Genomic DNA, 228968 nt, shown 5'->3' on the forward strand with positions numbered 1-228968 from the left:
GTAGTCGCTCTCGCCGTCTTCGGACTCTTCGAGCGCTTCCTGGACCTGCGAAATGGCCACCAGGTCCTGCAGCACTTCCTTGGCCTCATCGGACAAGTCCTTACCGCCAGCGTTCAGGCCGAAACCGGTCACGAAGCCTTGGCACCACTGGCCCAGCGCGGTGGCGCGGTCGCTCAGTGGAGCATCATCGGAAGGCAGCAGCAGGACGATCGCCATGTCGTCGCTGGTCAGCTCGCCCTTGACCATTTCCTGCAAGCCGACCAAGGCGTTGCGGACACTGTCACCAGGCTCGATTTCCAGCAGTTGGGCGGCATCGGCCAACCAGGCATCGGCATCGAAGCCGGCGCCGGCGCAGCTGCGGCCAATCAGCAGGCCGTGCAGTTCGGCCGGGGTGACAGGATGGCCATTGCTCGAGAGCAGTATGGCGAAAGCGTTGTAGGGCGATTGAGTATTGGGCATGGGCAGCTAGGCGCCAGACGGCGCAATGTCTAGAATGAAGACCTTGTATCCTAGCACCGGCAGGCGCGCCAAGACCATCGGCACTGGCCGTTGCCGCCCAGGGAGAGGCATCATCGCCAGGTGACTCAACGACGGAGCGAATCGAGTGCAACCCACGCAAGAGAACGACCTGCAGGCACTGATGAGCCGATTCGAGTTGCTGATCGAACGCGTCGAGCAACTAAAACGGCAAAATGCACTCCTAGTAGCTCAGGAAAAATCCTGGCGCGAAGAGCGCGCCCACCTCATCGAAAAGAACGAGATCGCCAAGCGCAAAGTCGAGTCGATGATTTTACGCCTCAAGGCTCTGGAGCAAGACTCATGAGTTCAAGCAATAGCGTCACCGTGCAGATCCTCGACAAGGAATACTCGATCATCTGCCCGCCGGAAGAGCGCAACAACCTGGTCAGCGCTGCGCGCTACCTGGACGGCAAGATGCGCGAGATCCGCAGCAGCGGCAAGGTGATCGGTGCCGACCGCATCGCGGTGATGGCGGCGTTGAACATTACCCACGAAATGCTGCACCGCCAGGAAGACCGCAACGATGCGCCGGTCAGCGGCACAAACCGCGAACAGGTGCGCGACCTGCTGGATCGGGTAGATAAGGCTTTGTCCGACGACACGGATACCAAAATCGGCTGAGATTGGTATACTGGCGCCACTCCCTGGGGGATGCGCCAGTCGGTTATGTCCCTGAGCCGATACGCACAACCACGGGGGTTGCACGCTGGGGCCGGTGTGCATGTCCGCCCGACGGAAAGCCTTAACGCCCCCTGCAATCTCCACCTTGAACTTTCGGGTTCAAGGGCTACACCGATAGCGGTCTTATCGGGGAGCCTGAATTTTCTTGCCCGCCCCCCAAGGCGGGCAATTCGTTTTGGCCGACTTTATTCAAGCTTTGTACGACGATTCACCGCGCAGGCACTGTTCGTACCAAGCCAGCACATCTGGGATTGCCCGTGCCATGACCGAAAACGTGCCGCTCACCCGTCCCCAGCTTCGTCGCCTGCTTCGCAATGCCCGCCGCGCCCTTACCCCTGCCCAGCAACGCCAGGCCACCCTCGGCCTGTACCGCCAACTGGCGCAACACCCCTTGTTCCGCCGCGCCCGCCACATCGCCCTGTACCTGCCCAACGACGGTGAAATCGACCCTCGCCTGCTGATGCGCGAAGCCCAGCGTCGCGGCAAGTGCACCTACCTGCCGGTGCTGCACGCCTGGCCGCGCACGCGCATGGTGTTCCAGCGTTTTGAGCAGGGTGAGAAGCTCAAGCCCAACCGCTTCCGTATTCCAGAGCCGATCATCGATCGCAAACGCCAGCGGCCGATCTGGGCGCTGGATCTGATTCTGCTACCGCTGGTCGGTTTTGACGAAGTGGGCGGCCGCTTGGGTATGGGCGGTGGCTTCTATGATCGCAGCCTGGCCTACCAGGCGCGTCGGCAAACCTGGAAAAAACCGTTGCTGCTGGGGCTGGCGCATGAATGCCAGAAGGTCGAGCGGCTGGCGCAGGCCAGTTGGGATGTACCGCTGAAGGGCACGGTCTCGGACCGTGGCTGGTACCTGGCGCCACGTTGAGCGGCGCCAGCGGGGGGTATCAACGTTGTGGCTGGCTGGCGTCGACCGGCATCTGATAGGCGTTGTCCAGCTTGCGCTCCCAGAACCCTTGCGCATAACCGGTAGTGACCACACCCAGGCCAAAAATGAACACCAGGATCCACAGCAGATCCGGCTTTTTACGTTGATTCATCGAAGATTGCCCCCCAGGCAAACTGTTCAGTACTCGGCGATATTCTGGGCACCGCCGGCGCACGCGCTTTAAACGGGGCGCATTTTCCGACAACATGCGTCCGCACGCAAACCTTGACGCCAACCGGCTGTCGGTTTCGTGCAACAGGTTATTTCAAACCTTTTCAGGAGCAGCATCCATGGCTTACTGGCTGATGAAATCCGAGCCCGACGAGCTCTCCATCGAAGCCCTCGCACGCTTGGGCGAAGCGCGCTGGGACGGCGTGCGCAACTATCAGGCGCGTAATTTTCTGCGGGCCATGAGCGTGGGTGACGAATTCTTCTTCTACCACTCCAGCTGCCCGCAACCCGGCATCGCCGGCATTGCCAAAATCACCCGCGCGGCCTACCCGGACCCGACCGCGCTGGACCCGGAAAGCCATTATCACGATGCCAAGGCCACGATCGACAAGAACCCGTGGAGCGCGGTGGATGTGGCCCACGTACAAACCTTTCCAAGGGTGCTGGAACTGGGGTGGCTGAAACAGCAGGCCGGTCTGGTCGAGTTGCCCCTGGTGCAAAAAGGCAGCCGCCTGTCGGTCATGCCGGTAACGCCCGAGCAATGGGCGGTGATTGTCGCGTTGCGCTGAATACGCAGCTAAGGTCAAGGGCTTGACCGATATCAACACGCCACACATGGCCGCCAGGCATGATGTACTGTGCATGACCGCAAGGATGCAGAACGATGAACCGATACGCCCCTAGAATCTTCGCCACTGCACTGATCGCACTGCTCGCTGCGGCCGGCGGGCTGGGGTACTGGAAGTCGCTTCACGACCAGTTGCCCGAAGGCCTGAGCATGGGCAACGGCCGCCTTGAAGCCACCGAAGTGCAGATCGCCAGCAAGATCCCCGGTCGCCTGGCCGAAGTACTGGTCGATGAAGGCGACAACGTGACCCGTGGCCAGCTACTGGCACGCATCGACACACGCACCATGGAAGCCCAGCGCAGCCAGGCCGAAGCCGAAGTGCTGCGCGCCCGGGAAAACTACGCCGCCGCCCAGGCCACCGTGCAACTGCGCCAGAGTGAACTGCTGTTGGCCAGCCAGGAGCTCAAGCGCGTACGCGAAATCTTCCAGCGCAAGTTCGCCAGCCAGCAGTTGCTCGACCAACAGCAGGCGCGCTTTGACACGGCCAACGCAGCAGTAGTCGCTGCCCGCGCCCAACTGGCAGCGATCAAGGCCGCCATTGGCGCCGCCGAAGCCCAAGTGGCGCAGCTCACCAGTGAAATCGACGACAGCAGCCTGCGTGCGCCCATCAACGGCATCATCCAGCTGCGCCTGGCTGAACCCGGTGAAGTGCTGGGTGCCGGCGGCCGTGTGCTGATGCTGATCGACCCCAGCGACCAGTACATGAACCTGTACCTGCCGGCGTCCACCAGCGGCCGGCTGACCGTAGGCGACCAGGCGCGCATCGTGCTCGACGCCCTGCCCGAGCGCGCGCTGCCGGCCAAGGTGGCCTTTGTCGCAGCCAAGGCCCAGTTCACCCCCAAACAGGTGGAAACCCGCGACGAACGGCAAAAGCTGGTGTTCCGGGTCAAACTGCGCCTGAGCGACCCAGGCGCCGTGCCGCAAGCCAAACCAGGCATGCCAGGCGCCGGCTATGTACGCACGGCTGAGGTGGACTGGCCGGCCAACCTGCAATGAACGCCCCGGCACTGCTGGCCGAAGGCATCAGCCACCGTTACGGCGACGTGATAGCCCTCCACCCACTAGGCTTCAGCCTCCCTGTGGGTACCCGCTGCGCGCTGATAGGCCCTGACGGGGCGGGCAAATCGACCCTGCTGGGGCTGATCGCCGGCGTGAAACGCCTACAGCAGGGAGAGCTGCAGGTGCTGGGTGGCTCGATCCGCCAACGCCGCCATCGCACGGCGCTCTACCCCAAAGTGGCGTTCATGCCGCAAGGGCTGGGCAACAACCTGTACCCGGAACTGTCGATCAGCGAGAACATCCGTTTTTTTGCCACCCTGTTCGGGCTGGGCCGCCGTGAGTGTGAACAGCGCATGGCCAATCTGTTGCAGGCCACCGACCTGCAGCGCTTTGCCCAGCGCCCGGCCGGCAAGCTGTCGGGAGGCATGAAGCAGAAGCTGGGCCTTTGCTGCGCGCTGATCCACGAGCCAGACCTGCTTATCCTGGACGAGCCGACCACCGGCGTCGACCCACTGTCGCGGCGGCGCTTCTGGGAGCTGGTTGAACAGGTTCGCGCACAACGCCCGCAACTGACCCTGCTGGTGGCTACCGCCTACATGGAAGAAGCCGAACAGTTCGAGCATTGCCTGATGCTCGATCGCGGCCGGCTGCTGGCCGCCGGCCCTAGCCACGAACTGGCTGCAGTCACCCCGAGCGGCAAACTGGATGATGCCTTTACCCACTACCAGGGCGCGGGCAAGGCGCAGCATCAACCACTGGCAATCCCGCCGCGCCAAGCCACGGACGGCCCGGTCGCCATCGAGGCACACGACCTGACCCTGCGCTTTGGCGACTTCACAGCGGTGAACAAGGTCAGTTTCGCCATTGGCCGCGGGGAGATCTTCGGCTTCCTGGGTTCCAACGGTTGCGGCAAGACCACCACCATGAAAGTGCTCACCGGCCTGATGCCGGCCAGCGAGGGCAGCGCCAGCCTGCTGGGGCGCCCGGTGGACGCCAGCGACCTGGCCACACGCAAGCGGGTCGGCTTCATGTCGCAGAGTTTCTCTCTGTATGGCGAGCTCAGCACCCGGCAGAACCTGGCCCTGCATGCCCGCCTGTTCGACTTGCCCAAAGCCGAGAGCGCCCAGCGCATCGATGAGCTGATCGAGCGCTTCGACCTCGCCGCTATCGCCGACCAACCGTCTGGCGCCCTGCCCCTTGGTTTGCGCCAGCGCCTGTCGCTGGCAGTGGCGGTTCTGCATCGCCCGGAAGTCTTGATCCTCGACGAACCGACCTCCGGCGTCGACCCCGCCGCCCGCGACGACTTCTGGCGCCTGCTGGTAGAGCTGTCCCGCGAGCAGGGCGTGACCATTTTCCTCTCCACCCACTTCATGAACGAAGCCCAGCGCTGCGATCGTATTTCGCTGATGCACGCCGGGCGGGTGCTGGCCTGCGACACGCCCGATGCCCTGCAGCACCAGTACCAGGGCGACACGCTGGAAGACGCGTTCGTCCGCTGCCTGGAACAGGCCCAGGAACTGGCGCCAGCCGCCACCGACAGCAGCGTGCTGGAACAGGCGTCCACCCCCACCCTACCGCTGCGCCAGGGTTTCAGCCTGCGTCGCCTGCTCGCAGTGGCCGGCCGTGAGGGCAAGGAGCTGCTGCGCGACAAGGTGCGCCTGGCCTTCGCCCTACTGGGTGCACTGTTCATGATGGTGATCTTCGGCTACGGCATTTCACTGGATGTGGAAAACCTCGCCTTCGCCGTGCACGATCAGGACCAGAGCCCGCAAAGTCGTGCCTACCTCGAAGCCTTCCGTGGCTCACGCTACTTCGCCGAACAGGCGCCGATCCGCGACAGCAGCGAGCTGCACCAGCGCCTGCAACGCTCGGAAATCAAACTGGCACTGGAAATTCCGCCCGGCTTTGGTCGCGACCTGTACGCAGGACGCCAGCCGGTGGTGGCTGCCTGGCTCGACGGTGGCATGCCGTTCCGCGCCGAAACCAGCCGCAACTACGTGGAAGCCGTGCACCAGGCCAACCTGGAGCAACTGGCAAAGGCCAGCCCACAACCGCAGCCACGCCAGGACCCGGTGCGCCTGGAAACGCGTTTCCGCTACAACCAGGATGTGGTCAGCGTGAACGCCATCGGCCCGGGCGTGATGGCACTGATACTGGCCTTCATTCCGGCCATGCTCACGGCACTGGGCATCGTGCGCGAGAAGGAGCTCGGCTCCATCACCAACTTCTACGCCACACCCCTCACCCGCCTGGAATTCCTGCTTGGCAAGCAGATGCCCTACCTGGCTGTGAGCCTGGTCAACCTGGCGCTGCTGGTGGCGATGAACCGCTGGCTGTTCGCCGTACCGCTCAAGGGCAGCGTACTGGCTTTGGCATGTGGCGGCGTGGCCTACCTGCTGGCAACCACCAGCCTGGGCCTGCTGATTTCGGCATTCACCCGCACCCAGATCGCCGCCATTCTCGGCACCATGATCATTACCAGCCTGCCGACCATCCAGTTTTCCGGGCTGATCGTGCCACGCTCGTCGCTGGACGGCGCGGCAGCGGTGATGGGCCAGTTGTTCCCGGCGGGCTACTTCCTCGACATCGCAGTCGGCACCTTCACCAAGGCGTTAGGCCTGCGCGAGTTGTGGCCGCAGTGCCTGATCCTGCTGAGCTTCTTTGCCGCGTTCACCGGCCTGAGCCTGGCAATGCTGAAAAAGCAGGAGGCCTGACATGTCGCGCCTGAACCACACCCTGCGCCTGGGCCTGAAAGAACTGACCAGCCTGCGCCATGACAGCGTCCTGCTGCTGTTCCTGTTATATGCCTTCAGCGTGGCGATCTACATGCCGGCAGCCGGCTCGGTGATCGGTGTACACAACGCCAGCGTGGCGGTGGTGGATGAAGACCATAGCCTGCTCTCGCGCAAGCTCAGCGAAGCCCTGCAACCGCCCGAGTTCCAGCCAGCCGTGCCGCTGCCTCCGCAGCGCCTGGACCAGGCCATGGACAGTGGCCAGTACACCTTCGTCATCAACATACCGGTGAACTTTCAGAGCGACCTGCTGGCCGGGCGCTCGCCGGAGCTGCAGATCAACGTCGATGCTACAGCCATGAGCCAAGCGTTCATGGGCGCCGGCTACATCGGCCGCATCTTCGAGCGCGAGCTGCTCGACTACAGCCAGCGTGGTAACGAGCAAAGCCCGGTGCTGATCAACCCCAAGGCGCTGTTCAACCCCAACCTGGAGGGGGGCTGGTTTCTGGCCGTGATCCAGATCGTCAACAACATCACCATCCTGGCGATCATCCTCACCGGGACCGCGCTGCTGCGCGAGCGTGAGCATGGCACCCTCGACCACCTGCTGGTGCTGCCGTTGACCGCGCTGGAGATCATGCTGGCCAAGATCGGCAGCAACGCGCTGGTGGTGGTGATCTGCACCTGGATTTCGTTGGTGGTAGTCGTCAAAGGTGCACTGGGCGTGCCGCTGTCTGGCTCGATGGGGCTGTTCCTGGCCGTGACCGCGCTGTACCTGTTCGCCAGTACATCGCTGGGCATTTTCCTCGCCACCCTGGCGCGCTCGACGCCGCAGTTCGGCCTGCTGGCGATCCCGGTGATCATCCCGATGCTGTTGCTGTCCGGCGGCAGCACACCTCTGGACAGCATGCCGCAGTGGCTGCAGTGGGTGATGCAAGGGTCACCCTCAACGCACTTTGTCAGCCTGAGTGCCGCAATCCTGTTCAGGGATGCCGGGTGGGCGGTGGTATGGCCGGATATCCTGGCGCTGACGCTGATCGGCCTGGTGTTCTTCAGCGTGGCGCTGGCACGGTTTCGTCGGAGCCTGGCGTCTTGAAGGCATGCGCGAGCGTCCGCCGAAAATTGGAAAACTGGCACAAAGACAAAGGGCGCCTTTCGGCGCCCTACTCACAGACAGGTCGACTTGTCATCGCCATATACCTGCCCGGCTCTGTAATTGCTGGTCGAACCAGGATCCTCAGAGTCTTACAAGCCCCTTGCGGGAACAGGCTGATCATCACGCATCGAGCGTAACATTGACAACAGACCGCTCTGTTGCTGGATGTGTGAAACCCAGCGTAAAGCCAACTGCAGCCCTCACGGCGGCGAAATGCTCTGGCCGCATTGTAAAGGTCATGTATTCCCGACCACTTCCTTGCCGCGATTTGACCCGACATCTGTCCAATCTGGAGGTAGCCACCGTGTAGATCATGTCGCACTTGGCCCAGCATGGCTTACAGGAAAGACAGAAGGGTCCTACACACGGGGTAAGCCTGGATTCAATCCGACTTACCAGTGATGGACCTCACACTGTTTCAGGTCACTGCACAATCAGGTTGTTGAACAGCAAGTCTTCAACGATCGGCTTGCCCTCTTCCGCCTCCAGCACCTGCTGCACCTGTTTCAGCGCCTCTTGGCGAAGATGCTCCTTGGCCTCGACGTTGCTCATGCTGTCCACCGTCTGCTGGGTGAACAGTGCCACCAGCTGGTTACGGATCAGCGGTTCGTGGTGCTTTACCGTCTTGGCCGCTTCGTCGCCCGTCACGCGCAGGGCCACGTCAGCCTTGTACACGCGCAGCCGCGGGCTGCCGTCGAGCGCATAGTTGCCAACGAAGGGCGGGCTCAGACTGATGTAGGCGACCTTGGGCACCCCTTCCTTGGCTTCCTCGGCCATGGCCGCAGCCGGCAGCAGCAGCGCCAGCACCATCAAGATCCACGCTTTCACGAATTCGCTCCTCAATACAGTTGGCGCCAGCTTACCCAGCACACCGCTCAAACCCAAGCTCGGGCTTATGCCGGCCCATCAGGGCGGGCCATGCTCGTTGACCTGCCAAGCGGCCCTCCTACACTTATCGGCCACTACCCGCAAAGGAATAGCCCCGATGAAAGCTGTGTTGTGCAAAACCCTGGGTCCGGCGCGCAACCTGGTGCTGGAAGAGGTGGCCAGCCCACTGCCGAAGAAGAACGAGATCCTGCTGGACGTGCAGGCTGCCGGGGTCAACTTCCCCGACACCTTGATCATCGAAGGCAAGTACCAGTTCCAGCCACCGCTGCCGTTCTCTCCGGGTGGCGAGGCAGCAGGCGTGGTGGCCGCCGTCGGCGAAAAGGCCGGCGCGTTCAAGGTCGGCGACCGGGTCATGGCGCTCACCGGCTGGGGTGCGTTCGCCGAGCAAGTGGCGGTGCCGTTCTATAACGTTCTGCCGATCCCGGCGAGCATGGACTTCACCACCGCTGCGGCCTTCGGCATGACCTACGGCACCTCGATGCACGCCCTGCGCCAGCGTGGCCAGTTGCAAGCCGGCGAGACCCTGCTGGTACTGGGCGCTTCCGGCGGGGTGGGCCTGGCGGCGGTGGAGATCGGCAAGGCCATGGGCGCGCGGGTGATCGCGGCGGCCAGCAGTGCCGAGAAACTGGCCGTGGCCAAGGCTGCCGGGGCGGATGAGCTGATCGACTACAGCCAGGCCAACCTGCGCGAAGAAATCAAACGCCTGACCGGTGGCCAGGGCGTGGACGTGATCTATGACCCGGTCGGTGGCGAGCTGTTCGAACAAGCGGTGCGCGGGCTGGCCTGGAATGGCAGGCTGCTGGTGGTGGGTTTTGCCAGTGGCAGCATTCCACAGCTGGCGGCCAACCTGGTGCTGCTCAAGGGCGCGGCGGTACTGGGCGTGTTCTGGGGGGCATTTGCCCAGCGCCAGCCGGAGGACAACGCGGCCAACTTTCACCAGCTGTTTGCCTGGCATGCCGAGGGCAAGTTGAAGCCGCTGGTGTCGCAGACTTATCCACTGGAAGAAGCCGGGGCTGCTATCGAGAAGCTGGGGCAACGGCAGGCGGTGGGTAAGTTGGTGGTGCTGGCCAGGTAAGGCAGTACCGGCCTCTGCGCGGTCGCCTGTAGGCGCGGGTTTACCCGCGAAAGGGCCGGGCCTGCCGGCCAATTCCACCCGCCGTTCACCGTTGTCGGCACCACCGTATTCGCGGGTAAACCCGCGCCTACAGGGATTACCCGCGAAGAGGCCGGAACAGGTTGCTCACACTTCGCGCAGATTGTGGCAACGCCTGAATCGCGCTTCCAGGTTGCGATCGGGCATCTGGTGACTGCGCAGTGCATTCAAGGTCTGCTCGACATAGTCACGCGTGGTGCCATAACGCCCCTTGGCACTGGCCAGGATCTGGCTGAGCAACGTATCCGGCAAGTTACCGGCATAGCACGGCAGATGCCGCTCCAGTACAAAGCCCAAGGCCTGCACCTTGCTACCATCGCCCAGGCGGCAGTTGAGCCAGTGCGGCCGGTATGCCGGATAGGGCATCTCGCGTTGCCACAGGGCCATCAGTGAGTCGTCCAGGTTGCGTTCATCCAGCCGGTAGGCAAAGCCGCTGCAGGAGCCACCGCGGTCCAGGCCAAACACCAGCCCGGGCGTTTCCGGGGTACCGCGATGTTCATGCGACCACAGGTACAAGCCACGGTGATAACCATGTACCCGCGCGCGCTGGCGCTCCACCGAATTGCACTCCGGGCGCCAGATCAACGAACCATAGGCAAACAGCCACACCGGCCCACCCTGATGCCTGGACATGGTTGTTTTCATGGAGCTGAACAACTGTTCGCGAGTATGTTGCTGACCGAAATCAAGTGCCGGAGGGTATGAAACTTCCCAAGACATACTTTCAAGTGCCGACATAAGCTGCCGCCATTATTCCTGTGAACTACGGATGTAGCGAGCTTCGATTACGCTGCGGCCCCAGGCCGCTTTACCAAGGGCGCTTGCAGTAACCATAGGCCAGAATTGCAGGAATACTCAAGCCCTTGAGCACGTGTTTCATACACGGCTCCGACGACTGGGAAGTACTGTTTCAGCAGCGGTGAAAGTTATTGGCCAAGGCGGTAACAATTACCGCCTTATACCGACACTTTCAAACTTCGGTTATTAACCGCGCGGCGCATAGGCGAACACATCGGCACGCATGCGGTGCGCATCCATACCGGCTTCGACCAAGGCGTCGAGCGTGGCGTAGATCATGTTCGGTGAGCCGCTGGCATACACATGCACGCTATTGAGGTCGGCAATGTCGTCGCAGACCGCTTCATGCAGCATGCCGCAGCGGCCTTCCCAGCCACACAGGTCGCTGACCACTTGATGCAGGAACAGGTTAGGCAGACGCTGCCATTCGTCCCAGTGCTCGATCTGATAGAAATCCTCGGGCCGGCGCACCCCCCAGTACAGGTGTACCGGGTGCTTGAAGCCCTGAGCCCGGCAGTGCTCGACCAGGCTGTGCATCTGGCCCATGCCAGTGCCGGCGGCAATCAGCACCAGCGGCCCGTCGGGCAGCTCGGCCAGGTGGGTGTCGCCAAACGGCATTTCAATGCGCGCCAGGCCATCTCGCCTCAGCTGGTCGATCAGTTGCACCGCACTGGGCTCACGCGCCAGCACATGCAGCTCCAGTTCACGCCCGGCATGTGGCGCGGACGCCAGCGAGAAAGCTGCCTGCTTGCCGCCCTCACGTTCGATCATCAGGTATTGCCCCGCGTGATAACGCAGAGGTTTACCGGCAGGCGCACGCAGGCGCACCCGCCAGACGTCGCCGCCGACGTCGACGCACTCACTGACGCTGCACGCCAGCTTGCGCACTGGCAGCTCGCCCAAGGCAAGCACACCGTCCCAGAGCAACACGCAGTCCTCCAGCGGTTCGGCAATGCAGGTGAACAACTCACCATGGTCGCGGACTTCGCCATCCTGGCGAACCCGTCCTTCAACCAACAACGCGGCGCAAACATGGCAATTGCCATTGCGGCAGCTGTTTGGGCAGTCATAGCCCAGCCGCCGTGCTCCATCCAGGATCCGTTCCCCGGGTTCAAGCGCCAGCACCGCCCCGGACGGCTGCAACGTTACCTGCATCAATCTATTCCCAACTGATCCCACAGCTCATCGATACGGCGGGTGACGGCCTCATCCTTGACGATGACCCGGCCCCATTCGCGTGTAGTCTCGCCCGGCCACTTGTGAGTAGCGTCCAGGCCCATCTTCGAACCCAGCCCCGACACCGGTGACGCAAAGTCCAGGTAGTCGATCGGGGTGTTGTCAATCATTACCGTATCACGCTTGGGGTCCATGCGCGTGGTAATGGCCCAGATCACATCGTTCCAGTCACGAGCGTTGATATCGTCATCGGTGACAATAACGAACTTGGTGTACATGAACTGTCGCAGGAACGACCACACACCCAGCATTACGCGCTTGGCGTGGCCTGGGTACTGTTTCTTCATGGTCACCACCGCCATGCGGTACGAGCAGCCTTCCGGCGGCAGGTAGAAGTCGGTGATTTCCGGGAACTGCTTCTGCAGGATCGGCACGAACACTTCGTTCAGCGCCACGCCGAGAATGGCCGGCTCATCTGGCGGCCGGCCGGTGTAGGTGCTGTGGTAGATCGGTTTTTGCCGGTGGGTGATGCGCTCAACGGTGAACACCGGGAAACTGTCCACTTCGTTGTAGTAGCCCGTGTGATCGCCGTAAGGGCCTTCCGGGGCCATTTCGCCTGGGTGGATCACCCCTTCCAGAATGATCTCGGCGGTTGCCGGTACCTGCAGGTTGCTGCCACGGCACTTGACCAGTTCGGTGCGATTGCCTCGCAGCAGGCCGGCGAAGGCGTACTCGGAAAGGGTGTCCGGGACCGGGGTCACCGCGCCGAGAATGGTCGCTGGGTCAGCGCCCAGGGCCACGGCGACCGGAAACGGCTGGCCGGGGTTCTTCTCGCACCACTCTCGGTAGTCGAGGGCGCCGCCACGGTGGCTGAGCCAGCGCATGATCACCTTGTTGCGGCCGATCACCTGCTGGCGGTAGATGCCCAGGTTCTGGCGGTCCTTGTTCGGACCACGGGTCACGGTGAGGCCCCAGGTAATCAGCGGCGCCACGTCGCCAGGCCAGCAGTGCTGAATCGGCAGCGTGCCAAGGTCGACATCGTCACCCTCGACCACCACTTCCTGGCACACCGCGTCCTTGACCACTTTTGGCGCCATCGACACGACCTTCTTGAAGATCGGCAGCTTCGACCAGGCGTCCTTCAGGCCCTTGGGCGGCTCGGGCTCCTTGAGGAAGGCCAGCAGCTTGCCGATTTCCCGCAGTTCGCTGACCGACTCGGCGCCCATGCCCATGGCCACCCGCTCCGGAGTACCGAACAGGTTGCCCAGCACTGGGATGTCGAAGCCGGTGGGCTTTTCGAACAACAATGCCGGGCCCTTGGCGCGCAGGGTGCGGTCGCAGACCTCGGTCATTTCCAGGACGGGGGAGATCGGTACCTGGATGCGCTTGAGCTCGCCGCGCTGTTCCAGGCCACGGATGAAGTCGCGCAAGTCGCGATACTGCATGCAGGAGCCTCGTGTTGGCCGTATCGGTCGGGGTGCAGAGTGTAGCGCCGTTCGGGCCTTGTTTGGGGGTGAAAATGCATTGGGGCCGCTTTGCACCCCTTCGCGGGCAAGCCCGCTCCTACAAGGGCCGCAGTGACCTGTGTAGGAGCGGGCTTGCCCGCGAAGGGCCGCAAGGCGGCCCCAATCAATCCAGCCTGAAACGCTCGCTTACTTGCGCTTCATCGACAGGAAGAACTCATCGTTGGTCTTGGTCTGCTTGAGCTTGTCGACCAGGAACTCGATGGCAGCGATTTCGTCCATCGGGTGCAGCAGCTTGCGCAGAATCCACATACGCTGCAGTTCGTCGTCAGCGGTCAGCAACTCTTCGCGGCGGGTGCCGGAGCGGTTGATGTTGATGGCCGGGAACACACGCTTCTCGGCGATGCGGCGGTCCAGCGGCAGCTCCATGTTGCCGGTGCCCTTGAACTCTTCGTAGATCACTTCGTCCATCTTCGAGCCGGTTTCAACCAGCGCAGTGGCGATAATGGTCAGCGAACCGCCTTCCTCGATGTTACGCGCAGCACCGAAGAAGCGCTTGGGCTTCTCGAGGGCGTGGGCGTCGACACCACCGGTCAGCACCTTGCCGGAGCTCGGGATCACGGTGTTGTAGGCACGCGCCAGTCGAGTGATCGAGTCCAGCAGGATAACCACATCTTTCTTGTGCTCGACCAGGCGCTTGGCCTTCTCGATCACCATCTCGGCAACCTGCACGTGGCGGGTTGGCGGCTCGTCGAAGGTGGAAGCAACCACTTCGCCACGCACGGTGCGCTGCATTTCGGTCACTTCTTCCGGGCGCTCGTCGATCAGCAGGACGATCAGGTGGCACTCAGGGTTGTTACGGGTGATGTTGGCCGCAATGTTCTGCAGCATGATCGTCTTACCGGCTTTCGGCGGGGCAACGATCAGGCCGCGCTGGCCTTTGCCGATCGGGGCGCACAGGTCGATGACGCGACCGGTCAAGTCCTCGGTGGAGCCGTTACCGGCCTCCATCTTCAGGCGCTTGTTCGGGAACAGCGGCGTCAGGTTTTCGAACAGGATCTTGTTCTTCGCGTTTTCCGGGCGGTCGAAGTTGATGGTATCGACCTTCAGCAGGGCGAAGTAACGCTCCCCTTCCTTCGGTGGGCGGATCTTGCCGACGATGGTGTCGCCGGTACGCAGGTTGAAACGGCGGATCTGGCTGGGCGAGACATAGATGTCGTCTGGGCCGGCCAGGTAGGACGCATCAGCCGAACGCAGGAAACCGAAACCATCCTGGAGAATCTCCAGCACGCCGTCACCCGAGATCTCTTCGCCGCTTTTCGCATGCTTCTTCAGCAGGGCGAAAATCACGTCCTGTTTGCGCGAACGGGCCATGTTTTCGATGCCCATCTGTTCGGCCATTTCCAAAAGATCGGTAATCGGCTTTTGCTTGAGTTCAGTCAGGTTCATAAGGGGAATGACGTAATCATGTAAGAAGGGAGAATTAAGCTTCTGGCTTAATGAGGCCGCGCCGCTGGATGGCGACAGGATCGCGTACTGATTCGAATTAGGGATGCTTCGGCGACGGCATGTAGAGGGCACTGGAAAAGCAGTGCGAGGCCGAATGTAACACTTGCTTTTTTCTGCGTCTAGTGCTCTGAAAAAGAAAAGCCCCGCATTTGCGGGGCCTTTTCACATCACAGGTGGGCGTCGAGGAATGCGGCCAGCTGCGATTTGGACAGTGCACCAACCTTGGTGGCTTCGACGTTGCCGTTCTTGAACAGCATCAGCGTCGGGATACCACGCACACCGTGCTTGGCCGGGGTTTCCTGGTTCTCGTCGATGTTCAGCTTGGCGACGGTCAGTTTGCCCTCGTAGGTGGAAGCGATGTCGTCCAGAACCGGAGCGATCATCTTGCATGGACCGCACCATTCAGCCCAGTAGTCGACCAGTACCGCGCCTTCGGCCTTCAGGACATCGGCTTCGAAGGAGGCGTCGGTGACATGTTTGATCAGATCGCTGCTCATGGATATCTCCAGGGTCGTAAGCAAAAAACGTGGCCCATGATAGCCGCACCTACGCCGGACAGGAAGCCACGGACGATTGAGTGTAACTATAGTTGCGCAAGACGGCGCGAATCGAAACTGTCATATGGCCGTCATAGAATCGAATGGCACATTGCCTTGCATCAAGGCCAGTACAACGGCTGAGTGTCACGCGTTGGCGATAGCCTGCTATCGTGGCACGATTGCCAGGTTAACGACCGAGAACAACCAGATCATGCCGCATACCATCGCGAAGAACCTGTCCCTGATCGCCGCCATCGACCTTGGCTCCAACAGTTTTCACATGGTCGTGGCCAAGGCCCACCATACCGAAATCCGTATCCTTGAGCGGCTCGGCGAGAAGGTTCAACTGGCCGCCGGCATCGACGAAGAGCGCATGCTCAGTGAAGAGGCAATGGAAAGGGGCCTGGATTGCCTCAAGCGCTTTTCCCAGCTGATCAACGGCATGCCGGCAGGCGCCGTGCGTATCGTCGGTACCAACGCCTTGCGCGAAGCGCGCAACCGTAACGAATTCATCCAGCGCGCCGAAGCCATCCTCGGCCACCCGGTGGAGGTCATCTCTGGCCGTGAAGAGGCGCGCCTGATCTACCTGGGCGTGTCGCACACCCTGGCCGACACCCCCGGCAAGCGCCTGGTGGCCGACATCGGCGGCGGCAGTACCGAGTTCATCATCGGCCAGCGCTTCGAGCCGCTGCTGCGTGAAAGCCTGCAGATGGGTTGCGTGAGCTTTACCCAGCGTTACTTCCGCGACGGCAAGATCACCCCGGCCCGCTATGCCCAGGCCTACACGGCCGCGCGCCTGGAACTGATGAGCATCGAAAATGCCCTGCACCGCCTGACCTGGGATGAGGCCATCGGCTCATCCGGCACCATTCGCGCCATCGGCGCTGCCATCAAGGCCGGTGGCCTGGGCAATGGCGAGGTCAACGCCGAAGGCCTGGCCTGGGTCAAACGCAAGCTGTTCAAGCTGGGCGAGGTCGACAAGATCGACTTCGACGGCGTCAAGCCAGACCGCCGCACTATCTTCCCGGCGGGCTTGGCGATTCTCGAAGCGATCTTCGATGCCCTTGAACTGAACCGCATGGACCACTGCGACGGCGCCCTGCGCGAAGGTGTGCTGTTCGATCTGCTTGGCCGCCACCACCACGAAGACGTGCGCGAACGCACCCTGAACTCGCTGATGGAGCGCTATCACGTGGACCAGGGCCAGGCTGCGCGCGTCGAGCGCAAGGCGTTGCACGCATTCGACCAGGTGGCCGACGCTTGGAACCTGAAAGACGGAAACTGGCGCGATCTACTGGGCTGGGCCGCGAAAGTGCACGAAATCGGGCTGGACATTGCCCATTATCACTACCACAAGCACGGCGCCTATCTGATCGAGCACTCGGACCTGGCAGGCTTTTCCCGGGAAGATCAGCAGATGATGGCCCTGCTGGTACGCGGCCACCGCCGCAACATCCCCAAGGACCGTTACGCCGAACTGGGTGATGAAGGGGTCAAGCTGCTGCGCCTGTGCGTGCTGCTGCGCTTTGCCATCCTGTTCCACCACATCCGCGGCACTCAGCAAATGCCAAAGGTAGAACTGCACGGCGGGGACAACAGCCTGGATGTAGCTTTCCCTGACGGTTGGCTGGAGCAGAACCAGCTGACCCAGGCCGACTTCGCCAACGAGGCGGAGTGGCTGGCCCGGGTCGGCTTCGTCCTCAGCGTACGTTGAGGACCGGGTTGCTCAGGCGCTCCAGCAAGGTCGCCTGAACGCTGCGCGGGTTCTGGTTGCCGGTCGGGGTGCTGCGCACGTAGCGCCCGTCCGGCTGCAAGGTCCAGGCGTGGGTATTGTCGGTCAGGTAGCCTTCCAGCTCCTTCTTCACCCGCAGCAACAGTTTTTTGCCTTCCACCGGGAAGCAGGTCTCGACACGCTTGTCGAGGTTGCGCTCCATCCAGTCGGCGCTGGACAGGTAGATCTGCTCTTCGCCGCCATTGAGGAAGTAGAACACCCGCGTGTGCTCGAGGAAGCGGCCAATGATCGAGCGCACCTGGATGTTGTGCGAAACCCCCGGAATGCCCGGGCGCAGGCAGCACATGCCACGCACCACCAAGTCGATTTTCACGCCCGACTGGCTGGCCTTGTACAGCGCCTTGATGACTTTGGCGTCGGTCAGCGAGTTGAACTTGGCGATGATGTGCGCCGGCTTGCCTTCAAGGGCAAACTGGGTTTCCCGCGCGATCATGTCGAGCATGCCCTTTTTCAGGGTGAACGGCGCATGCAGCAGCTTCTTCATGCGCAAGGTCTTGCCCATGCCGATCAACTGGCTGAACAGCTTGCCGACGTCTTCGGTGAGCGCATCGTCAGAGGTCAGCAGGCTGTAGTCGGTGTACAGGCGGGCGTTGCCGGCGTGGTAGTTACCGGTACCCAGGTGCGCATAACGCACGATCTCGCCCTGCTCGCGGCGCAGAATCAGCATCATCTTGGCGTGGGTCTTGAAGCCGACCACACCGTAGATCACTACCGCACCGGCCGCTTGCAGGCGGCTGGCCATCTGCAGGTTGGACTCTTCGTCAAAACGCGCACGCAACTCGATCACCGCAGTGACCTCCTTGCCGTTACGCGCTGCATCCACCAGGGCGTCGACGATTTCCGAGTTAGCCCCCGAGCGGTACAGGGTCTGGCGCACGGCGAGCACGTGCGGGTCCTTGGCGGCCTGGCGCAGCAGGTCGACCACTGGCGTGAAGGACTCGAACGGGTGCATCAGCAGGATGTCCTGCTTGCTGATCACACTGAAAATGTTGTCAGCGTTCGCCAGCAGCTTGGGGATCGCCGGGGTGAACGGTGTGTATTGCAGCTCCGGGTGGCTGTCCAGGCCGGTGATGCTGAACAGGCGGGTGAGGTTGACCGGGCCATTGACCTGGTACAGCTCACTTTCGCTGAGGCTGAACTGCTTCAACAGGTAGTCCGACAGGTGTTTCGGGCAGGTGTCGGCCACTTCCAGGCGCACGGCATCACCGTAGCGGCGCGAGAACAGCTCGCCGCGCAGCGCGCGGGCCAGGTCGTCGACCTCTTCAGAGTCAAGCGCCAGGTCGGCGTTGCGCGTCAGTCGGAACTGGTAGCAGCCCTTCACCTTCATGCCCTGGAACAGGTCGTCGGCGTGCGCGTGGATCATCGACGACAGGAACACATAGTTTGCGCCCGGGCCGCCCACCTCTTCCGGCACGCGAATAACCCGCGGCAGCAGGCGTGGCGCCGGAATGATCGCCAGGCCCGAGTCGCGACCGAAGGCGTCCACCCCCTCGAGCTCGACGATGAAGTTGAGGCTCTTGTTCACCAGCAGCGGGAACGGGTGAGTCGGGTCGAGGCCAATCGGGGTAATGATCGGGGCAATTTCGTCGCGGAAGTAGCGGCGTACCCAGGTCTTGAGCTTGGGTGTCCAGTAGCGGCGGCGGATGAAGCGGATCTGGTGCTTTTCCAGCTCTGGCAGCAGCACGTCGTTAAGGATCGCGTACTGGCGCTCTACCTCGATGTGCACCAGTTCGCTGATACGCGCCAGCGCCTGGTGCGGTTGCAGGCCATCGGCGCCGGCCTGTTCACGGGCGAAGTTGATCTGCTTCTTCAGGCCTGCGACACGAATCTCAAAGAACTCGTCGAGGTTGCTGGAGAAGATCAACAGGAACTTGAGGCGTTCCAGCAGCGGGTAGCTCTCATCCAGTGCCTGCTCCAGCACCCGGATATTGAACTGCAGTTGCGAGAGTTCGCGATGAATGTACAGGCTGCTGTCGTCCAGGCCAGGGACGGCGATGGCCGGGGACGGCGCGGGCACCGGAGCTGCAGGCTCGGCCACCGGCTCCGCTACAGGCTCAGCCGCCGGAGGCAGGTCTGGCGGGGTCTGCAGCATCTCTTCTGGGAGCTCCTGAGCATCCTTGATCGCGACAGGGCTTAGCACTTCATTATTCATCTGGCGTTCCTGAGGACGTTAACGCCCTATCATCTATTGAGCGGCAAGATAAGCGCCCATTATGACGCCCGTGTTACACATATGGGCAAGCCGTGGCACGGGGCCTCTGGCATTGTCTGCGCTGGAATTGTTCACGTCGAGACACATTTGGACACTTTCACGAACGCGCGCGAAGGGGTAGGCTGCGCGTTCATTTCGCCAGCACCTCAGAAAATGCTTCAACAATTCCTGCAGGATTTCGGCTACTTCGCCCTTTTTCTAGGCACCTTCTTTGAAGGCGAGACCATTCTGGTGCTTGCGGGGTTCCTTGCGTTCCGCGGTTACATGGATATCAATCTGGTGTGCCTGGTGGCCTTCTTCGGCAGCTACGCGGGCGACCAGTTGTGGTACTTCATGGGCCGACGCCACGGGCGCAGGATCCTGGCGCGCAAGCCGCGCTGGCAGGCAATGGGCGACCGGGCGCTGGACCATATCCGCCGCCACCCCGATATCTGGGTGCTGAGCTTCCGCTTTGTCTATGGTTTGCGCACGGTCATGCCGGTGGCCATCGGCCTGTCGGGTTACCCGCCACGTCGCTACCTGCTGCTGAACGGGATTGGCGCGGGCATCTGGGCAGTGGCCCTGGGCGCCGCCGCCTACCACTTCGGCGCCATCCTCGAAGGCTTGCTGGGCAACGTCAAACGTTACGAGCTATGGGTGCTTGGCGGCCTGGTGGCGCTGGGCGGCCTGCTGTGGCTGCGCCGGCGCTTCCGTACTCTGCGCGCGGAGCGCAGGGCGGCGAGCCAGGCCCAGCCCCCAGAGGCTGAGCAGGCTGTAAGCCACGAGCAGAAACCAGGCCAGCGGCGCGACCACCGCTAAGCCCAAGGCGCCGGCCAGGTACAATGCCGGCGCATTCAGACACAACCGCGCCAGCTCCAGGCGTGCAGACCAGGGCCGGTTCTCCAGCAACGCGCCCAGCACGAACAAACCAAACGCCATCAGTGACCAGCCGAGCACCAGCGCGGCGGCCGGCACGCGGTCGGCCACGTCCATCAGGTAGCTGCCCAAGGCCACATAAACCACGAACTGCGCCGCCACATAGGCTTGCTGCCCGCGCCCCAGGGCAATCTCGAACTTGCGAAACAGCGCCAAGTCCTGTTTGGCCTGTGGGTAGCGTGCGGCCACATCGGCCGGGCGCCAGCCGGTAGGCATGAACCAGATACGCAGCTTGTCCCACAGGCTGGTGGTGCGCCGGGCGTCGTGCCAGAGCTGGGCATAGAACTGCAGGTTGGCCCATAGCGGGTTCCAGCTGGCCAGCGGCGTGGTCACCCCGAACACCACCGGCTCGGCCGGGTCCTCCTCCTTGAAAGTGCCGAACAGACGGTCCCAAAGAATGAACACACCACCGTAATTGCGATCCAAGTAAGCAGGGTTTTGCGCATGGTGGACGCGATGATTGGACGGCGTGATCAACACCCACTCCAGCCAGCCAAGTTTAGGGATATGCCGGGTATGCACCCAGAACTGATACAGCAGGTTGAGCGAGGCGACGGTGATGAACACCAGTGGCGGCACACCCAGCAGCGCCAGCGGCAGGTAGAACAACCACGAGAAGAGGAACCCGCTACTGGTCTGGCGCAGCGCCGTGGTGAGGTTGTACTCCTCGCTCTGGTGATGCACCGAGTGCGCAGCCCACAGTACGTTGCGCTCATGCCCCAGGCGGTGCAGCCAGTAGTAGCAGAAGTCGTACAGGACAAAGGCCAGCAACCAGACCCACCCTGCCTGCGCCGGCAATTGCAACAGCGCCAGGTGCTCGAAGACCAGAGCATAGGTGACCAGCCCTACGCCTTTGGTCAGCAGGCCGGTACTGGTCGACAGTGCGCCGGTACTCAGGCTGTTGATCGAGTCGGCCAGGGTGAAGTTGTGCTGGCCGCGCACGCGGTCGGCGACCAGCTCGACGGCTATCAGCACAAAAAAGAACGGCACGGCCAGCAGTATCAGGTCCATGGGCGCGACCTCAGGCGTTATCCACCAAGATTAGGCCGCCCCCGCAGGAATCCCTATGGCGACATCTGCCAAACTAGAGGACATTTAGCGCCTCGACACTGGAGTAATGAGCATGACAAAAAAAGTAGCGGTGATTCTTTCCGGCTGTGGCGTGTATGACGGCGCCGAAATCCACGAAAGCGTGATCACGCTGCTGCGCCTCGACCAGCGCGGTGCGCAGGTGCAGTGCTTCGCGCCGAACATCGCACAGATGCATGTAATCAACCATCTGACCGGCGAAGAAATGCCCGAATCGCGCAATGTGCTGGTGGAGTCGGCGCGCATTGCCCGCGGCGAGGTCAAGGATATCCGTGAAGCCAAGGCCGAAGACTTCGACGCACTGATCGTGCCGGGCGGTTTCGGGGTGGCTAAAAACCTGTCCAACTTTGCCGTGGAAGGCGCCAACTGCAGCGTGAACCCAGACGTGCTGGCCTTGGCCGAAGCCTTTGCCGACGCCTGCAAACCCGTTGGCCTGATCTGCATCTCGCCGGCGCTTGCGGCGAAGATCTACGGGCCGGGCGTGGTCTGCACCATCGGGAGCGATGCCGGCACTGCAGCGGCTATCGAGAAGATGGGCGGCACCCATGAAGCGTGCGATGTACACGACATTGTCGAAGACACCCAGCGCAAGCTCGTGACTACCCCGGCGTACATGGAGGCCAAGTCGATCAGCGAGGCGGCGGGCGGGATCTACAAGCTGGTGGACCGAGTGCTGGAGCTGACGCACGAGTAAATTACTGCGTTGGCTTCTTCACGGGCATGCCCGCTCCCACAGGCCCAGCGCAGGCTTCAAGGCCACTCGGTACCTGTGGGGGCAACTCATGAAAAGCCTGCGCGATCACCTGTAGGAGCGGGTTTACCCGCGAACACCGGCAAAGCCGGTGCCATCCACCGCGCCACGCTGGGCTGTCGCCGACAGGAACCGTGTCAGCGCTCAGCTTTTCGAGAGGCGGGCAATGATCCGGTCCAGTGCATTGGCAAACGCCTGTTTCTCACGTTCGCCATAGGCCGCCTGCCCGCCCCCCACCTGCCCCTGCTCACGCAGCTCGGTGAACAGGTTGCGCGCCGCCAGGCGGTCGCCCATGTTGCGCTCGTCGAACTCACGCCCACGCGGGTCCAGTGCGGCCACGCCCTTTTTCACCAGGCGGTCGGCCAGCGGCACGTCACTGCAGATCACCAGCTCGCCAGGCACGGCGTGCTCCACAATGTAATCGTCGGCCGCATCCATGCCGCTGGGCACCACGATCAGACGCACGATCGCGAACGCCGGCTTGGCCACCGCCTGCCCCGCCACCATCACCACCTCGAACTTGCGCTTGAGGGCGAACTTGACGATCAGATCCTTGGCCGCCTTGGGGCAGGCGTCGGCATCGATCCATACACGCATTGGACACTCTCTACATGAACTCAATGCGCCCATCATGCCTGAAGCGCAGCGAAAGCTGGAGCAGGCCAGCGCTGGAAAAATGGCGCCAGAATTTCAATTACCGCTTATCCGACCCCGCCACTCAGGCTAAACTCGCCACAGCTTCAATGGCCTGCCCGAGCGCGCAATGAACCACCCTCACGAAATCCGCCCTGACCTGGACGAAGGCATCGACCGCAAGGTCCTGGCGACATTGCGTGCGCGCTTCCTGCATCTCAACCAGGGCCGACTGCAGCGGGCAAAGGAAGGCCTGTCAACGCGCCAGCAACAGGTACTGTCGTTGCTGCCGCTGCTGTTTCACGTGAACCACCCGCTATTGCCGGGTTACGTCTCCGGCAGCACCCCTGCGGGCGTATCGGCTTACGAGCCAAGCGCCGAGCTGGTGGCAGATGCCCAACGCCTGGCCCGCTCGTTCACTTACAAGGCCCAGCATGGCAACCCGCCACGCCCGATCCACGGCCTGTTCCTGATGGGCAGCCTGGGCTCGCTGGCGCAGGCCGAGCACAGCGACATGGACCTGTGGGTGTGCCATGCACCCGGCTTGCCCGAACAGCTGCTGGGTGAGCTGCGCCGCAAGTGCCAGCTGCTGGAGGCCTGGGCGGCAAGCCTGGGCGCCGAAGCACACTTTTTCCTGATCGACACACAGGGCTTCGCCCAGGGTCAGCGCGATGGCCAGCTCGGCTCCGACGACTGCGGCACCACCCAGCACTACCTGCTGCTGGACGAGTTCTACCGCACCACCCTGTGGCTGGCCGGGCGTACGCCGCTGTGGTGGCTGGTACCGGTGTACGAGGAACACAACTACTACAGCTACACCCAGACGTTGCTGTCCAAGCGCTTTATCCGCAGCCAGGAAGCCCTTGACCTCGGCAACCTGGCGCACATTCCGCCCGGTGAGTTCGTCGGCGCTGGCCTGTGGCAATTGTTCAAAGGCATCGACTCGCCCTACAAATCGCTGCTCAAACTGCTGCTGACCGAAGCCTACGCCGGCGAACACCCTGCGGTGCGCTGCCTGAGCCTGGACTACAAGCAGGCAGTATTTGCCAACCAGCTCGACCTCGACGAGCTGGACCCCTACGTGATGGTCTACCGGCGCATCGAACGTTACCTGCTGCAACGCGGCGAACCCGCGCGCCTGGAGCTGGTACGGCGCAGCCTGTACCTGAAGGTGAACAAGAAGCTCAGCGACCAAGGCCGCAGCCATGGCTGGCAACGCCGGCTGCTGCAGCGCCTGACCGACGAGTGGGGCTGGGACCAGCGCCAGTTGGCCCTGCTGGACAGCCGCAGCCAATGGAAAGTGCAGCAGGTTGCCGTCGAGCGGCGTGAGCTGGTGGCCGAGCTTAACCTCAGTTATCGCTTCCTCAGCCAGTTCGCTCGCACCCAGAACGCCAGCAGCCGCGCCGACCAGCGCGACCTCAATGTGCTGGGCCGGCGCCTGTACGCAGCCTTCGAGCGCCGCGCCGGCAAGGTCGAAGTGATTAACCCCGGCATCGCCCCTGACCTCGCCGAAGGCACCCTGACGCTGGTCCAGGCACCCAACCGCAAGGAGCCGGGCAGCTACCACTGGGAGCTGTACAGCGGCAACCTGAGCACCCATGAGGTGCAGCACTTCAGCCCGATCAAACGCTGCCGCGAGCTACTCGAACTGCTGACCTGGGCCCATCGCAACGGAGTGATCGACAGCAGCACCCGCATGGCGCTGCACCCAGGGGCCAGCGACCTTGGGGAATTTGAGCTGTTCAACCTGCTGGGCTGTCTGCGGCAAAGTATCCCCCTGCCCTTGCCGACCGTCAGCGAAGTGCGCCTTTTGCAGCCCAGCGTTGCCGATGAGGTGTTGTTGCTGGTCAACGTCGGCGTCGACCCGCTGCGCCACCACCGCGAGCTGAACGTTTTGATGACCACAGAGCGCACCGACGCGTTGAGCTACGCTGGCGTGCGCGAAAACCTGGTGCTGACCCTGGACCAGGTCACCGTCAACAGCTGGAACGAGGTACTGGTCCAGCGCTATGACGGTGAACACGCGCTGGTGCGCTGCCTGCGCGACTTCCTCAACAGCCCGGCGCAGCGCGGCCACCGGCCAAGGGTGCGAGTACGCTGCTTCTGCCAAAGCCGCGCCCAGCCGATCGGCCAGCGCGTAGAGGAAATTTTCGACACCGCCCAGCTGCTGCGGGATCAAGGGCTCCACCACCGCTACCTGCTGCAAGTGGCCCACCACACCCATGTGCTGGAGCTGTTGCCCGAGCATGTCAGCCTGACGACCCTGGCCGAGCATGAGGCGCTACTGGCCTACCTGGGCGAAGAGCGAGGCACCTACAGCCCGCTGTACCTGGATGCCAATGCGCTGCAGGACCACGACCTGCGCCTGGTGCTGGAGCAAGGCCGACCAGCCTGCATTCAGGTGTTCTACCGCCTGCAGGGCGGCTGGGCCGATGTGTATGTGCTGGATGAATACAACGCATTGTGGCAACAACGCCTGCCGCTGCATGACGAAGCGCATCTGCTGTTGCCACTGCAACGTTTTCTGCGCTCGGTGGTGATGCGCCGCGATGCCCGCCTGCCCCTCGATAGCCTGCGACCCGCCTCGCTGGATATCCACTACGCGCAGCTGCTGCCCACCGGCCCAGGCAAGGCACGCAACATCGAGCCGCGCCTGGCCCCGGCCGAGGGCAGCGACCAGCCTTACTATGAGGTACAGGCGATTATCCAGGCGGGTGTAGCGGGCGTGGCGCATGTGACGCTGTACTGCGACCAGCAGGAGTTTTCCGAGCTGGAACATGGTGAGCAGCTGTATGCGGTGGTGGCCAGGCAGATCATCGGTCAGCGCCGTGGCACAGCGCAGTACCGGTGCTATATCACCGACCTGGATTTGTCCGAGTTGCTGGATGACCGGCTGGGGGCAACGCAGGCCTACCTGAGCTACAAGCGGGTGCTGGAGCAGGCTCTGAATGAGGGGTTGGAGCAGGTTTTGGCGGAGGGCGCCTGAACTCGCAGCACAAGGCGGCGACAAAAGAGTGCATCTCTCTGTAGCAACAGCCTTGCGCTGCAAACGGGCCGCGAAACGGCCCCCTGGCCCTTACAGGTCGTAATCGCCCGCCGCCTCCGGCTGGTACTCCACTTCCAGCAGCTTCAGCTTGAGGGTCTTGCCCCCCGGTGCCGGCCAGTCGATCTGCTCGCCCACCGACAGCCCCAGCAAAGCGCAGCCAATCGGCGCCAGGATCGAGACCTTGCCTTCCGGCCCGGCATCCTTGGGGTACACCAGTGTCAGGTGGTAGTCCTTGCCGCTGGCTTCCTCACGGCAGTGCACCCGCGAGTTCATGGTCACCACGCCCGCCGGCACTTCCTCGTGACCGACCACCTGCTCGGCGCGGTCAAGCTCGTCCTGCAGGGCGAGCACACCCGGCGTACTCTCGTCGAGGCTGTCGATCAGACGCTCCAGACGTTGTACGTCCAATCGGGTGAGGATGAGGGAAGGCTTGGTGCTCATGATCCAGTCAGACTCCTTTGAACAGGCAGTTTTCAATGTGCAAATAAAGCAAAACCCCGCCCAAGGGCGGGGTTTGAGAAGGCTTTGGCGTCACCGACGCAGAACCCGACACTACCACAGCCGGGCAAATACTCAAGCCCCTGCGCTCAGTGTGCCTTAGCCTGCTCGCGCAAGACCTGGGCCTCGCGGCAGATCTGACGGCGCCGTTCGTCATCGGCCGAGCGCCATTCGCGAATGTGCTCGACATGCCGATGGCAACCGGTGCACACCCGCTGTTCGTCCAGCCGGCATACGCTGATGCACGGTGACGGCACTGCAGGGCTGACGTTGCTGTAAAGCGGCTTGGGCGGCCGGGCCTGGGCGCTACTCATGTCAGATTTCGTCGAAGTCCAGCTTCTCGCCGGCCCGCTCCCAGACGATACGCTCGAGCATTTCACCCAGCAACTCTTCGCTCTTTTCGCACACCCACTTGCCGCTGTCTTCGTCGTAATCGAAGTGGAAACCACCGGAGCGGTCGGCAAGCCACAGCTGGCGCAATGGCTCCTGACGGCTGAAGATCAGCTGGGCGCCGCCCTCGAACTTGACGGTCAGGACACCGGCGGAGTTCTCCATGTCCAGGTCCAGACCGCTCTCGTCGAACAGATCTTCCAGGGCCTGTTGGGTCGCGTCGACCAGATCATGGAAACGCGCTTCACTCAAACTCATTGCAGGAACCTCGAAATTGGCTGCGTTACAGGCAAGCCGGGCAAGATACGGGCGCTTGCCGCCGAATGCAAAGGTTTAGCCGTTGCGTTCACCGGCCTCTTCGCGGGCGAGCCCGCTCCTACGGGGGGCTGCGCAGAGGCTAAGCATAGCCCGCCCGGCGGACCGGTCCTTGCATAGGCAAGCCGCCGGTCGCTCGGTATACTCGGGCGCAATACTGCATTTTTCTAAGGATTTCACCCATGAAGCGCCTGATTTCCTCCTTCGCGGCGCTGGTCGCTGTTGCCTGCCTCGTTTCGGCCTGTGGCCAGAAAGGCCCGCTGTATCTGCCTGAAGATGGCGATAACGGCAAAGCGCACACGTCGCACCAGCACCAGCCAAAAGCCAAGCCGGCCCCGGCACAAGAACAGCAGCCCGAGCTGCAGTCCGAGTCCGAGTCCGAGCAGTCGCCAGCGCAGTAAGGAAACCAGATGAACGCTTTCAACTACCGCGACGGTGAGCTGTTCGCGGAAGGCGTGGCCCTGTCGGCCATTGCTGAACGTTACGGCACCCCCACCTATGTGTACTCGCGCGCCCACATCGAGGCCCAGTACCGTAGCTACGCAGACGCCCTGCAAGGCACCGAGCACCTGGTGTGCTTCGCGGTCAAGGCCAACTCCAACCTTGGCGTGCTGAACGTGCTGGCGCGCCTGGGCGCAGGCTTTGACATTGTTTCCGGTGGTGAACTGGAGCGTGTACTGGCCGCTGGCGGGCGTGCCGACCGCGTGGTGTTCTCCGGCGTTGGCAAAACCCGTGAAGACATGCGCCGTGCCCTGGAAGTTGGCGTGCACTGCTTCAACGTCGAATCCACCGACGAGCTGGAGCGCCTGCAAGTAGTCGCCGCCGAAATGGGCAAGGTTGCCCCGGTATCGCTGCGGGTCAACCCGGACGTCGATGCCGGTACTCACCCGTACATCTCCACCGGCCTTAAAGAAAACAAGTTCGGCATCGCCATTGCCGATGCCGAGGCCATCTACGTACGCGCCGCACAGCTACCGAACCTGGAAGTGGTCGGTGTCGACTGTCACATCGGCTCGCAACTGACCACCGTCGAGCCATTCCTCGACGCCCTCGACCGCCTGCTGGTGCTGGTCGACCGCCTGGCCGAGTGCGGCATACACCTGCGCCACCTGGACCTGGGTGGCGGTGTCGGCGTGCGCTACCGCGACGAACAGCCACCACAGGTGGCCGACTACATCAAGGCCATCCGCGAACGCGTGGGCGAGCGCGACCTGGCCCTGGTGTTCGAGCCTGGCCGCTACATCGTCGCCAACGCTGGCGTGCTGCTGACCCGCGTGGAATACCTCAAGCACACCGAACACAAGGACTTCGCGATCATCGATGCAGCGATGAACGACCTGATCCGCCCGGCCCTGTACCAGGCCTGGATGGGTGTCAGCGCGGTCAAGCCACGTGCAGGCGAAGGCCGTGCCTATGACCTGGTCGGCCCTATCTGCGAGACTGGCGACTTCCTCGGCAAGGACCGCGTACTCAACCTGGCCGAAGGTGACCTGCTGGCCGTAGAGTCCGCGGGCGCCTATGGTTTTGTCATGAGCTCCAACTACAACACCCGCGGCCGTTGCGCTGAAATCCTGGTCGACGGCGACCAGGCGTTCGAAGTACGCCGCCGCGAGACCGTCGCCGAACTGTATGCTGGCGAAAGCCTGCTGCCGGAGTAAGCCCATGCTGCTGCGTTTTACCAAGATGCATGGGCTGGGCAACGACTTCATGGTCCTGGACCTGGTCAGCCAGCACGCGCACATTCAGCCCAAGCACGCCAAGCAATGGGGTGACCGCCACACCGGCATCGGCTTTGACCAGTTGCTGATCGTCGAGGCGCCGAACAACCCGGAAGTGGACTTCCGCTACCGCATCTTCAACGCCGACGGCTCCGAGGTCGAGCAATGCGGCAACGGTGCGCGCTGCTTTGCCCGCTTTGTGCTGGACAAGCGCCTGACCGCGAAAAAGCGCATCCGCGTGGAAACCAAGAGCGGCATCATCGTGCTGGACGTGCAGAACGACGGCCAGGTGAGTGTCAACATGGGCCCGCCGCGCTTCATCCCTGCCGAAATTCCCTTTGTCGCCGACGCACAGGCGCCAAGCTACCCGCTGGAAGTTGACGGCCAGTTGTACTCGATAGCCGCCGTGTCCATGGGTAACCCGCACGCCGTGCTGCGTGTCGACGACGTGTTTACTGCGCCTGTGCATGAGCTGGGCCCGAAGATCGAAAACCACCCACGCTTCCCACAGCGGGTGAATGCCGGCTTCATTCAAGTCATCGACCGCCACCGCGCCAACCTGCGCGTGTGGGAACGCGGCGCCGGCGAAACCCAGGCTTGCGGCACCGGCGCCTGCGCCGCAGCCGTGGCGGCGATCAGCCAGGGCTGGATGGATTCCCCGGTGTCCCTCGACCTGCCCGGTGGTCGCCTGCACATCGAATGGGCCGGCCCCGGCAAGCCCGTGATGATGACCGGCCCGGCCGTACGCGTCTACGAAGGACAGGTTCGTCTCTAAACGAGTAACCGCCATGACCGATCAGCCCAAGGTTGTACCCAAGCAGTCCGACGAGCTCGATGCCGAAGCGGTGGTCGCCTACCTGCGCGCCCACCCCACCTTCTTCGCCGAGCACGACGAGCTGCTGATCGAACAGCACATCCCGCACCAGCGAGGAGACAGCGTGTCGCTGGTGGAACGCCAGCTCAAGCTGCTGCGTGACCGCAACATCGAAATGCGCCATCGCCTGTCGCAACTGATGGACGTGGCCCGCGACAACGACCGGCTGTTCGACAAGACCCGCCGGCTGATCCTTGACCTGCTCGATGCCGGCAGCCTGGAAGAAGTGGTAATGGCGGTCGAAGACAGCCTGCGCCAGGAATTCCAGGTGCCCTTCGTCAGCCTGATCCTGTTCGGCGACAACGTCGCGCCGGTGGGGCGCTGGGTCAGCAATGCCGAGGCGCAGCAAGCCATCGGTGCCCTGCTGGGCGGTGGCAAGACCGTCAGTGGCAACCTGCGCGAGCACGAGCTGGCTTTCCTGTTCGGTGAAGAACAGCGCCGGGAAGTAGGCTCCAGCGCCGTGGCAGCTCTTGAGTACCAAGGGCTGCATGGGGTTCTGGCCATCGGCAGCCGCGACCCGCAACACTACAAGAGTAGCGTCGGCACCCTTTTCCTCGGCTATATCGCCGAGGTGCTCGGCCGCGTTGTGCCACGCGTTACCCAGACACTGCGCTCGGTACGCTGATGAAACGCCAGCTGGAGGCTTATTGCGCACACCTGCGCAACGAGCGCCAGGTGTCGGAGCACACCTTGCTGGGCTACCGTCGCGACCTGGAAAAAGTCATCGCCTACTGCAAAGAACACGGCATTGCCGAGTGGCAGGCGCTGCAAATCCAGCAACTGCGCCAGCTGATCGCCCGCTTGCACCACCATGGCCAGTCCCCGCGCAGCCTGGCACGCCTGCTGTCGGCCGTGCGCGGCCTGTACCGTTACCTCAACCGCGAAGGCCTGTGCCAGCACGACCCGGCCACCGGCCTGAGCGCACCCAAAGGTGAGCGTCGGCTGCCCAAGGTACTGGATACCGATCGCGCACTGCAGCTGCTCGATGGTGGCGTCGACGACGACTTCATTGCCCGGCGTGACCAGGCGATCCTCGAGCTGTTCTATTCCTCAGGCCTACGCCTATCGGAACTGACCAACCTCGACCTTGATCACCTCGACCTCGCCGCCGGCCTGGTGCAGGTACTGGGCAAGGGTGGAAAAGCCCGCGTACTGCCTGTGGGTCGCAAGGCTCGCGAGGCGTTGCAGGCCTGGTACCGCTTGCGCGGCATCGGCAACCCACGCGACCGTGCAGTGTTCATCACCCGCCAGGGCAATCGCATCAGCCCCCAGGCAGTTCGGCTGCGGGTAAAGGCCGCCGGTGAGCGTGAGCTGGGCCAACATCTGCACCCGCACATGCTTCGCCATTCCTTCGCCAGCCATGTGCTGGAATCATCCCAGGACCTGCGCGCGGTGCAGGAGATGCTCGGCCACGCCGACATCAGCACGACGCAAATCTACACCCACCTGGACTTCCAGCACCTGGCCGCGGTGTACGACAGCGCCCACCCTCGGGCCAAACGCAGCAAAGGCACAGACTCATGAGCATCAAGCTGATCACCTTCGACCTCGACGATACCCTGTGGGACACCGCGCCGGTGATTGCTACCGCGGAAGTCGTGCTGCGCGACTGGCTCGAGGCCAACGCACCCACCCTCGGCAGTGTGCCGGTGGAACACCTGTTCGCCATCCGCGAGCGCCTGGTGCAAGCAGAGCCCGGCCTCAAGCACCGCATCAGTGCCCTGCGCAGGCGCGTGCTGTTTCATGCCCTGGAAGAGGTCGGCTACAGCGAGCAGCACGCACAGGCGCTGGCCAACGAAGGCTTCGAAGTGTTCCTGCATGCCCGCCACCAGGTGGAGATCTTCCCAGAGGTGCAGCCGGTGCTCGAAATCTTGCGCCATCAATACATCCTGGGCGTGGTCACCAACGGCAATGCCGACGTCAGCCGGCTAGGGCTGGCGGATTACTTCCGCTTTGCCCTGTGCGCCGAGGACCTGGGCATCGGCAAACCAGACCCTGCACCATTCCTTGAAGCGTTGCGCCGAGGCGAGGTGGACGCGGGTGCGGCAGTGCACATCGGCGATCACCCTGGCGATGACATTGCCGGTGCCCAGCGCGCCGGGTTGCGGGCGGTGTGGTTCAACCCGCAAGGCAAGGCCTGGGCTGGCGATCAGGCGCCGGACGCCGAGATCCAGCGCCTGTCGCAACTACCTGACGTGCTTGCACGCTGGCGCTGACGGGGCCGCTTTGCGGCCCATTCGCGGGCACGGGCAACACAAAACCCACAGGCGTAAAAAAGCCCGCAGCGACGGCGGGCTTTTTTGCGATCAGCCACTCAGATAGGGCGGCTGCCGTACTTGTTGTCCGGCTTCTTGGGCGGGTCAGCGACCACGTTGGCCTCGACTTCCTGCACCTTGCCGCCGCGAGAAAGGAATTCTTCCATCGCCTTGGCCAGTGCATCACGCTCTTTCTGCTTGGCTTCCATGCTCGGCATCTCGTCTACCGAGACTGCGGCCTTGGATTTGCCCTTGGCAACGGGTGCCGGGCTGCTGTCGTCATCGCCAGCGTCTTCAACGCCGTCATCAGCCGCCCCTTCAAGGACCTCATCACCCTCGTCTTCGTCGCCTACTTCGAGGTCATCATTTTCCAGATCGTCGTCGCTCATGTTCTACCTCATGACTTGCGAAAAGCAGGTTGGTTATAGACCAGTGCAGCCGTAGACCGGCAGCCACCAGTGAAAATTCAACTGGCCGTGGGTTAGGCCACTGCCCTTGGGTCGGCACTCCTGATGGGAGGCGGCACCCAGCAGGCCCTGCTCCTGGCAGGACCTGACAAATCCATTAGCCCCTGCTGGCCACACGCTATTGGCAAGCCTAGCAAAGGCTGGCGAAGTGTGTGGACTACTCGTCAAACACCCTTCGGCGCGCATTCTAGCGCGCCCGTGGAAAAAGCAAAGCACCATAAACGCCCTGTGGCTTGTAAGTTTTTTACCTACGTCACGAACGTGTCGAATAAACCGTTTGCCGTGCGGGAAATGCTGAAAAACTGGCAAAAAAATGCCCGGCAAGCCGGGCAAGTTTTTACCGCGTCGCAGTTACAGGTTGTAGCCGCGCTCGTTGTGCTGAGCCAGGTCAAGGCCGACCGACTCTTCTTCTTCGTTGACCCGCAGGCCCATCACCACATCCAGCACCTTGAGAATCACGTAGGTGACGATGGCGGTGTAGACCACGGTGAAAATCACACCTTTGGCCTGGATCCAGACTTGCATGCCGATGTCGGTGACGGTACCGAAGCCGCCCAGCGCCGGGGCCGCGAACACACCCGTGAGGATGGCACCGATGATGCCGCCAACACCGTGCACGCCGAAGGCATCCAGGGAATCGTCATAGCCGAGTTTGCGCTTGAGCGTGGTGGCGCAGAAGTAGCAGAGCACACCCGAAACCAGGCCGATAATCAGCGCACCAATCGGCCCGACGGTGCCCGCAGCCGGGGTGATGGCAACCAGGCCAGCAACCACGCCCGAAGCGATGCCCAGAGCACTTGGCTTACCGTGACCGACCCACTCGGCGAACATCCAGCCCAGGGCGGCGGCGGCGGTAGCGATCTGAGTGACCAGCATGGCCATGCCGGCAGTACCGTTGGCGGCAGCAGCAGAGCCTGCGTTGAAACCGAACCAGCCGATCCACAGCATCGCTGCGCCCATCAGGGTATAGCCGAGGTTGTGCGGGGCCATCGGCGTGGTCGGGTAGCCCTTGCGCTTGCCCAGTACCAGGCAGCAGACCAGGCCTGCGATACCGGCGTTGATGTGCACCACGGTGCCGCCAGCGAAGTCCAGTACGCCCCAGTCCCACATCAGGGCACCGTCACCGCTCCACACCATGTGTGCGATCGGCGCATACACCAGGGTGAACCAGATGCCCATGAAGACCAGCATCGCCGAGAACTTCATGCGCTCGGCAAAGGCGCCGACGATCAAGGCCGGGGTGATGATGGCGAACGTCATCTGGAAGGTGATGAACACCGCTTCAGGGAACAGCGCGGTGGCCGAGGTCAGGCTGTTGGGCGTGACGCCGCTGAGGAAGGCCTTGGAGAAGCCGCCAACGAAAGAGTTGAAGTTGAGCACGCCCTTTTCCATACCGGCGGTATCGAAGGCCATGCTGTAGCCGTAGACGACCCAGAGAATGCTCATCAGGCCGGTAATTGCAAAGCACTGCATCATCACCGACAGCACGTTCTTGGAACGCACCATGCCGCCATAGAACAGGGCCAGGCCTGGAATGGTCATGAACAGCACCAGCGCCGTTGCGGTCAGCATCCAGGCGGTGTCGCCGGAGTTCAGCGCTGGGGCAGCTTCCTCTGCCAGGGCAAGCCCGGGCATTACGAGGGACAATAGGGCTCCTAGCCCTGCGATCTTACGCAGAGTCATGTTGTTTTCTCCTGGGGCGTTGGGTTTGGTGAGGCTTTGTTGCTGCTTAAATCGCGTCGGTATCGGTTTCGCCGGTACGGATGCGGATTGCCTGCTCCAGATTCACCACGAAAATCTTGCCGTCACCAATCTTGCCGGTGTTGGCTGCCTTGGTGATGGCTTCGATTACCCGATCAAGGTCCTTGTCATCGATGGCGACATCGATCTTCACCTTGGGCAGGAAATCGACCACATATTCAGCACCGCGATACAGCTCGGTGTGGCCCTTCTGCCGACCGAAACCTTTGACTTCGGTGACGGTGATGCCCTGCACGCCGATTTCCGACAACGACTCGCGCACGTCGTCCAGCTTGAACGGCTTGATGATGGCTGTGACTAGCTTCATGAAACTCTCTCCCGATTTGGTGGACTTGCCCCAGGAAAACAAACCCGTCTCAAGTCTAAGCGCAGCGGTTGGCTTTGTAACGCGTCGTCGGCATCCGGCTCCGCGTGCGCACTGCCTGGTCACAAGGAACTGCTTCAGTGCATGGCTCGTACAGGTCTTTGCAGAAACCTTGCCAGTTCGGACAAAGCGCCGAAAAACAGAGCGTTATGTGATTTGGTCGGGATTGGCCAGTCGCCAGCATTGGAAACATGCACAGTTTCGGTGCGCCGAGGCGGGGCAAGCTGCGCGAAAAATGTGCAACTGATTGAAAACCGCACGCGCTCTTTGTGGGGGCGGCCTTGCGTCGCGATGGGGCTGCGAAGCGCCCCTACGATTTGTGCCTTGGTGCCGATATTGCCGGGGCCGCTGTGCAGCCCAATCGCCACGCAAGGCCATTCCCACAAAGGCCAATGTGCACTCAGGCGCCAGGTTTGTGCGTGCTACACTGGCGGCCATTTCTCCGTTTCAGTGGACAGCCCCATGCTCGCGCCCAAAGCCCTTCTCGATGCCCTGAGCGACCAGGCCTCGCGCCTGTTCAGCAGCGATGCCGCCCAGCCCCGTGCGGAACTGGAAAGCCAGTTCAAAGTGTTGATGCAAGGTGCCTTCAGCAAGCTGGACCTGGTCAGCCGCGATGAGTTCGACAGCCAGATGGTCGTGCTGGCGCGCACCCGCGCACGCCTCGAGGCCTTGGAAAAACAGGTAGCCGAGCTGGAAGCGCGGCTGAACCCAACTTCACAGGATGAGTGAATGCAGCCCTCCAGCGCATACCCGGTACTGTTGTTTTCCTACGGCACCTTGCAGGATAAAGCCGTGCAACTGGCCAACTTTGGCCGTGAGCTGAACGGCCAGGCCGACCGTATGCCGGGCTACCGCCTGGACTGGGTCGAGATCACTGACCCGGACGTACTGGCGACCAGCGGCAAGTCCCATCACCCCATCGTTTCCCCCAGCAGCCAGGCCAACGACAGCGTGGCCGGTATGGTCTTCCAGATCAGCGAAGACGAACTGGCAGCGGCGGACCGCTATGAAGTTGCCGACTACAAGCGTGTCGCCGTCACCCTCGCATCGGGCCTGACAGCCTGGGTTTATGTGCGCGCCTAAGCCCCTCCGATGCAGGTTGAACCCGTAACGACTCGGCGTGGGTAAAGGCCTGTTTCGGTGGTAGCTCGCTTGCATGCAAGGTGCCGCGGAACAACGCCGCCCCGCACTGAGTAAACAATGTCTTCACCCGGTTGTGCGAATTGAGGATCTGGGCCTGGATATCACCAATGGCCGTATCCCTTGGTTGCAAGCTGGCCGCTCGGTTGACCCATTCGATGGCGGCAAAGCGGCTTTGCTTGCGGGTGCCACGCCCCTGCATCCAGGCCAGCCCCAGTTCGGCGCTGGCACGCCCTGCAAGCCACGGGTCCGGGTGCTCGACCAGGCTCAGCAGGTAAGCAACCGCCTCGGTCCGCTCCTGCGCCTCACCAAACCGGCGCAACAAAATCCCCAGATGCAAACGCGCACGCGCGTTGATCTGCGGGTTGCCCAGCGCGTCGACAAGCAGGCGCCTGACCGCCAGCATGGCACTGCGCTCGTTCAAATCCTCATCGCCGTCCATGCGCAGGCAGGCCAGGTTGTATTTGGCCTGCCTGCTGCCCGCCTCCACCGCACGCTGCAGCCAGTACCCGGCGGCCTCGTCATCCAGGTAATGCGCCGGGGTGTTGGCCAGGCCGCCATGGTGCAGCTCGTACAAGGCCAGGGCAGCACCCGGCAGGTTCAGTTCGGCGAAGCGTTCGTACAGGTAGCAGGCCACTTCATGCCGGTTGGCTGCCCACAGCACCCGTGCCACTTCAAGCACTTCGAACCCCGGTGCCTGGCCCGCGCACTGGCGATTCACCGCCCGTTGCAACCATAGCCTTGCCTGCTCGGCCGAGCGTGGCAGCGCCCACAGCCCAAAACGGTGCCCGGCCGCGCGTAATGCACAGGCAGCAGCATGTGAACGGCCGTCACACAGGCGCTCAATAGCGCCGTGTAGCAGTTGCCTCTCATCTACCATGCCATCGCGCAGTATCAGCTCGACCAAACAGCGAAACGGCACGCCCATGGCGCGGATGGCGCCAAGATCGGCATTGCACGCCACGCTCGCGGCAAAGTCGCGCATAGCGCCAGCATGGTCGCCCAATGCCCTGCTGTGCAGCGCCCCCCGCCATGCCAGAACGACAGCACGTTCCCTGGGCCTCAACGGGCGTTGTGACCAGTCTTCGAACACGTGCTGCCAGTCGGCTACGGCCTGCACCTTGTCAGCCTGTGGCAGCTTCAGCCGGCCTTCGACAGCCATCCAGCGCAGCGCATTACGCAAACGCTCGTCCCAGGTTGCGCACAGCGGGCCATTGACCAACAGCTCGAACGCATCGAGGCTGCCGCCCCAGCGGGGCAGCAAGTACACAGCAAGGGCCTGGATCGCTTCGAAGCAACCGGGGCGGGCGATCAGCGCATGGCGCAGCCAGTAATAGCGAGGGTCCTCGTTTTCATGGTCGACCCGCTTGCCCAGGTAGTGCGGCAGCGCCTGTGGCAGCTCGGCCAAGGGCAACAACCCATGCCTCACCAGCAACGGCGCTGCAGTTTCCTGTACCTCTACATCGGCATGGGCACTGGGCCTGAAGCGTGCAGGCTCCCCCTGGAACAGTTGGAGCAACCAACCAGGCTCATGGAGCTGCGCACTGATGCGCAGCATGCCAATGGCCGCTGCCACGGGGTGCGCAGAGCGGTCCATTGCACGCAACAGGTGCGCGGTGGCGGATTCACAAATTTGCGCGACCGCCAGCAAGCGTGCAGCGTTGCGTGGGCCATCAACCTGCACCTGGCAGGCCCGGTGGAAGCAGTGCATACCCATTACCACTTGTGGGTGGTAAGCCCTGGGGCACGCGTCAATCCAGGCTCTGAGCACTTGGCTCAGGGCCCTGTCGCCCTGGTTTTCCTGGTCGAGCAGCATGTGCCCTTCAATGGCCGCCAGGTAGGCCGGGAACTCGCCGGGCGGGGCTTGGCGCCATTGAGCCTCAAGCTTGTCGAAAAAGCGGTTGAGTTCAACGAATGCACTGGCCTGCACCAGTTCGCGAATTGCCTGGTGCGTGCGGGTGAGCATTTGCACGGTGCAATACCTCAAGTCCATTTGAAAGAAGACGCAGTGCCATCCCATGGCAACTGCGGTTGCCCAACAACACTAAGTCATACCTGACGACTGCGCAAAGCCTATTGGATCCATTTTTGCCGAAGCGCATGAAAGCGCAGGGAAAACCCCTGCCCTGAAAAACCACGACGCACACTTGTTGCGCCTGCCGTGGCAGCACTGGCTATTCTTTGCCCAGCCGCAGGAAGCGGCATTTTCCAGCAACAACGGAGTGTTCATGTCTCTAGCTCTCGTCCACAGCCGCGCCCAGGTAGGCGTGCAGGCACCGGCGGTCAGCGTCGAAACCCACCTGGCCAACGGCCTGCCTCATCTCACCCTGGTCGGCCTGCCGGAAACCACGGTCAAGGAAAGCAAGGACCGGGTGCGCAGCGCCATCGTCAACTCCGGGCTGAAGTACCCGCAGCGGCGCATTACCCAGAACCTCGCCCCCGCCGACCTGCCCAAGGATGGCGGCCACAGGTGAGTAGGTGGTATGGACACTGCACACTGCTGTTGTCACCCTATGGACAAGAAGCGTGACCAGCATCCGGCTGGGCGAGGATAAGGGAGCGTCGAATGGCACGACAGGAATACATCGATTTTGTGCCAGCAAGCGCATCAATCGAGAACGGAAGTTTGGTTTGGAAAACGCTACAGCACCAAAGACCTATTGAGTCTCTACCGCAATTATTCTGGGCCGACGGCTCACCTTGGCGTGAAGCGAACCTGTGGCTAATGCTCCAAGGAACAAGTGCTCAAAAAGATATCCAGACGCTGAAATCAAAGAGTTCAGCGATCCATGGTTATATGAAATGGTTGGAAGTCACTGGTACCGACTGGCGAGACTTCCCTGCTCGAGAGAGTGAGAGGTGCTTGGTTAAATTCCGAGGCCACCTTGTCAGAGCCAGAAAATCCGGCGATCTGGCACCTTCCACAGCTTCGCAGCGCATGCGTGTGGTCATTCAATTCTATCGCTGGCTGCGCGTTAATGGAGCCTTATCTCCAGAATGGCCCATGTGGCGCGATAGCTATGTGAACATCAAATACAGTAATGCTTATGGGCTAGAGCGTACAGTCACAGTTAACACAACCAGTTTATCTATTCCGAATCGATCTCCAGTAGGAGAGAAACTGGAAGACGGCTTATATCCGGTATCAGAGGCAGACAGAGCCAAAATACTCGATGCTGCGAAAGAACATTGCACTCATGAGCTATGGCTAATGCTAATGTGCGGCTTTTTCACCGGCATGAGAGTTCAAACTATAACAGACCTAAAAATATCAACCTTAATAAACGCAGTTCCGGATCCCGCTTCTGATGAACTGTACCGATTAGCTGTGGGACCTGGTGCGAGCCCGCCCGTAGCTACAAAAGGTGGAGTTACAGGCCACGTTTTGATTCCAAAAGTCCTATTAGATGAATTACTAACCTATTGCTATGATCCGGAGAGGTTAAAACGCGAGGCCAAAGCAAGGACTGAAAATAAGGAGCATGTCTTCTTAACGAAGAACGGCAACCTTTACGCTGAAAGGAACAAAGATAGGTCACCAGCATTAAACACAGCGATGTCAGCCTTCCGAAGGATTGGCAAAAGCTCTGGCATAAGCGCATTGCATAAGTTTAAGTTCCACCAGACACGATGCACGTTTGCAACCGACTTAGCACGACTCGCCATCAAAGCAGGCGGCGCAATCCACGCCATTGCCATCGTAAAAGATGCACTGTTACACGCCGACGAGAAGACAACGCTAAAGTACATTAAATTTGTTGAAAAGTCGCCTATCAAGGCGTCCATAGCGAACGAATTTACCCGAGCTTTCTTTAACTCCACGATCAAAGCAATCGAATGAGCAGTCAGGATCTTACCTTTCGGGAAAATGTCGAGTACGGACGTCTCGAAACGCCATGGAGTCTAAACTCCTTGCTTTATGAAGGCGTGAGCGCCCTTCCCATGAATGAGTCGGCTCAATTCATACTAAACAACCAGCTTCCTCGACCGTCAAAAAAAAGAGTCGCTTTGGCTTCAATTTTCTATGAAACGCTTAAAGCTGATTTGGCCTCAGGCAAGAGCCAGAATACGGTGAAAAATCTAACTCAGAAACTCAGAGCATTCTATGCTTGGGGCGACAAACACAATCAAGAGATGACGGTCAACAACATCGAAAGGGCATTTATCAACTGGTGTGACTGGAACCTAGAGAAAACACGTACTTCAGTTGAAAAAAAGACGGACCCTTTCAATCGGGTAGTAGGAGTTGGCGGCATTATAGATCGAGCCCTAAACCGCCAACAGAAAATCATGACACTGACTCGTCTTCGTCATCAGAAAGCAAAAAGTAACTGGAACCGTAAAAGTGACAGAATAAACTTTAGTAAGCTTTTCGAGTTTGGAAATGCTTTGCTGGACATTTGCACTTCCTTAGGCGAAGACACAGTATATGGTGACCTGCCAGCGATTGTGAAGTTTAGATCGGGACAACGAATTGAACTCTGGAGCGGACTTTACAGCCCTGAAAAACTAAAGCATGAAAGCATGCGGGATAGGCAAGCAATTAAAATTCGCAACGCCTACATAGCAGAGAAGTCATGGAGGACCAGATTCCCTTTGATGAATTTGAGAATTGAAGCCGAGATACTCACATTCATCGCACAAACCCAGATGAATCTTGCTCAAGTTATGACTATGCCAGCTGGAAAGTTTACCTATCAGAGCTTTACCGGCGGATATCATGTAAGCAGAGTTTACAAAGAGCGGAAATCCGGCGAAACTGAATTTGATATATTCAGCGAATACAGAACCCACTTCGATAACTATTTGAAGTGGCGTGATGCATTATATCCTAATGACGACCTTCTCTTTCCGCTCCGGTCGCACTTTGGACGGCGGCAAACTGCTCAATACAACTTCCAATCTGTAAAAAAGATAATGTCAAAAATTGACATTGAAGTCATCCTACCTAGAGAACTGAGGCTCTGCAAGGTTAATTGGCTTTTAAGAAAAACAAATGACCCCCTCTTAACATCAGAGATGGCTCAACATACTGAGCTAACGCTTCTAACATCTTATGAGCGGCCAAATCATCAAACTGCACTTGCCGAAATAAGCAGGTTTCATCAGAAGACCGACCCCGCGTTTGCTGCCCCAGGGCCCGTGATCTGCGTAAAGGTTGCACCCGAAGCTACAGAGGCGTTGCCCAAGGAAGCCCCAAAGCCCGACTGCACCAACCCCGCGGGCTGCCTGTTCTGCATCCACCAAAGAGACATTGCTGAGTTTGATCATGTTTGGTCTCTAATGAGCTACCGATATCTGAAATCCTTGGAGCTGGCAGTTCACCGTCCGAACAAGCTAACTAAAAACGACCATCCAGCCTTCCTAGCAGTAAACGCAATTACTACAAAACTTGAGGCATTTAAGAGTGATGAGCAGTTCCTTCCGTGGATAGCTGAATCCGCGACTCGCGTTCAGGAAGGAGTTTACCACCCAAAGTGGGACGGTTTCATTAAGCTAGCAGAAATGAGAATATAGAGCATGCAATTCAATGCGCAACATTTCGCTCTTGGAATTGATGCAGATTTCGTAGGACCGAAATCGGAAAACTTTAGGCCTAAGACATGGCCCCCTGCGCCTGACTTTCCCGTGGTGATTGATCATACAGGCAAAATTATAAGCCAATATAGCGATCAAATTTGGGATTTATCACCTTGGGCCGGGCGACGGCTCATCATGAATTTCGGTATTATTTCCAGAATCAACACAAACACTTCAGCTGCATGTGCTGAAATGGCACGACTCATCTGCGCTTGGTGGCTCTGGGGACCAAGAGCCGTCAATACTCCTGGCACTCTGAGTCATAGATTTGTTCAGATGATGCCATTATTCAAACTATGCGCCACGAATGACGTTGAAGTCTCTGGGCTATACCGACACCCAACTGTTGTTGACGAACTGCCTATGGCATTCTCGCCATCGCATGCGGAAGGCGCGTTAGTATTGTTGCATACGCTCTATGAATATAGACATGCGTTCGGGCATACCATTTTGGATCAAGAGGGGCTGCGTCGGCTTTCGAATAGCATTAGTCGCCATGAGCGATCTCAGACTGCATATATTCCTCCCAGGATCTGGCTGTACCAGGTAAATAGGCTTAAAGAATTTTTGCACGACTACTTGGCATGTGCCGAGCAGATTGCAGACTGCTACAAGGAATGTATTTCCTTATACGAGAAAAAATTTGGCTCAATCGACGCACTCTATATCAAGGCGGGTAAGCGGGATACGGAGCAGTACGGATTCTCTAGAAACTTTGGTTCATTCTCAAGCTATGCAATCAAGCACGGCATTTTGGAAACTATTCTCAAGTGGACGCGTGGAGAAGGCTCTACAAATGACAAATTGACTATCGCATCGCTAAGCAATTACATGACCCTTGCGTCTCGTGTTGGGGTGGCGTATCTGTTAAACTTTTCTTTGATGCGGGTAGATGAAGCCTGGAAATTAAGAGTAGGATGCTTAGAAGTCGAGAATGACCCTCAGTTTGGCCCTATCTTCACACTTGGGGGCATTACAACCAAGACTATTAATGATACCGAGGCCCGCTGGGTGACTTCACCCTCGACACAATCTGCAGTTACTGTTCTTGCTCACGTTGCACGTCTGAAAATAAGCACGGCGAGTAAAAGATCATCCCTTTTAATCCCTCAAGATCAAGTCGAAAAGCCCTGGCACCACCTCAGGCAATATGAGCCTTGGATGCGCACAAACTCCAAGGGGGATGACTTCAACACAAGACCAACTTACCCTAGCTACATATCTATTCTAAAAACCAATCCTGCACTATTCGACATCAAGGAACTTACTATAACCGAGTCGGACTTGGAGTATGCGCGACTTCTCACACCTTCTTTGGATGATTCTTTCCGCGTCGGGAGAGTTTGGCCGCTGGCCTGGCATCAGCTACGCCGTACAGGAGCTGTAAACATGCAGGCTTCGGGGCTTGTTTCTGACCCATCAGTTCAGTACCAGCTCAAGCATGCGACACGTTCTATGAGTCTTTATTACGGCAGAGGGTATTCGAGGGTAAATCTAGATCCAATAGCTTACGCAACGTACATAAAAACTATGTACGAAGTATTGAGCAAAGAAATCACCCGGCTGATGACTCCGCGGTTCGTAAGCCCATACGGGGAGGCCAGAAAACAAAAAATGCTTAACATTGTATCAAGTAGCGATGCAAAAAAGCTCAACATCTCAGCAAGAAAAGGATTGGTAAGTTGGAGGGAAACCCTCGCTGGCGGTTGTGTAAAGCGAGGGCATTGCTCGTTAGGAGGTGTGGATACTCTTATTCATTGCGGCGGTGGACATGGCAAAGGAGCATGCACTGACGCACTATTCGACAGAGAAAGATTGCCAGAACTCATTGAGCTTCAGGCACTCATTGAGGATCGTATGGATGTTGCGCCACCCCAATCTCCATATCATGAGTCACTGAGTCTGCAGCATAAATCTGTCAGCAATATTTTGACTACTCTTGAAGAGGCCATACTGTGAGTAAAGCGGAACAGGGCTTTAGAGAAGCTTTTGAACGACTGAAAAGAGGACAACCACTTCGCGTACCGCAAGGATTACCTTTATCACAAAATCTCGTAGCGAAAGAGGCAGGTAACGATCCTTCCGCGCTCAAAAAAGCGCGATTTCCTAGCCTCGTTGCGGAGATTCAGCATTGGGTTAGTAACAATGCACCGCAAAAGGATGAGTCGAATCGGCAAGCAGCAAAGAAAAAGCGTCAGCAGAACAGGTCCTATCGGGAACGAATTGAGGAACTTAAAGTACAACGTGACAGCCTTGCTTCATTATTACTTGAAGCAGACGCCAAGATCCTCGAGTTGACGCAAGAGCTCGCGAATTTGCGAGCTTCACCGTTGCCCCAAAATGTCACAAGGCTTCGATAAGCCATAGACAAATTCGAAGTTTTTTTGGTTTTTTTTGCAGACGGCTATGGACACATTCAAAACGCCTGAAAGCCCCGGTTTAAGCGTCATGATGGATATGTCCATACCCTGAACACATGCCGGTGCACCGCCGATATGACCTGGCCATCGCCCTGGGCATCCTCGCCGCCGACGGCCAGGTGCCGATTGCCACCCTGGTCGATATGGAATGCCTGGGCGAACTGGCGCTGTCGGGGAAATTGCGCCCGGTGCAGGGCGTGCTGCCTGCGGCACTGGCGGCACGCGAAGCAGGCCGGGCGCTGGTGGTACCACGGGAAAATGCCGAGGAAGCCAGCCTGGCCGGCGGGTTGGTGGTGTATGCGGTGGGCCACCTGCTGGAGTTGGTCGCCCACCTGAACGGCCAGGTGCCGCTGCCGCCCTACGCAGCCAACGGCCTGATCCTGCAGCAACGCCCCTACCCGGACCTGAGCGAAGTGCAGGGCCAACTGGCAGCCAAGCGTGCCTTGCTGCTGGCTGCGGCCGGGGCGCACAACCTGTTGTTCACCGGGCCGCCCGGCACCGGCAAGACCTTGCTCGCCAGCCGCCTGCCCGGGCTGCTGCCACCGCTGGACGAGCACGAAGCGCTGGAAGTGGCGGCAATCCAGTCGGTCAGCGGGAAAGCGCCGCTGAACAGCTGGCCACAGCGCCCCTTTCGCCATCCCCATCACTCTGCGTCCGGCCCGGCGCTGGTCGGTGGCGGTAGCCGACCGCAACCAGGTGAAATCACGCTCGCCCATCACGGCGTGTTGTTTCTCGACGAACTTCCGGAGTTTGAGCGGCGCGTACTGGAAGTGCTTCGCGAGCCACTGGAGACTGGTAGGTGGTATTCTCACACTTTTCCAAACGTCACAGGAAGCCCGGAATGCCTACTGCCTACGCTTATATCCGCTACTCATCCAAGGCCCAAGGCGAAGCCGGTAGGGACTCCGTAGACCGTCAAATGGCTTCAATCCAAGCCATTACAAAGCAACAAGGTATTGAGTTGCCGCCTGAGAATATCTACTCGGATACGGGCATATCTGCACACGATGGAAGCAACAAACGAAAAGGAAAACTAAAAGAACTCATTGATATGATTAGCGATATGCATATCAAAGAGGGCGATTATATATTCGTTGAAAGTATCGACCGGCTTAGTCGCCAAAGACTTCTACAAGCAAAAGAATTAGTCAATGGCATCCTTGAAAAAGGCGTCATTTTAATAACCACCATTGATGGTCAACGATATGAAAAACCAAACGAAACAAACCGCATTGATGACTTACAACAAGATATTCTTTTAAGTGTTATCGCAAAGCGAGCATACGAAGAAAGTAAGACGAAATCAGTTCGTAGAAAATCCGCATGGAATAGAGCCAAAAAGTTAGCCGAAGAAGAAAAGGTAATTTTTAACGCTCATAATCCACCTTATGGCATTCGATATAACACAGAACTTAACTGCTTTGAAATCAATGAAGAAGAAGCTCAGGAAATAAGAGATTTCTTTGAGAGCCTGAAATATGTCGGCGTGTCATTGTCAATTAAAAAGCTCAACGCTTACTCAAAACGAAAATGGTCAAGTAGAAATATAAAGCATCTAATAGATACGAAATATGTTCTCGGTGCCTACATGGCTCAACGAAGAGACGAAAATAAAAAGAAAGTATTTGAGCGATATATTGAAAACTATTATCCGCAAATTGTTTCATATGAGCTGTTTAATGAAGCAATAGCAGCAATGAAAAATAGAGCACAAAGAAAAAAATACGGCAACCAAAGTGTTGGCAGCTTGAACATTTTCCGCCACAGCATCAAATGTGATTGTTGTGAGGCATCTATGCTGTTTGAAAAACAAACAAACCCCAAAGGCGTCGTTTATCCGTATTTTCAATGCTATACACGCAAAGAATTAAAAAATGGATGTGACCAACCTCGCTTTCGTTTTGACTTGGCTTTTGGGTTATTTCTTGAACTTATATATCAATCCACAACAGATGAAGACTTCGACGTTCACCCATGGCAGAACGAAGACCCGAACCCTGAACGTCAACATGAATGGATAACTCGTGAAAGCGGGATGATTTATCGTCTCACAACACAAGAAGATATTGATGAAGAGGAACGGGTAGAGAATTTCAGAGAATTATTAATCAAGCTCCTGTCAAACAGAGAGAGCCAAACCAAAGACAACAAGAAAATTGTGGAACTGAACAAACTTTTGCTTGAACAAAAAAGTTATAGAGACAACCTAATGAAATCTTTTGCCGGTTTCACCAGCGGAGTCATCCCAAAAGAATTCTTAGAGGTAGTCAGCAAAACAGAAGCAAACATCAACGATATTGAACAAAACCTTGCAGAACTACAAACACAAATAAACATCAAGAAAACCACTATAAACATTTACTCGGAAAACGACATAATTGGTTTGTATAAAACAGAAGATGGCCGCTTAAAGATAAATCAATTCTTTGTTGCTAACGACATCACTTTCAAATTCAACTTCGACAAAGCCACAAGAACTTTGTTTGCTAAGATTTTCCAGAACGGTTTTGAAATTGACCGCATAGCTAAGCAGTTCAGCCTACATAATCCGCTTAAAGAGTTTGGCATCAACAATCTTAACGAATACTTTAATTGACGCCATCATAATAAAATTAGGCTGCCTAAGTAGGTGGCCTTTTTTATGTCTGCTATACGTTACTATACGCTGCTACACACAGCTAGCACGCCACCTACTCATTCTTGAACACTATACAAACTTGAAAACATTTTAATATATGGTAACTTCATATTAGTAGTTTGAATTCTTTATATGCGAGCAATGTAAATGTATAGCAAATTCACTTCGTTCTTTGCTTACATTTACGCTCGATTTTTCGCACTACGTTTGAAAAATTAAAATCAACAACCATGAGGAATGTATGAGTGATAATAAAAAACCAAGACAGATGAATGTAAGAATATCCGAAAGTGATTACGAAAAGATTGAGCACGAAAGAAAAATGATGCACAAAAGCCAGTCCGGCTTTATCTCCCACATTATCAATAATGGCATCAATTCAATTATTGAAATCACCAATCCTGAGCTTAGACAAGATATTGATAAGATTGAAAGGTTTCTGGGCGGATATGGAAACAACCTAAATCAAATAGCTAAAAGTCTAAATGCTAATGAGGCACCTCCTTTTGATATTCTAAAAAGGCTAACTGAACTCGACCAGAACATAACCATACTTACTAAAAAGTTGGACAAATTAAAAAAGGAGACATTAACCAACGTAGGTAAGTCATGATACGCAAAAAACTCAGCACTCAAAAATCAAAATCAGCCATTTATAAAACGGCCAAGTATTTCAACAAAGAAGATGGGTGCGTATTATTCGAGTCCAACATGCACACGCCTTTGAATGCTTCAAAGAAAGATATTGCGAAAGCAATATCACAATCAATTGAAAGCGATATTACTGACAGCAAGAAAGGTAGAAAGCAATCAGTTAGAACCCAGCACGATGTTGTTAGCTTTCATACGAATGACAATGTTACACCAGAGCAAGCCCGAGATATTGCAAAAGAACTTTATGAAGCCACGCACAAACTTTCAAACAGAAAGTATTCGTTAGGCGTTCACATTGATACAGATGAGGTTCATGTTCATATTGTATGGGCAATAAAAGACTTTGATGGTAAATGCTACAACGTCAGCAACGACTATCGCAATATAGAAAGAAAGTGCGAATATCTAGAAAAGAAACACAACTTGATTGCTCCCAAGAATAGAATATCAAGAGACATTGACACCTTGAACAATAATTCAAAATACAAAGACAAAACAGCGGAGCAAAAGAAAGACTTAATAAACAAAAAATACGCCGACAAAAAACCATCATCAAATGAACGCATGCTTGAAATACGCGGGATTATTTCTAATAAAGAAGAAATGAAGACTGACTTAAAAATTTTACTGCAACAGTCTAGCTCTCCGAGTGACTTCATAAACAAAATCGCAGATAACGGATACAACGTTATCTATAATGGGAAAACTTCCTTTTCCATTCAACATAAAGACCAGATATTCAAAGCATCCGAGCTTGGCCTATCTTACAAAACACTTAAAGCGAAACTAGGTGATGACAGTGGCTTTGAGCAGACTTTGAAAAATAAGCACAACGTTAAGAAATACGAAGATTGTTTTATTGCTTCCAATGAAGCAGAACCCGACTACATGAAAAAGATTAAACCGAACTCAGTGCTTGCCACCAAGTTCAAGTTTATTCAACATAGTGATAAAGTTGAATATTTCTATAATTCAGCCAGCAGCAAGAAATCATTCGAGTATTACAAAGACCCGTCAAAAGTTTCATTCCATGATTTATCAAGACAGTCAGCAAAGGCTGGCATTCAAAGGCTAGTTGCCGACGCCAAACCACCACAATCATTCACAGTGAATGGCCCTGATTTCTTTAAGAAAAATATATGGCTTGAATTTCAGTTAATGGGATTGGAAGCCAAAGGGTTCAAGCTTGAAGGTTACAAACCTACACCAGCAGATTTAGAAGAATTGAACAAAATCCAAGAGCACTACGCTTCTATGAACAAGAAGCCAGAACCAGAACCAGAACCAGAACCAGCACCAGCACCAGCACCAGCACCAGAAGCCCCAAGGATGGCCGTAGAGCCACCTAAGCCAGTTGAGCCTGTCATTGCTCCACCTGTTCAAACCACACCAGCGAAGCCAGCAGAACCAACAAAGCAGGTTGAACAAGAAAAGGTTACGCCAGCCAATGAAGGCTTGATTGATGACTTGCACGATATGTTCGGGCCAGCCATAGCTACCCCTGTCGCACACACGCCTACGGAAGCCATAGAACCATTTAAACCAGTAGGTTCTGCCATAGATGAGCTTTACATGCCGATGGCACCGGAGTCGCTTCCAGAACCTGAAAGCGATAAGGTTGAAGGTGACTATTCAACATATTCTAATGATGAACTCGTGGAAGTATTTGAAGGTATACAGAAAAAGCTTGAAAAAACACTATTTACTGGAAACAGTAAAAGCGACATTGCGGGCCATAGATACATGGACAAACAAAATTTTATCTATGAGAGAAAAGGTGAAATTAAACGCCAATATAATTTAAGACAGGATTTTTATAAGATATTTGATGAAATTAGTGAAAGAGACCCAGCGGCAGCAAAACAGCTTGAACAAGCTTTTAAAGCACAGATGGCAAACAAAAGAGCGGTAACGTTCGACTTAAAACCACAGTTGAAAAAATAGCCCCAACAGGGCTTTTTATTTGTTAATTCTTTCAAATTTCCTTATTGGCACCTTGATTGATACCTCATCTTTAAATCCATCACTATCGTAGGATTTCAAGTATTGCTCAATGCAGTCATTGATGTATCGGGACATAGGGAAATCATTCATTTTGGCTATCTCTTGAAAGCGTTGCATTGTTTCCTTCTCTGATTTAAGCAGGTATCTGTTTGTCTTGTTGCTCTTCATATTGTTCTCGGCTGTTTATATATCAATTAGAACATATATTTTAACCAAGTCAATAATGTATATACTTGCAATAAGCAAAACCAGCATTCGCTGGCTTTATTGTTGTTCTCTTAAACACTCATCTTGATATTGATAGGGCACATTGCTTTGATTCACCAGCACTTTAAACTCGCAATCCGCCGTATCAAATAGCAAATGATACTCGCTACTACTATGCAAGCTGCTAATGTTTTTATACATCTCAGTAAGCCCCAATTGCTTAATAACCCTTAAAACTTTCTTTTTCCCACTCGCCATCCTAATTAGTTCCATAACTCATCCCCCAGTCTGTTAGTTACAACATAACATGCTGTAATCATAAATCAATACATTAGTATATATTTATTTATGTGATTTCAATATCTAACCACTCAGCGGGCACAACCTTGCAGTTTGCTTTTATGCTTAAAACTTCATCACTTGTTAAATCTAAAATATATTTATCTACTAGACTTTTTCCAAACACATCACCCAGCAAATCGTTTTTCATGATTTGTATTTCACTAAATACTCTCTTTATTTTGAGCTTTCCATTAACAAACATAGAGAACCCTATGAAATCATTTATTTCAACAAACGCGAAAGCCTTGTCTATTGTTTCATTTTTACCTTTTAAAAATGGTTTCCTTTTCAACTCTCTCCACAGCGATAATGTATTTTTAACGCCGAACATCGCATATCTACGGACAGACCACAACGCTTGAACCGCTCTAACTTTTTTGTGGTTTGATATTTCCAGTTTATCAATATTTAACACGCCACCTTTCAATTCGAAATCCATATTGAATGACTTGGTTAGATATTTCATCACATATGACGTTGCTTTACTTTTCTTAGTGTCTATCTCTTCAATTCTAACGGCATTCTCCGAGTGCCTAAAATGCTTGTTAATCAATACAATCAATCCATCAAAATGTTTCTTGTTAACATACATTAAAGCGTGTTTATGAAAGCACTGGTCTTTGTGTGGCTCGACCGCCCAGAAACCATTCATTTCAATCTTATGCCTATGGATGTCTTTTCTAAAAGCGTTCCATAAGCCTTTCAAGTAATCATTACTTTCTTTTGGAGTTGAACCATCCCAAGAACTCACGCCATTTGAAGGCTTTGGGTGAAATCTAGCGGGTGCAGTGAACGTGATGAAAAGAGGCTTGTAATCAAGTTGCTTGGCGTATAAGTCCAAAGAAGTAACTTGAATAAATATCTCAGCGAATCTTTGTTTTTCAGTGCTCGCTATCTTTGATAGAGGAACTTTCTTTTTATTCTCATAAACCACAGAATTTTTCATGATGTAATCAAGTTGCTTGGCTTCGTCCGCTTCTCTATCTCGAACAACTTCATCGCTACATATTTCAAAGTCACGACCAGCACCAATCACCCCCAACTTCAACTTGTAGAGTTCATTTCTTTGTTTTTGTATTCTTCTAATCTGCGTTTTTAGTTTCTTTTCATCAGCTATGTTTATCAATTTATCTTTGAGCGTTGAGCCTTTAATATCTTTTATTTTAATGCCATATCCAATGTTCCATTCAGGGTTTACATATGCGAATACATCACCAGCAACGCCATCATTATTATTAAGGTTTCGTTGTTTAACTATAAGAATGTCTTGTATATTGCCGAACACAAATGAGATATTTTTGACAATTTCATTTAATTCGCTGTTTTTGCAAATGGAATACTTTTCTTGTATTTTCCAGCAAGTGTATTCAGGGCATTGTGAAACCCAATTGAATTTCTCTTTAATATGGCGAATTTCTTTCGCAATACTTCCGGCTTTCCTTTTTGATGAGTTGTTATTCTTGTTATTAAAGTTTTCTTTTAAAGCCATATTCCTTTCAATTGCATTCTCAAAGAAATACTGACGCTCACATTCTTTGAAGAAGAATTCGATGTTTGCTTTGTCAGTGGATATCCTTTGAGGTATAAAAATCATATATGTATTTTAAGTTAATACATACAGATATATCATGCGATTTTTATAAGTCAAATATAGATATACGTTTTATTGACTTCACCCTCAATAGAAAGCCAATTCAAAAACGCTCAAAAAACCTTATAAATTTAACTTGCGACACTTATTTAAGAGTTATCCAAGAAGGTCAAAATCAAAAGCATCTGGGTATTGCGAACCAAGTTCGCATATCAAAATCAAAAAGCATCTTGGGCAGGAGAATTTCCAAAAATCAAAACTTATGGAATAGCCATTTTTAGGTGATTTACTATCTTATGCGTATGTTAATACGGAAAATTAAAAGACGCCGTTTTTTACCTATTTCTGTTAACGCACTAAAAAAGTGCATTGAGTTTTTTATAGGTTTTTAGGTCATTTTTTTGGGTTTTCATTTTCTTGGACAGTCGTTTTTTGGCTTAAATTCAATGAAAAACGTTGTCAATAGCAAAGCAAAAATAAATTTAAGGTCGAACCTTATTAGTCAAATAGGGTTAGACCTTAATCAACGCAATCATCTGCTCATTTTTCAAACTTGAACAAGTTCAAGCTCTCAAAATGACCTTGCTTACCTATACTTATTATTTACACCGCTTTCAGCGATTAACATTCCAACGATACGAGCCACCCAAGTAATTACCAGAAGACCAATGACTATAAAGAACAAAGTCCACATCCCTTTGAAAGCACTGGCTAACAATGCAAATGGCACTACTGCTCCCCCAAGTAATACCATGCCAAGAATTGCCCAAAAACCACCCCACAGGAACCACGTAGTCAAAAGGCTGATGAGAAAACTCAGGAGACCGAAAACATATGAGAATATGTATATAGTTGTGCCAGTAAAAACCCTAAGCCTTTTGAATATTGAAAGCGGCAACAGCACAAACAAAATCAACCCTATGCATATCCATCCTATTGATATTAACGGCGGAATTATTTGTTCGTAAGCTCTGGTAATACCTGCAAAAAATAAGAACGGTAATGCCAGCAGTCCTAGAAAAATGGCAACCCCGAACGCAATGCTCCCAGCCTTTGATAGAAATCCCATACAACCTCCTGTTGGCAAAACGCCATTCTCAATCCAATCGGGAGCAAAAATCCATTGCTAATAATTGTGTGGGATACCCCCCTACCATTCGAGTCAGGTGAAATCGTGATTGCCCGTGCCCGCGACAAAGTGCGTTTCCCCGCGCGCTTCCAGCTGGTGGCGGCGATGAACCCCTGCCCTTGCGGCTACCTGGGCGACCCCACTGGCCGCTGCCGCTGCAGCACCGAGCAGATCGCGCGCTATCGCAACAAGCTGTCCGGGCCACTGCTGGACCGCATCGACCTGCACCTGACCGTGGCTCGCGAGAGCACTACATTGAACAACCAGCCTTGCGGTGAAACCAGTGCCGATGTCGCCGTCAGGGTGGCTGAAGCGCGGGAGCTGCAGCACAGGCGACAAGGGTGTGCGAATGCATTTCTCGACCTTGAAGGTTTAAGGCATCACTGTGGGTTGGTAGCGGCGGACCAAGTCTGGCTGGAAGGGGCCTGCGAGCGGCTGACCTTGTCGCTACGCGCGGCGCACCGGTTGTTGAAGGTGGCGCGGACGTTGGCGGACCTGGAGGGATGCGAGAAGATTGGCCGGACGCACCTGGCCGAGGCCCTGCAGTACCGGCCGGGGAGCAGTTAGATTGCCAGGGCTGTGATGCCCCCTGCAGGCGCGGGTTTACCCGCGAAGAGGCCGGCACAGCCGTACCTCACTGACCGCCAGCCAAAGCCTCTTCAACCACCTTCAGCAGCACCTCTTCAGAAAACGGCTTGCCCAGGCAGGCCAGTGCCCCAAGGCCCATCGCTGCCCGTACCGAGCCATCATCCCAATGTGCCGACATGCAGATCACCGGCAAGCGCCTCCCCCGCTGTGCCAACTCACGCTGTACCTCCAGCCCGCTCATTCCCGGCATCTTCAGGTCCAGCAACACACAACCCGCCTCGCCCGCCAGTGGCGAGGCCAGGAAGGCGTGCCCGGCGGAAAACGACAAGGTCTCGAACCCCGCCGAGCGCAGCAGGTTGGCCAGGCTTTTGCGCACCGAGGCATCGTCGTCGACGATGCACACCCCTCTGCTCATGCGCCGCCCAGGCTCGCAGACCGCGCTCCGAGGAGGTTGTGCATGGCCGCAAGCTCCAGCAGCGAGCGGGACTGCATTTTGTTCATGATGTTCTTCTTATGCACCTTGGTCGTCACCTCGCTGGTGCCGATCTGCCTGGCGATCTGCTTGTGCGACAAGCCGCCTACCACCAGCGAGAAGACCTGGCGCTCACGCTGAGTCAGGCGCTGGTACTTTTCCTCGACCTGACGCGCCTGCAGCCACTTGCGGCCTTCGGCCACGGCACGGGCGCGCACTGCCTGCAACAGGGTCAGCAACTGGTCTTCATCGAACGGTTTGGTCAGAAACTCCACCGCCCCGGCGCGCATGGCCTGGACGGTCATCGGGATGGTGCCGAAGCCGGTCATGAACACGATCGGCCAGGGCAGCGCCAGCCGGCACAGCGCATCCTGTACCTCCAGGCCGCTTGTACCCGGCAAGTGCATGTCCAGCAGCAGGCAGGCACAGGGGGTTTCCAGGCGGGCCTCGAACAGCGCCTCGGCACTGGCAAACAAGTGGTGCGGGATGTCCTGCGAGCGCAACAGCCGGCCCAACGCGGTGCGCACCGACGGGTCGTCATCCACCACCAGCACCGGCACATTCACGCGCTCATCGAGCGGCTCGACAGTCTCGGCCAGGCTGCGCAGCAATGACCTGCCCAGTGCCTGACCAGGCACCTCGAGGCTGATCTGCGCGGCCAGGCGATAGCCCCGGCGCGGCACGGTCTGGATCAGGCTACGGTCGCCAAAGGCCTTGCGCAGCAAGGACACCTGCACCTGCAAGTTATTGTCCTCGACCACCGTGCCGGACCACACCTGGCTGAACAACTCGTCCTTGCCGACCACGCGGCCCTTGGCCCTGATCAGCGTGGCCAGCACGTCGAAAGCACGCCCACCCAACAGGATCGGCTTGCCGTCGACAAAGACTTCGCGCCGTTCCAGCGACACCTGGGCATTGCCTATTCGGATCATGGCTTCCTCGCGCGGGCACAGGCGTTTTCGCTGTCCGGGGCAGCCTAGGCCAGCGTACGCGTTCAGACAATTATCCCGAGGGATAGGTTGGCCAAAGGACTATACAAAAGCCCGCCAGCCCTCAGGGGACGATAACGGACAACAGCGTGCCCGTTCCTGCCAAGCAGGCTGTAACCCGCATCCACGCTGGGCCCGCTGCGTATACTCGCGCCTCAGGATGTCGCTAGCGGGGGTGCTTTATGCTCGATGAACGCCTTGCCCACAGGCCCATCGATTACGACCAGTCAATCGACGAGGGCTGGCTGAACCGGTGCGAGATCAGCGCGCTGGGCCAGGAAGGTGAGCTCAGCTATTTCCGCCTGCGCGACCCCGCTTCACACCAAGCCTGGATCGCCGTGCGCGCGCCGCTCGAGGCACCTTCCGCCTGTCAGCGCCTGGAGCGTGACTACCGCCTGCAACTGGACCCGCAGTGGGCGGTGATCCCCTCGGCGTTCGTGCGCTCGGCCGAAGGCCCCTTGCTGGTGTACCCGGCCGGCCTCTCAGTCGCCGACCTGATCGCTGAAGGCCCTGCGGCGCTGGAGCCGTTTCTCGACATCGCGGTGAACGCTGCCCATGCGTTGGCGCAAGCGCACGAACGCAATGCGCTGCACGGTACATTGCAGCCCGAACATGTGTACCTGCGCGCCCACCAGCGGGTGCGCCTGGGCTTCTTTCGCGCCGACCCAGCAGAACGGATCAGCGAACAGGGCACCCCGCTCGGCAACTGGGCCTACCTGGCGCCGGAGCAGGTTTGCCCGCACGGAAGCAGCAGCGACCGACGCAGTGATATCTATGCCCTGGGGGCAATCCTCTACCAGTTACTGGTAGGCGAACTGCCGCTGGCCGGGCGCGACACCCAGCACTGGCGACAGCTGCATGCTGGTGTGCAGCCGCGGGCGGCCAGCGAAGTGGACAGCAAGGTGCCGCCCCCCCTCAGCCTGGTCCTGGCAAAGGCCTTGGCCAAAGAGCCGGACGCCCGCTACCAGAGCGCGCGCGCCTTTGCAGTGGACTTGGCTCACTGCCAGCGGCAGTGGGCCGCCCACAAAACCATGGCACCCTTCACCCCAGGCTGCGCCGACCCGGTAGCGCCCGACCACGCACGCCTGTATGGCCGCAGCGCCGAGCAAAAGGCTATCGCCCTGCTGCTCAAGGCCTTGCATCGCGACAGCAAACCACAAGCCCTGGTCATCTACGGCGCTGCTGGCATGGGCAAGTCGAGCCTGGTCAAAGCAGCTCTCAAGGCCAACGCCGAAGGTTACTGGGCCGTCGGCACGTGCAACAGCCACGCCCAAGCAGTGCCCTACACGCCCTGGATCGAAGTACTCGGTGCCCTGACTACCCAGTTGCTGGCCAAGAACAGTCAGGACCTCGTCACCCTGCGTCGCGAAATCCAGCGCCGCATCAAAAGTCATGGCCGTCTGCTTGGCAAGCTGGCCCCGGACCTGCAACTGATTCTCGGCCCCTTGCCCCAATTACCCGCCAAGCCCACGCGCCTTGCGTTGCACCGTTGCTGGCCCTGGACCAGGTCAGCGCCTGGACCTCGCCCATGGAATTCGCCCGACGTACCGCGCTGGACGCGGTCGACTCGGCGCGCCTGAGCGGTGACCTGGCGATGAGCTGCTATGCCTGCAACCACCTGGTTTCAGATTCGCTGTTCATGGGCCGCTACCTGCCGGACGTGGTCGAGGAAGTGGCGCAAGGCCTGGCCACTGTGCGTCGCCACGGCTACGGCGATATCGAGCAGATCCTGCTGGCCCAGCAAGCGTTCGTCGCCAACCTGAGCGGCATGCCCTGCCCGGCCCCGGCCACTGCCTCGAGATCGCCCACCACGCGGTTCTTCCAGCACCTGTTCGCCGCCATGTGCGCCTTCTACATGGGCAATATCCCGAAGGCCATGCGCGACCTGGCATTGGCCGGTGACAACAGCTGGGCGGCACCGGCGCACATCAACCTGGCTGACTATCATCTGTTCCGCGCCCTGGCCCTGGGCAGCCCCGAGGCCCCGGGCAGTCTTGCCGACAAGCTGCGCCAGTTGCAGGCCATGCGCGAGCGCTTCAGCCGCTGGGCCGGCTTCAACCCGGCCACCTTCCGCAGCAAGCAGTTGCTGATCGAGGGCGTCATCGCCAAGCTCGAAGGCGACGGCCTGGCCGCGATCCGCTGCTTTGACCAGGCGCAAATCGCCGCCACCGCTGCCGGTTTCATCCACGAGCAGGCACTGGCCCACGAACAGCTGGCCGAGGTGTGCATCCCCAGCGGCCTGATCTCCGGCGCCAACCTGCACCTGCGTATCGCACGCGACTGCTTCCATATCTGGGGCGCGACCGGCAAGGTGCACCAGCTTGAGACGTTGCATCCGTTTCTGCGCACCCAGCCGATTCAGGAGACCTACCGTGCCACCCACCAGGCCAGGCTGGACCTCGAAGCCGGCATCGAAGCCGCGCGGGCGCTGTCCGAGGAAGTGCTGCTCGAAGGCCTGATCGAAACCCTGATGGGCCACCTGACCCAGCACTCCGGCGCCGACCATGGCGCGCTGCTGATTGTAAGCGGCGCCGAATTCCAGATGGCCGCCCTGGCCTACATCGACGATGCCGGGCTGCACGTGAGCATGGACAACTGCCAGAAGTTCATGACCCAGGCACCGCTGTCAGTCATCAACACCACCATGCGCACCCGCAAACCGCTGGTGCTCAACGATGCCCTCAGTGAGTGCCCGGAGGCCTTCCGCCAACAGCTGCAGGCGCGCAACGCCCGCTCGGTGCTGTGCCTGCCGCTGGTGATCCAAGGCGTGCTGATCGGCCTGGTGTACCTGGAAAACCGCCTTGTGCCCAACCTGTTCGGCGGTCAGCGCCTGGCCATGCTGGAAATCCTCGCCTCACAGGCAGCGGTGTCGCTACAAACGGCCAAGTTCTACACACGCCTGGCCGAGGAAAACCAGATCCGCGCACAGATGGAGGCTGAGTTGCGCCGCTCGCGTGCGGAACTGGCGCGCAGTGCGCACTTGCAGGCGATGAATGAGCTGTCAGCGTCCATCGCCCACGAGATCAGCCAACCGCTACTGGGCATCGCCTCCAATGCCGCGGCCAGCCTGCGCTGGTTGAAACGCCCCAACCCCGACCTGGAAGAAGCAATTGCCGGCCTGGAAGACATCCGCAACGACAGCGAACGGGCCGGCAACATCGTGCGGGCGCTGCGGTCCCTGGCCAAGCAGTCACCGATGCAACTCAAGGCGGTGAAGCTGGACGAATTGATCCGCGAGGTGGTGCGCCTGACCTCGGCCGACGCCGCCAAGGGCAAGGTGGATGTGCAGACGCAGCTGAAGGCCGGGGTGTGCGTGACAGCCGACCCGGTGCAGTTGCAGCAGTTGGTGTTCAACCTGATTACCAATGCCCTGGAAGCGTTGTCGGGGTATCGCAGTGACGGGGTGCTGAAGATTGCGTCGGCGGTGGTCGAGGATGGGGTGGAGGTCTGCGTGGACGACAACGGGCCGGGTATCGCGGCGGACGAGCGGGAGCGTGTATTCGATGCCTTTCACTCCACCAAGACCGGTGGCATGGGGATGGGCTTGGCGATCTGCAGTTCGGTGGCCCAGGCCCACGGCGGGCAGTTGCAGGCGCTGGTGTCGCAGTTGGGTGGATGCCGGATTCGTTTCAGTCTGCCTGTGAGTCACGCATAGCCTGTGCCGGCCTCTTCGCGGGTTTACCCGCGAAGAGGCCGATTCAGGATTACATCAACGCGAGGCCAGCGCCGCGTAGCTGTTCATCAGGTTGCGGTAGTTGGGAATACGCTGCGACAGCAGGTTGCCCAGCCCTTCGATGTCGTTGCGCCAGTCGCGGTGCAGTTCGCAGGCCACCGAGAACCAGTTCATCATCTGCGCACCCGCCTGGGTCATGCGCACCCAAGCCGCTTGCTGCACGGTTTCGTTGAAGGTGCCCGAGGCATCGGTCACCACGAACACTTCAAAGCCTTCCGCCAGCGCCGACAGGGTCGGGAATGCCACGCACACATCGGTCACCACACCGGCGATGATCAGTTGCTTGCGGCCCGTGGCCTTGATTGCCTTGACGAAGTCTTCGTTGTCCCAGGCGTTGATCTGGCCCGGACGGGCAATGTACGGCGCATCCGGGAACATTTCTTTCAGCTCGGGCACCAGCGGGCCATTCGGGCCTTGCTCGAAGCTGGTGGTGAGGATGGTCGGCAGGCCAAAGAACTTGGCCAGGTCGCCCAAGGCCAGCACGTTGTTCTTGAATTCGTTGGGCGAAAAATCCTGCACCAGCGAGATCAGACCGGTCTGGTGGTCGACCAGCAGCACCACGGCGTCGTCTTTGTTCAGGCGCTTGTAATCGGGTTGGCTCATGGGGTGACTCCTTGGGTTGGGATAACGGGCCGGCACTGTCCGCAGGGGGTTATACCGGTGGATAGCTTCGGCTTAAGAAAGTACCTGCGCCTGCCGCCAGGCCTTGGGTGGCTGGCCGACCAGGCGGCTGAAAGCGCGGGTGAAATGGGCCTGGTCGCAAAAACCGCATTCCAGGCTCACATGGGTGATAGGCGCCTCGGTGGCGAGCAAGCGCTTGGCCTTTTCCATGCGCGCCAGCAGGCGCCAGGCCTGCGGCGAAAGGCCGGTGTTGACTTTGAAGGCGCGGGAAAAGTGGCTGCGTGTGAGGTTGCATACCGCAGCGATCTCAATGATCGACAACGGGCTGTGCAACATTAGCTCCTTGGCCCGGCGCAGCCGCGCGGGCGTGAGTGCGCCGGGGGGTTGCAGCGGCGCTTCGGGCGTCCCAGGGTACATGGCGACTCTCCTGTTCAATGCAGAAAGTCTCGCCCCCGGCACATGACGAAGTCCTGAGCCAAACCTGAATTGTTGTTAATTGTGCGCTGCTGGCCCTGGGCGTTTTGCCGATATCTTAAGATGCGTTTCGTATTCAGCTTCTGGCCGCTACCTGCGGCCGGCATTCAAGGCGACAGAGGCATGCAGGAAAAACCCGCCCACCGCACCGTGGCCATGGTGCTGTTCAACGATGTGCTACTGCTGGATGTCACCGGCCCCATGGATGCATTCGCCATCGCCAACCGGTTCTTGCCTGCAGCACGGCAATATCGGCTGCTGACCTTGGCCGAGGGGCAAGCAGTGGTGCGCGGCTCATGCGGCCTGAAGGTGGTGGCAGACCAGCGCCTGGAAGACTTGCCGGAGGCCGTCGACCTGTTGCTGGTGCCGGGCGGCCCAGGGGCCTATGACACCGCCCTGCCAGGGATCGAGCGCTGGCTGCCCAAGGCCGCACGCCAGGCGAAGCGCTTCGGCGCCATCTGCACCGGGGTGTTCCTGCTGGGGCGGGCCGGGTTACTGAATGGCTATCGCTGTACCACCCACTGGAACTACGTGGAGCGCCTGGCACAGGCGTTCCCCGAGGCCAAGGTGGAGACCGAGCAGATCTACGTGATGGACCGCTGCCTGATCACCTCGGGCGGTATCACTGCGGGGATCGACCTGGCATTGGCGGTGGTGGCCGAGGACCATGGCAAGGCGCTGGCCCTGGAAGTGGCCAAGGTACTTCTGGTTGCCCGCCACCGTCAGGGCGGGCAGACACCCTACGGGCCGTTGCTGGCTGCGGTACCACGCGATGACTCGCCGATTGCCCGGGTACAGGCCTATATCGTCGACCACATCGAGCAGGCGTTCACCGTGCAGAAAATGGCCGAACTGGTGGCCATGAGCGGGCGCAACTTTGCCCGGACGTTTCAACGTGAGGTGGGCATTACGCCGCTGCAGTACCTGCAGAATGCGCGCATCGATCGCGCACGCAAGCTGCTCGAATGCGGTGACCTGCCGATGAAGGTGGTGGCGGCGCAGTGCGGGTTTGGCAGTGACCGACACATGCGCAAGGTATTCTTTGAGCGAATTGGCATGACGCCGGCGCAGTATCGGGCACAGTTTGGTGGCGGTGAACAGTCGGATTAGCGCTGCCTTCCTCGCGGGCGCGCCCGCTCCCACAGAGACAGCACAGGCCTTGAAGCCTGGGTAGGCGCCGGCACCGATTGTCACCCTGAACAAGACAATGTTTCTTCCCGTCAGATGATTGTCTGACCCCACCCCACCCCTCAGAATTGTCCGTCAAACTGTTCGAACGCTGCCCCGGCAGCTCATGGAGTACGAGCCAATGCCACACGAAGGCAGCCTTCTACAAACCGCGGTGATCTTCCTGCTTGCCGCCGTCCTCGCCGTCCCCCTGGCCAAGCGCCTGCAACTGGGTGCCGTGCTCGGCTACCTGCTCGCCGGTGTGGTCATCGGCCCGCAAGCACTTGGCCTGATCCGCGACACAGAAAGCGTGGCGCACATTTCCGAACTGGGCGTGGTCTTGCTGCTGTTCATCATCGGCCTGGAACTGTCGCCCAAACGCTTGTGGCTGATGCGCAAGTCGGTGTTTGGTGTCGGCACTGCCCAGGTGGTGCTGACCGGTGCAGTCATCGGCGCCATCGCCCTGTTCGGCTTCAGCCAGACGCTGCCAGCAGCCATCGTGCTCGGCCTGGGCCTGGCGCTTTCGTCCACCGCCCTTGGCCTGCAGAGCCTGGCCGAGAGCAAGCAGCTCAATGCACCGCACGGCCGTCTGGCGTTCGCCATCCTGTTGTTCCAGGACATCGCCGCGATCCCGCTGATCGCCTTGGTACCGCTGCTGGCCGCCAGTGGCCCGGACACCAGCCAAGGCGACAGCCTGCAACACGGCCTGAAGGTATTCGCCAGCATCGCCGTGGTGATCATCGGCGGTCGCTACCTGTTGCGCCCGGTGTTCCGCACCGTGGCCCGCACCGGCCTGCCGGAAGTGTCTACTGCCACCGCACTGCTGGTGGTGATCGGCACCGCCTGGCTGATGGAAGAAGCGGGTATCTCCATGGCCCTTGGCGCTTTCCTCGCCGGCCTGCTGCTGGCCGACTCGGAATACCGTCACGAGCTGGAATCGCAGATCGAACCCTTCAAGGGCCTGCTGCTGGGGCTGTTCTTCATCAGCGTGGGCATGGGCGCCAACCTGCGCCTGCTACTGGAAATGCCACTGGTGGTGCTGGGCCTGACCCTGTTGCTGGTGGCCGTGAAGCTGTTGTTGCTGATAGGCGTCGGCCGCTGGGTCGGCGGCCTGAACAGCGCCAGCGCCCTGCGCCTGGGCATGGTGCTGGCGGCCGGTGGCGAGTTCGCCTTCGTGGTGTTCAAGCTGGGCAAGGACCAGGGCCTGTTCGACACCCAGACCTACGACCTGCTGCTGATGACCATTACCCTGTCGATGGCCATCACCCCGCTGCTGATGCTGGGTTGCGCCCGCGCCCTCAAACGCCCGCAACCGGCGCGTGAAGTGCCCGAGCAATATAAGCAGATCCAGACGGATACGCCGCGGGTGGTGATCGTCGGCATGGGCCGCATGGGCCAGATCGTCGCGCGCATCCTGCGGGCACAGAAGATCCCGTTCGTTGCCCTGGAAACCTCGGTGGACACCATCGAGATGACCCGTATGTTCGAACAGGTGCCGGTGTTCTACGGCGACCCGCTGCGCCCGGAGGTGTTGCACGCCGCCAAGGTGGGTGAAGCGGAGTACTTCATCATCACCATTGATGACCCTGAAGCCGCCATTCATACCGCCGCACGGGTGAAGCGTCTTTACCCTCACCTGAAGGTGCTGGCCCGGGCGCGTAACCGCCAGCATGTGCACAAACTGGCGGATGTGGGCGCCGAGCCGATTCGCGAGACGTTTTATTCCAGCCTGGAAATGACCCGTCGGGCACTGGTGGGGTTGGGCCTGAGCGATGAACAGGCGGCAGACCGTATTGCGCGGTTCACCCAGCATGACGAAGAGGTGCTGGAGGCCCAGGGGCAAGTGCGTGATGACCGGGCCAAGGTGATGCAGACGGCCAAGGAGGCGCGGGTGGAGTTGGAAAGGTTGTTTGATTCGGATGCGGATTGAGGCCTTTTGGCACATGCCTTGAGGGTTGTAGTGCGTGTGAGATCGAGCGCCGCCCGCGCGTCGCTTCGCGGGTAAAACCGCTCCTACATTTGTTTCGGGCCAGTTATTCCTGTGGGATGCGCACGCGAGCCCCCTGGCGCACGCCTCGATATCGCGTCGTACAAACAAGGCGGTCGCGCGCGCCTGGCACAGGAGGGACTGGCCAGAAACAAACGTAGGAGCGGGTTTACCCGCGAAGCGCCGCGCGGGCGGCGCTCGATCTCATGGGCGCCCAAAAACTATCGCCAGGCACCTGGAAGCCATCCTGCAATGTCCTGACGATCACCTCGCCGCCATTACGCGAACACACAAAAGCCATCACAAAATCGTCTAATTCTCAGCTGGGTCCTACTTCCCCGCGAACCATTTCCTACGTTCACGCCAATCCCAAGGAATTATCCTACACACCGTGTCGACGCCCGTCTGATTGTCCAGGGAAGGCCTGCTCTCTAGGCTAACCGGGTCGCTGTCGGTTCAGCGATCGGGTGTGGAAACCCGGATGTGATGAAGGGCTGCCGTTATGGCAGTTGTGCGCGTGAGGCCATTTGGCCTACCGGCTTGCCTTCTCCCCGGTTTTCCACCCCGCGCACAACTGCCGCCTTCTGCGTGGAAACGGGTGGTTGCAGTTCAATCCTGGAGAAGGAATTGCCATGAAAAGAATCGTCCCCGATCCACCCTTCCCCAACACCACACAACGCTCTTTCAGCCGCTGCGATGCCGGCCATCCCCCATTGTTCACCGTAAACCCAGGCGTTTCCGCCCACGATGCCCTGGTGCATGTCGCCCAATACCTGCGCGGTGCCTACGACTGTGGCTACAAAGCCTTGGAACATCTGGATGACACAGGCAAGAGCCTGTTCTGGAGCAACCTGAACGCACTCGAAATGGCAGAAGGGTTGGTTGAGGCATTGCTGGATGGGATTGAGTCACAGCCCATGAACTGAGTCGCCTGCACCGGCCCTTTCGCGGGCACGCCCGCTCCCACAGGTACTGCACTGGCGTTGAATCTTGCGCGATCCCTGGACTGCCCCCAAGAAGTTGGACACCAATCCAACCCTTGGGGGATCTATGGGTAAGTACACCGAGCAATTCAAGCTCACAGCGATCACAGCCTACCTGGATGGCAGCAACGGTTTCCGAAAGGTGGCTCAACACTTAGGTATCGATTTCAGCCTGCTTCGACGCTGGGTGGCCAGTTATCAGGCCAATAATGGCATTGGTCCAGGCTCGCATGGGCGGCGCTATACCAGTGATTTCAAACAGCAGGTGCTTAGCTATATGCACGAGCATCGGCTTTCGCTGCGCCAGACCGCTGCCCACTTTGGTCTTGGGCAGTCTTCTCAGATAGGCATTTGGCAGCGGCAGTACTACAGTGGCAGTCCTGCACCCTCTACTGCCATCAAGCCAAGAAAGCCAATCGACGTGTCGAAGAAGATCAAGCCTGCCAAACCCACCGATACCAATGATGATCAGAAGTCTCGAGATCAGCTGATGGCTGAACTTGAGTACCTGCGCATGGAGAATGCTGTCCTAAAGGAGCTCAAGGCTCTGCGCGAGGAAAAGGAACGAACACGCGGGAAAAAGTCCTGATCGTTTCCAAACTCAAGCGCAGGTTTCCTTTGCCTGACCTCCTTCAACTGGTCGAGCTGGCGCGCAGCACCTTCTACTACCAGCTCAAAGCTCAGCAGAAGCCAGATCGGCATGCTGAGCTCAAGGCATTGGTGCATCGCGTCTACCACGAGCAGAAAGGGCTTTATGGTTATCGCCGTATCGCACTCGTAATCAGGAAGGAAAAGCGGGTGAACAAGAAGGTCATTGAACGGCTGATGGCTGAGCAGGGATTGAAATCAGTAGTGCGCCCCAAGAAATATCGCTCCTATCGAGGTACCGTCGGTAAAGTGGCAGCGAATGTACTGGAGCGAAATTTTATCGCTCAACGCCCAAACCAAAAGTGGGTGACTGACGTAACCGAGTTCAAAGTAGCTCAACAGAAGCTCTATCTGTCGCCCGTGATGGATTTGTACAACGGCGAAATCGTGGCCTACGAAATGGCCAGCCGCCCGTGCTATAGCCTGGTTGGGAACATGCTTGGCAAAGCGCTCGATTGCCTGGGAGAGAAACCGAAGCTCGTGCTGCATTCGGATCAGGGATGGCATTACCAGCAGGCGCAATACCGCCGTAAGCTAAGCGAATGTGGGGTAAAGCAGAGCATGTCTCGAAAAGGCAATTGCCTGGACAACGCGGCCATGGAAAGCTTCTTCGGCACGCTCAAGTCTGAGTTTTTCTACCTGAAGCGTTTCGAGAGCATTGATGAGCTGAGAGCGGGTCTGGATGAGTACATTCACTACTACAACCATGATCGCATCAAGCTGAGGCTCAATGGCCTGAGCCCTGTGGAGTACAGGGCTCAGGCTGCAGCTTAAAACTGTCCAACTTTTGGGGGGCAGTCCACCCTGTGGGAGCGGGCTTGCCCGCGAAGAGGCCGGTACAGCAAACAAAAAAGGCCGGCTCCCTACAGAGAGAGCCGGCCTTTGTGCGCGTTGCTGATGGTTGATTACTTACCCGCAGTCAGCGCGTTATAGCTAGTCATCAGGTTGCGATAATCCGGAATGTGGTTGGAGCAAAGTGCAGCCAGCCCTTCGACATCGTTGCGCCAGTCGCGGTGCAGCTCGCAGGCCACGCCGAACCAGGTCATCAGTTGGGCACCCGCCTGGCTCATGCGGTCATGCGCGGCATCACGGGTCATTTCATTGAAGGTGCCGGAAGCATCGGTCACCACGAACACCTCAAATTCTTCCTCCAAGGCCGACAGCGCCGGGAACGCCACGCAAACCTCGGTCACAACACCTGCAATGATCAGCTGCTTCTTGCCGGTCGCCTTCACCGCCTTGACGAAGTCCGCGTTGTCCCAGGCGTTGATCTGGCCAGGGCGGGCAATGTACGGGGCATCTGGGAACAGGGCTTTCAGTTCCGGCACCAGCGGGCCGTTGGGGCCTTGCTCGAAGCTGGTGGTGAGGATGGTCGGCAGGTTGAAGAACTTGGCCAGGTCAGCCAGCGCCAGCACGTTGTTCTTGAACTTGTCCGGCTCGATATCGCGCACCAGCGACAGCAGGCCAGCCTGGTGGTCAACCAGCAGTACGGCAGCGTCGTCTTTGTTCAGGCGGTTGTAGGTGAATTTGCTCATGGTCTGTGCTCCTAAGGGTTATGAATTTTTCAGCAATCCGGGGTATTTCGCGTTGATGGGCACAGATTAAAATCATCACCTTTGCGGCGGTAGTTAGCAGAATCTGGCTTTAGCGTTCTGATTTATGAACGATGGATTTGTAGGGGCTGTGCCGGCCTCTTCGCGGCTAAAGCCGCTCCTACAAGCGAAGAGGCCGGCACAGGCAACCAAATACCCGGAGACCGATCATTGGAAGACCTCAACTCCCTCTACTACTTCACCCAGGTCGTCGAACATGGCGGCTTCGCCCCGGCCGGGCGGGCGCTGGACATGCCCAAGTCAAAACTCAGCCGGCGCATCGCCGACCTTGAAGACCGCCTGGGCGTGCGGCTGCTGCACCGCACCAGCCGGCACTGCTCGCTGACCGAGATCGGCCAGGCCTACTACAACCGTTGCCTGGCCATGCGCGTGGAGGCCGAGGGCGCGGCGGAGATCATCGAGCGCAACCGCAGCGAACCGCGCGGCTTGGTCCGCATCAGCTGCCCGACCACCCTGCTCAACTCCTGGGTCGGGCCGATGCTGACCCGCTACATGCTCAAGTACCCGCAGGTGGAGCTGTTCATCGAAAGTACCAACCGCCGTGTCGACCTGCTGCATGAGGGCTTCGACATCGCCCTGCGGGTGCGCTTTCCGCCGCTGGAGAACACTGACATGGTGATGAAGGTGCTGAGCAACAGCACCCAGTGCCTGGTCGGTCAACCTCAATACCTGGCGCAACTGCCCAAAGGCTTTGATCCGCAGCTGCTGGGCACGCTACCCAGCGTGCATTGGGGCAGTGCCCAGCGCGAGTACCAGTGGGAACTGTTCCAGGGTGAGGACAACAGCCGCAGCATCGTCATCCCGCATACACCACGCATGGTGACTGATGACCTGTTTGCCTTGCGCCACTTCGTGGTAGCCGGAGTGGGGATTGCACACTTGCCGCGGGTGGCGGTGCGTGAGGACCTGGCGGCAGGACGCCTGGTTGAGCTGATTCCGGACTGGCACCCGCGTTGCGGCATCGTGCATGCGATCTTCCCATCGCGACGTGGGTTGCTGCCTTCGGTGCGAGCGCTGATCGATCATCTGGCTGAGGAGTTCGCCATCAGCGACATGGCTTGAGTGCCTGGCTGGCTGAGCCGGCCTCTTCGCGGGCCTGCCCGCGCCCACAGGTATTGCACAAGGCTCGGGGCCGGTGGTGGCCCTGTAGGAGCGGCTTTAGCCGCGAAAGGGCCGGTACAGGTAATGCAAATCCCCACCCAGCACACCCTTACAAGACCTTGGGTCTACGCTTCTTCCACACTCCCGGATCATCCCCCGGAGCCCCTCATGATCCGCGCCACTCACGGACCAGGCCGCGCCCTGCTCGCCACCCTCGCCCTCTGGCCGGCGCTGAGCCACGCCGAGGCGCCCGGCTGGTCGCTGCTCAGCCGCAACTATTTCCTGCACAGTGACTTCCGCTCGCCCTCCGGCAGCGGCCAGAACTACCGCCAGGAATGGGCCCAAGGCTTCATCGGCGAGGTCCGTTCCGGCTTCACCGAAGGCACTGTCGGCGTCGGCATCGATGCCCATGGCTTTCTTGGCCTCAAGCTCGACGGCGGCCGCGGCCATAGCGGCACCGGCCTGCTGCCACGCGACAGCGATGGCCGCGCCGAGTCCGAGTACTCCAGCGCCGGTGCCGCGCTCAAAATGCAGTTAGGCAACACCCAACTGCGCTATGGCGAGATGATGGTGGAAACCCCGGTGTTCGACACCGGTGACAAACGCCTGCACCCGGAATACGCCACCGGCTGGTGGGTGGAAAACACCGACCAGCCCGACTGGCGCCTGCAGGCCGGGCGTTTCACTGCCTTCAACAACCAGGACAACAGCTCCACCCACGACGACTTCAGCGGCTACGGCGCGACCACCCATAACCGGGCCATCAGCCTGGCCGGTGCCACCTTCGCACCCAACGGGCCGTTCGGCGCCGCACTGTATGCCGGGCAGCTGGAAAACACCTGGCGCCAGGCTTACCTCAACCTGAACGTGGCCGAGGGCAACTGGCGCCTGGACGGCAACCTGTACAAAACCCGCGACACCGGCAACGCCAGCGCCGGGGCGATCGACACCCTCGCCTACAGCCTGCTGGCCAGGTACAGCTTCGGCGCCCAGGCGCTGAGCCTGGCCTACCAGAAGGTCGAGGGCGACACCCCGTTCGACTTCGTCGGCGGCGACGCCATCTACCTGGCCAACGCGATCAAGTACGCCGACTTCAACGGCCCTGGCGAGCACTCGTGGCAACTGCGCTATGACCTGAACTTCGCCACCCTCGGCGTACCTGGCCTGAGCCTGATGGGCCGCTATGTCAGCGGCCGCGGCATCGACGGCAGCCATGCGCCGGCGGGCGGCGCCTATGTGAACCAGTACGGCGACGGCGGCAAGCACTGGGAACGCGACATCGACCTGAAATACGTGGTGCAGTCGGGGGCTGCCAAGGACCTGAGCCTGTCGCTCTCCCACGTCAGCCACCGCGCCAACCAGGCCCAGGCGGGCAATGATATCGACCGCATCTACCTGATCATCGAATACCCACTCAAAGGCAGCTTCTGACATGAGTACATCCCCTTCAGGTGCCTGGAGCCCGTTGCGTAACACCACCTTCCGCATGCTGTGGATCGCCACCATCGCCTCCAACATCGGCACCTGGATGCACGAGGTGGGCGCCGGCTGGCTGATGACCACGCTGTCGGCCAGCCCGCTGCACGTGGCGTTGATCCAGGTAGCCGGCTCGTTGCCGATGTTCTTCCTGGCCCTGCCGGCGGGCGCAGCGGCGGACATCGTCGACAAACGCCGCTACCTGTTGCTGGTGCAACTGTGGATGTCTTGCGTAGCGGTTGTGCTGGCGGCCCTGACCTTGCTCGGGATGATGAACGTCACCTTGCTGCTGGTGCTGACCCTGGCACTGGGCATTGGTACAGCGCTGATGATGCCGGCGTGGAGCGCACTGACACCGGAACTGGTGGGCAAGGAGGACCTGGCCAACGCGGTGGCGCTTTCCAGTGTCGGCATCAACGTGTCACGGGCCATCGGCCCGGCACTGGCGGGGGTGGTGGTGAGCATGGTCGGCCCGTGGCTGACCTTTGCCCTGAATGCCATCTCGTTCGCGGGTGTGATTCTGGTGTTGTTCCTGTGGAAGCGCGAGGTGAAGGAACCACTGCTGCCGGCCGAACGCTTCGTTGGCGCCATGCGCACCGGGTTGCGCTTTGCCCGCAGTGCCAAGCCTTTGCAGGCCGTGATGCTACGCGCGTTGGCGTTCTTTTTCTGCGCCAGCGCCGGCACTTCGCTGCTGCCACTGATCGTGCGTGGCGAGATGCACGGCACTGCAGCGGACTTCGGCCTGCTGCTGGCGGCCATCGGTATTGGCGCAGTGGCGGGTGCCACCTTGCTGCCGCGCCTGCGTGAGCGCATCAGCCGTGACCGCCTGGTGTTACTGGCCAGCCTGCTGTATGCCCTGTTCCTGCTGGCCCTGGCGTTGGTGCGCAACTTCTATGCGCTGCTGCCCGCGATGCTGCTCAGTGGCGCGGCGTGGATCGCGGTGCTGTCCAACCTGCAGGTGGCTGCGCAGACTTCGGTGCCAGCCTGGGTACGGGCGCGGGCTTTGTCGGTATACATTCTGATTTTCTTCGGCGCCATGGCCTGTGGCGGCCTGCTGTGGGGCACGCTGGCCAGCCATGCAACGCTCACCTTCAGCCTGCTGGTGGCCGCAGGCGGCCTGGCGCTGGGTACCTTGCTGACCTGCAAGGTGACGCTGCCGGAAACCGAGGCAGAAGAGCTGACGCCGTCGCTGCATTGGCCGGTGCCGGTGTTGAGCGATGACATGGACAAGGAAGTCGGACCGGTGATGGTCACCGTCGAGTACCACATCGCCCCCACCAAGGCCGAGGCCTTCCAGCAGGCGGCGCGGGAGCTGGAAGCGATGCGCAAGCGCAATGGCGCATTGTCGTGGGGGTTGATGCGGGACAGTGCTGATCCGGCGTTGTGGCTGGAGTTCTTCTTCGAGGAATCGTGGCTGGAGCATCTGCGGCATCACCACCGGGTGACCCGTGGTGAACTGAAGATCGAGGCGCGGGTCAGGATGCTGCAGACCGATGGGGTTGAAGTGCGAATTCGGCATTTGTTGGCTGGCGGGGAGCATAAGGCTCACCATTGATGCTGGCCTTTGCGGCCCTTTCGCTACAAGGACCGCGCAGCCCCCGTATGCGCGGGTTTACCCGCGAAAGGACCACAAAGGCCCCGTAGGTGCGGGTTACCTGCGAAAAGGCAGCAAAGGCCCTGTAGGAGCGGGTTTACCCGCGAAAGGGCCGGCACTGAAGACACAAAAAAGGGGCCAGATATTGGCCCCCGTTCTTCACATCAGCTCACCTTAGAAAGCGAAGCACGAACAGCCCAGCGCACCCCAGAATCCCTGGAAGTCATTGACCGGGACACTCGATTTGCGCGCCTTGTCATGGCTGTGTGCATGCACCCCGCACGGCCCCGAGCACTGGTGCACCGCGGCTGCCAACGATGGCGTACCAACGCGCCAGTGCCCAGGCACCTTGGTCACCGGCGACCACTCTGGCAGCACCGGCACCTGCGGCGGGCCAAGCTTGTCGAACTCGCCAGCACCGTACACCACCTTGCCATCAACGATGGTCAGCACCGACTCGATGCCCTTGATCGCCTCTTCATCGACACTGAAGAAGTCCAGCGACAATGCTGCCAGGTCAGCCAGCTGGCCCACCTTGATCTGGCCCTTCTTGCCTTGCTCGCTGGAGAACCAGGCGCTGCCCTGGGTGAACAGTTGCAGCGCGGTGTCACGGCTCAGGCCTTCCGGGTACAGCTCCATGCCACCGACCGTCTTGCCGCTGACCAGCCAGTACAGCGAAGTCCACGGGTTGTAGCTAGACACCCGAGTGGCATCGGTACCCGCGCCCACCGGCACGCCCATCTCGAGCATGCGTTTGATCGGCGGGGTCTGCTCGGCGGCCTTGGCGCCGTAGCGGTCGACGAAGTACTCACCCTGGAAGGCCATGCGGTCCTGGATGGCAATACCACCGCCCAACGCACGCACGCGCTCGATGTTCTGCGGGGTGATGGTTTCGGCGTGGTCGAAGAACCAGGGCAGGCCGTTGAATGGAATGTCGCGGTTGACCTTCTCGAACACGTCGAGCATGCGCGTGATCGATTCGTTGTAGGTGGCGTGCAGGCGGAATGGCCAGCGCTGCTCGACCAGGTGGCGCACCACCGGCTCCAGTTCTTCTTCCATGGTCTGCGGCAGGTCCGGGCGCGGCTCGAGGAAGTCCTCGAAGTCGGCGGCAGAGAACACCAGCATTTCGCCCGCGCCATTGTGGCGCAAGAAGTCGGTACCGCTGTGCAGCTTGACGCTGGAGGTCCACTTCTTGAAGTCGTCCAGTTCTTCCTTGGGCTTCTGGGTGAACAGGTTGTAGGCGATGCGTACGGTCAGCTGGTTGTTGTCGGCCAGCTCCTGGATCACCGAGTAGTCATCGGGGAAATTCTGGTAGCCACCGCCGGCATCAATGGCGCTGGTCAGGCCCAGGCGGTTGAGTTCGCGCATGAACTGGCGGGTGGAGTTGACCTGGTACTCCAGCGGCAGCTTCGGCCCCTTGGCCAGGGTGGCGTAGAGGATCATTGCGTTGGGGCGGGCGATCAGCATGCCGGTCGGGTTGCCGAACTTGTCACGCTGGATTTCGCCACCTGGCGGGTTCGGGGTGCTCTTGTCGTAGCCGACGGCCTTGAGCGCAGCGCGGTTGAGCAGCGCGCGGTCATACAGGTGCAACAGGAACACCGGGGTGTCGGGCGCAGCCTGGTTGATTTCTTCCAGGGTGGGCATGCGTTTTTCGGCGAACTGGAATTCGTTCCAGCCACCGACTACCCGCACCCACTGCGGGGTTGGCGTGCGCGCGGCCTGGTCCTTGAGCATGCGCAGGGCATCGGCCACCGACGGCACCCCTTCCCAACGCAGCTCGAGGTTGTAGTTCAGACCGCCACGGATCAGGTGCAGGTGCGAGTCATTGAGGCCCGGGATCACCGTGCGCTGCTTGAGGTCGATGATTTGCGTGGCGGCGCCCTTGTGGGCCATGGCCTCGGCGTCGCTGCCCACGGCGATGAAGCGGCCGTCCTTGATGGCGACGGCGGTCGCGGTGGGCTTTTCGCGGTCAACGGTGTGCAGTTTGCCGTTGAACAGAATCAGGTCGGCGGTCATGGAACCTCCTTGGCTGGATGCGTGAGCGGAACCGGCTTGGCCGGTGAAGGGCAATGCGGACCAGAGCGCGCCAGCGGCACCGAGCACAGTGCTGGTGGCGAGGAACTGGCGACGGGTCTTGTCGTTGCGATCCTGGGACATAGGCTTCTCCGACTAGGGGCCGGCAGGGGGACTGCGAAGCATGCCGGTTGATGCAAGGCCTGGGCTTGAATGGATGTGCGGTGGGTTGAAGAAGGTTAGTCCTGGTCAAGCTTTTTGCTGCCTGGGCCGCCCTCTTCGCGGGTAAACCCGCTCCTACAACGTCTGTAGGAGCGGGTTTACCCGCGAATGTTTTCCACCATTACCGCTGAAGGAACGCCAGCAGGTCCTCATTCAGTTGCTGTGCATGGGTCACCGCAAACCCGTGCGGCGCCCCGGCATACACCTTCAGCTCGGCGCCGCGAATCAGCTCCGCCGCCTGCTTGCCAGTGGTCTCGAACGGCACGATCTGGTCGTCATCGCCATGGATCACCAACGTCGGCACATCGACCTTGGCCATGTCGGGACGGAAATCGGTCTCCGAGAAGGCCGTCACACAGTCCAGGGTGCCTTTGATTGACGCCATCAGCGCAATGTTCAGGGTCTGCGTCTGCACACCCTGGGACACCTGCTGCCCATGGTTCAGGCCGTAGAACGGCGTGGCGAAATCGGCGATGAACTGCGCGCGGTCGGCACGCAGGCCGGCCTGGATGCCCTCGAACACCGACAGGTCGACACCGTCAGGGTTGTCCTCACGCTTGCCGAATACTGGCGTCACCGCGCCCAGCAACACCAGCCCGGCCACCCGCTCGCTGCCGTGGCGGGCGATGTAGCGGCTGACATCACCGCCCCCCATCGAGAAGCCCACCAGGGTGACGTCGCGCAGGTCGAGGTGCTCGATCAGCTGGGCAATGTCATCGGCGAAGGTGTCGTAGTCGTAACCGTTCCACGGCTGGCTCGAGCGGCCGAAACCCCGGCGGTCGAAGGCGATGGCGCGGTAACCGCGGCTGGCCAGGAACTCCATCTGCGAATCCCACATGTCGGCATCCAGCGGCCAGCCGTGGCTGAACAGCACGGGCTTGCCGCTGCCCCAGTCCTTGAAATAGATCGAAGTGCCATCGCGGGTAACGAACGTACTCATAGCGGTATCTCCTTGAACGTTTCGAGGTGAAGGCGTCGGCTCAGCCGCGCAGCCAGTTGGCGCAGCGACGGGTTACCCAAGGCATGATGTAGAACACCACGGGCAGGATGACGAACAGGTTGACGATCAGGTTGCCGGTGATCACGCCGCCCAGTTGCGGGAAGCGTGCAAACAGCGGCGCCAGCAGTTGCGGGATGACCATGGTCATCGGGCAGATCACCAGGTAGGTCAGCAGCGCCTGTTTCCAGCGCGGCGGTTGCGCTGCGGGGGTGCCCGGCGAGCTATCAAGCACCTTGTGTTGCAGGCATACGGTCACCACTTCGCGGTTGTTATGGAGTGCGGTGTTCATCGGCGTTCCTTGGGATGAGCTTGCCCGCATCCACTGTGCAACGGCGGACGGGCGCTGGATTGGATAGGTGTGCTGCCCTGGGCGGGCACCGATTGGCGGTGCCCGCGGCGTTTGCGCTTACTTGTTGGCGTTGAAGGCGTTGTAGCTGGTCATCAGGTTGCGGTAATCCGGAATGTGGTTGGAGCACAGCGCGGCCAGGCCTTCGACATCGTTGCGCCAGTCGCGGTGCAGCTCGCAGGCCACGCCGAACCAGGTCATCAGTTGGGCACCCGCCTGGCTCATGCGGTCATGCGCGGCATCACGGGTCATTTCATTGAAGGTGCCGGAAGCATCGGTCACCACGAACACCTCAAATTCTTCCTCCAAGGCCGACAGCGCCGGGAACGCCACGCAAACCTCAGTCACAACACCTGCAATGATCAGCTGCTTCTTGCCGGTCGCCTTCACCGCCTTGACGAAGTCCTCGTTGTCCCAGGCGTTGATCTGGCCAGGGCGGGCAATGTACGGGGCATCTGGGAACAGGGCTTTCAGTTCCGGCACCAGCGGGCCGTTGGGGCCTTGCTCGAAGCTGGTGGTGAGGATGGTCGGCAGGTTGAAGAACTTGGCCAGGTCAGCCAGCGCCAGCACGTTGTTCTTGAACTTGTCCGGCTCGATATCGCGCACCAGCGACAGCAGGCCAGCCTGGTGGTCAACCAGCAGTACGGCAGCGTCGTCTTTGTTCAGGCGGTTGTATTTGAAGTGGGTCATGGGGGTAGCTCCTAAGGGTTTTGATGTTCAGTAAGTTGGGTGTTTCGCGTTGATGGGAGAAGATTAAAACCATCACCTTTGGAGCGGTAGATAGCGGTTTTTGGCTTTAGCGTTCTGTTTTGGGAACGATAGATTGGCGTTGGTTTTGCTGGCCTTTTCGCGGGCTCGCCCGCTCCCACAGGGATCGCACAAGGTTCAAAACCAGCGCTTTACCTGTGGGAGCGGGCAAACCCGCGAAGGGGCCAGCACAGGCTTGCATTGCCTGCCCGGCAAACCTGCTCTATTACTACCCACAGCCCTCCCCTCACCCCCGAGACCACCATGCTGGCGTTCATCCAGTCGTCCCCGTTGTTGCTCGGTTGCGCCCTGATCCTGCTCGACCTCGTGCTTTGGCAACTGATCCCCATTCAGCGTCATGCCTGGCGCATCAGCGCGCGCCTGGTGATCTTCCTGCTGTTCAGCGCGGTGCTGATGGCCGCGGGCATGAGCCCGCTGCAACCACCGCCGTGGCCCGACGATCTTTCGCGCAACCTGATGGCCACGGTATTGGCCATCGGCTGGTGGCTGTTCGGTGCGCGCACGGTGACCGTGGTGTTCGGCCTGTTGCTGGTGGCCCGTGGCAGCCATGGCGGGCGCTTGCTGCAGGATGTGCTGGGGGCGTTGATCTTCCTCGCCGCCGTGGTCGCGGCCGCAGGCTACGTGCTGCAACTGCCGGTGAAGGGCCTGCTGGCCACCTCCGGGGTAATGGCCATCGTCATCGGCCTGGCGCTGCAGAGCACACTGGCTGACGTCTTCAGCGGCATCGTGCTGAACACCACGCGGCCCTATCAGATTGGCGACTCAATCTCCATCGACGGCACCGAAGGCAAGGTCCTGGACATCGACTGGCGCGCCACGCGCCTGCTGACCGGTACCGGCAGCCTGGCGGTAATCCCCAACTCGGTGGCGGCCAAGGCGCGGCTGCTCAACCACAGTCGCCCGGCCGATGTGCACGGGGTATCGATCAGCGTGGTGGTCCCGGCCAAGGTGCGGCCCAAGCGTGTGTTCGATGCGCTGGAAAAAGCCTTGCAGGGCGTCAGTGCCATCCTTGCGACCCCGAAGCCGAAGGTGACGGTAAAGGCCTCGACTCTGGAGTCGGTGGAGTACGAGGCCAGCGGCTTCGTGGCCGATGCGGGCACCAAGGGCGATGCACGTAACCAGTTGTTCGACCTGGCGCACCGGCATCTGGAGGCCAGCGGGGTGATGTGGAACGTCGACCTGGCTGTGCCGCCGCGCAGCCGCCAGCGCGAGGTGCTGGATGAGGTTCGAGTGTTCCGCTCGCTAAGTGATGAAGAGCGCGATGCGTTGAGCCAGCGCATGACTGCAGTCGAGTACCTGGCGGACCAGGTGATCCTGGAGGTGGGCGAGCATTCCGATCATCTGCTGGTGATTGGCAGCGGTGTGGTATCGGCCTCGGTGCGCGACGGAGACAAGCGGCTGGAGGCCGGGCGCATGGGGCCGGGAGAGGTGCTTGGGATCGAGGGGATCATCGACGACGAAGATTCGCTGGCCGAATTCCGCACGCTGACCAGTTGCGTGCTGTACCGGATCGACAAGGAACAGGTGAAGAGCTGTTTGCAGCAGCGTGGCGAAGTGCAGACGGCGTTGAGCAAATTGCAGCGGTTCCGGCGGCAGAGCCGGGAGTCGTTGTTGCTGCAGAAGCCGGCCCTGATCAAGAAAGGTGGCTTCCTCAGCTGGCTGCACAAGTAAGCCTGTGCTGGCCTCTTCGCGGGTAAACCCGCTCCTACAGGTTCACCACAGCCCTCTCAGGCGGTGAACAATTTGTAGGAGCGGGTTTACCCGCGAATAGGCCAGTACTTACAACACAACCCTCAGGCACTGCCCCGCGTGGTACAGCGAGAAGCCGGACTCGTAGAACGCCGTCCGCAGCGAAGGCGCGCTCACACCGCTCATCGGCGAAAACGGAATCGGCAGGCTGTCCGCCTCGCCCTTGAGCAGGAACTCGGCAAACGCCCGGCCAATCACGGTGCCGGTGGTATTACCGCGCCCGTTGTACCCGGTCACCGCCACCAACCCAGGCGCCGGCTCGAACAGGCGCATCAGGTGGTCAGGCGTGAAGTCGATGCAGCCGGTCCAGTGCATTTCCCACTCGACCTTGCCCAGCTCCGGGTAGTAATGGCCCTGGATGCGGTCGGCCCAGCTGCGCACGAACCACGCCGGCTTGTTGTCGACCCGGCCCAGGCTGCCGAGCAGCAGGCGGCCCTGATCGTCGCGGCGGATGCTGCTGAGCACGGTGCGGGTGTCCCACGAACCTTGGCCATGTGGCAGCACCTTGTCGGCTGCGGTGCCCTGCAGCGGTTTGGAGGCTACCTGATAGTAATAACCGCGGAAGAACTGCTTCTGCAGGTTGCTCCAGTCGCCTTCGGTGTAGGCGCCGGTGGAAATCACCACCTTTTCGGCGCGCACAGCGCCACGCGCAGTCTTCACTCGCCAGCCATCACCTTCACGCTCCAGGCCTTCGACCGAAGACTGCTGGAAAATCTTGCCGCCCAGGCGCGCCACGGCAGCCGCCAGGCCCTGGGTGTAGCCCATGGGGTTGATGGTGCCAGCACGGCGATCAAGCAGCGCAGCGGAAATCTTGTCAGTACCGCAGTATTCCTGGCATTGGGCACCGGTCAGCAGCTCGACGTCGGCACCTCGGCGGCGCCATTGTTCGTGACGCGCTTCGAGGTCGGCGATACCGGTGGCGTTGTGCGCCATGTGCAGCGTGCCTTTGTGCTGGGCCTGGCAGTCGATGCCGAGGCGCTCGATCATGGCGAACACTTCAGCCGGGGCTTCGCCAAGCACCTTGTTCAGGCGGCTGCCCTGCTTCTGGCCAAGGGTGGCCTCGACGTCGTCGGGGCGGATCCAGGTACCGGCGTTGACCAAGCCGACGTTGCGCCCGGAGCCACCGTGGCCGATCTTCCAGGCCTCCAGCACGATCACCGACTTGCCCTGTTCGAGCAGGTGGATGGCCGCCGACAGGCCGGTAATACCGCCGCCGATCACACAGACATCGGCCTTGTGCTCACCGGCCAGGGCCTGGGCGGCGACGGTCGGTTTGCTGACGTGTTCCCACAAGCATTGTTGACGCAGTTCGGACATGGCCGGCTCCAGCAATTTGTTCTTGTTGGGGCCGCAGGGCGGCCCATTCGCGGGTAAACCCGCTCCTACAGGGGTCGGTGTCGCTTGGACGAACCCTGTAGGAGCGGGTCTACCCGCGAACCGGGGGCCAGGCCCCCGGCCATGCAGCATCAATACATCAGTCGAACACGATACCCTGCGCCAGCGGCAGCTCGCGCGAGTAGTTCACGGTATTGGTCTGGCGACGCATGTAGCCTTTCCAGGCATCCGAGCCCGACTCACGGCCACCGCCGGTTTCCTTCTCGCCACCAAACGCACCGCCAATCTCGGCGCCGCTGGTACCGATGTTGACGTTGGCGATGCCGCAGTCGCTGCCCGAGGCGCTCTGGAAGCGCTCGGCTTCACGGATGTCGGTGGTGAAAATGCACGACGACAGGCCTTGTGGCACTTCGTTGTTCAGGCGCAGGGCCTCCTCGAAGTCGTCGTAGGCCAGCACGTACAGGATCGGTGCGAAGGTTTCGTGGCGCACCACGTCACTTTGCGCCGGCATTTCAGCAATGGCTGGCGAAACGTAGTAGGCGTTCGGGTACTGGTCGGCCAGCTGACGCTCGCCACCGAATACCTGGCCACCTTCGTCACGGGCCTTGGCCAGTGCACCCTGCATGGCGTCGAACGACTGCTTGTCGATCAGCGGGCCGACCAGGTTGTCTTTACGTGGGTCGCCGATACGCACTTTGCCGTAGGCGGCTTTGACGCGGGCAACCACTTCGTCCTTGATCGAGCGGTGCACGATCAGGCGGCGCAGGGTGGTGCAACGCTGGCCGGCAGTGCCGACAGCCGAGAACAGGATGCCGCGCACGGCCAGGTCCAGGTCGGCGCTCGGGGCCAGGATCATGGCGTTGTTGCCGCCCAGTTCCAGGATGCTGCGGCCGAAGCGGGCAGCAACGCGTGGGCCGACTTCGCGACCCATGCGGGTGCTGCCGGTGGCGCTGACCAGCGGTACGCGCGGGTCGTCGACCATGGCTTCGCCAGCTTCACGGCCGCCGATCACCAGTTGTGCCAAGCCAGCCGGAGCATCGCCGAAGGCTTTCAGGGCTTTTTCGAACAACGCCTGGCAGGCCAGGGCGGTCAGCGGAGTCTTCTCGGACGGTTTCCATACCACCGAGTTGCCGGCCACCAGGGCCAGGGCGGTGTTCCAGGCCCACACGGCAACCGGGAAGTTGAAGGCGCTGATCACGCCGACCACACCCAGCGGGTGCCAGGTTTCACGCATGTGGTGGCCCGGGCGCTCGGAAGCGATGGTCAGGCCGTACAGCTGGCGCGACAGGCCAACGGCGAAGTCGCAGATGTCGATCATTTCCTGCACTTCGCCCAGGCCTTCCTGGGTGATCTTGCCGGCTTCGATCGAGACCAGCTCGCCGAGGTCGGCCTTGTGCTCACGCAGCACTTCGCCGAACAGGCGCACCAGTTCGCCACGGCGCGGAGCCGGCACACTGCGCCAGGCTTCGAAAGCGCTCTGGGCCTGATCGATGCGGGCGATGGTCTCGGCCTTGCCGAGCAGTTTCACCGAGGCGATCTGGCTGCCGTCGATCGGCGTGTGAACAGGGTAGTCGCCCTGGGTGTAAGCCTCGGCGGCAACGCCAAGGCGCTCGAGCAATCCAGCAACCATTTGTGCATCTCCTACATCGGTGATGGGGTGGAAAAATGATGTGGATCAGTATTAATCCGATCACATAGGTACAACAAACGACCTTTATTCCGCATATCATTCCGTCAGGTAATGATTTGAGCCGCAGAGACCGCTATGTCAAAACGCCTGGTACCCTCCATGACCGCCCTGCAGTGCTTTGAAGCTGCAGCCCGCCATCTGAGTTTTACCCGTGCCGCCGAAGAACTGCACCTGACCCAGAGCGCGGTCAGCAAGCAGGTGGCGCAGCTGGAAGACATGCTGCGCCACCACCTGTTCCTGCGCATCCGCCGGCGCTTGCAACTGACCCCGGCCGGCAGCCTGTACCTGGCCGAGGTCAACAAAATCCTCACCCAGGTGGACATGTCCAGCCGCTACGTACTCACCTACGGCGAGCAGACCGAGATATTGAAGGTAGCCACTCAACCGAGTTTTGGCGTGCGCTGGTTGATCCCGCACCTCAAGGGGTTTGGCAAACGGCACAGCAATATCCACCTGGACATTCGCAACGAAATGGAGCCGTTCGCCCTGCTGCAAGGCTCGGCTGACGTGGTGTTCTTCTATGGCCAGGGCACCTGGCCGGGGGCCACTTGCGTGGAGTTGTTTCGCGAAGAGGTGGTGCCGGTGTGTGCGCCAGAGCTGCTGGCCGGGCGCAAGCTGGCCGGTGCCGAGGAGCTGGCCGAGTTGGTGCTGCTGCAAAGCACCTCGCGCCCGGAGGCCTGGCATGAGTGGTTCCTGGAGCAGGACCTGCAGAGCGTCAGCGCCTACCACGGGCCGCGCTTCGATACGTTCTATATGGCGTTGAGCGCAGCACAGGCCGGGTGCGGGGTAGCGCTGGTGCCGCGCTACCTGGCGGCGAAGGAACTGGCCGACGGTAGCCTGGTGGTGCCGTGGAACCATGCGATGCGCAGTGCCGGGGCGCACTATCTGGCGTACGCTGAACATGCGGCGGAGGTGCCCAAGGTGCGGGCGCTGGTGGAGTGGATCCACGAACAGCTTCAGGCTTGAGGGCCTCTTCGCGGCTAAAGCCGCTCCTACGGGGCCCTGCGCAAGACCCCAACCTTGCACGGTCCCTGTAGGAGCGGCTTTAGCCGTGAAACGGCCGTCGAGGTCGATCAAAAAAGGAATGACACACTCACTTTTTTTCGCTTGTGAGCAAAGTGCATTCCCAGCTTTCATGTAAGCGTCCGAACCCAACCAGGAAGCTAGCGATGCCCGCCAACGATTTCGTCAGCCCAGACAGCATCCGCGCGCAGTTCTCTGCCGCCATGTCGCTCATGTACAAACAGGAAGTGCCGCTGTACGGCACGCTGCTGGAGCTGGTGAGCGAAATCAACCAGCAGGTCATGGCCCAGCAACCCGAAGTGGCCGAGGCCCTGCGCTGGACCGGCGAAATCGAGCGCCTGGACCAGGAACGTCACGGCGCCATCCGCGTCGGCACCGCCGAAGAACTGGCCACCATCGCCCGCCTGTTCGCTGTCATGGGCATGCAGCCGGTCGGCTACTATGACCTCAGCTCCGCTGGCGTACCGGTGCATTCCACTGCCTTCCGCGCGGTGCACGAGCAATCGCTGCATGTCAGCCCGTTCCGTGTGTTCACCTCGCTGCTGCGCCTGGAGCTGATCGACAACCCGCAGTTGCGCGAGCTGGCACAGAGCATCCTGGCCAAGCGCCAGATCTTCACCTCCCGCGCCCTCGAACTGATCGCCCAGTGTGAGCGCGAGGGTGGCCTTGACGCCGCGGATGCAGAGACGTTCGTGCAGGAGGCGCTGCACACCTTCCGCTGGCACCAGGACGCTACCGTCACGGCCGAGCAGTACCAGCAGCTGCACGACCAACACCGCCTGATCGCCGATGTGGTGGCCTTCAAGGGCCCGCACATCAACCACCTGACCCCGCGTACCCTGGATATCGATGCAATCCAGCTCGGCATGCCTGCCAAGGGCATCCCGCCGAAGGCCGTGGTTGAAGGCCCGCCCACCCGCCGCCACCCGATCCTGCTGCGCCAGACCAGTTTCAAGGCCCTGCAGGAAACGGTCGCCTTCCGCGACCAGCAAGGCCGCGAAGGCAGCCACACCGCGCGCTTTGGCGAAATCGAGCAACGCGGCGCGGCGCTGACGCCGAAAGGTCGCCAGCTTTACGACAAGTTGCTCGACGCTACCCGCGCTGCGCTGGGTGGCGCTCCGGCCGAAGCCAATGCCGAGCGTTACATGGCGCTGCTGCAGGCAAACTTTGCCGAATTCCCGGATGACCTGGCGCAGATGCGTGAACAGGGCTTGGCGTACTTCCGCTACTTCGCCACCGAGAAAGGCCTGGCCGCACGCGACCAGGAAGGCCGCCCGACCACCCTGCAAGGCTTGATCGACGCGGGCCACGTGCACTTCGAGGCGCTGGTGTACGAGGACTTCCTGCCGGTGAGTGCGGCGGGGATCTTCCAGTCCAACCTGGGTGACGATGCGCAGGCCGAATACGGCAGCAACGCCAACCGCGAAGCGTTCGAAGCGGCGCTGGGGTTGCAGGTACAGGATGAGCTGGCGCTGTATGCGCAAAGCGAGCGCCGGTCGCTGCAGGCCTGCGCACAGGCGTTGAACCTGGGCTCGATGTAAATTTGCACCGGCCTCTTCGCGGGCGAGCCCGCTAAGAGGCCGGTGCAGGTGATCAAAGAGGCGGCAGGATTTCCACATCCGGCAAATCCATTGCCGCCACTTCGCCTTCCAGGAACGCACTCAACCGCCGCAACCGCTCGCCGCCTCGCCGGGTGCGCGGCCACACCAGGTAGTAATCCATGCCGCTGGGCACCGCCGTCGGCCATGGCAGGCTCAAGCGCTTCTGCGCCACATCTTCGGCCACCATCAACAGATCGCCCATGGATATTCCATAGCCACGCGCCGCGGCAATCATGCCCAGCTCCAGGGTATCGAACACCTGGCCGCCCTTGAGCGACACCTCGTCGCCAAGCCCCATACGCTCCAGCCATTCCCGCCAGTCACGCTTGTCCACCGTAGGGTGCAGCAGCTCGATAGAGGCCAGCCTACGTACATCCCAAGGTTCTTCGTCGAGCAGGTCCGGCGCGCCGACCGGGATCAACAGCTCAGGGAACAGTTTGCGCACCTCCCACTCCGGCGGGAATACCCCGTCGCTGAGCAACACCGCGCAATCGAACGGCTCCTGGTTGAAATCCACATGGTCGACATCCATCCAGGCGCTAGTCAGCTGCACCTCATTGCCCGGCTGCAGGTGGCGAAAGCGGCTGAGGCACGCCAGCAACCAGCGCATGGTCAGGGTCGAGGGGGCTTTCATGCGCAATATGTCGTCTTCACCGCACAAGGTTTCACAGGCCCGCTCAAACGCCGCGAAGCCCTCGCGCACGCCCGGCAGCAGTACCCGCCCCGCTTCGGTAAGTTGCAGGCTGCGGCCACTGCGCACGAACAGGCGGCAGGCAAAATGCTCCTCCAGCGTACGGATATGCCGGCTGATGGCGCTTTGGGTGATAGAAAGCTCTTCGCCCGCACGGGTGAAGGAGCTTAGCCGCGCGGCAGCTTCGAATGCGCGCAGGGCATACAGCGGTGGTAGCTGGCGTGGCATGAGGCACCTGCAATATGGGCGTGTGAGGCAAATCACCGAGAAGCCTATATACATGAGTTCAACTCATGCCAACTATCGCTTTTATCCTTTTGTGCAAAGTTGACCGAAGCCTCAGAATCGCCCTTCGTTGATCACCCCAGAATGAAGGACTGCCCCCATGCACGTCGCGCCCACCACAGAACTCAAGGCTTTGCTGCGCCTGGCCGGGCCGCTGATTGCCTCGCAGTTGGCGCACATGCTGATGGTGCTGACCGACACCCTGATGATGGCCCGCATCAGCCCCCAGGCCTTGGCGGGGGGTGGCCTGGGGGCAGCCAGCTATTCGTTCGTATCGATCTTCTGCCTGGGCGTGATCGCCGCAGTCGGCACGCTGGTGGCCATTCGCAAGGGTGCCAACGACATCGAGGGCGCCACCCGGCTGGCGCAGAACGGCCTGTGGCTGGCCTGGGCCTTGGCGCTGTTCGCCGCGCTGGTGCTGTGGAACCTTGAACCTGTGCTGCTGCTGTTCGGGCAGAAGCCCGAGAACGTGGCCTCGGCCGCCGAATTTCTCACCCTGCTGCCACTGGCCCTGCCCGGCTATCTGACCTTCATGGCCTTGCGTGGCTTCACCAGCGCGCTGGGCCGCTCGACCCCGGTGATGGTCATCAGTTTGTTCGGCACAGTGCTCAACTACCTGTTCAACGTGGCACTGATCGAAGGCATGTTCGGCCTGCCCAAGCTGGGCCTGATGGGTATCGGCCTGGTCACTGCAGTGGTGTCGATGGGCATGGCCGCTGCCTTGGCGTTGTATATCCGCTGGCATTCGGCCTATGCCGCCTACCCGCTGCGCAAAGGCCTGTCACGCCCATCACTGGCGGCCCTGCGCGAGCTGTGGCGGCTGGGCCTGCCGATTGGCGGTACCTACATGGTGGAAGTGGGCCTGTTCGCCTTCGCCGCGCTGTGCATGGGCGTGCTGGGCAGCACCGAGCTGGCGGCGCACCAGATTGCCCTGCAGATCGTGTCCACGGCATTCATGGTGCCGACGGGCTTGTCCTATGCGGTGACCATGCGCGTCGGCCTGTACTACGGCGCTGGCAACCTGCTGGCGGCGCGCAGCGCCGGGCGGGTGGGCATCGGGTTCGGGGCCATGATCATGTTTGCCTTCGCCGCGCTGTTCCTGCTGCTGCCCGAAGCACTGGTAGGGCTGTTTATCGACCGTAATGACCCGGCCTTTACCGCGATCTTCCAGGTGGCCGTGCAGTTGTTGATGGTGGCGGCGTGGTTCGAACTGTTCGACGGCATGCAGACGATTGCCATGGGCTCGATCCGTGGGTTGAAAGATGCCAAGACCACCTTCCTGATCGGGCTGGTGTGCTATTGGCTGGTGGGGGCGCCGAGTGCCTGGCTGTTCACCTTTACCCTGGGTGGTGGTGCAGTAGGGATCTGGTGGGGGCTGGCGCTGGGGCTGGCATGTGCGGCGGTGGCGCTGACCTTTGGCTTTGAGTGGCGGATGAAGCGGTTGTTGGGGAAGGCTTGGGCTGCCGGGAAGGCGACGGCTTCGGCCTGACGTGGGGGCCTCTTCGCGGGTAAACCCGCTCCTACAACGGCCTGTGTCCAACCCCGGTGTGTGTGTCCACCGCAGATCAGTGTGTAGGAGCGGGCTTGCCCGCGAATACGGTGGTGGCGGCAACAGTGAACGTCTGGTGGAGATTGGCCAGCAGGCCCGGCCCATTCGCGGGTAAACCCGCTCCTACAGGACAGCCTCCAACTGGCGTCCGGGCGCCTGCAGCAAATACGCCATCAATTCCCCTATCGGTAGCGGTTTGCTGACCAGAAAACCCTGCACCTGGTCGCAGCCAAACCCGCGCAGCAACGCCAGTTGCTCTTCACTCTCCACACCCTCGGCCACCACCTCGAGGTTGAGGTTGTGCGCCAGGTTGATCATGGCGTGTACCAGCTTGCGGTTCTCTTCACGCATTTCCATTTCCGCAACAAAGCTGCGGTCCACCTTGAGCAAGGTGATCGGCAGGCTGTTGAGGTGCACGAACGAAGAAAACCCGGTGCCGAAATCATCGAGGGAGAAGCGCACGCCCAGGCGACCCAGCGCGTCCATGGTCTGGCGCACCACCTCGTTGCGGCGCATCACCGCCGTCTCGGTCAGCTCGAACTCAAGCCAGCGGGCATCCACACCGTGCTCGAGGATCAGGCGACTCAACGTGGCCAGTAGCTGGCTGTCCTGGAACTGGCGGAAACTCAGGTTGACCGCCATGTGCAGCGGTTCCAGGCCACGCTCGCACAATGCCTGCATGTCACGCAGGGCACGGGAAATAACCCAATAACCCAAGGGCACGATCAGGCCGCTCTGCTCGGCCAGTGGCACGAACTCACTGGGTGGCAGCAGCCCGCGCTCGGCATGGCGCCAGCGCACCAGCGCCTCCAGGCCAACAATGCGCCCGTCAGCCAGGTTCAGGCGGGGCTGATAGTGCAGCTCCAGTTCGTCGCGGCGCAGGGCGCGACGCAACTCGCTTTCCAGGTCGGCAAGGCTGCGGGCGTTGCGGTTGATGCGTTCGTTGAACACATGGAAGGTGCAGCCCTGGCTGCCCTTGGCCTGACGCATGGCGATGTGCGCGTGCCACATCAGCGGATCGGCGCCGCTCTGCGCGCGAGCATGTGCAATGCCCAGGCTGCAGCCCAGCAGCAGGCTTTCGCCGTCGATCCAGTAGGGCTCTGCCAAGGCCTCGACGATGCGTTCGGCAATCCATTCGGCGCGGTTGGCATCGCGACGGGTGTCGATCAGCAGGGCGAACTCGTCGCTACCCAGACGTGCCAGCTGGTCGCCCGCCTCCAGCTGATGCTTCAGCCGTGCCACCACCTGCAGGATCAACCGGTCACCGCTCTGGTGGCCCAGGGCGTCGTTGACGTGGCGGAAGTTGTCCAGGTCCAGGTGGCCAAGCGCGACACCACGGCCTTCGTTTTCGGCCAGGCGTGCATTAAGCAAAGCCTGGAAGCCCTGGCGGTTGGCGATGCCGGTCAGCGGGTCCTGCTCGGCAAGGCGCTGCAAGGTGGCGACCAGCACCCCTCGCTCTCGCACATGGCGCAGTGAGCGGCGCAGGGTATCGGCGTTGAGCTGGTCGCGCACCAGCCAGTCACTGACAGCGCTGGGCGCTGCCTCAGGCTCGTGTTCAAGCAGCAGAATAGTCGGCAGCTCGCAACGCCCGGGGGCGGGCTGCAAGGCGGGTGTTGCCAGCACGACGGCCTGACGATCATGGCTGAACAGGCTGTCGACCGCCTCCCAGTTTGGCGCAGTCAGTAACACGGCGCTGCCACCCAGTGCGGGCATGCACGCGTGCAACGAGGCAGCCCATTCCGGCTCATCGGCCAACAGCAGCAAACGCAAAGGTTCGACAGGCGTGGACAAGCGGGCTCCTTAGGGCTTGACGGTGCAACGAGATCTGGAGGGGATGCTACTGCATTCAATGAAAATGATTTTCACTTTTATACATGGTTTTTTCGAGCGTAGCATTCCGACGTATTTTGTCGTGCATCCTGCGCGAAACGAGTCAAACCGGCAAATATGATTTTTTCAGCTACTAGCATTAGTGACACTAATAATTAGGCGGACAAAAGTCTGACTCAGACGTCAGACGGTCGCGCCACAACGGCCCCATGCCTGTTAGAATGCGCGGCTATTTTCTGGCGACCCCCGGTTTCTAGCATGTCCCGACTCAATCCCCGGCAGCAGGAAGCCCGTGACTATGTCGGCGGCCCTCTTTTGGTGCTCGCCGGTGCAGGTTCGGGCAAGACCAGCGTGATCACGCGCAAGATTGCCCACCTCATCCAGAACTGCGGCATCCGCGCCCAGTACATCGTGGCGATGACCTTCACCAACAAGGCTGCGCGCGAGATGAAGGAGCGGGTCGCCACCTTGCTGCGCCCGGGGGAAGGCCGTGGCCTGACCGTGTGTACGTTCCACAACCTGGGCCTGAACATCATCCGCAAGGAACACGAGCGCCTGGGCTACAAGCCGGGTTTCTCGATCTTCGACGAGTCCGACATCAAGGCGTTGCTGTCGGACATCATGCAGAAGGAATACTCCGGCGACGACGGCATCGACGAGATCAAGAACATGATCGGTGCCTGGAAGAACGACCTGGTCCTGCCGCCAGAAGCCCTGGAAAAGGCGCGCAACCCGCGCGAGCAGACCGCCGCCATCGTCTACACCCACTACCAGCGCACGCTCAAGGCGTTCAACGCGGTGGACTTCGACGACCTGATCCTGCAGCCGGTCAAGCTGTTCCAGGAGCACCCCGAGGTGCTGGAGCGCTGGCAGAACCGCGTGCGCTACCTGCTGGTGGACGAATACCAGGACACCAACGCCAGCCAGTACCTGCTGGTGAAAATGCTGATCGGCATGCGCAACCAGTTCACCGTGGTGGGCGACGACGACCAGTCGATCTACGCCTGGCGTGGTGCGCGCCCCGAGAACCTGATGCTGCTCAAGGAGGACTACCCCTCCCTGAAGATCGTCATGCTCGAACAGAACTACCGCTCCACCAGCCGCATCCTGCGCTGCGCCAACGTGTTGATCGCCAACAATCCGCATGCGTTCGAAAAGCAGCTGTGGAGCGAAATGGGCGTGGGCGACGAGATCCGCGTGATCCGCTGCAAGAACGAGGAAGCCGAGGCCGAACGCGTGGCCATGGAAATCCTCACCTTGCACCTGCGCACCAACCGCCCGTACAGCGACTTTGCCATCCTTTACCGCGGCAACTACCAGGCCAAGCTGATCGAACTGAAGCTGCAGCACCACCAGGTGCCGTATCGCCTGTCGGGCGGTAACAGCTTCTTCGGCCGCCAGGAGGTCAAGGACCTGATGGCCTACCTGCGCCTGCTGGTGAACCCGGACGATGACAACGCCTACCTGCGGGTAATCAACGTGCCGCGCCGCGAGATCGGCTCCACCACCCTGGAAAAGCTCGGCAACTACGCCACCGAGCGCGGCATTTCGATGTACGCCGCCAGCGAAGAGCTGGGCCTGGGCGAGCACCTGGACGCGCGCTACACCGAGCGTTTGCAGCGCTTCAAGCACTGGCTGGACGGGGTGCGCCACAAGGTTGCCCTGGAAGACCCGATTGCCGCGCTGCACGAGATGATCCGCGACATCGACTACGAAAACTGGATCCGCCAGCAGACTGCCAGCGACAAAGCTGCCGAGTTCCGCATCAGCAACGTCTGGTTCCTGGTCGAAGCGCTGAAGAACACCCTCGAGAAGGACGAAGAGGGTGACATGACCATCGAGGACGCCATCGGCAAGCTGGTGCTGCGCGACATGCTCGAGCGCCAGCAGGAAGAGGAAGAGAACGCCGAGGGCGTGCAGATGATGACCCTGCATGCCTCCAAGGGCCTGGAATTCCCCTACGTGTTCATCATGGGCATGGAAGAGGAAATCCTCCCGCACCGCTCCAGCATCGAGGCCGACACCATCGAAGAGGAACGCCGTCTGGCCTACGTGGGTATCACCCGCGCGCGCCAGACCCTGGCCTTCACCTTCGCCGCCAAGCGCAAGCAGTACGGTGAAATCATCGACTGCACGCCCAGCCGGTTCCTCGACGAACTGCCACCGGACGACCTGTCCTGGGAGGGCCTGGACGATGCGCCGGTCGAGGTGAAGGCCGCTCGCGGCAACAACGCCCTGGCCGATATCCGGGCAATGCTCAAACGCTGATCAACCATTACTCTTTAACTTTGCCGCCTCCAGCGGCAACCTTTGTTACATCGAGGAAATCACAGTGGAAGCACTGCATCAGAAGATTCGCGAAGAAGGCATCGTGCTTTCCGATCAGGTTCTCAAAGTCGACGCGTTTCTCAACCACCAGATCGATCCGGCGCTGATGCAGCTGATCGGTGACGAGTTTGCCCGCCTGTTCGCCGATGCCGGCGTGACCAAGATCGTCACCATCGAAGCCTCGGGCATTGCCCCGGCGGTGATGACCGGTCTGAAACTGGGTGTGCCGGTCATCTTCGCTCGCAAGCACCAGTCGCTGACCCTGACCGAAAACCTGCTGACCGCCTCGGTGTATTCCTTCACCAAGCAGACCGAGAACACCGTGGCCATTTCGCCGCGTCACCTCAACAGCAGCGACCGCGTGCTGGTGATCGATGACTTCCTGGCCAACGGCAAAGCCTCGCAGGCGTTGATCTCGATCATCAAGCAGGCAGGTGCCACCGTGGCGGGCCTGGGTATCGTGATCGAGAAGTCGTTCCAGGGTGGCCGTGCAGAGCTGGACAGCCAGGGTTACCGCGTTGAATCGCTGGCCCGGGTGAAGTCGCTGGAAGGTGGTGTGGTCAGCTTCATCGAATAAGGCCTCACCGCCCCGGCGTAGGAACGGGTTTACCTGCGAATGCGATGGCAGATTCAATATCGCATTCGCGGGTAAACCCGCTCCTACATGGGGCCAGTGTGCGCAAACGATTATCCTGTCGCCTGTAACCCTGCCAGCAGTAGCCGCTGATAAAGCTCCTCTTTCAACCCTTGCGGAACCTCCAGCCCCATCCGCGCCAGATGCCGCTCATACCCTTCCGGCCCCGGTGCATCCAACGCTGCCTTGCCCAGCTCCAACACCTCGCTCAGCTTGAACTTGCTCTTCAACCAGTTCAGCGCCCGCAACAGATCCCGCTCCTCGGCCGTAAAGTCCGTGCCCATCGGATACTCCGGGAACAGCCGCGCATGCTGTGCCCTGATCGCCTCCAGGCGTTGCGGGGTATTGTCGGTAAAGCGCGCCTCCAGCTGAAAGTCGTCGGCAAGCTTGCCAGCGTCTTTGGCCTGCTTGATCAGGCCCGGCTGGAACCGCGAATCGCTCACCGCCAACAACCGCGCAATCACCTCGCTGTCAGTCTGCCCACGCAAGTCAGCAATGCCGTACTCGGTCACCACGATATCGCGCAGGTGCCGGGGAATGGTGCAGTGGCCATAGGTCCAGAACAGGTTCGAGGTCACCTCCCCGCCTGCCTCGCGCCAACTGCGCAAGAGCAGGATCGAACGCCCGCCCTCCAGCGCATGGCCCTGGGCAACGAAGTTGTACTGCCCGCCCACGCCACTGAGCACGCGGCCGTCTTCAAGCTGGTCGGCCACCCCGGCGCCGAGCAGGGTCATGCCGAACGCGGTGTTGATGAAGCGCGCATCACGACGTTGTCGACGCTTGAGTGCCTCCTGCCCATAGAGCTCGTTGATGAAGCTGATACGGGTCATGGCAAACTGCGCGCGCTGCTCCAGCGGCATCTCGCGCAAGCGCTGGTAGAACGCTTGCGGGCCGAGGAAAAAGCCGCCATGCAGTATTGCGCCCTGCTCGTCCGCCGGGCGTCGTAGCAGCCCTGCTTCGGCCAGCACGAGCAGGCCGTTGACGAACATCTCGCTGCAGCCGTACAAGCCGTGGGTAAGGGTGTCCAGGCCCCCTTCTCGCTCGATCAACGCCTGCCACGGTCCGACATCCAGCGCCTTGAGCACCGCTCGGTAACCGGCGTTGTCGCCCTGACGTGCCAGCAATGCCGCCGCAACTGCATCGCCCATGGCACCAATGCCGATCTGCAGCGTACCGCCATCGCGTACCAGGCTGCTGGCGTGCAGGCCGATGCAGTGGTCCTGAATGCCAACCGGCATGTTTGGTGTGGAAAACAGCCGACGTTGCTCTACTTCATCGAGCAGCAGGTCGAAGGCATCGATGGGCAGCTCGGCATCGCCTGGCATGTAGGGCAGTTCGGCATGCACCTGGCCCAGCATGAGGATGGTTTCGCCTGCAGCGCGGCGCTTGGCGATCATCGGCAGCAGGTCGAGGGTGATGTCTGGGTTGCAGGCCAGGCTCAGGTGCACGGGCTTTTCGGGGGTGGCGGCCACCAACTGGGCGACCAGGTTCAGGCCCTTGGCGTTGATATCACGTGCGGCGTGGCTGTAGTTGCTGCTGACGTAGTCCTGCTGGGCCGATTCGCTGTGCAGCAGGCTGCCGGGCTGCATGAAGAACTGTTCGACCCGAATATTGGGTGGCAACGTGTCGTTGCGCAGGTCTGCGAGGTAACTGAGCTCTTCGTAGTCAGCGAAGACACGCTCGACGAAGGGTTCGAGAAAGCGCCGCTGCAGGCCATCGCCCAGTGGCGGGCGGCCGAGGGAAAGTGCGGTATAGATGGTCAGGCGCCGTTCGGGCAGCTCGCGTACGCGGGCGTAAAGCGCGTTGACGAAGGCATTGGGTTTGCCCAGGCCCAAAGGCAGGCCCATGTGGATATGGGCTGGCAGCCGGGACAAGACCTGCTCGACAGCCTGGTCGATGGAGCAGAGGTGCATCAGAGCCTCCTGAAACATCCGTGGGTTCAGGGGTTGGACATGAGCTCAAGCGGGTTGGTTGCCTAGGGCAAACGCTGGTCAACCCCACCTTACTTTAAGCGTCTTACTAATTAAAAATGGAAATACCACTTCTTCGCTCACATGAACCTTGTAATACGCGCTCTTATCGATCGCTATCGCATTTTTATGAACATACCAATAGTCCTTACCGCGGACCCAGGATTCAGACTCATGGACGTAAAACCCTACTATAGATCCGTCCTGGCCTGTGTAGTTGCTGGCCGCATCAATATTCGTTGTGCCATAAACGTGCGCGCCGTAGGATCCATTCTTTGCATAACCAGGATCGAGCCCGCTCAACAATGATTGAACATGCTTTTTCTGAGTGCCATGCACCATCCTCAATACATAGCCATCCGGCACACTTTTCAGCGATTTGACCACTTTGATCTTTGTATCGGAAGGTATATCACTGTAGGTCTTGGTAATTACTTCGGTTTCAACAACAATCGCCCGTTGCAACGTACCAGACGTCGTAGGCTTTTTCTTTGGAAAAAAATACCTGAACAATCGCGAGATAGGTTTGAATAAAGAGAAATAACCACTCGGATCTTCCCGGTTTACCGGATCCCCTAGACAGTAGGCATATGAGTTCAGACCACCCGCTGCGAACGGGCTCATGCTGTCGGGGCTAATGAAGCGCATCAATGATGGGTTGAATGCTCGACGACCGTTACCCAGTAGATAACAGCCGGTAACAGGGTCCTGTCGGCCACCATTAAAGCCGAGCACGGCCTGGAAAATCGAGAGATAGCCATAAGGCGAATAGGCCAGATGCCGAAGGGCGCTGCCGGGGATCAGCTTTTGCGGCTGTGTTCGACCGGCTGCATGTTGCTCGGGACAGTTATCGCCCAGATCCATTGTTAGCCACCACTGCAATCAGAAGCGTCAGTGTTCTTCAGAACCCTGAAAATTAGAACTGGTAAAAATGCTAGTTCTCATGGAATCAGGCTCAGCCCGATCGGGGCTTCTGGAGACATCCATGGACATGGCTCTAGCGGGTTGGTTGCCTGTGCTGGACCTTTCGCGGGCAAGCCCGCGAAAGGGCCAGCGCAGGCATCACAAAAACAAAGCCCGCCATCAACGGCGGGCCTCATGCAATTCAGCTGTAAATCACAACCCGGACATTTTCTTGATCGCCCCTTTCAGGTCTTCATCCGAGCAGTCTGCACAGGTGCCCTTTGGCGGCATGGCGTTGATGCCAGTAATGGCCTTGGCCAGGATGCCATCCAGGCCGCCCTGGTGGTCGGCGCGTTCTTTCCACGCGGCGGTGTCACCAATTTTAGGCGCGCCGAGCAAGCCGCTGCCATGGCAGGCATTGCAGTGCTTGGCGATGATTTCATCCGGCGTCTTGGCTCCCCCGCCACCCGCTGCAGCGGCCACTTCCATGCCTTTGCACTCCTGGCCCTGGACGCACACCTGGCCAACCGGCTCCAGCCGCTTGGCGATGTCGTCATTGGTCGCAGCGGTTGCGCTCATTGCCCAGAGGGCGAATACGGCTGCTGGTACGGCCAGCATCTTCTTGATTTGATTCACGCGAACACCCTCATGGTGGCTAATCACGCTCGCGGCCACGGATCGGCGAGCGTTGAAAAGTATAGCGGGAACCCAGAGGCCGTGAAACGACCCCACACAGGAAAGGGGTATTGCCGAATCAATGCACTGCGCTGGATCAAAAGTTTGAAGGCGTCGCCGCACTGATCAGCCGCGCCGGCTGGTCGAATGGGTTGCGGAAGCGGTGCGGGCGGGTGCTTTCGAAGTAGTAGCTGTCGCCTTCTTCGAGAACGAAAATCTCGTTGCCGACCACCAGTTCCAGGCGGCCTTCAAGCAGGATACCGGTCTCCTCGCCGTCGTGGGTCAGCATCTCGGCACCGGTGTCCGCACCTGGCGGGTACACCTCGGTCAGAAAAGCGATGGCACGGTTGGGGTGCGACTTGCCCACCAGCTTCATGGTCACCGCACCGTCCGAGATATCGATCAGCTCGTGGGCCTTGTAGACGATCTGAGTCGGGCTTTGCGGCTCCAGCTCGACCGAAAAGAATTCGACCATGGACATGGGAATGCCGCTCAGCACTTTGCGCAGCGAGCTGATAGAGGGGCTTACGCTGTTCTTCTCGATCATCGAGATGGTGCTGTTGGTCACGCCAGCACGCTTGGCGAGTTCGCGCTGCGACAGGCCCTTGAGCTTGCGGATGGCTTGCAGTCGTTCGCCGACGTCCAAAGCTGGAGCCTCCTGAAACGGTGAAAGGGGGGTGGATGTGAACGATATCATGGCAATGCCGTTCAGTATTTACAACACACCGCCCCCAACCTGTCCGCTTCAGCGTCTCATTCGCCGACGTAGTCCCGTGGTACTCGCTTCAGGTTGCAGAAGATCTGGTACGGAATGGTGCCCGCCTGCGCGGCCACTTCACTGGCCAGCACCTGCTTGCCCCAGAGTTCGACCGGGCTGCCGACAGTGGCTTGCGGTACGTCGGTGAGGTCGATGCTGAGCATGTCCATCGACACCCGGCCGATCAGGTGGGTACGCTTGCCGGCGACCAGCACTGGGGTGCCGTTGGGCGCCTGGCGCGGGTAGCCATCGGCATAGCCCATGGCGACCACACCCACGCGGGTCGGCCGAGGGCTGACGAACTTGGCACCATAGCCCACCGGCTCGCCGGCAGGCAGCTCGCGCACGCTGATCACCCGCGATTGCAGGGTCATCACCGGTTGCAGGCGTGCGGCCTCGGCCTGCGCCACTTCGAACGGCGTGGCGCCGTACAGCATCAGGCCTGGGCGTACCCAGTCGCTGGGCGCTTGCGGCCAGCCCAGCACGCCGGGTGAGTTACGCAGGCTGCATTCGGCGGCCAGGCCCTGTCGGGCAGCTTCGAATACGGCAATTTGCTGGGCGGTAGCGTCAGCGTCCAGTTCGTCGGCGCGAGCGAAGTGGCTCATCAACACGATGCGCGAAACCTTGCCACTGGCCAGCAGTCGCTGGTAGGCATCGTGGTAGTCCTTGGGGTGCAGGCCAACGCGGTGCATGCCACTGTCCAGCTTCAGCCAGACGGTGAGCGGCTTGTGCAGCGGGGTTTTCTCGATGGCTTCCAGCTGCCACAGCGAGTGCACCACGCACCACAGGTCGTGCTCGGCGATCAGTGCCAGTTCGCTGGCTTCGAAAAAACCTTCCAGCAGCAGCACCGGGGCATTGATACCGGCGGCGCGCAGTTCCAGTGCCTCCTCGATGCAGGCCACCGCAAAGCCGTCGGCCTCGGCCTCCAAGGCCAGGGCACAGCGCACGGCGCCGTGGCCATAGGCGTCGGCCTTGATCACGGCGAGGGCTTTGGCACCGGTCAGTTCACGGGCCAGACGGTAGTTGTGGCGCAGGGCCTGGAGGTCGATCAGGGCGCGGGCGGGACGCATGGCGGCTGCCTTATGGTGGTTCGGGTTGAAATCGGTGGTGGATTCTTCGCGGGCTTGCCCGCTCCCACAGGTCGTGCACAGCTTTCAAAAGCGGTGGTGTTCCTGCGGGAGCGGGCAAGCCCGCCAATGGGCCGGCACAGGCTATTACTGCTGGTGAGCCGGCGCGCTTTGCCCGTGCTTAGCCACTTCCCGGCTGTTGCCATACCGGGAGATATCCAGGCCTTCGGCACTGATCTGCGGCTTCTTGCGCGCAATCAGGTCGGCCAGCAAGCGACCGGAACCGCACGCCATGGTCCAGCCCAAGGTACCGTGACCGGTGTTCAGGAACAGGTTGCGGAACGCCGTGGCACCCACGATCGGCGTGCCGTCCGGGGTCGCCGGGCGCAGGCCGGTCCAGAAGCTGGCCTGGCTCAAGTCACCGCCGCGAGGATAAAGGTCGTTGACGATCATCTCCAGTGTTTCGCGCCGGCGCGGGTTCAGCGACAGGTCAAAGCCGGCGATTTCAGCCATCCCGCCAACGCGGATGCGGTTATCGAAACGGGTGATCGCAACCTTGTAGGTCTCGTCGAGAATGGTCGAGGTCGGAGCCATGTCGGCGTTGGTGATCGGCACGGTCAGCGAATAACCTTTCAGCGGGTACACCGGAGCCTTGATGCCCAACGGCTTGAGCATCTGAGGCGAGTAGCTGCCCAGCGCCAGCACGTAGCGGTCTGCCGTCTCCAGCTTGCCGTCGATCCACACGCCATTGATGCGGTCACCGGCGAAGTCCAGGCGCTGGATGTCCTGGCCGAAGCGGAACTCCACGCCCAGCTTCAACGCCATGTCGGCGAGCTTGGTGGTAAACAGCTGGCAGTCGCCAGTCTGGTCGTTCGGCAGGCGCAGGGCGCCGGCCAGGATATCTTTCACGCCGGCCAGGGCGGGTTCGACGCGGGCAATGCCGTCGCGGTCGAGCAACTCGTAGGGCACACCGGACTGTTCGAGTACGGCAATGTCCTTGGCCGCAGCATCGACCTGGGCCTGGGTGCGGAACAGCTGGGTGGTACCCAGGCTGCGGTTTTCGTAGTTGATGCCGGTTTCGGCGCGCAGCTCGTCGAGGCAGTCACGGCTGTACTCGGACAGGCGCACCATACGCTCCTTGTTCACCGCGTAGCGGCTGGCGGTGCAGTTGCGCAGCATCTGTGCCATCCACAGGTACTGGTCGACATCGCCCGTGAGCTTGATGGCCAGGGGAGCGTGACGCTCCAGCAGCCATTTGATGGCTTTGAGCGGTACACCAGGGGCAGCCCAGGGCGAGGCATAGCCGGGCGAGATCTGGCCGGCGTTGGCAAAGCTGGTTTCCATGGCCACCGCTGGCTGGCGGTCGACCACCGTCACTTCGAAACCTTGCCGGGCCAGGTAGTAGGCACTGGCGGTTCCGATTACACCGCTACCAAGTACCAGAACTCGCATCGTTTTATCCCTCACACGCGGCGCGCCGCACACTTTTATTGAAATGGCATGAATGGGCGCAGTATAGGAATTTGAGACCAGTGCAATTCACTATATAAAAGCCTATTATTGGCGAGAATTCTCGGCAAAATCGCCTTTCACGGAGGGGCATCCCCTATGAGAACCCAGCACCAGACCAAGCGTGAACTGGACAAGATCGACCGCAACATCCTGCGTATCCTGCAGAATGACGGGCGTATTTCCTTCACCGAACTGGGCGAGAAAGTTGGGCTGTCCACCACCCCTTGTACCGAGCGGGTTCGCCGCCTCGAGCGCGAGGGCATCATCATGGGCTACAACGCCCGCCTGAACCCGCAGCACCTCAAGGGCAGCCTGCTGGTGTTCGTGGAAATCAGCCTGGACTACAAGTCAGGCGATACCTTCGAGGAGTTCCGCCGCGCGGTCTTGAAGCTGCCCCACGTGCTGGAATGCCACCTGGTGTCGGGCGACTTCGACTACCTGGTGAAAGCGCGTATTTCGGAAATGGCCTCGTACCGCAAGCTGCTCGGGGACATCCTGCTGAAACTGCCGCACGTGCGCGAATCGAAGAGCTACATCGTAATGGAAGAGGTGAAGGAGAGCCTCTGCCTGCCGATCCCGGACTGAGGCTAGACCAGCACCTGGCGGGTGGTGGCAATGAACTGGTGGACCAACTGTTCAGCGGCGGGGTCGATCATCGGTTCAGGGCCACGACCCCGCGGGCAGGCCATGCGCGGGGTGGTACCGAACAGCCGGCAGATCATCGGCCGCTCTTCATACACCGTGCAGCCGTTGGGGCCCAGGTGCACGCAGTCCAGACGCTCCAGAGCAGCGTCCTGCTCGGCCTGGGACTTGCGCGGCAGCCGGGCCATTTCTTCCGCCGAGGTGGTGACCGGGCCGCAGCAGTCGTGGCAGCCGGGCTCGCACTCGAAAGAGGGGATGAGTTCGCGCAGGAAGTGGATCTTGTGGCGGTTACAGGACATGACGGGATACAAGCTGACAAAAGTGATTGGATTATAGGCTTATTCGCGGGCTCACCCGCGAACGAGCATGAAGCCCTCGCTGGTTGCCCGGCCGCGATGGCACAGCTTATCCTCGTCCCCCCTCCATTTTTCAGGGCCGCCCCAATGATCCACAGCGCGCAGCACGCCGCCTCCTATTACGCCGCCAGCAGCGCGCCACACCCCGACCACGCCTACCTGCAAGGCGAACACAACGCCGACGTGTGCATCATCGGCGGCGGCTACTCCGGCCTGAACACCGCCATCGAGCTGGCCGAGCGTGGTTTCTCGGTCATCCTGCTGGAAGCGCGCAAACTTGGCTGGGGCGCCAGTGGGCGCAATGGCGGGCAACTGATCCGAGGGGTCGGCCATGGTCTGGAGCAGTTCCTCCCGGTCATCGGCGAAGAAGGCGTGCGCACCATGAAACTGATGGGCCTGGAGGCCGTACAGATCGTGCGCGAGCGGGTTGAAAAGCATGCCATCGCCTGCGACCTGGCCTGGGGCTACTGCGACCTGGCCAACAAACCCGCCGAGCTGCTGGGCTTTGCCCAAGACGCCGAGGACCTGCGCAGTCTGGGCTATGCACATGAGCTGCGGCTGGTCGGCAAGGACGATATCCACAGCGTGGTCGGTGCCGATTGCTACGTGGGCGGGTTGGTCGACATGGGCTCCGGGCATCTGCATCCGCTCAATCTGGCACTGGGTGAAGCCGCCGCAGCCGCCCGCCTGGGCGTGAAGTTGTTCGAGCAATCCGAAGTCACCCGCATCGACTACGGCACTGAAGTGCAGGTGCATACTGCCCAAGGCCGGGTACGCGCCAAGACCCTGGTACTGTGCTGCAACGCCTACCACAACGACCTCAATCGCGAGCTGGGCGGCAAGGTGCTGCCGGCCGGCAGCTACATCATCGCCACCGAGCCGCTGGGCGAAGAACGCGCACGCACATTGCTGCCGCAGAATATGGCGGTGTGTGACCAGCGCGTGGCGCTGGACTACTACCGCCTGTCCGCAGACCACCGCCTGCTGTTTGGCGGTGCCTGCCACTATTCAGGCCGCGACCCGAAGGACATCGCCGCCTATATGCGGCCGAAGATGCTCAAGGTGTTCCCGCAGCTTGCCGACGTGCGCATCGACTACCAGTGGGGTGGCATGATCGGCATTGGTGCCAATCGCCTGCCGCAGGTTGGCCGCCTGGCCAGCCAGCCGAACGTGTATTACGCCCAGGCCTACTCGGGCCATGGGCTCAACGCCACCCACCTGGCCGCACGCCTGCTGGGTGAAGCCATCAGTGGCCAGGAAAGCGGGCGCTTCGACCTTTTCAACAAGGTGCCGCACATCACCTTCCCTGGCGGCAAGCACCTGCGCTCGCCACTGCTGGCGCTGGGGATGCTGTGGCATCGCCTCAAAGAGCTGACTTGAGTGCTGTGCGGCCCCTGAACTGCGCCCTGACGTTGGATAAAAATCCAACCTCAGGGCGTTTCACATGAGCAAAACCAAGTTAACCGTGTCAGTCCTTCCAGAAGGGTTTCCGCCCTTCTATCCGGGCCTGCTCCCAGCTCAGCCCGACATCGCGCAACTCGTCATCGGTCAGCTGCAGCAACGCCCTGCGGGTATGCCAGCGATGCAGCATCAGCCCCCAACGCCCCAAACCCTCTGGCGCGTTGAACACCTTGGCCTGCTGCCCGGCTTCCAGTTCCTTGGCCAACAGTTGCAAGCGCACATCGCTCATGCCACCCATCACCGCATCCTCCCGTTCAGTGGTTACCGTGGAGAAAGCATGCGCGTCGGCACCCTCGACAATACAGATCCAATACAGCCTTATTATTCCCATACAGAATTGGCCGCTGGCCGACTGAATGCTGTATTTTCGGGCCAACTGTACCGGTCGCTATGCCAATGCAGCGCAGGAGTATGCCGTGACCCTCTACCTGAATCTCGCCGAAATACTCGGCGCCCGCATCGAGCAGGGGCTCTATCGCCCCGGCCAGCGCCTGCCGTCCGTGCGCGCACTGAGTGAGGAGCACGGGGTCAGCCTGAGCACCGTGCAGCAGGCCTATCGCATACTCGAAGACAGCGGTATGGTCTCGCCGCGGCCCAAGTCCGGCTACTTCGTCAGCGACCAACGGCAGTTGCCGGCACTGCCCGCAGTTAGCCGCCCGGCCCAGCGCCCGGTGGACATCTCGCAGTGGGAACACGTGCTGGAGCTGGTGCGCAGTACGCCGCGCCAGGATGTGGTGCAACTCGGCCGCGGCATGCCCGACATCGACAGCCCTACCCTGAAGCCGCTGCTGCGCAGCCTTGCCCAGTTGAGCCGGCGCCAGGACATGCCTGGCCTGTACTACGACAACATCCACGGTAACCTGGCCCTGCGCGAACAGGTGGCCCGGCTGATGCTCGACTCCGGCTGCCGCCTGGGGCCGGCCGACCTGGTGATCACCACCGGCTGCCATGAGGCGCTGTCATGCAGCATCCGCGCGGTCTGCGAGCCAGGCGACATCGTCGCGGTCGACTCGCCCAGCTTCCACGGCGCCATGCAAACCCTCAAAGGCTTGGGCATGAAAGCGCTGGAAATCCCCACGGACCCGGTCACCGGCATCAGCCTGGAGGCGCTGGAACTGGCCCTGGAGCAGTGGCCGATCAAGCTCATCCAGATCACCCCCAACTGCAACAACCCGCTGGGCTACATCATGCCCGAGGCACGCAAGAAGGCCCTGTTGAGCCTCGCCCAACGCTATGACGTGGCAATTCTGGAAGACGATGTGTACGGCGACCTGGCCTATACCTACCCACGCCCACACACCCTGAAGTCGTTCGACGACGATGGCCGCGTGCTGCTCTGCAGTTCGTTTTCCAAAACCCTCGCGCCCGGCCTGCGGATCGGCTGGGTGGCGCCCGGGCGCTACCTGGAGCGCGTGCTGCACATGAAGTACATCAGCACCGGCAGCACCGCCAGCCAGCCTCAGCTGGCCATCGCTGACTTCATCGCCGGCGGCCACTACCAGCCCCATTTGCGGCGCATGCGCAGCCAGTACCAGCGTGGCCGCGACCTGATGGGCGACTGGGTGACCCGCTACTTCCCGGCGGGCACCCGGGTGAGCCGGCCCCAGGGCGGCTTCATGCTGTGGGTGGAATTACCCGAACATCTCGATACGCTTCGGCTGAACCGCGCTTTACTGGAGCAGGGCGTGCAGGTTGCCGTGGGCAGCATTTTTTCGGCCTCGGGCAAGTTCCGCCACTGCCTGCGCATGAATTTCGCCGCCAGGCCAACGCCGCAAATCGAAGCCTCCGTGCGCAAGGTTGGTGAAACCGCCCTTCGTCTACTGGATGACGAAAGCGCCGACGCGTAACTTTGCGCCGCCCGTCACGGTCAAACCCCTAAAGCCCTTGCTGCACAGGACGGTCCACCCTTGAGACTCCAGCGAGCCTTGCCTCTGCTGCTGGTGTTGTTGCTCGGCCTTGCCGGTTGCACAAGCATCAGCGCGCCCCGCGAAACCAGTCAGGCGTTGCCTGCCCACGACTCGGCCTTTGGCCGCTCGGTGCTGCGCCAAGCCGCGCCCTATGGCGGCCGCTCGGGCTTTCGCCTGCTGCCCAACAGCAACGAGGCATTTCGCGCCCGCGCCGAACTGATACGCAACGCCCAGGCGAGCATCGACCTGCAGTACTACATCGTCCACGACGGCCTCAGTACCCGCGCCCTTGTGCATGAACTGCTGCGCGCTGCCGACCGTGGCGTGCGCGTGCGCATCCTGCTCGACGACACCACCAGCGACGGCCTGGACACCGTCATGGGCACCCTTAATGCCCACCCGAACATCCAGATTCGAGTGTTCAACCCACTGCATCTGGGGCGCAGTACCGGCGTTACGCGCGCCGTGGGCCGGCTGTTCAACTTGTCGCGCCAGCACCGGCGCATGCACAACAAGCTGTTCCTGGTGGACAACAGCATGGCCATCGTCGGCGGGCGCAACCTGGGCGACGAGTATTTCGATGCCGAGCCCAACCTCAACTTCACCGACATCGACCTGCTGGGCGTGGGCCCGGTAGCCGAGCAGTTGGGGCACAGCTTCGACCAGTACTGGAACAGCGCCCTCAGCCGGCCGATCACCGACTTCCTCTGGCATGACCCGGATGCCAACGACCTGCGGGCCAGCCGCCAGCGCCTGGAAGTGTCGCTGGCCAAAGCCAGGACCCAGCGCAAGGCCCTGTACGACCGCTTGATGGCCTACCAGTCGCAGCCGCGCCTGGATGTGTGGCGCAACGAGCTGATCTGGGCTCACGCCCAGGCGCTATGGGATGCGCCCAGCAAGGTGTTGGCCGAAGACGAACCGGACCCGCAATTACTGCTGAGCCAGCAACTGGCACCGGACCTGGCTAACGTGCACCGCGAGTTGGTCCTGGCATCGGCCTACTTTGTACCGGGCGAACCGGGGCTGCTGTACCTGACCGGCCGCGCCGACGCTGGCGTTTCGGTGAAGCTGCTGACCAACTCGCTGGAAGCCACCGACGTGCCGGCAGTGCATGGAGGCTATGCCCCCTATCGTCGTGCCTTGCTTGAGCACGGGGTGCAGCTTTACGAGCTTCGCCGCCAGCCAGGCGACCCCAGCGCGGGGCGACTGAGTTTCCGTGGCAGCTCGGATTCGAGCCTGCACACCAAGGCGATCGTGTTCGACCGGCGCAAGACCTTCATCGGCTCGTTCAACTTCGACCCGCGCTCAGTATTGTGGAACACCGAGGTTGGGGTACTGGTGGACAGCCCGGAGCTGGCCGAATACACCCGCGAGCTGGCCCAGCAGGGTATGGCGCCTGCGCTGAGCTATCAGGTGAAACTGATAGGTAACAAGCTGGTGTGGGCGACCGAGGACAATGGCCGCCGGCACGTGCTGACGTCTGAGCCGGGTGGGGTCTGGCGGCGGCTCAATGCCTGGATCAGCAAGGCGGTTGGCTTGGAGAAGATGCTGTAGCTGCGATTCCGGGGGCCTTGCGGCCCCCAACAATCATCAGGCAGAAACCGGCTCAAAGGCTCCGCGCCGCCGGGTCAATACCACCAACCCCGCAGCCCCGGCCGCCATCAGGAACAGCAACGCATGCCCGCTGATCCACTGGCTCCCCGCCCCCGCCAACAACGGCCCGAGCAAACAGCCAATACCCCACAGCTGAGCCACGTGGGCATTGGCCCGTACCAACTCATCATCGCGGTAGCGCTCACCGATCAGCACCAGCGACAAGGTGAACAGGCCGCCGGCACTGGCGCCGAACAACACCCACAATGGCCAGATAACCGGTGTGTGCAACAGCAGCGGGATCGCCAGGCTGGACACCAGCAGGGTCACCGCACAGCCAGTAAACAAGGTACGTCGCGACATATGGTCGGCCAGCGCGCCGATGGGCAACTGCAGCACCGCATCACCCACCACCACGGTACTCACCATGAACAAGGCGATTTCGGTACTGAAGCCCTGCTGCAGGCAATACACCGGCAGCAACGTGAGGATCATCGCCTCGAACGAGGCGAACAGGGCAATGGCCCAGGCAATTACCGGCAAGCGTCGGCAGAAAGCGAACAGGTCGCCAAAGGTGACACTGCAGGCTTCCGTGCTCGGCGCCCCACCACGCCCCAGCAGAACCAGCGGCGCGGCCAGCAGCAGGCCGGTCGCCGCCCAGAAGCCAAAGTCGTCATCAGAGCCAAGGAAACCCAGCACCAACGGCCCGGCCAACTGGCTCAAGGCGTAGCTGCTGCCATACAGCGCCACCAACCGGCCACGCCACTGTTCGACCACCAGTTGGTTGATCCAGCTTTCGCCGAGGATGAACACCACGGTCAGGGACATGCCGATCATCAGCCGCAGCAGCAGCCATAACGGGTAACTAGGCAGCAACGCGAGCAGGCCAATCGACAGCGCCCCGCCCCACAGGCACAGGCGCATCGCCGACGGTACGCCAACCCACCCTGCCAGGCGGCTGGCCAGGCTGGCGCCGGCCAGTACGCCCAACGCCGGCATTGCCGCCATCACGCCGATGGCGAAGCTGCCGTAGCCCCAGGCCTCCAGGCGCAGGGACACCAGCGGCATGCTCACGCCGAGCGCCAGCCCGACACTGAGCACCGATGCCAGTACGGCGAAGTAGGTACCCCAACGCATTGCAGCCTCCCAGCCAATATTTCCAGGGGCCCATTTGCGGGCAAGCCCGCTCCTGCATCGGTCGCGAAGACCTGCAGGAGCGGGCTTGCCCGCGAAAAGGACCTACCGGGTTACAGCTTGATCCAGGTCGCCTTCAGCTCGGTGTACTTCTCCAGTGCGTGCAGCGACTTGTCACGGCCGTTGCCCGACTGTTTGAAGCCACCGAACGGCGCGGTCATGTCGCCACCATCGTACTGGTTGACCCAGACGCTGCCCGCACGCACGGCACGGGCGGTCTTGTGGGCTTTGGAAATGTCCGAAGTCCAGATACCAGCGGCCAGGCCATACGGGGTGTCGTTGGCAATGGCCACGGCTTCTTCGGCGGTGTCGAAGGCAATCACCGACAGCACCGGGCCGAAGATTTCTTCCTGGGCAATGCGCATGGCGTTAGTCACGCCGTCGAAGATGGTCGGCTCGACGTAGGTGCCGCCGGTCTCTTCCAGGGTGCGCTTGCCGCCGGCCAGCAGCTTGGCGCCGTCCTTGTGGCCAGCCTCGATGTACGACAGTACGGTGTTCATCTGCTGGGTATCGACCAAGGCACCGACAGTGGTCTGCGGGTCCAGCGGGTTGCCTGGCTTCCAGCCTTTCAGGGCTTCTACCACCATCGGCAGGAACTTGTCCTTGATCGAACGCTCGACCAGCAGTCGGGAACCTGCAGTGCACACTTCGCCCTGGTTGAAGGCGATGGCGCTGGCGGCGGCTTCGGCGGCAGCTTGCAGGTCCGGGGCGTCGGCAAAGACGATGTTCGGGCTCTTGCCACCGGCTTCCAGCCAGATGCGCTTCATGTTCGACTCGCCCGCGTAAACCATCAGCTGCTTGGCGATCTTGGTCGAACCGGTGAACACCAGGGTATCGACGTCCATGTGCAGGGCCAGTGCCTTGCCCACGGTGTGGCCATAGCCTGGCAGCACGTTCAGCACGCCAGCCGGGATACCGGCTTCGATCGCCAGTTGGGCGATGCGGATGGCAGTCAGCGGCGATTTTTCGGATGGCTTGAGCACGACCGAGTTACCGGTGGCCAACGCCGGGCCGAGCTTCCAGCAGGCCATCAGCAGCGGGAAGTTCCAAGGTACGATGGCACCGACCACACCTACCGGCTCGCGGGTAACCAGGCCAAGCTGATCATGCGGGGTCGGGGCAACTTCGTCGTAGACCTTGTCGATGGCTTCGGCAGTCCAGTGGATGGCTTGGGCCGCACCTGGGATGTCGATACTGGAGGAGTCGCCAATCGGCTTGCCCATGTCCAGCGTTTCCAGCAGCGCCAGCTCTTCGACGTTCTTGCGCAGCAGGTCGGCGAAACGGATCAGCTTGGCCTTGCGCTTGGCCGGGGCCAGCTGCGACCACACGCCGGAGTTGAAGGTGGCACGGGCGTTTTCAACAGCGCGGTTGGCATCGGCCAGGTCGCAGCTGGCAACCTTGGCCAGGAAGCGTCCGTCGACCGGGCTCAGGCACTCGAAGGTTTCACCGGATGCGGCATCGGTGTATTCGCCGTTGATGAAGGCACGGCCTTCGATCTTCAGTTGCTGGGCACGTTGTTCCCAGTCCGCACGGGTCAGGGTGGTCATACGAAACTCCTCCTCTTGTTTAGGTGCAACGCCGCACTGAGGACTCACAGGCGTTGTCAGAATTCTGGCCGGGCGCCAAGCGCACACTGGCAAGCGATACCCTAAACCAGCCGGTGTAAACTATCAATATATTTGACACGAGAGGCTCAAAAGCCTACTGATGTTCATTTTATTAAACAACAACAGGAGCCGAACCATGAGTATCGATAGCATCATCGACTTCGCGCAGGTCCTCACCGAAGCCGAACGCTACCGCCCGGCTGCAGAGAAAATTCTCAAGGGCGAACCGGACCAGGCGGTCTACAACCATTATTCCAGCCCGTGTGGGCAGTTTGCCGCTGGCGTATGGGAAGGTGAGGTGGGCCAGTGGACAGTGAACTACACGGAGCACGAATACTGCGAGATCGTCCAGGGCGTTTCGGTGCTGCGCGACCAGGACGGCGGGGCTAAAACCCTGCGTGCCGGCGATCGGTTTGTCATCCCCGCCGGCTTCAAAGGCACTTGGGAGGTGCTGGAGCCGTGCCGCAAGATCTATGTGATGTTCGAGCAGAAATAATTATGTAGCGCAGGGATTTTGCAGGCATGCGTGAGGATGACCCTGCCCGTTTCGGGCCATTCAGCCTCACAAGGAAAATCAGCATGACCAACGAAGAAGTTCTGCAAACCCTCGCTCACCTGGTCGGCACCCGCTACGTGCCGGAGCTGAAAGGCACCATTTGCGCCCTCACCGGGCGCACTCGCGTGGTTGGCCCCAACGAGATGTCCACCCGCGACTACGACGCAGCGCGCATCCAGATCAAGGCCGACGCCGACCTGATGATCCAGAGTTTCGCCTTCAACTGACCCTGCTGCAGCCCAAAAAAAACCCGCGTCCTTTCGGATGCGGGTTTTTTTCAGGTCGCCGATCAATTACTTGATCTTGGCTTCCTTGTACACCACGTGCTTGCGAACAACCGGATCATATTTCTTGATCTCGATTTTGTCCGGGGTGGTGCGCTTGTTCTTGTCGGTGGTGTAGAAGTGGCCGGTACCGGCACTCGAAACCAGACGGATCAATTCACGCATGATGCTCTCCCTTAAACCTTGGCGCCAGCTTTACGGATGTCAACCAGAACGGCGTCGATGCCGCGCTTGTCGATGATACGCATGCCTTTGGCGGAAACGCGCAGACGCACGAAACGCTTCTCGGATTCAACCCAGAAACGGTGGTGCTGCAGGTTCGGCAGGAAACGACGACGGGTTTTGTTGTTTGCGTGGGAAATGTTGTTCCCGGTTACTGGACCCTTACCAGTAACTTGACAGACTCTCGACATGACTCAGCCCTCTAAAACCACATGCCCAACCCGGCATGGGTTGGCCGCTTAATCTCTCAGTCTTTGGCGCCTGGGCGCCGTGATTCTGGAGGCCTTATCGACCGGATCCGCTGATGCGACAGGCCGAGCCCCTAGAAAAGAGCGCTGCTTTATACCAGAAAGACTTGGCTGCAACAACAGTAGATGCACATTACCGCTAGCCAGAACGCGCCGGGCCAGCATAGCGGCAGGCCCCGCCAGTCGTCGACCGCTCGTCGCAAGATTTGCAAAAAAGGGTGTGGTCATTTGCCGGCGGGCGCACTAGGGTAGGCCTTTTACAGACTGCACTGGCAGATGGGCCACTGACAGCCAAGGAGCCACCATGCGTGCCGCCGCACTTTCCTTATTGTTCACCTCCCTGTTCGCCGCCGGCGTTGCCCAGGCCGCTCCGCTGAGCGTTTGCAGCGAGGCCAGCCCCGAAGGTTTCGACGTGGTGCAGTACAATTCGCTCACTACCACCAACGCCACCGCCGACGTGCTGATGAACCGCCTGGTGGAGTTCGATGCGGCGCAAGGCAAGGTGGTGCCGAGCCTGGCGACCAACTGGACGGTATCGGCCGACGGCCTGGTGTATGACTTCACCCTGCGCGATGACGTCAAGTTTCACAGCACCCCCTACTTCAAGCCAAGCCGCAAGCTGAATGCCGACGACGTGCTGTTCAGCTTCCAGCGCATGCTCTACCCGGCCCATGCCTGGCACAAGACTGCGCCGGGCGGCTACCCGCATGCCCAATCGCTGCAGCTGGGCAGCCTGATCAAGGCGATCGAGGCACCGTCGCCGAACACCGTGCGCTTCACCCTCAGCCACCCGGACGCCACCTTCCTGGCCACCCTGAGCATGGGCTTCGCCTCGATCTACTCCGCCGAATACGCCGACAAGCTGCTCAAGGCCGGCACACCGGAAAAGCTCAACAACCAACCGATCGGCACCGGGCCGTTCGTGTTCCAGCGTTTCCAGAAAGACGCCGTGGTGCGCTACCGCGCCAACCCGGACTACTTCGCCGGCAAGCCGGCGGTCGACCCGCTGATCTTCGCCATCACCACCGATGCCAACGTGCGCCTGCAGAAGCTCAAGCGTGGCGAGTGCCAGGTTGCCCTGTCGCCCAAGCCGTTGGACATTGCCGAAGCGGGCAAGGACGGTAACCTCAAGGTGGCCACCACCCCGGCATTCATGACTGCCTTCGTCGCCATCAACAGCCAGCACCCGCCGCTGGACAAGCCGGAAGTGCGCCAGGCGATCAACCTGGCCTTCGACAGGCAGGCCTACCTCAAGGCCGTGTTCGAAGACTCTGCGGTGGCTGCCAACGGCCCCTACCCGCCTAACACCTGGAGCTACGCCAAGGACCTGCCCGGCTACCCGCTGGACCTGAAGAAAGCCAAAGCCCTGCTGGCCAAGACCGGGCTGGCCGAAGGCTTCAGTACCACCATCTGGACCCGGCCCTCGGGTAGCCTGCTCAACCCCAACCCCAGCCTTGGCGCGCAGATGCTGCAAGCCGACCTGGCGAAGATTGGCGTGAAAGCGGAGATCCGCGTGATCGAGTGGGGCGAACTGATACGCCGCGCCAAGGCCGGCGAGCATGACTTGCTGTTCATGGGCTGGGCGGGCGACAACGGCGACCCGGACAACTTCCTCAGCCCGCAGTTTTCCTGTGCGGCGGTCGAGTCAGGGACCAACTTCGCACGCTTCTGCGACAGCCGCCTCGACCAGCTGATCAGCGCCGGGCGCACCACCAACGACCAGAGCGTGCGCAGCCGGCTGTACCAACAGGCGCAGACACTGATCCAGCAGCAGGCGCTGTGGGTGCCACTGGCGCACCCGACGGCGGCGACCTTGCTGCGCCAAGGCGTCGAGGGGTACCAGGTGAGCCCGTTCGGACGGCTGGATTTCAGCAAGGTGTCGGTGACCAAGTAAGCCTGTAACGGCCTCTTCGCGGGTGAACCCGCTCCTACAGGACAGCGCCAGCCTGGTAGTTGACGCTACCCCTGTAGGAGCGGGTTTACCCGCGAAAGGGCCCGTACTGACCCTATAAGGCTCTCAGTAGTCCCTCAGGCCACAATCCACCCATGCTCGACCATCGACAACGGCTCCCCATCACCAATGATGATGTGATCCAGCACCCGCACATCAATCAACGCCAGCCCCCGCTTCAACGACAGGGTCAAATGCACATCGTCCTGACTCGGTTCACTGATCCCTGACGGATGGTTGTGGCACAGGATCAATGCCGCAGCGTTGTGCACCAACGCCCGCCGCACCACCTCTCGCGGATAGACACTCGCCCGATCTATCGTGCCCCTGAACAGGATCTCAAATGCCAGTGGCCGGTGCTTGGTATCGAGAAACAGACACCCGAACACCTCGCTGGCCTCATGCCTGAGCATGGCTTTCAGGTAGCGTCGCACCGCTGCCGGGCTGTCCATGGCAGACTCGCGCTCAATCGACGTTGCAAGGTGCCTGCGGCCGATCTCAAGCAGTGCCTGCAGCTGGCTGTACCTCACCGGGCCCAACCCAAGCTCGCCGACGAAGGCCTCGCGGTCGGCCTCCAGCAACCGGCGCAAGCTGCCGAACTTCACCAACAAGCCTCGCGAAAGCTCCACGACATTACGCCCACGTACGCCTGAGCCGAGAAAAACGGCCAGCAGCTCCGTATCTGTCAGGCTCCCTGCCCCTCGCTGCAACAACTTCTCCCTAGGCCGTTCTTGCGCCGGCCACTCCCTGATGTTCATTCCACCCCTGCCTTTGCTGCGGCCCATTTCGGCCCTGTGTTAATCTATTTCGCCTCGTACATGCGACGTTCCGCCGCAGGCATTTCAAACGTCGTCGCCCGCTCTCACTGGAAAAAGGCAAGCCTATGCAGCGGCTGTATCGCAAGCGCATCGTTCTCGGCGTGGGTGGCGGCATTGCCGCCTACAAAAGCGCCGAGCTGATTCGCCGTCTCCTGGAGCACGGCGCGCAGGTGCGCGTCGTCATGACCCGGGGTGGTGCCGAATTCATCACCCCGCTGACCCTGCAGGCGCTGTCGGGCCACCCCGTACACATGGACCTGCTCGACCCGGCCGCCGAAGCTGCCATGGGCCATATCGAACTGGCCAAGTGGGCGGACCTGGTGCTGATCGCCCCAGCTACCGCCGACCTCATGGCACGCATGGCCCAGGGCATGGCAGACGACCTGCTGACCACGCTGGTGCTGGCCACTGACGCCACCGTCGCCGTGGCGCCGGCGATGAACCAGGCCATGTGGCGCGACCCGGCCACCCAGGCCAACCTCGAGCTGCTCAAGAGCCGTGGCATTCAGGTGTTCGGCCCGGCATCCGGCAGCCAGGCCTGTGGCGACGTCGGCCTGGGGCGCATGCTAGAAGCCACCGACCTGGCCTGGTGCGCCGCGGAAAGCTTCAAGCGCCAGGCACTGACCGGCAAGCACGTGCTGATCACCGCCGGGCCGACCCAGGAAAACATCGACCCGGTGCGCTACATCACCAATCATAGCTCCGGCAAGATGGGCTTCGCCCTGGCCGAAGCGGCCGCCGAAGCAGGGGCTCGGGTGACCCTCGTCACGGGCCCTGTGCACTTGCCAACCCCTGACCGGGTCAGCCGCATCGACGTCGTCAGCGCGCGAGACATGCTCGCGGCCTGTGAAGCGGCCATGCCGTGCGACCTGTTCATTGCCTCGGCAGCGGTTGCGGACTACCGCCCCGAAGTGGTTGCCACACAAAAACTGAAGAAAGATCCTACGACCGGCGACGGCATGCTGCTGCAGATGGTGCGTAATCCCGATATCCTTGCCACCATTGCTGGCCGCGCCGACCGCCCGTTCAGCGTCGGCTTTGCCGCCGAAACCGAGCACCTGCTCGATTACGCCACGCGCAAGCTCAAGGACAAGAACCTCGACCTGATCGTCGCCAATGATGTGGCCAACCCCAGCATCGGCTTCAACAGCGAAGAAAATGCCTTGACCGTGATCGACCGCCAGCAGCACCAGACCCTCTTCGCGCAGACCAGCAAGGGCAAGATTGCCCGGCAACTGGTCGCCTTCATCGCCGAACGGCTTAACCAGGTTCAATAAGTTACATGCACGCTCTTCAAGCCAAGATCCTCGACCCACGCCTGGGCAGCGAATTCCCGCTACCCGCGTACGCCACCCCCGGCTCCGCCGGCCTCGACCTGCGCGCCCTGCTCAAGGAAGACACCCTCCTCGAGCCGGGCCAGACCATTCTGATTCCTACCGGTCTGTCGATCTACATCGGCGACCCGGGCCTGGCGGCAGTCATCCTGCCGCGCTCGGGCCTGGGCCATAAGCATGGCATCGTGCTGGGCAACCTGGTCGGCCTGATCGATTCGGACTACCAGGGCGAGCTGATGGTGTCGTGCTGGAACCGCGGCAACACGCCGTTCACCATCGCGGTTGGCGAGCGTATCGCCCAGCTGGTGCTGGTACCGGTGGTGCAGGCTCACTTCGACATCGTCGAAGCGTTCGACGAAAGCCAGCGTGGCGCTGGCGGCTTCGGCCACTCCGGCAGCCACTGAGCCGGCAAATGACCGTTCAGGCCAAGGATGGCGAACTCTCTGGCGAAACCACCGTCCAAGCGTTCAGTTTGCGCCTGCCCAGAAAGCCTTTGACTAATGGAGCTTCCAGAGATGAACGACATGGCCCACCTGGTCCCCGCCGCATTGCCCGACAGCATTTTCCGCGCATATGACATACGCGGCGTGGTCGGCAAGACCCTTCACGCCGAAACCGCCTACTGGATCGGCCGCGCCATCGGCGCGCAAAGCCTGGCCCAGGGCGAACCGCAGGTTTCGGTAGGGCGCGATGGCCGCCTGTCGGGCCCGATGCTGGTGGAACAGCTGATCAAGGGCCTGGTCGATGCGGGCTGCCACGTCAGCGACGTCGGCCTGGTGCCTACCCCGGCGCTGTACTACGCAGCCAACGTGCTAGCCGGCAAGTCCGGTGTGATGCTGACTGGCAGCCACAACCCTTCGGACTACAACGGTTTCAAGATCGTCATCGCCGGTGACACCTTGGCCAACGAACAGATCCAGGCCCTGCTGACCCGCCTGAAAACCAACGACCTGACCCTGGCCCAAGGCCGCGTGGAAAAGGTCGAGATCCTCGACCGCTACTTCCAGCAGATCGTCGGCGACGTAAAGCTGGCGAAAAAGCTCAAGGTGGTGGTGGACTGCGGCAACGGCGCCGCTGGCGTGGTTGCACCGCAATTGATCGAAGCCCTGGGCTGCGAAGTGATCCCGCTGTTCTGCGAGGTCGACGGCAACTTCCCCAACCACCACCCGGACCCGGGCAAGCCGGAGAACCTCGAAGACCTGATCGCCAAGGTCAAGGAAACCGGTGGCGATATCGGCCTGGCCTTCGACGGTGACGGCGACCGCGTCGGCGTGGTGACCAACACCGGCAGTATCGTCTACCCCGACCGCCTGCTGATGCTGTTTGCCCAGGACGTGCTGTCGCGCAACCCAGGTGCCGAGATCATCTTCGACGTCAAATGCACCCGCCGCCTGACCCCGCTGATCGAACAGCACGGTGGCAGCGCCTTGATGTGGAAAACCGGCCATTCGCTGATCAAGAAGAAGATGAAGCAGACCGGTTCGCTGCTGGCAGGCGAGATGAGCGGTCACATCTTCATCAAGGAACGTTGGTACGGTTTTGACGACGGTATCTACAGCGCCGCGCGCCTGTTGGAGATCCTCAGCAAGACCCAGCAGAGCGCCGAAGACCTGTTTGCCGCCTTCCCGAATGATATTTCCACGCCGGAAATCAATATTGATGTGACCGACGAGGGTAAATTCAGCATCATTGATGCACTGCAACGCGACGCCGACTGGGGCGAAGCCCACCTGACCACCATTGACGGTGTGCGGGTCGACTACGCCAATGGCTGGGGCCTGGTTCGCGCCTCCAACACCACCCCGGTGCTGGTGCTGCGTTTCGAGGCCGACAGCGACGCCGAATTGCAACGTATCAAGGATGTTTTCCGCACCCAGTTGCTGCGGGTAGAGCCTGAGCTGCAACTGCCGTTCTGACCGACTATCTGTTCCTTACAGGAGCCCTGCATGACCCTCGATCGCGATGCCGCTTCCCATGTAGCCGAGGTTTTGTCCGAAGCACTGCCTTACATCCGCCGCTTTGTCGGCAAGACCCTGGTGATCAAGTACGGCGGCAACGCGATGGAGAGCGAGGAGCTCAAGACGGGCTTCGCCCGTGACATCGTGCTGATGAAGGCTGTGGGCATCAACCCGGTGGTGGTCCACGGCGGTGGCCCGCAGATCGGCGACCTGCTCAAGCGCTTGTCGATCGAGAGCCACTTCATCGACGGCATGCGCGTCACCGACTCGGCGACCATGGACGTGGTGGAGATGGTGCTGGGTGGCCAGGTCAACAAGGACATCGTCAACCTGATCAACCGCCACGGCGGCAGCGCCATCGGCCTGACCGGCAAGGACGCGGAGCTGATCCGCGCCCGCAAGCTGACCGTCAGCCGCCAGACGCCAGAGATGACCACTCCGGAAATCATCGACATCGGCCACGTCGGTGAAGTGGTGAGCGTGAACACCGACCTGCTGAACATGCTGGTGAAGGGCGACTTCATCCCGGTCATCGCGCCAATCGGCGTGGGTGCCAACGGTGAGTCGTACAACATCAACGCCGACCTGGTGGCGGGCAAGGTTGCCGAGGCGCTGAAGGCCGAGAAGCTGATGCTGCTGACCAACATCGCCGGCCTGATGGACAAGCAGGGCCAGGTGTTGACAGGCCTGACCACCGAGCAGGTCAACGAACTGATCGCTGACGGCACCATTTATGGCGGCATGCTGCCGAAGATCAAGTGCGCGCTGGATGCGGTGCAGGGCGGCGTGAACAGCTCGCACATCATTGATGGCCGCGTGCCGAATGCAGTGCTGCTGGAGATTTTCACCGACAGCGGCGTGGGCACCCTGATTACCAACCGCAAGCCGCGCTGATTGATCGGTTAGCCTGCACTGGCCTCTTCGCGGGTAAACCCGCTCCCACAAAGGAAATCCCCATGTAGGAGCGGGTTTACCCGCGAAAGGGCCAGATCAGGCGGCACAAAAAAAGGCGACCCTCTGAAGAAGGTCGCCTTTTTCATTCCTAGGCCAGGATCAGATCCCGTACTGCGCCCGATAGGCCTCCACAGCCGGCAGGTGCTGCTTCAACTGTGGATCGTCAGCCAGAAACTCCAGCACCTGGGTCAGCGAAACAATGCTGACCACCGGGATACCGAAGTCGCGTTCCACTTCCTGGATCGCCGACAGTTCGCCATTGCCGCGCTCTTCCCGGTTCAGCGCGATCAGTACACCAGCGGCCTTGGCCTGCTGGGCGTTGATGATCTGCATGACCTCACGAATGGCGGTACCGGCAGTAATCACGTCGTCGATGATCAGCACGTCACCGGCCAGCGGCGCGCCGACCAGGCTGCCACCTTCGCCGTGGTCCTTGGCTTCCTTGCGGTTGAAGCACCATGGCACGTCGAGCTGATGCTGGTCGGCAAGGGCCACGGCGGTAGTCGCCGCCAAAGGGATACCCTTGTAGGCCGGGCCGAACAGCACATCGAAGGGGATTTTGCTGTCGACGATGGCGGCGGCGTAGCAACGGCCCAGTTCAGCCAGGGCGGAACCGGTGTTGAACAGGCCGGCATTGAAGAAATACGGGCTGGTACGCCCCGATTTCAGGGTGAATTCACCGAAACGCAGTACCCCGCGATCGATGGCAAAACGGATAAAGTCGCGCTGATACGGCTGCATGAATAGTCCCGGACACCACGGATTTAGCTAAATGGGTTGAGCTCGGGTATCATACACGCACGAGATTTATGGGGCCATTTATGCGGATCATCAGTGTGAACGTAAATGGCATTCAGGCTGCGGCCGAGCGTGGTTTGCTCAGCTGGCTGCAAGCCCAGAATGCCGACGTCATCTGCCTTCAGGATACCCGCGCCTCGGCCTTTGAACTCGACGACCCAGCTTTCCAGCTCGATGGCTATTTCCTTTATGCCTGCGACGCGGAGGTGCCAGCCCAAGGTGGTGTGGCCCTTTACTCGCGCATGCAGCCCAAGGCAGTCATCACCGGCCTGGGCTTCGAGACAGCCGACCGCTACGGGCGTTACCTGCAAGCAGATTTCGACAAAGTCAGTATTGCCAGCCTGCTGCTGCCTTCGGGCATGAACGGCGACGAAGACTTGAACCAGAAGTTCAAGTTGATGGACGACTTCGCCAAGTACCTGGACAAGCAGCGTCGCAAGCGTCGCGAATACATCTATTGCGGCTCGTTCTACGTGGCGCAGCAGAAGCTCGACATCAAAAACTGGCGTGACAGCCAGCAGTCGCCAGGCTTCCTGGCGCCAGAACGCGCCTGGATGGATGCAATCACTGGCGAGATGGGGTATGTCGATGCCTTGCGCGAAGTCAGCCGTGAAGGCGACCAGTACAGCTGGTGGCCAGACAACGAGCAGGCCGAGATGCTCAACCTGGGCTACCGGTTCGACTACCAGATTCTCACCCCGGGCCTGCGCCGCTTCGTACGCAACGCTCGCCTGCCGCGTCAGCCACGCTTCTCCCAGCATGCGCCGCTGATCGTCGACTATGACTGGACGCTGACCATCTAAAAGGCCATTGGGGCTGCGTTGCAGCCCCAGTGGCTATTTGATCGGCCGCCAGATCATCGGGTAGCGATAAGGCTTGCCCTCATTCGCCCGCACCGCCGCAATGATGATCAATATCATCACTGCCACCGTGAGCATGGCAAACAGCACCAGCCCGATAAACACGAACATCAGCAGAAAGCAGATGAACCCGGCAATGGTCACGCTGATTTGAAAGTTCAGCGCCTCTTTGCCCTGGGCGTCGATAAAAGGGTCTTGCTCGCGCTTGAGGTGCCATAGCACCAGCGGGCCCAGCAGGTGCCCGAGCGGCACTACCAGGCCCAACAGCGCGGAGAGGTGGCAGAACATCGCCCATTGCCGGATTTCGGCATTGGGCGGGGTGATCGACAGGTTCGAATCGCTCATGCCCCGCACCTCCGTGGCTGGCTTCAGTCAGCCAGTGCTGCCTGCTGCAGCTCGAAAATCTCGTTCATGCCCTTCTGCGCCAGAGCGAGCATGGCGTTGAAATCTTCCGGCTGGAACGGTGCGCCTTCGGCAGTACCCTGCACTTCGATGAAACCACCAGCGCTGGTCATGACCACATTCAGGTCGGTTTCGGCTGCGGAGTCTTCCAGGTAGTCCAGGTCGAGCACCGCTTCGCCTTGGTACATGCCGACAGATACCGCTGCGATCATGTGCTTGAGCGGGTTGCCGCCCTTGAGGCCGCCGCGCTTCTTGATGACTGCCAAAGCGTCGCACAAGGCAACCATGGCGCCGGTGATGGACGCGGTACGGGTACCGCCATCGGCCTGGATCACGTCGCAATCGACGTACAGGGTGATGTCACCGAGCTTGCTCATGTCCAGCGCGGCGCGCAGCGAACGGCCGATCAGGCGCTGGATTTCCAGGGTGCGGCCACCCTGCTTGCCACGGCTGGCTTCACGCTGGTTACGTTCGCCGGTGGAGCGCGGCAGCATGCCATACTCGGCGGTCAGCCAGCCTTGGCCCTGGCCTTTGAGGAAGCGCGGTACACCGTTTTCAACGCTGACCGTGCAGATGACTTTGGTGTCACCGAACTCGACCAGTACCGACCCTTCGGCGTGCTTGGTGTAGTTGCGGGTGATGCGGATCGAGCGGAGCTGATCGGCAACGCGACCACTTGGACGTTTCATCTGGGATACCTGTACTGGGACTTTGAATCTGCCGAGCATTATAGAGCCCGCAGCCCGGGGAAGACATGCCTATTGTCGCGCCCGGCACAGCCCGTCGCCTTTTCCTACCGCAGTAGCCACCCGTCGGTAACATAGGCGGATTGGGCGCCACGGCGACACTGCGCTACAATCCTGCGCCTTGCAGCCGAGAGGCTCCCACCGTTCATTCATTACGCGAGGTACTCCCCATGGTGCACAGCATGACCGCTTTTGCTCGTGTCGAGCGCGCCGGCAGCCAAGGCACCCTGGTCTGGGAGCTGCGTTCGGTCAACCACCGTTACCTGGAGCCGCACCTGCGCCTGCCCGAGGCCCTGCGCGACCTCGAAGGCGGTGTACGTGAAGGCCTGCGCCAGGGCCTGTCACGCGGCAAGGTGGAATGCACCTTGCGCCTCAACGAAGACAGTAATGGCAAACCGCTGAAAGTGGACCATGAGCGCGCCAAGCAACTGGTTGCCGCCGCCGAAGAAGTGGCGGGCCTGATCAAGCAGCCTGCCCCCCTGAACCCGCTGGAAGTGCTGTCATGGCCAGGCGTGCTGGTGGCCGACACCAGCGACCCACAGGCACTGAACGCCGAAGCCATGGCGCTGTTCGACGAAGCGTTGGCCGAACTCAAGGCCGGGCGCCAGCGCGAAGGCCAGGAACTGGCGCGGCTGATCAACGAACGCCTGGACAACATGGCCAGCGAAGTCACGACCCTGCGCGCCCTGGTGCCGCAGATGCTGGCGGCGCAGCGGCAGAAGATTCTCGACCGCTTCGGCGACATGCAAGCCGAGCTGGACCCACAGCGCCTGGAGCAAGAGATGGTACTGCTGGCCCAGAAAAGCGACGTGGCAGAGGAGCTCGACCGCCTCAGCACCCACGTCACCGAAGTGCGCCGCGTGCTCAAGGGTGGCGGCGCCGCTGGCCGGCGCCTGGACTTCCTGATGCAGGAGCTCAACCGCGAGGCCAACACCCTTGGCTCCAAGGCCTTCGACCCACGCAGCACGCAAGCGGCGGTCAACCTGAAGGTACTGATCGAACAGATGCGTGAACAAGTACAGAACATCGAGTAAGGCCACCCCTACCATGAACCACAGCAGCGGCACCCTCTACATCGTTTCGGCCCCCTCGGGCGCCGGCAAGACCAGCCTGGTCACCGCCCTGACCAAAGACGACCAGCAGATTCGCGTCTCGGTCTCGCACACTACCCGCGCCATGCGCCCGGGCGAGCAGCACGGGGTGAACTATCACTTCGTCGTCCACGAGGAGTTCAAGACGCTGATCGCGCAAGGAGACTTTCTGGAGCATGCCGAAGTGTTCGGCAACTTCTACGGTACTTCGCGCAGCGCGCTGCAGCACACCTTGGACCAAGGCTACGACCTGATCCTGGAAATCGACTGGCAAGGTGCCCAGCAAGTGCGCAAGCTGATGCCAGAGGCGCTGTCGGTGTTCATCCTGCCTCCAAGCCAGGAGGCGCTTCGCCACCGCCTGGACGGACGCGGGCAGGACAGCGAAGAGATCATTGCCGGGCGCATGAAGGAAGCGGTCAGCGAGATGGTGCACTACGACGAGTATGACTACGTGATCATCAATGATGATTTCGACGCGGCGCTGGCAGACTTGAAAGCGGTGTTCCGCTCGAATCGGCTGCTGTTGAAGAAGCAGCAGCAGCGTCATGCGGCGCTGCTGAAGCAAATGATCGGCTAAAGATCGATGGGGCCGCAGAGCGGCCCCATTGGTTTATTCCTGCAGTGGCAAGGTAGCCTGCTGACGCAGGGTAGCCCCGAGGAAGTACGCCGGCGCACGCATGCGCGACAGCATCATCAGGCCGATACCAAGCACCGAGATGATCGCGGCAATCACGAACACCAGCCCCAGACCGCCCACATGCGAGCCGCTGCCGAAGTCCGGCGACGCACTGTCGATGGCGGTACGCACGAAGATCACCGACAAGATCACCCCACCCACCAGCGGGCACAGGCCGCGCATGATGAAATGGCGCAGGCTGTCGAACAGGCTGCCGCGGAAATACCAGACGCAGGCAAACGCGGTCAGCGAATAGTAGAAGCAGATCATCATGCCCAATGCCGTGATGGTATCTGCCAGCACGTTCTCGCTCAGCGTACGCATGGTTACGTAGAACAGGCCTGCGGCCAGGCCGGCGCAGATGGTGGCATAGCGCGGCGTTTGCGAGCGCGGGCAGACGCTGGCGAACTTCTGCGGTACAGCGCCGTAATAACCCATGGCCAACAGGGTGCGCGCCGGCGCCACGAAGGTGGACTGCAGCGACGCCGCCGTACTGGCCAGCACAGCGATGGACATCAGGATCGCCAGCGGCCCCATGACCGGGCCGGCCAGGTGGGCAAAGACGTTCTCCTGGATGCGCGGGTTGTTCAGGCCCAGACCCGTTTCACTGATACCGGCAAACTGCAGGGTGGCGATGGCAGTGAACAGGTACAGGCCGAGAATCAACATCACGGTCCAGGTAGCGGCCTTGCCCGGCACCTCTTCGCTGCCCACCGATTCTTCACTGACGGTCAGGCAAGTGTCCCAGCCCCAGAAGATGAAGATCGACAGTGACAGGCCAGCGGCAAAGGCCGAGAACGACTCGACACCGAACGGGTTGAACCAGGCGAAATCGAACGCCAGCGGTGGCGGCGCGGTGGTGCCGCCGAAAGCGGCGAAAGCAAAGCCGATCAACACCAGCAACTGCAGGGCCACCAAGCCGTACTGCACAGTCATTGTGGTGGCGATACCCCGACAGCAGATCCACACTGCCAAACCAATGAACACGCAACAGGTAACGATGTTGATCAACAGGTTGTCGGCCAACGCTGCCAGCTCATGCTTGCCGGTGATCTGGCCAAGGAACAGGTAGAAGAAGTCCACCGCCACACCTGCCAGGTTCGACAGCACGATCGTGGTGGCAACCACCAGTCCCCAGCCGCCGATCCAGCCGATCATCGGGCCGAATGCACGCGCCGACCAGGTAAACGAAGTACCGCTGTCCGGCTCCGCCGAGTTCAGCTCGCGATAGCCCAGGGCAACCAGCAGCATCGGCAGGAAGCCCACGATGAACACGGCCGGCAGGTGGGCGCCCACCTCACGTACGGTCGGGCCAAGGGCCCCGGTCAGGGTATAGACCGGGGCGATGGTGGAAATGCCCAGCACCACGCTGGCCAGCAGGCCCAAGCGGCCCTTGGCCAGGCCTTTGCTGCGCTGAGTGTTGCCCGCGTCGGCCGCCACATCGGGTGGGCGGCCGGCTTCTGTGTAATTGCTCATGAGTATTTGCCGTAAATTTTGGAATTGTTTTAACAAGCCTTGGGTACAAGGCTCGCTTTCACTCATTGAAAGCTTGCTATCGGGGACGAGTCATCCGAGACCTTCGGCTGACGCCAGAATCATTCCTGCCGTGAGCCCTCCCGTGCTGCGTAGGCATTGCAGGCCTCGCGAAACGCCTCAAACAGACGCAGCGAAACCGGGTTTTCGTTGAAGCGCCACTCCGGGTGCCACTGCACCCCGAGCACAAAGCCCGGCGCCGCAGGCATGGACACCGCCTCGATCAGGCCATCCGGGGCCCGTGCCTCGACGCGCAGGCCCGGGGCCAGACGGTCGATGCCCTGGCTGTGCAGCGAATTGACCTCGAACTGCGCCACCAGCCCCAGGCGCTCGAACAACCCGCCAGGCTCGATGCTGACCGAGTGGCGAGGGCCGTATTGCACCTCCAGGGGGGCGTCCTCAGGTTCGCGGTGGTCAAGGTAGCCAGGCAGTTCCTGCACACGCTGGTGCAGGCTGCCGCCAAGGGCCACGTTCAGCTCCTGATAGCCTCGGCAGATACAGAATACGGGCACACCGACGGCAATGGCTGCCTGCAGCAGCGGCAGGGTCAGGCGATCACGCGCCAGATCATGCCGGGTACCCGCCACACTGGGGGCGCCATTGTAATGATGCGGCTCGATATTTGAAGGCGAGCCGGTAAAAACAATGCCGTGCAGGCGGGCCAGCAGCGCTTGCGTGTCGCTGCCGCCATCACGGGCCGGCAAGATCAGTGGCAAGCCGGCAAAGCCGGCCGCCTCGACATACTTGTCGCCGACCGTATGCGAGGAGTTCTTCCCTACCTGCTGACGGCAGGCGCTGACACCGATCAAAGGGACCGCATTTGCGCTCATGGGCTTACACCGTGTGCAGGTACCAGTTGTACTCGAGGTCGGAAATCGACACTTCGAACTCGGCCAGTTCGCTTTCCTTGCAGGCCACGAAGATATCGATGTAGTCCGGGCTGATGTATTGGTTGAGGACTTCGCTGTCATCCAGCGCGCGCAGGGCATCGCGCAGGTTGTTCGGCAGGCTTTGCTCCAGCTGCTCGTAGGAGTTGCCTTCGATCGGTGCCTCGGGCTCGACCTTGTTGGTCAGGCCATGGTGAACGCCGGCAAGGATCGCCGCGAGCATCAGGTACGGGTTGGCATCGGCGCCGGCTACACGGTGCTCAAGGCGCACATTGTCGCTGCTGTCGGTGGGCACGCGTACGGCCACGGTGCGGTTGTCCAGGCCCCAGCTCGGCGCATTGGGCACGTAGAACTGCGCACCGAAGCGGCGGTAGGAGTTGATGTTGGGGCACAGGAAGGCCATCGACGCCGGCATGGTTTCCAGCACGCCACCAATGGCGTGGCGCAGCGTATCGCTTTGCAGCGGATCGTCACTGGCGAAGATGTTCTTGCCGGTTTTCTTGTCCAGCAATGAAATGTGCACATGCAGGCCGTTGCCTGCCTGGCCCGGGTAGGGCTTGGCCATGAAGGTGGTGTCCATTTCATGGTCGTAGGCGACGTTCTTGATCAGGCGCTTGAGCAGGATCGCATAGTCGCAGGCCTTCAGCGGATCCGCCACGTGGTGCAAGTTGACCTCGAACTGCGCTGGGGCGCTTTCCTTGACGATGGCGTCGGCAGGCAGGCCCTGTTCCTTGGCTGCTTCGAGCATGTCCTGCAAGCAGTCGGCGTACTCGTCGAGGTCGTCGATCAGGTACACCTGGGTCGACTGCGGGCGCTTGCCGGAGATCGGCGAGCGCGGCGGCTGCGGGCGGCCGTTGAGGTTGTCCTGGTCGATCAGGTAGAACTCCAGCTCGAACGCGGCGCAAATATCCAGGCCCAGGTCGTCGAACTTGCTCACCACCTGGCGCAGCACTTCACGCGGGTCGGCGAAGAACGGCTGGCCATCCAGCTCGTGCATGGTCATCAGCAGCTGGGCGGTGGGGCGCTTCTGCCACGGCTCGTCCGACAACGTGCCGGGGATCGGGAAGCAGATACGGTCGGCGTCGCCGATGTCCAGCCCAAGGCCGGTGCTTTCGACAGTGGAACCGTTGATATCAAGGGCGAACAGCGATGCGGGCAGGTTGATGCCCTTCTCGTACACCTTGTGCAGGCTGGCCCGCTCGATGCGCTTGCCACGTACCACGCCATTCATGTCGGAGATCAGCAGGTCTACGTACTGCGTGTCCGGATGGGCCTGGAGGAAGTCATTCATCTCGCTGGAAGAACTGGCGCACGGGGTTACCGACGTCATGGTGTACATCCTTTGATGTGCTGCGGCGATGTGGGGATACGGCTGGCGCCTCACGGGCGACGATGGTTGCAGCTGTTGTTCTTTTCACTTTCCCATCGTGGGGACTGGTTACCCGACCGGGCGCATTGATTCCGGGGGGCCGTTTCACTATAAAATGGCCCAGACGCAACAGACATTGGCAATTTGGCAAGCAGAGCGTGCATCAATGCAATATCAGATAACCCACGCAGACCTCTCTCTGGTCCTGGCACTGGAACGTGGCCGCTCGCTGGCCAAAGCCGCCGAACTGCTCAAAGTCGACGTTTCGACCGTATTCCGCTCGATCCGCCGATTGGAGTCAGCGCTGGGCACTGCTTTGTTCGTCAAGAGCCGAAAGGGCTATCTGCCGACTGACACCGCACAGGCCTTGGCCGAGCAGGCCGAACGTGCCGAGCAGGCGCTGGAAGCGGCGCGCATTGCCATGACCAGTGGCGAGCAGGTGGTCAGCGGCACGGTGCGCCTGACCTGCACAGAGGCGGTGATGCACAGCCTGTTGCTGCCGGCGCTGGCCGAGTTCATGTCCAACTACCCGGCTTTGTCGCTGGAGATGGGCACCTCCAATACCTTCGCCAACCTCAGCCGGCGCGACGCCGACATCGCTCTGCGCCTGACCAACACACCTCCGGAGCACCTGGTTGGCCGCAACCTGGGTTCGACCTCCTATGTAGTCTGCGGCCAGCCACAGTGGCGCGAGCGCCTGAGCGAGTCCCCCGCCAGCGTGCCGTGGATCGCACCAGACGACTCGATGCAGGACCACCCTACGGTGGTCTGGCGCAACCAACAACACCCGGGCCTGAGCCCGCGCTACCAGTGCAGCAGCATGTCGACCATCGCCCAGTTGGTAATGGCCGGCCTGGGCGTGGCAGCACTCCCGGACTACATGGTGCATGCGCTGCCTGGGGTGGATGCTCTCAGCGGTCCCCTGCCCGGCTGCGACACTCAGCTGTGGTTGCTGACCCGGCCGGATTGCCGGGCGTTGCGCTCGGTGCAGACCTTGTTCGAAGAGCTGACCCCGCGGTTGCGTGACGCGATGCTCTGAGGTTATCGTCAGGCTCATGCACTGAGGGTGTCTGTTCCGGCTCTTTCGCGGGTAAACCCGCCGCTACAAGCTACGCGGTCCCTGTAGGAGCGGGTTCACCCGCGAAGAAGGCATCGCAGGGTTTGCAGGTACCGCCCGGCAAAACAGCGCTTCCCTATTGGCTGGTGAATTTTTATACTATCGAGTCCGCCTGCCCATTAATGGGCTGCACGCCCACCGCAATTGCTACTGAGGAAGACCATGGCCCGCGTAACTGTTGAAGACTGCCTGGAACACGTGGATAACCGCTTTGAGCTGGTCATGCTCTCGACCAAGCGCGCTCGCCAGCTGGCGACCGGCGGCAAAGAGCCACGCGTTGCGTGGGAAAACGACAAGCCAACCGTTGTTGCCCTGCGTGAAATTGCCGAAGGCATCGTCACCAACGAGTTCATCGCCGCTGAAGAGATCGTCACCGAGGATCCGGTGTTCGCCGCGTTCGAGGACGAGAACAACGAGGCTGTCTGATTGATGCCAGGTCGACGTCGTACGGCGCAAGGCCCTCTTCCTCGGCAGGAGGTGAACCCATGCCGGGTATAGAAGCCTTGGCCGAACGGCTGTCGACCTATCTTGGCCCCGAACAGGTCAACCTGGTTCGGCGTGCCTATTTCTACGCCGAACAGGCTCACGATGGGCAACGCCGCCGCAGTGGCGAGCCCTACGTGACCCACCCGCTGGCCGTGGCCAGCATCCTCGCCGACATGCACATGGACCATCAGAGCCTGATGGCGGCCATGCTGCACGATGTGATCGAAGACACCGGCATCGCCAAGGAAGCCCTCAGCCAGCAGTTTGGCGAGACCGTGGCCGAACTGGTCGATGGGGTCAGCAAGCTGACCCAGATGAATTTCGAGACCAAGGCCGAGGCGCAGGCGGAAAACTTCCAGAAGATGGCCATGGCCATGGCCCGCGATATCCGCGTGATCCTGGTCAAGCTGGCCGACCGCCTGCACAACATGCGCACCCTGGAAGTGCTGTCTGGCGAAAAACGTCGGCGCATCGCCAAGGAAACCCTCGAGATCTACGCCCCCATCGCCAACCGCCTGGGGATGCACACCGTGCGCGTGGAGTTCGAAGACCTTGGCTTCAAGGCCATGCACCCGATGCGCTCGTCGCTGATTCATCGAGCAGTGAAGAGCGCACGCGGCAACCGCAAAGAAATCGTCGCCAAGATCGAGCACTCGCTGGCCAACTGCCTGTCCGCCGACGGCATCGAGGGCGAGGTCAGCGGTCGGCAGAAACACCTCTATGGCATCTACAAGAAGATGCGCGGCAAGCGCCGTGCCTTCAACGAGATCATGGACGTGTATGCCTTCCGCATCATTGTCGACAAGGTTGACACCTGCTACCGCGTGCTCGGCGCCGTGCACAACCTGTACAAGCCGCTGCCCGGACGCTTCAAGGATTACATCGCGATCCCCAAGGCCAATGGCTACCAGTCGTTGCACACGACCCTGTTCGGCATGCACGGCGTGCCCATCGAAATCCAGATCCGCACCCGCGAAATGGAAGAAATGGCCAACAACGGCATCGCCGCGCACTGGCTGTACAAGTCAAACGACGACGAGCAGCCCAAGGGCAGCCACGCGCGTGCCCGCCAGTGGGTCAAGGGTATCCTCGAACTGCAGCAACGTGCCGGCAACTCCCTGGAATTCATCGAGAGCGTGAAGATCGACCTGTTCCCGGACGAGGTCTACGTGTTCACGCCCAAAGGCCGAATCATGGAGTTGCCCAAAGGCTCCACGGCCGTCGACTTCGCCTACGCGGTGCACACCGACGTTGGCAACAGTTGCATCGCGTGCCGCATCAACCGCCGCCTGGCGCCGCTGTCCGAACCGCTGCAAAGCGGCTCGACAGTGGAAATCGTCAGCGCCCCGGGCGCTCGGCCAAACCCGGCCTGGCTCAACTTTGTGGTCTCAGGCAAGGCACGCACGAATATCCGCCACGCGCTCAAGCAACAGCGCCGTTCCGAATCCATCAGCCTGGGCGAGCGCCTGCTGAACAAGGTGCTCACTGGCTTCGACAGCAGCCTGGAGAAAATCCCCCAGGAACGCATCGAGTCTATTCTCGCCGAGTACCGCCTGGAGCTGCTAGAAGACCTGCTCGAAGACATCGGCCTGGGCAACCGCATGGCCTACGTGGTCGCGCGCCGCCTGCTGTCGGCCGAAGGCGAACAGTTGCCGGCGCCAGAAGGCCCGCTGGCGATCCGCGGTACCGAAGGCCTGGTGCTGAGCTACGCCAAGTGCTGCACACCGATCCCGGGTGACCCGATTGTCGGCCACCTGTCAGCCGGCAAAGGCATGGTCGTGCACCTGGAAAACTGCCGCAACATCAGTGAAATCCGCCACAACCCCGAAAAGTGCGTGCAACTCTCCTGGGCCAAGGACATCACTGGCGAGTTCAATGTCGAACTGCGTGTCGAACTGGAACACCAGCGCGGGCTGATCGCCCTGCTGGCCAGCAGCGTCAACGCCGCCGACGGCAACATTGAAAAGATCAGCATGGACGAACGCGACGGCCGTATCAGCGTGGTCCAACTGGTGGTCAGCGTGCACGACCGCGTGCACCTGGCGCGTGTGATCAAGAAGCTGCGTACCCTGACCGGTGTGGTCCGCATCACCCGCATGCGTACGTAGTCCGCCAACCGCAAGGAGTCATCATGAGCAAAACCGTCATCAACAGCGACAAGGCCCCTGCCGCCATCGGCACCTACTCGCAGGCGATCAAGGCCGGCAACACCGTGTACATGTCGGGCCAAATCCCTCTGGACCCGAAGACCATGGAACTGGTCGAAGGCTTCGAAGCCCAGACCGTGCAGGTGTTCGAGAACCTCAAGGCCGTGGCTGAAGCTGCTGGCGGTTCGTTCAAGGACATCGTGAAACTGAACATCTTCCTCACAGACCTGAGCCACTTCGCCAAGGTAAACGAGGTGATGGGCCGCTACTTCGAACAGCCCTACCCGGCCCGCGCCGCCATCGGCGTTGCCGCGTTGCCGAAAGGCTCCCAGGTCGAAATGGACGCCATCCTGGTCATCGAATGATGCCCTGGTGACGGGCCCTGCCCGTCACCCTCCTTCCTCTGCAAGGTTACCCCGTCATGCGTCAAGCACTGCCCTTTGCGCTGGCAGCCCTGCTACTGGGCGGCTGCACCAGCCACAAACCCGAAGATTTCAACGGCATCTGGATCAACCAGGAAGCCATCACTGCGGCGGTCAAAGCCGGCAGCCTGCGCCAGGCGCTGAATGAGCACGGCCCAGTGTTCGAGTGGAAGCTCGACGTGGCCAATCAGCAAGCTAGCTATAGCAATGGTTTCGAGGCCGCTGACGGCCAGCTGAGCGCCAATGAAAAGCAATGGCAGGCCCGTTTCCAAGGCGGCCAGACCGAGCAGCTTTCGCTCGATGGCGACGAGCTGCTGGCCGTCGCCCAGAACGGCGCCAAGCAAACCTTCGTGCGCGCCAAGGCACCGGCGACAGCCAATGCACCACTGGGCAGCAGCTTCGAGAAGGCGCTTTACCAGGCCTACCTGGGTGGTGACTGGAAGATCGTCGACGGCCAAGGCAAAGGTGCCAGTGTACGCTTCAGCGATACCGGCAACGTCACCGGCCTACCGGGGCCGGACCGCTTCGCCCTGTGCCTGGCAGGTGATTGCGCGACCATGGGTGGCAACAATGACAGCCTGTGGCTGGAGCGCAACCAGCGTGGTGCACCGTTCATCATCAAGCGCGATGGTGACAAGCTGGAGATTTTCCAGGCAGTGAACCGTGCACAGCCGGATGAAATGCCAGAACTGGCAGCGGGCAAGCGTCAGTGGGCGCTGGAGCGCAGCTGAGATGATGCGCGGCCCCTGTGGGGGCCTTGTGTCGCGATAGGGCTGCGAAGCAGCCCCGGCAGGCTATGCCGTCACACTGAAATTCAGGGGCCGCTTTGCGGCCCTTTCGCGACACAAGGCCGCTCCCAACAAGGCATCGCGCCACTTGCCAGCTAGGCTTTTCCTGCCAGGATCGCGGCGTAGCCTTCCTTGTAGCTCGGATACTCAGGCGCCCAGCCCAGCGCCCGCGCCCGCGCATTGCTGCAGCGCTTGCTGCCAGTACGCCGCACCCGCTGCTCATCGGACCATTCGGTAACCCCCATGTACGCCCGTAGCCAGGCCACCACATCGGCCAGTGGCGCCGGGTCGTCATCAACGCCAATGTAGCAGTCGTCCAGAGCCTTGCCATCAGCATCGGCCTGCAGCAGAAACGCCAGCAGGCTGGCGGCATCTTCGGCATGAATGCGGTTGCCATACAGCGGCGGCTCCTCGGCAACGCGGTAACCCTGACGCACCTGGCTCAGCAACCACTCACGCCCTGGGCCATAGATACCGGTCAGGCGGACCACGCTCGCCGGGATGCCGCTGGCCAATGCCAACCGTTCAGCCTCCAGCATCACACGCCCGGAATAGCCCTCAGGCTCGGTGGCAGCGCCCTCCTCTATCCACTCGCCGCCTTTCTGCGCATACACACTGCTGCTTGAGATGAACAGCAGGCGACGCGGGCGCTGGCCACGCTCGGCCAACCAGGCCAACACATGGCGCAAACCATCGACATAGGCTGCTTGGTAACCCGCCTCATCGTGCTGGCTGGCCGCCACGCAGTACACAAGGTAGTCCAGCGGGCCCCGTGGCCAGGCCTGCGGTATCGACGGTTCGGCCAAATCTGCGGCAACCGGCTGAACCCCTGCGGGCAGCTGACCAACAGAACGGCGCAGGCCGCTCACCTGCCAGCCTTTAGCCAACATCTGCTTGGCCAGACGCCCACCCACATCACCACAACCCACCACCATCACGGAAAGGTCTGACATCTCTAAACTCCCTAGACCAATTGATCAGCCTGGCCACGCTACACGATGGGCGGCTAGACCATAGGCGAAAAAAGCTACAATATTACTTTTGTTAACAAGAATTACTTGCAATAATGGCCGCCAAATTGTTCTCGGCCTACATCGAGGCCTTGGAGAACGTTCACTTTTTCTTCATCAGGTCCGGCCAGCATGACACGTACTCAACCTTCCGCTTCGCCAACCCCGTCGCGCGCCTGGCGCGCCATCGCCGCGCTGACACTCAGCCTGGTGCTGGCCCCGGTGGCCATGGCCGATGAGCCAACCACCAACGCCGCCACACCTGCGGCTGCTACTGCCCCGGCCGCACCCGCTGCTGCCCCGGTCGATGCGCCGGCGCCTGGTGCCACTGCCACCAACCCGGCAGATGCAGACCCAAGCGTTCAAGCCCTGGTCGAAGACACCTCGCTGGGCATGGCCCATGACCTGTCCCCATGGGGCATGTACAAGAACGCCGACATCGTGGTGAAGATCGTCATGATCGGCCTGGCCATCGCCTCCATCATCACCTGGACCATCTGGATTGCCAAAGGCTTCGAGCTGATGGGCGCCAAGCGTCGCCTGCGTGGTGAAATCGCCCAGTTGAAGAAGTCCACCACCCTGAAGGAAGCCAGCGAAGTCTCCAACAAGGAAGGCACCCTGGCCCACACCCTGGTCCACGATGCCCTCGAAGAGATGCGTCTTTCGGCTAACGCTCGCGAAAAAGAAGGCATCAAGGAGCGCGTCAGCTTCCGTCTGGAGCGCCTGGTGCATGCCAGCGGCCGTACCATGAGCAGCGGCACCGGCGTCCTCGCAACCATCGGCTCCACCGCGCCGTTCGTCGGCCTGTTCGGTACCGTATGGGGCATCATGAACAGCTTCATCGGCATCGCCAAGACCCAGACCACCAACCTGGCCGTCGTTGCCCCAGGTATCGCCGAAGCGCTGCTGGCCACGGCTCTGGGCCTGGTCGCGGCAATCCCGGCCGTGGTCATCTACAACGTCTTCGCCCGCTCCATTGCCGGTTACAAGGCACAGGTGTCCGATGCCTCCGCCCAGGTACTGCTGCTGGTCAGCCGTGATCTGGACCACCAGGGTAGCGAGCGCGCCGCCCCGCACATGGTGAAAGTGGGGTAAGCCATGGGCCTGCATCTCAACGAAGGTGGCGACGACCTCGCCGAAAACCACGAAATCAACGTTACGCCGTTCATCGACGTGATGCTGGTGCTGCTGATCATCTTCATGGTCGCCGCCCCCTTGGCCACGGTCGACATCAAGGTCGACCTGCCGGCCTCAACCGCCAAACCGGCGCCAAGGCCAGAGAAACCGGTGTTCGTCAGCGTCAAGGCCGACCAGAAGCTGTATGTCGGCGACGATCAGGTTGCTGCACCCGACCAGCTTGGCCCGATGCTCGACGCCAAGACCAAGGGTGACAAGGAAACCACCATCTTCTTCCAGGCTGACAAAGGCGTGGATTACGGCGACCTGATGGAGGTGATGAACAACATGCGCGCGGCCGGCTACCTGAAAGTCGGTCTGGTAGGTCTCGAGACGGCAGCCAAGAAATGATGAAAACGCGCTCTAACATGGCGCGCTACGGTGGCAGCCTGGCGATCGTGCTGGGTGTGCACGTGGTCGCCGTGCTGCTGACGCTCAACTGGTCGGTACCACAGGCCATCGAACTGCCCCCGGCAGCGATGATGGTCGAACTGGCACCGTTGCCGGAGCCTGCGCCACCACCACCCCCAAAGGCAGCTCCGCAGCCACCGGCACCGGTCGAGGAACCACCGTTGCCGAAGCTGGCAGAAGCGCCCAAACCCAAGATCGCCATCCCCAAGCCGCCCAAGCCAAAGGCCAAGCCGCAGCCGCCCAAGCCCGAGAAAAAGCCTGAGCCGCCGAAGGAAGCACCACCCACCGAGCAAACGGTGGACGCACCGCCCAGCAACACGCCACCGCAGAAGTCCGCGGCACCGGCACCGAGCATTGCGTCCAACAGCAACGCCCTGCCAACCTGGCAGAGCGACCTGCTGCGCCACCTTGCCAAGTACAAGCGTTACCCGGAAGACGCGCGCCGTCGTGGCCTGCAAGGCATGAACCGCCTGCGCTTCGTGGTCGACGCCGAAGGCAAGGTCGTGTCGTACTCCATGGCCGGTGGCTCGGGCAGTGCCGCACTGGACCGGGCGACCCTGGAAATGATCCGTCGGGCCGGCACGGTACCCAAGCCGCCACCCGAGTTGCTGAACAATGGCACGATTGAAGTCGTGGCACCGTTCGTCTACTCACTGGACCGCCGCTAAGACTTTTGTTTCTGTCACAATTCGGCAAGTCTGATAACGTGCGTCTATCAATTGCAGCCGCTATGCTGGGCTCGCAACTTCATGGACGCACGTTATGACCCTCACAGAATTACGCTACATCGTCACACTCGCCCAGGAACAGCACTTCGGCCATGCCGCCGAGCGCTGTCACGTGAGCCAACCCACCCTGTCGGTCGGTGTGAAGAAGCTCGAGGACGAGCTTGGCGTTCTGATCTTCGAGCGCAGCAAAAGCGCAGTACGTCTGACCCCGGTCGGCGAAAATATCGTCGCCCAAGCGCAGAAGGTACTGGAGCAGGCCCAAGGCATTCGCGAGCTGGCCCAGGCCGGCAAAAATCAGCTGACCGCTCCGCTCAAGGTCGGCGCTATCTACACCGTCGGCCCCTACCTGTTCCCGCACCTGATCCCGCAGCTGCACCGCGTAGCGCCGCAAATGCCGCTGTACATCGAAGAAAACTTCACCCACGTACTGCGCGAAAAGCTGCGCAACGGTGAACTGGACGCGGTGATCATCGCCCTGCCGTTCAACGAAGCCGACGTGCTGACGCTACCGCTATACGACGAACCGTTCTGCGCCCTGATGCCTGCCGACCACCCATGGACGGCGAAGAAGACCATCGACACCGCCATGCTCAACGACAAGAGCCTGCTGCTGCTTGGTGAGGGCCACTGCTTCCGTGACCAGGTACTGGAAGCCTGCCCTACCCTGAACAAGGGGGGTGAAGGCTCACGGCACACCACGGTTGAGTCCAGCTCGCTGGAAACCATCCGTCACATGGTGGCTTCCGGCCTTGGCGTATCGATCTTGCCGCTGTCGGCAGTGCACAGCCATCACTATGCCCCCGGCGTCATCGAAGTGCGCCCGCTGACGGCACCGGCACCGTTCCGCACGGTCGCCATCGCCTGGCGTGCCAGCTTCCCGCGGCCAAAGGCCATCGAGATCCTCGCCGATTCGATCCGCCTGTGCTCGGTCGCCAAAAACCCTGCGGAACAACCGGCCTGAGTCATGAGTGAGCTGTCGAAGGTCCCGGTCACAGTACTGAAAGGCGTGGGCGAGGCTATGGCGGAGAAACTCGCCAAGGTCGGCCTGGAAAACCTGCAGGACGTGTTGTTCCACCTGCCCCTGCGCTACCAGGACCGTACGCGCGTGGTGCCAATCGGCCAACTGCGTCCCGGCCAGGACGCGGTTATCGAGGGCGTGGTCAGTGGTGCCGATGTGACCATGGGCAAGCGCCGCAGCCTGGTGGTGCGCCTGGGCGACGGGAGCGGTGTGCTGACATTGCGCTTCTACCACTTCAGCAACGCGCAGAAGGAGGGCCTGAAGCGGGGCACCCACCTGCGCTGCTACGGAGAAGCCCGCCCCGGCGCTTCGGGCTTGGAAATCTACCACCCGGAGTACCGTGCGCTGAACGGCAACGAGCCACCACCACCGGTGGAGCAGACCCTGACGCCGATCTACCCGTCCACCGAAGGCCTTACCCAGCAACGCCTGCGCCTGTTGTGCCAGCAGAGCCTTGCGCTGCTTGGCCCGCGTAGCCTGCCCGACTGGCTGCCTGACGAACTTGCCCGGGACTACCAGCTGGCACCCTTGGACGAAGCCATCCGCTACCTGCACAACCCGCCGGCCGACGCTGACCTCGACGAGCTCGCCGAAGGCCAGCACTGGGCTCAACACCGCCTGGCCTTCGAAGAGTTGCTGACCCATCAGCTGTCGCAGCAACGCCTGCGCGAAAGCCTGCGCAGCCTGCGTGCGCCGGTACTGCCCAAGGCCACGCGCCTGCAGGCGCAATACCTGGCTAACCTGGGCTTCCAGCCGACCGGCGCGCAGCAGCGGGTAGCCAACGAAATTGCCTACGACCTTAGCCAACACGAACCGATGATGCGCCTGGTGCAGGGCGACGTGGGTGCCGGCAAGACCGTGGTCGCTGCACTGGCGGCGCTGCAGGCGCTGGAGGCTGGCTACCAGGTGGCATTGATGGCACCCACCGAGATCCTCGCCGAGCAGCACTACATTACCTTCAAGCGCTGGCTGGAACCGCTGGGCATCGAAGTCGCCTGGCTAGCCGGCAAACTCAAGGGCAAGGCCCGGGCTGCTTCCCTGGAGCAGATCGCCAACGGTGCACCCATGGTGGTCGGCACCCACGCGCTGTTCCAGGAAGAGGTAAGGTTCAAGCACCTGGCCCTTGCGATCATCGACGAACAGCACCGGTTCGGCGTGCAGCAGCGCCTGGCCCTGCGCAAGAAGGGCGTGGCCGGCGAACTGTGCCCGCACCAGTTGATCATGACCGCCACACCTATTCCGCGCACGCTGGCCATGAGCGCCTACGCCGACCTGGACACCTCGGTGCTCGACGAATTGCCGCCAGGCCGTACGCCGGTGAACACCGTGCTGGTGGCCGACAGCCGCCGCTTCGAAGTGGTCGAGCGGGTACGCGCCGCCTGCGCCGAGGGGCGCCAGGCCTATTGGGTATGCACGCTGATCGAAGAGTCCGAAGAACTCACCTGCCAGGCCGCCGAAAGCACCTACGAGGAGCTTGGCAGCGCGCTAGGCGAGCTGAGGGTGGGGTTGATCCACGGGCGCATGAAACCGGCGGAAAAAGCCGAGATCATGGCCGAGTTCAAGGCTGGCAACCTGCAGCTTCTGGTCGCGACCACGGTCATCGAGGTGGGCGTGGACGTGCCCAACGCCAGCCTGATGATCATCGAGAACCCCGAGCGCCTGGGCCTTGCACAGTTGCACCAGCTGCGCGGCCGGGTAGGCCGAGGCAGTGCCGTGAGCCATTGCGTGCTGCTGTACCACCCGCCGCTGTCGCAGATCGGCCGCGAGCGCTTGGGGATCATGCGCGAGACCAACGACGGCTTCATCATCGCCGAAAAAGACCTTGAACTGCGGGGCCCGGGTGAGATGCTCGGCACCCGCCAGACCGGTCTGCTGCAGTTCAAGGTCGCCGACCTGATGCGCGACGCCGACCTGCTGCCGGCCGTGCGCGACGCGGCCCAGGCCTTGGTATCACGCTGGCCGGAACACGTCAGCCCGCTGCTGGACCGCTGGCTGCGCCACGGCCAACAATATGGCCAAGTGTGACGCCAGTCCCAGAATGGATCCAGATTTGCTCGCAGGCTGGTTATACTTCGCGTTTAAAAGAAACAGTGGATACGGACCATGACTGAAGTTGCCCTGGACACCGCAACCCCACACGCCCCCTCCGTCATCAGGCTGCTGCTCGACAAGCTCGGCGTGCCCTACCGCCAGGTGGTCGAACACTCGCACCTGCCTGCGGCTTCGCGGGTGCAGGCTGTCCTTCTCGACGACGAGGTCGGCGCCCTCATGGTGCTGTTCCCGCAGAGCCACCTGCTGGACCTCAACCGCCTGGCCGAGCTGACCGGGCGCAAGCTGACCGCGGTGTCGGTGCCGCGCCTGAAGCAGATGCTCGACAAGCACCACCTCAAGGCCCTGCCGGGCATCCCGGCGCTGACCAGCTCGCCATGTCAGTACGAAAAGAGCCTGCTCGACGGCGAAACTGTCTTTATCCAGTCAGGCGAAGCCGGCCTGTTGCTGGAAATCGAACGCGCACACTTCAAGCGCATGCTGGCCAAGGCCAGCGCCAGCAGCTTTGGCCAGCAAGTCGAAGCGATCAGCCCCAATCTCGACCGCCCCGATGACGACACCCGGGAAATCACCGATGCGGTCCAGGCCTTCACTGCCCGACGCATTCAGAAACGCCTGGAAGAAACCATCGAAATTCCACCGCTCGCCGACACCGCGCAGAAGATCATCAAGCTGCGGGTAGATCCCAACGCCAGCATCGACGACATCACCGGCGTAGTCGAAACCGACCCGGCGCTGGCGGCACAGGTGGTGAGCTGGGCTGCATCGCCCTACTATGGATCACCGGGCAAGATCCGCTCGGTAGAAGACGCCATCGTGCGTGTGCTGGGTTTCGACCTGGTGATCAACCTGGCCTTGGGCCTGGCGCTGGGCAAGACCTTGAGCCTGCCCAAAGACCACCCGCAGCAGGCCACGCCCTACTGGCAACAATCGATCTACACCGCCGCGATCATCGAAGGCCTGACCCGCGCCATGCCGCGCGCAGAACGCCCCGAGGCCGGGCTGACTTACCTGGCCGGGCTACTGCACAACTTTGGCTACCTGCTGCTGGCGCACGTGTTCCCACCGCATTTTTCGCTGATTTGCCGCCACCTTGAGGTCAACCCGCATTTGAACCACACCTATGTGGAACAACACTTGCTGGGCATCAGCCGCGAACAGATCGGTGCCTGGCTGATGAAGCTGTGGGACATGCCAGAAGAGCTGTCGACTGCCTTGCGCTTTCAGCACGATCCAGCCTACGACGGCGAATATTTCGCGTTCCCCAACTTGGTGTGCCTGGCCACCCGCCTGCTGCGCTCGCGAGGTATAGGCTCAGGGCCGCAGGAAGAGATTCCTGACGAGCTGTTGGAACGCCTGAGCATTACCCGGGACAAGGCTGAGGATGTGGTGAACAAGGTGCTCGAAGCCGAGAACCTGTTGCGTGAGCTGGCTTCGCAGTTCCATGCACCGCATTAAGCATTAACACATAGCCTGTGCGGGCATGCCCGCGAACACCGGCGAAACCGGTGCCATGCACGGCGTCGCTTGTTTCGCGGGCACGCCCGCTCCCACAGGTAAAGCGTCATCATCCCCGTCGGGTTTCAGCCTTTCTTCTTCGGTTTCAGGTATTTCATCAACCCCTGGAACCACATCACCAGCGCCGGATTGCCCTTGATCTGGATGTGCTTTTCCTGAATCCCCTGCATGAACGCCAGCTGCTTGTTACCCGCCTGCATGGTGGCGAAGCCATAAGCGGCGTCCCTGAAGGCAATGGCGAACGCCGGCTGTGGGTGCGCGCCGCCCTTGCTGCTGATGCGTTCGTTGTGGACGATGAAGTGTCGGGCGACCTTGCCGTCCAGGGTCTGCATCTGGAACACCAAGTCCTTGCCCTTGAGCTGCTGCTGGAATGCGGGGTTATTACGGCTGGCCCTGGCCATCAACAGCCCCATGGCCCAGAGAAGAAAGCGGAACTTCATCAACGCGCCTCGAATGAAAAGTGACTAAGGCGCGCAGTTTATCCTTTTCCAGAACTATTTATGCAAGTTCGAAACATTTTGCCTGCAGAAAGCACAACGGGCGCCTTGGGGCGCCCGCTTGGCCGACACTGGGGTTGTCAGGGAGCGATCACTTGCCTTTCTTGGCTGGTTTGGCGGGGGCGTTAACGCTGTCGCGCAGGTTCTTGCCAGGCTTGAAGGCCACGGTATTGCTGGCCTTGATCTTGACCGGTTCCCCAGTTTGCGGGTTCTTGCCGGTACGCGCGCCGCGATGACGTTTTTCGAAGGTGCCGAAACCGACCAAGGTCACGGTGTCCTTGTCCAGGGCACCGGTAATGCTGTCGAGAATCGCGTTCAAAACCTGATTGGCCTTTTCCTTGGTCAGATCAGCCTTATCGGCGATGACGGCGGCGAGTTCTGGTTTGCGCATAGTGAAGCCTCTTTGACGGAATTCTTGTTGTTATGCCGTGCTGCCTCTGGGAGCAGCGCTCAAGGCACCGCAGGCTCTAATCTGCGGCAGACGGGAGTGAGAATGGCACGAGCTCAGGGGCCGCGCCAGTATCTGGGCGGCCATTGTGCAGGCAACAACAGGATAAATCCGACAGAACAGCCGCTATTTACGCCATAACCGCTGGTAACAGACGATTCAGCGCCAGCTTCTCCATCACCGCCGCTCCGGTCAGGGCGTAGCCCAGCAACTTGCCGTCGGCATCAAGGCAGAGCACCTTGAGGTCACTGCCCTGCCCCTCTACCTGCCAGGTGCCTTCGCAACCCTGTGGCGCTGGCGAGACGACCAGCGGACAGGCCGGGGTTTTAACGGTGATAGGCATCGGCCCGTAGGAAACTGCCGTCGGCTTGCCGGCCAGGGTTTGCGCCAGCGCCCGGGCACAGCTCATCAGCGGCATCACGTACAGCAGGTTGATGCCATCGACTTCGGCACAGTCGCCAAGGGCGAAGATGTTGGCGTGTGATGTACGTAGCTCGCGGTCTACGCTTACACCTCGATTGGTCTGCAGCCCAGCTGCGGCAGCCAGGTCGGTACGTGGGCGCAGGCCGATGGCCGAAACCACCAGGTCGCAGGCAATCACGCTGCCATCCGACAGGTGCGCCTCCAGGCCTTGGGTCACCTGCTGCAGGCGGGTCAGCACCGGCCCCAAGTGAAAGCGTACTCCCAGCCCCTCCAGCCCACCCTGTACAGCCGCCGCAGCGGCCGGGTGCAGCAGGGTCGGCATGACCTGTTCACACGGCGCCACAACGTCGACCTTGAAACCACCCAGGCTCATGTCGTTTGCGAATTCGCAGCCGATCAGGCCGGCGCCGAGGATCAGGACACGCTGCTTGCCCGCGGCGGCAGCACGGAAGCGCGCGTAGTCCTCCAGATCGTTGATCGGGAATACCAGATGGCCGCCATCACCCTCGATCGGCACTTGCACGGTCTGCGCCCCCCAGGCCAGCACCAGATCGCGGTATTCCACGGCTTCTTCGCCGATCCACAGCCGCTTGTGGCCCGGGTCGATGCCGCTGATGCGGGTATGGGTGCGGACCTCGGCGTTCAATTGCTCGGCCATGGCACCCGCCTCAGCCATGCACAGGCCGTCGGCGTCCTTCTGCTTGGCAAAGCCCATGGACAGCATCGGCTTGGAGTACGAAGGACCATCGTCGGCGGTGATCAGCAACAGCGGCGTCTGCGTATCGAGCTTGCGAAATTCACGGGCCAGGTTGTAGCCCGCAAGGCCGGTACCGATGATTACCACAGGGGACGTCATGTCGTGCTTTCCTCGATTAACCGATGGAGATCATTTCAAAGTCGCTTTTGCCGACGCCACAGTCGGGGCACAGCCAATCCTCAGGCACATCCTCCCAACGGGTGCCGGGGGCGATGCCGTCGTCGGGCCAGCCTTCGGCTTCGTCGTAGATCAGGCCACAGACAATACATTGCCACTTTTTCATCAGGTCTATTTCCTCGGTTCAGGCTGGGGCTTGTGTTGCGGCTGATGGCCTCTTGGCGAGCAAGCCCGCGCCTACAGTGACCGCGCAGGCCGGGCGGGCTTGCCCGCGAATGGGGCCAGCGCGCAATGCGTGGGGGCTTTGTAGCGGCCCTGTCGGCAGTATGCAAGCAGTTGGGGCAATCATGCTAAGCTCGCCGCCTCTCTGGCTGTAACAAAGCATACCGACGTGTCGTACGAATCCCCGCAAGCAGCCGCTGTCGCGTGGCTGCCGTATTCACAGCTGGCGACCGACATCGACCAGCCTACCCTTGACTGGCTGTTCGACGAGGGCTCGCTGACCCGCCGCCTGACCCGTCTGTCCATCGATCATTTTTCCGTCACCCCGCTGTTCGAGGGCTGGCAGCTGCTGCGCGATGACGAATGCCAAGCGCTGGGCATCGCTGCTGGCGCCGAAGGCTGGGTGCGCGAAGTGTACCTGCGCGGCCATGGCCAACCTTGGGTGTTCGCCCGCAGCGTGGCCAGCCGTAGCGCACTGGAACGTGGTGGCCTGGACCTGGAATCCTTGGGCAGCCGCTCGCTGGGCGAGCTGCTGTTCTGCGACCAGGCGTTCATCCGTCATCCGCTCGAAGTGTGTACTTACCCACAGGCATGGCTGCCGTCCGAAGCTGCACATGCGGCGCTTTGGGGCCGCCGCTCGCGCTTCGAGCGCAACGGTCTGGACCTGCTGGTGGCAGAAGTGTTTCTGCCGGCATTGTGGCAAGCGGCCAAGGAGGAAAACCGCTGATGTACCTGCAACTGCTCAAGTCGCTCAACCGCCTGCACCCACGGGCCTGGGACTTCGTCCAGCTCAGCCGTATGGACCGGCCGATAGGCATCTACCTGCTGTTGTGGCCGACCCTGTCGGCAGTGTGGATTGCCGGCAATGGGTCACCCACCCTGGCCAATGTGCTCATCTTCGGCCTTGGTGTGGTGCTGATGCGCGCGGCCGGCTGCTGCATCAACGACTTTGCCGACCGCAAGGTTGACGGCCACGTCAAGCGGACCGCCGACCGCCCCCTGGCCAGTGGCCGGGTGCGGCCACGCGAGGCGCTGACACTGTTCGCGATTCTGGTCGGGGTGAGTTTCCTGCTGGTGCTGTGCACCAACAGCCGCACCGTCTGGCTGTCGTTCGGGGCGGTGGCCTTGGCGTTCTGCTACCCGTTCATGAAACGCTACACCTACTACCCGCAGGTGGTGCTGGGGGCGGCGTATTCGTGGGGCATTCCCATGGCTTTTACAGCCGCTGGCGGTGAGTTGCCGGCCGGCGCCTGGCTGCTGTATATCGCCAACCTGCTGTGGACGGTGGGTTATGACACCTATTACGCCATGGTCGACCGCGATGACGACCTGAAAATTGGTGTGAAATCCACTGCGATCCTGTTCGGCGACGCTGATCGCAGCATCATCCTGACCCTGCAGTTGCTGTCGCTGGGCTGCCTGTTGCTGGCCGGTAGCCGCTTCGACCTGGGTGGCTGGTTCCACCTTGGGTTGCTGGGTGCCGCGGCGTGCTTTGCCTGGGAATACTGGTCAACGCGCAAGCTGGACCGGGAATCGTGCTTCAAGGCGTTTCTGCACAACCACTGGGCGGGGATGCTGGTGTTTATCGGGGTGGTACTGGATTACGCGTTGCGCTGAGTAGTTTGGGGCTGCTGCGCAGCCCATCGCGACACAAGGCCCCACGCATTGATCGGCGTACGTCGAACCATGTAGGAGCGGCCTTGTGTCGCGATGGGCCGCACAGCGGCCCCGGCTGTCTCAAGGCTTGGCAACGTGCCAGACGTCTTTCATGCCGTCACCGGTCATGTCACCGGCCTTCTTGTCCTTGATGAAGGTATACAGCGGCTTGCCGTCGTAAGCCCACTGCATCGAACCGTCGTCACGCTCTACATGGGTCCATTTATCCTTCGGTGCTTCGTCTTCTTTCTTGACCATCAACGGTGGCCAGTTCTTGGCGCACTCGCCATTGCACATCGACTTGCCACCCGCATCCTTGTCAAAGGTGTACAGGGTCATGCCGGCATCATCGACCCACTTGCCATCCTTCTCCATGGCATGGTGGGCCAACGCCACCCCCGGGAGCGCCAACGCAGTGAAAAGGGCCATCCAGCTCAGCGTATGTCGTGTCATTGGATTCACCATTGTTTCGGGGGGAAATGGGTTCGGGTTGCCATTAAAGCGGCCCTCTGTAGCCTAGTTCAGTCATGGAATGTCGCCAGAACGGCCAACACCCTGTCACACAGCTGCAATAATTCCGTTATCTAATGCGGGCCAAGACACCGAATCCAGGAGAGGTTTTGAGCATGGTAGGCAGGAACATTCTGATCGTCGACGACGAAGCACCCATTCGCGAGATGATCGCCGTTGCCCTGGAAATGGCCGGCTATGACTGCCTGGAAGCGGAAAACTCCCAACAGGCCCACGCGATCATCGTCGACCGCAAACCGGACCTGATCCTGCTCGACTGGATGCTGCCGGGCACCTCCGGCATCGAGCTGGCCCGCCGCCTGAAGCGCGACGAGCTGACCGGTGATATTCCGATCATCATGCTCACGGCCAAGGGTGAAGAAGACAACAAGATCCAGGGCCTGGAAGTGGGCGCCGACGACTACATCACCAAGCCGTTCTCGCCGCGTGAACTGGTAGCGCGACTGAAAGCCGTGCTGCGCCGCACGGGTCCGAGCGACAGCGAGGCGCCGATCGAGGTCGGCGGCCTGCTGCTCGACCCGATCAGCCACCGTGTGACCATCAACGGCAAGCCGGCCGAGATGGGCCCTACCGAATACCGCCTGCTGCAGTTTTTCATGACCCACCAGGAGCGCGCCTATACTCGCGGCCAACTGCTGGACCAGGTGTGGGGCGGCAACGTCTACGTCGAGGAACGTACCGTCGACGTGCACATCCGTCGCCTGCGCAAGGCACTGGGTGAAGCTTACGAGAATCTGGTACAAACCGTCCGGGGCACTGGCTACCGTTTCTCGACCAAGAGCTGATCGAGTTCCCGAGCGCCAAGCTGCACGTCGTTGTACAAGGACCGTCAATTGAACCAGAACTGGCACGCAACCCTGATTCGCCATCTGCTGTTGCTGATTACCGTCTGCCTGATCGGCGGGCTGATCAGCGGCTACTACGGCTGGAGCCTGGCCATTGGCCTGGCGCTCTATCTGGGCTGGACCCTCAAGCAACTGCTGCGCTTGCACGACTGGCTGCGCAATCACCAACCCGACGAAGCACCGCCCGATGGCTACGGCCTGTGGGGCGAGGTATTCGATAGCATCTACCACCTGCAACGCCGCGACCAGCGCGTACGGGGCCGCCTGCAGGCAGTGATCGACCGGGTGCAGGAGTCCACCGCTGCGCTGCGTGACGCGGTGATCATGCTCGACAGCGACGGCAACCTGGAATGGTGGAACCGCGCCGCCGAGACCCTCCTGGGCTTCAAGACCCCACAGGACGGCGGCCAGCAAGTGACCAATCTGGTGCGCCACCCGCTCTTCAAAGAGTACTTCGAGGCAGAAAACTACCTCGAACCGCTGGAAATCCCTTCGCCGATCAATGACCGCATGCGTGTGCAGTTGCACATCACCCGCTACGGCAACAATGAACACCTGATGCTGGTGCGCGATGTCACCCGTATTCACCAGCTGGAACAGATGCGCAAGGACTTCGTCGCCAACGTGTCTCACGAGCTGCGCACGCCGCTGACGGTAATCACCGGCTACCTGGAAACCCTGCTGGACAACGTCGAGGACGTGAACCCGCGGTGGAGCCGCGCCTTGCAGCAAATGAGCCAGCAAGGCTCGCGCATGCAAACCCTGCTCAACGATTTGTTGCTACTGGCCAAACTGGAAGCCACCGATTACCCATCGGACAACCAGCCGGTGGCGGTCGATGCCCTGCTCGCCGCCATCAAGAACGACGCCCAGGCCCTGTCCGGGCCGCGCAACCAGCGCATCAGCCTGGAAGCTGCGCCTGGCGTCAAGCTGAAGGGCAGCGAGTCGGAATTGCGCAGTGCCTTTTCCAATCTGGTGTTCAATGCAGTCAAGTACACCCAGGACGAAGGCAGCATCCGCATCCGCTGGTGGGCCGATGCCCAGGGCGCACACCTGTCGGTGCAGGACTCGGGGGTGGGCATCGATGCCAAGCATTTGCCACGCCTGACCGAGCGCTTCTACCGCGTAGACTCCAGCCGTGCATCGAATACCGGCGGTACCGGGCTGGGGCTCGCAATCGTCAAGCATGTGCTGATGCGCCACCGGGGCAAGCTGGAAATCAGCAGTGTACCGGGGCATGGCAGCACCTTTACCTGTCACTTTGCGCCAGCACAATTGGCCAACGAAAAGGCTTGAGATTGAGGCTGCTGCGCGGGCCTTGGCGGGCATGCCTGCTCCCACAGGGACTGCAATGAGTCCGCTGCCCTTTGCTTTTACGGCCCCAGCCGCTACATTGGATCCCCTGTGCCAGCAAAAGCTGGCACTTTTTTTCTCTCTATCTCAAAGACGGACCCCGTAAAAACTCCATCATGGACCCTTCCTCTGGTATTAGCCTCACCTCGTTATTCGCCGACTTCGGCATGATCATCTTTGCCTTCCTGCTGGTGCTGCTCAACGGCTTCTTCGTTGCTGCGGAGTTCGCCATGGTCAAGCTGCGCGCTACACGCGTAGAGGCCATCGCCGAAAAGCACGGCTGGCGTGGCAACATCCTGCGCAAGGTTCACAACCAGCTCGACGCCTACCTGTCGGCCTGCCAATTGGGCATCACCCTCGCCTCGCTGGGCCTGGGCTGGGTGGGTGAGCCCGCCTTCGCCCACCTGCTGGAACCATTGCTGGCCTATTTCGGCGTGGACAGCGCCGAGCTGGTCAAGGCGATCTCGTTCTTCGTCGCCTTCTTCGTCATCTCGTACCTGCACATCGTGGTCGGCGAGCTGGCCCCCAAGTCCTGGGCTATCCGTAAGCCAGAGCTGCTGTCGCTGTGGACCGCCGTGCCGCTTTACCTGTTCTACTGGGCGATGTACCCGGCCATCTACCTGCTCAATGCCAGCGCCAATACCATCCTGCGTATTGCCGGCCAGGGCGAGCCTGGCCCGCACCACGAGCACCACTACAGCCGCGAAGAACTTAAGCTGATCCTGCACTCCAGCCGTGGCCAGGACCCAAGCGACCAAGGCATGCGCGTGCTGGCCTCGGCCGTGGAAATGGGCGAGCTGGAAGTGGTCGACTGGGCCAACTCGCGTGAGGACATGATCAGCATCGACGCCCATGCGCCTCTGAAGCAGATCCTGGCCCTGGTGCGCCGCCACAAGTTCAGCCGCTACCCGGTGTACGACGCCGAGCGCGAAGAATTCACCGGCCTGCTGCACATCAAGGACCTGCTGCTGGAGCTGGCTGAGCTGGAGCACTTGCCAGAGACCATCGACCTGGAGGACCTTGCCCGGCCACTCGAACGCGTGTCGCGGCACATGCCGCTGGCCCAGTTGCTGGAGCAGTTCCGTAAGGGCGGCGCGCACTTCGTGCTGGTAGAGGAAGCCGATGGCAAGGTGATCGGCTACCTGACCATGGAAGACGTGCTGGAAGTGCTGGTGGGCGACATCCAGGACGAGCACCGCAAGACCGAGCGTGGCATTCTCGCCTACCAGCCGGGCAAGTTGCTGGTGCGCGGCGACACCCCACTGTTCAAGGTCGAACGCCTGCTGGGTATCGACCTTGACCACATCGAGGCCGAAACCCTGGCCGGGTTGATCTACGAGACGCTCAAGCGCGTGCCGGAAGAAGAGGAAGTGCTGGAAGTCGAAGGGCTGCGCATCATCATCAAGAAGATGAAAGGGCCCAAGATCGTACTGGCCAAGGTGCTGAAGCTGGATTGATGGCCCAATCGGTCAGGGGTTGCCGGCAGTGAAATCCGGCATCCCGCTGATCGGCCTGTCGAAGCGGTAAGGTATCGACTCCAGCGCCAACCCCACATTGCGCTGCACCACAAAATGCAGGTGCGGCCCAGTGCTGTTACCGGTATTGCCCGACTTGGCCAGCATCTGGCCCTGCCGTACCCGTTGCCCCTCCGCCACCATCACCGAACCACGCATCAGGTGAAGGTAGACGCCCATGGTGCCGTCCGGGTGCAAAATCCTGACAAAGTTACCCGAGGGGTTGGGGCCGCGCCCGCTCTGGCTGTTCTGCGTCTTCACCACCACCCCTTCCCGCGCCGCGATGATGGGTGTGCCTTCGGGCATGGCGATATCCATGGCGTAGCGCCCTCGGGGCCCAAAATGACTGACACGGCCATTGGGGCCCTGAGTGACGCGGAACGGCCCGCCAATCCACGGGAACGCATAGCGGAAGCCTAGCGGCCGTTTGCCCGGATCACCCATGGCCTGCAGCAGGGTCGAACGGTAGTTCAGCAGCAGCCCGGGCCGCCCCCTGAGCACACTGAGCATCTGCGTGGTGCGCGGCGGCAGCAGCCGGCGCACGATACGCGGGGCATCACCGCCTTGTGCGTTGACCAGGTTGTCCAGCCGCAACTCTACCTCTACCGGCACATGCAGCTCGTTTCGTGCCGAAAAGCTCACGCCACCGTCGAAGGTTTTCGCGTTCAGCAGTACCTGGCCTTCGAGCGTTTCGACCATGGGTTCGAGCAACACCAAGGGCTTGGCGCCGGGGCCAGGGCGGTCGGAATAGGAGACGACACCGGAATCGTCAGTGATCTTGTAGAGCGTCACGCCCTGGCTCGACGCCGAGGCCATGAGCAATGCACAGAACAGCAGCAGGCGCGCGGGCATGATAGTGGCTTTTTGACAGTTATGATCTGTCGAAGCCTAGCAGCGGGTTTTACGGTAGGTATTGCAGTTGGTCGGATGGGGCAACTCGGGCTTGGGCAGGAGCACCCGTGTGCTGCTCCTGCCCAAAGCATGACGCGGGGCCGGGGTCAGGCACCGGGGGTGAAGTGCTTCTGCGCAGTGCCGCGGGCAATCAACCGAGACAGGTAGTCGAGCTTCTGGGCATCCTGGTCGACAAACTTGAACGTCAACTGCAACCAGTCGCTGTCAGGTTTTGGCTCCAGCGCCGCCACCGCATGCAGGTAGCCGTTCAGGCGAGCAACTTCGGCACTTTCGCCCTGCTCCAGGTCCAGCACCGCACCTTCCAGCACCTGTGGCAGCACTTCGCTGCGGCGTACCACCAGCAGTGCCTCTTTCAGGCTCAACGCCTTGATCACGCATGGCTGCATGCCACTGGCCAGGCGCAGCTGGCCCTGGCCACGGCCGCTCGGCGCGAGGGCAGCAGGTGCGGGTGCGGCGACCAAAGGCTTGGCCGGTACCGGCGCCGCAACCTTGACCGCTTCGGGCTTGCCCGCAGTCAGCGCGTTCAACGAATCGTTGGCAAACGCCGGGTTGGCTCGCGCCGGGCCGGTGGCCATCAGGCTGTCGAGCTTACCGATCTTGGTCAGGGCTTTTTTTACCTTGGTCAGCAGTTGCTCGTTGGTGAACGGCTTGCCTACAAAATCGGAAACGCCCGCCTGGATCGCCTGAATGACGTTTTCCTTGTCGCCACGGCTGGTCACCATGATGAACTGCAGGTTCTTCAGTGCAGGCTGCTGACGGCACCAGGTCAGCAGTTCCAGGCCTGACATTTCCGGCATTTCCCAGTCGCAGAGGACCAGATCGAACGCTTCCTTGCCGAGCATGGCCATGGCCTTGCGGCCGTTGACCGCGTCGTCGATGGCCATACCCGGGAAGGCGTTGCGCAGACACTTGCGGACCAGATCACGGATAAACGGGGCGTCATCCACGACCAGCACATTCACTTTACTCATCGATACTCCTTATGAATCCCGACTAGCCTACTGCCAAATAATGGCCATTTGCTACAACCTGGTCACGCCGGGACTTCTTCACATCGTTCGCGGGTGCCTGCCGGCTCTCGACCGCAAACGAAAACGCCCGGCCAAGGCCGGGCGTCGATGCTCGGGAGCAACCTTACTTATCGTCAGATTCACCCGGAACATTAGCCTTTTCGCCGTTGGCGACAGCAGTGCCCTGCACTTCTGCCGTCATGCGCTTGAGGCCCATGTGGCGCACGTCGGTACCGCGCACCAGGTAGATCACCAGTTCGGAGATGTTGCGCGCATGGTCGCCAATACGCTCCAGCGAGCGCAGCACCCAGATCACGCTCAGCACCCGCGAGATAGAGCGCGGGTCTTCCATCATGTAGGTCACCAGCTCACGCAGCGCGGTCTTGTATTCGCGGTCGATGGTCTTGTCGTACTGGGCCACCGACAGCGCCAGGTCGGCGTCGAAGCGGGCAAAGGCGTCCAGCGCATCCCGGACCATGTTGCGCACCTGGTCGCCAATGTGGCGCACCTCGACATAACCACGCGGCGACTCGCCCTCTTCGCACAGCTGGATGGCGCGGCGGGCGATCTTGGTCGACTCGTCACCGATGCGTTCCAGGTCGATCACCGACTTGGAAATGCTGATGATCAGGCGCAGGTCCGAGGCCGCTGGCTGACGGCGGGCGAGGATGCGCAAGCACTCCTCGTCGATGTTGCGCTCCATCTGGTTGATCTGCTCGTCAACCTCGCGCACCTGCTGGGCCAGACCAGAGTCGGCTTCGATCAGCGCGGTAACCGCGTCGTTGACCTGCTTTTCCACCAGCCCGCCCATGGCCAGCAGGTGGCTGCGCACCTCTTCCAGCTCGGCGTTGAACTGCTGGGAAATGTGATGGGTAAGGCTTTCTTTGTTGATCATCGTTTTGTCCTTTGGTAGCGCGGCCCTGTAGGAGCGGGTTCACCCGCGAACACCGGCAACGCCGGTGCCAGACACCGAGGTGCCTGTTTCGCGAGCGGCGCTTAGCCGTAGCGACCGGTGATGTAGTCTTCGGTCTGCTTCTTCGCCGGGTTGGTGAACAGGGTATCGGTATCCCCGAATTCGACCAGTTTGCCCATGTACATGAACGCGGTGTAATCCGAAACACGCGCCGCTTGCTGCATGTTGTGGGTCACGATGACGATGGTGTACTTGGATTTCAATTCATAGATCAGTTCTTCGACCTTCAAGGTCGAGATCGGGTCCAGCGCCGAGCACGGTTCGTCAAGCAGCAGCACCTCCGGCTCCACGGCAATGGTGCGGGCGATGACCAGACGCTGCTGCTGGCCACCGGACAGGCCCAGCGCCGACTCGTGCAGACGGTCCTTGACCTCGTCCCACAAGGCCGCACCCTTCAACGCCCACTCGACGGCCTCATCAAGCACGCGCTTCTTGTTGATGCCCTGGATGCGCAGGCCGTAGACCACGTTCTCGTAGATGGTCTTGGGGAACGGGTTCGGCTTCTGGAACACCATGCCCACACGCCGGCGCAGTTCGGCAACGTCTTCGCCCTTGCGGTAGATGTTGTTGCCGTACAGGTTGATGGCACCTTCCACACGGCAACCGTCAACCAGGTCGTTCATCCGGTTGAAAGTGCGCAGCAGGGTCGACTTGCCGCAGCCGGATGGGCCGATGAAGGCGGTCACACGCTGCTTCGGGATGTTCATCTGCACGTCGAACAGCGCTTGCTTGTCGCCATAGAACAGGCTCAGGCCCGGCACTTCGATGGCCACGGTTTCTTCAGCCATTCGCAGGCTTTGCTTGTTGCGGCCCAGGGCAGACATGTCGATGCCATGGGTGTGGGAATCTTGCTGCATGGTCAACTCCATACGCTATCAAGTCGTTTCAAAGGGCCGCCCGGCTTACGGGCGGCACGCTTGCAATCAGGGTCAGCCGTCCAGCGCCTTGTACTTCTCGCGCAGGTGGTTGCGAATCCACACGGCAGAGAGGTTGAGGGTCGCGATCACCAGCACCAGCAGCAGCGCAGTGGCATAAACCAGCGGCCGCGCAGCTTCGACGTTCGGGCTCTGGAAGCCGACGTCATAGATGTGGAAGCCCAGGTGCATGATTTTCTGGTCCAGGTGCAGGTACGGGTAGTTACCATCCACCGGCAGCGACGGCGCCAGCTTCACCACACCCACCAGCATCAACGGCGCCACTTCGCCGGCGGCACGGGCCACGGCGAGGATCATGCCAGTCATCATGGCCGGGCTGGCCATGGGCAGGACGATTTTCCACAGGGTCTCGGCCTTGGTTGCGCCCAACGCCAGCGAGCCCTCACGCACGGTGCGCGGAATTCGCGCCAGGCCTTCTTCGGTGGCCACGATCACCACCGGTACCGCCAGCAATGCCAGGGTCAGCGATGCCCACAGCAGGCCCGGGGTACCCAGGGTCGGCGCCGGCAACGCTTCGGGGAAGAACAGGCGGTCGATCGAGCCGCCCAGCACATAGACGAAGAAGCCCAGACCGAACACACCGTAGACGATCGCAGGAACACCGGCCAGGTTGTTCACCGCAATGCGGATAAGCCGGGTGACCGGGCCCTGCCTGGCGTATTCACGCAAGTACACGGCAGCCAGCACGCCAAACGGGGTAACGATCACGGCCATGATCAGGGTCATCATCACGGTACCGAAGATGGCCGGGAAGATACCGCCCTCGGTGTTGGCTTCACGCGGGTCGTCGCTGAGGAACTCCCAGACCTTGCCGAAGTAGGTGCCCAGCTTGGTAAACGCCGACATGCCGTTCGGCTGAACGGCATGCACCACCTTGCTCAGGTTGATTTCCACTTCACGGCCGTTGCCATCCCGGGCCACCAGGCTGTCGCGGGAGAAAGCCTGGTGCAGGCCGGTCAGGCGTTCTTCGATAGCCTTGTAGCGGCTGTTCAGTTCGGCACGGTCGGCGTCCATGTCGGCCTGGGCGGCGGCGTCCAGCTTGCCGTCCAGCTCCAGCTTGCGCGCTTGCAGGCGCAGGCGCTCAAGGCCATGGTTGATGGCACCAATGTCCTTCTTCTCCAGCTGCTGCAGCTCGCTGTTGAGCTGGTTGGCACGCTTGAGGCGGGCCTGCAGTTCGTTCCAGGCAGCGGGGCCTTCGGCAACCACACGGCCCTGTTCCTTGACGCTGACCAGGTAGCCATAGAAGTTGCCCCACTCGCGGCGCTCAAGGGCCATCAGGTCAGCCGGACGCTGTTCGTCGACCAGCCAGTCGCCGACCACCCAGGTAAAGTCGCTGCCGTTGAGGTCGCGGTTACCCACCTTGATCAGCTCCCGGGTCATGAACTCCGGGCCCTGGTCCGGTACCGGCAGGCCAGCACCCTTCAGACGAGCTCGGGGTACTTCCTCCTTCTGCACCACTTCGCCAATGACAACGTGATCGGCCTGGCCCGGCACCTTGTAGGTGGCCTGGACAAGATCGGCTGGCCAGAAGTGGCCCAGGCCGCGCACGGCGATCACCGCCAGCAGGCCGACGGTCATGATCACGGCCATGGCCACCGCGCCGCCGCTCATCCAGACGCCTGGGGCGCCGCTCTTGAACCAGCCTTTGAGGGAATCCTTTTTCACGGATCGCTACCTTTCTATCAAAGCGACGAGTATTTCTTGCGCAGACGCTGGCGAATCAGCTCGGCCAAGGTGTTCATGATGAAGGTGAACATCAGCAGCACCAGGGCGGCCAGGAACAGCACGCGATAGTGGCTGCCACCGACTTCCGACTCCGGCATTTCCACGGCCACGTTGGCGGCCAGGGTGCGCATGCCCTCGAACAGGTTCATCTCCATCACCGGTGTGTTGCCGGTGGCCATCAGCACGATCATGGTCTCGCCGACCGCACGGCCCAAGCCGATCATCAACGCCGAGAAGATGCCCGGGCTGGCGGTGAGGATGACCACGCGAGTCAGGGTCTGCCAAGGCGTCGCGCCCAGTGCCAGCGAGCCCAGGGTCAGACTGCGCGGCACACTGAACACGGCATCTTCGGCAATCGAGTAGATGTTCGGGATGACCGCGAAGCCCATGGCGATACCGACTACCAGGGCGTTGCGCTGGTCGTAGGTGATACCTAAGTCGTTGGTGATCCACAGGCGCATGTCACCGCCGAAGAACCAGCTTTCCAGGTGCGGGCTCATGGTCAGGGCGAACCAGCCGGTGAACAGGATGACCGGAATCAGGATCGCCGCTTCCCAACCATCCGGTACACGCAGGCGGATCGACTCCGGCAGCCGGCTCCAGAAGAAGCCGGCCAGCAGGATACCGATCGGCATCAGCAAGAACAGGCTGAACACACCGGGCAGGTGGCCTTCCAGGTACGGGGCCAGGAACAGGCCGGCGAAGAAGCCGAGGATCACCGTCGGCATCGCTTCCATCAGCTCGATCACCGGCTTGACCTTGCGGCGCATGCGCGGGGCCATGAAGTAGGCGGTGTAGATGGCTGCGGCAATGGCCAGCGGGGCGGCCAGGATCATGGCGTAGAACGCGGCCTTCAGGGTTCCGAAGGTCAGCGGCGACAGGCTCAGTTTGGGCTCGAAGTCAGTGTTCGACGCGGTCGATTGCCAGACGTACTTCGGCTCGTCGTAGTTCTCGTACCACACCTTGCCCCACAGCGCGCTGAACGAAACTTCCGGGTGCGGGTTGCGCAGGCTAAACGGCAACAATTTGCCGCCTTCTTCGATGATGATGCGGTTGGCGCGTGGCGACAGGGCCAGCGTGCCAGGGCCTTCGGCAGCCGGCTCTACCAGCAGGGTTCGGTGTGCAGTGCTGTGGAACACGCCCAGTTTGCCTTCGGCGTCCAGGGCGATGAAGCCCTTGCGGCGCTCTTCGGCGTCGATCTGCACGATCGGCGCCTTGCCCATCTGGAAGGTACGGATCTGCTTGAAGCGCGATTCGCCATCCGGGTCGCGGGCCATGAACCACTGGGCCAGCCCGCCCTTGGAGTCACCGATGATCAGCGAAATGCCGCCAACCAGCTGGGCCGTGGCAGTAATTTCGGTGTCGGCGCTATCAGACAACTTGTAACGGCCGTTGAGGCTCTTGTCGCGCAGGCTGAACACGTCGGCCGTGGCGCGGCCGTTGATCACGTACAGCCAGTGCTGGCGTGGGTCGATGAAGATATTCTTCACCGTCTCGGTCATTTGCGGCAGTTCGATGCGGTTCTGCTCGGTGGTGACCTCTTCGGTCATCATGTTTTCCGTGCGCGTCAGCTCGACCACCTGCAGCTGAGCACCGGTAGAGCCGGCCAGCAGCAGGGTGTCACCATTGACGTTGACGCTGACGTGGTCCAGCGCACGCCCCTGCTCGTCGAGCACGAACGATTGCTCGCCGTACGGATAGTCGATGCCAGGGGTGATGGTTTTCTTGTTGTCCGGGTAGGTGATCTTGTAGGTGTGGTGGAACACCAGAGCCTGACCATTGGACAAGCCCAGCACCACCAGCGCGCTGCCCGGCTGGTCAGTACTGATGGACGTGACCTGGGTGTCCGCCGGCACTGCCAGATCGACACGCTTGAGTTCGTTACCGGTCTTGGTATCGAAGAACAATGCCTGGCCCTTGTCCGAAACACGCATCCCCACCTGATTCTGCTCTTCAAGCGCGATCATCAGTGGCTTACCGGCATCCTGCTGCAGCCATGTCGGCTCCAGGGCTTTCTTGCTGGTCAGCTCGGCGCCCTGGAACAGTGGCAACACCACATAAGCCAGGTAGAAGAAGATCAACGTGATTGCCGCCAATACGGCAAGCCCGCCTACCAGCACATACCAGCGGGTCAGGCGGTCCTTGAGCGCGCGCATGCGGCGCTTGCGTTGCAACTCGGGCGTATTGAAATCAATGCGCACGGGCTGTGAGTTTTGGGTCATGTTGGAATTGGCCAGATCATTCATGCGCACACCCTAGCGGTCCCGTGTGACAAAAACATTACAAAGTGGTGACGCGCGAAAGCCCGCCGCACAGGGGACCTGGCTTCGGACTGGAAATTCGTGGAAGAGGCCGGGCTGTGGCACCGGCCTCCTCTTAATTACTTACTTCTTTGCAACGTTACCGGCGTGCGACAGGCCCAGGTCAGCCAGGGTCTTGTCGACGATTTTGGCCGGCAGCGGGATGTAGCCATCCTTCACCACCACCTGCTGGCCCGCTTGCGACAGCACCAGCTTGACGAACTCGGCTTCCAGCGGGGCCAGAGGCTTGTTCGGCGCCTTGTTGACGTAGACGTACAGGAAGCGCGACAGCGGGTAGGTGCCGTTCAGGGCGTTGGCTTCATTGTCTTCAATAAACTCACCGCCGTCTTTCTTGGCCAGGGCTACGGTCTTCACGCTGGCGGTCTTGTAACCGATGCCCGAGTAGCCGATGCCGTTCAGCGAGGAGCTGATCGACTGCACGACCGAAGCCGAGCCAGGCTGTTCGTTGACGTTAGGCTTGAAGTCGCCTTTGCACAGGGCTTCTTCCTTGAAGTAGCCGTAGGTGCCCGATACCGAGTTGCGGCCGAACAGCTGGATTGGCTTGTTGGCCAGGTCGCCGGTCACACCGACGTCGCCCCAGGTCTTGATCTCGGCCTTGCCACCGCACAGGCGAGTGGAAGAGAAGATGGCGTCAACCTGAGCCATGGTCAGGCCCTTGATTGGGTTGTCCTTGTGCACGAACACTGCCAGAGCGTCGACGGCGACTGGGATCGCGGTCGGCTTGTAGCCGTACTTCTGCTCGAAGGCTTGCAGCTCGACGTCCTTCATCTTGCGGCTCATCGGGCCGAGGTTGGCGGTGCCTTCGGTCAGCGCGGGTGGCGCGGTAGAGGAGCCGGCAGCCTGGATCTGGATGTTTACGTTCGGATATTCCTTCTTGTAGGCCTCGGCCCACAGAGTCATGAGGTTCGCGAGGGTGTCGGAACCAACGCTGGAGAGGTTGCCCGAAACACCCGTGGTCTTGGTGTAGGTCGGGATCGCAGGATCGACAGCGGCTACCGCGTTGGCGGTTGCAACGCCAGCGGCGGCAAAGGTAAGGGCCGCCATCAAACGCTTCAGTTTCATGCCTTGCTCCTAGCAGGAATATTGGGGTGTTGGATGGAACGGGCCCAAGTATCGGCAGGCCGCATGAACACGATATGACTTCATTATGACAATTGGATGAAAGGCCATCACTGAAAGCAGGTGTGGCCTCTTCGCGGCTAAAGCCGCTCCTACAGGTTCGGTGTCGGCCTTGAGGCCTGTGCAAAACCCTGTAGGAGCGGCTTTAGCCGCGAAGAGGCCAGTAGCCGTAGCGCAGATCAGCGCTTGTTGGCGAGCAGGTACAGGCCCACGGCCAGACCGACGGCGCACAGGCCTGCCACGTAGTAGGCAGGCGCCATCGGGCTCACCTTCAGCAGTGCGGTCACCACCATCGGTGTCAGCCCACCAAAGATGGCGTAGGCCACGTTGTACGAGAACGACAATCCGCTGAAACGCACCACCGCCGGGAACGCCTTGACCATTACATAAGGCACTGCGCCAATCACACCCACGCACAGGCCGGTCACGGCATACAGCGGGAACAGCAACTCGGGGCGGGTCGGCAGGCTGTGGTAGAAGGTCCAGGAGCTGGCCAGCAGCAGCAGGCTGCCGATCACGAACACGCGGCCTGCACCAAAGCGGTCGGCCAGGCTGCCGGCACCTATACAACCAAAGCTGAGCAACACAATGGCCAGGCTGTTGGCTTTGAGCGAGTCGGTCGGGCTGATGTGGTAGAAGCTCTGCAGCAGCGCCGGGGTCATCAGGATGACCACCACGATGCCGGCTGAAAGCATCCAGGTCAGCAGCATGGACAGGATGATCGGACCACGGTGGTCACGCAGCACGGCGCGCAGAGGCAACTCCTCGGCCAGTGCCTTGCGTTGCTGCATTTCGGCGAACACCGGGGTTTCGTGCAGCCAACGGCGCAGGTACACCGAGAACAGGCCGAACACACCGCCAAGCAGGAACGGGATACGCCAGGCGTAGTCAGCCACTTCTTCCGCGCTGTACACGCTGTTGATCAAGGTCGCTACCAGCGAGCCCAGCAGAATGCCGGCAGTCAGGCCGGCGGTCAGGGTGCCGCAGGCATAGCCGGTGTTGCGAGCCGGCACGTGTTCAGAGACGAACACCCATGCGCCCGGTACTTCGCCGCCGATTGCCGCGCCCTGGATCACACGCATCAGCAACAGCAGGATCGGTGCCCACATACCGATCTGCGCATACGTCGGCAGCAGGCCCATGATCAGGGTCGGCAGGGCCATCATGAAGATGCTCAGGGTGAACATCTTCTTGCGCCCGAGCAAGTCGCCGAAGTGGGCCATGATGATGCCGCCCAGCGGCCGCGCCAGGTAGCCGGCGGCGAAGATGCCGAACGTTTGCATCAGCCGCAGCCACTCGGGCATGTCGGCCGGGAAGAACAACTTGCCCACCACCGTCGCGAAGAACACGAAGATGATGAAATCGTAGAACTCCAGCGCGCCGCCCAGGGCGGACAGTGAGAGGGTCTTGTAGTCGCTGCGGGTCAGCGGCCGCGAGGGCTGCTCGATACTGCTGGGCACGGAAGTCATCGCTCGTTGTTCTCTTTATAGGGCATGCAGGCCGCTTGGCGCGCGGCTTCTGGATTGGAGACAAGCGAAGATAGCAAATTGCCGAGCTACGCCGAAAGCGATACAAAATCCACACAGATATTCGTGAATGCGCGGTCGTCGCTGGCCGTTATGCCCTATATACTGGCATTTCGTAGGATTATGTTGCTCCTAACGTGGGATGTTGTGCGAAAACGCCGGTCACTATTGTCAGGCGGTTTCGCAGAGTTTCCCTACGGCCGCCCAGTGAAACGAAATCGGCGTAGTATGTTTCAAGCTGAATCGTTTACCCGGCCTTTGCGCCACACCAACGAAAAGCGTCACGGGTCAGAGGCCCCATCGCATGATTGAGCTCGAACAAGAAGATCCAATCCCGCAAGGCGACCTGGCCTTGCAAATCACCGCATTGCCGCGAGAAACCAACGGTTTCGGCGATATTTTCGGCGGTTGGCTGGTTGCCCAGATGGACCTGGCAGGCACGGCCATGGCCAGCCGTGTCGCCGGCGGCCGCGTAGCCACCGTCGCCATCGACCGCATGGCCTTCCTGGTGCCCGTCGCGGTCGGCGCACAGCTGTCTTTCTATACCCAGACCTTGGAAATCGGCCGCAGCTCGATCCAGATGATGGTCGAAGTGTGGAGCGACGACCCGCTGTCCAGCGAATGGCGCAAGGTCACAGAAGCGGTATTCGTCTTCGTCGCCATCGACGGCAGTGGTCGTACCCGCTCGGTGCCTCGTCGCTGAGCCACGCTGGCGGTAAACTCATTGCATCTGCCCGGGTCCAAGGCCCACTGGCAATCAATGAGAAGAACGCAATGGCTACCTTTCAGGTCGTAACCGAGCAACATGGCGAACTCAACTGCTGGCGTATCAGCAGTGACCGTGCCGAACTCCTGATCGCCCAGCAGGGCGCACAGGTCCTCAGCTACCAGCAGGTGGGCGAACCGCCGCTGCTGTGGCTGAGCGACCAGGCCATCTTCCGCCAGGGCAAGTCGGTACGCGCCGGGGTACCGGTGTGCTGGCCATGGTTTGGCAACCTGCAGCGCAACCCTGAGGCCGTCCAGGCCATGTACCAGGGAACACCGGCGCCTGCCCACGGGCTTGCGCGCACGCGTGACTGGCAATTGCTGGGTATCGAGGAAGTGGGCGAGGCCCTGCGGATCGAGTTCGAACTGCCTGAAGCGCGGGGCGACCTGCCCGGTTGGCCCCATGATGTCGAGCTGAAACTGGTGGTGGAGATGGGCGCAGACCTGACACTGAGCCTGACCAGCCGCAACATGGGCAATACCCCCGTGACCATCAGCCAGGCCCTGCATAGCTACTTCGCGGTCAGCGATGTGCGCCAGGCGCGGGTCGAGGGTGTCGACGGGCTGGGTTATATCGAGACCCTGGCGAACTGGGAACAGCGCCAGCAGCAAGGGGCACTGATGTTTGCCGGGGAGACGGACCGGATCTACCTGAACACCCCGCAGACCCTCAGCATCGTCGACCCGCATTGGAATCGGCGGATTACCTTGGCCAGCAGCGGCTCGCGCTCGGCGGTGATCTGGAACCCGTGGACCGAGCGGGCGAAGGAGCTGGCGGACATGGCTGACGATGGATGGCAGCGAATGCTGTGCATCGAGACGGCGAATGTGTGGGATGACCTGGTGGAATTGAAGCCCGGGCACAGCAGTTCGCTAGCGGTCAGGATTGTCAGCGAAATGATCTGAGTTTTACGGCGCCTGTGCCGGCCTCTTCGCGGGTAAACCCGCTCCTACAGATACCCCGCGGCATGCGAGGCCTGTGGACGCCGGGTAGGAGCGGGTTTACCCGCGAAGAGGCCAGCACAGCCGTTCAGAGATCAGCATCCTCCACCACCCTCACCTTCCCCGCATCCAGCGCATAGGCCGCATCGGCCAGGTCATTGCTGACCTTCTCCACCTTCAGCTTGCCGCTGACCCACAGCGGGGTGTAGATGTCATCGATCTTCAGGCCTTTCGGGTAGCGCACCAGTACCAACTGGTTGGGCGGCGGTGGCGGCACATGGATGCACGCCCCCGGGTACGGCACCAGGAAGAACAACGTGCTGTTGCCCTTGGCGTCACTCTCCAGCGGCACAGGGTAGCCACCTAGGCGGATATCCTTGCCATTCATGGCTGCAACGGTCTTGGTCGAGTACATCACCGCAGGCAGGCCCTTGCTCTGCTTGAGGCCTCCCTTGGCGGTAAAGGTGCCCATGGCTTCCGGTGAGTTGTGGTCGATTTCAGGCATTTGTTCGAGTGCCTTCTGGTCCGACCTGGGCATCAGCTCCAGCCAGTCGGTTTCGGGCAGTTCGGCATGGGCCAGGGTACTGGCCAACAGCAAGGGGACAAGGAAAAAGGCACGCATGGAAATGCTCGGCAACTCGAAAGAATTGCCGAGCATTCTAACCAGTAATCAGCGTTTCTTGATGAATCCGTAGATCACCAGCAGCACCACGGCACCGACCAGCGCGCCAAGGAAGCCTGCCGCTTGCCCAGCCTGGTATATACCCAGTGCCTGGCCGCCATAGGTAGCCAACAAGGAGCCGGCAATACCCAGCAGGATGGTCATGATCCAGCCCATGCTGTCATCGCCCGGTTTGATGAAGCGGGCCAGCAGGCCGACGATGAGGCCGATGAAGATGGTTCCAATGATACCCATGGCAATCCCTCTGCAGTGAAGTTGGAACAAGCCAAAGCCTAGACGGGCTTCGGCTTGTTGCCATATTCAGAGGGCATGCCGCTTGCGGAAGTTCGATTCGAAGCCCGATCAGTTGCTGATCAGCGCCTCTACTTCGGCAATCTTGCGCTCGAGGGTGGCCATGTCAGGGCAGCGCAGGGTGGCGTGTCCTACCTTGCGGCCAACCTTGAAGGCCTTGCCGTAGTGGTGCAGGTGACAGTCGCCGATGGCGACAACCTTGTCCACGGCCGGCACTTCACCGATGAAGTTGAGCATCGCGCTCTCGCCCACCTTGGCGGTCGAGCCAAGTGGCAGGCCGGCAATGGCACGCAGATGGTTCTCGAACTGGCTGCACTCGGCGCCTTCGATGGTCCAGTGCCCGGAGTTGTGCACGCGCGGGGCGATTTCGTTGGCCTTCAAGCCACCGTCAACCTCGAAGAACTCGAAGGCCATCACGCCAACGTAATCCAGCTTCTGCAACACGCGGCCGACGTAATCTTCGGCCAGAGCCTGCAGCGGGTGTGCCTGGCTGGCTACCGACAAGCGCAGAATGCCGCTCTCGTGGGTATTGTGCACCAGCGGGTAGAAGCGGGTTTCACCATCGCGGCCACGCACGGCCACCAGCGACACCTCGCCGGTGAACGGCACGAAGCCCTCCAGCAGGCATGGCACGCTGCCCAGCTCGGCGAAGGTACCCACCACGTCTTCTGGCGTGCGCAGCACCTTCTGGCCCTTGCCGTCGTAACCCAGCGTGCGGGTTTTCAGCACGGCCGGCAGGCCGATGCTGGCCACTGCGGCGTCCAGATCTGCCTGCGAGAGGATGTCGGCGAAGGCCGGGGTGGGGATGCCCAGGTCGCGGAACATGCTCTTTTCGAACAGGCGGTCACGGGCGATGCGCAGCGATTCGGCGCTGGGGTACACGGGCACGAACTGCGAGAGGAAGGCCACGGTCTCGGCCGGGACGCTTTCGAACTCGAAGGTGACCAGGTCGACTTCGTCGGCCAGCTGACGCAGGTGGTCCTGATCGCCGTAGTCGGCACGCAGGTGTTCGCCCAAGGGCGCAGCGCAGGCGTCCGGTGCCGGGTCGAGGAAGGCGAAGTTCATGCCCAGCGGGGTACCCGCCAAGGCCAGCATGCGGCCCAGCTGGCCGCCACCGATTACACCGATCTTCATGGGTTGAGCCTCAAGCCTGGCGCGGGTCTGGGTTGTCCAGCACGGTGTCGGTCTGTTCCGTGCGGAACTGCTTCAACGCCGCGTGGTACTGCGGGTACTTGGCGCCCAGAATGCTGGCCGACAACAGGGCAGCGTTGACCGCACCGGCACGGCCGATGGCCAGGGTGGCAACCGGCACACCGGCTGGCATCTGCACGATCGACAGCAGCGAATCGACGCCCGACAGCATCGACGACTGCACCGGCACGCCCAGCACCGGCAGGTGGGTCTTGGCGGCGCACATGCCTGGCAGGTGGGCTGCGCCACCGGCACCGGCGATGATCACCTCGATGCCACGGCCCTCAGCCTCCTCGGCATACTGGAACAGCAGATCCGGGGTGCGGTGGGCGGAAACCACCTTCACTTCGTAGGGAATGCCGAGTTTTTCCAGCATATCGGCGGTGTGGCTAAGGGTGGACCAATCGGACTTGGAGCCCATGATCACGCCAACCAGTGCACTCATCGTCGAGCCTCTCCTGCAAGCGCCTTCTGGCGCGCTAAAAGCAACAAGCCACGCAGGTGGGCCGGCGTGGCTTGTCATACGGATTCTGAATCGACCAGGTCGGCCGAAGGCGCGGGATTGTAACGTATTTAAAGGCTGGCCGCCCACCCCTACAAGCACATGCCGGATCAAAGGGCAAGCTGTCTCGTGGGACAACTTTTTCCTGCTGCCTCGGGGTCGACGAGTGCTGCACGCTCGCAGCCCTTAACTCGCGCACTTTGGTACGTCTACATGAAAACTCCATGCTTTTTCGCACTTTCGTTTGGCCTGGTACTCAGCTTGCAATTGCCAAGTGCTTCAGCGGCCCACTCGCTCACCGTCACCGTCTATGTGCACGACGACCTGGCCGATATGCACGACGGGCAATTGAACGAAGACTTCTTCCAGCATTGGCTGAACGAAATGCGCCGTTTCAGCCAACATCCCATCGAAGTGATATTTCAACGCAATGTAAAACACATAACCGATATTGCTTATGCAGGAATGCCGTCCGAAAAGCTCCTGGAAGCTTTCAGCCAGCAGGTGTATGCACAACAGCGACACCGGCTCTACTCTCTCATGGACAAACATCTCCTGCTCACTCGCAACAGCTACGATCATAGCGGCCTGAACTACAACGCCGGCTTGGCCTATTTCAAGCAGAAAACGGCCATTGCCTCTGTGGCCGCATACGGTGCTGCCGCTCATGAAATTGGCCATCTGCTAGGCGCCACGCATGAAGACGCCGAACTGAAGTTCAATGGCTGGGTGTGCGAAACGTACACGCACCCCCGTGTACCGGCACGATCCAACTGCTACCGCTACAGCGACAGGAATCGTGCAAATATCACTGATTACCTGACATACAACTCAAATTGACGCTTCACCTTGTGCGCCAGACGACTCCAGCTTGCGCCATAGCAAGCGGACGTTAGCCTTACGCACCAAAGCACAGCGGTACAGGCGGATTTCCAGCGGCACATGCCATTGGCTACCGCCGCAGATCGCCAGTTCACCGCGTTCGAGCTCGCCACGCATCGACAGGCGCGGCACCCAAGCGATGCCCATCCCCTCCAGGGCCATGCTCTTGAGGCTGTCGGCCATGGCGGTTTCGTAGACGGTGGTATAACGCAGGTTGCGCTGGCGCAACAGCAAGTTGACCGAGCGGCCGAGGAATGCGCCGGCGGTGTAGGCTAGCAACGGCACACTGCCCTCGCCCTCCAGGTCGAACAACGGCTTGCCATCGGCATCCACGGCGCACACCGGCAGCATTTCAGTGGTGCCCATGTGCAGCGACGGGAAGATCTCGGCATCCATCTGCAAGGCCGCGTCCGGGTCATAGAACGCCAGCATCAGGTCGCAGCCGCCTTCGCGCAGTGCATGCACAGCATCTCCGACGTTAGTCGCAACCAGGCGGGTGGCGATGTTCAAACCGTCGTTGCGCAGCTGGGCCACCCAACGGGGGAAGAAACCCGACGCCAAGGAGTGTGCCGCAGCTACCTGCACCACTTCGCCCTGCCCGCCTTCCAAGTGATGCAAATGGCGGAGAATTTCGCTCAACTGGTCGACAACAGTACGCGCTGTGACGAGAAATAGCTGACCCGCCTCGGTCAGCTCGATGGGTGTGCGAGAGCGGTTCACCAGTTGCAGGCCCAACGCCGCCTCAAGGCTGCGAATGCGCCGGCTGAAGGCCGGTTGGGTCACGAAACGCCGCTCTGCGGCCTGGGAAAAACTGCGGGTAGCGGCCAGAGCACTGAAGTCTTCCAGCCATTTGCTTTCAAGGTTCACGAAGCACATCTCCCGGCGCGCACCAAAATGGAACACGCTCGAATATCAATTGGCGTCACATGAAACACTATGCCGTTTGTGCATAGGTTAGCGTGCAATAGCATTGGCCGCAAAAACACCTTCAGGCCTAGGATTGGCGCCATTCCGGCATGTGCCGGGTCAAAATCGAGATGATATACATCATGTCCTCTGCTGCATCGTTCCGCGTCGAAAAAGACTTGTTGGGTACCCTTGAAGTTCCTGCAGATGCCTACTACGGCATCCAGACCCTGCGCGCTGCCAACAACTTCCACCTCTCCGGTGTTCCGCTGTCGCACTACCCGAAGCTGGTCGTGGCCCTGGCCATGGTCAAGCAGGCCGCTGCCGACGCCAACCGTGAGCTGGGTCACCTGAGCGATGCCAAGCACGCTGCCATTTCCGCAGCCTGCGCCCGCCTGATCAAAGGCGATTTCCACGACCAGTTCGTGGTTGACATGATCCAGGGCGGCGCTGGTACTTCTACCAACATGAACGCCAACGAAGTCATTGCCAACGTTGCGCTGGAGGCCATGGGCCACCAGAAGGGTGAGTACAAGTACCTGCACCCTAACAACGACGTGAACATGGCGCAGTCGACCAACGACGCCTACCCGACCGCAATCCGCCTGGGCCTGTTGCTGGGTCACGACGCGCTGCTGGCCAGCCTTGATAGCCTGATCCAGGCCTTCGCTGCCAAGGGTAAAGAATTCGACCACGTACTGAAGATGGGCCGTACCCAGCTGCAGGACGCCGTCCCGATGACCCTGGGCCAGGAATTCCGCGCCTTCGCCACCACCATGACTGAAGACCTGCAGCGCCTGCGCTCGCTGGCTCCGGAACTGCTGACCGAAATCAACCTGGGCGGTACCGCCATCGGTACTGGCATCAACGCCGACCCTGGCTACCAGGCCTTGGCCGTACAGCGCCTGGCCACCATCAGCGGCCATCCGCTGGTACCCGCTGCCGACCTGATCGAAGCCACCTCCGACATGGGCGCCTTCGTGCTGTTCTCCGGCATGCTCAAGCGCACCGCGGTCAAGCTGTCGAAGATCTGCAACGACCTGCGCCTGCTGTCCAGCGGCCCGCGTACCGGCATCAACGAGATCAACCTGCCAGCGCGTCAGCCAGGCAGCTCGATCATGCCAGGCAAGGTCAACCCGGTTATTCCAGAAGCTGTGAACCAGGTGGCCTTCGCCATCATGGGCAACGACCTGGCCCTGACCGTCGCCGCCGAAGGTGGTCAGCTGCAGCTGAACGTGATGGAGCCGCTGATCGCCTACAAGATCTTCGACTCGATCCGCCTGCTGCAACGCGCCATGGACATGCTGCGCGAGCACTGCATCGTCGGCATCACCGCCAACGAACAGCGCTGCCGTGAACTGGTCGAGCACTCGATCGGCCTGGTTACCGCACTGAACCCGTACATCGGCTACGAGAACGCCACCCGTATCGCCCGCGTTGCCCTGGAAAGCGGCCGCGGCGTACTGGAACTGGTGCGCGAAGAGAAGCTGCTGGACGACGCGATGCTCGACGACATCCTGCGTCCGGAAAACATGATCGCTCCACGTCTGGTTCCGCTGAAGGCGTAATCAGGCCGCTGTAAACAGTCTCACCAGGTCGAGGGACTAGACACCTCTCAACCTTTCCAAGGCCCGAGCGCTTGCTTCGGGCCTTTTTTTTGCCTGAAGGTTTTGGAGGCCGCTATGCAGGCCTTCGCGACACCCGGCCGCGCCGGCAGGGTATGTGGTTTGCCTGCAGCCCCGGATATCGGCACACAACTTGCTCCATAATGCGTCCCAGCCCAACGGGATTACCCAGCATGCTGCACAGCCACCTGACCACCCTCAACGCAGTTTCGCTGATCCTCAACGTCTTCCAGGCAGACGGTTGCGAGGCGTCGGCGTTGCTGGCCGGCAGCGGCATTGGCCCGGCAGACCTGGGGCATGCCGATGCGCGCATCACCACCCAGCAGGAGCTGCAGGTTTGCGCCAATGCTGTGGCCCGGCGCGAGGACATTGGCCTGGAACTGGGCCAGCGCATGCGTGTGTCGTGCTACGGCATGCTCGGTTACGCGCTGCTCTCCAGTGCCACTTTGGGTGACGCCTTACGCCTGGCGCTGCAGTATCCGGCACTGCTGGGAACAGTCTTCAAGCTGCGCTTGCTCGACGACGGCCAACGTGTCTGGTTCAGCGCCAGCGATTACCAGGACAGCCCGGCGCTGAGCGCTTTCAACGCCGAGTTCTGCCTGGTGTCGTTGAAAGTCATCTGTGACGACCTGCTTGGCCGGCCGTTGCCGCTGCTTGGCGCACGCTTCGAACACCCTCGCCCTGGTTACCACGCGCTCTATGCCGAAGCGTTTCAATGCCCGATCGGTTTCGCCGCCGAGGACAATGCCTTTGCCTTCGAACGGCGATGGCTGGATATGCCGCTGCCGCTGGCCGACCCGATTACTCACAAAGCCATGAGCGAGCGCTGCCGGCGCCTGAACCTTGAATTCACCGGTCGCCAGGCATGGCTGGGGCGGATTCGCCAGCTGCTGGCGCAGCAACTGGACGCAGCACCTGGGCTGGAAGGGCTTGCGCGGCAGATGAACTGCTCGTCGCGCACCCTGCGCCGGCATTTGCAGGCGCTGGGCAGCAGTTATCAACAGCTGCTGGACGAGCTGAGGTTCGAGCGGGCCAAGCAGTTACTGGCCGATGAACAGATGCCGATCTACCGGATTGCGGAGACTTTGGGGTTCAGTGAGACGGCCAGTTTTCGGCATGCCTTCCAGCGCTGGAGTGGCGTGGCGCCCAGCCATTTTCGTGGTTGACCTGTTCTGGCCTCTTCGCGGGTAAACCCGCTCCTACAGGGGCGTCACAACCCCTGACGCCCTGGTGGCCATTGCAGGAGCGGGTTCACCCGCGAAAGGGCCGGGCCTGCCGGCCAATGTCCAAAGGCCGTTCACCGTTGCCGCCGCTGCCTTACCCGCGACGAGGCTGGGATAGGTCACCACCCATCTGGCCAAAGACCTTGGCCATATCGATCCCCTTTTGGCCGTTTGCGTCGTTCTCCCCTGCTGATCAGCCCATGACAATGGACCCACGCCAGTCCCACCGGAGAACAACAATGCTGACGATCTATTCCGATGACCACCGCCTGCACCACGGCCGCTGCGAGCTGATCGATGGCAAGCTGATGCCCTGTTTCGAAATGCCTTCGCGCGCCGACCATGTGCTCGACCAAGTGAAAAAACGCAACCTCGGCGACATCCAGGGCCCGACTGACTTCGGCCGTGCGCCGCTGTTGCGCGTCCACAGCGCCGATTACCTGGATTTCTTCGAAGGCGCCTGGGCGCGCTGGGCTGCACTGGGCCAAGAGGGTGACCTGCTGCCCTTCACCTGGCCAGCCCGCACACTGCGCCAGGTCAAGCCGACCGGCCTGCATGGCGAACTGGGTTACTACAGCTTCGATGCCGGCGCCCCCATCACCGCGGGTACCTGGCAGGCGGCCTATAGTGCTGCACAAGTTGCCCTGACCGCCCAGGCAGCGATTCAGCAAGGCGCCCATGCGGCGTTCGCCCTGTGCCGTCCGCCAGGGCACCACGCTGCCGGCGAAGTGATGGGCGGCTACTGCTATCTGAATAACGCCGCCATCGCTGCCCAGGCCTTCCTCGACCAAGGCCGACGCAAGGTCGCCATTCTTGACGTCGACTACCACCACGGCAACGGTACCCAGGACATCTTCTACAGCCGCGATGACGTGTTCTTCGCCTCGATCCACGGCGACCCGCAGGACGAATTCCCGTTCTTCCTCGGCTATGCCGATGAAACAGGCGAAGGCGCAGGCCAGGGCTACAACATCAACTACCCCTTGCCGGCCGGTAGCGACTGGGCCGCCTGGAGCGCAGCCCTGGAGGATGCCTGCAAGCGCATCGCCAGCTATGACGCCGACGTGCTGGTCATCTCACTGGGTGTGGACACCTTCAAGGACGACCCCATCTCGCAGTTCAAGCTGGACAGCCCGGACTACCTGGAAATGGGCAAGCGCATCGGCCAACTCGGCAAGCCGACCCTGTTCGTGATGGAAGGCGGCTACGCTGTGGAGGAAATCGGCATCAACGCGGTCAATGTGCTGGAAGGCTTCCAGCGCGCCCAGCCAGGAGCCCGATAATGGTCCGACTCAAACGTCTGCTCGCCCCGTTCATCGCTGCCACCCTGTTCGCGGGCGCCCTGCATGCGCAAGCCGAGCAGCGAACCCTGCGTGTATATAACTGGTTCGATTACATCACCCCGCAGACCTTGACTGCCTTCCAGAAGGACAGCGGCGTGAAGCTGGTGTACGACATCTTCGACACCAATGAGGCGCTGGAAGCCAAGCTGCTAACCGGCAACTCCGGCTATGACGTGGTAGTACCGTCCAACGTGTTCCTCGCCAAGCAGATCGAAGCCGGGGTGTTCCAGCCGCTGGATCGCAGCAAGCTGCCGAACTGGCAACACCTGGACCCGGCACTGATGAAGCTGATCGAGGCTAACGACCCGGGCAACAAGTTTGCCGTGCCGTATATGTACGGCACCGTGCTGATCGGCTTCAACCCGGCCAAGGTCAAGGCTGCACTCGGCGACAACGCGCCGGTGGACAGCTGGGACCTGATCTTCAAGGAAGAGAACATCGCCAAGCTCAAACAATGCGGCGTGGCCCTGCTCGACTCGCCGTCGGAGATTCTACCGCTGGCCCTGCAGTACCTGGGCTTGCCGCCGAACAGCGACAAACCGGCTGACTACAAGAAGGCCGAGGAGCTGATGCTGAAGATTCGTCCGCATATCACCTACTTCCACTCCTCGAAGTACATGGCAGACATCGCCAATGGCGACATCTGTGTGGCAGTGGGCTACAGCGGCAGCTTCTCGCAGGCAGCCAACCGCGCCCGTGAGGCGAACAACGGCGTGGTGGTGGACATGCGCCTGCCCAAGGAAGGCGCGCCGATCTGGTTCGACATGCTGGCGATTCCAAAGGGCGCTGCGAACCCGGAGGATGCGCATACGTTCATCAATTACCTGCTGCGGCCAGAGGTGATTGCGCCGATCAGCGACTTCGTGGGGTATCCGAACCCGAACAAGGATGCGACCGACAAGGTGAATCCGACGATTCGCAACAACCCCAACCTGTATCCGACGGCAGAGGCGATGGCCAAGCTGTATACCCTCAAGCCTTTGACGCGAGATGCCGAACGGGCCAGAACCCGCGCCTGGACGCGGATAAAGTCCGGTACCTGATGTTGAACCGGGGGCTGCTTTGCAGCCCCACTCATTTTTTCCAGACTTTGCGTAGTTTCATCAAGGCCTCGGCAATCTCGCCCTCCGGCACTGCCGCAAAGCCCAGCACCAGCCCTGCCCGCTTATCCACAGGCACCTCGCAGTCCGCCAACCAGAAATTGCTCAGTGGTGTCACTTCCACCCCCACCGCCTCAGCCTTGGCCACCAACTCCTGCTCCCGAGCAAAGTTATCCACATCGACCTTCACATGCAGCCCAGCCGCCACTTCCGGCATTGCGCCCAACCCCGGAATATCCACAGGCCAACCGGCCTTGAGTACATCGCGCCGCTTCAATGCCGCCTTGCGCATACGGCGGATATGCCGCTGAAAATGGCCACGGGCCATGAACTCGGCCATCACGCACTGGCTGCTGACCTCCGAATGCCGCACCGCCAACGCTTTGCCTTGGCTGAAAGCCTGCACCAGCTTCGACGGAAGCACCAGGTAGCCCAGGCGTAACGCCGGGAAGGCGATCTTGCCGAAGGTACCGACATACAGCACCCGCCCGTGCCGGTCGAGCGCTGCCAGCGGGGCCAGCGGTGCACCGCTGTAGCGATACTCGCCGTCGTAGTCGTCCTCGATGATCCAGCCGTCACTGCGTTCAGCCCAGGCCAGCAATGCCAGGCGACGTGCAAGGCTCATGGTCACCCCGGTCGGGTATTGGTGCGCAGGCGTGACATAGGTCAGTCGGCAATCCGTCAATTGTTCCAGCCGGCTGCAGTTCAGCCCGTCTTCATCCACAGGCACGCCACACACCCGGCCGCCCGCGAGCGTGAAGGCATGAGCGGCCGCCCGATAGCCTGGGTTTTCCACAGCCACACTGTCGCCCGGTTGCAGCAGCAACTGTGCACAAAGGCTGATGGCCTGCTGCGCACCGCTTGTGATCACAATTTGTTCAGCCGTACAGCTCAGCCCCCGCGAGCGGCGTAGATAGGCCGCTATCAGATCGCGCAAAGCCGGCTCGCCAGCGGGGTCACCATAGCCCAGTTGCGCAGGGGACGGGTTGCGCCAGAAACCCGCCTGTAGCTTGGCCCAGACGTCAAACGGGAACAGGTCGAACGCCGGAATGCCAACGCGAAAAGCACGCGGCGCACCGCTTCTGGGCGATGGCAAATGGTTATTTTTCAGGCGCTGCAGAGGTGCGCCTAAAAGCCTCCCGCTGGATAAATCCTCAGTATTTTCTTCACGAAATGTGGATAAACCTGTTGATAAGCCCAGGGATAACCCTGTGGATACTTGTGTGGACAGTTTCGGCAGCCGGCTAACGTAGGTGCCATCACCGACCCGGCTTTCGATGAAGCCCTCGGCATACAGTTGATCGTAGGCGCGCACCACGCTGTTGCGTGAAAGCGCCAACATGGCAGCCAGGTCGCGCGTAGCCGGCAGGCGAGTACCACTGCTCAGGCGCCCATCCAGTACCCGCGCTCGCAACACCTGATACAGCTGCTGGCTAAGCCCGCGGCTGCGATCCAGGGCGATCCCGGCAGGGTCGAAAGGCAAGATGAGGGGCGACTCGCGCATGATATTGGACCTATGAAAACAGGCATTAATGGATCTTACCCAGAACCAATAGCCTGCCTAGGATGGAACCATTCGACAAGGATCCCGCCATGTACAACAGTAAGCCGCACCAGGAACACGACCTCACCCGCTTACACCAGCACATGCTAGACACCCGCCTGGCCGTTCTGGTCAGCCAGGGCGAACAGGGCCTTCTGGCCACGCACCTACCGGTGCTGGTCGATACCGCCGAGGGCGATTTCGGCACTGTGTATGCCCACCTGGCCCGGGCCAACCGCCAATGGCAAGACCTTCAACACGGCGGCGAAGCACTGTTGGTATTCCCCGGCGCCGATGCCTATGTCAGCCCCGGTTTTTACCCAAGCAAGGCCGAAAACCCAAAGGTGGTGCCGACCTGGAACTACCTGGCGGTGCACGCTTATGGCCCGGCCGAAGTTATCCATGAGGCCGAGCCGCTACTGGCTATCGTAAGCCGCCTGACCGACCGCCATGAACAGGGTCGCAGCGAACCCTGGAAAGTCACCGATGCCCCTGCCGACTACATCGAGGGCATGCTCCGCGCCATCGTTGGTATCCGTCTGCCCATCGCGCGCCTGCAAGGTGCGCGCAAGCTCAGCCAGAACCGCTCCGGGCACGACATCGATGGCGTGCGCGAGGGCCTGAGCGCCAGCCCCGATCAACGGGACAATCAACTCGCGGCGCACATGCGCCAACTCTGAAGGAATAGCCCATGCCCAACCTTACCCTGCGCCCTGTCACTGCCCAAGATCACGCGGCCTGGCACGCCCTGTGGCAGGCCTACTTGCACTTCTACGAGACCGAGCTGGCCGATGCCGTCAGCCTGAGCACCTGGCAACGCCTGCTCGACCCCAGCGAGCCAACCCATTCGGCACTGGCCTGGGTCGACGGCAAGGCGGTGGGGATGGTCAACTTCATCTACCATCGTTCCAACTGGAGCATCGAGAATTCCTGCTACCTGCAGGACCTGTATGTGGACAGCACGCAACGTGGCCTGGGCATTGGTCGACAGTTGATCGAGCACGTCTACACCACTGCCAAAGCCGACAACTGCATCAAGGTGCACTGGCTGACCCACGAAACCAACGCCACCGCCATCAGCCTGTACCAGCAGGTTGCCGAGCGCTCGGGCTTCATCCAATTCCGCAAAGGCTTGTAGGCCGAACATGACAGACGCATTGAACTGGAAACCCGCCGCAACCCCCAAGGCCGAGCCCATTGAAGGCCGCTTCATCCGCCTGGAGAAGCTCGATCCAGGGCGCCATGGCGAAGACCTCTGGGAAGTGCTGCAGGGTCCGGCTTCCGATCCGGTGCTGTGGGACTACCTGCCGTACGGCCCGTTCGCCGAACGTGCCGCCTTTGACCGCTGGCTGGAAGGCAACGCTGCTGGCCGCGACCCGCTTTTCTACACCGTCATCGACCGCGCCAGCGGCCAGGCCCAAGGCATCCTCAGCCTGATGTCGATCGTGCCTGACCATGGTCGGATCGAGATCGGCCACATTGCCTTCGGCGCCGCCATGCAGCGTACGCCCAAGGGTACCGAGGCGGTGTACCTGCTGGGCAAGCTGGGCTTCGCGCTGGGTAATCGACGGCTGGAGTGGAAATGCAATAACGCCAATGCCCGTTCCAAACGTGCGGCAGAGCGATTCGGCTTCGTCTACGAAGGGGTGTTCCGCAAGCACTTGGTGGTGAAAGACCATAACCGCGATACGGCGTGGTATTCGATTACCGATGATGAATGGCCGGCGGTGGCTGCCGGGTTTGAGCGGTGGTTGAGTGAAGAGAACCAGCAGCCGGGTGGCCAGGTGGAAAGCCTTGAGGTGTGCCGCAGAGGTTGAGCGGTGTGCTGAATCAGCTGGCCTCTTCGCGGGTGAACCGCCCCTACAGGGATGCGCGTTGTGAGGTTCGGGTCTACCCGCGCAGAGGCTAGTGATTCCGGCACAAAAAAAGGGGAGCATCCGCCCCCCAGAGGTTAACCAGTTGTAGATGAGGGCTTAAATCAGCCCTCGATCTCGATCAGGATCTCACCTGGCGTCACGCGATCACCCTTGGCCACATGGATGGCCACGACCTTACCGGCGATGGCCGCCTGCACTTCGGTTTCCATCTTCATGGCTTCGGTGATCAAGACCGCCTGGCCGGCCTTGACCATGTCACCTTCCTTGACCAGCACATCAACGATGTTCCCCGGCATGGTGGTGCTTACGTGGCCAGGGTCAGTAGCCTGCTTGCGCTTGCTGCCGCCACCGCTGACGAACTCGTTGAGTGGCTCGAAGACCACTTCCTCCGGCATGCCGTCGATCGACAGATAGAAGTGACGCTTGCCTTCGGCCTTCACGCCCACACCGGTGATGTCGACGCGGTAGGTTTCGCCGTGTACGTCGATGACGAACTCGGTCGGCACCCCTTCACCGCCTGGGGCAGCCACGGCACCGGCTTCCGGAATCGGCAGCAGAACTTCAGGCGTCAAGGTGCCAGCTTCGCGTTCTTCGAGGAACTTGCGGCCAATGTCCGGGAACATGGCAAAGGTCAGCACGTCTTCTTCGCAACGGGCCAGGGCACCGATGTCGCTACGCAACTTGGCCATTTCCGGCTTCAGCAGGTCAGCCGGGCGCACATCGATCACTTCTTCGCTGCCGATAGCCTGGCGACGCAGTTGCTCGTTGACCACACCCGGAGCCTTGCCATAGCCACCTTGCAGGTACAGCTTCACCTCATTGGTGATGGTCTTGTAGCGCTCACCCGCCAGCACGTTGAAGAAGGCCTGGGTGCCGACGATCTGCGAGGTCGGGGTGACCAGCGGCGGGAAGCCGAGGTCTTCACGCACACGCGGGATTTCGGCCAGCACTTCGTTCATGCGGTTGAGGGCGCCCTGCTCCTTGAGCTGGTTGGCCAGGTTGGAAATCATGCCGCCCGGTACCTGGTTCACCTGCACCCGGGTGTCCACCGCGGTGAACTCGCTTTCGAACTGGTGGTACTTCTTGCGCACGGCGTAGAAGTACAAGCCGATCTCCTGCAGAAGCTCCAGGTCCAGGCCGGTGTCGAACTCGCTGCCCTTGAGCGCAGCAACCATCGACTCGGTACCCGGATGGCTGGTGCCCCAGGCGAAGCTGGAGATGGCGGTGTCGATGTGGTCCGCGCCATTTTCCACAGCCTTGAGCTGGCACATGGCTGCCAGGCCGGCGGTATCGTGAGAGTGGATGAACACCGGCAGCGACTGTTCAGCCTTCAGCGCCTTGACCAGCTCGCCAGTGGCGAACGGGGTCAACAGGCCAGCCATGTCCTTGATCGCCACCGAGTCGCAACCCATAGCTTCCATCTGCTTGGCCTGGTTCACGAAGGCTTCGATGGTGTGTACCGGGCTGGTGGTGTAAGCGATAGTGCCCTGGGCGTGCTTGCCGGCGGCCTTGACCGCTTCGATGGCCACGCGCAGGTTACGCACGTCGTTCATGGCGTCGAAAATGCGGAACACATCGATGCCGTTGACCGCCGCCTTGGCGACGAAGGCCTTGACCACGTCGTCGCTGTAGTGGCGGTAGCCCAACAGGTTCTGGCCGCGCAGCAGCATTTGCAGGCGGGTGTTTGGCAGCGCTGCGCGCAGCTTGCGCAGGCGCTCCCACGGGTCTTCCTTGAGGAAGCGCACGCAGGCGTCGAAGGTGGCACCACCCCAGACTTCCAGCGACCAGTAGCCAACCTTGTCGAGCTTGTCGCAGATCGGCAGCATGTCTTCGGTACGCATGCGGGTAGCCAGCAGGGACTGGTGAGCGTCGCGCAGGATCGTGTCGGTTACGTGAATTTTCTTGGACATTATAGGGTTCCTCACAGGCCTGCGTGGGCGGCGATGGCGGCGGCGATGGCCAGGGCCAGCTCTTCGGGTTTGCGCTTGATCGAGTAGTTGGTCAATTCAGGGTGGCTTTCGACAAAGCTGGTATTGAACTGGCCGCTACGGAATTCCGGATTGCGCAGGATTTCCTGGTAGTACGCGGCGGTGGTCTTCACACCTTGCACGCGCATGTCGTCCAGGGCCCGCAGGCCGCGGTCCATGGCTTCTTCCCAGGTCAACGCCCACACCACCAGTTTCAGGCACATGGAGTCGTAGAACGGTGGAATGGTATAGCCGGTGTAGATCGCCGTGTCGGTGCGCACGCCCGGGCCGCCGGGGGCGTAGTAACGGGTGATCTTGCCGAAGCTGGGCAGGAAGTTGTTTTTCGGGTCTTCAGCATTGATACGGAACTGCAGGGCGTAGCCGCGGTGCTGAATGTCTTCCTGCTTGACCGACAGTGGCAGCCCCGAGGCGATGCGGATCTGCTCACGAACGATGTCGATACCGGTGATTTCCTCGGTAATGGTGTGTTCCACCTGCACCCGGGTGTTCATTTCCATGAAGTACACCTCGCCATCGGCGAGCAGGAACTCCACGGTACCGGCGTTCTCGTAATTCACCGCTTTGGCCGCACGCACCGCCAGGTCGCCGATGTAGGCGCGTTGCTCAGGAGTGAGCTGTGGGCTCGGGGCAATTTCGATGAGCTTCTGGTTACGGCGCTGGATAGAGCAGTCGCGCTCGAACAGGTGCACTACGTTACCGAAGCTGTCACCGAGAATTTGCGCCTCGATGTGCTTCGGGTTGACGATGCATTTCTCCAGGAACACTTCGGCCGAACCGAATGCCTTGGTCGCCTCGGAAATGACCCGCGGGAAGTTCTGTTCCAGTTCTTCGCGGCTATTGCAACGGCGAATACCACGGCCGCCACCACCGGAGGTAGCCTTGAGCATCACCGGATAACCGATGCGATCACCTTCGCTCAGGGCTTCATGAATATCGGCAACGTTGCCTTCGGTGCCCGGGGTTACCGGCACACCGGCGGCGATCATGGTGCGGCGCGCTTCGGTCTTGTCGCCCATACGGCGAATCACGTCGGCGGCCGGGCCAATGAACTTGATCCCGCGCTCGGCGCAAATTTCTGCCAGTTCAGCGTTTTCCGAAAGGAAACCATAGCCCGGGTGCAGGGCATCACAGCCGGTTTCCACAGCCAGGTTCACCAGCTTGCGCGGGTTCAGGTAACCGGCCAGCGGCTCGGCACCGATGCTGTGTGCTTCGTCAGCGCGCTTGACGTGCAAGGCATGCCGGTCGGCGTCGGAAAAGATCGCTACCGAGCGAATGCCCATCTCGGCGCAAGCACGCACGATCCGAACTGCGATTTCACCTCGGTTGGCGATCAGGATTTTTTTTATCACTGGAGTCTTCCCAAAGCCGTAGGAACAGTCGAGCCGGTTCTACCGGTCGGCGCGTGACCAGACGATGCTGGCCAGTCGCGTATTCACCCTAGCGCTGTAGGTCGATAAACAAAAATCAATATTTGTTAGAGGCTGTATTAGCAAAAGCTTATAGTTGGGTAACAAGGTGTTGCCGAAGAGCTGATTAAAATGCGTAAGTCCTTGATGCGTATGACATTGCGTCAACTCCAGATCTTCAATGAGGTGTGCGATTTGCGGTCGTACAGCCGTGCTGCGGAGGAGATGGCGCTGACGCAACCCGCCGTTAGTCTACAGATCCGTCAGCTTGAAGAGCTGATCGGTCAGCCATTGTTCGAGTACGTGGGCAAGAAGCTCTACCTGACCGAGGCGGCCGAGGCCCTGCAGCGCGCCAGCCACGATATCTTCGGGCGCCTGGAGAGCCTGGACATGCAGCTGTCGGACATGCAGGGCTCACTGCAGGGTCAGTTGAAACTGGCGATCGAGTCCAGTGCCAAGTACTTCGTGCCACACCTGTTCGCCGCCTTCAAGCAGCGTCACCCGGAAGTCAACCTGACCCTGACGGTAGTCAATCGTGCCCAAGCCATCCGCCGTCTTTCCGATAACCGCGACGACCTGATCATCATGTCGATGGTGCCGCAAGACATGGGCCTGGAGTTTCTGCCGTTCCTCAACAACCCGATCGTTGCGGTTGCGCCGCCACAGCACCCGCTGTGCAAGCTGGACCAGTTGCGCATGCAGGACCTGGAGCCTCATACGCTGCTGGTCCGCGAGCAAGGTTCGGGAACACGCAAGGCTTGCGAAGAGTACTTCAAGGATAAGCGTGTGCATTTCGCCCAAACGCTTGAAGTAGCCTCGGCCGACGCCCAGCGCGAATGCGTGATCGCCGGGCTGGGGATCGCCCTGTTGACCCGTCACGCAGTCAACCTGGAGCTGGCTACCGGGATGCTGAAGGAATTACCGGTCGAGGAGCTACCGCTGTACCGTAGCTGGTGCGTGGTGCAGGCCAAGGCCAAGCGGCAGTCGCCGGTGGCCTTGGCGTTTCTTGCATTCATCCGCGGTGAACGTGCATTGATCAGCGCGCTTGTTGAACGTTTTTCGGGGAAACTGCCGCCGACGACTGCCATACCGTGAGTGCTTGCAGCTCGGGGTAGTCCGCCAGGTCGCGGAGCAGTTGACGTTGGTCGCAATAGCTCTCGATCGCGCGGCGGTATTCCATGCGACGCTGATCTTTTTCCTGCTGCTTGCGAGCCTTGGCGTTGGGTTGGTACGTACCGTCGAAGTCACGAGCCATTGCCTGTCTCCCAGATAGTATGCGGGAGTTTCAGACTGGCCTTGATGGTTTACCGTTTGGCGGTGGAATGGTGACAGAATCGTGAATTTTCACTGCCTGTACCGGCCTCTTCGCAGGCTTACCCGCTCCCACAGGAATTGCACCGATTTATAGAGGAGCACAGTACCTGTGGGAGCGGGCAAGCCCGCGAAGAGGCCAGTGCAGGTTGAATTCAGTCGTCGGTAGCCTTGATCGACTTGGGCGACAGACGCAAGCTGCGCAGGCTGCGTTTCACGCTCTTCAGGTGGTTGACCAGGCTAGGCCCGCGCGCCATGGCAACGCCCATGGCCAGCACGTCGATCACCACCAGGTGGGCAATACGCGAGGTCAGTGGGGTGTAGATCTCGGTGTCTTCATGCACGTCGATCGCCAGGTTGACCGTCGATAGCTCGGCCAGCGGCGTCTGGCTGGGGCACAGGGTAATCAGGTTGGCGCCGCTCTCACGGACCAGGTTGGCAGTGATCAGCAGGTCCTTGGAACGGCCCGATTGGGAAATACACACCGCCACATCACCCGGTTTCAGGGTAACCGCCGACATCGCTTGCATGTGGGGGTCGGAATACGCTGCCGCGCTGAGCAGCAGGCGGAAGAACTTGTGCTGGGCATCGGCCGCAACGGCACCGGACGCGCCAAAGCCATAAAACTCTACCCGTTGCGCCTGGGCCATGGCGCTCACGGCTTGTTGCAGTGCCTGCGGATCAAGGTGCTCGCGCACTTCCATCAGGGTGTGCAGGGTGGTGTCGAAGATCTTCAGACTGTAGTCGGCGACCGAATCGTCTTCGTGGATGGCGAACTGACCGAAGCTGGCCCCGGCAGCCAGGCTTTGCGCCAGCTTCAGCTTCAGGTCCTGGAAGCCCGAGCAGCCAATGGCCCGGCAGAAACGCACGATGGTCGGCTCACTGATACCCACGCTGTGCGCCAAATCGGCCATGGAGCTGTGCATGACGGCAGCCGGGTCGAGCAGCACGTGGTCGGCCACTTTCAGTTCCGATTTGCGCAGCAGGTGGCGCGATTGGGCGATATGTTGCAACAGATTCACAGGCTGGACTCGGTTATGATCGGCGTGCCGGGTTGTAGCTTTCTTGTAGTTATACTACATGGACGCCAACCCGCCCAGTTAAACGAACGTGGAGAGTGGTGGTTTGACTATTCCTTGCGACATTCTGGTCTTCGGCGGCACCGGTGATCTGGCCCTGCACAAATTACTTCCGGCGCTCTACCACCTGTTTCGCGAGGCCCGTCTGAACCCTGCCGTGCGGGTCATCGCACTGGCCAGACGCAACCTGCCACGCATCGACTATCTCAAGCTCGCCGAACGCCATTGTCGGGCGCAGATTGCCCGCAGCGACTTCGACGAAGAGGTGTGGCAGCGGTTTTCCGCGCGGGTCGACTACTTCCCGATGGATGCTTCACAGAGCGCCGATTTTGGCCGCCTGGCACGCTACCTGGGTGAACCCGGCGGGCTGACGCGCATCTTCTACCTGGCCACCGCCCCCAACCTGTTCGTGCCAATTGCCAACCACCTGCGCATTGCCGGGCTGGCCGACACCGAAGCGCGCATCGTGCTGGAAAAACCGATCGGCCATTCCCTGGAATCCGCCACTGCCATCAATGAAGCCATTGGCACGGTGTTCGAAGAAAGACAGGTGTTCCGCATCGACCACTACCTGGGCAAGGAAACCGTGCAGAACCTGATGGCCCTGCGTTTTGCCAATGCCCTGCTGGAGCCGGTATGGCGCAACAACCAGGTCGACCATGTACAGATCAGCGTTTGCGAGACACTGGGCGTAGAAAACCGCGGTGCCTACTACGATCGCGCCGGGGCTATTCGCGACATGCTGCAGAACCACCTGCTGCAACTGCTTTGCCTGGTGGCCATGGAGCCACCCGCGCAATTCGAGGCAGAAGCGGTACGCGACGAAAAGGTGAAAATCCTGCGCGCCCTCAAGCCAATCACCGGCCAGGATGTGCAGGACAAGACGGTACGTGGCCAGTATGGTGCCGGGCGTATCGGCGGCCAGGAAGTGCCGGCCTACTACTTTGAAAAGGACGTCGACAACGACAGCGATACCGAAACTTTCGTTGCCATCGAGGCGCACATCGACAACTGGCGCTGGGCGGGCGTGCCTTTCTATCTGCGCACCGGCAAACGCATGGCGCGGCGCGCTTCGCAGATCGTCATCCAGTTCAAGCCAGTGCCTCACGAACTGTTCAGCGGCGGCCAGGTCAACCAGTTACTGATACAGCTGCAACCGGACGAACGCATCAGCCTTCGCATGATGACCAAGAGCCCAGGCAAAGGCATGCGCCTGGAACCCGTGGACCTGGACCTTAATCTGGCCCAGGTGTTCAGCCAGACTCGCCGCTGGGAAGCCTACGAGCGTCTGCTGCTGGATGTGCTCGAAGGTGATTCGACGCTGTTCATGCGCCGCGATGAAGTGGAAGCAGCCTGGGCCTGGGTAGATCCAATCATCAAGGGCTGTGAAGAGCACTTCCAGGCGCCCCGCCCCTACCCGGCTGGCAGTTTCGGGCCCGAGCAAGCCAACAGCCTGCTCGCCAGGCATGGCAGGCACTGGCATGGCTGAATGACCTGCGCGATGGCGCGACCTTTAATCTGAAACAGCAGCAGATGAAATTCGAAGGTGCGAAATCCATAACGGGAAGGCCTTCGACTAACGATGCCTCAGCCAGCTTGCGCAGGCCGTGACCTGGCCCCGGACCGATGAGCGGGATGCCGCCAGGTGAATATTCATACAGTAGATATTTGCCCCTTACCCGGCATCGCCCTAGAATGGCCCGATGCGCACAGACGACCTCTCTCTCCTGCTGAATTCCCTCAACGATGCCCAACGCCAGGCCGTAGCGGCCACGCTCGGGCGTCAACTGGTGCTTGCCGGCGCCGGTTCCGGTAAAACCCGCGTGCTGGTACACCGCATCGCCTGGCTGATCCAGGTCGAGCAGGCATCACCGCACTCGATCCTGTCGGTGACGTTCACCAACAAGGCCGCAGCAGAAATGCGCCAGCGGATCGAGCAACTGTTGGGCATCAACCCGGCAGGCATGTGGGTCGGCACCTTCCACGGCCTGGCCCATCGCCTGTTGCGGGCCCACTGGCAGGAAGCGCGGCTGGTGCAGAACTTCCAGATCCTCGACAGCGACGACCAGCAGCGCCTGATCAAGCGGGTCATGCGCGAGTTGGGCCTGGACGAGCAGAAGTGGCCGGCACGCCAGGCCCAGTGGTTCATCAACGGGCAGAAAGACGAAGGCCTGCGCCCGCAGCACATCCAGGCGGGGGGCGACCTGTTCCTGGCGACCATGCGCGAGGTCTATACGGCCTACGAGCAGGCGTGCGAGCGCGCCGGTGTCATCGATTTCTCCGAGCTGCTGCTTCGCGCCCTGGACCTGTGGCGTGACCATCCGGGCCTGCTGGAGCACTATCAACGACGCTTCCGCCACGTGCTGGTGGACGAGTTCCAGGATACCAACGCCGTGCAGTACGCCTGGTTGCGCCTGCTGGCACGCGGTGGCGACAGCCTGATGGCGGTAGGCGATGACGACCAGTCGATCTACGGCTGGCGCGGCGCCAAGATCGAAAACATTCACCAGTACACCGCCGACTTCCCCGACGCCGAAATGATCCGCCTGGAGCAGAACTACCGCTCCACCGGCGGCATCCTCAAGGCGGCCAACGCGCTGATCGCCAACAACAGCGGGCGCCTGGGCAAGGAACTGTGGACCGACATGGGCGAAGGCGAACCACTGACCCTGTACGCGGCCTACAACGAGCACGACGAAGCGCGCTATGTCGTGGAAACCATCGAGAGCCTGGTCAAGCAGGGCAATGCGCGCAACGAGATTGCCATCCTGTACCGCTCCAACGCCCAGTCGCGCGTGCTGGAAGAGGCCCTGCTGCGCGAGCGCATCCCCTACCGCATCTATGGCGGCCAGCGCTTCTTCGAGCGCGCCGAAATCAAGAATGCCATGGCTTACCTGCGCCTGATCGAAGGGCGTGGCAACGATGCCGCTCTGGAGCGGGTGATCAACGTGCCGCCGCGCGGTATTGGCGAAAAAACCGTCGAAGCCATCCGCGAGCACGCCCGTCACAGCCAGCTGTCCATGTGGGAGGCCATGTGCCAGCTGCTCGCCGCCAAGGCCCTGAAGGGCCGCGCCGCCAGTGCCCTGGGGGCCTTTATCGAGCTGATCGAGGGGCTGGCCGCCAAGGTTGTGGACATGCCGCTGCATACCATGACCCAGACCACCATCGAACAGTCCGGCCTGATCACCTATCACCAGGAAGAAAAAGGTGAAAAGGGCCAGGCACGCGTAGAAAACCTTGAGGAACTGGTCAGTGCGGCACGCAACTTCGAGTCCACCGACGAAGACGCCGACCTGTCCCCGCTCTCGGCCTTCCTTGGCCACGCCTCACTCGAAGCTGGCGATACTCAGGCTGACGAGCATGAAGACAGCATCCAGCTGATGACCCTGCACAGCGCCAAAGGCCTGGAGTTCCCCTATGTGTTCCTGGTGGGCATGGAAGAAGGCTTGTTCCCGCACAAGATGAGCCTGGAAGAACCCGGCCGCCTGGAAGAGGAACGACGCCTGGCCTATGTAGGCATCACCCGCGCCATGCGCCAGCTGGTCATGACCTACGCCGAAACACGCCGCCTTTATGGCAGCGAGACGTATAACAAGGTGTCGCGTTTCGTGCGTGAAATTCCGGCCGGCCTGGTTCAGGAAGTACGCCTGTCCAACAGTGTCAGCCGCCCGTTCGGCGGGGCCAAGACGGCCACCAACAGCAACCTGTTCGCCAATGCCAGCATTCCGCAGACCGCGTTCAACCTTGGCCAGCGTGTGCAGCATGCGGTATTCGGCGAAGGCGTAATCCTCAACTTCGAGGGTTCTGGCGCTCAGGCGCGGGTGCAGGTGAATTTTGCCGAAGGTAGCAAATGGCTGATGCTGGGGTATGCCAAGCTCGAGGCTGTCTAAAGCCCACAAGGGTCGGGCCTGCCAACTTTGTAACATCAGGCAAAAGCTCGAAACACTATGTCGCTGGTCATGTGCCCGGGAACCTGTGCACCATGACGCGCGTGCAATCCACAACAGGGGATATCCCACTTATGCAACGTTTTCTTAGCATCGCACTGGCGCTCTGCGTCGGCCTGACGCTGAGCCTGGACGCCAGCGCCAAGCGTTTCGGCGGCGGCAAGAGCTCGGGCTCCGCGCCTATCCACCAGACCCGCCAGGCTACGCCAACCACGCCTGCTGCCGCGCCGACCGCACCTGGCCGTGCACCGGCTGCCGCCAGCGGTGCTTCGCGCTGGTTGGGCCCACTGGCCGGCCTCGCCGCCGGTGGCCTGCTGGCTTCCATGTTCATGGGCGACGGTTTCGAAGGCTTCCAGATCATGGACTTCCTGATCGTGGCGCTCATCGCCTTCCTCGTGTTCCGCTTCATCGCCGCGCGCCGCCGCCAGCAGCAGCCACAAATGGCCATGCCAGGCCATGCGCCGATGCAGCGTGAGGCTCACGCGCAGCCTGCCCAGCCTTCGATTTTCGGTGGTTCGGCCGCACCTGCTGCCGCAGCCGCACCGGTGATCAACGCCCCGGCCTGGTTCAACGAGCAGAGCTTCCTGGCGGCAGCCCGTAACCACTTCCAGTCGCTGCAGCAGCACTGGGATGCCAATGAAATGGACAAGATCAGCGAGTTCGTTACCCCGCAAATGCTTGAGTTCCTCAAGCGTGAGCGTGCTGAACTGGGTGATGGCTTCCAGTCTACCTACATCGATAACCTGGAAGTGCAACTGGACGGTGTCGATGACCGCGCCGACCGCACCGACGCGACCCTGACCTTCCGTGGCGTGTCGAAGAATTCGCGCTTCGACCAGGGCGAAGTGTTCAGCGAAAGCTGGCACATGGTTCGCGCCCAAGGCGAGAACCAGCCTTGGCTGGTAGCCGGTATCCGTCAAAACGGCTAATCGCTGCGTGCTAAACAGAGAACCCCGGGCTTGCCCGGGGTTTTTGCTTTTGCCAAAGTGGGCTACTAGGGTATAAGGCGCAGCGTTGTCATCTAGGTCAGAGGAAGTGAACCGTGGAAGAAGTGATCGAACAACTCCGTGAAGCGAATGAGCCAGTACCAGTGCCCCTGGAGCTTCCCGATGAAGACCAGCTGGTAGAGATCGAAGAACAGCTGTTCATCAATATTCCATTCGTGTTCAAAGAGTTTCTGCTGACCGTAAGTGATGTGGTTTACGGCTCCCTTGAGCCTGTTACCGTCACTGATCCGCAGTCGCACACCTACCTGCCAGATGTGGCCTCCAACGCCTGGGATGCCGGCGTACCGCGTGACCTGATTCCGCTGTGCCAGGACGGCGACAATTACTATTGCGTCGAAGAGGACGGCACCGTGGTGCTGTGGGATGCCGAAGAGGAAATTGTCGGCGAAGACAGTTGGGAATCGGTGTGGCACTGGGCGCGAGATGTTTGGCTGGAGAGCTGATCGCTAGCACCTATAGAGAAGCTCGCGATCTGAGTCAGTAACAATGACGTCTCAGCGCCTCAAGGTCGTTAAAATCGCCAGGCTTTTTGCGCCTGGCGACATCGCTATAACCCCATCTCCTCGGGCGGGCGAGATACCTTGACCAGGGCGTAACCCCCTTAGTGCGAGTTCTCGCGACTGTTCTCCAGCGTCTCCAGCAACGCGATCTGCATGCGCGTGTGCACGCGGATAAACCAGCGCCACAACAACGCCACCACCACCGCAGCTACCACGGCAATCACCAGCAGCAATTCGCTGGTGGGCAGAATGCTGGCGGACAATGCCGACAGCAGCAGGAAAATCACCAGCAACGACAACAGCGGGATCACTTCGGCGATCACACGGCGCACGCGCTGGGTATGTCGCCCGGCCATTTCCGGCTTCACGCCCATCTCTGCCAGCAGCATCGAGAGTGCCTTTAGCTTGCGGTACGCAGCGATCAGGAATGGCAGTGACAGCAACAAAGCAGCCCCCCATATGACGGCCTTCTGCTGGCTGACATCGCTGACCCACTCACTGAGCCAATTGCCGATACGCCCTGCAAAGTAGCCGCCACTGAAGAAGATGGCGATCACCAGCGCCAGGTTCACCCCGACCTGCAACAGGATACGCCGGATCATCGCCGCCAGCATGGCACTCTCGCCCTGCGGCTGGATGTTGCGTAACCACTCGCCATACAACGACAACACGCGTGCGAGGCGGGCGGGCACCACATTGCCCAGTTTCTGCGACAACGGGTCAGCCGCGCGGATGAGGTAGGGTGTCAGCAACGTGGTGATTGCCGATACCGCCACCGCCACCGGGTAAAGGAAGTCGCTGGTCACCTGCAGGGTCATGCCCAGCGCGGCAATGATGAAGGAGAACTCGCCGATCTGCGAAAGCCCCATGCCCACACGCAAAGACGTACGCCCGTCATTGCCGGCAATGAACGCCCCCATGCCGCAAGACAGCATTTTGCCCAGCACCACCGCCAGAGTGATGACAACGATAGGCCAGGCATAGTCGATCAGTACCTGAGGGTCGATCATCAGGCCGATGGCGACGAAGAAGATGGCACTGAACAGGTCGCGTACAGGCTCGATCAGGCGTTCGATCTTCAGCAACTGGCGTGATTCGGCCATGATTGCGCCAATCAGGAAAGCGCCTAGCACCATGCTGTACTCCAGCTTCACAACCAGCAGGCAGAAGCCGAAACACAGGCCCAGAACAGTGATCAGCAACATTTCGTTGCTTTCGAACTTGGCGACATAGGCCAGTAACCGCGGTACCAGCAAAATACCGATGACCAAGGCGACGATCATGAACAGCGACAGCTTGCCGACAGTGGAGAACACTTCGCCCGAGCTGACCGTGCCGCTGACCGCGATGCCCGACAGCAGGGCAATGATACCGATACCCAGAATGTCCTCGACGATCAGTACGCCGAAGATCAGCTGGGCAAAGCGCTCGTTCTTCATCTTCAAGTCGTTGAGCGCCTTGACGATGATGGTGGTGGAGGAAATGGCCAGGATGGCGCCCAGGAACAGTGAATCCATGGTGTTCCAGCCAAACCAGCGGCCAATCTCGAAACCGATCCAGATCATCAGGACGATTTCCAGGAACGCTGCGATAAACGCCGTGGCACCAACCTTGAACAGCTTGCGCAAGCTGAACTCGAGCCCCAGGCAGAACATCAGGAAGATCACCCCCAGTTCGGCGAGGGTCTTGATGGTGTCTTCGTCATGAATCAGGCCGAACGGCGGAGTGTGCGGGCCAATGATGAAGCCGGCGACAATGTAGCCCAGCACCACCGGCTGCTTGAAACGGTGAAAAAGAATGGTGACCACGCCAGCGACCAGCATGATGACTGCCAGGTCCTGGATGAAGCTGATGGCATGCATGGCGTGATACTCCTTTTCTCGTCTTGTGAATGCCTGGGCAGACCGCTCCTCTGCCGAGGCAAACCTGAGCGAGCAGCAAGTACATACTGTATTGAATCCGGGAACACCCATGTTGCATGGGCGTACTCAGGTTAACATCGCACCCCGCCGCAAAAAGCCAGTGCAATATGCAGAAACAGATCGGCTGGAAAAGCGCTCGTGATGGCATGATCAGCGTGACGACAGCGCGCCAGCCAACGTCCCGTATCAGCAAGGCAAATTCAAAGAGGGGAACAGAAGTGTCAGCAGATAACGCCCTCCATTCGCCCGATTCAGCGCAACCTCACCGTGAGCACACTATGGAACCTGGAAACGCCCAGCTGAGCATGACCGTCCTGATGACCCCGGACATGGCCAACTTTTCTGGCAACGTACATGGCGGCACCCTGCTCAAGTACCTCGACGAAGTGGCTTATGCATGTGCCAGCCGTTACGCCGGCAGTTATGTGGTGACCCTGTCGGTCGACCAGGTGATCTTCCGTGAACCCGTGCACGTGGGTGAACTGGTGACCTTCCTGGCGTCGGTCAACTACACCGGCAACACTTCGATGGAAGTTGGCATCAAAGTCGTGACCGAGAACATTCGCGAGCGCTCGGTGCGCCATTCCAACAGCTGCTTCTTCACCATGGTCGCGGTCGACGACAACCGCCGCCCGGTGCCGGTGCCACCACGCCAGCCGCACAGCAGCGAAGAAAAGCGCCGCTTCCTGCAAGGCCAGCAGCGCCGGCAGATCCGCCAGGAACTGGAAAAGCGCTATCAGGACTTGAAAACCGACGCCATTTAAAGCGCGAGCAACTGCGCTTCGAAGCGCACCCGTGGGTGCGCAATGCGGTCCTGGGCCCGTACCAGCTGCAATTCGTAGCTGGCGCAGGCCTGGGTTTCCAGCAGCACTTCATGCACTGCCGCAGCCGTGAATTCGAATGCCTGCACCCAGCTGTCGCCAAGCAGCACACGCGCCAGGAACAGGCCTGAGGTCAGGTCACCCACCCCCACCGGCTGACGCGGAAACGCCAGCAGTGGGCGGCGTAAGTGCCAGCTGTGCTCGGCGGTCACCAGCAGCATTTCGAAATGCTCTTCGGCCCGCCCGGGGTACGCCAGGTGCTTGACCAGTACAACCTGTGGTCCACGCTGCAGCAGGCTGCGCGCCATGTTCACGCAGTCCTCCAGCGACTGGGCGCGGCGCCCACAGAAGCTGTCCAACTCCAGCTGGTTGGGGCACAGGATGTCCGCCGTGGCTGCAGCCTCGTCAAGCAGGAACTCACTGACTTCGGGCGGCACGATGCAGCCCTTTTCCGGGTGCCCCATGACCGGGTCGCACAGGTATAACGCTTTTGGGTTTACCGCCTTGATCCGCTCGACGCCGGCCAGGATCGCTCGCCCTTGTTCGGCACTGCCCAGGTAGCCGGAAAGCACCGCATCGCAGTGGCCCAGCTCGCCGATGTTGGAAATGCCTTCCACCAACGCAGGAATTTGCGCTGGGGCAAGCACTTCGCCCGCCCACTGGCCATACTGTGTGTGATTGGAGAACTGCACGGTATTGAGTGGCCAGGCATTGACCCCGATACGCTGCATGGGGAATACCGCGGCGCTGTTGCCGGCGTGGCCGAACACCACGTGGGACTGAATGGCGAGCAGGTGCGGGGTACGTTTCATGCGGGAGGTTTCCAAAGCTGTTTCTAGGATTGTGCGCAGCGCAGTATGAACTCGATTGCTACCTGTACGACAGGCCAGGAACGCAGTTAAGCTGGATCTACCTGTTTGGAGCATATGCAAATGTTGACCCTGGAGAACCTCTTCGTCCTGATGCTGGTAGCCACGGCAGGCGCCTGGTTGTGGCACAACCATGGGTTGCGTGAAAAGGCCCTGGAACGGGTCAAACAGCATTGCGCCAAACTCGACCTGGAGTTGCTTGACGATGCCGTAGCGCTCAAGCGCATCGCCTTTGTCCGGGATGCCAATGGCCGCAAGCGCCTGGCACGCGTCTATGCCTTCGAATTCACCGTCACGGGTGAGCAACGTCACCCCGGCACCGCGACCCAGTTCGGCGCCCACAGTGTGCAGATCGAGCTGGCGCCCTACCCGTTCGAAATCAAGACCCCACCGCGCGCCGACAACGTCATAGAGATGCAGCAATGGCGCCAGGAGCATAACCGCTGGCGCAACTGATCAACTGACGCGACATTCATCCAACCCGGCTTGCAATGCGGGTTGCGGTTGCGGCTGATCGAAAATCAGCTCGATACGCGTGTCCTTCCGCCAGTCGCTGGGCTGCCAAGCGGGCATATCCCCATTCAGCCCATTGAATGACCACCAGCCCTCCATGCTGTGGATAACTCCCTTGGCCCGTCGCCATGGCCAAGCACACAAGAAAGCCTTTAGCCGCTGTGGATAAAACTGTTGGCCAGGGTGCCACCGCCAGCCAATACTCCAACCGCCCTCCCCTTGCTGGGCAAGGCAAATCGGTTGACTCGGGTCAGCCCACAGTGCTGCTGGAGCGATTCCAGGATTGTCGACAATCCTGTTTTTCAAGAATGGGCTGTCAACAATCTGTGGAGATACCGTCGGGAGGCCGGAAAAAGGCAACTGCCCCTGCACGGTCCACATGATCTTCTTTTCTTTAAATTTATTACTTATCAACAACTTATGTATTTCATCCACAGCCTCTGACTTATTGAAAATCACGCTTTCAGAGGCGTTGAAAGCCTGCTGTTGAGCCTCTGGCAGAGGCTCGTTTCGAGCCATGGCCTGGGCATCCACAACCATCATGAGTGGCTGAATTGTCAGCACTCCAACCCAAGGCGCTTGTTGCAGCTGAGCCAGCAGCTGCAAGGGATGGCCCAGGCCGGAAGGTTCGATAAACAGCCTGTCAGGCCGCGATTTGCGCAGCAGTCGTCCCAGGCCCACCTGGAACGGCATGCCGTTGACGCAGCACAGGCAGCCCCCTGCGACCTCGCCGATGGCGATGCCGTCTTCGTCACGGCTGAGTAAGGCCGCATCCAGGCCGACAAGGCCGAACTCGTTGATCAATACCGCCCAGCGCTCGTTGGCTGGGCGCTGAGCCAGCAAGTGACGGATCAGCGTGGTCTTGCCAGCACCAAGCGGGCCGGCAATTACATGGGTGGGAATGTTCTGCAGCATGGGGTGGCTTCAGGCGGCGGTGATGCCTCACTATGCGCCGTCAGGCCAGCCAGTCAAGGCTGAGCAGCAAACGCCCCCGCTGCGTAGAAGGGGACCGATGCACCAGGCCTGCCCCTTCGTTACCCTGCCATTGTTCGCCTTTAAGTACCGCAACCTCGGCGGCTTGAAGGTGCTGGATGTTATCCACAGGTGGCTGAGCTGTGTGTAACTCTCCACGACAGCTATCCCGCTCTTGCAACCACTCACTACCTGAGCCGACGTAAGTGGTGAGCAAGCGCAACGGTACGTTATCCACATGGAAGCGTGGGCACATCGGAGCGTTCAACACGCGCAAGCGCAAACCGACCCGTCGTGCGCCAACCAGACAGGTATAAGCCGCCACCAACCACGTCACATCAGCAACGAAAGCTTCATACCCATGCAAATCCGCCGCTTCACGCAGCAGATCTGGCAATACCGGCTTCTGCTCCTCGTTCACATCAATCACCCGCTGATCAGCCAAGGGCTGGCCAAGGCTGATCACCAGTGCGGCAAAGTCCTCCAGTTGTGCCGGCAAGCGCCGCCGCCAGACAGCCAGGTTCACGCCATCCTGCAGCACTTCGGCCAGCACTTGGGGCGTCTCGCCAAACACCTGAAAGATATCCACAGGTCGGTGAGCCAGGTTCATGCTGCCGCTTCCTCATGCCATGGGCCAAATGGGTCAGGTAAACGCAGCCAGCCCATGTGACCCAAGCCCATTTCTTGATCCGTCAACAGGCATGCATCCAGGGCTGTGGATAATTTTTCGACGTTGATATTCTGCCCAATAAACACCAACTCCTGTCGGCAGTCACCGGTGTCGGCGGTCCAGTGTTTCAAGATCGCATTCGTGTTATCCACATCCTGTGGCCACTGCTCGCGTGGCACGAAGCGCCACCAGCGGCCAGCCAGACCATGGCGCATCATGCCGCCCGCTTGCGACCAGCTGCCAGCTTCCTGATATTTGCTGGCCAACCAGAAAAACCCTTTGGAACGCAGCAGCCTTCCGTTTTCCCAGTCCTTGTGGATAAAGTCGTAAAAGCGCTGTGGATGAAGCGGGCGTCGAGCCTGCCAGGTCATGGCCGCGATACCGTACTCTTCGGTTTCTGGTACATGTTCACCGCGCAGCTCCTGCAACCAGCCTGGTGCCTGGGCCGCTTGATCGAAGTCGAACAGCCCGGTGTTGAGGATCCGTGCCAGCGGCACTTGGCCCATGACCATGGGTACGATCTGCGCCCGGGCATTGAGGCTGCGCAAAATGGCGATGAGCTCTTCGCGCTCATGTTGGCTGATCAGGTCGATCTTGCTCAGCAGCAGTACATCTGCGAACTCGACCTGTTCGATCAGCAAATCACTGATCGACCGCTCGTCTTCTTCGCCCAACGTTTCACCACGGCTGGCCAGGCTCTCTGCTGCTTGATAGTCGCGCAGGAAGTTCAAGCCATCGACCACGGTGACCATGGTGTCCAGTCGCGCCATATCGGACAGACTGCGACCCAGCTCGTCACGGAAAGTGAAGGTCTCAGCCACTGGCAGTGGCTCAGAGATACCGGTGGATTCGATCAACAAATAATCGAAACGTCCCTCTTCGGCCAGCCGTGCAACCTCCTCAAGCAGGTCTTCGCGCAACGTGCAGCAAATGCAGCCGTTGCTCATCTCGACCAGTTTCTCTTCAGCGCGGTTGAGGCTGACATTGCGCTGCACCTCACTGGCATCGATGTTGATTTCACTCATATCGTTGACGATTACCGCCACCCGCAGGTTGTCGCGGTTGCGCAGCACATGGTTGAGCAGCGTGCTCTTGCCGGCGCCCAAAAAGCCGGACAGCACGGTGACGGGAAGACGATTGGACATGGCGAACCCCTTCAGGCAGACGCATTCGAAACGATGCATTGCACAATGTTATAAAGTAACAATACAATTTCGCCAAGTGCTTCTCGACGGACGAGTGCTCACAGGGGATGAAAAATGAATCTGCCACGCGTCATGGCATTGCTGGTGCTCACCATGCCTGCCTCGCTGTTGGCCATGCCGCAAAACGGTGCATTGGCCCTTTGTACGCGAAGCGCGACGCTGCTCGCTTGCCAGGACGGCAAAGGCAACTACTACAGCGTGCGCACCGAAGGCAGCACGTTCTACCTTCGCGGCTATGACTTCAGCAGCCGCCGACTATGGGCACAAACCAACAGCCGCTATGGCACGTTGACTTTTTTTACCGGCCTGGCCAGCAATGGTGAGGCCTGGGTGGGTTACAGCCGCCGAGTAGGCTGGACCACCTTGAACCGCGTATCGAGTTCCAGCGGGGAGCGCTTCAAGCTGCATTGCAGCTTGATCGAGGGCTGCCGTTGATGCCTTCTTTTGTTTTGAAGGCTTTGCCTCTACTGCCGCCTATTCGCACATCAGCTTTGAGCGTTTGCTGAAAACGCCTGCCTTGATCAGCCGTTCTCAGGCCTAAAAGCTATGCCTTAACCGCGTCGAGGCAAGGATTGAAAACGAAATGTTCCACGTGGAACTATTCGTTTCCCTACCGACTTCTGGAACTGGCCATGCTCGGCTGCTCGAACGGCAACAGAGGCTGCATGCCCACGACGCGGTTGCCACCCGCCAGTGGCAATGGAACTTCAGCTGCGCGGTTTGACTGTCCCGCAGTCATTGCCTAGCCACACCGCACGCGTGTTCATGCTGCCTTGCTGCTGCACACCCGATGCGTTGAACGTGCCACTGACCTGGGTGGTGAATTCCCGATCACTGAGAAATGTAGCCTGGCCACTACCCTGTGCCTTCGGGCAGCTGAACTGGAATTTCCACACGTTACCGGTACGGTCGGTAATCTTCTGAGTGCAGCCCGATTTCGGGTCCTGCAGCGGAATGTCATTCGTTGCCACCTGTTCTGGTGTCAGGCACGATCGCACACCCTTGCCACCTACACTGACCCCTTGTTTGGCCAACACCCCTTCCATCATTGCGCGCTGCTCTGGCGGCAGGTTCTTCAACTGGCCAAGCATGAATTCCATGTCGGGCAGCGGCTTGCCATCGACCTGCATTTTGCTGGTGGTCAGCTCCCACAACCCCGGTTGCAGCATCTGGGCTTGCACCAGCGGACTGCTCATGCCTAGGGCCAACGCCAACAGTGGCAGACGAATCTTCATGGACGAACGCTCCTGGAAAAAAACCGGTCAAACGGGCCGGACTGAGCCTTAGACGCCAAATCCGCCTGCGGGTTGCAGGCGGACCGGGAACGTGTTCTGTTACCTCAAGTGTACTCGGCAAGCAGGATGCATATGGATTACCACAGCCCCTACTTCTTTGGTTACCTACTCGGCCTGATCCATCTGCTGGGTATAGTCGCCGCACTGCATGCGCTGTTCACCGTGCGGACAGCTCAGGGTGCCATTGCGTGGGCGATGCCCTTGCTCTTCATCCCCTACCTCACCTTGATCCCCTACCTGATCTTCGGCGCCCGCTCGTTCTACGCCTACATCAAGGCTCGGCGTCAGGCCAACCAGGAAATGCACGTGGCCATGGCCAACCTCAACTGGCGACCTTGGGTTGAAGAAGCCCTTACCGCCCGCGAGTCCGAAAGCTACGCAGCGTTGCGGGCGATGCCCAAGCTGGGTCGCATGCCATGCCTGGCAAATAACCAGGTAAAACTGCTGATCAATGGCAAGGCCACCTTCGATGCCATCTTCGCAGCCATCGAAAAAGCACGCGATGTGGTATTGGTGCAGTTCTTCATCATTCATGACGACACCCTCGGCAAGGCACTGCAGCAACTTTTGCTACGCAAAGCCGCCGAAGGCGTGCAGGTGTTCGTGCTGTACGACCGTGTCGGCAGCCACGCCTTGCCGGCCAGCTACAGCCAGATGCTGCGTGACGGCGGCGTGCAGATCCATGCATTCGCCACCCGTCGCGGCTGGTTCAACCGCTTCCAGGTGAACTTCCGCAACCATCGCAAGATTGTGGTGGTGGATGGCTTGCTCGGCTTCATTGGCGGTCACAACGTGGGAGACGAGTATTTGGGTGAACACCCACAGCTTTCACCCTGGCGTGACACCCACGTACAGATCAGCGGGCCGGTACTGGCCTGCCTGCAAGAGTCGTTCGCCGAGGACTGGTATTGGGCCACGCGCCAGCTACCGCCGCTGATCCTGCCCGATACGTACCCGGACAACGGAGTGCTGTGTCAGGCCTTGGCCAGCGGCCCGGCAGACCCACAAGAAACCTGCTCGCTGTTCTTCCTTGAGGCGATTCATTCGGCCACCCGCAGGGTGTGGATCACCAGCCCCTACTTCATCCCTGACGAGGCCGTGTTCGCCGCTTTGCGGCTGGCGGTACTACGAGGAGTCGATGTGCGGGTGCTCATCCCGTCACGGCCGGACCACCGCATCGTCTACGCCGCCTCCAGCCTGTTTGCCTTCGAAGCGGTGCGCGCGGGGGTACGTATGTTCCGTTACCAACCCGGGTTTCTGCATCAGAAGGTGGTGCTGGTGGATGATGACGTCAGCGCGATTGGGAGTGCCAACCTGGACAACCGCTCGTTCCGTCTGAACTTCGAGATTACCCTGCTGACAGTCGATCGCGGCTTCGCCGACCAGGTCGAGCACATGCTCCACGAAGACTTCGAACACGCGCGGGAAATTACTGCAGAAGACACCCAAGACACCCATCGACTACAGCAGTTGGGGATGCGGATTGCGCGGCTGATATCGCCGATTCTTTAAGGTGAGCACGCCCGTTGTGAGAGCGACCTTTACCGCGAAAGGGCCGTAACGCGGCCCCAGCAATTTAGGCTGCACAGATGAAATGCAGGGGCCGCATTGCGGCCCTTTCGCAACACAAGGCCACTCCTGCAAAGCCATATCAGCGCTGTGACACTTACGATTTCAGCGGTACAGGTCTTCCCGCGTCCAAGGCAGGTCATGATGCCCGTCGGCGTATGGCTTCACGGCCAATATCTGGTGCAGGTTGATCCAGCCCTTCTGAAAGGCGTAGGCACACCCGGCCAAGTACAAACGCCAGATCCGCAGGGTCTTCTCAGGCACCAGCGCTGCCGCCTTGTGCAATTGGTTCTCCAGGTTCTCGCTCCAGTGGTGCAAGGTTTTAGCGTAGTGCAGGCGCAGGCTCTCCACGTCCACCACCTCCAGCCCGGCTTCACAGATACTGGCGCTGATCATCGACAGGTGCGGCAGCTCGCCGTGGGGGAATACATAGCGATCGATGAACTCACCCGCCCCGCGCCCGACCGGTCGGCCATCGACGTGCTTGGCAGTGATGCCGTGGTTCATCACCAGCCCCCCTTCCCTCACCGCCCCGAACAGCTTCTGGCAGTACAGCGCCAGGTTGGCATGCCCGACATGCTCGAACATACCCACGCTGACAACCTTGTCGAAGCGACCATCCTGGGGTAGATCGCGGTAATCGAGAATCTGCAGGTCGACCTTGTCGGCAAGCCCTTCCGCTTGCACACGCTTGCGGCCGAGCTTCAATTGCTCCTTGCTCAGGGTAATGCCGAACACCTTGGCGCCATATTCACGGGCAGCGAACCGCGCCAGCCCGCCCCAGCCACAGCCAACATCGAGCAGGTAGTCACCGGCATCCAGACGCAGCTTGCGGCACAGGTGGTCAAACTTGTCCTGCTGCGCCTGGTCGAGCGTATTGTCCGGCTCACGGAAGTAGGCGCAAGAATAGGCCATGTCCTGGTCCAGCCAAAGCTGGTAGAACGCGTTGGACACGTCATAGTGGTAGGAGATGGCTTTGGCGTCGGTGCTCTTGTCATGAGACAAACGTGGCGGCGGCGTTTCATCCTCATCCGCCAGCAGCGCTTCGCTCAGCTCGTCGCACACGCGGATAGCCTCACCGATATCGCCTTCCAGCTCCAGCTTGCCTTCGACGAATGCGGTGCCCAGTTGGTCCATGCTTGGGTGGGTCAACTGGCTGATCAGCTGCGGTTCCTTCACCAAAATGGTGACCTGAGGACTAGGCCCAAGATCAATCTGGTTACCGTCCCACAGCTTCAGCCTCAGCGGCAGATGCAAGCTCTGCAATGCAGGTGGAAGTTGAGCAAGCATGAAACACCCCTCCTGTCCGTAATTAGCCACGACGCCTAATATTTCGAACGTCGCCGGATCAGAGTAGTTCATCTGTGGGATGTTTCCTCTAAACAAGACCATGGTCTAGAACCAACTGATCTTATCCATACAGCAGATTGTATACAATCTCTGCGTCTCAGCTTAACCTTGTGCCCTCTCGCGCTTCTACATCCTGGAGTTGAACCCATGAAATCCTATGACGTGGTGATCATCGGCGGTGGCCCTGGTGGCTATAACGCAGCCATCCGCGCTGGCCAGTTGGGCCTGAGCGTTGCCTGCGTGGAAGGCCGCTCGACCTTGGGCGGTACCTGCCTGAACGTCGGCTGCATGCCATCCAAGGCACTGCTGCATGCTTCGGAGCTTTACGAAGCTGCCAGCGGTGACGAGTTCGCCCACCTCGGTATCGAAGTAAAGCCCACCCTCAACCTCGCCCAGATGATGAAACAGAAGGATGAGAGCGTGACAGGCCTGACCAAGGGCATCGAATACCTGTTCCGCAAGAACAAGGTCGAGTGGATCAAAGGCTGGGGCCGCCTGGATGGCATCGGCAAGGTCGTGGTCAAGGCCGAAGACGGTAGCGAAACCGCGTTGCAGGCCAAGGACATCGTCATTGCCACCGGCTCTGAGCCCACCCCTCTGCCAGGTGTGACCGTCGACAACCAGCGCATTATCGACTCGACCGGCGCGCTGTCGCTGCCGCAAGTGCCCAAGCACCTGGTCGTCATCGGTGCTGGCGTGATCGGTCTTGAGCTGGGTTCGGTCTGGCGCCGCCTGGGTAGCCAGGTCACTGTCATCGAATACCTGGACCGCATCTGCCCCGGCACCGACACGGAAACGGCCAAGACCCTGCAGAAGGCGCTCGCCAAGCAAGGCATGGTGTTCAAGCTGGGCAGTAAAGTGACTCAGGCTACCGCAGGTGCCGATGGCGTCAGCCTGACGCTGGAGCCTGCCGCCGGTGGTACCGCAGAATCGCTGCAAGCCGATTACGTGCTGGTGGCTATCGGCCGCCGCCCTTATACCAAAGGGCTGAACCTGGAAAGCGTGGGCCTGGAAGCCGACAAGCGCGGCATGCTCAGCAACGAGCACCACCGTACCTCAGTGCCGGGTGTCTGGGTGATTGGCGACGTCACTTCGGGCCCGATGCTGGCGCACAAGGCCGAAGACGAAGCGGTGGCCTGTATCGAACGCATCGCCGGCAAGCCCCACGAGGTCAACTACAACCTCATCCCTGGGGTGATCTATACCCGCCCGGAGATGGCCACTGTGGGCAAGACTGAAGAGCAGCTCAAGGCCGAAGGGCGTGCCTACAAGGTTGGCAAGTTCCCCTTCACCGCCAACAGCCGTGCCAAGATCAACCACGAGACCGAAGGCTTCGCCAAGGTCATCGCCGATGCCGAAACCGATGAAGTACTGGGTGTGCACCTGGTGGGCCCAAGCGTCAGCGAGATGATTGGTGAGTTCTGCGTGGCTATGGAGTTCTCGGCCTCGGCAGAAGATATCGCCCTCACCTGCCACCCTCACCCGACGCGCTCCGAGGCCCTGCGCCAGGCGGCGATGAATGTGGATGGCATGGCCATGCAAATCTGACGAGCCCCATTCGCTGCGTCAGGCCATGCCCTTGCCTTCGGCATTCGCTTGGCGGGCATACAGGGATAGAGCCGCCTTTAATTCCGGCCGGCTCTATCTTCAGGTATCAAGTCACAGCCAAGCCTTGATCTGTGCGCTCACTGCGCCGGTGGAGATGCCGTAGCGGTCATGCAGCGTCGGCAGGGCGCCAGCATCGAGGAAGGCATCGGGCAAGGCGATCTGGCGGAATGTCGGCGTTACCCCGTTGCGCAGCAGCAGGCCCGCCACCGCTTCGCCCAGGCCGCCGATGATCGAATGGTTTTCGGCGGTGACACTGCCATCTCGCCAAGCATTCGCATTACCAGCACCACCAGAGCGCCAGCAAGCGCATAGGCAATGATTGCTGCCGGACCTGCCGCAGCGATCGCTTGTTCGGACCCTACGAACAAATCCGCGCCGATCACACCGGCAATCGACAACATGGTCACATGTCGAGGCTTGAATCCCTGAGCCAACTGATCGCTGGCTTTCCCAGACGTCGTCATAGTCATTATGGTCCCTGCTTTTGCTCTTGTTATGGGTAGGGTGCAGTGCCAGGGGCACTTCACCGCTTATCCATAGAGAGCGAAAACAGGGCTCAATTGACTGGTTCGGACATCAAATGGAGTGAGGCGGACATATCCCTGGGCTCCGACGTTTCATGACAACCTTGCCAATGACACATCAACGCCGGATTTATTCCTTATAAAGCAAACAACCATAGCCGTTACACCAATGCCGAACAGATACAGTGCTTGTGGACCGGCATGCTCCATCATCGCCCCTGCAACCAGCGGGCCGATGGTCGCGCCGATACCAAAGGTCATCAGCAGCACTCCGGCCAGCGATACACGCAGTTCCGGCTCTAGGTTGTCATTGGCATGAGCAACGCCCAGCGGATACAAACAGAACTGCAAGAAGCCGATGGCAGCCCCGGCCAACATGATCCACAGCTGCCCTGATGCCAGCCCGAAGGCCAGCGGCAAATAGGCTATGCACAGCAATGCAGCGGTAGCGCGGATCAAGGTGATGCGGGAAATATGATCCGACAGTTTACCCAGCGGTAGTTGTGCTAGAAGCCCAGCGGCAATGCTGACAGCCATGAACTGCCCGACCTGCGCCGGACTAAAGCCCAGTTGCGCAGCAAAGATCGGCGTCAGCCCATACAGGCAACCGTTCAGCAATCCCGAGGCAAGAATCGTGAACAACGATTGAGGAAGTCTACGCAGGTACAGCAAGGGTTTGATCCGGGCCTGGTTGATGTTGCTCGGCTGGGTACCGTTGTGCAGAGCCACGGGGATCAAACCAATGGCAAAAGCCATGGCCACGCCCGTCAACGCCAAGGTGTGCAGCCCATCTCCCAGACTGAGCATCAATTGCCCTAGCATCATGCCGACATAGCTGGCCACCATGTACAGCGACATGGCGCCGCCTCGCCGGCTGACCGGTGCGCAGTCGTTGAGCCAGCTCTCGATGACCATCAATTGGCCCATCATTGCCGCACCAACGACAAATCGCAGGGCAAGCCACAGCAGTAAACCATCACTGAGCTGGTGCGAGAGCACCGCAGTGACAATCACCCCGGCGCTCACCACAAAGGCCCGAGCATGGCCGACCAGGCCAATCAGCCAATAACCGGAGCGGGCTCCCAACACCATGCCCAGCGCGTTGGCGGCCATAAGCGCACCCCCCCATACCTGCGCCACACCGGAAGCATTCAGGCGCAGGGCCAGGTAGGTCATCAGCAGGCTGGAACCCAGCTGCATCAACAAGGCAGCGACATAAATCGTGCCGAACCGTTTGGATAATGCGAACAATTGGATTCCCCAGACCAGGGTGGTCGGTAGTCAGGCAAGGCCGTGGCGCTGTTTCCAATCACCCGGGTACACCACATAACCGAACAGCGCGTGGCCTGCGTACACCAGCTCCGTGCCTTCGGGAATCCACAGCACCTGACCTGGCGACACGCGGTACACCTCGCCGTTGGCCTGGAGTTCAAAACAGCCCTCAATGACAAAAATCACTTCGTCATAGAGCACCGTCCAGGCCACTTCAGCACCTTCCCAGCGGGCAAAGCCGATACCCAGGTTGGGCGACACCTCATTACTGACAGCACGCGCTACCGAGGCGCCGCCAGGCGGCCCGCCCCGGTGGACAAAGTCCAGGTTCCGGTGGTCGACCAGACGCACCGGGCCTTTTCCGCTGAGTGTGCGGGTCATACTTCGCTCCTACTGTTGAACGCGGCCCAGCGGATCCGGGCCCGCACCCCCATACCCAAGAACGGCTCAGGCGGGTTACGGGAGGGCAGGCCAGTCACTGCGCGGATGTCACTCAATTGCTGGGAGTCCGCCCCCACCGCCATGTCTGCCAGGAGCGTTCCGGAAATGGTGCCCCAGGCCGCGCCCACGCCGTTGTCGCAGGCGGTGGCGTAAACACCCTGATCGAGTTGGCCGAAATAGTTGGTAAAGTTGCGTGAGATCGCATAGACCCCACCCCAGGTATGGGTAAACGGCACTTGGGCCAGTTGCGGATAGCGCGCCTCGAAGGCCTTGCGATGGTCATCGCGAATCTTGTTGCGGGTAGCATCGGTTACGCTGCGACCGTAGCGAGGGACATGCTTGTAGGTATTGCGGATGATCAGGCGCCGGTCCTGGGTCATTCGTACGGTGGTACCGGCGTGGTCGGCAGGGGTGAGGCCCCAGTCGGCCTGGGCACCAACCGTCGCCATCTCGACGTCGCTCAGTGGTCGCGTCCAACTGGCGAAGGTCATCACCGGCAGGAGTCGGTTGCGCAAGTAGCCGAACTCCTGGGTGAAGATGCTCGTGCCCAGCAATACCTGCGGGCTCCGGATCAGCCCGTTGTCGCCCCGCACCAGCCACGTGCCGCAGGGGTCTTTCTGGAGTGTGCGGATTGGCGACTCTTCAAGCACTTCGACGTTGCCGGGAAGCGAATTACCCAGGCCACGTACCAGGGCAGCAGGCTGCATCAGGTAGCAACCGGGGGTGTAGATGGCGCGGCTGTAGTAGCGGCTACCGAGTACACCGGCTAGTTCGTCACGCCCGACCACGCGATAGGGCTCACCCAGGTCGGCCATCAGTTTTTCAAAGTGATCCAGATAACCCTGGCCACGTTCTCCCACCGCGCCCTGGTATTTTCCCGCATGGGACCACTGGCATTCGATGCCGTGACGGCCGATCAATGTTTGCAGTTGATCGATGGCTGAGCGGTTTAGGCCCAAGAGCCGTTGTTTATGCTGAGGATCGGGATGTTCGAGGGCGAATTTGTGCGGCAGGTCGATGACGAAACCCGAGTTGCGCCCGGAGGCGCCGTAGGCGATTCGCTGGGCATCTACCAAAACAATGCGCGACTGCGGCAGGTGCTCGGCCAGGCGCCGTGCGGCGGCAAGCCCAGCAAAGCCAGCACCGATCACCACATAATCGGCGTTATGTTCGCCACTTAGGCGCTTGCTCGGCGCCTGTTCAGGCAGCGCGGCATACCAGCCGCAATTGCGGTCATCGTGAGGCAGATTGACGATACTGTTCATGGTTCAGCCTCAGGCCACATTTTGTTGGGTGTCCTGGCAGTTTTGCAGCCAGGTATTTCGTTGCATTTGTGCCTGACGGCCGAGCAGCACGAACCCGCGCAGGGCACCTGCGTGGTCATGAAACGCAGCGCTCAATCCATCGCTGGTCGCATCGCAGCGCCATTGGCCCTCGCAACCACCGGGAGGTGTCAGCAGGCACAGAGGGGCGACCGGGGTTTTCACCGTCACGGGCGCCAATGGGTAGTGGGCGGCGGTCGGTTGGCCCAGCAAGGTCTTGGCGAGGGCACGAATGCCTTCGTTGATCGGCGCGAGGTAAGGCAGCAACTGGCCGTTGATCTCGACGCAATCGCCCAAGGCATAGATGCCCGGTTGTGAGGTCTGTAGTTGTGCGTCGACCTTGATCCCGCGGCCACAGTCCAGGCCGGCTTCCAGCGCCAGCTCAAGGTTGGGGCGCAAGCCCACTGCACTGAGCACCAGGTCTGCACCGACGACCTGACCGTCGGCAAGGGTCAGTCGGTAGCCTTCGCCGTCCGGCTCGATGCACTGCAAGGTGGTACGCAGGCTCCATTGCACCCCCAACCCCGATAGCGCTTGCTGCAAGTGCTGGCCTGCCGCCTCGGGCAGCAGGCGTTCCATGGGCCAGGCACCCAGGCCGATTACCCGAACCTGATAGCCATTGCTCGCAAGGTCGTTGGCAAACTCGCAGCCGATCAAACCGTCGCCCAGAATGGCCACTCTGCGCACGCCATCAAGGCGTTGGCGGAACGCCTGGTAATCCTGCAGGTTGTTGACACTGAGCAGTGCCTCGGCGCGGCCCTCGATAGGCAACCGCACGGGAGAAGCACCACTGGCTAGCACCAGTTGGCCGTAGTCCATTTCGCCGAGGCTGGTGTACAAGCGCTGCGCCTGGGCATCGATGCGTTCGACTTTGCAGCCGGTATAGATACGAATGCCAAGCCTCTGTTCGATCGCCAGCGGCGTTTCGGTGGCCAGGGCTGCGGCGGTGCGCCCCTGAGCCAGGGCGATGGATAGCGCGGGCTTGGAATAAAGATGGCCCGATTCCTGGGTCAGTACGCGAATCTCCAACTGCGGGGCGGCCTTGCGCAGGGCCTGTGCCAGGCCGTAGCCGGCATGGCCGCTACCGATGATGACCACCGGTTGGGCGGGACGAGCGGCAACCAGTGGTTGCGCCTGGATAACCGGCGCGGTAGCCACTGCTGCGATCGGGGTGCTGAGTTCGATCATTTCAAAGTCGGCTTTGCCGACCTTGCACTCAGGGCATAGCCAGTCTTCGGGCACGTCCTCCCAGCGGGTACCGGGGGCAATGCCGTCGTCGGGCCAACCTTTGGCTTCGTCGTAGATCAGACCACAGATGATGCAGAGCCAGGTTTTCATCATGCTGCCTCCTCACTCGCCCTTGATACGCACGGCCAGGTTCTTGGTCCTGACGTAGCTGTAGAGCGCCTCCTGGCCTTTTTCCCGTCCGAAGCCCGAGAGCCCGACGCCGCCGAACGGCGTTTCGATGCCACCGGCATACCATTCGTTGACGAACACCTGGCCGGTGCACAGTCGCCGGGCACAGCGCAGGGCGCGATTGAGGTCCTGGGTGAATACGCCGGCCACCAGACCGAACACGGTGCCGTTGGCAATGGCGAGGGCCTCCTCTTCGCTGTCGAAGGGAATTACTGCCAGCACAGGGCCGAAGACTTCAGTCTGGGCGATCTCCATCTGCGCAGTCACATCGCGCAATACGGTTGGCGCCATGTAATGCCCGCTCAGGCCGCTGATGGCCTCGCCGCCGGTTGCGACCACCGCGCCTTGCTGCTGGGCACGTCGGCACAAGGCCTCGATGCCTTCGAGCTGAGCAGCAGAAATCACGGGTGTGTGGTCAGGGTTGTCCTGGCCCAGGCCCACGGTCAGCCCCTCGGCCATCGCGACCACGTCAGCTACAACCTCGTCGTAGATAGAGCGATGTACCAGCAAGCGCGACATGGCAGAGCACACCTGGCCGGCATTGAAGAAGATGCCGCTTTTAACGCTACTGATCAGTTGCTCACGATCGGCATCCGGAAACACTAGGGCCGCCGACTTCCCGCCCAGCTCCATGACGCTGGGAATCGCGTGTTCGGCGGCACTGCGCAGAATGCTCTGGCCGGTGCCGACGGAACCTGTGAAGACGATCTGGTCGACATCGCGATGGCCGGCCAGGTAGGCACCCACTTCACGACCACGGCCGCAGATCAGATTGACGGCCCCCTGTGGCAGGCCGGCACGCTCGATGGCCTGCATCAGCACGCACAGGCCCAGTGGCGACAGTTCCGGCGACTTGATCACTACCGCGTTGCCGGCCGCCAAGGCAGGGGCCAGGGAGCGGGCGCAGATGGATACCGGGAAATTCCACGGCACGATCTGCAGCGACACGCCCAAGGGGTCGTAGACGGTGAAATCTATGTAGCCGTCGCCCAGCGGAATCGACTTCCCTTCGATCTTGTCGGCCATGCCGGCGTAGTATTCGAAGTAGCGCGCGGCCTCGATGAATTCGTCACGGGCATCACGCAGGCTCTTGCCGTTTTCCTGGCAAAGCACCCACGCCCCTTCGTCGGTGATCGCACGAATCTGCGCGGCAACCTCAAGCAACCAGGTCACCCGCTGCGCAGGACGCACACGGTTCAGAGCGTTGCTGTCAGCACAGCGCCGAGCCGCCTGCAGGGCGCATTCGGCGTCGGCCACACTGGCTTGGGCGATGGTCGCCACAAGGTCCGTGGTGCCAGGGTTGTGGATGCTCAGGTGCTGCTCACTGTCGGTCCACTGGCCGTCGATGAAGTTCAGCCAGTGCGGAGCTATCGGATGCATGATGATCACCTCAGGCGCGTTGAGCACAGTCAAGCAACTGGCGGGCAGCCCACTTGTGGAAGTAGTGAGTCGGCAGATCCATTTCCGGCGAGAACGCACCGCCGCTGTAACCAGGCGAGGAGCGGCCCTTCTGCATGCCTTCGACCGAGGCGATGTCTTCGGCGAACACTACGCGCCAGGATTCCATTACCGCTTTGCGCGAGGCGTCGTAACGGCTGTCGAGCGCTTCGTCACCCACGTAGAACAGGCGCAGGTGCTCGATGGTTTTACCCGGCGCCACAGGCTCGAGCATCATGGCGAACGCATGGTCGGCCTGGATGCCCAGCAGCACATTGGGGAAGAACGCCACGTACTCAGCAGTGCGCAGGCGGTCCTGTGGCCAGGATGGGAAGATCGGCAAATGGGTACCGGCAACGGCCGAGAGGTTGTAGGCGTGGCTGCCTTGGCCAGCGAATTCCTCGAACATGATGTTGTAGTGGTCTTCCAGGCGCGAGTAGCTGTTCAGGCTCGGGTGCACCCACGGCAGGTGGTAGGCCTCACAGTAGTTCTCGACTGCTAGCTTCCAGTTGCAGTTGACCTCGATGCTCATAGCACCACCGTTCGCTTCACGACGCAGCAGACTCATGCCGTCATTGCCCAGGAACTGAGTCCAGCGTTCGGTCAACGGCTGCAGTTGCTCTTCAAGCGCCGGTGCCTCGCCAGACAGGTTGATGAACACCATGTCCATCCAGATCGTGGTGCGCAGCGCCTTCAGGCCGTGTTTCTCGCATGCGAAACGTTCGTCTTTGTGCTGGTTGATCCCGCCAATGTGCGGAGTGCCTTTGAGACCTCCGTTCAGGTCGTAGGTCCAGGAGTGGTAGGGGCAGCGGATCACACCCTGCACTTCACCCGCCTGTTGAACCAGTTTCACGCCGCGGTGGCTGCAGACGTTGTGAAACACCTGCACCAGGCCTTCACGGTTGCGCATCATCAGCAGCGGCAGGCCCATGAAATCGACCGGCTTGACGTAGCTGTTGGTCGGCAAGTCGCTGGCAAAACCTATACACGCCCAGTTACGCCCCAGCACTTCGTCGCGCTCGAGTTCGAAATAGCGCTGGTCGGTGTAGAACTCGTTGGTCAGGCCATGAGCTTCATGGATAGGCGCCAGAACGGTTTCCAAGACGTGGACGGGAATAAGGCGGGAGTCAGTCGATACGGTCATTTTTTGTTTTCTCTTGTTAGATGCACGGCAGGCAATGCCTTGATGCCTGGTGCCAGTTTCAGCAAGAGAAGAAGGGCGCGACAAACGATTTATTTCAACGCTATTTATCAGTTTTTATCATTAATGATTTATTCGTCGATGACGGCAGTGGTAGATAATCGTTGATGAACTGCCAGGCTCTGGAATTTTCAGATTAATGACTTTTGGTAATCAATTAATGACTAGAAATGGTTTGTCGAAGAGCGGGTAATTCTCCCATTTTGATAGGGCCCGAGAGAGCGTACCGCGCCTTGGGCCTGCGGGAAGACCGCCGCCAGGGATCCGGCACCTGCCTGTGGCAGCGGCTCTACCCAAACCGTGACATCAAACCCTTGAACAAAAACAATAGGGGATAACCAATGCGTGCCGAATCTGGCCTGCTCAAAGGCCTCAATCCCACCGTGACGATCTGGTCGTTACTGGCCGTAGTAGCCTTTGTGCTGTTTTGCGCCCTGTTTGCCGAACATGCAGCAGCGGTTTTTCAACGTGCATCCGACTTCATCCTGCAGAATTTCAAATGGTTCTACCTGATTTCCGTCACGGGTGTGCTGGGGCTACTGATCTATCTGATGTGCAGCAAGTTTGGGTCTATGAAGCTTGGGCGAGACGACGACAAACCCGAGTTCAGCTTCGGCTCCTGGATCGCCATGTTGTTCAGTGGCGGCATGGGCATCGGACTGATCTTCTGGTCGGTTGCCGAACCCATGTGGCATTACGCGGGCAACCCGTTCGCCACCGGCCTCACCGACGAAGCCGCCACCACAGCTATGCGAATTACCCTATTCCACTGGGGCCTGCATCCCTGGGCTATTTTCACCATCGTTGGCCTGGGCCTTGCTTACTTTGCCTATCGCAAGGGCTTGCCGCTGAGCATGCGCTCGATCCTTTACCCGCTGATTGGTGAGCGCATCTATGGGCCCATCGGACATGTGGTGGACATCCTTGCCGTGGTGATTACCGCGTTCGGTGTATCCCAGTCGCTGGGCCTGGGCGTGGTGCAAATGAACACCGGGCTGAGCCAGGTGTTTGACCTGCCCATCAGCCTGGGGGTGCAGATCACCCTGATCGTGCTCATTACCCTGGTTACTACCGTATCGGTGATGGCCGGCGTGTCGCGTGGCATGAAGCGCCTTTCGGAATGGAATATGCTGTTGTCGGTGGTGCTGGTGGTGTTGATCCTGCTGCTGGGGCCAACCCGCTACATCATCAACCTGATGTTGGAGAGCACCGGCGACTACGCCAGCCATGTAGTGGGTCTGAGCTTTTGGAGCGATACCCAGAAGGACAGCGGCTGGCAGAACTGGTGGACGGCGTTCTACTGGCCGTGGTGGATGACCTGGGGCCCGTTTGTCGGTCTGTTCATTGCGCGAATTTCCAAAGGCCGCAGCATCCGTGAACTGATCGCCGGCGCGCTGTTGGTACCCACCCTGGTGACGATCATCTGGATGTCGGTGTTCGGTGGTACCGCGCTCAAGGCTGAGCAGCTCGATCGTCAGCAGCACGCAGAACTGGTTGCCAGTGGTGAGCTGCAGGGCGACAAGGCCAAGTTCGAAGGTGGCACGGTATTGCTGGCGACCAAGCAGGAAACCACCGCTGCCATGTTCACCCTGCTGCACAAGATCGACGCCGGTACGTTGGGCAAGGTGCTGAGCGTGCTGGTCTGTATCCTGCTGGCGACGTACTTCATCACCTCGGCCGACTCCGGCACCCAGGTGCTGTGTACGTTGAACTCCATGGGCAGCGCCAACCCGCCGCAGAGTATCCGCCTGCTCTGGTGCATCCTGGAAGGTGCTATAGCCATGGCTCTGCTGATGGCGGGGGGGCTCAAGGCGATCCAGATGGCGAGCATTGCGGCGGGATTGCCGATTGCGGGGTTCATCCTGCTGATTAGTTACACCCTGATGCGCAGCTTGCGCCAGGAGATGGCTGACGGCCTGCTTGATACGCCGCCGGGTGGGCGCCTGCCTATACCAGGGATTCACCCGCAAGGCATCACGCCGGTGGCTGGGCCCTTGGCCTGCGAGGGGCTTGATATGGGGCTGACAGCGAAGAAAGCCAGCTAACCTAAAGCCACCCTGGAAGACACAAGACCGACAGCCATCAGCTGTCGGTCTTGTGTTTTGGCCAGGCTATTTCTGCACCGAAGGCAGGGCCATCAACCAGTCCCGGAACAGCCGCACGCTTTCACGAGGACCACGCTCGGTGGACGACTCCAGCAGGCAGAACTTGGCGTCGGTCTGGAGTACCACATCGTTGGGCTTGACCAGCGCACCGGTGCTCAACGCATCGTCCACCAGGTTGCCCCAGGCCAGGGCCACGCCCTGGCCACTGATCGCCGACTGGATCAGCATACCGTAGCTGTTGATATTGACGCGATGCTTGGGGGTCATGGGCTCGTATCCCAGGCGCTTGAACCATTCGGGCCAACCTACCCAGTCGCGCTGGGAGTCTTCAAGCCAGAGCCAGGTACACGACGACAACCCTTCGATGCTGCTCAGTTGCGGATGCCTGGCCAGATAGGTCGGGCTGCACACCAGGAAGATTTCTTCCGAGAACAGCGGCGTGACAGCCATGTCCTTGGGCGGTGGGTTGCAGTAGTAAAGCGCCAGGTCGCTGTCGAGCCTGGCGTAATCCTTCACATGATCGTGGGCGATGATCCGCAGGTCGATGTTTTCATGGGCACTCTGGAATTCCGACACCTTGGGCAGTAACCACAGCGACGCCATGGCGGTACTGGTGGCAACGGTGACTTGTTGGTTGCCTTGCCACTGGCGTATATCGCCGGTGGCGCGTGCCAGGTGAAGCATGCATTCACGCACCGTTTCGTAATACTGCGCGCCGGTGGGGGTCAGGGACATGCTGCGGGTGGTACGGGTGAATAGTGCCTTGCCCAGGTAGTCCTCAAGAAGGCGAACCTGACGGCTAATTGCACCCTGGGTAACATTCAATTCCTTGGCGGCAAGGGTAAAGCTCAAGTGGCGTGCCGCAGACTCAAACGCATGAAGACTGTTGAGCGGCGGAAGAGGCTGGATTTTCACAGGCAGGGGTTCCACTCATTTTTATTATCATCCGCTCACTGGAGTGGCGGTTTCCTCTCTAACGCATTCAGGGCAGAACGAAGCAACCGGTTCACTATACTGCACATTTGCAGAAAGATATTCGTTCCCTGAATAGGCAATATCCCAATCACTTTTAATGCCATTGAATCACCCCTGGTTTCGAAGACACCTTCAAACTCCCATTAGACGGTCAATTCCGAACCTCGCCCCTTCAGTAGGGTGTCCCACTGAAGTTTTCTCTTCAGGCTTGGACCTTATCCGCCGATGCAGCGTGTTTGCGCAGCGCTTCGTCACGCAGTTCACGGCGCAAAATCTTTCCGACGTTGGTGGTCGGTAAGGTTTCACGGAACTCCACCGCCTTAGGTACCTTGTAGCCGGTGACGTTAGCGCGCATGTGCTCCATAACCTGCTCTGTACTCAGCTCACTGCCCGGTTTAACCACCACCAGCAGCTTGATCGCTTTACCGGATTTCTCGTCCGGAATACCGATAGCGGCACACTGCAATACGCCTGGTAAGGTGGCCAGCACGTCCTCCAGTTCGTTAGGGTAAACATTGAAGCCAGACACCAGAATCATGTCCTTCTTACGATCGACGATGCGCATGAAGCCGTCGGCCTGAATTACCGCGATATCACCAGTCTTCAACCACCCATCCTTGTCGAGGATTTCGTCGGTGGCTTCCTGACGTTGCCAATAGCCCTTCATCACCTGTGGTCCCTTAACACACAGCTCGCCGCGCGCCCCAAGTGGCAGGTCTTTGCCGGCTTCGTCGATTACTTTGCACTGAGTCGAAGGCACCGGGATGCCTATAGTGCCAATCTGGATGTTACTAAACGGATTTACCGAAGCGAGTGGACTGGTTTCGGTCATGCCAAAGCCTTCGCAAATCGAACAACCGGTGACCTGCGTCCAACGCTCGGCCGTGGCGACTTGCAATGCCATACCGCCCGAGAACGTGGCTTTTAAGTTGGAGAAATCCAACTGACGAAACGCCTCGTTGTTGCACAGGGCGACAAACAAAGTGTTGAGGCCGACAAAACCAGTGAACGGGTGCTTGGCCAGATCTTTGGTCATCGCTGGCAAATCACGCGGATTAGTAATCAACACGTTATGCCCACCCATCAGCATCATTGCCATGCAGTGAAAGGTGAACGCATAGATGTGGTACAGCGGCAATGGCGCAATCAGCACTTCGACGCCCTCACGCATTTCCGAACCCATCAACGCCTTGGCCTGCAGCATGTTGGCGATCAGGTTGCGGTGAGTCAGCATCGCTCCCTTAGCTACGCCCGTGGTGCCGCCGGTGTATTGCAATATGGCAATATCAGCGCTGCTCGGATTGACCGCTTTAGCCGTTTTTCCCCGCCCTTGTACCATCGCTGTAGTGAACGGAATGGCGTGCGGCAGCTTATAGGCCGGCACCATCCTCTTCACATGTTTGACCATGGTGTTTACCAGCACACGCTTGAATGGCGAAAGCAGGTCACCGATTTCGGTGACGATAACGGTTTCGATGCCGGTTTTAGGTAGCACTTGTTCGGCCAAGTAGGCCATGTTGGCAAGGCAAACCAAGGCCTTGGCACCGGAGTCGTTAAATTGATGTTCCATTTCCCGAGCGGTGTATAACGGATTGGTGTTCACCACCACCAGGCCAGCACGCAAGGCACCAAAGACCACCACCGGATACTGCAGCACATTGGGCATTTGCACGGCGATACGATCACCAGGTTGCAAGTCGGTGTACTGCTGCAAATAGACAGCAAAGGTGTCCGACAACTCGTACAGCTCCGCATAGGTGATGGTTCTACCCAAGTTGCTGAAAGCTGGTTTGTCGGCAAAACGTTGGCAGGACTCTTTCAGTACCGCCTGGATATTCGGATACTGGTCAGGGTTTATTTCAGCAGCAACCCCAACGGGATACTTGTCCTTCCAAAAATTATCGGTCATGAAAACCCACTCCTAAACAACGGTTTATGTTCACAGCAACAGTGCAGTTGATCGTTGTGTTCTGTGCGGTTATGTCCTTGGATTCAGGCCTGGCAGTACCTCGCTGCCTCGCACTGACACTTGGTAAGCGCGAGGCATACCGCTCAGCGATTGCTTTTGTTGAAGACCAGCAGTGACAGCAGCGCAGGCATCAGCAGCAACGCGCCGACCATGTTCCAGAGAAACAGCAGCACTAGCAGCAGGCCCATGTCGGCCTGGAACTTCAGTGCCGAGAACACCCAGGTGGCCACCCCCAGTGCCAGGGTGAGGCCGGTAAAAGCCACCGAGGTGCCGGTGGTTTTCAGCGCCTCAAAGAACGCCGCACGCAACCTCAGGCCCTGGTGAAGGAAGCCCTCCATGCGGCTGTACAGATAGATGCCATAGTCCACGCCGATGCCGACGCCGAGAGCGATCACCGGCAACGTCGCGATCTTCACGCCCAGCCCCATCTTTGCCATCACTGCCTCGCACAGCACCGTGGACAGGTACAGCGGAGCCATCAGGGCGAAAGTCACTTTCAGCGACCTGAATTCCCACCAGACCACCAGCGAGATGATCACGAACACCAGGAACAGCATCAGTGGCTCGGAGAATTTGATGACAATGTTGGTGGCCGCCTCAATCCCGGCATTACCAGCGGCCTGGAGGATTTCAAAGTCGCCGGTGCTGTACTGCTTGCTGAACGCTTCGACCGCGTTGACTACCCGGGTCAGTGTTTCGGCCTTGTGATCAGCCAGGTACAGGCTGATTGGGGCAACGCTGCAGTTGGGGTCGACGAACTCGGCGGCGACGCCGGAGCGGGCGTTGTTCATCACGAACTGGTCGCGGGAGAACTCGGCCCATTTCGGATTGCCTTCGTTACGCGCGAGTATGTTGAAGCGCATAGTGCGGTACAGCGACTGCACCGACTCGACACCTTCGACTTCCTGTAGAGTCTGCTCCAACTGGGTCGCGAGGTCGGCGGCGGCGAAACGCGCACACTGCTCCTGTGGGGTTTTGAATATCACCACATAGACATCGGTGCTGGTGCTGTAGTGGTCCAGCAGGTAGGCGTTGTCCTGGTTGTAGCGGGACTCTGGGCGGAACTCCGGCGCCCCCTTGTCTAAATCGCCGATCTTCAGGTCCTGCCTGGCGTGGTAGCCATAGCCGAGCAGGAGCAGGCTGCCGAGCACCAGCGCTATAGCGAAACGCGGCTCGACCACCCGCGCCACACGACGGAACACCGGCCAGGAGGAGTTGGCGCGTTTTTCCTGCTGGCGCAGGCCGCGCGGACTGATACCGACGTAGGACATCAGCACTGGCAACAGGAACATCTTCGTGAACAGAGCAACGAACACGCCGATGCTAGCGGTGATGGCCAGTTGCTTGATCACGCCGATGTCAATCACCAGCAGCGTGATGAAGCCCACGGCATCGGCGATCAACGCCGTCGAACCGGGGATGAACAGCGCGCGGAAGGTACGTTGCGAGGCCTCCAGCGGCGTAGCGCCCTGCCCCATCTCGCTCATCATCAAGTTGATGTTCTGCACCGCGTGACTAATGCCGATAGCGAAAATCAGGAACGGCACCAGGATCGAGTACGGATCCAGGCCAAAATTACCCAGACTGAGCAAGCCGAGCAGCCAGACCACTGTCAGCAGACAGGTCAGTACCGTCACCATGGTGCTGCGCCAGCAATGGCAATAGAAGTACAGCAGCAGCGTGATCAGGCCAACAGTGACGGCGAAGAACAGCGCGATGTCGCTGGCGGAGTCAAGCAGTTCGCCGATGATCTGGGCAAAGCCGATGACGCGGATGTTCACACCCTGATCGGCAAAGTGCTCGCGCACCTGCTGTTCCATGGCCTTGGCGAAAGCGCCGTAGTCAAGCGGCTTGCCGCTGTCCGGATCGTTTTCCAGCAGGGGCACGCGGATCACCGCCGACTTGAAATCGTTGGCGACGTAGCTGCCGATCATGTTGGCGCGCTGGATGTTCTGCCGCACCTGGGCCAGCGACTCGGGCCCGCCGTCGTAGGTGTCGGGGATCACCCGACCGGCGCGCAGCCCCTCGGTGGTAACCTCCGCCCACATGGCGTTCGGGGTCCAAAGCGACTTCAAGTTACCGCGGTCGACGCCCGGCAGATAGAAGATCTTGTCGTTGACCTTACGCAGGGTTTCCAAGAACTGTTGATTGAGGATCTCGCCTTCGGCGTTTTCAACCACCACCCGCAGCACGTTGCTCTGCGGACGCAGCACCTCTTCGAACTTCAGGTAGTTCGCGATGAACGGGTGGCCAGTAGGAATCATCCGCGAGAAGCTAGCATCCGGGCGTACTGACAAGGCGCAATAGGCCAGCAGCAGCGATACCAACAGAAAAAACCCAAGCACCGCGGGACGATTGCGGAACAGGACGCGCTCGCTGATAGCGACCAGGCGGTTCAGAGTAGTCAGGTTGTCCGGCAAGGATTGCGGCATGGTCATTGCTTTTGCTCCTTCAACTCGGCCAACGACAAGGCCAGCAGGCCTCCGTTACCACTTAGAACCAATTGTCCAGGTGCAGCTTCGGCTACGCTCAGCCAGGCATTCTTCCTGCCCGGCAACTGCCAGAGTTCAAAACTCCGGCCGTCGTCGCTGTGCAGGAGCACACCACCATGACCACCGAGCAGCAGGCTGCCGTCGACCAGTTGTGCAGCGCCATACAGACCGGCTCGGGCCGGTACGCTCAGGGGTTGCCAGCTGGCACCTTGATCGTCACTGCTCAGCAGCGTGCCGCCGAAGCCGAGCACTAGCAGGCGACCTCCGTTCAGTTGCAACAACTTGTACAGCGAAGCATTGCTGCCGGAGTCAAGCGTCTCCCAATGCTGGCCGCCGTCGCTGGATCGGTGCAGCTGCCCTCCCTCGCCTGCTACCAGCAAACCGCCGTCAGCCAGCCCGAGTAAGCCGTTTAGATGCAAGCGCTCGGGGTTTTCCGGGCCGGCGAGGAACTGCCAGTGCTGACCGCCATCAACGGTGTGCAAAAACATTCCATAGGCGCCCACCGCCCAGCCTTCTTTGGCATTCTTGAACCAGACATCCAGCAGAGGCCGCGACGGACCATACTCACTGCCGGCCTGAATGTCTTCGAGGGCGAATTGGGCGCTCTCCAGAGCTGTGCTCAGCGCCTCGTCATCCGCCGCCGCGGCACTGGCCGTCTCAAGCCGGGTCACCTCAGACTCAGCCCAAGCCTTCGCCAAATCATTGATGGCACGACCATCGAGCTGCTTCTGCCAGCTCCTTCCGCCATCCACGCTATGCAAAATCACGCCGTCATGACCGACAGCCCAGCCCTGCTGCGCATCGACAAAATGCACCGCGGTCAACAGCACCTCGACTGGCACACGGGCCTGGCTGAGGCTGCCGTTGGCGGCGCGCACTAGCACCCGCCCATCCTGGCCGACTAGCACCACTCGCCCGTCCACTACCTGAGAGTCGGTGAACAACGACTGGGCCGCCAGTGGCGAAAGCCGCGCCGGCCGCTCCAGGCGGTCGGACAGTGCTGCCGGACCGTGCGCATATGCGAAACTGGCGCTCAGGCCGAGCGCCAACACCAGGCAGGTGAGCGTCTTCATAACGGGAAGCCCTCAAAACTAAACCTACGAATTAAAAAGGGCCGAGGGCTCACGCCGCCCGACCCAAGTACCACTTGGAGTAGTGCTGGCTTAGCGACCGCTGCGGCGCAGCGCGGCAGGGCTGAAGTCCTTGATGCTGGCCTTGACGCCAAACTCGGTGAGCTTCTCCTCGTTCTCCAGGCCGTAGGCGAGGTAGCGGCGGGCCTGCAGGTCGTAGATGACGTCGCTGATCTGAATGCTCGACAGCACATCGTAGCGCTGCAGGCTATGAGCCTCCTGCATACGCCATAGCTCACCGCGACCGTCGTAGAGGTCGACCGCGAGGATGCCCCAACTGTCCTCGTCGATGTAGAACACACGCTTGGCGTAGATGTGCCGCTCGCCCGGTTTCAGGGTAGCTTCGACCACCCAGACACGGTGCGGCTCGTAGCGCATCAGGTCCTGGTTCAGGTGGTTGGCCTGGATGATCTGCTTATACTTCAGCGTGCGGTCCGCCAGCTTGTAAGTGTTGTAGGGCACCAGCATTTCTTTTTTGCCGACCAGCTTCCAGTCGTACTTGTCTGGGGCGCCGTTGTACAGGTCAGCCGAATCATTGGTACGCAGACCGTCAGAGGTGCTGACCGGGGTGTCATAGGACACTTCAGGAGCCCGCAACACGCGGCGCTGGCCAGGATTGTAGGTCCAGGCCAGACGGGATTCCTTGGTCTGGTCGATGGGCTCGTGGATCAGGGTCTGGGCGCCCGCCACGCTTTCCGGTGAGGTCACGTTGTTCCAGAGGTAGAACAAACGGTTTGGTTCAGGATTACCCAAGGCAGTTGCCATGACGACCTTGCGCACACGCCGCACCGGGGTGAAGCTGCCGTCGGATTGCACCACCATCTCGGTGGGATAGTCGATAAAACCACCCACGCGATAACGCACCAGATGATTCCACATTACCTCCAGACCAGTCTTGGGAATCGGAAAAGGCACCGAGGTCTTATCGTAACGGGACATACCATTGCCACTTACCGCCAGTTCGACGATGCCGGCCTCCTTGGCGATCTGCACGTACTCGGTCTGGGGCAGCGCCGCGGTGCGATGACTCGGGTAGACCGCCATCTTGTAGTCGGGGTACTTCTCCAGCATGGCCTTATGGCCGACGCTCAGCTGATCGGCGTACTGCCCCATGTTGGCCTTGCTCACGGTGTACAGCGGCTGTTCGTTGGCGAATGGGTCGAGATAACCCTTGCTAGCGTCGAAGCCAGCAGGCGGTGTGGTCAGACCGCCGTCCCAAGCCGGGATGGTGCCGCTGGCATTGCCGGCTTTCTCGGCCCCGACCGGGGTCAGGTCCTGGCCCAGGCGCGCCACTTCGGCGGCGTCTAGCTTGGCCAGCGCGGAGCCGCTGGCGAGGCTGATGAGTGCGCCGAGAATGACGCTGGACAATAGGTGCTGATTCATCTGCATACCTCTTTACTTAGAAGCCTGCGCGCAGGCTGAGGGCGATAAAGTCTTTATCGGTTGGGGCCCAGAAGGAGTTGCCGGAGCCGGCCCAGGACAGTTCGGCGGAGTAGTTCTGCAGGTAGTCAGCCTTGACGCCGAACGAGCCCAGCAGGCGATCCTCGAAGAAGTTGCCGTCATAGGAGGTGCCATTCACGTCCTGACCGAAGGCTACGAAGGGCGAAACGTTGATCCCGGCGAACAGACCCGGATAGTTCAACTGGGCGCGTAAGCGATAGCCCCAGGAGAAATCGGTAACGAAGCCTTCGTTGCTGCAGACTTCCTTCTGGTAGCGCGCATTGACCCCTACCGTGCAGCCTGCCGAGCCGAGGCCCTGATTGGCGGCGAAGTTGGTGCCAAAGGAGTCGGTGCGGCCATAACGACGATCATCGAGGCTTGGCAGATTGTGTATGTACTTGGCAGCCACCTCGCCCATCAAACTGAGGTTGTCCGCACCTAGTACCTGCGATACCGTTTTGATAAAGCCCAGCGATAGTTGCGAGATTTCCAGACGGTCGTAGCCATTGAAGCGTGAGCCGGACGTGGCATTGATGGCGTCCTGGCCGAGAGTCAGGTTCTCGCCGATCAACCCTGCAGTGGCGACTGGGTTACCGGCGAAGGCCGGAATAATGTCACCGGAATGCAGGGCTGCCGGCTGGTTCGGCCGATAGCTGTATTCGCCGAACACCGAGGTGCCAAGCAGTGTGGTGGAGAAGCTCAGGCCGAAGATGCGGATATCCTCGGGGAAGGCTGCGTAATACTCGACGTTAGTGGCCTGCTGACCGGCAATCCAGCCAGCACCGCCTGCCGCGCGCTGGGCGGTCATCACGCTGGGGGTGGGGGCGCGGGAGTGAATATTCATCGCATAGGCGCCGAACTCTGCACCCAGGCTGTCAGCATAGTAGCGGGCGGCCAGGCCGAATTGGCCACTGTTGCGCGCCTCGTCGTCCTCGGCTCGGTGAATGATGAAGTCTTGGGCATAACCAACCTGGTCGTTCGGATTCTGCGCGAGGGACCCACGCGATATGCCGTAGCAACCCTCGGGAAAATAGTCGTTGAGTGCGAAGTAGGTCCCGCAGCCTTCCAGCACCGACTGACGCCATTGCAACTGATAGAAGGCCTCTACGCTGAGGGCGTCGGTCAGGCCAAAGTTGGCATACAGCAGCGGTACCGGCAGCAGGGCTTCCTTCAACTGCGCGCCGGGGCGGCGCAGGGCGGCCACGTCCACCGGGCTAACGGCGTTCAGGCCGTTCTGGAAGAACAGCCCCTCTCCCCAGTTGATCACCTGATTGCCGGCGCGCAGATGCAGCGGGTGATCGGCAAGATCGAAGTCGCCAAACACATAGGCGTCCAGCAGCTCAGCGCCCTGAAACTTGGCCATTTCGTCGAAGTGACTGTCGTCCAGTTTGCTGTCCGTCTCATAGCCATTGGGCGAGTGGCCGTGTTCGACCTTGGAGTTTTCCAAGGTGTAGTCATACCAGGCCTTGGCGCGCACAAAGGCACCGAAGTTGCGCCAGTTGAGTTCAACTTCGCCGAGCAGGGTGGTCGGCGAAGACACCAAATCATCTTTTTTGTAGTTGAGGCGGCTGTCGTCGGCGTTACGTGCACCAGTGGGGTTGAATTGGCCTGCTGAGCCATACCCGTTGTGGTCGGCATTGCCCTGGAAGATCAAATTCCGATTAGGATTTTCCGCGCTCCAAATAGCCCCGGTGGTGACGCTGCCGTTGGCGCGGCCACTAATCTCGCCCCACTCAAATTCGCCGGCATTAGCTTGCAACGAAATGGCGCAGGCCAAGGGGGTCAAGGTCAGGGCGGCTTTGCCCAGCCAGCTACGACTATGCATGGAGAAGTTGGCGAGTGAAGTCATGCGACTCCCTCCTTATTGTTGTTATTGGATGGGGTGCTACTTGTATCGTCGCAAGTCGGTAAGACCGGGCGAGGACTGCGGTTCGGTTTCTAGGGCTAACTAACTCAACTCAAGCCACCGAAAACCGGCCGGACAATCGCAGTTGTGAGTGAAGGATCGGCCTCAGAAACGCTCGCGCAGCCAACTGATAATTGTGTCGGCGACCTGTTGCGGTTGTTCGGGCAACAGCGCATGGCCGGCGTAGGCAAGCTTCTGAACTTTCACCCGTTCGGGGTAGGCCTTGAGCAGCTTGTCGGCATTTGCCGGCGGGGCCACGCGATCTTCCAGAGGCTGGATTACCAGCATGGGTGCCACACCGCCCGCCCACCAACTCTGGAGCGGGGTGGCCTTCGTAGCGGCTTCCTGATAAATCGCCACCTCGGGGTACCAGCCGTCACGCCAAGCCGCCGGTTCATTGCCTTCAGCAAAGAAGGCCAAGCGGACAGCCTCAAGATGTTCCGCCTCAGGCAGATCCGTCCTGAAGCTGTCGCGCAGGGCTTTGACTATTTCTTTGGGGATGTTGGTCGAACCACCGGCCGCTAGCAGGATCACGCCCTTGGTTTGTTGCGGATACTCGCTGGCGAACGTACGTGCCACTCGGTTACCAAAAGCATGGCCTACCACGATAACAGGGCTGTTGGTAACGGCCTTGCTGACCGCGTACACATCCGCTGCGAGGTCTTGCAGCGTCAGTCCCACAGTGAGTCCGCTGCTTTGGCCAATGCCGCGCGGTTGCGGCAGGATTACCTGATAACCGGCATCAACCAGACGCATCTTCAGATCATCGAAGTCCTGCGCGCCACGGCCCAGCGAGGGAATGAGCACCACGGGCAGGCCCTCGCCGAGCACCTCAACATGAATGCTGCGCTGGTCTTCTTTCACCATCAACTCACGTGCCTCACTCAAACCCGGCGTCTGCAGCAGCATGAGGCCGCAGAAAATATGGGCGGCGAGAACCATGGGAGTAATTGAGCGCATTGCTTGCATCGAGAACGGAGACTGGCGCATGAGTAATTCTCACTGGCTAGGCCGACTGCACGGGCTAAGGCTGCGCCTGATCTTTTGGCTCAGGGTACCGAGAACCCGTGATATGGCGTTTGTATTTGTTGTGTGCGCCGGAGTCTAGGCTTGTGAAATAAATATAAATAGTTTAAAAAAATTATTTATCGATGCATTTTAGGAATCACCATGCTCACCCTCAAACAGCTCAAACACCTGATGGCCATTCATCAACATGGAAGCATCCACCGCGCTGCCGAGGCCTTGTACATCACCCAGCCGGCACTGACTCGCAGCCTCGGAAATCTAGAGGAGGCCTTTGGAGTACGGCTGTTTGACAGGAGCAAGAGCGGTATGCAGGCCACCGATTTTTATCTAAAAATCAGGGACCGCTGTGCCCACTTGTTGCTGGAGGTAGAAGAGCTCGAACGCGAAGCGGGGCTTTACCGCAACCTAGAATCGGGGAAGCTGTCGATTGGTATGGGGCGGGCCTCCCGGGAGCTGATCTTGTGCACGGTCTTACCCAAGTTCGTAAAGCAGCACCCCCATATACAGGTGCAAATCCGCGAGGGGGTTTCGGAAGAACTTGCCTACGGCCTGACAAACTGCAGCTACGATCTGGTGATTGCCGGCGTGGGCAGCTATCGACACTTTGAAGGGCTGATATGGCAAGAGCTCCAGCGCTTGAGAATTTCGCTCGTCGTAAGGAGCGGCCACCCGCTGACACAACAGCAAGGCATTCCTCTGACGGAACTGATGAATTTCCCCCTGGTTTCAGCCACTGAGCTTTCGCCAAGCCATCCCGTGTACAAGCGACACCCCGCGCTAGCCGAACTGAACATCAGCGTGCTGTGCAGCGACTTCCACGTGCTCAAACAGATAACGCTAGAGACAGATGCCGTGATGGTTGCACCGGAACGACAGTTCCAAGCAGAGCTGGACGAAGGCAGTCTGGTGATACTGGATATCGCCGGGCTGGAACTCATGATCGAGCTATGCGCCATCGAGCTGGCTGGCCGTTCTCGCTCTCCAGCCGCACAACGCTTCATAGAGCTGTGTCAGGAGCTACTGCCTACGCTGGCCTGAACACAAGCCTATTGTGTGCTTTCAATAACCGATACTTAAAATGCATCAATCAATGAATATAATGAACTGTTAGTTATCTATCTGCCCGCCTACTCTAGCCTTGGCAGTCGAGCGTCCATTACGTACGCACAACTTATTTCTCAGGCGCCGGAGTACCTCAATGTTCACAACAAAAAAAATAGACCCATTAACTCAAACGGCTGTCAGCCTCAGTCGCATAGCAAAACAAGGGGGGCTGAGCCTAGGTTTGGTTCTCTCTCTCGCCGGGGGCACAGTACTGCCTGCCGCCGCTGCCGACAGCGTCTGTGGGCCCAAGAATATAGAGGCAGTTGCAAGCTACTTCTCCACGGCCACCGCATCGGCACCGCAGAATTATCGGAACGCTTATCAGCACTTCCCGTCTCGCGAAATCCCCGCTGCGGCCAAGCCTTTCGCGCTAACCGCAGGCCAGCCTCTGGGCAAGGTCGACTACAGCTATGAAGGCAAGGAACGCAGTCTCGACGACTTTCTGAAAAGCACGCGCAGCAACGCTTTTCTGGTTCTGCACGATGGGCAGATTCTGCAAGAGCAGTACTTCAACGGCGCTTCGCAGCAGAGCCATTTCTTGATCAACTCGATGACCAAGTCCCTAGTTGGCTTGCTGGTCGGTGTCGCCGTGGAGCAAGGAAAGATCGCTAGCCTGGACGACCCAATAACCCGCTATTTACCGGAACTGGCACACAGTGCTTATGCCACAGCCACGGTCCGCCAGGTGCTGGACATGACCACCGCAATGCAATTCGCAGGACAGAACCCCGAAGCCGCGGGCCGTGGAAGAGACATTGAAGCCGCCGCAGGTAAGAGCTTCGGCTGCAATCAGTCAATCCGGCAGCATCCTACTACTGCACTGTACAGCGAGCGCAGCCATCACGGTGAGCGATTCACCTATATCAATACCAATACTCAGGTTCTGGGGATGCTTGTCGAGCGTGTTACCGGCACCTCCCTATCGCAGTTCATGGAGAACAATATTTGGTCGCGAATAGGCACAGAGAGCAGTGCCTACTGGCTCCTCGATCAGACCGATAAGAGCAAGGCGATAGAGCATGCCTGGGTGGGTTTGAATGCACGCCTGCGCGACCTTGGCCGCATGGGGATGCTATTGGCTCATGGCGGAGAGTGGCAAGGCCAACAGCTGATCAGCAAGGCCTGGATAAATGAAAGCATGCACCCTTCCGAACCTTTCCTGCAGCAATTGCCAGAGCGCCCTCTGTTTGGTTACAGCCACCAGTGGTGGGTTCCGGTTGGCGGAGAGGGAGAGTTCATGGGAATAGGCTTTGGCGGACAATACCTTTATGTCAATCAGCCCAAGCAGTTGGTGGTGGTTCAGCTGAGTACCAATCCTGCGTACGACCCCAAGAAAACTTCGGAAGAAACTCTAGCAGCGTTCCGCGCCATCGCCACTAAACTCTAAAGGGATTAACACCATGAGTTCAAATACTCTCAAAGGAATACGAAAACTGTCGGCGGCTCTCATGTTGCTATCCGGTGTAACCCATTTGTCACAACTAGTGGTTTATGGTTTCGCGCTAAACGTAATTGGTGCTGCAACGTTCGGGGCGATCTATCTTGTTGTAGGCATATACCTCCTAAAACCTGGCACACTAGGCCTGTGGCTGGGTTCTTATCTGCCTTTGGCGGGAGGTATCATGGGTGCATGCCGCTACCTGCTTGTGCATAACAACCCATTTAGCTTGTTCCATATCGGAATTGATCTAATTGTCGTCCCTAGCTGTTTGTATCTGCTGGCGCTTGAATACCGTCGACTGCAACAAGTGGCGGTTAAGTCATACACATGACTTGCGTTTTAATATAGATGAGCAGGCCCCGGAGTGGGCCTACTCTCTCTGCGAGGCGCCTTGAACTGATTAATGTGAGAAGCCACTGAACGGAAAGCGAACCGAGGAATCCTCGGCCGCTTCCGACAGTTTTAATTCTCTAAATCCAGTTGATCAACACCTGACTACCCGTTACTCGACAGTCACCGACTTGGCCAGATTACGCGGCTGGTCAACGTCGGTCCCCTTTAGCACGGCCACGTAATAAGACAGCAACTGCAGCGGGATGGTGTACAGGATTGGCGCCAGGGCATCGGCAATGTGCGGCACCTTGATCACGTGGGTGCCTTCACCATTGGTCATGCCAGCGTGCTCGTCGGCGAACACTACCAGCTCGCCACCACGGGCACGCACTTCCTGCAGGTTGGACTTCAGCTTCTCCAGCAGTTCGTTGTTGGGTGCAACGGTAACCACCGGCATGTCGTTGTCCACCAACGCCAGCGGGCCGTGCTTCAACTCGCCTGCTGGGTAAGCTTCGGCGTGGATGTAGGAGATTTCCTTAAGCTTGAGAGCACCTTCCATCGCCACCGGGTACTGCGCGCCGCGGCCAAGGAACAGGGTATGGTGCTTGTCGGCGAACAGCTCGGCAATTTTCTCGACGGTGGCATCCATGGCCAGGGCTTCGCCCAGGCGGGTTGGCAGTCGACGCAGCTCTTCAACCAGCTCAGCTTCGACACCGGCTTCCAGCGTACCGCGCACCTGACCAAGGGCCAGGGTCAGCAGCATCAGCGAAACCAGCTGGGTGGTGAATGCTTTGGTCGAAGCCACGCCGATTTCAGGGCCGGCCAAGGTCAGCAGGGTCAAGTCCGACTCGCGTACCAGCGAGCTGATACCCACGTTGCAGATCGCCAGGCTGCCGAGGAAACCCAACTCCTTGGCGTTGCGCAGTGCGGCCAAGGTATCGGCGGTTTCGCCGGACTGCGAGATGGAGACGAACAGCGTGTCCGCCTGCACCACCACCTTGCGGTAGCGGAACTCGCTGGCCACTTCTACCTGGCATGGGATGCCGGCCAGGCTTTCCAGCCAGTAACGCGCAACCATACCGGCGTGGTAGCTGGTGCCACAGGCAACGATCTGCACGTTGCGCACCTTGGCAAACAGGTCGGCAGCTTGCGGGCCAAAGGCCTGGACCAGCACGTTGTCCTTGCCCAGGCGGCCTTCAAGCGTGCGCTGAACAACGCTTGGCTGCTCGTGAATTTCCTTGAGCATGAAGTGGCGGTAAGCGCCCTTGTCGGCAGCCTCGGCACCTTCGTGGTACTGCACGGTTTCGCGCTGGACCTTGTTGCCCTGCTGGTCCCAGATAGAGACCTGATCACGGCGGATTTCAGCGATGTCGCCTTCTTCCAGGTACATGAAGCGGTCAGTTACCTGACGCAGCGCCAGCTGGTCGGACGCCAGGAAGTTCTCGCCAAGGCCCAGACCGATAACCAGCGGGCTACCACTGCGTGCGGCCACCAGGCGGTCCGGCTGCTTGGCACTGATCAGCGCGAGGCCGTATGCGCCGTGCAGGCGCTTCACCGCCGCCTTAAGGGCGTCGGTCAGGTCTGGAATGCTCTTCAGGGTGTGGTGGATCAGGTGGACGATGACTTCGGTATCGGTCTGCGAAGTGAAGACATAGCCCAGGCCCTTCAGCTCTTCGCGCAGCTCCTCGTGGTTCTCGATGATGCCGTTGTGCACCACGGCCACGTCATTGCCCGAGAAGTGCGGGTGGGCGTTGCCTTCAGTCGGCGCACCGTGGGTAGCCCAGCGAGTGTGGGCAATACCCAGCTGGCCTGCCAATGGGTCATCAGCAACAGCAACCTCCAGCTCGCTGACCTTGCCGATGCGGCGGCGGCGCTGCAGTTCACCGTTCTGGGTGAGTACAGCCAAACCGGCGCTGTCGTAACCGCGGTATTCAAGACGCTTAAGGCCTTCGATCAGGATGGCTGTGATATTACGCTCGGCGACAGCACCAACGATTCCACACATGTTTTATTGCTCCTGGCTGATCGCGGCGCAGATCAGGTTGATGCCGCGGGCTTGAATTTGTTCGCGCGCTGCTGCTGGCAGGCGTTCATCTGTAATAAGGGTGTGCACACTGCCCCAGGGCAGCTCGAGGTTAGGGATCTTGCGCCCTACCTTGTCCGACTCGACCATCACGATCACTTCACGGGCGACTTCGGCCATTACCCGACTCAGCCCAAGCAACTCGTTGAAGGTAGTGGTACCCCGGCCGAGGTCGATGCCGTCGGCACCGATGAATAATTGGTCGAAATCGTAGGAGCGCAGTACCTGCTCCGCGACCTGGCCCTGGAACGATTCGGAATGCGGGTCCCAGGTGCCACCGGTCATCAGCAGCACCGGCTCGTGTTCGAGGTCGCAGATTGCACGGGCCACATTGAGCGAATTGGTCATCACCACCAGGCCTGGCTGGCGCCCCAGTTCGGGGATCATTGCCGCCGTAGTACTGCCGCTGTCGATGATAATGCGCGCATGTTCGCGGATACGCCCCACGGCAGCACGCGCAATGGCCTTTTTATAGGAAGAGACGGGTTGTGCCGGTTCACCCAGCAACTCTTGCGGCACCGGCACCGCACCACCGTAGCGGCGTAATAACAAGCCGTTGGTTTCCAAGGCGGCGAGGTCTTTGCGAATGGTCACTTCCGAGGTGGCGAAACGCTTGGCCAACGCGTCCACACTTACCTCACCCTGCTCGCTGAGCAGAGCCAGAATATTGTGTCGCCGTTGTGGTGTGTTTCGTTTCGACATGTGCGTTTAAGTTTCGATTCGAAAGTTAGTGATTGCAATCAAAACCTAAGACGCGCGATTCGTCAAGCTGTCGCTGACCTGTGGATTGTTTGCTTCTGCTTTGACGCGGTCCTTTTGGCGCGGCAGCGCCAATAAAAAAGCCGACTTATTCACATAAGTCGGCTTTCGATCGAAACGGCTGTGAATAACTCAGCTCTTCTTGATCTTCTCCGGGCGCTTCCAGCCCGAAATGTTGCGCTGGCGCGCACGGGCTACAGCCAGGTCACCCGCTTCTACGGCCTGGGTGATGGTCGAGCCGGCTGCGGTGGTCGCGCCGGCCTTGATTTCCACAGGCGCCACCAGCGAGTTGTTCGAACCGATGAACACGTCTTCACCCATCACGGTCTTGAACTTGTTGGCGCCATCGTAGTTGCAGGTGATGGTGCCGGCGCCGATATTGGTGCGCGCACCGATTTCGGCATCCCCCAGGTAGGTCAGGTGACCAGCCTTGGCCCCCTCACCCAGGTGGGCGTTTTTCAGTTCGACGAAGTTACCCACATGGGCCTTGGCGTCCAGTACGCTGCCCGGACGCAGGCGGGCGAACGGGCCAGCATCGCTGCCTTCGCCCATCACAGCGCCTTCGAGGTGGCTGTTGGCCTTGACCACCGCGCCTTTGCGCAGGGTCGTGTTCTTGATCACGCAGTTAGGGCCGATCTGCACATCGTCTTCGATGACCACCTTGCCTTCGAGAATCACGTTGATGTCGATCAGCACATCACGACCAACGCTGACTTCACCCCGAACATCGAAGCGTGCCGGGTCACGCAGGGTAACCCCCTGAGCCATCAGACGGCGGCCTTCACGCAACTGGTAGTGACGCTCCAGTTCGGAGAGCTGGCGGCGGTCGTTGGCGCCCTGCACTTCCATAGCGTCGTGTGGCTGTTCAGTTGCCACCACCAAGCCATCGGCCACTGCCATGGCAATTACGTCGGTCAGGTAATACTCGCCCTGGGCGTTGTTGTTCGACAGCCGGCCCATCCAGTCAGCCAGACGCGCGGCTGGCAGCGCCAGAATGCCGGTGTTGCCTTCCTTGATCGCTTTTTGCGCGTCGTTGGCGTCCTTGTGCTCAACGATGGCAGTTACCCTGCCCTGCTCGTCACGCACGATCCGGCCATAACCGGTCGGATCGTCGAGGGTGACTGTCAGCAGTCCCAGCTGCTGATCGTTGGCCTTCGCCAACAGACGCTGCAGGGTCTCCACTTCGATCAACGGCACGTCGCCGTACAACACCAGCACGGTATCAGCGGTCAGCGCTGGCAGTGCCTGGGCAACAGCATGACCGGTACCCAGCTGTTTATCCTGCATGACGAAATTCAGGTCGTCAGCGGCCAAGCGCTCGCGAACCAGCTCGGCACCATGGCCAATGACCACATGAATACCTTGCGGCTGAAGTTGGCGCGCGCTGTGGATAACATGGCCGAGCATGGAATTGCCAGCTACCGGGTGCAACACTTTGGGCAGCGCCGAGCGCATGCGGGTGCCTTGGCCGGCGGCGAGAATAACGATATCGAGTGACATTACTGGCTACCAATCCTGGGCGGTCAGTGAAAGACCGGGGGGAGAAAACAGAAAAAGAAAAAGGGTAGCCGAGGCTACCCTTTTACTCAATCGCAACAGCAGTTATCAGCCGGGGCCGATTACTTGCCTTTGCGCATTTGCTGGACGGTACGCAGCTGGGCTGCGGCCTCGGCCAGACGTGCGGCGGCGGCACTGTAGTCGAAGTCCGCGCCTTTCAGATTCAGGGCGTTCTCGGCAGCCTTGAGGGCCTCCTGAGCCTGAGCTTCATCCAGGTCTGTAGCACGTTGCACGGTATCGGCAAGCACCTTGACCATGTTCGGCTGAACCTCGAGGAAACCACCAGAGATGTAGAACACCTCTTGTGCGCCACCCTGCTTGGTCAGCGTGATCGGACCAGGCTTGAGATTGGTGATCAGCGGCGCATGGCCTGGAGCGATACCAAGATCACCCAGGTTACCGTGCGCAACCACCATCTCGACCAGGCCGGAGAAGATCTCTCCTTCCGCGCTGACGATATCGCAATGGACTGTCATAGCCATCTGCTTGCCTCAACCTGATAGCGCCCCTTGCGGGGCGCAGGAATTACAGTTTCTTGGCTTTCTCGATCGCTTCGTCGATGCTGCCGACCATGTAGAACGCTTGTTCTGGCAGGTGGTCGTAGTCACCTTTGAGGATGCCGCTGAAGCCAGCGATGGTGTCTTTCAGGGAAACGTACTTACCTGGCGAACCGGTGAAGACTTCTGCCACGAAGAACGGCTGCGACAGGAAGCGCTGGATCTTACGAGCGCGGGCTACCAGTTGCTTGTCGGCTTCGGACAGTTCGTCCATACCCAGGATCGCAATGATGTCCTTCAGCTCTTTGTAGCGCTGCAGAACATACTGAACGCCACGAGCGGTCTCGTAGTGCTCGTTGCCGATCACGTTCGGGTCCAGCTGGCGCGAAGTCGAGTCCAGTGGGTCGACCGCTGGGTAGATACCCAGGGAGGCGATATCACGGGACAGAACGACGGTGGCGTCCAAGTGGGCGAAGGTGGTCGCTGGCGACGGGTCGGTCAAGTCGTCCGCAGGTACATATACGGCCTGTACGGAGGTGATCGAACCTTCCTTGGTGGAGGTGATGCGCTCTTGCAGAACGCCCATCTCTTCAGCCAGGGTCGGCTGGTAACCTACTGCCGAAGGCATACGGCCCAGCAGTGCGGATACTTCAGTACCGGCCAGGGTGTAACGATAGATGTTGTCGACGAACAGCAGAACGTCGTTACCTTCGTCACGGAACTTCTCGGCCATGGTCAGGCCGGTCAGCGCTACACGCAGACGGTTTCCTGGTGGCTCGTTCATCTGACCGTAGACCAGCGCTACTTTGTCGAGAACGTTGGAGTCCTTCATCTCGTGGTAGAAGTCGTTACCCTCACGAGTACGCTCACCCACACCAGCGAACACGGAGTAACCGCTGTGTTCCATGGCGATGTTACGGATCAGTTCCATCATGTTTACGGTCTTGCCGACACCGGCACCACCGAACAGACCAACCTTACCACCCTTGGCGAACGGGCAAACCAGGTCGATAACCTTGATGCCGGTTTCCAGCAGGTCGTTGCCGCCTGCCTGGTCAGCGAACGAAGGCGCTGGCTGGTGGATACCGCGACGCTCTTCTTCGCCGATCGGGCCGGCTTCGTCGATCGGGTTGCCCAGTACGTCCATGATACGGCCCAGGGTGGCCTTACCAACTGGAACGGAAATGGCAGCGCCGGTGTCGACGACATCCAGACCGCGCTTCAGGCCTTCGGTCGAGCCCATCGCAATGGTACGAACCACGCCGTCGCCCAGCTGCTGCTGAACTTCCAGGGTGGTTTCCGCGCCTTGTACTTTAAGCGCGTTGTATACACTCGGCACGACGTCACGTGGGAATTCCACGTCGATGACGGCGCCGATGATTTGAACGATACGTCCGCTACTCATAGCTGGATCCTCTGAATATGTGAACCGTTAAACCGCGGCAGCGCCGCCGACGATTTCCGAGATCTCCTGGGTGATCGCAGCCTGACGCGCCTTGTTGTAGATCAACTGAAGCTCTTTGATCAAATCACCGGCGTTGTCTGTGGCGTTCTTCATGGCGATCATCCGGGCCGCTTGTTCAGCAGCGTTGTTCTCGACCACCGCCTGGTATACCTGCGACTCCACGTAGCGCACCATCAAGCCGTCCAGCAGCTCTTTTGCGTCGGGTTCGTACAGGTAGTCCCAGTGATGCTTGAGATCCTGATCCGGGGTTGCCACCAACGGTACCAATTGCTCGACCGTCGGCTTCTGGGTCATGGTATTGATGAACTTGTTCGAAACCACCGAGAGGCGATCGATACGGCCGTCCAGGTAGGCGTCCAGCATCACTTTGACGGAGCCGATCAGATCGTTGATCGATGGCTCTTCGCCCAAGTGGCTGATCGCTGCTACGACGTTGCCGCCAAAGATGCGGAAGAAAGTCGCACCCTTGCTGCCGATCACGCACAGGTCGATTTCCACGCCCTGTTCGCGGTTTGCGCTCATGTCCTTGACCAGGGCCTTGAACAGGTTGGTGTTCAAGCCACCGCACAGACCACGGTCACTGCTCACCACGATATAACCAGCGCGCTTTACAGGGCGCTCGATCATGAACGGGTGGCGGTATTCCGGGTTGGCGTTGGCCAGATGACCGATCACCTGGCGGATACGTTCCGCGTAAGGACGGCTAGCAGCCATGCGCATTTGTGCCTTGCGCATCTTGCTGACCGCCACTTTCTCCATGGCGCTGGTAATTTTTTGCGTGCTTTTGATGCTCGCAATCTTACTGCGAATCTCTTTTGCGCCTGCCATGTATCACCTATCAGGTTAGCAAGCGGGGGCCTGAGCCCCCGCTGCGGCTTACCAGGTCTGGGTGGCCTTGAACTTCTCGATACCGGCTTTCAGGCCTGCGTCGATTTCGTCGTTGAAGTCACCCTTCACGTTGATCTTCGCCATCAGTTCAGCGTGATCACGGTTGAAGAAGGCGATCAGAGCTTGCTCGAAGCTGCCGATCTTGGAGACTTCTACGTCGATCAGGAAGCCACGCTCAGCGGCGTACAGCGACAGAGCCATGTCCGCGATGGACATCGGCGCGTACTGCTTCTGCTTCATCAGCTCGGTAACGCGCTGACCATGCTCCAGCTGCTTGCGGGTCGCTTCGTCCAGATCGGACGCGAACTGGGCGAATGCAGCCAGTTCACGGTACTGAGCCAGAGCGGTACGAATACCACCGGACAGCTTCTTGATGATCTTGGTCTGAGCGGCACCACCTACGCGGGATACCGAAACACCGGCGTTCACTGCAGGGCGGATGCCCGAGTTGAACATGGCCGATTCCAGGAAGATCTGACCGTCAGTGATGGAAATCACGTTGGTCGGAACGAACGCAGAAACGTCGCCAGCCTGGGTTTCGATGATCGGCAGAGCGGTCAGGGAACCGGTTTTGCCAGTGACAGCACCGTTGGTGAACTTCTCGACGTACTCTTCCGAAACGCGCGATGCACGCTCCAGCAGACGGGAGTGGAGATAGAACACGTCGCCTGGGTATGCTTCGCGTCCTGGTGGACGGCGCAGCAGCAGGGAGATCTGACGGTAGGCAACGGCCTGCTTGGACAGGTCATCGTAAACGATCAGTGCGTCTTCACCGCGGTCGCGGAAGAACTCGCCCATGGTGCAACCGGCGTATGGCGCCAGGAATTGCAGTGCGGCGGATTCCGAAGCACTGGCAACAACCACGATGGTGTTGGCCAGGGCGCCGTTTTCTTCCAGCTTGCGAACGATGTTGGCAACAGTGGAACGCTTCTGGCCGACAGCAACATAAACGCAGAAAATACCGGAGTCTTTCTGGTTGATGATGGCGTCGATGGCCATGGCGGTCTTGCCGATCTGACGGTCGCCAATGATCAGCTCACGCTGGCCACGGCCGACAGGGATCATGGCGTCGACGGATTTGTAACCAGTCTGTACAGGCTGGTCTACCGACTTACGCCAGATCACGCCTGGAGCCACTTTCTCGACTGCGTCGGTCTGGGTGTTGCCCAGAGGACCTTTGCCGTCGATCGGGTTGCCCAGTGCGTCGACGACGCGACCCAGCAGTTCCTTACCAACCGGAACTTCCAGGATGCGGCCGGTGCACTTGGCGCTCATGCCTTCGGCGAGGGTGTCGTATGCACCCAGGATCACTGCACCTACGGAGTCTTGCTCCAGGTTCAGGGCCATGCCGTAGACGCCGCCAGGGAACTCGATCATTTCGCCGTACATAACGTCGGCCAGACCGTGGATCCGCACGATACCGTCGGATACCGAAACGACGGTACCTTCGTTACGGGCTTGGGAGCTCACATCGAGGTTATCGATGCGGCCCTTGATGATTTCACTAATTTCGGAAGGATTGAGTTGCTGCATTGCTCTGCTGCCCCTTCAAACTCAAGATTTCAATGCTTCGGCCAGTTTCGCGATTTTGCCGCGAACAGAGCCATCGATTACCAGGTCACCGGCGCGGATGACGACGCCGCCAATCAGGCTGGCATCCTCCGACGCGTGCAGGCGCACTTCCTGGCCTAACCGTGCACTGAGAACCTTGGCGAGTTTGTCTTGCTGTTCTTGGTTCAACGCGAAGGCACTGGTGACTTCCACGTCCACGGATTTCTCTTGCTCGGCCTTGTACAGGTCGAACAGGGCGGCAATCTCCGGCAGAAGCAGGAGACGGTCGTTTTCCGCGGCAACATGAATGAAATTCTGTGCCTGTGCATTGAACTTGTCACCGCACACGTCAATGAACGTGGCGGCCTTTTCTGCGCTCGTCAGTCGCGGGGCCTTGAGCAGGCGCTGCATGGTGTCGTCTTGCGACACCGCAGCAGCCAGGCCGAGCATGGCTGACCAATTGGCCAGTTGCTGATGGGCCTGGGCATGCTCAAAGGCAGCCTTAGCGTAAGGTCGGGCCAACGTGGTCAGTTCTGCCATGATCGCCCTCGCTTAAATTTCAGCGGCCAGTTTGTTAACCAGCTCCGCATGCGCGTTTTGATCGATTGTGGCGCCAAGGATCTTTTCAGCACCACCAACGGCCAGAGCACCCACTTGGGCACGCAGGGCGTCTTTAGCGCTGTTCAGTTCCTGTTCGATCTCGGCCAGAGCCTGAGCCTTCACACGGTCAGCTTCGACGCGGGCCTGTTCACGGGCTTCCTCGACAAGCTGAGCAGCGCGTTTCTTGCTTTGCTCGATGATTTCGGCTGCTTGTGCTTTAGCTTCACGCAGTTGCTGACCCGCTTTCTCTTGGGCCAGCTCCAGGTCGCGAGCTGCGCGGTTGGCAGCGTCCAAGCCGTCGGCAATCTTCTTTTGGCGCTCTTGCAGAGCAGTGATGACCGGAGGCCATACATACTTCATGCAGAAGAGTACAAAAATCAGGAAAGCAACGGATTGGCCAATCAGGGTTGCATTAATGTTCACGCCAACACCTCGCTCGGTCTTAATTCATACAGCCATCAACTCGTGGTGACGAGTGATTAGCCGGCGATCTGACCAACGAACGGATTCGCGAAGGTGAAGAACAGAGCGATACCAACACCGATCATGGTTACGGCGTCGAGCAGACCGGCAACGATGAACATTTTGACCTGCAGCATCGGAACCATTTCTGGCTGACGAGCAGCGCCTTCCAGGAATTTGCCACCCAGCAGGCCGAAACCAATGGCGGTACCCAGAGCACCCAGGCCGATCAGCAGAGCAACAGCGATAGCGGTCAGACCAACTACAGTTTCCATCTTTCCTCCCGACTTTTACGTCGTATTGGTTAGGTTTTTAGTTTGAAGCGGTAAAACAAATCGTTTGGTACAGCATGCCCTTGCGGACTTTTTAAGCCCTCCCCCCGTACCGGCAGGGAAGGCTATCAGACACGCCAGGCGGTCTTAATGGTTATCTTCGTGAGCCATCGACAGGTAGACGATGGTCAGCATCATGAAGATGAAAGCTTGCAGGGTGATGATCAGGATGTGGAACACAGCCCACGCCCATTGCAGCACCACACCCAGGCCGCTGAGCCACAGCAGGCCGGAGCCGAACATTACAGCGATCAGGATGAACACCAGCTCGCCAGCATACATGTTGCCGAACAGACGCAGTGCCAGCGAGATCGGTTTGGCGATCAGGGTGACGAATTCCAGCAGGAAGTTGACCGGAATCAGCAGGATCTGCACGAAGATATTCTTGCTGCCAAACGGGTGCAGGGTCAGCTCACCGATGAAGCCGCCCAGTCCCTTGACCTTGATGCTGTAGAAGATGATCAGGGCGAAGACGCAGAAGGCCATGGCCAGGGTCGCGTTCGGGTCGGTGGTCGACACGGCGCGGAACGGAATGTGCGGGTCACCGGAAATCAGGATGGCCAGCTGAGGAATCCAGTCGACCGGTACCAGGTCGACGGCGTTCATCAGGAATACCCAGACGAAAATGGTCAGCGCCAGTGGTGCGATTACCGGGCTACGGCCGTGGAAGGAGTCCTTCACGCTGCCGTTGACGAAGTCGACCATCACCTCAACGAAGTTCTGCAGACCGCCAGGTTGGCCGGAAGTCGCCTTCTTGGCCGCCATGCGGAAGATCAACAGGAAGATCAGACCCAGCGCGACGGACCAACCCAGGGTGTCCAGGTGGAACGCCCAGAAGCCCATTGCCTTGGCTTCTGCAGCCGAATGGGCGAAGCCCCAGCTGCCGTCTGGTAGTTGACCGTAGGTCAGGTTCTGCAAGTGGTGCTGGATATAGCCCGAAGCGGTTTCTGCTGCCATGGTTGCCTCAAACGCCCTAAGGTCTCGAAAGTCTTTTATTCATCAGCAGGGGCGCGAACCAGCTGACCAAAAGGGTCAACACGAAGACGCCGAATACTGCTAGCGGCGCCAGTGGCTTCACTCCTGCAAAGGTCAGTGCAAAAAGCACTGCCGTCAAAATCATCTTGCCTGCCTCGCCAGCGTAAAACGACTTGACGATAGCTTGTGCCGCCCGAGCCCCGCTGAAGCGAAAAGCCTTCCAGGCGAAATACACATTGGGCAGCCAGGCAATCAAACCTCCGCAAAGGCCTGAATATCCACTGACCGACCCTTTCCACTGCCACACCACCAAGGTTGCCAGCAGCAGTACGACAAATTGAGCCAGCAGTACCGGAAAAACCGCCCAGCGATGGAAAGGCAGGCGGTTTGGCGTGCGTATTTCCATCACAACTGCTCCTCGGAAGTCGACCAACAAGTCAGCTATGACTTGGCATAATTTGTGCCGACAAAATGCGCGCAGAGTATAGGGGTGGATTAACCCCTATTCAACTCTTCGGTAGTGATTTCCGACTTCGCGCTACAACAGGAATTGTTTCAGCGGATGTGAGCGAGCACGCCTTGCAACTCATCAAGCGAGTTGTAGCGAATAACCAACTGGCCTTTGCCCTTGTTGCCATGACGGATCTGCACGGCCGAGCCCAGGCGCTCTGCGAGCCGCTGTTCAAGGCGTGCGATATCCGGATCAGGTTTGCTCGGTTCGACCGGATCAGGCTTGTCGCTGAGCCACTGACGGACCAGTGCCTCGGTTTGGCGCACGGTGAGGCCACGTGCGACAACATGACGCGCCCCCTCCTCCTGACGATTTTCATCCAGGCCGAGCAATGCACGGGCGTGCCCCATCTCCAGATCACCGTGGGCGAGCATGGTCTTGATCGCATCAGGCAAGGTAATGAGGCGCAGCAGGTTGGCCACAGTCACCCGCGACTTGCCCACAGCGTCAGCCACCTGCTGCTGGGTGAGCTCGAATTCCTGTTGCAGGCGCTGCAGGGCCATGGCCTCTTCCAGTGGGTTGAGGTCTTCGCGCTGGATGTTCTCGATCAATGCCATGGCGATGGCGGCTTCGTCGGGCACTTCGCGGACCATGGCCGGGATCGTGTCCAGGCCGGCCTGCTGGGTAGCGCGCCAACGGCGCTCACCGGCGATGATCTCGTATCGGTTGTCGCCAATCGGGCGTACCACGATCGGTTGCATCACACCATGGTTGCGAATCGAGTGCGCAAGCTCTTCCAGCGCCTCCGGGTCCATGTCCCGGCGAGGCTGATACTTGCCGCGCTGGACCAGCTCGACCGGCAGGTGTTGCAGTTCTTTCTGGTCGATCTTCACAGCCTGCTCTTCGAGCGCGCTGACGGAAGGACCACTGAGCAGTGCATCCAACCCACGTCCGAGACCCCGTTTCTTGACGGCCATACGGATTCCTTAAGTTGTTTGTGCAGTGCGTGATGGACGGCGTTGACGGCGTACCAGTTCCCCAGCCAGGGCCAGGTACGCCAGCGCGCCCCGCGATTGCTTGTCGTAAGCAAGGGCTGGCATGCCGAAGCTGGGGGCCTCGGCCAAGCGAATGTTGCGCGGAATGACCGTGTCGTACAGCTGAGGGCCAAAGTGCTCCTTCAACTGTGCCGAAACATCGTTGTTCAGGCTCAGACGCGGATCGTACATGGTCCGCAGCAGGCCCTCGATCTTCAACTCCGGGTTCAACCGGGCGGCGATACGCTTGATGTTATCCACAAGGTCGCTGAGACCTTCCAGTGCGTAGTACTCACACTGCATGGGGATAATCACGCCATCGGAAGCGACCAGAGCATTCAGCGTGAGCATCGACAGCGACGGCGGGCAGTCGATGAGGATGTAGTCGTAGTTATCGCGAATAGGCGCCAGGGCGTTGCGCAGACGGCTTTCCTTGACCTGCATTTCCAGCAGCACCACCTCAGCGGCGGTCAGGTCACGGTTGGCCGGCAGCAACTGGAAGCCTCCGTGCTCGGAGTAGTGCATAGCCTGGGCCAAGTCGCACTCCCCGATCAGCAGGTCGTAGACCGAATGCTCGAGCTCGTGCTTGTCCACACCGCTGCCCATGGTGGCGTTGCCCTGCGGATCGAGGTCGATCAGCAGGACACGACGCTTGGTCGCAGCCAGCGAGGCGGCGAGATTGATACAGGTGGTTGTCTTGCCCACACCACCTTTCTGGTTCGCGATTGCGAATACCTTAGCCATTGTTGCGAGTGTTCCCAGTCATGCCTTGCGGCGCAGTATCAGCAGATGGCGCTGGCCCTGGCAACCCGGAACGGTCAGGGCCTGTTCGCTTTCCACTGTGAAGTCTGCGGGCAATGCTACCAGTTCATCGGCAGGATGCAGCCCCTTCATTGCAAGCCATTGCGTCCCGGTGTCGCCCAAGTGGCGGGTCCAGTTGGTGAAGTTCTCCATGCTGCTGAAGGCGCGGGAGATGATTCCGTCGAACGGTTGTGCCGGCTGGAAGGCCTCGACCCGGCTGTGGATAACCGTGAGGTTGTCCAGCTTGAGTTCCATTTTCACCTGAGTCAGGAAACGGGTCTTCTTGCCATTGGCGTCCAGCACGGTGACGCGCTTGTGTGGATGCAGGATAGCCAGCGGGATGCCGGGC

The 228968-nt window shown here is 60.4% G+C and carries 204 protein-coding genes, 1 other RNA gene and 9 pseudogenes (2 of these 214 running past the window's edge); 100 read left to right on the forward strand and 114 right to left on the reverse strand.

Translation table 11 applies throughout. The features are described from left to right. Window positions 1-459 carry the 5' portion of a YecA family protein gene (locus KW568_RS27770; protein ID WP_003253690.1) on the reverse strand. 96 nt of this gene lie to the left of the window's left edge, so only the first 459 of its 555 coding nucleotides appear in the window; the start codon lies at window positions 457-459; the stop codon falls past the left edge of the window. A 181-nt stretch (window positions 460-640) separates the two neighbouring features. Here KW568_RS27770 and KW568_RS27775 point away from each other — a divergent pair, with 181 nt between their 5' ends. The 4 genes from KW568_RS27775 (at window position 641) to KW568_RS27790 (ending at window position 2071) form a co-directional block, all read left to right on the forward strand. Further along, entirely contained in the window at window positions 641-823 is a 183-nt protein-coding gene (locus tag KW568_RS27775; protein WP_029886233.1) for a TIGR02449 family protein, read from the forward strand. Beyond that, window positions 820-1140, forward strand: coding sequence for a cell division protein ZapA (locus KW568_RS27780; RefSeq protein WP_003253687.1), 321 nt, complete (start codon window positions 820-822; stop codon window positions 1138-1140). The genes KW568_RS27775 and KW568_RS27780 overlap by 4 nt, the downstream gene beginning before the upstream one ends. Before the next feature lie 17 nt (window positions 1141-1157). Continuing rightward, window positions 1158-1337, forward strand: a non-coding RNA gene (gene ssrS, locus KW568_RS27785) — 6S RNA. Window positions 1338-1462: 125 nt separating this feature from the next. After that, entirely contained in the window at window positions 1463-2071 is a 609-nt protein-coding gene (locus KW568_RS27790) for a 5-formyltetrahydrofolate cyclo-ligase (RefSeq protein ID WP_003253685.1), read from the forward strand. A 19-nt stretch (window positions 2072-2090) separates the two neighbouring features. On the opposite strand, the gene KW568_RS27795 is transcribed toward KW568_RS27790, so the two are convergent. Continuing rightward, window positions 2091-2243 (reverse strand): hypothetical protein, encoded by a 153-nt coding sequence (locus KW568_RS27795; protein WP_003253683.1) that lies wholly within the window; start codon window positions 2241-2243, stop codon window positions 2091-2093. 178 nt (window positions 2244-2421) lie between these two features. On the opposite strand from KW568_RS27795, the gene KW568_RS27800 reads away from it, so the two are divergent. From KW568_RS27800 to KW568_RS27815, 4 genes are all read left to right on the forward strand, one after another. Then, entirely contained in the window at window positions 2422-2871 is a 450-nt protein-coding gene (locus KW568_RS27800) for an EVE domain-containing protein (RefSeq protein ID WP_003253680.1), read from the forward strand. Between the two features lie 95 nt (window positions 2872-2966). After that, window positions 2967-3926 (forward strand): HlyD family secretion protein, encoded by a 960-nt coding sequence (locus KW568_RS27805; protein WP_003253678.1) that lies wholly within the window; start codon window positions 2967-2969, stop codon window positions 3924-3926. Further along, the gene (gene rbbA / locus KW568_RS27810) at window positions 3923-6643 is read left to right on the forward strand and encodes a ribosome-associated ATPase/putative transporter RbbA (protein WP_003253676.1); all 2721 of its coding nucleotides are present in this window, start codon (window positions 3923-3925) and stop codon (window positions 6641-6643) included. Before KW568_RS27805 ends, rbbA begins: the two co-directional genes overlap by 4 nt. A 1-nt stretch (window position 6644) precedes the next feature. Next, entirely contained in the window at window positions 6645-7757 is a 1113-nt protein-coding gene (locus tag KW568_RS27815; protein WP_003253673.1) for an ABC transporter permease, read from the forward strand. 483 nt (window positions 7758-8240) lie between these two features. On the opposite strand, the gene KW568_RS27820 is transcribed toward KW568_RS27815, so the two are convergent. After that, complete coding sequence (locus tag KW568_RS27820; RefSeq protein WP_003253671.1) at window positions 8241-8645, reverse strand: flagellar basal body-associated protein FliL; 405 nt, start codon at window positions 8643-8645, stop codon at window positions 8241-8243. A 157-nt stretch (window positions 8646-8802) separates the two neighbouring features. Here KW568_RS27820 and KW568_RS27825 point away from each other — a divergent pair, with 157 nt between their 5' ends. Beyond that, the gene (locus KW568_RS27825; RefSeq protein WP_003253669.1) at window positions 8803-9780 is read left to right on the forward strand and encodes an NADPH:quinone oxidoreductase family protein; all 978 of its coding nucleotides are present in this window, start codon (window positions 8803-8805) and stop codon (window positions 9778-9780) included. A 165-nt stretch (window positions 9781-9945) separates the two neighbouring features. Here KW568_RS27825 and KW568_RS27830 read toward each other — a convergent pair whose 3' ends face one another. From KW568_RS27830 to trxA, 5 genes are all read right to left on the reverse strand, one after another. Further along, window positions 9946-10596, reverse strand: coding sequence for a gamma-glutamylcyclotransferase (locus tag KW568_RS27830; RefSeq protein WP_012054059.1), 651 nt, complete (start codon window positions 10594-10596; stop codon window positions 9946-9948). Between the two features lie 246 nt (window positions 10597-10842). Then, entirely contained in the window at window positions 10843-11811 is a 969-nt protein-coding gene (locus tag KW568_RS27835) for a CDP-6-deoxy-delta-3,4-glucoseen reductase (RefSeq protein ID WP_003253665.1), read from the reverse strand. Further along, complete coding sequence (ubiD, locus tag KW568_RS27840) at window positions 11811-13277, reverse strand: 4-hydroxy-3-polyprenylbenzoate decarboxylase (RefSeq protein WP_003253663.1); 1467 nt, start codon at window positions 13275-13277, stop codon at window positions 11811-11813. The genes KW568_RS27835 and ubiD overlap by 1 nt, the downstream gene beginning before the upstream one ends. Window positions 13278-13484: 207 nt before the next feature. Further along, entirely contained in the window at window positions 13485-14744 is a 1260-nt protein-coding gene (rho, locus tag KW568_RS27845; RefSeq protein WP_003253661.1) for a transcription termination factor Rho, read from the reverse strand. 227 nt (window positions 14745-14971) lie between these two features. After that, window positions 14972-15301 (reverse strand): thioredoxin TrxA, encoded by a 330-nt coding sequence (gene trxA / locus KW568_RS27850; protein WP_003253660.1) that lies wholly within the window; start codon window positions 15299-15301, stop codon window positions 14972-14974. Window positions 15302-15554: 253 nt separating this feature from the next. Here trxA and ppx point away from each other — a divergent pair, with 253 nt between their 5' ends. Further along, entirely contained in the window at window positions 15555-17057 is a 1503-nt protein-coding gene (gene ppx, locus KW568_RS27855; protein ID WP_003253659.1) for an exopolyphosphatase, read from the forward strand. On the opposite strand, the gene ppk1 is transcribed toward ppx, so the two are convergent. Continuing rightward, window positions 17044-19287 carry a polyphosphate kinase 1 gene (gene ppk1 / locus KW568_RS27860; RefSeq protein WP_003253658.1) on the reverse strand — a complete coding sequence of 748 codons (2244 nt, stop codon included), beginning with the start codon at window positions 19285-19287 and terminating at the stop codon, window positions 17044-17046. The genes ppx and ppk1 overlap by 14 nt on opposite strands. A gap of 213 nt (window positions 19288-19500) precedes the next feature. Between ppk1 and KW568_RS27865 the strand changes: the two genes are divergently transcribed. Beyond that, the gene (locus KW568_RS27865; RefSeq protein WP_012054060.1) at window positions 19501-20145 is read left to right on the forward strand and encodes a DedA family protein; all 645 of its coding nucleotides are present in this window, start codon (window positions 19501-19503) and stop codon (window positions 20143-20145) included. A 501-nt stretch (window positions 20146-20646) separates the two neighbouring features. On the opposite strand, the pseudogene KW568_RS27870 reads toward KW568_RS27865, so the two are convergent. Further along, a pseudogene (locus KW568_RS27870) lies at window positions 20647-21273 on the reverse strand (sterol desaturase family protein); the annotation flags it as partial. Between the two features lie 112 nt (window positions 21274-21385). Here KW568_RS27870 and elbB point away from each other — a divergent pair. Continuing rightward, window positions 21386-22045 (forward strand): isoprenoid biosynthesis glyoxalase ElbB, encoded by a 660-nt coding sequence (gene elbB, locus KW568_RS27875; RefSeq protein WP_004575829.1) that lies wholly within the window; start codon window positions 21386-21388, stop codon window positions 22043-22045. 201 nt (window positions 22046-22246) lie between these two features. Here the strand turns inward: elbB and KW568_RS27880 are convergent, their stop codons facing one another. Beyond that, window positions 22247-22699 (reverse strand): YaiI/YqxD family protein, encoded by a 453-nt coding sequence (locus KW568_RS27880; protein ID WP_003253654.1) that lies wholly within the window; start codon window positions 22697-22699, stop codon window positions 22247-22249. A 166-nt stretch (window positions 22700-22865) separates the two neighbouring features. Between KW568_RS27880 and KW568_RS27885 the strand changes: the two genes are divergently transcribed. Continuing rightward, window positions 22866-25721, forward strand: a complete 2856-nt coding sequence (locus tag KW568_RS27885; protein ID WP_004575828.1) for a class I adenylate cyclase — start codon at window positions 22866-22868, stop codon at window positions 25719-25721. Window positions 25722-25811: 90 nt separating this feature from the next. On the opposite strand, the gene rnk is transcribed toward KW568_RS27885, so the two are convergent. From rnk to cyaY, 3 genes are all read right to left on the reverse strand, one after another. Continuing rightward, complete coding sequence (rnk, locus tag KW568_RS27890) at window positions 25812-26222, reverse strand: nucleoside diphosphate kinase regulator (protein WP_003253652.1); 411 nt, start codon at window positions 26220-26222, stop codon at window positions 25812-25814. A gap of 146 nt (window positions 26223-26368) precedes the next feature. Beyond that, window positions 26369-26593: a DUF1289 domain-containing protein gene (locus KW568_RS27895; RefSeq protein WP_003253651.1), complete on the reverse strand. Its 225-nt coding sequence runs from the start codon at window positions 26591-26593 to the stop codon at window positions 26369-26371. Window position 26594: 1 nt separating this feature from the next. Next, on the reverse strand, window positions 26595-26927 hold the full coding sequence (cyaY, locus tag KW568_RS27900; protein WP_004575827.1) for an iron donor protein CyaY: 333 nt from the start codon (window positions 26925-26927) through the stop codon (window positions 26595-26597). 239 nt (window positions 26928-27166) lie between these two features. Between cyaY and lptM the strand changes: the two genes are divergently transcribed. Genes lptM through KW568_RS27930 form a run of 6 tightly spaced genes read left to right on the forward strand, consistent with a single transcriptional unit; the run spans window position 27167 to window position 31792 of the window. Then, window positions 27167-27385, forward strand: a complete 219-nt coding sequence (lptM, locus tag KW568_RS27905; protein ID WP_003253649.1) for an LPS translocon maturation chaperone LptM — start codon at window positions 27167-27169, stop codon at window positions 27383-27385. A 9-nt stretch (window positions 27386-27394) separates the two neighbouring features. Then, window positions 27395-28642 (forward strand): diaminopimelate decarboxylase, encoded by a 1248-nt coding sequence (gene lysA / locus KW568_RS27910; RefSeq protein ID WP_003253648.1) that lies wholly within the window; start codon window positions 27395-27397, stop codon window positions 28640-28642. A 4-nt stretch (window positions 28643-28646) separates the two neighbouring features. Beyond that, the gene (gene dapF / locus KW568_RS27915) at window positions 28647-29477 is read left to right on the forward strand and encodes a diaminopimelate epimerase (protein WP_003253647.1); all 831 of its coding nucleotides are present in this window, start codon (window positions 28647-28649) and stop codon (window positions 29475-29477) included. A gap of 13 nt (window positions 29478-29490) precedes the next feature. Next, complete coding sequence (locus KW568_RS27920) at window positions 29491-30201, forward strand: DUF484 family protein (RefSeq protein WP_004575826.1); 711 nt, start codon at window positions 29491-29493, stop codon at window positions 30199-30201. Beyond that, complete coding sequence (xerC, locus tag KW568_RS27925; RefSeq protein WP_003253645.1) at window positions 30201-31100, forward strand: tyrosine recombinase XerC; 900 nt, start codon at window positions 30201-30203, stop codon at window positions 31098-31100. Before KW568_RS27920 ends, xerC begins: the two co-directional genes overlap by 1 nt. Continuing rightward, complete coding sequence (locus KW568_RS27930; protein ID WP_003253644.1) at window positions 31097-31792, forward strand: HAD family hydrolase; 696 nt, start codon at window positions 31097-31099, stop codon at window positions 31790-31792. The genes xerC and KW568_RS27930 overlap by 4 nt, the downstream gene beginning before the upstream one ends. Window positions 31793-31890: 98 nt before the next feature. Here KW568_RS27930 and sutA read toward each other — a convergent pair whose 3' ends face one another. The 3 genes from sutA to glnK form a co-directional block, all read right to left on the reverse strand. Then, on the reverse strand, window positions 31891-32220 hold the full coding sequence (gene sutA / locus KW568_RS27935) for a transcriptional regulator SutA (RefSeq protein WP_003253643.1): 330 nt from the start codon (window positions 32218-32220) through the stop codon (window positions 31891-31893). Window positions 32221-32649: 429 nt separating this feature from the next. Continuing rightward, the gene (locus KW568_RS27940) at window positions 32650-33981 is read right to left on the reverse strand and encodes an ammonium transporter (RefSeq protein ID WP_003253642.1); all 1332 of its coding nucleotides are present in this window, start codon (window positions 33979-33981) and stop codon (window positions 32650-32652) included. A 46-nt stretch (window positions 33982-34027) separates the two neighbouring features. After that, complete coding sequence (glnK, locus tag KW568_RS27945) at window positions 34028-34366, reverse strand: P-II family nitrogen regulator (protein WP_002555808.1); 339 nt, start codon at window positions 34364-34366, stop codon at window positions 34028-34030. A gap of 519 nt (window positions 34367-34885) precedes the next feature. Between glnK and KW568_RS27950 the strand changes: the two genes are divergently transcribed. Both KW568_RS27950 and KW568_RS27955 read left to right on the forward strand, forming a co-directional pair. After that, window positions 34886-35152, forward strand: a complete 267-nt coding sequence (locus tag KW568_RS27950) for an accessory factor UbiK family protein (RefSeq protein WP_003253640.1) — start codon at window positions 34886-34888, stop codon at window positions 35150-35152. Then, window positions 35153-35506, forward strand: coding sequence for a gamma-glutamylcyclotransferase family protein (locus tag KW568_RS27955; protein ID WP_004575824.1), 354 nt, complete (start codon window positions 35153-35155; stop codon window positions 35504-35506). Here the strand turns inward: KW568_RS27955 and KW568_RS27960 are convergent. Beyond that, window positions 35460-37529: a DUF4034 domain-containing protein gene (locus KW568_RS27960; RefSeq protein WP_004575823.1), complete on the reverse strand. Its 2070-nt coding sequence runs from the start codon at window positions 37527-37529 to the stop codon at window positions 35460-35462. The two genes, KW568_RS27955 and KW568_RS27960, sit on opposite strands and share 47 nt — an antisense overlap. A gap of 262 nt (window positions 37530-37791) precedes the next feature. On the opposite strand from KW568_RS27960, the pseudogene KW568_RS27965 reads away from it, so the two are divergent. From KW568_RS27965 to KW568_RS28005, 9 genes and pseudogenes are all read left to right on the forward strand, one after another. Beyond that, a pseudogene (locus tag KW568_RS27965) lies at window positions 37792-38028 on the forward strand (magnesium chelatase domain-containing protein); the annotation flags it as partial. Window positions 38029-38129: 101 nt separating this feature from the next. Beyond that, complete coding sequence (locus KW568_RS27970) at window positions 38130-39404, forward strand: site-specific integrase (protein ID WP_259537294.1); 1275 nt, start codon at window positions 38130-38132, stop codon at window positions 39402-39404. A gap of 71 nt (window positions 39405-39475) precedes the next feature. Continuing rightward, a complete protein-coding gene (locus KW568_RS27975; protein WP_259537296.1) occupies window positions 39476-41080 on the forward strand; it encodes a site-specific integrase in 1605 nt (534 codons plus the stop codon). A gap of 3 nt (window positions 41081-41083) precedes the next feature. After that, on the forward strand, window positions 41084-43102 hold the full coding sequence (locus KW568_RS27980; RefSeq protein ID WP_259537297.1) for a hypothetical protein: 2019 nt from the start codon (window positions 41084-41086) through the stop codon (window positions 43100-43102). Then, a complete protein-coding gene (locus tag KW568_RS27985) occupies window positions 43099-43503 on the forward strand; it encodes a hypothetical protein (RefSeq protein ID WP_259537298.1) in 405 nt (134 codons plus the stop codon). The genes KW568_RS27980 and KW568_RS27985 overlap by 4 nt, the downstream gene beginning before the upstream one ends. Before the next feature lie 131 nt (window positions 43504-43634). After that, window positions 43635-44360, forward strand: a pseudogene (locus tag KW568_RS27990) (ATP-binding protein); the annotation flags it as partial. Window positions 44361-44404: 44 nt separating this feature from the next. Further along, entirely contained in the window at window positions 44405-46159 is a 1755-nt protein-coding gene (locus KW568_RS27995; protein WP_259537299.1) for a recombinase family protein, read from the forward strand. A 283-nt stretch (window positions 46160-46442) separates the two neighbouring features. Next, window positions 46443-46814, forward strand: coding sequence for a plasmid mobilization protein (locus KW568_RS28000; protein WP_078480650.1), 372 nt, complete (start codon window positions 46443-46445; stop codon window positions 46812-46814). Beyond that, complete coding sequence (locus KW568_RS28005) at window positions 46811-48799, forward strand: relaxase/mobilization nuclease domain-containing protein (protein WP_259537300.1); 1989 nt, start codon at window positions 46811-46813, stop codon at window positions 48797-48799. Before KW568_RS28000 ends, KW568_RS28005 begins: the two co-directional genes overlap by 4 nt. Before the next feature lie 613 nt (window positions 48800-49412). On the opposite strand, the gene KW568_RS28010 is transcribed toward KW568_RS28005, so the two are convergent. Together KW568_RS28010 and KW568_RS28015 are read right to left on the reverse strand one after the other, a co-directional pair. Continuing rightward, window positions 49413-51002, reverse strand: a complete 1590-nt coding sequence (locus KW568_RS28010) for a replication endonuclease (protein ID WP_078480647.1) — start codon at window positions 51000-51002, stop codon at window positions 49413-49415. Window positions 51003-51585: 583 nt separating this feature from the next. Then, entirely contained in the window at window positions 51586-52068 is a 483-nt protein-coding gene (locus KW568_RS28015) for a hypothetical protein (protein ID WP_259537301.1), read from the reverse strand. Window positions 52069-52152: 84 nt separating this feature from the next. Here KW568_RS28015 and KW568_RS28020 point away from each other — a divergent pair. Next, window positions 52153-52695, forward strand: a pseudogene (locus KW568_RS28020) (ATP-binding protein); the annotation flags it as partial. 67 nt (window positions 52696-52762) lie between these two features. On the opposite strand, the gene KW568_RS28025 reads toward KW568_RS28020, so the two are convergent. Both KW568_RS28025 and KW568_RS28030 read right to left on the reverse strand, forming a co-directional pair. Next, window positions 52763-53131 carry a response regulator transcription factor gene (locus KW568_RS28025; RefSeq protein ID WP_173881306.1) on the reverse strand — a complete coding sequence of 123 codons (369 nt, stop codon included), beginning with the start codon at window positions 53129-53131 and terminating at the stop codon, window positions 52763-52765. Then, window positions 53128-54120 (reverse strand): response regulator, encoded by a 993-nt coding sequence (locus tag KW568_RS28030; protein WP_004575820.1) that lies wholly within the window; start codon window positions 54118-54120, stop codon window positions 53128-53130. The genes KW568_RS28025 and KW568_RS28030 overlap by 4 nt, the downstream gene beginning before the upstream one ends. Window positions 54121-54359: 239 nt before the next feature. Here KW568_RS28030 and KW568_RS31265 point away from each other — a divergent pair, with 239 nt between their 5' ends. Beyond that, window positions 54360-55757: a serine/threonine protein kinase gene (locus KW568_RS31265; protein WP_409077981.1), complete on the forward strand. Its 1398-nt coding sequence runs from the start codon at window positions 54360-54362 to the stop codon at window positions 55755-55757. Then, window positions 55664-57832 (forward strand): annotated as a pseudogene (locus KW568_RS31270) (ATP-binding protein); the annotation flags it as partial. The gene KW568_RS31265 and the pseudogene KW568_RS31270, both read left to right, overlap by 94 nt. Before the next feature lie 54 nt (window positions 57833-57886). On the opposite strand, the gene ycaC (KW568_RS28040) reads toward KW568_RS31270, so the two are convergent. After that, window positions 57887-58513 carry an isochorismate family cysteine hydrolase YcaC gene (gene ycaC / locus KW568_RS28040; protein ID WP_003253573.1) on the reverse strand — a complete coding sequence of 209 codons (627 nt, stop codon included), beginning with the start codon at window positions 58511-58513 and terminating at the stop codon, window positions 57887-57889. A 72-nt stretch (window positions 58514-58585) separates the two neighbouring features. Next, the gene (locus KW568_RS28045; protein WP_033726508.1) at window positions 58586-58948 is read right to left on the reverse strand and encodes a helix-turn-helix domain-containing protein; all 363 of its coding nucleotides are present in this window, start codon (window positions 58946-58948) and stop codon (window positions 58586-58588) included. A 180-nt stretch (window positions 58949-59128) separates the two neighbouring features. Here KW568_RS28045 and KW568_RS28050 point away from each other — a divergent pair, with 180 nt between their 5' ends. The 4 genes from KW568_RS28050 to KW568_RS28065 all read left to right on the forward strand — a co-directional run bounded on the left by KW568_RS28050 (window position 59129) and on the right by KW568_RS28065 (window position 64564). Beyond that, the gene (locus KW568_RS28050; RefSeq protein ID WP_019752770.1) at window positions 59129-60115 is read left to right on the forward strand and encodes a GlxA family transcriptional regulator; all 987 of its coding nucleotides are present in this window, start codon (window positions 59129-59131) and stop codon (window positions 60113-60115) included. 199 nt (window positions 60116-60314) lie between these two features. Then, complete coding sequence (locus tag KW568_RS28055; RefSeq protein WP_003253568.1) at window positions 60315-62102, forward strand: monovalent cation:proton antiporter-2 (CPA2) family protein; 1788 nt, start codon at window positions 60315-60317, stop codon at window positions 62100-62102. Between the two features lie 689 nt (window positions 62103-62791). After that, window positions 62792-63085 (forward strand): hypothetical protein, encoded by a 294-nt coding sequence (locus tag KW568_RS28060; RefSeq protein ID WP_004575818.1) that lies wholly within the window; start codon window positions 62792-62794, stop codon window positions 63083-63085. Between the two features lie 124 nt (window positions 63086-63209). Then, window positions 63210-64564, forward strand: a protein-coding gene (locus KW568_RS28065; RefSeq protein ID WP_085983016.1) for an IS3 family transposase whose coding sequence is annotated in 2 segments (ribosomal slippage) — window positions 63210-63683 and window positions 63686-64564 — 1353 coding nt in all. Because the reading frame shifts where the segments join, the coding sequence is not laid out codon by codon here. 131 nt (window positions 64565-64695) lie between these two features. Here the strand turns inward: KW568_RS28065 and ycaC (KW568_RS28070) are convergent. Continuing rightward, window positions 64696-65325: an isochorismate family cysteine hydrolase YcaC gene (gene ycaC, locus KW568_RS28070; protein WP_003253564.1), complete on the reverse strand. Its 630-nt coding sequence runs from the start codon at window positions 65323-65325 to the stop codon at window positions 64696-64698. A gap of 228 nt (window positions 65326-65553) precedes the next feature. Between ycaC (KW568_RS28070) and KW568_RS28075 the strand changes: the two genes are divergently transcribed. The 3 genes from KW568_RS28075 (at window position 65554) to KW568_RS28085 (ending at window position 69535) form a co-directional block, all read left to right on the forward strand. Beyond that, window positions 65554-66465, forward strand: coding sequence for a LysR substrate-binding domain-containing protein (locus KW568_RS28075; RefSeq protein WP_003253563.1), 912 nt, complete (start codon window positions 65554-65556; stop codon window positions 66463-66465). A 207-nt stretch (window positions 66466-66672) separates the two neighbouring features. Then, entirely contained in the window at window positions 66673-67935 is a 1263-nt protein-coding gene (locus KW568_RS28080) for an OprD family porin (RefSeq protein WP_004575232.1), read from the forward strand. 1 nt (window position 67936) lies between these two features. Then, a complete protein-coding gene (locus tag KW568_RS28085; RefSeq protein WP_033725851.1) occupies window positions 67937-69535 on the forward strand; it encodes an MFS transporter in 1599 nt (532 codons plus the stop codon). 213 nt (window positions 69536-69748) lie between these two features. Here the strand turns inward: KW568_RS28085 and KW568_RS28090 are convergent, their stop codons facing one another. The 4 genes from KW568_RS28090 to ycaC (KW568_RS28105) all read right to left on the reverse strand — a co-directional run bounded on the left by KW568_RS28090 (window position 69749) and on the right by ycaC (KW568_RS28105) (window position 73845). Beyond that, entirely contained in the window at window positions 69749-71731 is a 1983-nt protein-coding gene (locus KW568_RS28090; protein ID WP_003253557.1) for an amidohydrolase, read from the reverse strand. A gap of 199 nt (window positions 71732-71930) precedes the next feature. Beyond that, window positions 71931-72749 carry an alpha/beta fold hydrolase gene (locus KW568_RS28095; protein WP_003253555.1) on the reverse strand — a complete coding sequence of 273 codons (819 nt, stop codon included), beginning with the start codon at window positions 72747-72749 and terminating at the stop codon, window positions 71931-71933. Between the two features lie 40 nt (window positions 72750-72789). Beyond that, window positions 72790-73098 carry a hypothetical protein gene (locus KW568_RS28100; protein WP_004575231.1) on the reverse strand — a complete coding sequence of 103 codons (309 nt, stop codon included), beginning with the start codon at window positions 73096-73098 and terminating at the stop codon, window positions 72790-72792. A gap of 117 nt (window positions 73099-73215) precedes the next feature. Then, window positions 73216-73845, reverse strand: a complete 630-nt coding sequence (gene ycaC, locus KW568_RS28105) for an isochorismate family cysteine hydrolase YcaC (RefSeq protein ID WP_259537307.1) — start codon at window positions 73843-73845, stop codon at window positions 73216-73218. A 321-nt stretch (window positions 73846-74166) separates the two neighbouring features. Between ycaC (KW568_RS28105) and KW568_RS28110 the strand changes: the two genes are divergently transcribed. Further along, window positions 74167-75594, forward strand: coding sequence for a mechanosensitive ion channel domain-containing protein (locus tag KW568_RS28110; protein WP_003253551.1), 1428 nt, complete (start codon window positions 74167-74169; stop codon window positions 75592-75594). 108 nt (window positions 75595-75702) lie between these two features. On the opposite strand, the gene KW568_RS28115 is transcribed toward KW568_RS28110, so the two are convergent. Both KW568_RS28115 and KW568_RS28120 read right to left on the reverse strand, forming a co-directional pair. Beyond that, window positions 75703-76989: an FAD-binding oxidoreductase gene (locus tag KW568_RS28115; protein ID WP_004575229.1), complete on the reverse strand. Its 1287-nt coding sequence runs from the start codon at window positions 76987-76989 to the stop codon at window positions 75703-75705. A 157-nt stretch (window positions 76990-77146) separates the two neighbouring features. Continuing rightward, the gene (locus KW568_RS28120) at window positions 77147-78637 is read right to left on the reverse strand and encodes an aldehyde dehydrogenase family protein (protein WP_003253547.1); all 1491 of its coding nucleotides are present in this window, start codon (window positions 78635-78637) and stop codon (window positions 77147-77149) included. 135 nt (window positions 78638-78772) lie between these two features. Between KW568_RS28120 and KW568_RS28125 the strand changes: the two genes are divergently transcribed. Together KW568_RS28125 and KW568_RS28130 are read left to right on the forward strand one after the other, a co-directional pair. Next, entirely contained in the window at window positions 78773-79663 is an 891-nt protein-coding gene (locus KW568_RS28125) for a LysR family transcriptional regulator (RefSeq protein WP_003253545.1), read from the forward strand. A gap of 203 nt (window positions 79664-79866) precedes the next feature. Next, window positions 79867-81261: a VOC family protein gene (locus tag KW568_RS28130; protein WP_004575228.1), complete on the forward strand. Its 1395-nt coding sequence runs from the start codon at window positions 79867-79869 to the stop codon at window positions 81259-81261. 52 nt (window positions 81262-81313) lie between these two features. Here KW568_RS28130 and KW568_RS28135 read toward each other — a convergent pair whose 3' ends face one another. Then, window positions 81314-82240, reverse strand: a complete 927-nt coding sequence (locus KW568_RS28135) for a LysR substrate-binding domain-containing protein (RefSeq protein ID WP_004575227.1) — start codon at window positions 82238-82240, stop codon at window positions 81314-81316. A 157-nt stretch (window positions 82241-82397) separates the two neighbouring features. Between KW568_RS28135 and KW568_RS28140 the strand changes: the two genes are divergently transcribed. Further along, a complete protein-coding gene (locus tag KW568_RS28140) occupies window positions 82398-83786 on the forward strand; it encodes a NorM family multidrug efflux MATE transporter (protein ID WP_004575226.1) in 1389 nt (462 codons plus the stop codon). Window positions 83787-83969: 183 nt separating this feature from the next. Here KW568_RS28140 and KW568_RS28145 read toward each other — a convergent pair whose 3' ends face one another. After that, on the reverse strand, window positions 83970-85637 hold the full coding sequence (locus tag KW568_RS28145; protein ID WP_004575225.1) for a bifunctional diguanylate cyclase/phosphodiesterase: 1668 nt from the start codon (window positions 85635-85637) through the stop codon (window positions 83970-83972). Between the two features lie 297 nt (window positions 85638-85934). Between KW568_RS28145 and rep the strand changes: the two genes are divergently transcribed. Together rep and KW568_RS28155 are read left to right on the forward strand one after the other, a co-directional pair. Further along, entirely contained in the window at window positions 85935-87944 is a 2010-nt protein-coding gene (gene rep / locus KW568_RS28150; RefSeq protein ID WP_004575224.1) for a DNA helicase Rep, read from the forward strand. A gap of 64 nt (window positions 87945-88008) precedes the next feature. Further along, window positions 88009-88581 carry a xanthine phosphoribosyltransferase gene (locus KW568_RS28155; RefSeq protein WP_003253535.1) on the forward strand — a complete coding sequence of 191 codons (573 nt, stop codon included), beginning with the start codon at window positions 88009-88011 and terminating at the stop codon, window positions 88579-88581. A 110-nt stretch (window positions 88582-88691) separates the two neighbouring features. On the opposite strand, the gene KW568_RS28160 is transcribed toward KW568_RS28155, so the two are convergent. From KW568_RS28160 to dadA, 6 genes are all read right to left on the reverse strand, one after another. Next, complete coding sequence (locus KW568_RS28160; protein WP_004575223.1) at window positions 88692-90551, reverse strand: acetyl-CoA hydrolase/transferase C-terminal domain-containing protein; 1860 nt, start codon at window positions 90549-90551, stop codon at window positions 88692-88694. A 78-nt stretch (window positions 90552-90629) separates the two neighbouring features. Further along, on the reverse strand, window positions 90630-91472 hold the full coding sequence (locus KW568_RS28165; RefSeq protein WP_004575222.1) for an RHS repeat-associated core domain-containing protein: 843 nt from the start codon (window positions 91470-91472) through the stop codon (window positions 90630-90632). Window positions 91473-91724: 252 nt separating this feature from the next. Continuing rightward, window positions 91725-92129 carry a cytochrome c5 family protein gene (locus KW568_RS28170; RefSeq protein ID WP_033723760.1) on the reverse strand — a complete coding sequence of 135 codons (405 nt, stop codon included), beginning with the start codon at window positions 92127-92129 and terminating at the stop codon, window positions 91725-91727. Between the two features lie 154 nt (window positions 92130-92283). Next, a complete protein-coding gene (locus tag KW568_RS28175) occupies window positions 92284-92832 on the reverse strand; it encodes a cupin domain-containing protein (protein WP_003253526.1) in 549 nt (182 codons plus the stop codon). A gap of 107 nt (window positions 92833-92939) precedes the next feature. Continuing rightward, the gene (gene alr / locus KW568_RS28180; protein WP_003253524.1) at window positions 92940-94013 is read right to left on the reverse strand and encodes an alanine racemase; all 1074 of its coding nucleotides are present in this window, start codon (window positions 94011-94013) and stop codon (window positions 92940-92942) included. 144 nt (window positions 94014-94157) lie between these two features. Then, window positions 94158-95462, reverse strand: coding sequence for a D-amino acid dehydrogenase (gene dadA / locus KW568_RS28185; protein WP_003253522.1), 1305 nt, complete (start codon window positions 95460-95462; stop codon window positions 94158-94160). A gap of 156 nt (window positions 95463-95618) precedes the next feature. Between dadA and KW568_RS28190 the strand changes: the two genes are divergently transcribed. After that, window positions 95619-96107 (forward strand): Lrp/AsnC ligand binding domain-containing protein, encoded by a 489-nt coding sequence (locus KW568_RS28190; protein ID WP_003253520.1) that lies wholly within the window; start codon window positions 95619-95621, stop codon window positions 96105-96107. Between the two features lie 2 nt (window positions 96108-96109). Here KW568_RS28190 and KW568_RS28195 read toward each other — a convergent pair whose 3' ends face one another. Next, window positions 96110-96463, reverse strand: coding sequence for a YkgJ family cysteine cluster protein (locus KW568_RS28195; RefSeq protein WP_003253518.1), 354 nt, complete (start codon window positions 96461-96463; stop codon window positions 96110-96112). A 144-nt stretch (window positions 96464-96607) separates the two neighbouring features. Between KW568_RS28195 and KW568_RS28200 the strand changes: the two genes are divergently transcribed. Next, window positions 96608-97900 carry an FAD-binding oxidoreductase gene (locus tag KW568_RS28200; protein ID WP_004575221.1) on the forward strand — a complete coding sequence of 431 codons (1293 nt, stop codon included), beginning with the start codon at window positions 96608-96610 and terminating at the stop codon, window positions 97898-97900. An 88-nt stretch (window positions 97901-97988) separates the two neighbouring features. Here KW568_RS28200 and KW568_RS28205 read toward each other — a convergent pair whose 3' ends face one another. Beyond that, complete coding sequence (locus KW568_RS28205) at window positions 97989-98219, reverse strand: DUF1127 domain-containing protein (protein ID WP_003253515.1); 231 nt, start codon at window positions 98217-98219, stop codon at window positions 97989-97991. Between the two features lie 178 nt (window positions 98220-98397). On the opposite strand from KW568_RS28205, the gene KW568_RS28210 reads away from it, so the two are divergent. Both KW568_RS28210 and KW568_RS28215 read left to right on the forward strand, forming a co-directional pair. Beyond that, window positions 98398-99828 carry a PLP-dependent aminotransferase family protein gene (locus KW568_RS28210; protein ID WP_004575220.1) on the forward strand — a complete coding sequence of 477 codons (1431 nt, stop codon included), beginning with the start codon at window positions 98398-98400 and terminating at the stop codon, window positions 99826-99828. Between the two features lie 60 nt (window positions 99829-99888). Then, a complete protein-coding gene (locus tag KW568_RS28215; RefSeq protein ID WP_003253512.1) occupies window positions 99889-101442 on the forward strand; it encodes a phospholipase D family protein in 1554 nt (517 codons plus the stop codon). A gap of 36 nt (window positions 101443-101478) precedes the next feature. On the opposite strand, the gene KW568_RS28220 is transcribed toward KW568_RS28215, so the two are convergent. Next, window positions 101479-102618, reverse strand: coding sequence for an MFS transporter (locus tag KW568_RS28220; RefSeq protein ID WP_003253511.1), 1140 nt, complete (start codon window positions 102616-102618; stop codon window positions 101479-101481). A gap of 110 nt (window positions 102619-102728) precedes the next feature. Beyond that, entirely contained in the window at window positions 102729-104222 is a 1494-nt protein-coding gene (locus KW568_RS28225) for an aldehyde dehydrogenase (protein ID WP_003253510.1), read from the reverse strand. A gap of 196 nt (window positions 104223-104418) precedes the next feature. Between KW568_RS28225 and KW568_RS28230 the strand changes: the two genes are divergently transcribed. Both KW568_RS28230 and KW568_RS28235 read left to right on the forward strand, forming a co-directional pair. After that, a complete protein-coding gene (locus KW568_RS28230) occupies window positions 104419-104778 on the forward strand; it encodes a cupin domain-containing protein (protein ID WP_003253509.1) in 360 nt (119 codons plus the stop codon). Window positions 104779-104861: 83 nt separating this feature from the next. Further along, the gene (locus tag KW568_RS28235; RefSeq protein WP_004575219.1) at window positions 104862-105065 is read left to right on the forward strand and encodes a hypothetical protein; all 204 of its coding nucleotides are present in this window, start codon (window positions 104862-104864) and stop codon (window positions 105063-105065) included. A gap of 66 nt (window positions 105066-105131) precedes the next feature. Here the strand turns inward: KW568_RS28235 and rpmG are convergent, their stop codons facing one another. Beyond that, entirely contained in the window at window positions 105132-105287 is a 156-nt protein-coding gene (gene rpmG / locus KW568_RS28240) for a 50S ribosomal protein L33 (RefSeq protein ID WP_003253507.1), read from the reverse strand. A gap of 11 nt (window positions 105288-105298) precedes the next feature. Beyond that, on the reverse strand, window positions 105299-105535 hold the full coding sequence (rpmB, locus tag KW568_RS28245) for a 50S ribosomal protein L28 (RefSeq protein ID WP_003253504.1): 237 nt from the start codon (window positions 105533-105535) through the stop codon (window positions 105299-105301). 361 nt (window positions 105536-105896) lie between these two features. Between rpmB and KW568_RS28250 the strand changes: the two genes are divergently transcribed. Continuing rightward, window positions 105897-107486: an ABC transporter substrate-binding protein gene (locus tag KW568_RS28250; RefSeq protein WP_003253501.1), complete on the forward strand. Its 1590-nt coding sequence runs from the start codon at window positions 105897-105899 to the stop codon at window positions 107484-107486. Window positions 107487-107620: 134 nt separating this feature from the next. Here KW568_RS28250 and radC read toward each other — a convergent pair whose 3' ends face one another. After that, window positions 107621-108301 (reverse strand): RadC family protein, encoded by a 681-nt coding sequence (gene radC / locus KW568_RS28255; protein ID WP_004575218.1) that lies wholly within the window; start codon window positions 108299-108301, stop codon window positions 107621-107623. A gap of 125 nt (window positions 108302-108426) precedes the next feature. Between radC and coaBC the strand changes: the two genes are divergently transcribed. The 4 genes and pseudogenes from coaBC to argB all read left to right on the forward strand — a co-directional run bounded on the left by coaBC (window position 108427) and on the right by argB (window position 112547). Continuing rightward, window positions 108427-109638 carry a bifunctional phosphopantothenoylcysteine decarboxylase/phosphopantothenate--cysteine ligase CoaBC gene (gene coaBC / locus KW568_RS28260; protein ID WP_003253409.1) on the forward strand — a complete coding sequence of 404 codons (1212 nt, stop codon included), beginning with the start codon at window positions 108427-108429 and terminating at the stop codon, window positions 109636-109638. A 5-nt stretch (window positions 109639-109643) separates the two neighbouring features. Beyond that, on the forward strand, window positions 109644-110099 hold the full coding sequence (gene dut / locus KW568_RS28265; RefSeq protein WP_003253408.1) for a dUTP diphosphatase: 456 nt from the start codon (window positions 109644-109646) through the stop codon (window positions 110097-110099). 144 nt (window positions 110100-110243) lie between these two features. After that, window positions 110244-111611: pseudogene (locus KW568_RS28270) on the forward strand (phosphomannomutase/phosphoglucomutase); the annotation flags it as partial. A gap of 30 nt (window positions 111612-111641) precedes the next feature. After that, complete coding sequence (argB, locus tag KW568_RS28275; protein ID WP_004575216.1) at window positions 111642-112547, forward strand: acetylglutamate kinase; 906 nt, start codon at window positions 111642-111644, stop codon at window positions 112545-112547. A 159-nt stretch (window positions 112548-112706) separates the two neighbouring features. Here the strand turns inward: argB and pyrE are convergent, their stop codons facing one another. Then, the gene (gene pyrE / locus KW568_RS28280; RefSeq protein ID WP_003253405.1) at window positions 112707-113348 is read right to left on the reverse strand and encodes an orotate phosphoribosyltransferase; all 642 of its coding nucleotides are present in this window, start codon (window positions 113346-113348) and stop codon (window positions 112707-112709) included. Window positions 113349-113428: 80 nt separating this feature from the next. Here pyrE and KW568_RS28285 point away from each other — a divergent pair, with 80 nt between their 5' ends. After that, window positions 113429-114208, forward strand: a complete 780-nt coding sequence (locus tag KW568_RS28285; RefSeq protein ID WP_003253401.1) for an exodeoxyribonuclease III — start codon at window positions 113429-113431, stop codon at window positions 114206-114208. Between the two features lie 33 nt (window positions 114209-114241). Here the strand turns inward: KW568_RS28285 and KW568_RS28290 are convergent, their stop codons facing one another. Together KW568_RS28290 and rph are read right to left on the reverse strand one after the other, a co-directional pair. Next, a complete protein-coding gene (locus tag KW568_RS28290; RefSeq protein WP_003253399.1) occupies window positions 114242-114610 on the reverse strand; it encodes a DUF4870 domain-containing protein in 369 nt (122 codons plus the stop codon). Between the two features lie 23 nt (window positions 114611-114633). Next, entirely contained in the window at window positions 114634-115356 is a 723-nt protein-coding gene (gene rph / locus KW568_RS28295) for a ribonuclease PH (protein WP_003253397.1), read from the reverse strand. Between the two features lie 227 nt (window positions 115357-115583). Between rph and KW568_RS28300 the strand changes: the two genes are divergently transcribed. Both KW568_RS28300 and gmk read left to right on the forward strand, forming a co-directional pair. Continuing rightward, window positions 115584-116447: a YicC/YloC family endoribonuclease gene (locus KW568_RS28300; RefSeq protein ID WP_003253395.1), complete on the forward strand. Its 864-nt coding sequence runs from the start codon at window positions 115584-115586 to the stop codon at window positions 116445-116447. A gap of 13 nt (window positions 116448-116460) precedes the next feature. Then, complete coding sequence (gmk, locus tag KW568_RS28305) at window positions 116461-117081, forward strand: guanylate kinase (protein WP_004575215.1); 621 nt, start codon at window positions 116461-116463, stop codon at window positions 117079-117081. Between the two features lie 33 nt (window positions 117082-117114). On the opposite strand, the gene KW568_RS28310 is transcribed toward gmk, so the two are convergent. The 3 genes from KW568_RS28310 to KW568_RS28320 all read right to left on the reverse strand — a co-directional run bounded on the left by KW568_RS28310 (window position 117115) and on the right by KW568_RS28320 (window position 120930). Further along, window positions 117115-118656 carry an APC family permease gene (locus KW568_RS28310; protein WP_003253391.1) on the reverse strand — a complete coding sequence of 514 codons (1542 nt, stop codon included), beginning with the start codon at window positions 118654-118656 and terminating at the stop codon, window positions 117115-117117. A 119-nt stretch (window positions 118657-118775) separates the two neighbouring features. Next, window positions 118776-119543 (reverse strand): gamma-glutamyl-gamma-aminobutyrate hydrolase family protein, encoded by a 768-nt coding sequence (locus tag KW568_RS28315; RefSeq protein WP_003253389.1) that lies wholly within the window; start codon window positions 119541-119543, stop codon window positions 118776-118778. Window positions 119544-119547: 4 nt separating this feature from the next. Next, window positions 119548-120930, reverse strand: a complete 1383-nt coding sequence (locus tag KW568_RS28320) for a glutamine synthetase family protein (RefSeq protein ID WP_003253387.1) — start codon at window positions 120928-120930, stop codon at window positions 119548-119550. A 205-nt stretch (window positions 120931-121135) separates the two neighbouring features. On the opposite strand from KW568_RS28320, the gene KW568_RS28325 reads away from it, so the two are divergent. The 5 genes from KW568_RS28325 to KW568_RS28345 all read left to right on the forward strand — a co-directional run bounded on the left by KW568_RS28325 (window position 121136) and on the right by KW568_RS28345 (window position 125872). Next, the gene (locus KW568_RS28325; RefSeq protein WP_003253385.1) at window positions 121136-122008 is read left to right on the forward strand and encodes a LysR family transcriptional regulator; all 873 of its coding nucleotides are present in this window, start codon (window positions 121136-121138) and stop codon (window positions 122006-122008) included. A 240-nt stretch (window positions 122009-122248) separates the two neighbouring features. Further along, window positions 122249-122512: a DNA-directed RNA polymerase subunit omega gene (rpoZ, locus tag KW568_RS28330; protein ID WP_003253383.1), complete on the forward strand. Its 264-nt coding sequence runs from the start codon at window positions 122249-122251 to the stop codon at window positions 122510-122512. 59 nt (window positions 122513-122571) lie between these two features. Beyond that, on the forward strand, window positions 122572-124680 hold the full coding sequence (gene spoT, locus KW568_RS28335) for a bifunctional GTP diphosphokinase/guanosine-3',5'-bis pyrophosphate 3'-pyrophosphohydrolase (protein ID WP_004575214.1): 2109 nt from the start codon (window positions 122572-122574) through the stop codon (window positions 124678-124680). A gap of 23 nt (window positions 124681-124703) precedes the next feature. Next, window positions 124704-125084 (forward strand): RidA family protein, encoded by a 381-nt coding sequence (locus KW568_RS28340; RefSeq protein WP_003253379.1) that lies wholly within the window; start codon window positions 124704-124706, stop codon window positions 125082-125084. A 56-nt stretch (window positions 125085-125140) separates the two neighbouring features. Further along, entirely contained in the window at window positions 125141-125872 is a 732-nt protein-coding gene (locus KW568_RS28345) for a hypothetical protein (RefSeq protein WP_004575213.1), read from the forward strand. 152 nt (window positions 125873-126024) lie between these two features. Here KW568_RS28345 and KW568_RS28350 read toward each other — a convergent pair whose 3' ends face one another. After that, window positions 126025-126882: an SDR family oxidoreductase gene (locus KW568_RS28350; RefSeq protein WP_004575212.1), complete on the reverse strand. Its 858-nt coding sequence runs from the start codon at window positions 126880-126882 to the stop codon at window positions 126025-126027. Window positions 126883-127071: 189 nt separating this feature from the next. On the opposite strand from KW568_RS28350, the gene exbB reads away from it, so the two are divergent. From exbB to KW568_RS28380, 6 genes are all read left to right on the forward strand, one after another. Then, a complete protein-coding gene (gene exbB, locus KW568_RS28355; protein ID WP_014861181.1) occupies window positions 127072-128034 on the forward strand; it encodes a tonB-system energizer ExbB in 963 nt (320 codons plus the stop codon). Between the two features lie 3 nt (window positions 128035-128037). Continuing rightward, on the forward strand, window positions 128038-128466 hold the full coding sequence (gene exbD / locus KW568_RS28360; RefSeq protein WP_003253367.1) for a TonB system transport protein ExbD: 429 nt from the start codon (window positions 128038-128040) through the stop codon (window positions 128464-128466). Further along, window positions 128463-129194 (forward strand): energy transducer TonB, encoded by a 732-nt coding sequence (locus KW568_RS28365; RefSeq protein WP_003253366.1) that lies wholly within the window; start codon window positions 128463-128465, stop codon window positions 129192-129194. The genes exbD and KW568_RS28365 overlap by 4 nt, the downstream gene beginning before the upstream one ends. Window positions 129195-129288: 94 nt before the next feature. After that, window positions 129289-130215, forward strand: a complete 927-nt coding sequence (locus KW568_RS28370) for a hydrogen peroxide-inducible genes activator (RefSeq protein WP_003253362.1) — start codon at window positions 129289-129291, stop codon at window positions 130213-130215. A gap of 3 nt (window positions 130216-130218) precedes the next feature. Further along, window positions 130219-132297, forward strand: a complete 2079-nt coding sequence (gene recG, locus KW568_RS28375; protein ID WP_014861179.1) for an ATP-dependent DNA helicase RecG — start codon at window positions 130219-130221, stop codon at window positions 132295-132297. A gap of 78 nt (window positions 132298-132375) precedes the next feature. Continuing rightward, on the forward strand, window positions 132376-133779 hold the full coding sequence (locus KW568_RS28380; RefSeq protein WP_004575209.1) for an aminoacyl-tRNA deacylase and HDOD domain-containing protein: 1404 nt from the start codon (window positions 132376-132378) through the stop codon (window positions 133777-133779). Between the two features lie 125 nt (window positions 133780-133904). On the opposite strand, the gene KW568_RS28385 is transcribed toward KW568_RS28380, so the two are convergent. From KW568_RS28385 to KW568_RS28400, 4 genes are all read right to left on the reverse strand, one after another. Next, a complete protein-coding gene (locus KW568_RS28385; protein ID WP_003253357.1) occupies window positions 133905-134279 on the reverse strand; it encodes a hypothetical protein in 375 nt (124 codons plus the stop codon). A 148-nt stretch (window positions 134280-134427) separates the two neighbouring features. After that, window positions 134428-134727, reverse strand: coding sequence for an HU family DNA-binding protein (locus KW568_RS28390; protein ID WP_003253355.1), 300 nt, complete (start codon window positions 134725-134727; stop codon window positions 134428-134430). A 187-nt stretch (window positions 134728-134914) separates the two neighbouring features. Continuing rightward, window positions 134915-136063, reverse strand: coding sequence for an NAD(P)/FAD-dependent oxidoreductase (locus KW568_RS28395; RefSeq protein WP_259537329.1), 1149 nt, complete (start codon window positions 136061-136063; stop codon window positions 134915-134917). A 16-nt stretch (window positions 136064-136079) separates the two neighbouring features. After that, window positions 136080-136247, reverse strand: a complete 168-nt coding sequence (locus KW568_RS28400; protein WP_003253349.1) for a rubredoxin — start codon at window positions 136245-136247, stop codon at window positions 136080-136082. A gap of 225 nt (window positions 136248-136472) precedes the next feature. Between KW568_RS28400 and KW568_RS28405 the strand changes: the two genes are divergently transcribed. After that, on the forward strand, window positions 136473-137030 hold the full coding sequence (locus KW568_RS28405) for a chorismate lyase (RefSeq protein WP_004575207.1): 558 nt from the start codon (window positions 136473-136475) through the stop codon (window positions 137028-137030). Further along, a complete protein-coding gene (ubiA, locus tag KW568_RS28410; protein ID WP_004575206.1) occupies window positions 137030-137920 on the forward strand; it encodes a 4-hydroxybenzoate octaprenyltransferase in 891 nt (296 codons plus the stop codon). Before KW568_RS28405 ends, ubiA begins: the two co-directional genes overlap by 1 nt. Window positions 137921-138040: 120 nt before the next feature. Here the strand turns inward: ubiA and KW568_RS28415 are convergent, their stop codons facing one another. Further along, window positions 138041-138412: a hypothetical protein gene (locus KW568_RS28415; RefSeq protein WP_003253343.1), complete on the reverse strand. Its 372-nt coding sequence runs from the start codon at window positions 138410-138412 to the stop codon at window positions 138041-138043. Between the two features lie 173 nt (window positions 138413-138585). Between KW568_RS28415 and phoB the strand changes: the two genes are divergently transcribed. The 3 genes from phoB to KW568_RS28430 all read left to right on the forward strand — a co-directional run bounded on the left by phoB (window position 138586) and on the right by KW568_RS28430 (window position 142145). Next, a complete protein-coding gene (phoB, locus tag KW568_RS28420) occupies window positions 138586-139275 on the forward strand; it encodes a phosphate regulon transcriptional regulator PhoB (protein WP_004575205.1) in 690 nt (229 codons plus the stop codon). Between the two features lie 48 nt (window positions 139276-139323). Further along, window positions 139324-140631, forward strand: coding sequence for a phosphate regulon sensor histidine kinase PhoR (gene phoR, locus KW568_RS28425; RefSeq protein WP_004575204.1), 1308 nt, complete (start codon window positions 139324-139326; stop codon window positions 140629-140631). Window positions 140632-140804: 173 nt separating this feature from the next. Next, a complete protein-coding gene (locus KW568_RS28430; RefSeq protein WP_003253336.1) occupies window positions 140805-142145 on the forward strand; it encodes a hemolysin family protein in 1341 nt (446 codons plus the stop codon). Between the two features lie 12 nt (window positions 142146-142157). Here the strand turns inward: KW568_RS28430 and KW568_RS28435 are convergent, their stop codons facing one another. The 8 genes from KW568_RS28435 to KW568_RS28470 all read right to left on the reverse strand — a co-directional run bounded on the left by KW568_RS28435 (window position 142158) and on the right by KW568_RS28470 (window position 152666). Continuing rightward, window positions 142158-143054: a peptidoglycan DD-metalloendopeptidase family protein gene (locus KW568_RS28435; protein ID WP_003253334.1), complete on the reverse strand. Its 897-nt coding sequence runs from the start codon at window positions 143052-143054 to the stop codon at window positions 142158-142160. A 146-nt stretch (window positions 143055-143200) separates the two neighbouring features. After that, entirely contained in the window at window positions 143201-144085 is an 885-nt protein-coding gene (locus tag KW568_RS28440; protein ID WP_004575203.1) for a response regulator, read from the reverse strand. A 163-nt stretch (window positions 144086-144248) separates the two neighbouring features. After that, window positions 144249-145019, reverse strand: a complete 771-nt coding sequence (gene phoU / locus KW568_RS28445; RefSeq protein WP_003253329.1) for a phosphate signaling complex protein PhoU — start codon at window positions 145017-145019, stop codon at window positions 144249-144251. A gap of 101 nt (window positions 145020-145120) precedes the next feature. Beyond that, a complete protein-coding gene (pstB, locus tag KW568_RS28450) occupies window positions 145121-145954 on the reverse strand; it encodes a phosphate ABC transporter ATP-binding protein PstB (protein ID WP_003253327.1) in 834 nt (277 codons plus the stop codon). 72 nt (window positions 145955-146026) lie between these two features. Continuing rightward, window positions 146027-147643 (reverse strand): phosphate ABC transporter permease PstA, encoded by a 1617-nt coding sequence (pstA, locus tag KW568_RS28455; protein WP_173881456.1) that lies wholly within the window; start codon window positions 147641-147643, stop codon window positions 146027-146029. 71 nt (window positions 147644-147714) lie between these two features. After that, a complete protein-coding gene (locus KW568_RS28460) occupies window positions 147715-150003 on the reverse strand; it encodes an ABC transporter permease subunit (RefSeq protein WP_003253322.1) in 2289 nt (762 codons plus the stop codon). Window positions 150004-150141: 138 nt separating this feature from the next. Beyond that, window positions 150142-151140: a phosphate ABC transporter substrate-binding protein PstS gene (locus tag KW568_RS28465; RefSeq protein WP_003253320.1), complete on the reverse strand. Its 999-nt coding sequence runs from the start codon at window positions 151138-151140 to the stop codon at window positions 150142-150144. 236 nt (window positions 151141-151376) lie between these two features. Then, window positions 151377-152666 carry an MFS transporter gene (locus KW568_RS28470; RefSeq protein ID WP_003253318.1) on the reverse strand — a complete coding sequence of 430 codons (1290 nt, stop codon included), beginning with the start codon at window positions 152664-152666 and terminating at the stop codon, window positions 151377-151379. Between the two features lie 361 nt (window positions 152667-153027). Between KW568_RS28470 and KW568_RS28475 the strand changes: the two genes are divergently transcribed. Beyond that, window positions 153028-153426, forward strand: coding sequence for an acyl-CoA thioesterase (locus tag KW568_RS28475; protein WP_003253317.1), 399 nt, complete (start codon window positions 153028-153030; stop codon window positions 153424-153426). Window positions 153427-153497: 71 nt separating this feature from the next. After that, complete coding sequence (locus KW568_RS28480) at window positions 153498-154394, forward strand: D-hexose-6-phosphate mutarotase (RefSeq protein WP_004575202.1); 897 nt, start codon at window positions 153498-153500, stop codon at window positions 154392-154394. A gap of 124 nt (window positions 154395-154518) precedes the next feature. On the opposite strand, the gene KW568_RS28485 is transcribed toward KW568_RS28480, so the two are convergent. The 4 genes from KW568_RS28485 to purE form a co-directional block, all read right to left on the reverse strand. After that, a complete protein-coding gene (locus KW568_RS28485; protein WP_003253310.1) occupies window positions 154519-155052 on the reverse strand; it encodes a DUF3299 domain-containing protein in 534 nt (177 codons plus the stop codon). A 48-nt stretch (window positions 155053-155100) separates the two neighbouring features. After that, window positions 155101-155346 carry a GlsB/YeaQ/YmgE family stress response membrane protein gene (locus KW568_RS28490; protein ID WP_003253308.1) on the reverse strand — a complete coding sequence of 82 codons (246 nt, stop codon included), beginning with the start codon at window positions 155344-155346 and terminating at the stop codon, window positions 155101-155103. Between the two features lie 108 nt (window positions 155347-155454). After that, window positions 155455-156537, reverse strand: coding sequence for a 5-(carboxyamino)imidazole ribonucleotide synthase (locus KW568_RS28495; protein WP_004575201.1), 1083 nt, complete (start codon window positions 156535-156537; stop codon window positions 155455-155457). 10 nt (window positions 156538-156547) lie between these two features. Further along, on the reverse strand, window positions 156548-157039 hold the full coding sequence (gene purE, locus KW568_RS28500) for a 5-(carboxyamino)imidazole ribonucleotide mutase (RefSeq protein WP_003253304.1): 492 nt from the start codon (window positions 157037-157039) through the stop codon (window positions 156548-156550). A 270-nt stretch (window positions 157040-157309) separates the two neighbouring features. Here purE and KW568_RS28505 point away from each other — a divergent pair, with 270 nt between their 5' ends. Further along, window positions 157310-157936 (forward strand): zinc-dependent metalloprotease family protein, encoded by a 627-nt coding sequence (locus tag KW568_RS28505; RefSeq protein ID WP_003253301.1) that lies wholly within the window; start codon window positions 157310-157312, stop codon window positions 157934-157936. Here KW568_RS28505 and KW568_RS28510 read toward each other — a convergent pair. After that, window positions 157928-158845, reverse strand: a complete 918-nt coding sequence (locus KW568_RS28510) for a LysR substrate-binding domain-containing protein (protein WP_003253299.1) — start codon at window positions 158843-158845, stop codon at window positions 157928-157930. The two genes, KW568_RS28505 and KW568_RS28510, sit on opposite strands and share 9 nt — an antisense overlap. A 182-nt stretch (window positions 158846-159027) precedes the next feature. On the opposite strand from KW568_RS28510, the gene aspA reads away from it, so the two are divergent. From aspA to KW568_RS28530, 4 genes are all read left to right on the forward strand, one after another. After that, window positions 159028-160452, forward strand: coding sequence for an aspartate ammonia-lyase (aspA, locus tag KW568_RS28515; protein ID WP_003253297.1), 1425 nt, complete (start codon window positions 159028-159030; stop codon window positions 160450-160452). A 230-nt stretch (window positions 160453-160682) separates the two neighbouring features. Further along, window positions 160683-161675 (forward strand): AraC family transcriptional regulator, encoded by a 993-nt coding sequence (locus KW568_RS28520; RefSeq protein ID WP_003253295.1) that lies wholly within the window; start codon window positions 160683-160685, stop codon window positions 161673-161675. Window positions 161676-161971: 296 nt separating this feature from the next. After that, a complete protein-coding gene (locus tag KW568_RS28525; RefSeq protein ID WP_004575200.1) occupies window positions 161972-163015 on the forward strand; it encodes a histone deacetylase family protein in 1044 nt (347 codons plus the stop codon). Next, window positions 163015-164118 (forward strand): polyamine ABC transporter substrate-binding protein, encoded by a 1104-nt coding sequence (locus tag KW568_RS28530; protein ID WP_003253292.1) that lies wholly within the window; start codon window positions 163015-163017, stop codon window positions 164116-164118. Before KW568_RS28525 ends, KW568_RS28530 begins: the two co-directional genes overlap by 1 nt. 31 nt (window positions 164119-164149) lie before the next feature. Here KW568_RS28530 and KW568_RS28535 read toward each other — a convergent pair whose 3' ends face one another. Next, the gene (locus tag KW568_RS28535) at window positions 164150-165679 is read right to left on the reverse strand and encodes a PLP-dependent aminotransferase family protein (RefSeq protein WP_004575199.1); all 1530 of its coding nucleotides are present in this window, start codon (window positions 165677-165679) and stop codon (window positions 164150-164152) included. 89 nt (window positions 165680-165768) lie between these two features. Here KW568_RS28535 and KW568_RS28540 point away from each other — a divergent pair, with 89 nt between their 5' ends. Genes KW568_RS28540 through KW568_RS28550 form a run of 3 tightly spaced genes read left to right on the forward strand, consistent with a single transcriptional unit; the run spans window position 165769 to window position 167535 of the window. Beyond that, window positions 165769-166398: an FMN-binding negative transcriptional regulator gene (locus KW568_RS28540; RefSeq protein ID WP_003253288.1), complete on the forward strand. Its 630-nt coding sequence runs from the start codon at window positions 165769-165771 to the stop codon at window positions 166396-166398. A gap of 11 nt (window positions 166399-166409) precedes the next feature. After that, on the forward strand, window positions 166410-166856 hold the full coding sequence (locus tag KW568_RS28545; protein WP_003253286.1) for a GNAT family N-acetyltransferase: 447 nt from the start codon (window positions 166410-166412) through the stop codon (window positions 166854-166856). A 7-nt stretch (window positions 166857-166863) separates the two neighbouring features. Then, window positions 166864-167535, forward strand: coding sequence for a GNAT family N-acetyltransferase (locus KW568_RS28550; protein ID WP_004575198.1), 672 nt, complete (start codon window positions 166864-166866; stop codon window positions 167533-167535). A gap of 161 nt (window positions 167536-167696) precedes the next feature. Here KW568_RS28550 and oadA read toward each other — a convergent pair whose 3' ends face one another. Both oadA and KW568_RS28560 read right to left on the reverse strand, forming a co-directional pair. After that, window positions 167697-169505 carry a sodium-extruding oxaloacetate decarboxylase subunit alpha gene (gene oadA, locus KW568_RS28555; RefSeq protein ID WP_003253282.1) on the reverse strand — a complete coding sequence of 603 codons (1809 nt, stop codon included), beginning with the start codon at window positions 169503-169505 and terminating at the stop codon, window positions 167697-167699. 11 nt (window positions 169506-169516) lie between these two features. Beyond that, window positions 169517-170932: an acetyl-CoA carboxylase biotin carboxylase subunit gene (locus KW568_RS28560; RefSeq protein WP_003253279.1), complete on the reverse strand. Its 1416-nt coding sequence runs from the start codon at window positions 170930-170932 to the stop codon at window positions 169517-169519. Between the two features lie 189 nt (window positions 170933-171121). Here KW568_RS28560 and KW568_RS28565 point away from each other — a divergent pair, with 189 nt between their 5' ends. Beyond that, a complete protein-coding gene (locus KW568_RS28565; RefSeq protein WP_003253277.1) occupies window positions 171122-172084 on the forward strand; it encodes a LysR family transcriptional regulator in 963 nt (320 codons plus the stop codon). Here KW568_RS28565 and KW568_RS28570 read toward each other — a convergent pair. Continuing rightward, window positions 172026-172244: a PA3496 family putative envelope integrity protein gene (locus KW568_RS28570; RefSeq protein ID WP_003253275.1), complete on the reverse strand. Its 219-nt coding sequence runs from the start codon at window positions 172242-172244 to the stop codon at window positions 172026-172028. The two genes, KW568_RS28565 and KW568_RS28570, sit on opposite strands and share 59 nt — an antisense overlap. A 211-nt stretch (window positions 172245-172455) precedes the next feature. Continuing rightward, window positions 172456-173322 (reverse strand): transcriptional regulator HexR, encoded by an 867-nt coding sequence (gene hexR / locus KW568_RS28575; RefSeq protein WP_003253273.1) that lies wholly within the window; start codon window positions 173320-173322, stop codon window positions 172456-172458. 103 nt (window positions 173323-173425) lie between these two features. On the opposite strand from hexR, the gene zwf reads away from it, so the two are divergent. From zwf to KW568_RS28595, 4 genes are all read left to right on the forward strand, one after another. Beyond that, on the forward strand, window positions 173426-174868 hold the full coding sequence (zwf, locus tag KW568_RS28580; protein ID WP_003253271.1) for a glucose-6-phosphate dehydrogenase: 1443 nt from the start codon (window positions 173426-173428) through the stop codon (window positions 174866-174868). A gap of 214 nt (window positions 174869-175082) precedes the next feature. Beyond that, window positions 175083-177269, forward strand: coding sequence for a DNA helicase II (gene uvrD, locus KW568_RS28585; protein ID WP_004575197.1), 2187 nt, complete (start codon window positions 175083-175085; stop codon window positions 177267-177269). Between the two features lie 131 nt (window positions 177270-177400). Continuing rightward, entirely contained in the window at window positions 177401-178255 is an 855-nt protein-coding gene (locus KW568_RS28590) for a Tim44 domain-containing protein (protein ID WP_003253268.1), read from the forward strand. A 113-nt stretch (window positions 178256-178368) separates the two neighbouring features. Then, window positions 178369-178776, forward strand: coding sequence for an SMI1/KNR4 family protein (locus tag KW568_RS28595; protein WP_003253266.1), 408 nt, complete (start codon window positions 178369-178371; stop codon window positions 178774-178776). A gap of 158 nt (window positions 178777-178934) precedes the next feature. Here the strand turns inward: KW568_RS28595 and KW568_RS28600 are convergent, their stop codons facing one another. Beyond that, on the reverse strand, window positions 178935-180695 hold the full coding sequence (locus KW568_RS28600) for a cation:proton antiporter (RefSeq protein ID WP_004575196.1): 1761 nt from the start codon (window positions 180693-180695) through the stop codon (window positions 178935-178937). Window positions 180696-181033: 338 nt separating this feature from the next. Between KW568_RS28600 and KW568_RS28605 the strand changes: the two genes are divergently transcribed. Continuing rightward, the gene (locus KW568_RS28605) at window positions 181034-181519 is read left to right on the forward strand and encodes an acyl-CoA thioesterase (protein ID WP_003253263.1); all 486 of its coding nucleotides are present in this window, start codon (window positions 181034-181036) and stop codon (window positions 181517-181519) included. On the opposite strand, the gene pdxY is transcribed toward KW568_RS28605, so the two are convergent. After that, a complete protein-coding gene (gene pdxY, locus KW568_RS28610; RefSeq protein WP_004575195.1) occupies window positions 181516-182388 on the reverse strand; it encodes a pyridoxal kinase PdxY in 873 nt (290 codons plus the stop codon). The two genes, KW568_RS28605 and pdxY, sit on opposite strands and share 4 nt — an antisense overlap. Before the next feature lie 120 nt (window positions 182389-182508). On the opposite strand from pdxY, the gene KW568_RS28615 reads away from it, so the two are divergent. Then, on the forward strand, window positions 182509-182901 hold the full coding sequence (locus tag KW568_RS28615) for a DUF3301 domain-containing protein (RefSeq protein ID WP_003253259.1): 393 nt from the start codon (window positions 182509-182511) through the stop codon (window positions 182899-182901). Here KW568_RS28615 and KW568_RS28620 read toward each other — a convergent pair whose 3' ends face one another. The 3 genes from KW568_RS28620 to zigA are packed head-to-tail and all read right to left on the reverse strand — an operon-like array spanning window position 182902 to window position 185745. Further along, entirely contained in the window at window positions 182902-183873 is a 972-nt protein-coding gene (locus KW568_RS28620; RefSeq protein WP_004575194.1) for a GTP-binding protein, read from the reverse strand. A gap of 40 nt (window positions 183874-183913) precedes the next feature. Further along, window positions 183914-184540: a DUF1826 domain-containing protein gene (locus tag KW568_RS28625; protein WP_004575193.1), complete on the reverse strand. Its 627-nt coding sequence runs from the start codon at window positions 184538-184540 to the stop codon at window positions 183914-183916. After that, the gene (gene zigA, locus KW568_RS28630) at window positions 184537-185745 is read right to left on the reverse strand and encodes a zinc metallochaperone GTPase ZigA (RefSeq protein ID WP_004575192.1); all 1209 of its coding nucleotides are present in this window, start codon (window positions 185743-185745) and stop codon (window positions 184537-184539) included. The genes KW568_RS28625 and zigA overlap by 4 nt, the downstream gene beginning before the upstream one ends. A 114-nt stretch (window positions 185746-185859) precedes the next feature. Here zigA and KW568_RS28635 point away from each other — a divergent pair, with 114 nt between their 5' ends. After that, on the forward strand, window positions 185860-186240 hold the full coding sequence (locus tag KW568_RS28635; protein WP_004575191.1) for a hypothetical protein: 381 nt from the start codon (window positions 185860-185862) through the stop codon (window positions 186238-186240). A gap of 272 nt (window positions 186241-186512) precedes the next feature. On the opposite strand, the gene KW568_RS28640 is transcribed toward KW568_RS28635, so the two are convergent. Beyond that, complete coding sequence (locus tag KW568_RS28640) at window positions 186513-187040, reverse strand: DUF3617 domain-containing protein (RefSeq protein ID WP_004575190.1); 528 nt, start codon at window positions 187038-187040, stop codon at window positions 186513-186515. Window positions 187041-187172: 132 nt separating this feature from the next. Between KW568_RS28640 and cls the strand changes: the two genes are divergently transcribed. Continuing rightward, entirely contained in the window at window positions 187173-188612 is a 1440-nt protein-coding gene (gene cls, locus KW568_RS28645) for a cardiolipin synthase (protein WP_003253247.1), read from the forward strand. Between the two features lie 162 nt (window positions 188613-188774). On the opposite strand, the gene cfaB is transcribed toward cls, so the two are convergent. Further along, window positions 188775-189959, reverse strand: a complete 1185-nt coding sequence (gene cfaB, locus KW568_RS28650) for a C17 cyclopropane fatty acid synthase CfaB (RefSeq protein ID WP_004575189.1) — start codon at window positions 189957-189959, stop codon at window positions 188775-188777. Window positions 189960-190166: 207 nt separating this feature from the next. Between cfaB and lpdA the strand changes: the two genes are divergently transcribed. Then, a complete protein-coding gene (gene lpdA / locus KW568_RS28655) occupies window positions 190167-191567 on the forward strand; it encodes a dihydrolipoyl dehydrogenase (protein WP_004575188.1) in 1401 nt (466 codons plus the stop codon). 111 nt (window positions 191568-191678) lie between these two features. Here the strand turns inward: lpdA and KW568_RS28660 are convergent. From KW568_RS28660 to KW568_RS28700, 9 genes and pseudogenes are all read right to left on the reverse strand, one after another. Further along, window positions 191679-191879, reverse strand: a pseudogene (locus KW568_RS28660) (transketolase family protein); the annotation flags it as partial. Then, window positions 191864-192097: pseudogene (locus tag KW568_RS28665) on the reverse strand (GABA permease); the annotation flags it as partial. The pseudogenes KW568_RS28665 and KW568_RS28660, both read right to left, overlap by 16 nt. A gap of 147 nt (window positions 192098-192244) precedes the next feature. Continuing rightward, a complete protein-coding gene (locus KW568_RS28670; protein ID WP_014861159.1) occupies window positions 192245-193402 on the reverse strand; it encodes an MFS transporter in 1158 nt (385 codons plus the stop codon). Between the two features lie 30 nt (window positions 193403-193432). Further along, window positions 193433-193804 (reverse strand): ethanolamine utilization protein EutQ, encoded by a 372-nt coding sequence (locus tag KW568_RS28675; protein WP_003253236.1) that lies wholly within the window; start codon window positions 193802-193804, stop codon window positions 193433-193435. Then, on the reverse strand, window positions 193801-195129 hold the full coding sequence (locus tag KW568_RS28680; RefSeq protein ID WP_003253234.1) for an FAD-binding oxidoreductase: 1329 nt from the start codon (window positions 195127-195129) through the stop codon (window positions 193801-193803). The genes KW568_RS28675 and KW568_RS28680 overlap by 4 nt, the downstream gene beginning before the upstream one ends. A gap of 9 nt (window positions 195130-195138) precedes the next feature. Further along, window positions 195139-196374: an NAD(P)/FAD-dependent oxidoreductase gene (locus KW568_RS28685; RefSeq protein ID WP_227743113.1), complete on the reverse strand. Its 1236-nt coding sequence runs from the start codon at window positions 196372-196374 to the stop codon at window positions 195139-195141. After that, window positions 196363-196524: pseudogene (locus KW568_RS28690) on the reverse strand (rubredoxin); the annotation flags it as partial. The pseudogene KW568_RS28690 and the gene KW568_RS28685, both read right to left, overlap by 12 nt. 12 nt (window positions 196525-196536) lie before the next feature. After that, window positions 196537-197982 carry an aldehyde dehydrogenase family protein gene (locus tag KW568_RS28695; protein WP_010955853.1) on the reverse strand — a complete coding sequence of 482 codons (1446 nt, stop codon included), beginning with the start codon at window positions 197980-197982 and terminating at the stop codon, window positions 196537-196539. Between the two features lie 10 nt (window positions 197983-197992). Continuing rightward, window positions 197993-199183, reverse strand: a complete 1191-nt coding sequence (locus KW568_RS28700; protein ID WP_003253228.1) for an aromatic ring-hydroxylating dioxygenase subunit alpha — start codon at window positions 199181-199183, stop codon at window positions 197993-197995. Between the two features lie 398 nt (window positions 199184-199581). Here KW568_RS28700 and KW568_RS28705 point away from each other — a divergent pair, with 398 nt between their 5' ends. Further along, entirely contained in the window at window positions 199582-201285 is a 1704-nt protein-coding gene (locus KW568_RS28705) for a BCCT family transporter (protein WP_003253226.1), read from the forward strand. Between the two features lie 66 nt (window positions 201286-201351). Here the strand turns inward: KW568_RS28705 and KW568_RS28710 are convergent, their stop codons facing one another. The 7 genes from KW568_RS28710 to KW568_RS28740 form a co-directional block, all read right to left on the reverse strand. Then, window positions 201352-202260: a LysR substrate-binding domain-containing protein gene (locus tag KW568_RS28710; RefSeq protein ID WP_003253225.1), complete on the reverse strand. Its 909-nt coding sequence runs from the start codon at window positions 202258-202260 to the stop codon at window positions 201352-201354. Window positions 202261-202522: 262 nt separating this feature from the next. After that, window positions 202523-204229 (reverse strand): long-chain-fatty-acid--CoA ligase FadD1, encoded by a 1707-nt coding sequence (fadD1, locus tag KW568_RS28715; RefSeq protein WP_259537344.1) that lies wholly within the window; start codon window positions 204227-204229, stop codon window positions 202523-202525. A gap of 143 nt (window positions 204230-204372) precedes the next feature. Next, window positions 204373-206721: an RND family transporter gene (locus KW568_RS28720; RefSeq protein ID WP_064615151.1), complete on the reverse strand. Its 2349-nt coding sequence runs from the start codon at window positions 206719-206721 to the stop codon at window positions 204373-204375. Between the two features lie 2 nt (window positions 206722-206723). Beyond that, window positions 206724-207854, reverse strand: coding sequence for a YCF48-related protein (locus KW568_RS28725; RefSeq protein WP_004575185.1), 1131 nt, complete (start codon window positions 207852-207854; stop codon window positions 206724-206726). Between the two features lie 90 nt (window positions 207855-207944). Beyond that, a complete protein-coding gene (locus KW568_RS28730) occupies window positions 207945-209300 on the reverse strand; it encodes a DUF1329 domain-containing protein (protein ID WP_100774163.1) in 1356 nt (451 codons plus the stop codon). 10 nt (window positions 209301-209310) lie between these two features. Further along, window positions 209311-211200: a DUF1302 domain-containing protein gene (locus tag KW568_RS28735; RefSeq protein ID WP_259537349.1), complete on the reverse strand. Its 1890-nt coding sequence runs from the start codon at window positions 211198-211200 to the stop codon at window positions 209311-209313. A gap of 162 nt (window positions 211201-211362) precedes the next feature. Continuing rightward, window positions 211363-212247, reverse strand: coding sequence for an alpha/beta fold hydrolase (locus KW568_RS28740; protein WP_173881342.1), 885 nt, complete (start codon window positions 212245-212247; stop codon window positions 211363-211365). Window positions 212248-212427: 180 nt separating this feature from the next. On the opposite strand from KW568_RS28740, the gene KW568_RS28745 reads away from it, so the two are divergent. The 3 genes from KW568_RS28745 (at window position 212428) to KW568_RS28755 (ending at window position 215162) form a co-directional block, all read left to right on the forward strand. After that, complete coding sequence (locus KW568_RS28745) at window positions 212428-213324, forward strand: LysR family transcriptional regulator (RefSeq protein WP_003253209.1); 897 nt, start codon at window positions 212428-212430, stop codon at window positions 213322-213324. 160 nt (window positions 213325-213484) lie between these two features. After that, a complete protein-coding gene (locus KW568_RS28750; protein ID WP_004575181.1) occupies window positions 213485-214777 on the forward strand; it encodes a serine hydrolase in 1293 nt (430 codons plus the stop codon). 13 nt (window positions 214778-214790) lie between these two features. Then, window positions 214791-215162 (forward strand): hypothetical protein, encoded by a 372-nt coding sequence (locus KW568_RS28755; RefSeq protein ID WP_127644111.1) that lies wholly within the window; start codon window positions 214791-214793, stop codon window positions 215160-215162. 171 nt (window positions 215163-215333) lie between these two features. Here the strand turns inward: KW568_RS28755 and glmS are convergent, their stop codons facing one another. The 15 genes from glmS to rsmG all read right to left on the reverse strand — a co-directional run. Beyond that, window positions 215334-217169 carry a glutamine--fructose-6-phosphate transaminase (isomerizing) gene (glmS, locus tag KW568_RS28760; protein ID WP_004575180.1) on the reverse strand — a complete coding sequence of 612 codons (1836 nt, stop codon included), beginning with the start codon at window positions 217167-217169 and terminating at the stop codon, window positions 215334-215336. A gap of 3 nt (window positions 217170-217172) precedes the next feature. Continuing rightward, window positions 217173-217949: a DeoR/GlpR family DNA-binding transcription regulator gene (locus tag KW568_RS28765; protein ID WP_003253204.1), complete on the reverse strand. Its 777-nt coding sequence runs from the start codon at window positions 217947-217949 to the stop codon at window positions 217173-217175. 189 nt (window positions 217950-218138) lie between these two features. Then, complete coding sequence (gene glmU / locus KW568_RS28770) at window positions 218139-219506, reverse strand: bifunctional UDP-N-acetylglucosamine diphosphorylase/glucosamine-1-phosphate N-acetyltransferase GlmU (RefSeq protein ID WP_003253201.1); 1368 nt, start codon at window positions 219504-219506, stop codon at window positions 218139-218141. Between the two features lie 119 nt (window positions 219507-219625). Continuing rightward, complete coding sequence (locus tag KW568_RS28775) at window positions 219626-220045, reverse strand: F0F1 ATP synthase subunit epsilon (RefSeq protein WP_003253199.1); 420 nt, start codon at window positions 220043-220045, stop codon at window positions 219626-219628. Window positions 220046-220088: 43 nt separating this feature from the next. Further along, on the reverse strand, window positions 220089-221465 hold the full coding sequence (gene atpD, locus KW568_RS28780) for a F0F1 ATP synthase subunit beta (RefSeq protein ID WP_003253197.1): 1377 nt from the start codon (window positions 221463-221465) through the stop codon (window positions 220089-220091). Between the two features lie 27 nt (window positions 221466-221492). After that, the gene (gene atpG, locus KW568_RS28785; protein ID WP_003253195.1) at window positions 221493-222353 is read right to left on the reverse strand and encodes a F0F1 ATP synthase subunit gamma; all 861 of its coding nucleotides are present in this window, start codon (window positions 222351-222353) and stop codon (window positions 221493-221495) included. Window positions 222354-222401: 48 nt separating this feature from the next. Then, entirely contained in the window at window positions 222402-223946 is a 1545-nt protein-coding gene (gene atpA / locus KW568_RS28790; protein ID WP_003253193.1) for a F0F1 ATP synthase subunit alpha, read from the reverse strand. Between the two features lie 21 nt (window positions 223947-223967). Continuing rightward, entirely contained in the window at window positions 223968-224504 is a 537-nt protein-coding gene (locus tag KW568_RS28795; protein WP_003253191.1) for a F0F1 ATP synthase subunit delta, read from the reverse strand. Between the two features lie 12 nt (window positions 224505-224516). After that, window positions 224517-224987, reverse strand: coding sequence for a F0F1 ATP synthase subunit B (locus KW568_RS28800; RefSeq protein WP_003253189.1), 471 nt, complete (start codon window positions 224985-224987; stop codon window positions 224517-224519). Between the two features lie 56 nt (window positions 224988-225043). Continuing rightward, the gene (atpE, locus tag KW568_RS28805; protein ID WP_003097235.1) at window positions 225044-225301 is read right to left on the reverse strand and encodes a F0F1 ATP synthase subunit C; all 258 of its coding nucleotides are present in this window, start codon (window positions 225299-225301) and stop codon (window positions 225044-225046) included. Between the two features lie 144 nt (window positions 225302-225445). After that, window positions 225446-226315: a F0F1 ATP synthase subunit A gene (atpB, locus tag KW568_RS28810; protein WP_003253188.1), complete on the reverse strand. Its 870-nt coding sequence runs from the start codon at window positions 226313-226315 to the stop codon at window positions 225446-225448. Window positions 226316-226331: 16 nt separating this feature from the next. Continuing rightward, window positions 226332-226739, reverse strand: coding sequence for a F0F1 ATP synthase subunit I (locus KW568_RS28815; RefSeq protein WP_003253187.1), 408 nt, complete (start codon window positions 226737-226739; stop codon window positions 226332-226334). Window positions 226740-226888: 149 nt separating this feature from the next. Further along, window positions 226889-227761 (reverse strand): ParB/RepB/Spo0J family partition protein, encoded by an 873-nt coding sequence (locus KW568_RS28820; protein WP_003253185.1) that lies wholly within the window; start codon window positions 227759-227761, stop codon window positions 226889-226891. 9 nt (window positions 227762-227770) lie between these two features. Next, window positions 227771-228562, reverse strand: a complete 792-nt coding sequence (locus tag KW568_RS28825; RefSeq protein ID WP_003253182.1) for a ParA family protein — start codon at window positions 228560-228562, stop codon at window positions 227771-227773. Between the two features lie 18 nt (window positions 228563-228580). Beyond that, window positions 228581-228968 carry the 3' portion of a 16S rRNA (guanine(527)-N(7))-methyltransferase RsmG gene (gene rsmG / locus KW568_RS28830; RefSeq protein ID WP_003253179.1) on the reverse strand. Its footprint extends 263 nt past the window's final position, so only the last 388 of its 651 coding nucleotides appear in the window; the start codon falls outside the window, past its right edge — the gene reads right to left on this strand; the stop codon is at window positions 228581-228583.

It is taken from the genome of Pseudomonas sp. HD6515 (genome assembly GCF_024971855.1).
In the GTDB taxonomy this organism is placed as follows: Bacteria; Pseudomonadota; Gammaproteobacteria; order Pseudomonadales; family Pseudomonadaceae; genus Aquipseudomonas; species Aquipseudomonas alloputida.

Excerpts from the sequence above, each read along its gene's own strand:
- KW568_RS27775 (WP_029886233.1), top strand. The coding sequence starts at position 641 with ATGAGCCGATTCGAGTTGCTGATCGAACGCGTCGAGCAACTAAAACGG.
- KW568_RS27780 (WP_003253687.1), top strand. The coding sequence starts at position 820 with ATGAGTTCAAGCAATAGCGTCACCGTGCAGATCCTCGACAAGGAATAC.
- KW568_RS27790 (WP_003253685.1), top strand. The coding sequence starts at position 1,463 with ATGACCGAAAACGTGCCGCTCACCCGTCCCCAGCTTCGTCGCCTGCTT.
- KW568_RS27795 (WP_003253683.1), bottom strand. The coding sequence starts at position 2,243 with ATGAATCAACGTAAAAAGCCGGATCTGCTGTGGATCCTGGTGTTCATT.
- KW568_RS27800 (WP_003253680.1), top strand. The coding sequence starts at position 2,422 with ATGGCTTACTGGCTGATGAAATCCGAGCCCGACGAGCTCTCCATCGAA.
- KW568_RS27805 (WP_003253678.1), top strand. The coding sequence starts at position 2,967 with ATGAACCGATACGCCCCTAGAATCTTCGCCACTGCACTGATCGCACTG.
- rbbA (WP_003253676.1), top strand. The coding sequence starts at position 3,923 with ATGAACGCCCCGGCACTGCTGGCCGAAGGCATCAGCCACCGTTACGGC.
- KW568_RS27815 (WP_003253673.1), top strand. The coding sequence starts at position 6,645 with ATGTCGCGCCTGAACCACACCCTGCGCCTGGGCCTGAAAGAACTGACC.
- KW568_RS27825 (WP_003253669.1), top strand. The coding sequence starts at position 8,803 with ATGAAAGCTGTGTTGTGCAAAACCCTGGGTCCGGCGCGCAACCTGGTG.
- KW568_RS27830 (WP_012054059.1), bottom strand. The coding sequence starts at position 10,596 with ATGTCGGCACTTGAAAGTATGTCTTGGGAAGTTTCATACCCTCCGGCA.
- KW568_RS27835 (WP_003253665.1), bottom strand. The coding sequence starts at position 11,811 with ATGCAGGTAACGTTGCAGCCGTCCGGGGCGGTGCTGGCGCTTGAACCC.
- ubiD (WP_003253663.1), bottom strand. The coding sequence starts at position 13,277 with ATGCAGTATCGCGACTTGCGCGACTTCATCCGTGGCCTGGAACAGCGC.
- rho (WP_003253661.1), bottom strand. The coding sequence starts at position 14,744 with ATGAACCTGACTGAACTCAAGCAAAAGCCGATTACCGATCTTTTGGAA.
- trxA (WP_003253660.1), bottom strand. The coding sequence starts at position 15,301 with ATGAGCAGCGATCTGATCAAACATGTCACCGACGCCTCCTTCGAAGCC.
- ppx (WP_003253659.1), top strand. The coding sequence starts at position 15,555 with ATGCCGCATACCATCGCGAAGAACCTGTCCCTGATCGCCGCCATCGAC.
- ppk1 (WP_003253658.1), bottom strand. The coding sequence starts at position 19,287 with ATGAATAATGAAGTGCTAAGCCCTGTCGCGATCAAGGATGCTCAGGAG.
- KW568_RS27865 (WP_012054060.1), top strand. The coding sequence starts at position 19,501 with ATGCTTCAACAATTCCTGCAGGATTTCGGCTACTTCGCCCTTTTTCTA.
- elbB (WP_004575829.1), top strand. The coding sequence starts at position 21,386 with ATGACAAAAAAAGTAGCGGTGATTCTTTCCGGCTGTGGCGTGTATGAC.
- KW568_RS27880 (WP_003253654.1), bottom strand. The coding sequence starts at position 22,699 with ATGCGTGTATGGATCGATGCCGACGCCTGCCCCAAGGCGGCCAAGGAT.
- KW568_RS27885 (WP_004575828.1), top strand. The coding sequence starts at position 22,866 with ATGAACCACCCTCACGAAATCCGCCCTGACCTGGACGAAGGCATCGAC.
- rnk (WP_003253652.1), bottom strand. The coding sequence starts at position 26,222 with ATGAGCACCAAGCCTTCCCTCATCCTCACCCGATTGGACGTACAACGT.
- KW568_RS27895 (WP_003253651.1), bottom strand. The coding sequence starts at position 26,593 with ATGAGTAGCGCCCAGGCCCGGCCGCCCAAGCCGCTTTACAGCAACGTC.
- cyaY (WP_004575827.1), bottom strand. The coding sequence starts at position 26,927 with ATGAGTTTGAGTGAAGCGCGTTTCCATGATCTGGTCGACGCGACCCAA.
- lptM (WP_003253649.1), top strand. The coding sequence starts at position 27,167 with ATGAAGCGCCTGATTTCCTCCTTCGCGGCGCTGGTCGCTGTTGCCTGC.
- lysA (WP_003253648.1), top strand. The coding sequence starts at position 27,395 with ATGAACGCTTTCAACTACCGCGACGGTGAGCTGTTCGCGGAAGGCGTG.
- dapF (WP_003253647.1), top strand. The coding sequence starts at position 28,647 with ATGCTGCTGCGTTTTACCAAGATGCATGGGCTGGGCAACGACTTCATG.
- KW568_RS27920 (WP_004575826.1), top strand. The coding sequence starts at position 29,491 with ATGACCGATCAGCCCAAGGTTGTACCCAAGCAGTCCGACGAGCTCGAT.
- xerC (WP_003253645.1), top strand. The coding sequence starts at position 30,201 with ATGAAACGCCAGCTGGAGGCTTATTGCGCACACCTGCGCAACGAGCGC.
- KW568_RS27930 (WP_003253644.1), top strand. The coding sequence starts at position 31,097 with ATGAGCATCAAGCTGATCACCTTCGACCTCGACGATACCCTGTGGGAC.
- sutA (WP_003253643.1), bottom strand. The coding sequence starts at position 32,220 with ATGAGCGACGACGATCTGGAAAATGATGACCTCGAAGTAGGCGACGAA.
- KW568_RS27940 (WP_003253642.1), bottom strand. The coding sequence starts at position 33,981 with ATGACTCTGCGTAAGATCGCAGGGCTAGGAGCCCTATTGTCCCTCGTA.
- glnK (WP_002555808.1), bottom strand. The coding sequence starts at position 34,366 with ATGAAGCTAGTCACAGCCATCATCAAGCCGTTCAAGCTGGACGACGTG.
- KW568_RS27950 (WP_003253640.1), top strand. The coding sequence starts at position 34,886 with ATGCTCGCGCCCAAAGCCCTTCTCGATGCCCTGAGCGACCAGGCCTCG.
- KW568_RS27955 (WP_004575824.1), top strand. The coding sequence starts at position 35,153 with ATGCAGCCCTCCAGCGCATACCCGGTACTGTTGTTTTCCTACGGCACC.
- KW568_RS27960 (WP_004575823.1), bottom strand. The coding sequence starts at position 37,529 with ATGCTCACCCGCACGCACCAGGCAATTCGCGAACTGGTGCAGGCCAGT.
- KW568_RS27970 (WP_259537294.1), top strand. The coding sequence starts at position 38,130 with ATGGCACGACAGGAATACATCGATTTTGTGCCAGCAAGCGCATCAATC.
- KW568_RS27980 (WP_259537297.1), top strand. The coding sequence starts at position 41,084 with ATGCAATTCAATGCGCAACATTTCGCTCTTGGAATTGATGCAGATTTC.
- KW568_RS27995 (WP_259537299.1), top strand. The coding sequence starts at position 44,405 with ATGCCTACTGCCTACGCTTATATCCGCTACTCATCCAAGGCCCAAGGC.
- KW568_RS28000 (WP_078480650.1), top strand. The coding sequence starts at position 46,443 with ATGAGTGATAATAAAAAACCAAGACAGATGAATGTAAGAATATCCGAA.
- KW568_RS28005 (WP_259537300.1), top strand. The coding sequence starts at position 46,811 with ATGATACGCAAAAAACTCAGCACTCAAAAATCAAAATCAGCCATTTAT.
- KW568_RS28010 (WP_078480647.1), bottom strand. The coding sequence starts at position 51,002 with ATGATTTTTATACCTCAAAGGATATCCACTGACAAAGCAAACATCGAA.
- KW568_RS28015 (WP_259537301.1), bottom strand. The coding sequence starts at position 52,068 with ATGGGATTTCTATCAAAGGCTGGGAGCATTGCGTTCGGGGTTGCCATT.
- KW568_RS28025 (WP_173881306.1), bottom strand. The coding sequence starts at position 53,131 with ATGAGCAGAGGGGTGTGCATCGTCGACGACGATGCCTCGGTGCGCAAA.
- KW568_RS28030 (WP_004575820.1), bottom strand. The coding sequence starts at position 54,120 with ATGATCCGAATAGGCAATGCCCAGGTGTCGCTGGAACGGCGCGAAGTC.
- KW568_RS31265 (WP_409077981.1), top strand. The coding sequence starts at position 54,360 with ATGCTCGATGAACGCCTTGCCCACAGGCCCATCGATTACGACCAGTCA.
- ycaC (WP_003253573.1), bottom strand. The coding sequence starts at position 58,513 with ATGAGCCAACCCGATTACAAGCGCCTGAACAAAGACGACGCCGTGGTG.
- KW568_RS28045 (WP_033726508.1), bottom strand. The coding sequence starts at position 58,948 with ATGTACCCTGGGACGCCCGAAGCGCCGCTGCAACCCCCCGGCGCACTC.
- KW568_RS28050 (WP_019752770.1), top strand. The coding sequence starts at position 59,129 with ATGCAGGAAAAACCCGCCCACCGCACCGTGGCCATGGTGCTGTTCAAC.
- KW568_RS28055 (WP_003253568.1), top strand. The coding sequence starts at position 60,315 with ATGCCACACGAAGGCAGCCTTCTACAAACCGCGGTGATCTTCCTGCTT.
- KW568_RS28060 (WP_004575818.1), top strand. The coding sequence starts at position 62,792 with ATGAAAAGAATCGTCCCCGATCCACCCTTCCCCAACACCACACAACGC.
- ycaC (WP_003253564.1), bottom strand. The coding sequence starts at position 65,325 with ATGAGCAAATTCACCTACAACCGCCTGAACAAAGACGACGCTGCCGTA.
- KW568_RS28080 (WP_004575232.1), top strand. The coding sequence starts at position 66,673 with ATGATCCGCGCCACTCACGGACCAGGCCGCGCCCTGCTCGCCACCCTC.
- KW568_RS28085 (WP_033725851.1), top strand. The coding sequence starts at position 67,937 with ATGAGTACATCCCCTTCAGGTGCCTGGAGCCCGTTGCGTAACACCACC.
- KW568_RS28090 (WP_003253557.1), bottom strand. The coding sequence starts at position 71,731 with ATGTCCCAGGATCGCAACGACAAGACCCGTCGCCAGTTCCTCGCCACC.
- KW568_RS28095 (WP_003253555.1), bottom strand. The coding sequence starts at position 72,749 with ATGAGTACGTTCGTTACCCGCGATGGCACTTCGATCTATTTCAAGGAC.
- KW568_RS28100 (WP_004575231.1), bottom strand. The coding sequence starts at position 73,098 with ATGAACACCGCACTCCATAACAACCGCGAAGTGGTGACCGTATGCCTG.
- ycaC (WP_259537307.1), bottom strand. The coding sequence starts at position 73,845 with ATGACCCACTTCAAATACAACCGCCTGAACAAAGACGACGCTGCCGTA.
- KW568_RS28110 (WP_003253551.1), top strand. The coding sequence starts at position 74,167 with ATGCTGGCGTTCATCCAGTCGTCCCCGTTGTTGCTCGGTTGCGCCCTG.
- KW568_RS28115 (WP_004575229.1), bottom strand. The coding sequence starts at position 76,989 with ATGTCCGAACTGCGTCAACAATGCTTGTGGGAACACGTCAGCAAACCG.
- KW568_RS28120 (WP_003253547.1), bottom strand. The coding sequence starts at position 78,637 with ATGGTTGCTGGATTGCTCGAGCGCCTTGGCGTTGCCGCCGAGGCTTAC.
- KW568_RS28125 (WP_003253545.1), top strand. The coding sequence starts at position 78,773 with ATGTCAAAACGCCTGGTACCCTCCATGACCGCCCTGCAGTGCTTTGAA.
- KW568_RS28130 (WP_004575228.1), top strand. The coding sequence starts at position 79,867 with ATGCCCGCCAACGATTTCGTCAGCCCAGACAGCATCCGCGCGCAGTTC.
- KW568_RS28135 (WP_004575227.1), bottom strand. The coding sequence starts at position 82,240 with ATGCCACGCCAGCTACCACCGCTGTATGCCCTGCGCGCATTCGAAGCT.
- KW568_RS28140 (WP_004575226.1), top strand. The coding sequence starts at position 82,398 with ATGCACGTCGCGCCCACCACAGAACTCAAGGCTTTGCTGCGCCTGGCC.
- rep (WP_004575224.1), top strand. The coding sequence starts at position 85,935 with ATGTCCCGACTCAATCCCCGGCAGCAGGAAGCCCGTGACTATGTCGGC.
- KW568_RS28160 (WP_004575223.1), bottom strand. The coding sequence starts at position 90,551 with ATGCACCTCTGCTCCATCGACCAGGCTGTCGAGCAGGTCTTGTCCCGG.
- KW568_RS28165 (WP_004575222.1), bottom strand. The coding sequence starts at position 91,472 with ATGGATCTGGGCGATAACTGTCCCGAGCAACATGCAGCCGGTCGAACA.
- KW568_RS28170 (WP_033723760.1), bottom strand. The coding sequence starts at position 92,129 with ATGCTGGCCGTACCAGCAGCCGTATTCGCCCTCTGGGCAATGAGCGCA.
- alr (WP_003253524.1), bottom strand. The coding sequence starts at position 94,013 with ATGCGTCCCGCCCGCGCCCTGATCGACCTCCAGGCCCTGCGCCACAAC.
- dadA (WP_003253522.1), bottom strand. The coding sequence starts at position 95,462 with ATGCGAGTTCTGGTACTTGGTAGCGGTGTAATCGGAACCGCCAGTGCC.
- KW568_RS28190 (WP_003253520.1), top strand. The coding sequence starts at position 95,619 with ATGAGAACCCAGCACCAGACCAAGCGTGAACTGGACAAGATCGACCGC.
- KW568_RS28195 (WP_003253518.1), bottom strand. The coding sequence starts at position 96,463 with ATGTCCTGTAACCGCCACAAGATCCACTTCCTGCGCGAACTCATCCCC.
- KW568_RS28200 (WP_004575221.1), top strand. The coding sequence starts at position 96,608 with ATGATCCACAGCGCGCAGCACGCCGCCTCCTATTACGCCGCCAGCAGC.
- KW568_RS28205 (WP_003253515.1), bottom strand. The coding sequence starts at position 98,219 with ATGGGTGGCATGAGCGATGTGCGCTTGCAACTGTTGGCCAAGGAACTG.
- KW568_RS28220 (WP_003253511.1), bottom strand. The coding sequence starts at position 102,618 with ATGCGTTGGGGTACCTACTTCGCCGTACTGGCATCGGTGCTCAGTGTC.
- KW568_RS28225 (WP_003253510.1), bottom strand. The coding sequence starts at position 104,222 with ATGACCACCCTGACCCGTGCGGACTGGGAACAACGTGCCCAGCAACTG.
- KW568_RS28230 (WP_003253509.1), top strand. The coding sequence starts at position 104,419 with ATGAGTATCGATAGCATCATCGACTTCGCGCAGGTCCTCACCGAAGCC.
- KW568_RS28235 (WP_004575219.1), top strand. The coding sequence starts at position 104,862 with ATGACCAACGAAGAAGTTCTGCAAACCCTCGCTCACCTGGTCGGCACC.
- rpmG (WP_003253507.1), bottom strand. The coding sequence starts at position 105,287 with ATGCGTGAATTGATCCGTCTGGTTTCGAGTGCCGGTACCGGCCACTTC.
- rpmB (WP_003253504.1), bottom strand. The coding sequence starts at position 105,535 with ATGTCGAGAGTCTGTCAAGTTACTGGTAAGGGTCCAGTAACCGGGAAC.
- KW568_RS28250 (WP_003253501.1), top strand. The coding sequence starts at position 105,897 with ATGCGTGCCGCCGCACTTTCCTTATTGTTCACCTCCCTGTTCGCCGCC.
- radC (WP_004575218.1), bottom strand. The coding sequence starts at position 108,301 with ATGAACATCAGGGAGTGGCCGGCGCAAGAACGGCCTAGGGAGAAGTTG.
- coaBC (WP_003253409.1), top strand. The coding sequence starts at position 108,427 with ATGCAGCGGCTGTATCGCAAGCGCATCGTTCTCGGCGTGGGTGGCGGC.
- dut (WP_003253408.1), top strand. The coding sequence starts at position 109,644 with ATGCACGCTCTTCAAGCCAAGATCCTCGACCCACGCCTGGGCAGCGAA.
- argB (WP_004575216.1), top strand. The coding sequence starts at position 111,642 with ATGACCCTCGATCGCGATGCCGCTTCCCATGTAGCCGAGGTTTTGTCC.
- pyrE (WP_003253405.1), bottom strand. The coding sequence starts at position 113,348 with ATGCAGCCGTATCAGCGCGACTTTATCCGTTTTGCCATCGATCGCGGG.
- KW568_RS28285 (WP_003253401.1), top strand. The coding sequence starts at position 113,429 with ATGCGGATCATCAGTGTGAACGTAAATGGCATTCAGGCTGCGGCCGAG.
- KW568_RS28290 (WP_003253399.1), bottom strand. The coding sequence starts at position 114,610 with ATGAGCGATTCGAACCTGTCGATCACCCCGCCCAATGCCGAAATCCGG.
- rph (WP_003253397.1), bottom strand. The coding sequence starts at position 115,356 with ATGAAACGTCCAAGTGGTCGCGTTGCCGATCAGCTCCGCTCGATCCGC.
- KW568_RS28300 (WP_003253395.1), top strand. The coding sequence starts at position 115,584 with ATGGTGCACAGCATGACCGCTTTTGCTCGTGTCGAGCGCGCCGGCAGC.
- gmk (WP_004575215.1), top strand. The coding sequence starts at position 116,461 with ATGAACCACAGCAGCGGCACCCTCTACATCGTTTCGGCCCCCTCGGGC.
- KW568_RS28310 (WP_003253391.1), bottom strand. The coding sequence starts at position 118,656 with ATGAGCAATTACACAGAAGCCGGCCGCCCACCCGATGTGGCGGCCGAC.
- KW568_RS28315 (WP_003253389.1), bottom strand. The coding sequence starts at position 119,543 with ATGAGCGCAAATGCGGTCCCTTTGATCGGTGTCAGCGCCTGCCGTCAG.
- KW568_RS28320 (WP_003253387.1), bottom strand. The coding sequence starts at position 120,930 with ATGACGTCGGTAACCCCGTGCGCCAGTTCTTCCAGCGAGATGAATGAC.
- KW568_RS28325 (WP_003253385.1), top strand. The coding sequence starts at position 121,136 with ATGCAATATCAGATAACCCACGCAGACCTCTCTCTGGTCCTGGCACTG.
- rpoZ (WP_003253383.1), top strand. The coding sequence starts at position 122,249 with ATGGCCCGCGTAACTGTTGAAGACTGCCTGGAACACGTGGATAACCGC.
- spoT (WP_004575214.1), top strand. The coding sequence starts at position 122,572 with ATGCCGGGTATAGAAGCCTTGGCCGAACGGCTGTCGACCTATCTTGGC.
- KW568_RS28340 (WP_003253379.1), top strand. The coding sequence starts at position 124,704 with ATGAGCAAAACCGTCATCAACAGCGACAAGGCCCCTGCCGCCATCGGC.
- KW568_RS28345 (WP_004575213.1), top strand. The coding sequence starts at position 125,141 with ATGCGTCAAGCACTGCCCTTTGCGCTGGCAGCCCTGCTACTGGGCGGC.
- KW568_RS28350 (WP_004575212.1), bottom strand. The coding sequence starts at position 126,882 with ATGTCAGACCTTTCCGTGATGGTGGTGGGTTGTGGTGATGTGGGTGGG.
- exbB (WP_014861181.1), top strand. The coding sequence starts at position 127,072 with ATGACACGTACTCAACCTTCCGCTTCGCCAACCCCGTCGCGCGCCTGG.
- exbD (WP_003253367.1), top strand. The coding sequence starts at position 128,038 with ATGGGCCTGCATCTCAACGAAGGTGGCGACGACCTCGCCGAAAACCAC.
- KW568_RS28365 (WP_003253366.1), top strand. The coding sequence starts at position 128,463 with ATGATGAAAACGCGCTCTAACATGGCGCGCTACGGTGGCAGCCTGGCG.
- KW568_RS28370 (WP_003253362.1), top strand. The coding sequence starts at position 129,289 with ATGACCCTCACAGAATTACGCTACATCGTCACACTCGCCCAGGAACAG.
- recG (WP_014861179.1), top strand. The coding sequence starts at position 130,219 with ATGAGTGAGCTGTCGAAGGTCCCGGTCACAGTACTGAAAGGCGTGGGC.
- KW568_RS28380 (WP_004575209.1), top strand. The coding sequence starts at position 132,376 with ATGACTGAAGTTGCCCTGGACACCGCAACCCCACACGCCCCCTCCGTC.
- KW568_RS28385 (WP_003253357.1), bottom strand. The coding sequence starts at position 134,279 with ATGAAGTTCCGCTTTCTTCTCTGGGCCATGGGGCTGTTGATGGCCAGG.
- KW568_RS28390 (WP_003253355.1), bottom strand. The coding sequence starts at position 134,727 with ATGCGCAAACCAGAACTCGCCGCCGTCATCGCCGATAAGGCTGATCTG.
- KW568_RS28395 (WP_259537329.1), bottom strand. The coding sequence starts at position 136,063 with ATGACGTCCCCTGTGGTAATCATCGGTACCGGCCTTGCGGGCTACAAC.
- KW568_RS28400 (WP_003253349.1), bottom strand. The coding sequence starts at position 136,247 with ATGAAAAAGTGGCAATGTATTGTCTGTGGCCTGATCTACGACGAAGCC.
- ubiA (WP_004575206.1), top strand. The coding sequence starts at position 137,030 with ATGTACCTGCAACTGCTCAAGTCGCTCAACCGCCTGCACCCACGGGCC.
- KW568_RS28415 (WP_003253343.1), bottom strand. The coding sequence starts at position 138,412 with ATGACACGACATACGCTGAGCTGGATGGCCCTTTTCACTGCGTTGGCG.
- phoB (WP_004575205.1), top strand. The coding sequence starts at position 138,586 with ATGGTAGGCAGGAACATTCTGATCGTCGACGACGAAGCACCCATTCGC.
- KW568_RS28430 (WP_003253336.1), top strand. The coding sequence starts at position 140,805 with ATGGACCCTTCCTCTGGTATTAGCCTCACCTCGTTATTCGCCGACTTC.
- KW568_RS28435 (WP_003253334.1), bottom strand. The coding sequence starts at position 143,054 with ATGCCCGCGCGCCTGCTGCTGTTCTGTGCATTGCTCATGGCCTCGGCG.
- KW568_RS28440 (WP_004575203.1), bottom strand. The coding sequence starts at position 144,085 with ATGAGTAAAGTGAATGTGCTGGTCGTGGATGACGCCCCGTTTATCCGT.
- phoU (WP_003253329.1), bottom strand. The coding sequence starts at position 145,019 with ATGATCAACAAAGAAAGCCTTACCCATCACATTTCCCAGCAGTTCAAC.
- pstB (WP_003253327.1), bottom strand. The coding sequence starts at position 145,954 with ATGCAGCAAGATTCCCACACCCATGGCATCGACATGTCTGCCCTGGGC.
- pstA (WP_173881456.1), bottom strand. The coding sequence starts at position 147,643 with ATGAGCGGCGGCGCGGTGGCCATGGCCGTGATCATGACCGTCGGCCTG.
- KW568_RS28460 (WP_003253322.1), bottom strand. The coding sequence starts at position 150,003 with ATGAATGATCTGGCCAATTCCAACATGACCCAAAACTCACAGCCCGTG.
- KW568_RS28465 (WP_003253320.1), bottom strand. The coding sequence starts at position 151,140 with ATGAAACTGAAGCGTTTGATGGCGGCCCTTACCTTTGCCGCCGCTGGC.
- KW568_RS28470 (WP_003253318.1), bottom strand. The coding sequence starts at position 152,666 with ATGACTTCCGTGCCCAGCAGTATCGAGCAGCCCTCGCGGCCGCTGACC.
- KW568_RS28475 (WP_003253317.1), top strand. The coding sequence starts at position 153,028 with ATGATTGAGCTCGAACAAGAAGATCCAATCCCGCAAGGCGACCTGGCC.
- KW568_RS28480 (WP_004575202.1), top strand. The coding sequence starts at position 153,498 with ATGGCTACCTTTCAGGTCGTAACCGAGCAACATGGCGAACTCAACTGC.
- KW568_RS28485 (WP_003253310.1), bottom strand. The coding sequence starts at position 155,052 with ATGCGTGCCTTTTTCCTTGTCCCCTTGCTGTTGGCCAGTACCCTGGCC.
- KW568_RS28490 (WP_003253308.1), bottom strand. The coding sequence starts at position 155,346 with ATGGGTATCATTGGAACCATCTTCATCGGCCTCATCGTCGGCCTGCTG.
- KW568_RS28495 (WP_004575201.1), bottom strand. The coding sequence starts at position 156,537 with ATGAAGATCGGTGTAATCGGTGGCGGCCAGCTGGGCCGCATGCTGGCC.
- purE (WP_003253304.1), bottom strand. The coding sequence starts at position 157,039 with ATGAGTGCACTGGTTGGCGTGATCATGGGCTCCAAGTCCGATTGGTCC.
- KW568_RS28505 (WP_003253301.1), top strand. The coding sequence starts at position 157,310 with ATGAAAACTCCATGCTTTTTCGCACTTTCGTTTGGCCTGGTACTCAGC.
- aspA (WP_003253297.1), top strand. The coding sequence starts at position 159,028 with ATGTCCTCTGCTGCATCGTTCCGCGTCGAAAAAGACTTGTTGGGTACC.
- KW568_RS28520 (WP_003253295.1), top strand. The coding sequence starts at position 160,683 with ATGCTGCACAGCCACCTGACCACCCTCAACGCAGTTTCGCTGATCCTC.
- KW568_RS28525 (WP_004575200.1), top strand. The coding sequence starts at position 161,972 with ATGCTGACGATCTATTCCGATGACCACCGCCTGCACCACGGCCGCTGC.
- KW568_RS28530 (WP_003253292.1), top strand. The coding sequence starts at position 163,015 with ATGGTCCGACTCAAACGTCTGCTCGCCCCGTTCATCGCTGCCACCCTG.
- KW568_RS28535 (WP_004575199.1), bottom strand. The coding sequence starts at position 165,679 with ATGCGCGAGTCGCCCCTCATCTTGCCTTTCGACCCTGCCGGGATCGCC.
- KW568_RS28540 (WP_003253288.1), top strand. The coding sequence starts at position 165,769 with ATGTACAACAGTAAGCCGCACCAGGAACACGACCTCACCCGCTTACAC.
- KW568_RS28545 (WP_003253286.1), top strand. The coding sequence starts at position 166,410 with ATGCCCAACCTTACCCTGCGCCCTGTCACTGCCCAAGATCACGCGGCC.
- KW568_RS28550 (WP_004575198.1), top strand. The coding sequence starts at position 166,864 with ATGACAGACGCATTGAACTGGAAACCCGCCGCAACCCCCAAGGCCGAG.
- oadA (WP_003253282.1), bottom strand. The coding sequence starts at position 169,505 with ATGTCCAAGAAAATTCACGTAACCGACACGATCCTGCGCGACGCTCAC.
- KW568_RS28565 (WP_003253277.1), top strand. The coding sequence starts at position 171,122 with ATGCGTAAGTCCTTGATGCGTATGACATTGCGTCAACTCCAGATCTTC.
- KW568_RS28570 (WP_003253275.1), bottom strand. The coding sequence starts at position 172,244 with ATGGCTCGTGACTTCGACGGTACGTACCAACCCAACGCCAAGGCTCGC.
- uvrD (WP_004575197.1), top strand. The coding sequence starts at position 175,083 with ATGCGCACAGACGACCTCTCTCTCCTGCTGAATTCCCTCAACGATGCC.
- KW568_RS28590 (WP_003253268.1), top strand. The coding sequence starts at position 177,401 with ATGCAACGTTTTCTTAGCATCGCACTGGCGCTCTGCGTCGGCCTGACG.
- KW568_RS28600 (WP_004575196.1), bottom strand. The coding sequence starts at position 180,695 with ATGCATGCCATCAGCTTCATCCAGGACCTGGCAGTCATCATGCTGGTC.
- KW568_RS28605 (WP_003253263.1), top strand. The coding sequence starts at position 181,034 with ATGGAACCTGGAAACGCCCAGCTGAGCATGACCGTCCTGATGACCCCG.
- pdxY (WP_004575195.1), bottom strand. The coding sequence starts at position 182,388 with ATGAAACGTACCCCGCACCTGCTCGCCATTCAGTCCCACGTGGTGTTC.
- KW568_RS28615 (WP_003253259.1), top strand. The coding sequence starts at position 182,509 with ATGTTGACCCTGGAGAACCTCTTCGTCCTGATGCTGGTAGCCACGGCA.
- KW568_RS28620 (WP_004575194.1), bottom strand. The coding sequence starts at position 183,873 with ATGCTGCAGAACATTCCCACCCATGTAATTGCCGGCCCGCTTGGTGCT.
- KW568_RS28625 (WP_004575193.1), bottom strand. The coding sequence starts at position 184,540 with ATGAACCTGGCTCACCGACCTGTGGATATCTTTCAGGTGTTTGGCGAG.
- zigA (WP_004575192.1), bottom strand. The coding sequence starts at position 185,745 with ATGTCCAATCGTCTTCCCGTCACCGTGCTGTCCGGCTTTTTGGGCGCC.
- KW568_RS28635 (WP_004575191.1), top strand. The coding sequence starts at position 185,860 with ATGAATCTGCCACGCGTCATGGCATTGCTGGTGCTCACCATGCCTGCC.
- KW568_RS28640 (WP_004575190.1), bottom strand. The coding sequence starts at position 187,040 with ATGAAGATTCGTCTGCCACTGTTGGCGTTGGCCCTAGGCATGAGCAGT.
- cls (WP_003253247.1), top strand. The coding sequence starts at position 187,173 with ATGGATTACCACAGCCCCTACTTCTTTGGTTACCTACTCGGCCTGATC.
- cfaB (WP_004575189.1), bottom strand. The coding sequence starts at position 189,959 with ATGCTTGCTCAACTTCCACCTGCATTGCAGAGCTTGCATCTGCCGCTG.
- lpdA (WP_004575188.1), top strand. The coding sequence starts at position 190,167 with ATGAAATCCTATGACGTGGTGATCATCGGCGGTGGCCCTGGTGGCTAT.
- KW568_RS28675 (WP_003253236.1), bottom strand. The coding sequence starts at position 193,804 with ATGACCCGCACACTCAGCGGAAAAGGCCCGGTGCGTCTGGTCGACCAC.
- KW568_RS28680 (WP_003253234.1), bottom strand. The coding sequence starts at position 195,129 with ATGAACAGTATCGTCAATCTGCCTCACGATGACCGCAATTGCGGCTGG.
- KW568_RS28685 (WP_227743113.1), bottom strand. The coding sequence starts at position 196,374 with ATGATCGAACTCAGCACCCCGATCGCAGCAGTGGCTACCGCGCCGGTT.
- KW568_RS28695 (WP_010955853.1), bottom strand. The coding sequence starts at position 197,982 with ATGCATCCGATAGCTCCGCACTGGCTGAACTTCATCGACGGCCAGTGG.
- KW568_RS28700 (WP_003253228.1), bottom strand. The coding sequence starts at position 199,183 with ATGACCGTATCGACTGACTCCCGCCTTATTCCCGTCCACGTCTTGGAA.
- KW568_RS28705 (WP_003253226.1), top strand. The coding sequence starts at position 199,582 with ATGCGTGCCGAATCTGGCCTGCTCAAAGGCCTCAATCCCACCGTGACG.
- fadD1 (WP_259537344.1), bottom strand. The coding sequence starts at position 204,229 with ATGACCGATAATTTTTGGAAGGACAAGTATCCCGTTGGGGTTGCTGCT.
- KW568_RS28720 (WP_064615151.1), bottom strand. The coding sequence starts at position 206,721 with ATGCCGCAATCCTTGCCGGACAACCTGACTACTCTGAACCGCCTGGTC.
- KW568_RS28725 (WP_004575185.1), bottom strand. The coding sequence starts at position 207,854 with ATGAAGACGCTCACCTGCCTGGTGTTGGCGCTCGGCCTGAGCGCCAGT.
- KW568_RS28730 (WP_100774163.1), bottom strand. The coding sequence starts at position 209,300 with ATGCAGATGAATCAGCACCTATTGTCCAGCGTCATTCTCGGCGCACTC.
- KW568_RS28735 (WP_259537349.1), bottom strand. The coding sequence starts at position 211,200 with ATGACTTCACTCGCCAACTTCTCCATGCATAGTCGTAGCTGGCTGGGC.
- KW568_RS28740 (WP_173881342.1), bottom strand. The coding sequence starts at position 212,247 with ATGCGCCAGTCTCCGTTCTCGATGCAAGCAATGCGCTCAATTACTCCC.
- KW568_RS28745 (WP_003253209.1), top strand. The coding sequence starts at position 212,428 with ATGCTCACCCTCAAACAGCTCAAACACCTGATGGCCATTCATCAACAT.
- KW568_RS28750 (WP_004575181.1), top strand. The coding sequence starts at position 213,485 with ATGTTCACAACAAAAAAAATAGACCCATTAACTCAAACGGCTGTCAGC.
- KW568_RS28755 (WP_127644111.1), top strand. The coding sequence starts at position 214,791 with ATGAGTTCAAATACTCTCAAAGGAATACGAAAACTGTCGGCGGCTCTC.
- glmS (WP_004575180.1), bottom strand. The coding sequence starts at position 217,169 with ATGTGTGGAATCGTTGGTGCTGTCGCCGAGCGTAATATCACAGCCATC.
- KW568_RS28765 (WP_003253204.1), bottom strand. The coding sequence starts at position 217,949 with ATGTCGAAACGAAACACACCACAACGGCGACACAATATTCTGGCTCTG.
- glmU (WP_003253201.1), bottom strand. The coding sequence starts at position 219,506 with ATGTCACTCGATATCGTTATTCTCGCCGCCGGCCAAGGCACCCGCATG.
- KW568_RS28775 (WP_003253199.1), bottom strand. The coding sequence starts at position 220,045 with ATGGCTATGACAGTCCATTGCGATATCGTCAGCGCGGAAGGAGAGATC.
- atpD (WP_003253197.1), bottom strand. The coding sequence starts at position 221,465 with ATGAGTAGCGGACGTATCGTTCAAATCATCGGCGCCGTCATCGACGTG.
- atpG (WP_003253195.1), bottom strand. The coding sequence starts at position 222,353 with ATGGCAGGCGCAAAAGAGATTCGCAGTAAGATTGCGAGCATCAAAAGC.
- atpA (WP_003253193.1), bottom strand. The coding sequence starts at position 223,946 with ATGCAGCAACTCAATCCTTCCGAAATTAGTGAAATCATCAAGGGCCGC.
- KW568_RS28795 (WP_003253191.1), bottom strand. The coding sequence starts at position 224,504 with ATGGCAGAACTGACCACGTTGGCCCGACCTTACGCTAAGGCTGCCTTT.
- atpE (WP_003097235.1), bottom strand. The coding sequence starts at position 225,301 with ATGGAAACTGTAGTTGGTCTGACCGCTATCGCTGTTGCTCTGCTGATC.
- atpB (WP_003253188.1), bottom strand. The coding sequence starts at position 226,315 with ATGGCAGCAGAAACCGCTTCGGGCTATATCCAGCACCACTTGCAGAAC.
- KW568_RS28815 (WP_003253187.1), bottom strand. The coding sequence starts at position 226,739 with ATGGAAATACGCACGCCAAACCGCCTGCCTTTCCATCGCTGGGCGGTT.
- KW568_RS28820 (WP_003253185.1), bottom strand. The coding sequence starts at position 227,761 with ATGGCCGTCAAGAAACGGGGTCTCGGACGTGGGTTGGATGCACTGCTC.
- KW568_RS28825 (WP_003253182.1), bottom strand. The coding sequence starts at position 228,562 with ATGGCTAAGGTATTCGCAATCGCGAACCAGAAAGGTGGTGTGGGCAAG.